The following is a 230,686-nucleotide window of genomic DNA, read 5'->3' as shown; positions in this document are numbered from 1 at the left end:
CATGGCAAAATATTATGCAACTGAAACGATGCGTAAAGTCGTCAATCACGGAATGGATATTGCTGGAGGACGTGCAATTCAACTTGGACCACGTAACTTCCTTGCCCTTACCTATCAAGCGATTCCAATTGCAATTACGGTAGAAGGCGCAAATATTTTGACTCGTTCATTGATGATTTTTGGTCAAGGTTCAATGCGTTGTCATCCTTATCTATTTGAAGAATTACAACTCCTTCAATCTGAGGATAAAGCTAATGCAGTTCAAGAATTCGATGATTTATTATTTAAACATTTAGCCTATACCTTTAACCGTGGGGCAAAATCATTTGCTTATGGTTGGACTGGTGGCTCAAACGATGCCCCTCAATCAGTAGATCAATTTACTGCCAGTTACTATAAGACGATTAACCGTTTTAGTGCCAACTTTGCACTTGTTTCGGATATGTCACTTGGTTTACTTGCAGGCGACTTAAAACGCAAAGAAATGTTATCAGGACGCTTGGCAGATATTCACGCGCACCTCTTTATTTCTACTGCGATTTTAAAATTTTATGAAGCTGGCCAAAAAACTGAAGCCGAACAACTTCACGCTAAATTAGCTCTACAAAAAGCGTTCTTGAATATTCAGGAAGCATTTTGGGGATTATTTGAAAACTTCCCAGCTAAACTTCCAGCAGCATTTGTAAAATGGATCTGTTTCCCTCTTGGCCGTGTCATTTCAAAACCTGACGATGAGTTAAAACAGCAAGTCGCTGAACTTATGATGCAAGAGCATCCTTTTAGAGAGCAGCTTAAACATCATGTATTTTATTCAACTAAAGCCGATGATGTGACTGGACGTTTAGAACATACATTCCAAATTCTACGAACCCTTGAACCACTTTGGGATAAATTCAAAAAAGCTGAATCTAAAGGCAAATTTACAGGACTTACTTTCGAAGAGAATATTGCACAAGCAATAAAAGAAGGTTTTATTACTGAAAGTGAAGCTCAACAATTATTGCAATACAACGCAATTCGATTCGATAGCATGCTTACAGATGTATTTGATGAAGATTTAAATAAAGATCTTCCTTTGTCGAACCCTCATCAAATTTAGTGACTGATGCCTTCACTAATTCACTATTGCAATCACACTTGATTCGCATTAATTAATAAACAGCCATAAAAGCGTCAATCGACGCTTTTATTTTTAGGAGAAATTAATGTCTAAGCAAGATTACGAAAATGGATTAAAAGTTCGCACAGAAGTGATGGGAGAAGCTTTTGTAAAACGTGCCCAAGAAAACACCGTACCCTTTACCCAGCCTTTACAAGACTGGATTAACGAGCATGCATGGGGATCAACTTGGCAGCGTGAAGGCGTATTACCGCGTAAATATCGTTCATTAATTACTTTGGCAATGTTAACTGCACTTAAGTCACCAACAGAACTCAAAGGCCATGTTCGTGGTGCACTTAACAATGGCTGTACAGTTGAAGAGATTCAAGAAACTTTATTGCATAGTCTGCCATATTGTGGCGCACCTGCTACACAAGAAGCTTTTCGTGCTGCTTTAGAAGTGATTCAAGAATATCAACAAAAATAATTTCAATATGAGCCAGCAGCCTACTGGCTCTTTTTAATCTAATTTAATTTAGTCGAATGCATCTGAAAATTACGGTCATCAATCACGATAGCCTGACGACAAATCCCTTCAACTTGACGTTGCTTTTCAAAAACTGCTGCTGACATCGGTTCAAAGCTATCAAAGAAACAGATATTTTTTTCATCTATTGAATACACAAGTGACTGGTTCCCCACTCCAGCTAGAGTATCGTAATAGACAATCACCATTTTGCCATTTTGAATTTCAGCTTGAATATCCTGATAACTTAACGCAGGTCCTGTCGGTATTTTCAATACCTTTGCTTCTTGATAACTCATTCGTTCGCTTGGGCTAATATTAGGATCTTCATCTGAATGAAATGACACTTGAAATCCTAGTTTCTTTAATGCAACTGCTAAAGCAATAGTATATGTGCCCCCTTCGTCGTGTCGGCAAACTTTAATCAACTCAGCAACAACAATTTGTACTCCATGATGTTGAAGCACCATCCAAACCGCAAAAACACCACAGTTTGCTTCTAGATTCTGCAAAGAATCAGGAATCTCTAAAGTCATAGATTCACTCTCAAGATGATATGAGGCGGATGATATATAAATCTATCTCTAAAATTAAGATTAATTAGCAAAGCTTCAACTTATAAAGCTTTGTGCAACAAAGTCGTTTGCATTTAATTTCTTAAATCGTCATGGTGCATTTTTGACATACATAAATAAAATCCAGCTTACAAACAATACCGCCCACCCTCCTATAAAGAAGATGGCTATAAACAAATACCTTTTCGGCTTTGACCATACTTGAATTTTATTTTTTGGATTGATGACTTTCTTTATAATTAAGCCCAAAATCGCCAATAAGATAAAGATAGATACTAACTGTATACCCCATAAAATCTTTGCAAGCCATGAACCCCGTATATCAAGCCATTGTTGCGAATAAAAGAATATGGATTCTTGCGGTTTAGCTGGATTGACCAATACCACAGCCTGACCATTCAAAAATTGATGTTTCAATTTAGATTCAGAGAGCTGGCGTAGTTCTGGGGGTTCATCTGTCAATAACATTGAATATTGGCGTACTAAATCACTATGCTCCGCTGAATAATGTTGCCCCTGATATTCATATTGATAAATCACACGCACATAGGCATAACTGACACTTCTCGAACGCCTATAAACATCTGATTTTGAATCGACCAGCTGAACCTGATAAGTAGGCTGCCAATGCGGATGCGTCCATTCAAATTCTTTTAATTGTAATTTAGGAGAAGCTCCCCAAACGATTTGCAAAAGCACATAACAAGTAAAGATTGAAATAATATGAAATAAAATCCGATGGCTTGAAATATATTTTCTAAGAATGAACAAATAAATAGTGAAATGAAATCCGATGGCATAGATCACGATGCGTAGATTTTCTCCATAGAAAAACATCAAAAAAAGCCCGAAAACTGCTGCAAGAACACCTAATACAACGACTATATTTTCTTTTAAAGAATCCAACTTTTCATTCATCCACTTATTTCACATCTTTATTTTTATCGCCAATCAAGTTTAAGACAGCACCGTTCCGCTGAATACGGTTGATACGTTTTTATACAATCTACATTGGAACAAAACTAAAATGTGAGTACAATACTCCGCAGTCGAGGGATGCTGCGACTTTTTCACAGGTACATAAATGTGAAATCGCTAGGCTCGACGATTCGGTTAGACCGGCTTTCAAGAATAAGCCTCTAATCAACAACGGCATCCGCGAACATAATGATCAATTTTTATTTTTAATTAAGGAGATCGTAATGAACGCGGTTAATGCTTCATTTACAGATTATAAAGTTGCTGACATCTCTCTTGCTGACTACGGTCGTAAAGAAATCAAACTTGCTGAAGCAGAAATGCCAGCTCTAATTGGTTTACGTAAACGTTATGCAGCGTCTAAACCACTTGCTGGTGCAAAAATCCTTGGTTGTATTCACATGACCATTCAAACAGCGGTTCTTATTGAAACGCTTGTTGAATTAGGTGCTGAAGTTCGTTGGACTTCATGTAACATTTTCTCAACTCAAGACCATGCTGCTGCTGCAATTGCTGCTCGCGGTATTCCTGTTTTTGCTTGGAAAGGCGAAACTGAAGAAGAATATGTATGGTGTCTTGAACAACAAGTGAATGTTAATGGTCAGCCTTGGGATGCCAACATGATCTTGGATGATGGCGGTGACTTAACTGCTCTTGTTCATGAAAAATACCCTGCTCTTTTAGAACGCATTCACGGTATTACTGAAGAAACGACTACAGGTGTTCAACGTCTTATCGAAATGTGGAAAGACGGTTCTTTGAAAGTACCTGCAATTAACGTAAATGACTCAGTTACTAAATCTAAAAATGACAACAAATATGGTTGCCGTCACTCATTAAATGATGCAATCAAACGTGCAACTGACATGCTTTTGTCTGGTCGTCGTGCGCTTGTGATCGGTTATGGTGACGTTGGTAAAGGTTCTGCTCAATCTTTACGTCAAGAAGGCATGATCGTTCGCGTAACTGAGGTTGACCCAATTTGTGCAATGCAAGCATGTATGGACGGCTACGAAGTTGTATCTCCATACAAAAACGGCGTACAAACAGGCAAAAAAGAAGATATTAACCACGACTTACTTGGCAATACTGACCTTGTTGTAACGACTACTGGTAACTACCACGTATGTGATGCTGCAATGTTAGATAGCTTAAAAGCTGGCGCAGTTGTATGTAACATCGGTCACTTCGACACAGAAATCGACACAGCTTATTTACGTGGTTACAAGTGGGTTGAAGTGAAGCCACAAGTTCACCAAGTTTATCGTTCAGAAGACGAAAACAACTACCTCATTCTTCTTTCTGAAGGTCGCCTTGTAAACCTAGGTAATGCAACTGGTCACCCATCACGCGTGATGGACGGTTCTTTTGCTAACCAAGTGTTAGGTCAAATTCACTTATTCCAAGAGAAATTTGCTGACCTTCCTGCAAACGAAAAAACTGCAAAAATTCGTGTAGAAGTTCTTCCTAAGAAACTTGACGAAGAAGTTGCTGCGGCAATGGTTGCAGGTTTTGGTGGTGTACTTACTCAATTAACTCAAGAGCAAGCTGGCTATTTAGGTGTTGCTGTTGAAGGACCATTCAAGTCTGACGCTTACAAATACTAAGAACTTAAGGGCAGACGGTGAACCGCCTGCCCTTTTTTCTAAAAATATTGTTTCGCTGTTTACAAGGATTTGACATGACTAAACGTATACCCATTTCTTTTGAGTTTTTCCCACCGAAAACTGATGCCGGTGCTGAAAAACTTCGTATTGTTCATCAAGAATTACAACTATTAAATCCAGATTTTTTCTCGATTACCTATGGTGCTGGTGGTTCTACTCGCGAACGTACTCTTGCTGCTATTGACGATTTCAATGGTAAAGGTACACCAGTTGCACCTCACCTTTCATGCATTGGTGATGATAAAGCGCGTATTGCTGAGTTACTAGATTTATATAAAACCCAAGGCATTAACCGTATTGTCGCTTTACGCGGTGACTTACCTTCTGGTCAAGTCGGGCTTGGCGAACTTCCTTATGCTCAAGATTTAGTACGTTTTATTCGTGAGCATTCAGGTGATCATTTTCATATTGAAGTTGCAGCTTATCCTGAAATGCACCCTCAAGCTGAAAACCTTGATTCAGATATCCAACGTTTTATTGAAAAAGTACAAGCTGGCGCTAATGCAGGAATTACACAATTCTTTTTTAATCCAGACTCATACTTTTATTTTATTGAGCGTCTGGAAAAAGCTGGAGTTAATATTCCGGTGGCTCCTGGCATCATGCCGATTACCAATGCCAGCAATTTAATTCGCTTTGCTGATGGTACTGGTGCAGAGATTCCTCGTTGGATCCGTAAACAATTACAAGCCTATGGCGATGACAGCGAGAGTATTAAAGCTTTTGGTCATGAAGTTGTTGTGAAGCTATGTGAACGCCTAATTGCAGGTGGTGCACCAAGCTTACATTTCTATTCAATGAATCAAGTCGAACCAACTCGTCAACTCGTTGTTGATCTTGGTTTAAATTAATTTTGTAAGGCGTACCCAATGAATCGTTTTTTTATCGAAACTGAACTTACAGTTGGTTCAACTATTCAACTAACTGAATCAGTATTTCATCATTGGGTGCGTGTCTTACGCGCACAATTACAAGAACAAGCGACTCTATTTAATGGCCAAGGTGGCGAATATCTCGCGACACTGAGCGAAATTAATAAAAAAAATGCGTTTGTCACAATTGAGAATTTCAACCCTAATAACCGTAATGCCCCATTTAAAGCAGTTCTTGGTCAGGTCATGAGTAAAGGTGACCGAATGGATTATGCCATTCAGAAAGCCACTGAACTTGGTGTAAGTCAAATTCAATTGCTTACAAGCGACCGCTGTGAAATGCGCTTAAAATACGACCGAGATCAAAAAAAATTAGATCACTGGCAAGCTGTTGCAATTGCAGCATGCGAACAATGTGGTTTGAACTTAGTCCCAGAAGTATTAGCACCTATTTCTCTTAATGAATGGTTAAGTTCTTCAGAACTTCCTCAATCTAAATTCGTTTTAGCGCCAGAAAAAGAACAAAAAGATGTATTAGCAGGCATACAACCTGAACTTGCCTTATTGATTGGACCAGAAGGCGGTTTAAGCGAAAATGAAATTACTCAAGCCAATCAAGCTGGTTTTATGAACTGGTGTATTGGTGACCGTGTTTTACGTACAGAAACTGCGCCAGTCGTCGCCTTATCTATTTTAAATTATCGGTTTTTATCCACCTAAGTTCATTGAACATTGATTAAATCGCTATTTAAAGTTAATTTACTTTTATTGTATGAATAAAATTTCAAATTCTTTATCACTGATAAATCAGATTCTTTCTGTATATATGTAAAAAAATAGGATAGAAAAATCTTATGTCTGGGCTTCAGGAAGAATATTTACAGCATCAAACAAAAATTGAGCAGCTAAAACTTTCAATTCAATATATACGCTGGTATTTGGTTAGCTTAATACTGCTATGTCTCATTTCATACACTATTTTTTCTTATTATTTTTCATCTTCAATAACAATATTTAACTGGTCTATGGGCCTCACTGTTGCCTCTCTTACCTGCCTATTATTTGTTCCAAATATTTTAACGCACTATCGTACTATTAATTTTATTAAAAAAGCTGATCTTATCTTACAAAGTATTTGTTTTACTTCAGGAGTTTTACTAGGGGCAACCGTTACGGTTATTCATTTTTATCTTCCTCAAGAGCTAGTTACCCTACCCGATGCTCATATTTTAATTGCTTTGTTTATCACTTCTGCCCATATCATTGGACTGACTTTTTTAACGCAACAACCTCGATACTTTTATCTCTTATTTATTCCCAGTACATTACCCCTATTAATTGCTCAATTTACACATACACCCATTACTCAGCTGCCTTTTTATTTCGCCTATAACATCGCTTTCATAGCTACCATACTCTGTGCATACGCAACTCAACGTAACTATCAAAAAATTTCTCAACTATTATTTAGAAATAAACAGCTCATTCAAATTTCAGAACAACATACCCAGTGGGCTGAAGAGTTATGTGTACAACTTCAACAAGAAGTGAATAAATCGAAAGATATTGAAGCCCAACTCCAATTTAATAACCATTTACTAGAACAAAAAGTTCGTGAACGCACATACGATCTCACTAAAATGAATGAGCAACTTGAAAGCCACCACTACAATTTAGCTTTTGCAAATGAAACGGCAGGCATTCGACCTTGGGACTGGGATATTGAAAATCAAAAATTAGAAATTACCTTTTTCGATCAACAAAAGCAGACTCAAACGACCGTTATTCATCTCAATACTATTTTAGACCGCGTACATCCAAGTGATAAGAAACTGTTTAACGAGCGTTTAAAGCAACATCTAGAAGGAATTACAGATCATTTTAATATCAATTTCAGGATTTTACGTCAAGATGGTTCATGGCGATGGATTCATGATGTAGGTCGTGTCATTACCAGAGATCCCAAAACACAAAAAGCGCTTCGTATGGTTGGAATGACCCGAGATATACATCAAGAGAAAAAAGACCAAGAACACTTAAGACTATCCGCAATTGTGCTTGAACAAGCAGCAGAAGGCATATTCATTTTAGATGAACACCTGAATTATATTGATATTAACCCTTACTACGAAAAATTAACTGGATTTTCTAAATCAGAACTTTTAAATAAAGAATTATTTAGCATTGCGATTAATCAAAAAGAATTACAACAACAATTTCATACCTCAATTACCCAACAGCTCCTCGAAACTGGGGAATATATGGGCCAATTTGATGAAAAATTTAATTCTGGCAAAAGCGTCTATTTGTGGTTACACATCAATGTGGTCAAAGATGAGTTCCATCAAATTACAAATTATATTGGATTTGCACGTGACCTCACTGAACAAAAACGTCAGGAACAACATCTATCCTATTTAAAAAATTACGATAGTCTCACCCACTTGCCTAATCGTCTTTACTATTACAATCAATTACATCAATATCTTGTAAACCCTTCATATAACATTAAAAATTTAGCGCTGATACGAGTAAACATTGACCGTTTCCGCGCTTTTAATGAATTTTTAAATAATGATAGTGGTGATGAACTCCTTAAACAGTTCGCGCAACGATTACGCTTAATCAATATTAATGCAATTTTGGTTGCGTATTTAAATAGTGACGATTTTGCAATTATTTATGAAATCTCTCCAATTCATCCAAATATTGAGCAATATTGCCAAAACATCCTGCAAGCGCTCAACGCACCTTTTTATATTGATAATCACGAATATTTTATTACAGCATCTATCGGTGTGGCATGCTTTCCTGAGCATGGCCGACAAATTGACCATCTTAATAACCATGCAGAACAAGCACTTTCAGAAGCAAAGCGCTTAGGGGGCAACACCATTTCTTACTATTGCAATAAAGCAGAGCATCCATATAAAACTGCTGATTTAGAACAAGAGTTACGTAAAGCCATTCAAAATGATGAATTTGTCATTTATTACCAACCCAAAATTAATCTACTAGATCCATCTATTATAGGTTTTGAAGCATTAATCCGTTGGCAACATCCTGAAAAAGGATTAGTCATGCCAAATATGTTTATACCTTTTGCTGAGCGTAGTAGCCTGATTTCAGATATTGGCAAAGTCGTTTTAGATAAAGTTGGAAAACAATTACAAGAATGGAAAAACGCAGGCTACACAAACGTTCAAGTCTCTGTAAATATTGTCGCTCAGCAAATACATCGTGGCTTATTACTTAATGATCTAGATGAAGTTTTGCAAAAATATAATATACAGGGTTCGGACCTTGAACTTGAAATTACTGAATCAGCTCTATTAGACAATACGGATAACGTCAAAACGCTATTACATGCGATAAAACAACGAGATATTTCAATTGCTTTAGATGACTTCGGTACAGGTTACTCCTCTTTGGCTTACCTGACAGAGTATCCAATTGATGTACTAAAAATTGACCGTGCTTTCATTTCTAAAATTGGTGATCACAAACAAGAAGCTATTGTAAATGCCATGATTGCAATGGGTAAAAGTATGGGCCTTAAATTGGTTGCCGAAGGTGTAGAAACCGAAGAACAAGTTGCCTATCTGCAAAAACAGCAATGTGATTTTTTACAAGGCTATTTCTTTAGCCGCCCTATCCCAGCTGAGCAGATTATTCCTTACCTACAAACAGATTCGCATATTTATTAATTGTTCCAACTCTCTATTTTTACATATGCTGCTTTTTCCAAAAATGAGCGTTTTTGACTGTGAGAAATAAAGAAGTAGTGTTATATTCTTTAGCATTTAGCTCACTACAGGGCTATTGGCAATTCGTCTACTATTCTCTTAATTGGTAAAAATTAAAGCATAGTAAAAGAACTGAGTTGCCTTCTCCCTGAATGAGTGATTTGACTAGTTTGCTTTTTTGTATCAAATAGAGACTCAGATGGACGATCAATCTTTAAAACAGGCCGCTTTAAATTACCATGAATATCCAAACCCAGGGAAAATCAGCGTTACCCCAAGTAAGCAACTTGTCAACCAACGAGATTTGGCTTTAGCCTACTCACCCGGAGTTGCTGCGCCATGTTTAGAGATTGAACGTGATCCTTCAACTGCTGCTAAATATACAGCTCGCGGAAACTTGGTTGCTGTAGTAACTAACGGTACAGCTGTTCTTGGTTTAGGTAATATTGGCCCATTGGCTTCTAAACCTGTAATGGAAGGTAAAGGCGTTCTCTTCAAAAAGTTTGCTGGTGTAGATGTATTTGACATCGAAATTGCAGAAAACGATCCAGATAAAATTGTAGATATCGTTGCCTCTCTTGAGCCAACTTTCGGTGGTATCAACCTCGAAGATATTAAAGCGCCTGAATGTTTCTATATTGAAAAGAAACTTCGTGAACGTATGAAGATTCCTGTATTCCATGACGATCAACATGGTACAAGTATTATTGTAGGTTCAGCTTTGCTCAATGCATTGCAACTTGTAAATAAGAAAATTGAAGAAATCAAAATTGTAGCTTCAGGTGCAGGTGCAGCAGCACTTTCATGTTTAGACTTGCTTTGTGCGCTTGGTGCTAAAAAAGAAAATATCATTGTTGCCGACTCTCGTGGTCTATTAACCACTTCACGTGAAGGCTTAGACGAATCTAAAAAACGTTATGTTCAAGATATTTCAGCATCTCAGCTTCATGAAGTAATGGCTGGCGCTGATATGTTCTTGGGTCTTTCTGCTGCAGGTATTCTCACCAAAGAAATGGTGAAACAGATGGCTGAGAACCCTATTATTTTTGCTTTGGCAAACCCAGATCCAGAAATTTTACCTGAACATGCACATGAAGTACGTTCTGATGTCATTATGGCAACTGGTCGTTCTGACTATCCAAACCAAGTAAACAACGCATTATGTTTCCCATACATTTTCCGTGGTGCACTTGACGTTGGCGCAACTACGATTAATGAAGACATGAAAATTGCATGTGTACATGCAATTGCGCGTATGGCTCATGTAGAAGCTGATGCAGCAACATATGGTGAAAAATCTGCTTCATTTGGCCGTGATTATTTAATTCCACGCCCACTTGATCAACGTTTAATTTTAGAAATTGCACCAGCAGTTGCTAAAGCTGCAATGGACTCAGGTGTAGCAACTCGTCCTATCGAAGATTTCGCCGTATATCGTCAAAAATTGTCTGAGTTTGTATATAACTCTGCATTCTTGATGAAACCAATTTTTGCTCAAGCAAAAGCTGATCCAAAGCGTATTGCATATGCGGAAGGTGAAGACGAGCGCGTATTACGTGCAGTACAAATTGCTGTTGATGAAGATTTAGCTAAACCAATTTTAGTAGGTCGTACTGCTGTAATTGAAGCAAATATCAAAAAATTAGGCCTACGTTTACAACATGGCGTAAATATTGAGATTGTTGATCAAGAACAAAACCCGATGTATGAAGAGTTTTGGAAAGATTACTATCAAACAATGCAACGCAAAGGCATCACAGTTGAATATGCTCAACGTGAAGCTCGCCGCCGTTCAACGTTAATTGCATCTCTACTGGTTAAATTCGGTAAAGCAGATGGTATGTTATGTGGTACTTACAGTAGCTATAATATTCACCTTGACTTTGTACGCAATGTTATCGGCCTTAAAGAAGGCATGAACAACTTCTTCACGTTAAATGCATTAATGCTTGAAGATCGTAACTTGTTTATTGCAGATACCTATGTAAACACTAACCCGACTGCTGAACAACTTGCTGAAATGACTATTTTGGCAGCTGAAGAGGTACGTCGCTTTGGTATTACTCCACGCGTAGCACTTCTTTCTCATTCAAGTTTTGGTAGTGACCAAACTGATTCAAGTGCTCAAAAAATGCGTGAAGTTTATCGTATTTTATCTGAGCAAGCTCCTGAGCTTGAAGTTGAAGGTGAAATGCATGGTGATGCAGCATTAGACGAAAGCATTCGTCAATTTGCATTCCCTGGTTCACGTTTTAAAGGTTCTGCAAACTTGCTCATTATGCCAAACCTAGATGCAGCAAATATTTCATTTAACTTGTTGAAAGCGACTTCTGGTAACAACGTTACTATTGGTCCAATTTTGCTTGGTGCAGCAAAACCTGTTCATATTTTGACACCGACAGCAACTACTCGTCGTCTTATCAATATGACTGCTTTAACTGTTGCGGAAATCCAACAACAAGAAAAGTAATTTAGAAAGAGCTTTTTACGAAAAGCCTGTCTAATGACTTGAGAAAACCTCTATTCTGTAGCATGATTGCTTGAAGAATAGAGGTTTTTTCATGCAAGTGTATTTAGTAGGTGGTGCCGTCCGAGATTCTCTACTTGGGCATCCCTATCAAGAAAAAGACTATGTTGTGGTCGGAGCAACACCTGAACATATGCTCGCCCAAGGTTTTCAACCTGTAGGCAAAGATTTTCCTGTGTTTCTTCATCCTGAAACGAAAGAAGAATACGCACTTGCACGTACTGAGCGAAAGTCCGGTAAGGGTTATCACGGTTTTCAGTTTTTTACTGATACCACAGTAAGTTTAGAAGAAGATTTAATTCGCCGTGATTTAACCATCAATGCCATAGCAATGGATCAAGATGGCAAATTATATGACCCCTATGGCGGTCAAACTGATTTAGAAAATAAAACCTTACGACATGTTTCAGACGCTTTTGCTGAAGATCCTTTACGTGTTTTACGTGTCGCACGCTTTGCAGCTCGATATTCTGCATATGGTTTTCATATTGCACCTGAAACCTTACAACTCATGCAAACGATGGCTGAATCTGGTGAACTTGATGCATTAACACCAGAACGTGTGTGGAAAGAAACTTCACGTGCACTCCTAGAAGATCATGCAGATATTTATTTTCAGACATTACGCGATTGCGGTGCGTTAAAACATCTTTTCCCTGAAATTGACGCATTGTTTGGTGTACCACAACGTCCTGAATATCATCCTGAAGTAGACTGCGGCATACATACCCTAATGTCTTTACAACAAGCATGTAAGTCAAACTACTCGCTTGATGTTCGATTTGCTGTTTTAGTACATGATTTGGGGAAAGCATTAACGCCAGTTAATGAACTTCCGCGCCATATCATGCATGAAGAGCGTGGCGTGAAACCAGTTACTGAACTATGCGAACGTTTAAAAGTTCCAACTCAAACTCGACAGTTGGCATTATCGGTGTGTAAAGAGCATTTAAAATGTCATCAGATTATGTCTTTAAAACCAGGAACGGTATGGCGTTTATTACAACGCCTTGATGTATTACGCCGTCCTGAAAGAGTAGAAGCTTTTGTACAGGCATGTGAGTGCGATGCTAGAGGTCGACTAGGTCTAGAAGATCGCCCCTATCCTCAAGCTCAGTATATGTTAGATGCAATGCAAGTGGTTCGCTCTATTAAAGTTCAGGATTTACCAGACAACATTAAGGGTGCTGAAATTGGCGAAATGTTAATTCAATATCGCATTGATGCTTTAACTGAGTTCAAACATCAACATCAGACACCGACACATTCTTAATTTAAGCCAATAAAAAAAGCCTCGTTACGAGGCTTTTTTTATTTTACTGTTTAGGTAACGGTATATATTGAGATTGACTATTTTGGTTTTTTCTTTCGCCAACTGTTACTACAAAGTTTTCTTGCTTACCAGCTCGCTCAACCACTACATTAATTTCGCTATTAGGCGCTTGTAATGCAACGTAATTAATCAAATGAGATGCCGAAGTGATTGGTTCATTATTTACTTGAACAATCTTATCGCCAACTTTTATACCTGCTGAAGCCGCTGGACCACTTTTTAATACATCAGCAACAACTACACCAATTTGCTGTTTTGGTGCCAAGACATCGTCTTGTGTAGGTGGTACTAAACTAATGCCCAACCATCCACGTACAACACGGCCATCTTTCAAAATCGAGTTTAATACTTGTTGGCAAATTTTAGCTGGAATTGCGAAGCCAATGCCTAATGAGCCACCCGACTGAGAGAAAATAGCTGTGTTCACCCCAATTAAATTACCAGCAACATCAATTAATGCACCACCTGAGTTACCTGGATTAATTGCGGCATCGGTTTGAATAAAGTCTTCATAGGTATTAATGCCCAAATCAGAGCGCTCAGTGGCAGAAATAATGCCCTGAGTTACCGTTTGCCCTACACCAAATGGGTTACCAATCGCCAAGACAACATCACCCACTTCGTTACCGCTGAGCTTAAATGGCAACACAGGTAATTTATCTAAATCGATTTTAATGACTGCTAAATCTGTATCTGGATCCGTTCCAACAATCGTTGCTTCCGCACGACGCCCGTCACGTAATGCCACTACAATTTGATCAGCTTGAGCAATCACATGATTATTGGTAAGAATATAACCATCAGCACGTACAATAACCCCAGAACCTAAACTATTTTCATTTTGCTGTTGTTGTTCAGGAACCTGATTTCCAAAAAATTCGCGGAATACTGGATCGCTTAACAATGGATGATTTTGTTTAACTTTCTGGGTCGTAAAAATATTAACAACTGCGGGCGCTGCAACTTTTACCGCAGCACTATAAGACACCACCCCGCCCGTTCGTGAAGTATCAACCAATGGCTCAACTTTCTCGGCAGGCATTTGTACCCCATCAACTGCAACAGTTGGTTTCGGTTGATGGTATTTTTGCCATGCAATAAAACTGGCAATTACAATAATAAGTAACACCCAAGGTAACCATGTAAAGGTGCGGCGCACGTTTATATCCTCTACGAAAAGAAGTTTTTAATTAAATTAATATATTGAACAAAAAGAGTTTTCAGTTAAGCATTTTAAATTAAATATGTCGATATACACAAAAAACTCAAAAAAGATTTGTCTAGCTTTAGTTACACAACAAAATATGTTTCTATAGCTTTAGCAATTATTTACTACTCAATTCAGGAAATATCATGGCGAATTTGCATGAAATTATTCAGTGGTGCGACCAAACCTTAAAATCAGCAGAATTTAAAGATTACGCACCAAATGGCCTGCAAATTGAAGGTTCAACTGAAGTAAAACGTATCGTTTGTGCGGTTACTGCTTCCGAAGGCGCGATTGATGCAGCAATTGCTCAAAATGCGGATCTATTACTTGTACATCATGGTTATTTTTGGAAAGGCGAACCGTACTCAATTACAGGAATGCGTGGTAACCGCATTAAAAAACTGATTCAAAATAATATTTCATTAGTCGCTTACCATCTGCCGTTAGATGCCCACCCAACTTTGGGCAATAATGTAGCCATTGCAGAGAAATTAAATTTACAGAATTTAGAACCACTTGATTTAACCGAGAAACATCCGATTGGTAATATTGGATATTTAGAGCAAGCACTTTCTGTGGACGAATTTAAAGCAAAACTACAAAACAATTTTGATTTTAAGGTAATTCATTTACCAGCTGGAAAACAAAGCATTCAAAAAGTAGGTTTCTGTACAGGCGGCGCTCAAGATTTTATTGCTAAAGCAGCTTTGCAAAATTGTGATGCTTATATTTCAGGCGAAGTCAGTGAACGAACTTTCTATGAAGCAAAAGAATTAGGTGTTCACTATTTTGCTTGTGGTCATCATGCAACTGAACGTTATGGAGTTCAGCGATTGGCACAAGCAATTTCACAGCAGTTCGCTATTGAAAGTGAATATTTTGAATTGAATAATCCGATTTAATTAAGTCTTTTTTTCAATCTGTGTTATGCGTATTAATTAGATCTTTATTGTGTATAGTTCTTTAAAACGATGCCCTATTGTGAACAGAATCATTTACAATAGAGCCACTTAATATTGTATAACCCAGCAAATGCAAGGAATAGGAACATGACAACCATTACTTTACCTGCACTTCCATATGGCTATGATGATTTAGCGCCACATATCAGTAAAGAAACTTTAGAATACCATCACGATAAACACCACAATACCTATGTTGTTAACTTAAACAACTTAATCAAAGGAACTGACCTTGAAGGTAAAACTTTAGAAGAAATCATTAAAGCGACTGCTGGTGATGCATCTAAAGCTGGTATTTTCAACAATGCTGCTCAAGTTTGGAACCACACTTTCTACTGGAACAGCATGAAGCCAAATGGTGGTGGTAAACCTACTGGCGCAATCGCTGCTAAAATTGACGAAGCTTTTGGTAGCTACGAAAAGTTTGCAGAAGAATTTACTGCTGCTGCAACAACTCAATTCGGTTCAGGTTGGGCTTGGTTAGTTGCTGATGAAGTAAATGGTAAATTATCTATTACTAAAACTTCTAATGCAGACACTCCACTTGCACATGGTCAAATTGCTGTATTAACAATTGACGTATGGGAACATGCTTACTACATCGATTTCCGTAACTTACGTCCTAAATACATCGCAACTTTCTTAGAAAGCCTAGTGAACTGGGACTATGCAAATGCAAAACTTGCAGGCCAACCAGCAGGCGTAGAGAAATAATTTTATTTCTTTATAAAAACCACCCTATTTTGGGTGGTTTTTTTATTTTTAATATCACAAAAGCATATTAATCAAGCAAACGATTCATTTTCTTTAATATTCTTATTGACGCTTTTAGATTTCATCCATAAAATGCGCATCAGATTCTCCAATAGCTCAGTCGGTAGAGCGACGGACTGTTAATCCGCAGGTCCCTGGTTCGAGCCCAGGTTGGAGAGCCATCTACTAATCTCCCATAGCTCAGTCGGTAGAGCGACGGACTGTTAATCCGCAGGTCCCTGGTTCGAGCCCAGGTGGGAGAGCCAAGATTCTAAAAGCCCGCATTTATTGCGGGTTTTTTCTTTTCTAATGATTTAATAATTTTTCATTATTTTGAATAAAATCAATGTTTCGAGTATTTTTAAACCAAACGATTAGATATTCTGACTAATTCCGTTATTAAGACTTGACCCAGCCCCCTTTCCTCCCTAAAATCCATTTCCAGATTCTCCAATAGCTCAGTCGGTAGAGCGACGGACTGTTAATCCGCAGGTCCCTGGTTCGAGCCCAGGTTGGAGAGCCAAGATTCTTAAAAACCCACTCATCATGAGTGGGTTTTTATTTGTATGATGCCTTCACATGTTCGAATCGAGTCACTTATTTTTTATTGTTTTAGGTTGCTTAAGCACCTGCATTTTTCTTGTTGTTTGTTTACGCCCTTATTTATTTCCAAAACAAAAATTCTTTGCTCGCCCTGTTATTACAAACTTTGAAACTCAGATGTTTATACGTTTAAAACAAAGTTTTCCAAGCCATCATGTTTTAGCACAAGTGGCTTTTAGTGCTTTGATTACCAGCAATGACTATAAAATTCGTAGTCAGTTCAACCGTAAAGTTACCGATTTCGTTGTGCTTAACGACAAGATGGAAGTAATTGCCATTATCGAGCTAGATGACCCTACCCATCTTGAAAAAGCAGAAGAAGACCGTATTCGTGATCAAATGCTCACAGAAGCAGGTTATATAGTAAGACGCTATACAAACATCCCAAGTGTACGTCAGCTACAAAAGGATATTCATTAAAAGCACTGTTATTATTTCTTTTCAGAACTTGCTGCTTCTTTTTCAACTATTCTTTTTTCCATCTCTAAACGTTGCTGTTCATATTGTTTTTTAGTCTTAGCATCACTTTTTGCAGCCAAGAAAAGTATTCCAATAATTAAAAAAGGAATAAGTAAACCTAATCCCATTAATAACCAAGGAACAGATTTTTTTTCAACAGGTTGCTGGCTCATGACTACTTCAAACTCAAACGGTATCAATTTCAGAATGCGTAACAATATAACAAAAAGAGCCGCTATAAAGTGGCTCTTTTTTTAAAGCTAATTTTTTAATTAGATAATTAAATCTTAGAATTTACCTGTGCAGTGAGGACTTTGGCTAGCATCCTTCTGAGCATCTGTCAGTACAATACCCGTACCAGCTGACATATTTGCTTGAATGAAATCTACAGCATTGGCATTTTGACATATGATTGCTTGTGTATGGGTTGCATTCGGTACAATAGTTAGCTTATAGCCTTTATCATAGGCTGCTTGTGGGAAAAATTTCAAAGCATTCGCTTTCATATTCGCGAATAAACCTTGTGTGACTACAGGCAATACAGCTTGATCTTTTTCACCTTGAATAATAAATACAGGCGTTTTAATGACTTTCTCGACTGTAGCATTCGTCGCAGGTTGGGTTGCTGTCAAAAACTTTTGAACAACTTGATCTGTCTTGAATTTATTCAGATCAATACCGTACTGTGCAATTTGATGCGTAGGGTCTGCCAAGTAAGCTAAAATGCCCGCCTTAAACTTCGCTTGTAAACCATTTGCACTATCAGGTGTAGGATAACTTAAACAAGCCCCATCATCACCTGTACGTCCATAAGCCAATTCTGCAATATCAGCCGCTCCTGATGTAAAAATTGTCTTAAAGTCATAGTTTGGTTGCTGTGCTTTAATCCCTGCACTTGCAAATGCTGCATATGCTAATAATTCAGCATAACCATCTGCAATTTGGTCAATCATTGCCTGACCTTGAGCCGCCGTTATTAGATTATTAGCTACTGCATTACGGACTTGAAGTAAGTTCTCGTCTAGCTTATTTACTGCTTTAGGTTTTCCATTTGCATCAAGATTAAATTGTGGGTCAATATAAATTTGAATAATTGTTCCCAAGCTTGAAGCAGGTGCTCCTGCTACAGCCCCCTTATAACTTGTATCCGCATTTGCAAATTCGGCAGTACCTAAAGATGCATGTCCACCTTGTGACTGACCAATCGACATCCAATCACCTTTTAACTGGGCACCATAATGCTCTTTTACTGCTTTTACTGCAGCAAGCGCTGATTTTGCTTCGCTAGATAAGTTTAAGTACGGATGCACTCCTGGTGTACCTAAACCCTCATAATCTGGTGCCACAATCACATAACCAGCCGCCAATAAAGTCTCAGCTAGGATTTTAAAGCGTGGATTAATTGTATTCTTACTTGGCGCACAACCATCACCCACCCCAACAGTTCCATGCTCCCACACGACCACGCGATAACCATCTTTAGGCTGAGTCGCTTTGGGGAACAATACCAGTGCTGTGGCAGTTGCTGTTTTTCCTTGAACATTTGCCATGTTATAAGTCATTACTTTAATCGTTGAAGCATTATCAACTTGATCTATAGCGTAATTACTTTCAGACAGATAGGTTTTATCAGGGTTTACGCCAACATAGTCATCATCATTGTCATTACATGCTGCAAGAAATAATGTTGAAACCGATAATGTTATAGCTAAAGCAATTTTTGACCGTTTCATAGAATATCCTTTTTTATGTATTATTTATTCCGCATATTTTTTTATGCACGAATATTAAGACATAAAAAAAGTGCTCTGCATAGAACACTTTTCAACCTTGCGGTCATTTTTACTATATGAAATTTAAAAATATTCCTAGAAAAATGATTAATCCAACCCAACGATTGTGACGGAATGCCCAAAAACATGCTTGGGGGTTGCGGTCTTTGGTTTTAATTGTTTGATATACAAAATCAAATGCAACAACAATTAAAGCAATGATCGCCCATGGAAATAAGATATTTTCTAAATACAGTGCAGTGCCAATCAAAACAAGACTAGTTGCTTGTAAAAGCGCGATAATCTGAATGTCATATCGACCAAAAAGAATAGCGGTAGATTTCACACCAATTTTTAAATCATATTCACGATCTGTAATTGCATATTGAGTGTCAAAAGCCACTGTCCATGCCAAATTACCAAAATAAATTAGCCAACACGTTATATCTAAAGGCTTACCCATTGCAGTAAATGACATTGGAATACCCCAAGAAAATGCCATACCTAAAACGACTTGCGGTAAATGGGTATAACGTTTCATGAAAGGATATACAAATGCTAAAGCCAAGCCCCCTAATGCACAGTAGAACGTCGCGATAGGTAAAAAGAACAACGTACAAGCACTGGCAAATACTAATGCTAAAAATACGTACACCGCCTCTCTTGGACGGATTACCCCTGTTGCCAAAGGGCGTGTTTTTGTACGCTCTACATGACCATCCACTTTACGATCAGCAAAATCATTAATTGCACAGCCAGCGGCACGCATAAAAATTGTACCTAATACCATCGCCAAAAGAATATGTAGAGGTGGCATTCCCTCTGCTGCAATCCAAAGTGCCCACATGGTTGGCCAAAACACCAGTTCTGTTCCAACAGGCTTATCAAATCGACAGAGATAATAATAAGCCTCTAAACGCTGACGCCATGTTGTACCTGTTGCAGTCGTCATAGTAATTCCTTGTCGTGCTGCTGATTTAAAAAAGCTTCAAAAGCCGGTAAGAATGTCTCTTGGACGATAAATTTACATCCATGCCAAGTATAGCAACTTTGTCGTGTCCAGCCCTCAGGCAAACGAATGACACGACGGTCACAAAGTGGTGTTGTTCTTTGAAATAGAAAAAAGCCAATTGGCTTAGAACCAATGTGCTGAAATATACGGGCTTTTTTTTGTAAACTTTGAATTGGAAAAATACTTTTTGCTTTAACCCATGGTTCTGCTTCACAGCCATATAAATAGGTTTCTCTTACCCACGAAGTGTGAGCATGAGACATCTTCATCCACTGACTATCTGCAAAAGTTAAACGCTGAAAATGTTCTTGAAAAGGCTTTACACTAAACTGGCCACCGCCAAGTTCAGTCAATTGTTGAGTCAGAGAACCGGACGCATACAACCATGTTTTCAACTCAGGATTTAAAGTCTTTTCCTGTTTAAGTACCGGTTGTCGTTTACGCATAATCTGCTCACATGAAAACTCGCACCTAGTTTACCCCAATTTTTTGATAAAAAACGTAGAGAATTCAATCAACATTCCAAGCAATAAAAAAGCCTGCATAAGCAGGCTTTTTTACGAAAATATGTATTACAAGCTGTAGTACATATCGAATTCAACTGGGTGAGTAGTCGTGTTAAGACGACGTACATCTTCAGTTTTAAGTTCGATGTATGCATCAAGCATTTCTTTAGTGAACACGCCGCCTTTTAACAAGAATTCGTGATCTGCTTGAAGTGCTTCAAGAGCCATATCTAAGCTATGAGCAACTGTTGGGATTTTTGCTTCTTCTTCTGGAGGAAGATCGTACAAGTTCTTATCAGCAGCTTCGCCCGGATGGATCTTGTTTTGGATACCGTCGATACCAGCCATTAACAATGCAGCGAAACCTAAGTACGGGTTCATCATTGGGTCTGGGAAACGAGCTTCGATACGCTTACCTTTAGGGCTAGAAACGTATGGGATACGGATAGACGCAGAACGGTTACGTGCTGAGTAAGCAAGCATGATTGGCGCTTCGAAGTGAGGAACCAAACGCTTGTATGAGTTTGTAGATGGGTTTGTGATTGCGTTCAATGCACGAGCGTGCTTGATTACACCACCGATGAAATACAATGCCATTTCTGAAAGGCCTGCATATTCATCACCAGCAAACAAGTTCTTGCCATCTTTAGAGATAGACATGTGAACGTGCATACCAGAACCGTTATCACCTACCATTGGTTTAGGCATAAAGGTTGCAGTTTTTGCATATTGGTGAGCAACGTTCCAAACAGCATATTTGAACTGTTGAACTTCGTCAGCTTTACGTACAAGTGTATTGAAGCTCACACCAATTTCTAACTGGCAAGAAGCAACTTCGTGGTGATGTACTTCTACACGGCCTGGGCCCATGATGTCTTCGATTTTTGCACACATTTCTGCACGCATATCTTGTGAAGAATCAACTGGAGGAACTGGGAAGTAACCGCCTTTAACACGTGGACGGTGACCAGAGTTACCAGACTCGTAATCTTTACCAGTAGACCAAGCAGCTTCTTCAGCGATTAATGTATGACGAGCGCCAGACATATCGATGTCCCACTTCACTTCGTCAAATACAAAGAATTCTGGTTCTGGACCAAAGAATGCAGTATCACCGATACCTGTAGATTTTAAGTATTCTTCTGCACGGCGAGCAATCGAACGTGGGTCACGCTCATAACCTTGACCAGTTGAAGGTTCAATAACGTCACAAGTCACAACTACAGTTGGTTCAGCAAAGAACGGGTCGATGAAACCAGTTTCTGCATCTGGACGTAAGATCATGTCAGATGCTTCAATGCCTTTCCAACCAGCGATTGAAGAACCATCAAACATTTTACCGTCTTCAAAAGTATCTTCATCAATAGAATCAGCTGGGTAAGTTACGTGCTGTTCTTTACCCTTAGTATCAGTAAAGCGAAAATCGACCCATTTTGCGCCACTTTCTTGTATGAGTTGAAGGACCTTGTTCGCCATGCTCATTTTGCTCCAATGAAATTTTGTTGCACTTGTTAAGTGCGTGTTAATTGCTGGTATTTATATAGCAATTCTCATACCAACTTTATAAGACTTACCTAAAACATTGAATTGCTTATAACTATCCATGATTTAGGCCCCTTGTCTTGAACCCATTATACTGTTTGCATAGTTAAATGCACCATATTCAGACATTTTCAAATTATGGCATACAAGAATAGCTCGCAATCGCCCTAATTTAGTGCAAAATTGTTGCGCCAATATGAATCATCGCATCAATATCTAACAGTCCTTCATGATCATAATACTTTCTAATATATAAAGCTGACTTTCTTATTACAATGAATGAAAATAATAAAAGATGACTTATAAAATTTTAACCTTTAGCTGCCCCTTCTACATCTATCCATGCCTTTGCCAAAAGTTCTAATGCAAATATCTCTTCAAAAAATAGTTCTCAAAAATTTAAAAACGTCAGCGATCGAATCATCCCTTACCTCAATAAATAATGAAGTTTTATAAAATTAGTTTTCTTTCGCTTATCAAGTTCTCTGCCGTGAAATAGGTTTTGATCAGCTTTGGTGCAGCAAGAAACTAAAGTGATTTTTTACCATTTGTTATATACCTTTTTTATACATGACCAACTTGCTTTTCAATTTAAAAAAATCTAAAAAATAAAACATAACTTTTTTTTATAACTAAACAAACTAAAAGTTTGGCTTATTAAACTACAAGTATGTTCAAAGGATTTGAAATGAAGCATGAACTCGAACAATGTGACACAGCTTTTTTCGGCCATCCAAAACCCTTAAAAACTTTATTTTTTACAGAACTATGGGAACGCTTTTCTTACTATGGAATTCGCCCCTTACTCGTTCTTTATATGGTTGCGATGGTCAATGATGGGGGTTTAGGTCTTGATCGTCCTACTGCCGCCGCAATTGTTGGGTTATTTGCAGGCTCTATGTATTTAATGACCGTTTTAGGTGGTTGGATTGCCGACAACTGGTTAGGTCAAGCACGATCCGTCTGGTATGGCTCCCTCATTATTGCTTTAGGTCACTTATCAATTGCGCTTACCCCCATCTTTGATCAGTTCTTTTTTTATTTCGGCTTAGTCCTTATTGTTCTTGGCTCAGGTTTATTTAAAACCTGTATTTCAGTGATTGTCGGAACATTATATAAAGCTCAGGATAGTAGACGAGATGCTGGCTTCTCCATTTTTTATATGGGGATTAATATGGGGTCGTTTATTGCCCCGCTTATTACAGGTATATTGGCTCGCGATCATGGCTGGCATCTAGGTTTTGGGATTGGCGGCCTTGGAATGTTGATTGCATTAGTCATCTTCCGTGCATTAGCCATTCCTCAACTACAATCATTCAACCAATTGCGTCAGCAAACTGACAATTGGAATAAACCTGTCGTAGAAAATAGAAATGCGCCAAAAATTGCTTTCTCATTTTTACTATCTGTTGCAGTCATTATTGCTCTTACTTTCTTTGGTGTTATTCATATCAATCCAGTCGCGGTAGCAACTTATTTAACAGTCGGAATCGGCGTTGGAATTATCGCTTATTTTATCTATTTATTATTTTTCCTTGGTTTAGAAAAACATGAAAAATTTAAAATTATTATCTGCTTTGTCTTATTAGCAACATCAGCTCTTTTTTGGTCTGCCTTTGAGCAAAAACCAACATCTTTTAACCTATTTGCGCAAGATTACACAGACCGTATTGTTTTCGGATTTGAGATTCCAGCAGTATGGTTTCAATCAATTAATGCTCTGTTTATTATTATTTTTGCCCCAATTGCAGCATGGCTTTGGGCTAAACTTGGTAAGTCAAATAAAGACCCAAGTTATATCAGTAAATTTATTATTGCACTTTTACTGGCAGCAGGCGGTTTCTTGTTGATGTCATTTGCAAGCCGTTTTGCTATTGCAGGTGGATTAGTTTCACCATTTTGGTTAGTAGGTACTTTATTTCTACTTACTATCGGCGAACTTTGCTTAAGCCCGATTGGCCTATCTACCATGACTAAACTTGCACCTGATGTTATACGTGGTCAAATTATGGGTCTATGGTTTACAGGTTCAGCTTTAGGTAATCTTATCGCTGGCTTAATTGGCGGGCATGTATCAGCGGATGGCATTAATCATTTACCTACCTTATTTATGCGATGTGTTTTAGCGTTAGTGATTGGCGCAATCGTGTTATTTTTATTAAAGAAACCTATCAATAGATTAATGAACAAAAGTACCAGTAAAGTTCAACCTGAGTTGGAAACTATATGAGCGTTTTAACTGTTCCAGAAAAACTTGAGAAACTTCGTGAACTCATGCGCAATCAGCATGTTGATGCTTTGATTGTGATGAGTGCCGATCCACATATGTCAGAATATTTACCAGACTACTGGAAAGCAAGGCAGTGGTTAAGCGGTTTTAGTGGTTCGGTTGGTACGCTCGTCGTGACCCAAAACTTTGCTGGCCTTTGGGCAGATGGTCGCTATTGGGTACAAGCAGAGCAACAACTTGTTGGAACTGGCTTTGATCTTCAAAAATTAACAAGTGATGAATCTTCAACACATCTCGCTTGGATTGAGAAAAATCTAAAACCAGAATCAGTCATTGTGGTAAATGGGCATACTTTATCAATTCAGCAATTTAAAGCACTCGAACATACTGCACGAGTTAATAATTATAAACTCGAAACCCAGCAAGATTTAGTCGGAGAAATTTGGTTAAACCGCCCAGAACTTCCATCAAAGAAAATTCATTTCATGCCTGAAGGGTTAAATGCTCTATCTCGTAAAGAGAAAATTCAGACTATTCGTGAAACTTTACATAGCAAGAATATTGCGGGTCATTTCATTTCATCTTTAGACGATATCGCATGGATCTTAAATGCACGTGGGCAAGATGTAGAATATAACCCTGTGTTCCTTTCACATTTATATGTCAATGCAAAACAAACTATTCTTTTTATTGATGCTGACAAAGTTGATGTAAGCATTCAGCAAGCTTTGGCAACCGATGGTATTGAAATTCGTAACTACGAAGATACAGCTAAGTTTTTAGCAAATATTTCAGATGCCTCGGTACTTTTAGATCCAGCCAAAGTCTCGATTTTTCATGAACAAGCCATCGCAAAAGATATTCGGGTTATATATGACATCAACCCGAGTACGCTTTTTAAATCGCGTAAACATGAAAGCGAAATTGCTCATATCCGTCATGCAATGGTTAAAGATGGAGTCGCGCTTTGCCACTTTTTCCACTGGTTAGAGAAAGCACTTCATCATGGTGAAAGCATTTCAGAACTCACTATTGATGAAAAGATTACAGCTTTCCGTGCGCAGCAAGATGGATTTATAGGGGCGAGTTTTTCAACCATTGCTGGCTTTAATGCTAATGGTGCTCTACCTCATTATCGTGCAACTGAAGAGCACTATTCATTTATCGAAGGTGATGGTCTATTGTTGATTGACTCAGGTGGGCAATATGTAGATGGAACAACGGATATTACTCGTGTTGTTCCTGTAGGCACGCCCACAGGGCAACAAAAACGTGACTATACCTTGGTTTTAAAATGTCACATTGCTTTGGCAAAAACGATTTATCCAGAAGGTTTAGCTGCTCCGCTACTCGATTCAATTTGTCGTAATACTTTATGGCAACATGGTTTAGATTATCGCCATGGAACAGGACACGGCGTAGGCTTTGCGCTTAACGTACACGAAGGACCGCAAGTACTTTCTTATTACGCGCCTATACATGCTTATAGTAAGTTGCGTGAAGGAATGATTATTTCTAACGAGCCAGGTCTTTACCATGAGGGACAATACGGTATTCGCATTGAAAATCTGGTTGCTAACAAACTTCACTCAGGGTTTGAAAAAACTTACGGTGAATTCTTGGAGTTTGAAACACTGACCCTTTGCCCGATTCATTTAGATTGTATCGTTGTTGATATGCTAACTAATGAAGAGAAAGACTGGTTAAATCGTTACCATCAAACTGTTCAGGAAAGACTAGCTGAACACTTGTCTGGCGATGTTTTAGACTGGCTGATTTATAACACGAGAGCGATTTAATCTTCTTTTTTTAACTCAGGCAGAATAATTTTCTATTTCTAATAAAAAGCTTATTTTGCCTGAGCCGTACTTATCTATCATCTCAAAAAGGCTCACTTCTCAAAATCGTTTTTTTCGCAAATTTCTAACGAATGAAATAGTTAAACTGGTTACTTCTTTTTTTGCTATATTAGCCGATTAGAAAGTGGCTTCTTATTTCAAATCTAAAAGCCTTTTCTGGAAACGGGTATCAATATGGGTAACTATTTTAGTCACTTATTAAATATATATTAACTATCATGAGGTTAAGTTCATCATGCTTCTAATGATCGACAATTACGACTCTTTTACCTACAACATCGTCCAGTATTTTGGCGAGTTGGATCAGGAAGTAAAAGTTGTTCGCAATGATCAAGTCACATTAGAGGATATTGAACGATGGCAACCAAAATATCTCGTGATTGGTCCTGGCCCTTGCTCTCCAAGTGAAGCTGGTATTTCAATTCCTGCAATTAATCACTTTGCTGGGAAAATTCCTTTGCTTGGCGTGTGTTTAGGGCATCAAAGTATTGGGCAAGCTTTTGGCGGAAAAATTGTAAGAGCCAAAACGGTGATGCACGGACGTTTATCTGATATGTACCACAGCAATAAAGGTATTTTCAGTAATCTTCCTAGCCCATTCTCGGCAACTCGTTATCACTCTTTAGTGATCGATCAGCAAACACTGCCTGATTGCCTTGAAGTAACGTGCTGGACCAATGAAGCAGATGGCTCAATGGAAGAAATTATGGGTGTTAAACATAAGACACTTCCTGTTGAAGGCGTGCAGTTCCATCCTGAATCAATCTTGAGTCAACATGGCCATCAAATCTTTAAAAACTTTTTAGATATTTATGCATAAGGCTGCCGTAAATAGATTGTTTTAAAAGTAATGTGATAAGAACCCTGAATAAAAAAAGCCAACTACGATCAGTTGGCTTTTTTAATGCTTGAATCAATTACAACTTTAACTGCTGCACAATTGATCCATCTTGTTTTGCCACCAAAGATTCGCAGAGTTGAATACGCTCTTTGGTCTGTTTCAATCCTCTTTCAACTCCTACCAATTCTTTAGTTCGTGGTGCAAAAAAGTCATTTAACTGGACTGCTTGTTGTTGGGTACATGCTGCCCCACTAAACATTGCAGGAAAACGCCCAGCTGAAGATTTACCTAAACGATCAAACACGGCGTCATGATTTACCTTAAACCAAGACCATAAGCCACCTTGTTCATCTCCATAATTATTGATGGAGTTCACCACAGTACGAACTTCACCAACTTTAACACGCGGGTTTAAAATCAACTGTCGTGCTTGTTGGCGTGTTGCTTCTTGATTTGCTGAACCTAAGGCAGTAAGAATCGCAAGACGCTGGGTTGGTTGAGTCACGCGTTGTAACTCTCCAGATAAACGATCAAAAGCAGGTTGGCCTTTTTCTTGTACACGTACAGCTAAAATGGTTGGCAATAATTCAGGTGGTACTTGCGCAAAGTTAAGCTGCTTTTGAGCAAATAGAGCATCTGACTGTTTTAAGAGTTGTGTACGGACTTCGGAAACTTGAATATCTAAAGCAAGAAACTTAACTAACTCGCTACGCCATAAACTGTCTTCGGCTGATTCATCTTTTTTGTTTACATAACCCAACTGATTTAATTTAGGTAAATATAAATTGGCCAAGACTTTCCTAAAATGTTCACGTTCAGCTTCTGTTTTCAATACATGACGATGAATGGTACTTAACTGAGAAAACAGCGCTGTACTAATTTGTCGGCTATTTGAATTGGCAAATTTCTTCGCAGCATCTACGACAGCCAATAAATTAATATCCCCATGGTTAAATGCAGCTGAAATTGCATAGGCATAGGCCAACTGTTCACTATTAGAAAGCTTTTCTGTAGCAGCAGTCAGACGAGTAAATTCTTTTTGAGGCAAACTAAATTGGTAATACCCTGCCGCATCTGCATTTGGAATATACCAACTACCAAGGCTAGCACCTTTGAGTTCAATCTTGGCTTCTGCTTGGTCTACCAGCTCACACTGGACCTTACTGGCTGCATTTGGAACTTCATAACGTACACATAACGGTACGCCCCAAAGGCTTCTTGCATCTCCTCTTGAGCCCACAGGTAAATAACGAGTTTGCTTCACATTTAAAAAGACTTTATTGCCTTTTTGCTGTAGTGAAGTATTGATTAAAGGTACACCCGGTTGATCAAGGAAACTTTTTATCGCTTTGGCAAAGCGCTCACTTTGTCCAGACTGCTCTGCTAAAGCGCTAATTAAATCATTGGCTGTCGCATTACCATATTGATGCTTATTAATATAATTGCGTACTCCTTGTTTGAATTTTTCTTCACCTAAGTAGCTTTCAAACATATTTAAAACAGCCGCACCTTTTTGATACGTAATGCCATCAAAAGCCGTTTGAATATCGGCATTGCTTAAAATAGGCTGACGAATACGACGTACACTCACCAAACTATCACTTTTCATCGCATCAGCAGTATCTGCAATACGTTCTAGGTCAGCATTAAATTCGGGATGTAATTTTTGGGTGATTTTACTTTGCATCCATGTGGCAAAAGATTCATTAAGCCACAAATCATCCCACCACGGCATCGTGACGACATCACCGAACCATTGATGTGCCAGCTCATGTGCATTGACATTAAATGAATTCTGTACAAAAGAGACTGGTGAGTCTTTATCTAATAACATTAGATAGTCTCTAAAAGTAATTAGCCCCGGGTTCTCCATGGCTCCAGCTGCAAAGTCTGGTGCTGCAAGTAAATCTAACTTGTCAAATGGATAACCAAAGGCAAAATAATCTTCTAAAGTTTTTAAAATGGCTGGTGTTTCAGACAAGGCATGCTGCATTTTTTCAGCTTTAGCATCAGGCGCAATACCACGTAACTGAATCGGCTGCTTACGCCATGAAGTTTCCCCAATATCTGGCCCTTTTTGTAATTGCCACGGTCCGACAGCCAACGCAAGTAAATAAGTTGGCAATGGTTTGGTTTGTGCAAAACTTAGCGTTTTCCAACCCGACTTCTCTGCTTGCTCAGATGTTTGTTGGGTATTGGCAAAACCTGAATATTTGCTTGGAATCGTCAAACGAATATTAAACGGCGTTTTAAAACGTGGCTCATCAAATGACGGAAATGACTGGCGTGCACTAATCGCTTCCATTTGAGTCATCACATAGGGTTTACCCTCAAACTCGATTTTATAAATACCGTCGAGCTGCTGGTCATACGCCGCATTAAAATCTAGAACGAGTTGATACTGGCCTGCTGGCAAGGTCTTGGCAAATTTAACTTTACTCACCCCATCAACCTCGGAGGCTTGCTCATATTTTGCTTTGGTTTTAGCACCCTCTGCCGATGTGATATTCACACCTTTCACTGTCAAAGATTTACCATGAATCCAGATGTGATCTGTGGCTTGAGCCAGCTTTAAATGGATAGTAGTTTTACCGGTATAGCCTTTTTGTGCGGGATCAATCTTAAAATCTAAATCATAAGATTCGGGTACGACCCACTCGGGTAATTTACCAATCGGGATTTGTTCACTGTTATTAGATGCAAAAATCTGTGTTGCCGATAAAGATAATAATGTTGTAAGTAGTAATCTTTTTTTAAATGAAGGCTTGACCAACATAAGGGGTTTTATCCTCTGTAGTTTTAAATAAAAAGATGCAGCAAATGCTGTACCACTTCGCTGCATCCATACATCATTCTTAGAATTTATAGTTAAACTCCAACCAACCTTGACGGCCGAATGGCGAATATGATCCTACCGGATAATACGGCCAACCGCCTGTGTCATCTCGTTTCACTTTGTCAAACAAGTTATTAATAATGATTGAAGCAGAAGCTTTTGGAGAGATTTGATAAGTACCACTCCAGTTCACTAAATACGTTGGGCTTAAATAGGCAGTCTGGTCGCCGTTTGGAATTTTGCCATAACGATTAACTAATACTGTTGATGCCCAATCACCAAAGCTCCAGCTGAGACTGGTATTAAAACGGTCACGCCAATCCTGAATAGTTAAATCTTTTAAATAGTCATCTTTCTCGTGATCTTTTGATTGTTGATATTCATGTTCTAGTACACGGCTATAATTGATTGTCCAGAGAAAGTTACCAAAACTGTCTGTTTTCCAACGCCATCTGCTAGTGAAATCAATCCCACGAGTATGGTCTGATGCAGCATTAATCGGCACAATATTAATATTCTTAATCACATTTGGATCGACAACTGCATTTGCAGGGTTACGCTCTACACGTGCCAAAGCATCAATACAGGCCGCAGAGTTAATATCTTGGTTGCCTAAACGACAATCTGCTTCTAAACGTAGAATTTTGTCATCACTCAAATTTCTCACAAGATTATCAATTTTGATATCCCAGTAATCGACGCTAATGTCAAACTTATTGGTTGGCGACCAAACAAAACCTGCACCATAAGATTTACCCTCTTCAGGTTTAAGCTCTTTGTTTCCGGTTAAAGTGTAATTCGCCCCAGGCGCGTAATCTTTAAAGCTACATTTATCTAAAGGTTGTCCCGTTTGGCTACAACGTAAATAATCGGTGGTCTTTTCGAAATAACCTTTTTGTTTATTTAAAAACAGATAGTTCATATCTGGTGCACGAAAGCTGGTCGCGTAGTTACCGCGCACCAATAAAGTCGGATGTGGTCTAAACTCGAGACCCGAACCGAAAGTTAGCTTATCAATGCTGTTATCTGACAAAGCATAACGGTCATAGCGTCCGGACAGGGTTAAATTTAACGGTTTTGCTAAGGGTAAGAATAATTCAGCGCCGAGTGCTTGGCGGGTCCGTGTTCCTCCATATTCGCCACTAGAGCTTAAATTATAATATTCACCATTTTCGATCGCCTCATCTGGCTTAATCGAGAAGCCTTGACGCCCAATTTCAGCCACAGCCGCAAGTTTGGCAGTTCCTGCAGGTAGCTTAAATACGTCACCATTCGCACTTAGGGTCAAACTTTGTGCCCACGACTTATCTTTTTCTTTTGTGGTTCCCGAAATACTCTCAAATTCGCTTGCTGTGAGTGGTCGACTTAAACGATCTAAATGAGGTGAATAAATAGGAATACCATCTGCATCTGTACCAAGTTGCTTACCTAAGAAATATTCATCAACATTCGAGCGTAATAAGCCTTGGCGGTTTAGCTGACTAGTATAAATAGAACCATTATAGGCTGCTTCATAACTCCAGCTCGTCTCTCCAATATCGCCTCGAATTCCAAAATTTAAGTTCGAAGAAAGTTCTTTCCATTTTTTATTTATTCGTTCTACCCCGCCTAATTCTTCAGGTGCAAAACGGCGATTCCAAATTTCATAATTTCCAGAATCTTGATTTAGGAAATAACCACTCGTTGCAGCTAAAGAAGTCCATGTCGGACTACGGGTATTGTTTTCAATTTGATTTGCCCCAATTAAAAAATCGGCAAATAGTTGGGTTTTATCATTTAACTCATAATCTAAACCGAGATAACCATTTTGACTGCGATTTTGAGTTTGAACCGTCCAATAAGTTGGTCGTGCCAAACCACTGGCACAATTGTCTGCCCCTGCTTGTCCAATATTATTGACTGATCCGTTAAATAAACCATTAAAGACCTGACACCCACCAATTGAAAGATATTTACCAGTATCAGCATTTTTACGACCCACAATAGTGTCTGGTTTTTCTCCTAAACGAGTTCGGCTCTTCATAAAATCTCGATCGGCTGCCCATATCGGTTCACGGCCACTGAGTTCAACCCCATAAACAAGGCTGAGCTTGTCTAAAGTCTTACTGCCACTCAGTTGTAAACGTAAGTTTTCACCACCTTCTTTTGTTCCACCCGCCTTGATATTAAACTGTGTGCCGTCTGTTTTCTTTTTCAGAATGATATTCACCACACCAGCAATTGCATCTGAACCATAAATTGCAGAGGCACCACCGTTTAATATTTCAATCCGATCAATAATGGCAGTTGGAATATTGGCTAAATTTACGAAATTGACAGAGCCATCATAAGGTACAGGATAGTCTGCAACCCGATGTCCATTAATCAAAGTTAAAGTATGATTAGGTCCTAAGCCTCTTAAGCTAATAGCGTTAGCCGCAGGTGTAAAAGTATTTCCATAATCGGCACCTTGTACAAAACCCGTGTTCTGCGTCAAATTATTGAGTGCATCAAATGCATTACTAAAACCTTGTTTTTCAATATCGGCTGCGGTAATTACGGTGACACTGGTCGGGCCATCTTTTTGTGCTTTTGAAATCCGAGATCCTGTCACAGCAACACGGACTACTTTATCTGGTTTAGTTTGGTTTTGTGGTTGCTCTACAGTTTCTTGTGCATAACTTTCTAATGGATGAAACAGTGAAACAAATACAAAAATAAATGAGCGCTTATTTTTTAAAGCCCCTAGATATTTCAAGTTATTTAAATACATATTTATTGATAGACAAATTAAAGATTGCCCTAATATATCCACTTTAATTTGATTGATTTATACACATTTTTCCTAGGTATATTGGCGTTTAAGATATACCAAATGGTTAATTATTTATCATAAAAACTCACAATAAACTAAAACCTTTTTCCATAAATAAATTCTGTTTATTAATCAAAGTAAAGTAAGAAACGAGCAAATTTTTTAAAACTATGATCGAACAACAAAAATCTTTGATTATTTTCTGCTAACATAGCTCTCCGTAGCTAGTGAATCATGGAACGCAACAAGCCGAACCTTCCACTCTTGATCAACTTCACCTAAAAATTTTAATCATTAATGCTGTAAATCATGACTATGAATATCCAACAGGCGCTCAACCACATTACCAAAAACATTCATTTGACTCAGCCTCAAATGGAAGACATCATGCGCAGCATCATGCAAGGTGAGGCAACTGAAGCACAAATTGGTGCTTTAATGATGGGCTTACGCATGAAGGGTGAAAGTATTGATGAAATGACTGCAGCTGCACGTGTCATGCGTGAATTTGCGATTAAAATTGATGTCAGTGATATCAAACATTTAGTTGATATTGTGGGTACTGGCGGCGATGGGCAAAACTTATTTAATGTCTCTACTGCTTCAAGCTTTGTGATTGCGGCAGCAGGTGCAACCATTGCCAAACATGGTAACCGTGGTGTTTCAAGTAAATCAGGCTCATCAGACCTACTTGAACAAGCAGGTATTCATCTTGATTTAGATATGCAACAAACCGAACGCTGTATCCGTGAAATGGGTATAGGTTTCTTGTTTGCACCAAACCATCATAAAGCAATGAAATACGCTGCTGGGCCACGTCGTGAGCTTGGTGTCCGCAGTATTTTCAATTTACTGGGGCCGCTTACGAATCCAGCGGGCGTAAAACGCTTTGTCATTGGTGTATTTTCAGATGAACTTTGCCGCCCAATTGCTGAAGTTATGAAGCAACTCGGTGCTGAACACGTGATGGTTGTTCATTCAAAAGATGGTCTTGATGAAATCAGTCTTGCTGCTCCTACTGCTGTTGCCGAACTGAAAGATGGTGAAGTTACTGAATGGACGCTTAATCCTGAAGATGTCGGAATTGAGTCACAAACCTTAAGTGGTTTGGTAGTCGCTGATGCAACGGCAAGTCTAAAATTGATTAAAGATGCTTTAAGCAAAAATAAATCCGATATTGGTGAAAAAGCTGCAAACATGATTGCGCTTAATGCGGGTGCTGGTATTTATGTGGCTGGTATTACCAAGACTTATGCTCAGGCTGTTACATTCGCGCAAGATATTATTTATGGCGGACAAGCCTTAGAAAAAATGAGTGTTTTGGCTGAATTTACCAAAACATTAAAACAATGTCAGGCAGATTAAGGACTTCTCATGATTAATATTCAAAATACCATTTTAGGTAAAATTGTTGACCGTAAACATGAGGAACTTGCTGCGCGTTTAAAACAACGTAATTTGCAAGATGTTGAAGAATTAGCAAAAGCTGCGACTCCAGTGCGTGGCTTTGCAAATGCTTTAAAACATAAACGCCCAGGTGTAATTGCTGAAATTAAAAAAGCCTCTCCATCAAAAGGGATTATTCGCGCAGATTTTAATCCTGCTGAAATTGCTCAGCAATATGAACAAGCTGGAGCAGCATGTTTATCGGTATTGACCGATGTGGATTTCTTTCAGGGTGCAGATGAGAATATTGTGATTGCCCGCAGTCATTGTGCCCTGCCTGCTTTACGTAAAGACTTTCTGATCGATCCATATAATGTAGTTGAAGCACGTGCTTTGCATGCTGACTGTATTTTATTAATTGTTGCTTGCTTATCTGACCAGCAACTCGAAGAAATGTCTAAAACTGCATTTGAACATCAACTCGATGTACTAGTTGAAGTTCATGACGAAGAAGAAATGGAACGCGCTTTAAAGCTTTCTGAGCAATGTTTATTAGGCGTGAATAACCGTAATTTAAAAACGTTTGATGTGGATTTAAATACATCCATTCGATTGAAAAAATTACTTCCGGCCTCACGTTTATTAATTACTGAAAGCGGTATAGCGACACCAGATGATGTGCGCATGATGCAAGAGCATGATATTCATAGCTTCTTGGTCGGCGAAAGTTTTATGAAACAACCACGTCCAGATCAAGCTTTTACTGCCCTTTTTGGACAACCTCAAACGGTTTAATGAAGATATATGAGTAATAAAGATTCATCGCTTTCTAAAGAGCAACAAAAGTTATTGAAGCAATTTAAAAAGCAAATCTCCAATCCTCATTCAAGCAAAATCGCAAGTCAGCCTGAGACCAAACAACCTCCGGCTGAGTCTGAAGAATTGGAAAATGCAAATCTGTTTCAAAGCGCTGTAGCAGGTGTTAAACCCATCAATAATAGTAATATTGCTGATGTAAGAGTTCCTCGCGCCAGAAAAGTTGATGCTCAAACATTAGCTAAACGTGCAGCTGCCGAAGGTGGCCGTGACACTGAGCATGCCGAACTATCTGATACACAAGCTGCTTTAAATCCTGTCGCAAGTCAAGCAACGTTAAGCTATCGCATTGCGACTCTTCAACATAAGGTTTTTGAAGATTTAAAAGCAGGCAAGATGCGTTGGTTTGAAGCTGTAGATTTACACGGCTGTACCATTGAACAAGCACGTGACGCAGTTTTACAAATTATTCAGATGGCAAAAGATGAAAATCAAAATGTCATCAAAATTGTGCATGGCAAAGGCCCTGAAGCGGTCTTAAAAACCTATGTCAACGGATGGTTACGTCAACACCGCGATGTTTTGGCATTTGTAAGTGCGCCTGAAAATCAAGGTGGTACAGGTGCCGTTCTCGTGCTGCTTAAACGCGCAGAAAAAAATCCAAAGTTCGAACAAAAAAAATGATCCTTTGGGATCATTTTTTTACATCAAACACCTGCAATAATTGAGCAACTACTGCAATGGCAATCATTGCAGGTTGTTTCGATGAAATTCCTTCTACCCCGATCGGGCAAACCAAACGTTGTAATGTTTCTGGGGTATAACCACGTACTTGCATACGCTTTTCAAAAATAGCTCTTTTACTTTTTGAACCAATCATTCCTACATAAGCAAATGGTTTCACCGTAGGTTTTAAGGCTGTAAAACACAATTGCAGATCTAGTTGATGATCGTGCGTTAAAATTAAAATTGCCCCCAAACGATGAAATTGCTCAATTTCGGCGTCTAAGGTATCAGTCGTTAAACATTGCACCTGTTCCAGTAAGTCTAATGGGAAAATATCATCACGTGGATCAATCCATTTCACCCGAACACCAATAGGCAATAAACAACGGACAATTGCTTCCCCCACATGCCCTGCTCCACAAATTAGCACTTGCATGGCATAAGGTTGAATCTGCTGGCCAAATTGCCATTGCTCACTACTGCCAGAATGAAACTCCAAACATGGTTGTTGTTCTATATCCATAGTCTGCCAAGTGGACGCATATTGATGTGAGACGGTACGCCATATATGCTTTCCACCTCGCCATGCTTGCAAACTCGCAGATAAATTCGATGTGATATCAGTGGGTGATATTTTTTCAAACAATAACCACATTACTCCGCCACAACACTGTCCCAGCCGCGCACTGAGGTTAAAGCGTTCAATACGCCTCACAGAAGTTCCCGTTTCTTTTAACATTGCTTTAGCAATATCAATAGCCTTAAATTCTAAATGCCCGCCACCGATCGTATCGGATTGCTGCCATTGTTGTTGCAAATTAAACCGCAACAACATGGTTGCACCAACTTCTCGTGGTGTTGAACCATCAGCACGGACCACTGTGACTAATACCATAGGCAGAGCCTCGACTTGCCACGCTAAAAAATCAGTCCACCATTGTAAATGTTGCATAATCTTCTACATTCTAGCTTGTGGGCGATCAGCCAAAGCTTGTCCTCGTCCAATCGCAATTGCACGTAAAATTTCTTCGGCAGTTGCAGGAGCATCCAGTACGAGCGGTGCATTTTCTGGAATAGCCGCCTGTACTGCCTGACGAATTGCAGAGAAAACTGACAATGCCAACATAAATGGCGGTTCACCTACCGCTTTAGAGCGATAGATGGTGTCTGCCTGATTTTGATTATTAAACAGTTTGACGTTAAAAATATGAGGTATATCCACACTGGTCGGGATTTTATAAGTTGAAGGTGCATGGGTAAATAAACGGCCTGCGTGTGGGCCCTGCGGCTGCCAATACAACTCTTCTGTGGTGAGCCACCCCATTCCTTGAACAAAACCGCCTTCAATTTGCCCAATATCAATTGCAGGGTTAATTGACTGCCCGACATCATGCAAAATATCGGCACGTAACACTTTCATTTCCCCAGTTAGCGTATCTATTGCGACCTCGCTGACCGCTGCGCCATAAGCATAATAGAAAAATGGACGCCCTAAATGGTTGACCTGATCATAGTGAATTTCTGGAGTTTTATAAAAACCACTGTCCCACAGTTGTACACGTGCCATATATGCCCGTTGAACCAAGTCAGGAAATGTCCATGAGTGACCATTTGCTGTTGAAACCATACTATCTTCAAACTGGACTTGGTTAGCTTCACTGTCACTTATTTCTGCTGCAAGTTTTGCCAGACGCTCACGAATTTTAATACAGGCATTTTGAACAGCTTTACCATTTAAATCTGCTCCACTCGATGCTGCAGTTGCTGAAGTATTTGGTACACGAGAAGTATCTGTTGCAATTAAGCGAATGCTATCGATTGGTAAACCCAACTCATGTGCAGCAACCTGCCTTACTTTAGTATATAAACCCTGTCCCATTTCTGTACCGCCATGGGTAATAGAAACAGTACCATCCATATACACATAGACCAGTGCACCCGCCTGATTGTAATGTACGGCATTAAACGAAATACCGAACATTAATGGGGTTAACGCAATACCACGTTTAATGATGTCATTGTTCTGATTAAAAGCATGAATGTCTTGTTTGCGTTTTGCATAATCACTACTTTGCAATAATTCAGCTACCAATTTTGGCGCAATATTATCACGGACTTCTGCCCCATAATGCATACGGTCACGTCCAGCACCGGGCTGCTCGGCAAAGAAATTACGCTGCCGAATTTCAACTGGGTCACAACCTAAATAACGAGCAATGTCATCAATAATATTTTCAATGACAAACATGCCCTGCGGTCCACCAAAACCACGATATGCCGTATTAGACACAGTGTTGGTTTTACAACGTAAGTTACGTAGCTCAACTGCATTTAAATAATAAGCGTTGCCAATATGGCAAATCGCACGTTCATTTACTGGCCCAGAAAGATCAGCCGAAAAACCGCAGTTTGAAGCCAGTTGTACCTTTAAGCCTTGTAAAACACCACTGTCATCAAAGGCTACAGACCACTCATAAGCAAAACCGTGACGTTTACCTGTAGCGCTCATGTCATCATCACGATCTAAACGTAATTTACACGGACGGCCTGTTTTTTGTGATGCCAAAGATGCAATGCATGCCCACTGCGCCGACTGCGACTCTTTACCGCCAAATCCACCACCCATACGGCGGCTTTCTACACTCACTTGATGCATATTCATGCCTAATGCATGACAAATCAGCAGCTGCATTTCGGTTGGATGTTGTGTCGAGCAATAGACTTTTAAGCTCTGATTTTCTTGTGGAATCGCATAGGAAATCTGACCTTCTAAATAAAAATGCTCTTGCCCACCCAGCTCAATCGCACCTGAAAGTTGATGGGCTGCATTTTGAAATGCCTGTTCAACTTCACCATGGTTAAATTCAACAGGCGGTAATACCCACGATTCTTTTTCAATCGCATCTTGAATCGTTAAAATCGGAGTTTCACTCACATATTCAATTTTTGCCAAGCGAACTGCCTGACGGGCTTGCTGATAACTCTCAGCAACAACCACAAACAGGGCTTGGCCATAAAACTCAACCTGCTCTTCGGCAAAAATTGGGTCATCTTTTACAATTGGTCCCCAATTGTTTTCAACATCAATATCCTTTGCCGAAAAAACTGCATACACACCATCAGCCTGACGTACTGCATCCAAATCAAACTTAATGATTTTACCTTTGGCACAATTTGAAAATCCAACTGCCAGATGCATGGTATTTTCAAGCTCAGGTAAATCATCAATATAGGTTGCTTGCCCAGTCACATGTAAATGTGCACTTTCATGTGGAATCGAGTCGCCTGCTTTAGCTGATTTTTTAGAAATATTTAAGTCAATGGTTTGATTCATGTTAGATCTCCACCATAGCAATCAAGTCATTCACACGAGTAATCGTTTTAGACAGGACTTTTTCTACATAAAAACGCTGTAAACAGTTTTTCGCGACGTGTAACCGATATGCCGAGCTAGCCCGTCCATCATCTAAAGGTTGATAGTCTTGCGACAATGCCTCTTGAGCCTTAGCTATCAATTCTGCTGTAAGTTGCTGACCTTCCAATATGGCTTCTGCATATTTTGCACGCTTGGGAATAGCTGCCATGCCACCAAAAGCAATTCTGACATTGTAAGCGACATAATGAGTATCTAACTCACATGAAATGGCCGCACATACCGCGGAAATATCTTGCTCAAAACGTTTAGCAATTTTATAGCTAGCAAATTTAAAATGCGTCTGCCCTTCACGAAGCGGAATAACAATCGCCTCTACAAACTCACCAAGCTGTAATGCTGTTTTTTGATAATCGAGGTAAAAGTCTTCCAAGGCGATTTCACGGGTCTGTTCACCTACGCGCAAAATCAATCGTGTACCTAGCGTAATTAATGCCGGCATTGAGTCACCAATAGGCGAACCATTGGCAATATTTCCACCTAACGTTCCTGCATTTTTAATCGGCATGGAAGCAAAACGGCGCTGTAATTCTTGAAAGTCAGGATAAAAATCTGAAATTTTGATGAGTGCATCACTCAAACTGACATTTGCCCCAATCGTTAAAGCATGGTCTGTGACTACAATCTTTTTCAGCTCTTCCACCTGACCAATATAAAGCATATCGCTCAAATCACGGCCCTGCTTTGTTACCCACAAACCGACATCTGTACTACCTGCAACAATCCGTGCTTGCGGTAACTGCAAACGTAATGCGGCAAAATCCAGCAAAGTCTTTGGTGCAAAGAATTGTTGACCATGATCATTTAAATGTAATGCAGGTAATGTTTTGATCTCTTTTAATATATCAATTATTTTTTGGCGTTCTAATACAACACGTGGATAGTCATAAGCTTTTTGTGCTGCATCTAAAATAGGACGATAGCCTGTACAGCGACATAAATTTCCAGAAATATAATCGCTGATTTTATCTTTGCTTGGAGAATGTTGTTCATTTTCGTACATTGACCATAAGGACATGATAAAACCGGGCGTACAAAAACCACATTGTGAACCATGCATATCCACCATTGCCTGTTGTACTGGGTGAAGTGTTCCATCTTGTGTAGGCAATAAATTATGCAGATCTTCTACTGTAAATAGGGCTTTACCATCTAAAGTCGGTAAAAACTGAATACACGCATTCACACTGCGCAATTGCAGATTGTCATTGACCAACTCACCAATCACTACGGTACATGCACCACAATCGCCCTCAGCACAGCCCTCTTTTGTACCAGTCTGCCGAGTCTTACCCGATTGAGTATATCCTCGTAAAAATTGTAAGACTGTCATTGTGGGTAATACATTTTCTACTTGTTGCTGACTACCACGAAAAAAAAAGGTGATTGGACGTTCTGACATGTTTTATCCTTATGCTCTATAGTACGGCATATTTGCAAATATGATGCCATCAGGCGATCATTTATAACTTACCTCTATTAGTTGCACATTTCATGCTCAAATAATTGACTATTAACGATAAAAAACATGAAATTTATTCACCATTTATCTAATGCGCGCCGAACAGGATAAATATAGTGCGACGAGTTATGAACATCAGGGCATGTTTCTGATACAATGCCGAGCTTGTCTAATAGAGTAAATTTATACGCCTTATGTCAATGCAGCAATCGTACGCAAACATTCTGACTGCCGTCGGTGAAGACCTTAATCGTCCCGGCCTTAAAGATACGCCTGTGCGTGCGGCTAAAGCTTTTTCATATTTAACTTCTGGCTATAGTAAAACTTTAGAAGAAGTCACCAATAATGCGGTTTTCCCATCAGATAACCATGAAATGGTATTGGTGAAGAATATTGAATTCTATTCGCTTTGCGAACATCATCTCCTCCCGTTCTATGGCCGTGTTCATGTTGCCTATTTACCAGAAGGCAAAGTTCTTGGCTTATCTAAATTTGCACGTATTACCGAGATGTTTGCTCGTCGTTTGCAAATTCAAGAAAATTTAACTCAGCAAATCGCTGAAGCTGTAGCTGAAGTGACTGGCGCACGTGGTGTGGCTGTCGTGATCGATTCAGCACATATGTGTATGATGATGCGTGGTGTAGGTAAACAGGAATCTACAACTCGTACAGTTTCTTTTGTCGGAGATTTTAAAACTGACAAAGAAGCACGCCGTGAATTCTTAAGTGCAGTACCAGAAAGCTACTAATCTGGTAACTACTGCAAAAAAAGCCCGACTCAGTTGGGCTTTTTTTATATTTAGATAAAGCACTTACTCTATAAAACATAACAATCAAATTATGTGATTTTTGTTATAAAAGTACACATCTTTAATTTTAAATAATTTATGAGTTAATCATGCAATTTAACAAAATTTCTTGCTTACTTTTATCCCCTCTTTTTATTTTTAATACCTCAATTTATGCAGGGAATACACCAAAAGAGCAAGAAATTAAGAAACTGGTTGATCAAAATTTTAAACCGTTATTAGAAAAATATGATGTGCCTGGGATGGCTGTTGGCATCATCCAAAATAATAAAAAGTATGAAACGTATTATGGTCTACAATCCGTTCAAGATAAAAAAGCCGTAAATAGCAGTACCATTTTTGAGCTCGGTTCAGTTAGTAAATTATTTACTGCTACAGCTGGTGGATATGCCAAAACAAAAGGAACAATTTCTTTTAAAGACACACCCGGAAAATATTGGAAAGAATTAAAAAACACACCGATTGACCAAGTTAACTTACTTCAACTTGCTACTTATACAAGTGGCAACCTTGGCTTACAGTTTCCAGATGAAGTCAAAACAGATCAGCAAGTTTTAACTTTTTTCAAAGACTGGAAGCCTAAAAACTCAATCGGTGAATATCGACAATATTCAAATCCAAGCATTGGTTTATTTGGAAAAGTTGTTGCTTTGTCTATGAATAAACCTTTTGACCAAGTCTTAGAAAAAACCATTTTTCCAGATCTTGGCTTAAAACATAGCTATGTAAATGTGCCTAAAACTCAAATGCAAAACTATGCATTTGGCTATAACCAAGAAAATCAGCCGATTCGAGTTAACCCCGGCCCGCTAGATGCACCTGCGTACGGCGTTAAATCGACCTTACCGGATATGCTGAGTTTCGTTAATGCCAATCTAAATCCACAAAAATATCCGGCAGATATTCAACGCGCAATTAATGAAACACATAAAGGTTTCTACCAAGTAGGCACGATGTATCAAGCATTAGGTTGGGAAGAGTTCTCTTATCCAGCACCGTTACAGACTTTATTAGACAGTAATTCAGAACAAATCGTGATGAAGCCTAATAAAGTGACTGCTATTTCAAAAGAACCTTCAGTTAAGATGTTCCACAAAACTGGTTCAACCAACGGTTTTGGAACCTATGTTGTGTTTATTCCAAAAGAAAATATTGGTTTAGTTATGTTAACCAATAAACGTATTCCGAATGAAGAACGCATTAAAGCAGCGTATGCAGTATTGAATGCAATAAAGAAATAATCTTTTGCTAAAACAAAAAAGGGAGAAATGATTTCATTCATTTTTCCCTTTTTTTATTCGTAATGCTATTTAAAAGAACCAAACATATCCTAGACTTGATTTCATCCAGTCTCGATGATTTTGTTGTTCATAATCCAAATTTAATCGAACAGTATTATTACTATTAATCACATATTGCCACTGAGTATTTACTCTCAAATTCCATTGGTTTTGATCTTCCCAATAGGGTAATTCAATTTGCACTACAGAGTTGAAGTGTTCAAACCACTGATTCATGCAACCCAAAGTTGGCCCCATCCCCACACGCCACCCTTTATCTAGATTTGAACCGCCTTGTAGATAGGTTTGTAGTTGCCCATAGCAAACATGTTTGCGCTCATAGTCAGCAAAGCTATATCCAACCTGAGCATTAAAATTCGCTACGCCATGCTGTTTTTCTTCACTAAAAGTACCATCATGAATCGCTTCCTGACGCCAACCTAAATTAAATCCCCAACTCAGCGGTGTTTTAAAAGGTTGAATCGGGTTATAAGAATTTACTTCTAGCAGATCAAGACGTTCTAGTTTTAAATGGTCATCTCGCCACTGTACATTACCATTTAAAAAGAGTAATTGAGTTCCCGCACGATATCCGCCTTGAGGATCTATCAAGTCATGATAGGCTTGGCGATGACCAAATTCGATAAACTTATCACCTTGCACTTCACCAGCTTTGACTGAAATATTACGTGCATTGTGACCTTCAGTTGGCTCTTTTGTTGGTCTTTTAGGTTCTTGACGCTGTTTGTCTAAATCAATCTGGCTTCTGAGTGCTAAAAGCTGGCGCAACTGTGGCTGAGCAACGCTTTCTTCTATTTTACGGCTCGTAAATTGAAGATATAAATCATCATAAGCCATCTCTAAAATTTTAGCCTGATCTTGCTCACTAAATGATTTTAAAATCTGAGAAGACTGCTGAGTGGGCATCATCGCAATTTGATGGGCCACTTTTGCTAATGAGGCACCATGCTGATGAGCTTGGGCCAATAATTGGGTTTCCAAAGCTGGTCGATATACAGGAGCTTTGGTAAGCCCTTGCTGCTGCATCGATTTAATGGTTTCCATCGGGATGGAAGCATGAGTGAATTTCTCTTGCAGGTGAGACTCCGTTTTTACTAAATCAACCAACCCTAACAATCGATAGGCACAGTTATCACTCACAAAGTAATAAGGAAAGCTCACATGTTGCATTTCCCAAATATGGCTTACTAAAAACCGTGTTTCTTCAGGTGTTAAATTTAGCTCATATTCCCATAAATCACGGCTTTCAAAATCGCCGTACTCTTTTACTTTACGGTAATAAGGCATCAGTGAATATTCACCCGGATATTGCCCTGTTAAGCCTTTCCATGCATATGACCAGTTGTCGTTTCCAGCCACAGTTGCTGCATAATTTACAGCGTAGGAAACTAAATTTAATTGTTGCTGATCTTTCGGGTCTAAACGCAATAAAGTATGCCCAAACATGGAGCTCGGATTGCCCATAAAATCTGTCGCATAAATTAATGTCGCTTTATGAGGCTTAATCTGCCCAATCCAGCTTTCAAATTCTGAACACTTCACTTGAGGCAATTCACTTTCTTGAATGCCTACTTTTTGTATGAGCCATTGACTGCGTGCTGGAAATTTACAGCGAATCGACTGATTATCTTGAGCAGGCATGAATAATGCCGAGATGTCAGCTTTCAGTTCTTCTTTTAAATTATTTTTCCCATTTTCCAACATGAAATAGCCAGAATAAGTGACATCACTTTTATGGTCTTTATTGGCATACATGAGCCTTTGCCATGTAATGTCTTGATCTAAGTTTTTCTGTTCTGCAATTGACCAATATTTTTGAATAGATGGATTTATATCTGCTGAATATGCAGTATTTACTGCCAAAGAGGCAAAAACTAAAACAAATGACTTCATTAAGCTCATCAATTTTTATCATTAAATATAAGAAAAACCCTGCCAGACGACAGGGTTTTCAGTTTCAAACTTATACGTAAGCTTTTAAAACGTCGTCTTTAGCCATTACAGTTTGCAGTGATGCTAAAACTTGAAGGGTATTTTGGTTATTTGCAGAATAGATTTCACCAAAGTTTGCTTTTGAAACTTTAAAGAAACGGTCTTTGTCTTGAGGTTTGATTTGCATTAACTCAGCAAGTACGTTTAGGCTTTCACCTTGGCCTACAGCCATATCACGTGCTAAAGCTTCTGCATTTTCATTTGTAAATGTTACAACTTGCGCTGTTACTGTCCCGCCTTGACGGCAGCCTAAAGTACCGAAAGTGATCCCTAATAATTGGTTAGTAAAAATACCGTTTGTTGTTGCAGCAAGAATTTTAGGCGCTACTCCTTTTTTACCAGCCCATATTTGTGTACCTGCACCACAACCCACATCGTTGTCAGCCATTGCAACACTTGAACCAGCTGCTAATAACGCAGCTAAAGCTAATTTTTTTAACATAGATGTAAATCTCCAAAAATCATTATTGATTGTTTCTTATGTGTTGTATTGTTATGTGTAATTCTTATTACACGATATTAAAGATAACGAGAAGGCTGTGATTTAGCAATTAAAAAATAAACAATATGATAAAAAGTGCAAAAGAAAAATTATCTTAAATTCCAGTTACCTTGATTATCCCTATCGCCTAATATTTTAAGCACCAGCACTAGACTTAAAATTAATAATAAATACCACGACCCTAGCTTGCCCCAACCGACCATATGCCAAGCATCGACCTGACTTGGATAAAGCCAGATTTTATAAAATGTACTTATATTTTCAGCAATCCAGATCAGAAACGCGAGTGTAAACAAAACAGGTAACATCGGGATTTTAAATTTATGTTCATTTAACTGGAAATAAAGTTTTGTTTTCCAAAAAATAAAAATACTAATCGCGAATAAAATATAGCGAATGTCTGGAACAAAAAATTTACTCATAAAATTTATATATGAGAAAAATGCCAGTAAGAGCATAGCTCCAAAACTTGGAAGTTTTTCAAAAGACACTTGAAACAGTCGTATTGAGCGTGCAAAAAAACTACCTACAGCCGAATACATAAAACCTGCAAATAAAGGCACAGTTAAAATTTTAAATACGGCGGGCTGTGGATATTGCCACGATGCAATCGCAGGATGCGTTAGAAATATTTCCATGAACATCGCCATGACGTGAAATAAAGCAATGACCTTGGCTTCCGCCCATGACTCCAGTTTTAAATAGAGTAAGCAGATCTGGATTAAAAGTGCATACGTCAGTAAATAATCATAACGATAGAACCCCATGTATTCATGGCTTCCCATCGGTGCTGTTAAAGCAAAAGCAATTAAAAGCAAAATACCAAACAAGGCTGCCGAAACAGCCTTGCCGATAAATTGAAACGGTAAAGTTAGATATTGCACAAAAAACTATCCTAGATATTTAGCACTATACTCATGCACTGTATCTACAAAGATTTTTGGTTGCGCAGGATCTACCCACTGAGTAATCCCATGGCCCAAGTTAGCAATGTAACCGGTCTTTTCGCCATTTACGTAGGCATCGTCTATCATCAATTTCACTGCTTTCTCAATTGAAGCAGCTGAACCGTATAAAACAGCCGGATCAAGATTCCCTTGCAGAGCGACACGTCCAGCCACTGTAGTTCGAGCCGTATTTAATGGTGTCGTCCAATCTAAACCTAAAGCATCAGCACCTGTTGTGATCATTGGTTCTAACCATTGACCGCCGCCTTTTGTGAACACGATGATAGGAATACGTCGACCATCTTTCTCACGTTGTAAACCTGCAATGATTTTATTCATGTAGTTTAAAGAGAATTCGACATATTCACGGTGTGCTAATGCCCCGCCCCAGCTATCAAAGATCTGGATGGCCTGAGCACCTGCATCAATTTGAGCATTTAAATAGTCAATGACTGAGTCTGCTAAATGATCAAGCAAAGCATGTAAAACTTCTGGTTGAGCGTACATCATCTGCTTGGTAAAACGGAATTCTTTACTTGAACCACCTTCAACCATATAAGTTGCAAGCGTCCAAGGGCTACCAGAGAAACCAATCAGTGGAACTTGACCACCTAAAGCAGAACGAATTGTACTTACCGCATTCATCACATAATCAAGATCTGATTTTGCATTTAATTTTGGTAAATTTGCGACATCTTGTTCAGTACGTACGGTTTTTTGAAACTTAGGGCCTTCGCCAGTTTCAAAATAAAGTCCTAAACCGAGTGCATCTGGAATAGTTAAAATATCTGAAAATAAAATTGCTGCATCTAAGTCGTAACGACGCAAAGGTTGTAAAGTCACTTCACAAGCAAAATCTGTATTTTTACATAAAGATAGGAAATCACCTGCTTGTGAACGTGTTTCGCGATATTCAGGCAAATAACGCCCTGCTTGACGCATCATCCACACTGGTGTGGTATCTACAGGTTCGCGTAACAAAGCACGGAGGAAACGATCATTTTTCAAAGTCGTCATTACCAATCTCTATCTTCTTTATGTGGCAGCATCATATCAAAAACAGAGACATTTTTATAATTTCAATTTCACACAAAAAACTCGTCAATCTACTAAAAAATGCATATTTACACAAAAGTCTACTGCAAGCCTTGGGGTTTTCTGCAATACTTGCAACATGTTACATTGGGGTCATTGGATATTCTTTTAATCACTAAATTACCAATCTTGGGCTCATAGAAATGAGTTATTGGTAATTTTATGCACTTTGAGATTAGATCAATCCCCTATTGCTTATATGAAAATTCTTAAGGTTGAATTACATGTTTGTTCGCTCATTACTCGCTATGAGTTTAAGTTGTATTATTGCTAATGTTGCTTTTGCTGCTTCAACAACTGAGCAACCCCTGAACCCTAAAAAGGTATCAGCTCCTGTAGAAGATCCGATTGATCCTTTAGCAGTAGATGCAGCTTCAACTGTAAAAGCTCAAGCTTCGACACAAATTACCGCTCAAGAACAAAACGACTTAAATCGAGCGTCAACAACATTACAAAATTTACAGAAAACTGAAGATCCAAATGCTGAATCAGGCATCGCGGCGTCTACTCCAGCTGTTGCTAAAAGCACTGCTGCGTCTACGGCTCCTGCGACAACCGCTGCATCATGGACTTTAGATAGCTTAAACTCGGCAGAATGGTCTGAAAATATTGGTAAAGGCCAACTTCCAGTTTATGCGCGTGCACATGTAATGCTCAATAATGCACATGCTTCGCCAGGTGCAATTGACGGCATGAGCGGTAAAAATACATTAAAAGCAATTTCTTCATTCCAACAAATGAATGGTTTATCACCTACTGGTGACCTGACCAAAGAAACTTGGGATGCATTGGTTGCTAAACAAACCAAGCCAGCATTTATTGAATACACAATTTCTGATGCTGACCTAAAAGGCCCATATGCTGAGTCGATTCCTTCTGACTACGCATTACAAGCTAAAATGAAAGGTTTGTACTACACACGTGTAACCGAAATGTTGGGTGAGAAGTTTCATATTGATGAAGCTTTCTTAAAGAAAATTAACCCAACTGCGACATTCAAAAAAGCGGGTGAAAAAATCATTGTTCCAAACGTACGCAATGATTTACCAGAAGATATTCATTTGATTATTGCCCATAAAGGTGCAAAACAATTGTATCTCTTCAATAGCCGGAACCAAATGATTGCCTCATTTCCTGCAACAATTGGCAGTACTGATACGCCTTCTCCGGCCGGTACTTACAAGGTAGTTGGTGTGGCTCGTAACCCTTGGTATAGCTATTCACCTTCGAACTTCGTACAAGGTAAAAACTTAAAACCACTTTCTTTACCACCTGGCCCGAATGCTCCAGTAGGTAATATCTGGATTGGTTTAAGTAAAAAATCTTTCGGTATTCACGGAACACCAAATCCATCTTTAATTTCTAAAACAGCATCACACGGTTGTATCCGTTTAACAAACTGGGATGCAAACGATTTAGGAAATAAAGTACGTTCTGGCGTAACTGTTAAATTCCTTGAGTAATCCATATATTCTTTAAAAGACCTGCCTTCATGGCAGGTTTTTTATTCTTAAAAATATTGATCAATAAAAAACTTTACAACCATATCAATTATGCAACGACATGTTGCAGTTAGCCTATTTTTCTAGCCTCCATAGAACATTAATATATTTCTCAAGAGATAAATAAAAAATTTGGGAGATTAAATCATGAATACTTATCTACATCGTGGTGAAGATCGAGGACATGTAAAAGCGGGTTGGTTAGAGTCTTATCACAGCTTTTCATTTGGTAGCTGGTACGATCCTAAATATATGGGTGTTAGTGCATTACGTGTGATCAATGATGACAGAATTGATGCACATAATGGTTTCGGTACGCACTCGCATGACAACATGGAAATCTTAACCTGTGTGCTAGATGGTGCAATTTCACACCGTGATACCATGGGAAATGAAGGCCAAATTAAGGCTGGTGAATGGCAACTCATGAGTGCTGGCACAGGTGTTGCCCACAGTGAAATCAACAACACTGATACGCCTGTACATTTATTACAGATCTGGATTATTCCAGACGTAAAAGAAGCTGAGCCAAACTACCAGCAAATTAGCCTTGACCCACGTAATGATCCAAACAAATGGCATTTAATTGCAGGGCCTGATGCAAATGCACCGATGCATATTCGCCAAAATACAGAGATAAAGTCAGCTGTATTGCAAAAAGGACATGAGCTAAACGTTGAGCCAGTTAAAAAAGTGAACTATGTTCACGTGATTTCAGGCGTGATCCGTATTGGCGATCAAGAAGTCAAAGCTGGCGATGCTTTCGTGTTTGAAGGTAAAGCGACGATTCAGGCAACTGAAGATAGTCAATTTATCTGGTTCGATTTACCTTAAATCATTAAAAGCCCTTTGCATAAAAGGGCTTTTTTAATCTCCACCGCCGCCGCTATCGCAGCTACCTGAATCTGAAGATGACGAACAATCATTTGAATAGCTTGAGCTATGATGACTAGAACTATTATCGTGAAAATGATGTGTTGAAGAAGATGAATGATCGTGTTCGCCAGATGACGAATTGTTTTTTAGATTTTTGAGTAGAGCAATTAAGCAGATCAGTCCAATACTAGAAAAAATTGCAATAAATATAATTATAAATAACTTCAAATAACGACCTCCTACTAAAGCAACATAGATGTGTGTTGTGTTCCTATTTCATTATTTAAATGAGTCATGCTGAAGAAACAAGTTGTTTTTTGATAAATAAGATACAACTTATAAAAACAGAAAAATTGGCAGAATAACCTTTTAAAAAGCACAAAGGTTACGCAATACCAGCTTCAAAAACATTATGTTCAATCTTATAAACTATAGAAAATCTTTTAATTTTCCTTTACATATAAATAAGCACTTGCTCTTGATATACCTAAATGTTGTGCAACTGTCTCGACAGCCTTTTTAATATCTAACAAACCATTATTCTTTAACTCATGTATTAATTGTTTTCTCTCATTGAGTTTTAGCATACGCGGTGTAGTGGCATGTTTTGAGGCAAATTGATCGATATATTTCCGGATTGCTTCAGTGCCACTCGGCTCCAAATTTTCAACAATGTTATCAGTTTCAATTTTAGTGAAATGCTCTAAAGCACTTTGCATCCCTCTAAATAGGGTTAAATCAATATTCATGCATAAAGCAGCCACATACTGGCCCTCTTCATCTTTAATTCCAATAGACGTGCTTTTTGCGGGACGGCCATCTGCAAACTGATTTGCATAATTTGAAATAAGGTTTGGAAATTCTGGAGACATGATTCTAGCCAATCCTAATTCAGTTGCTGGATCTCCAACTTTTCGACCAGATAAATTATTGTGTATTGAAAGTATGGCATGTTCAGGATTTGTTAAGTCATGGACCACAACTTCGCAAAAAGGAGATAGCGTTTCACTTAGCCCCTTTGCGATGGTATCTAGCTGAGTGAGTAAATGTTTATCACGATTGCCCAATGTATTTCCTCCAAATGACTTAGTTACTATTTCAAACCCTAGCGTAAAGCATGCAATAGTAATTTAGACTTTTTATCTAATTTTAAACTTAATGTAAATCAAAATCTTATATCTCATTGTTATCACATTAGAAAATAAAATTAGACATTTTATCTAAATATATATATTTTATCTAAACAAGGTCCATATATTGTGCGTTGCTTGAGCAATAGTAAATCTTGCATCCAAAAACATTGAATAGCATTAGGTTTAATTATGAAAAATTTAACCCTTCCCACTTATGAAGATGTCGCAGCCGCTGCTGAACGTATAAAAGGTTTTGCAAATAAGACTCCTGTTTTAACCTCACGTACTGTGAACAATGAGTTTGAAGCAGAAGTATTTTTTAAATGTGAGAATTTTCAGCGTGTTGGTGCTTTCAAATTTCGTGGTGCAATGAATGCGCTTTTGCAATTCAATGGTGCTCAAAAAAAAGCGGGCGTGGTTGCTTTCTCTTCGGGAAACCATGCACAAGCGATTGCACTGTCAGCAAAAACTCTTGGTATTCCAGCCATAATCGTTATGCCCCAAGATGCTCCTGCTGCAAAAATGGCAGCAACACGAGAATACGGCGCCGATATTGTTGAATTTGATCGCTATACAGAAGATCGGGAAAAAATTGGAAAAGAGATCGCCGAAAAAAATGGCCTGACACTCATTCCATCTTATGACCATCCTCATGTAATTGCAGGTCAAGGAACGGCTGCAAAAGAGTTATTTGAAGAAGTGGGTGACTTAGATTATCTGTTTGTATGTTTAGGTGGTGGTGGTTTATTGGCAGGTTCTGCCCTGTCTGCTCGCCAGCTCTCGCCTAACTGTAAAATATATGGTGTTGAACCTGCTCTAGGAAATGATGGACAAATGTCTTTAAGAAAAGGAGAAATTGTCCATATTGATACGCCGCAAACCATTGCTGATGGTGCTCAAACTCAATATTTAGGCAAATTAACATTCCCTATTATTCAAAAGAATGTTGATGACATTTTGACAGTAGAAGATGAAGACCTGATTAGCTGTATGAAGTTCTTCGCTGAAAGAATGAAAATGGTCGTTGAACCGACAGGCTGTCTCGGATTTGCTGCTGCGCGTAATTTAAAGCATGAGTTAAAAGGCAAACGTATAGGCATCATTATTAGTGGCGGGAATGTCGATATTTCTAAATATGTAGAGTTTTTATCCGCGTAATAAAAGCCAATGTCTATCTAGGATGTCAGTTAATGCGTCATAGATAGGCATTCCATACTACTCGTCTCTCGAATTGCTCGTGTCTTAATTTAAATAAACTTTTGGAGATGGTGATGAGATTTATTTCTGAGTCTGAATCTTCTGCTCTCATCAATCATGAACTGGCTTATGACGCCATTTACCAAGCTTTAATTGCTGCAACTCAACCAGAAACCAAAAGCTTTCCTGTGGTTCATGGTCAAGGTTCCGATAGCAAAAATACCTTTAGTGTTAAGTCATCGGCGACCGAGCACTTAGCTGGCCTTAAAGTTGGTTCTTTTTGGGAAGATAACCCCCAAAATGGTTTACCTCGCCATAACGCGCTCATTTTATTATTTAATCAAGCCAACGGAAGAATGGCAGCAGCCATTGAAGCAGGCAAAGTCAATGCATTCCGTACAGCGGCATCTAATGCAGTTGCAACCAATTTACTTGCAAGAAAAGATTCAAAAGTATTAGCGATATTTGGCACAGGAAATCAGGCCAAATACGAATGTGAGGCTTTAGCAAGAATTAGAAATTTTGAACAGATTTTGATAGTAGGACGCGACCAATGTAAAGCTGAAAAAATGGCAGATGCTCTCAAGCCCTTAGGTATTCAGCTTAATATTACGAGTGCAAAAGAAGCTTGTGAACAGGCTGATGTTATTGTGACAGCAACGTCCTCCCTCACTCCTCTTTTTAAAGCAGAATGGGTCAAAGCTGGCACTCATATTTCATCTATGGGGTCAGATAAACAAGGCAAACAAGAGCTTCCGCCAGAGTTATTTTCATATAGTGGTTTATTTTGTGATCTTGATGTTCAGTCTAAACTCATTGGTGAATTTCAACATGCGCCTGAGTCTGCAACCTTAATCAATATAGGTGATGTGCTTTTAACAAATGCTCAAGGCAGAAAGTCTCAGAAACAAATCACAATTTATGACAGTTCAGGGCTATCGATCCAAGATTTATATATCGCCCAGAAAATTTTAGAAATTTCTTAATTTTTACATTTAACTGCATCGTTCAGGTTGATGCAGTTAAATTAAAAGCATGCTCCTTTTTATAATGCTTTACTAAATTTTGTTTTTAAAATCAGAATTCATCTTGAGTAAAAACTCTGGCAAAAGACGCTATATATTGCTCGGCCTTAGCCTCATAATTTTGAAAACCTGCATCAAAAACCCATCTTTCAATTTCAGATTTTTTGACTAAATTTTGCAAATAAAGCTGATGATGTCGGTCTAATTCCTCTTTGAGAGCTTGCAGCATTACTTCATTTAAACCTGCGGGAGGATTCAGACCTGTATCTAAAATACTCGGCGCAAATGCCACACTTTTGAGTTCCAGTTGATGCGCTGTCTTTACAACAGTTTTTATCGCCGTCTCAATTCTCTCTAATGTAAATTCTTCTGGAGCGCCCATCCCCACGAGTAAAACTTTAGAGGCTTGTATCTTGGTTGGCGTTTGATTTATTAAAAGAGCATCATTCAATTTCGCGCTGAACCAATTATTTTTTCGTATCAGATCTAGTCTTCCATTTAGAGCCTCATCTAAATGTGCTAAACCGCCCGAAAAAGAACGATTATTCATTTCATGTTCAAAAATACAAGCACAGGAAAGTTCAACCTCGGCCGAAGCACAGTCCCAAGTCACGAGTTCGATGTCTAGATTTTGATAGTGACCAATTTTAGTTTGCTTTAAATCTGTGCTCATATTTTTCTCTTTTAGTTTTACCATGCATATTTAAATTCAAGACCTAAATAGTTTGCGTCTTTACCACCTGCTTTCTTAATGGTATCTCCGACTTCAAAGTGCACTCCTTCGGCAGCAACAGACAAGTTAGCATTTATTTTTTGGTCTGCTCTCAGTTGAATATATGCTCCCGTCCAGCTAGAGCCTTGGCCTGCTGTGTTTCCCATGCTGTTATTACCTTGGAAATAAACTGCATCATTGGTGGTTTCACGCCACTGAAAACCTAAAGCACTTAACAGAGTAAGTTTATCGGAAGGCTTAAGTGTCAGAGAGGGTTTTATGTGAATAATATTGCTGTAGCCACTGTAACCCGCCAAAGTAAAGTATGAGCCGTTTGCAAAGAGTTGGTTAAAAGTATTGAGCTCGTTATCGTTGGCGTTTTTATCACCTGTGGCAATATCAAACTGGACGCCTAAACGCGGCGACCAAGCTTGGTCAGCAAATGTGTATCCTGTGATGCTACTGAGTCCCCATGCTTGAATAGTTTGTCCACCAATCTTTCCATGTTGCAGCATGCCTTCAACATCCCAATCGATATTATTCTTTTTACCCATATGACGAGCATCATATAAGTCTCGAATTTCATTACCCTTAACACTTGTAAAAGATGCATTATCCCGTTCATAACGTGAGTAATAACCAGATAACTCACCTCCCCACACATTTTGTTTGTCTACACGAAAGCCGCTAAAACTTAAATTACGTTTCGAGTGGTCGTTAAAAGTTGAATCTTTTTCAATTTGAACAGGTCTGGTGAGATAGCCTAAAACTCTCCAATCGCCATATTCATAATTCGACCAAATGCCATCAAAGGCTTGCCTAACATTTGGCCCCTCACGATTTGAAATAAAGCGCTGTAAATCAAAAGCCATCTCTTGACGGCCTACTCTAAATTTAAAAGTTCCATTGTTTAAAGGACTCACCCAAGCAATAAAAACTTGCTCTACATCAAGTCTATTCTGATCGGTGCTACTAATATTCTTTTTATCAAATGCTCTTGCATCACTGAGCTGAGTAAATAATTGTAAATGATCACCAATACGTGCATCTGCATGAACTTGTAATCTTTGAATTAAATAGCGATCGGCTTGATTATTTCCAGTGCCAAATCTCGCATTATTATTGACTTCAAAACGCTCACGAATATTCGCACCCAATGACAAATAATTATTATCGCCAAAAGGTATATATTTAAAATCATCGCCTATTTTCTTTGGTACACACGAGTTTTTTAAAACATCCCAATTTTCTTGCCAACGATTGGTTGAGATTTTTGGGCGAGCTGGACATGCATTTGTATTTGAAGCTTCATTTTCTGCATGAGCAAATTCATAAAGAAATAAACTACCCGTAAGCAAGACGCTCATTTTTATAATTTTAAGATAATTTTCTGAGCACTTAATTCGATATTTTCTATCATTAGAAATAGGCTGAGCCATATGGTTATCCACGGTAATAAACAGGTCATTGCAGAGACTTCGTCTTTTACACTCACACTGCCCCTAGGCAATATGAGCGTTAGTTTCTAACAATCATTAAGCGAATAAATTACTTTGTAGCAGCATGAATTTCCGCAATATAACCGCCCGGGAACTGCACCATCGCTGCCTCACGACCCTCTGATTTATAGGCATTCACCAGTACAGATACACCCGCTTTTGTGGCTTTATCTAAAGTCTCCGATAAATTTTTGACTTCATAACCCGTCATATCGTGCCCATATGGATATGGAAGATGACCATCCGTGACTAACACTGTCATTTTGCCGAAATCAGATTCAACGCGAATACGTCTATAGGTTTCATTTGGGCGTCCAATCTCTACACCAGCCGCTTTCGGATTGTCTGAAACCACTTTGCCGTGCGAGAAATTAACGAACTTTTTAACGAAAGAATCGGCACTTTGTTTTGAAACATAAATACGATTTTCTGGAACAGTTTCTAGTTTGTTATAGCTCGGTTTAGTCGTGTGCCAATAAAGCTGCATATTTACGCCGCCCGGCCACTGGATGACTGCATCACGCCCGATTGGGTCAGGAAATGCATCAACAATCACATCTGCCCCATTTGCTTTGGCAGACTGGACGGCTGCATCCATATCTTTGACTAAATAGCCTGTTCTTTCTAAGCCAAAAGGATGTGGAATTGGAGTTTTAAAACCAAATACAGACAGTGTTCCTACTGGAGTCAGTACAAGCTGGGAAATGGTCTGGCTTGGTGTTGGCGTCACCTGAAAAACACCCTGTTTAGATTTAGTCCCACCAAAAGTCGCGACTAAGCTGTCTGTAAATTTATCGAAGTCTTCGGGGTTAACATACACATGCGTTGTATCGTATTGAGGAGCTACACCGGGCGCTTCACTTTTTACACTGGTTGTTGTTTTGGCAAAAACTTGAGGAACAATGGCAACATTTGTGCCCACTAGCATTGTGCTTAAAAGCAAGGCTGATAATGATTTACGCATAAAAGACTCCGTAAGAATTAAGTGCTACAACTTATTGTGACTTTGTTTGTTGATTAGAAAGAATGGTGACCATCACTAGAGCAGCGATGAGACCAAGGTGTTCAAAGAAACTATTAAACGTGCTAAAAAAAGCTGGACCTGTGTGATTCCAAAAATCGTTGGCAACCAGCATCGCTATTGCGGTTAGACAACCTAAAGCCCCGGCTCCTAACCAAACAAAACGATTAAAAATAACCAAGAGCGAACCCACAATTTCAATCACGATCGCTGTAGATGCCCAGAGCCAAGCAGGCTGTAAACCAAAACTTGCCTGCTCCTCAATCGCTGCATGAAATCCGATGAATTTATTAATTCCACCGACTAAATAGGCTGAAACTAATGCAAGTCGAAGAAGTGGGAGCAATCCATGAATTGATAAGATCTTTTTTATCCACACAGGATTATTATTAATTAAGTCACTCATCTATTTACCTCATTGGTATTTCGATTTTTTAACAACCCTATAAAGTTATAAAAATATTAATATTTGCAAGAACCATGATTTTAATTTAGATATTTAAAATAATTATTTATATGATCCACCAAAAAATTAATTAGCAGACTATATAAAATCAAAAATAAGCGTAAACTACTAGACATCTATTTAAATACAAACTGTATCCTTAAAAGATACAATGATTGATAAGTAAAAATTCATAATATAGTTTAGCTACACGCCAATTTAGCCTTTCAAAATTTAATGGATAAACTAGACTGTATTCATACTTTTATTAGTGTTGTAGAAAGTGGAAATTTTAGTAATGCCTCCAGAAACTTAGGTATTACTCGAGATCAAGTTTCTAAAAGAATTTTTTATTTAGAAAGTTTATTCAGTACATCATTGTTTATTCGTAACACTAGAAAGATGGACCTCACCCGCTCAGGGGAAAAGTTTTATCAACGGTGTAAAGTTATTGTTAAAGAGCTAGATTTAGCTGCTATTGACTTCATCTATGATCAAAAATATCCTGAAGGTATATTAAAAATCAACGTTCCAGATGCTTTTATTCAGACATGCTTTTCAGAAATTATTTCCAATTTTCTAAACCAATATCCTAACATCGAAATTGACCTATTATTTTCAGAGAAATCAATAGATATTAATGAAAATAAATTCGATATTGTTTTAAAAATTGAAGAAGATATTAAAGAGGAAAATATTTTTATTTTAAATAGATATAAAAGAAACTTCTATGCAACAACGACATTTTTAAATAAATATGAAAAACCTAAAAGTATAGAAGAACTAAGAAAACATAATATATCGTTATATTCAAGATCAGATTTAAAAGACAAGATTATTAACTCAAGCCCTCAACTGATCTGCAATAATATAGAAATTCTTTTAGATTTTTGCCAAAAGAACCAGAGTATTTTGTTTATTCCCGATTTCTTAGCAAAAAAATATGAAGATGATGGCGTTATTATTAATTGCTCAGAAGACATCTTTTCATCAACGGTTCATTTTTATGCAACCACCCCCTATGGCTCAAAAATTCCAAAAAAGGTTGAACTTTTCTTAGAGTCGTTGAGGCAACATTTTTCAAACTTAGAGCATTTTCAGTCATACAAAGCTATCTCTCAGTAGATCGCTTTTTTTCTTATAACTATATAAAAAAAGCTCTAATCACGATTAATACTATTTAAATATTTTTGTTATATACTCAACAAAATATGTTGAGTATATAACATGAATATATCATTACTCATATCTTCACTCCCTACTCAGAACTCAACTGCTCGTATGAGAGTCTGGCGTTCACTCAAAGCAAGCGGAGCCGCAACTGTTCGTGATGGAGTCTATCTATTACCCATAACGCATTCTGAAAAGTTTGAAGCTATCGCGCAGGATGTAATTTCCGAGCAAGGTTCAGCTTATATCTTTCAAGCAGAAGCGCCATTAAACCTTGAAATTGTTTCACTTTTTAATCGTAATGAAGAATATGAAGCTATACGTAAACAGCTTGTTGATTTAAATCAGAATCAAAATGAAAGTGAAAAAAAAGAATTACTTAAACAAGTCCGAAAATTAAGAAAGAGCTTTGATGCTCTTGTAGAAATTGATTATTTCCCTAGCGAAGTCCAAGGGCAAACGCTTAATGAACTGGTTTCACTCGAACATTCTATTGCTCGACTGGGTGAAACCAATGAACCCGTTTTTACTCAAGCAAAGATAAAGAGACTTCTAAAAAAAGATTATCAAAATCGAGTCTGGGCTACCCGAAAGCATCCATGGATAGACAGATTAGCGTCAGCTTGGCTCATCAAAAATTTTATTGATGAATCCCCTCAGCTTATATGGCTAGAGTCTCCTTCTGATTGCCCCGCACATGCGCTTGGTTATGATTTTGATGGTGCCGCTTTCACGCATATTGATAACTTCGTTACGTTTGAAGTTCTCTTGCATAGTTTTGAACTTGAAACACCTGCATTAAAAAAGATTGCGGAAATTGTGCACTATCTTGATGTAGGCGGTTTTGAACCACCAGAAGCAATAGGCATAGAAAAAGTAATTCAAGGTTTACGTAGTCAGATCAGCAACGACGACCAATTATTCGAATTGGCCAATTATATCTTTGATGGCTTATATGCCGACTTAAAAAGAGAATGCTCATGATACAAGAAAAAGAAAATTCACTGGACTCGCCCGTTGAACCTGTCAGCTTTTGGCGCGCATTTATGTTTTGGCTCAAATTAGGATTTATCAGCTTTGGCGGGCCAGCAGGACAAATCGCAGTTATGCATCAAGAGCTTGTTGAACAAAAGCGCTGGATTTCAGAAAAACGTTTTTTACATGCGCTTAACTATTGTATGCTCTTGCCCGGCCCAGAAGCACAGCAGTTAGCGACCTATATTGGTTGGCTTATGCACCGTACCGTTGGAGGTATAGTTGCGGGTGTATTATTTGTACTTCCCTCGCTGTTTATCTTGATTGGACTATCATGGATCTACATTAAATTCGGTGATGTTCCCGTCATTGCTGGCCTTTTTTATGGAATTAAACCCGCTGTAGTCGCCATTGTTTTTCATGCGACTTACCGAATTGGTAGTAAATCACTCAAAAATAAATTTTTGTGGTTAATTGCTGCTCTCGCTTTCCTTGCCATCTTTGTTTTAAATCTACCATTTCCACTTATCGTTTTGGCAGCAGGACTTACGGGTTATTTTACAAGTAAGAAGTATCCTGAGCTATTTTCTAGCAATGCTGGACATAAAAATAGCCAAAAAGATTATGGTATTGCTTTAATTGATGACGACACACCAACACCAGATCATGCAAAGTTCAGATGGTCACACCTGACTAAAATTCTGATTATTGCAGCGCTGCTGTGGTTTATTCCCGTGCTTGGGCTCGGCCTTTATTTCGGTTGGGATCATGCATATACCCAAATGGCATGGTTCTTTACGAAAGCAGCTTTACTTACTTTTGGCGGTGCATATGCGGTACTGCCCTATGTCTATCAAGGTGCTGTGAACTATTATGGATGGTTAAGTCCAACCCAAATGATTGATGGTTTAGCACTTGGTGAAAGTACACCAGGCCCTCTAATTATGGTGGTTGCTTTTGTCGGTTTTCTTGGTGGCTTTAACCATGCCTTATTAGGTTCAGAACACTTGTTTTTAGCAGGCGCAATCGGCGCGACTATTGTTACTTGGTTTACCTTTCTATTTTCATTTGTATTTATTTTGGCAGGTGCCCCTGTTATCGAATCAACGCACAACGAGCTTAAGTTTACAGCTCCATTAACTGCAATTACTGCTGCCGTAGTTGGCGTGATTTTAAATTTGGCACTGTTCTTTAGTTACCATGTTTTATGGCCGCATGGATTTGGTCAAGCTTTCAATTATGAAGCGGCTTTAATTGCAATTGCTGCATTCATTGCCCTATTCCACTTTGAAGTAAAAGTGATGTATGTCATTTTAGCAGCAGCTATTTTCGGTCTATTTTTATACATTGCAGTATAAAGAATTTATGATGTAAAAAAGGGGAAGCATAAGGCTTACTCTTTTTTATGTTGTTGCTTCAACACATGGTGAAAGTATGTGAATGCCTTGTTTAATCTGAGCAGTTTCATATTAAAAACCACTCCAACACCATATCTCTTTCATTCAAACTGTTTGAACTTAAAGTCTGTAGCATCAAACCATCTATCAGGTTTAGAACCATATTTGCATCGGGTTTGAGTGCTCTGCTTTCCAGACTAAAGACCAGATCAAAAAGTTCTCTAAGCAGCCATTTTCGATATTCAACTGCCATGCCGTAGGCTCTTGGATAAAGCTGTTTTATTTCAAAAATGGCTTTAAATAAAAGATGGTAAAAGCTATTCACATCGACATGTAAGCAGACAATTTCTTTGATTTTATCGACAGTCTTTGGGTAACGGTGTGAATAGACAATTGCCAGCACTTCTTCTTTCAGTCGGCTCTTTTGATAGGTTAAGCATGTTTCAACAAGGCGTTCTTTCGAGTGAAAGTAGTTATAAACAGTGGCTTTGGGAACTTTGGATTTTTTGACAATTAGGTCTACGCCTGTATTGTGAAATCCATTGATATTAAATAGATCTACTGCTGTATGTAGCACTTTTAATTTTTTTGAAGATGTTTCTAAATTTGGCATATTTTTACCGTTATAAATTCTTGTTGTTTCTAAATGAGATACTTTTTTGGGAGAAAAAAGGCATAGCAAAGCCGTAAGACTGTGCTTGGCACATCTCAAGATTTATTGTTGATTAAGTTTTTGAGCCGTAATGACTTAAAGCCTGAAGACCCTAAAGGTAATCAAGCTGATAAATATGATTTAAGTCGTGTCGTTATAGCTTTTGGCAAAGGCTGCCAAGAAATTAAGAATGTGCAAAGCCAACTCCTTTTTATTGGGAGTTCTGCCAGACATTTATAGAATTATGGTGGCAGAACGAAAGGGGGTTCGCAGACTGGCCGAAAAAACCCAGCACACCCGAAGGTGTCCCCCTCCCGTTCCACCGTAGAGGGGGCACGAGGGTTCGTCACTAAAAGAATTAACTTTTAATGCTTTTTCGGAACGGTCTGCGACAACCGACTGGCAATGTGGCCAGCAGGCAAAGGATAGTGCTCTGCCCTTTAGCAGTCAAGCACACAAAATGACATTTGTTTTAAATTAGATCATTAAAAAGTAAGGATAAATAATGAGTAAGTGATTGTTAAATGGGGGTTTATAAAGGGGAGATTTGATCTTTTTAGTTAATTGGATTTTAAGGAAATGAGTAGATAAAATTACCTAGTTTTTAAGAGAAAATATTAAGTTTTAATAGATAATATCTATAAAATATACCATCACGTTTCTCTGCATAGCATTCGATCTATCTTGCTATTATTAATAGATATATAAGCATAAAAACAAGTACAACAATAATTGTGAAAATTTTTAATACTATTATTTGACAACATAAGTATTTAATATCACCTCTGCTTTCTAATACTCTTTAAATATTCAGTAAGAAGAAAAACTTCAGTTGAAGGATTGTATTCCCTCGTTAAATTAGCATCATCTAAACAACTTTTCGCATGACTGACTGCTTGAGTATAGTATGGTGATAATATTTTATAAATATTTTGACAAGATTTACTATACTTTTCACCAAAACGTGTTTTCCATTCGGAATTTAAAATATCTTCGCACATTTCACTAGCCGTTTTTAAACCAGTTTTATAAAATGCAGATCTAGAATTTTTAAAATGTAATAAATACCAAAATTCAAAACTTGAAAATGATTTAATAGAAAATAATATTTCTATACCTTCTGTTTTATTAAAATCATCTACTAACAAAATTGCATTATTAAAATTTTTATGAGAATCCCTATCGATTACACAATAAACACGATCATATAAAGTAGCAGGATTCTTTTCTTTTTTTCTTTTCCTATATAACTCTATGGCATGTCGAACTACAGAAACAGGATCAGAACCGCAATCCCCTGTTATTTCAATATTAGCAGAAGATAGTCTTTCTTCTTGTACTAATTGCTTAAAATAATTCGGTTCTGTTTTTGATCCTTCACAAACAATTAATACAAGATCGTACTCTTCGAATTTTGGAGATTTACGCTGTAAATTTATTTTACGTTTTGCCATAATATTTTCAAAACTAATCTTTTAAATAAGTTAAAGGTAAAAAGCTAAATGGCTTAACAATTGGTTTTCCTCCATATCGACCTGATAAGTAGCTTTCTTCAATATCCTCTCTATCTTTACGAGGACTAAAAGAAGTTAAGGGATAAACTGTTGTACTTTTATCAATTGATTTCTCACAAAACCAAATCTGATCTCGACGTAATAGATCTCGTCTTAAGATGGAAGTCTCATGGGTAGTAAATATTAGTTGGGCATTATTTATATTAACATTTGAATTAAAAATTTTAACTATATATCTTACAAGATCTGGATGCAGACTTTTATTTAATTCATCTATGATAAATACATACCCATTAGTTAAGACATCTAAAATTGGTGCGGCATATTCAAAAAGTTTTTGAGTTCCATCTGACTGTTCTTCTAGAGGAATTAATATTTTATTACCATCAGAATCATGATGGACAAAATAAGCATCCATTGTTTCTGGATATTCCTCTAAATATTTTTTCTTAAATGTTTCTGAAATCTCAAATGGTAAATTTTCTACAGTATTTTTTTTAGTCTCAATTTGAATATCATCTAAATCTATGTCCGCCTGTTTTAAGAGTTCAATAACTGTAGCTTTAACTGTTGAATTTTCTAAACAGGTTTTCATTGTAAAATCATTCATGATTCTATCTGAGTCTAATACTTTTAAATCTTCAACAAACCACTCATAAATTGGTTTTAAGAATTCACTATTTAAATGAACTGCTGTAGATAGAAACAACTGATCAGAACGTGTACTTTCTTTCCAGAGATTAACTTTACCTTTTAGCTTTGAACTAAATTTCCAATTATAAATAATATTATCTATTTGACTTTCATCAACATTATCTTCAATCCAACGATGATATAATGCTTGCTCTCGCCCATTAGGATAAGCACTTAACCACTCTTCTGTAATAAGTTTAGAAGTAGCTGAAAAACTATAATCATATCTAACTTTGTTTTTTATGAAACTGATAGTAAAAGTTGTAGAACTAGCTTGGAAACTCTTCTCAAACTTAAATGGTTCAACTGGAATTGGACTATTTATCTCTTTTTTATAAGATTTTCCAACAATTATACGCATATACAATAATGCTTTAAGAAGATTTGATTTCCCAGAAGCATTTGCACCATAGATCACTGCTGAATGTAATAATTCAGGTACAGTTAGAACTTGAGGATCACAATAATTTGATGGCATTTCATCAGGCGAATCTTTAACCATAGTCAATATTTGTTCTTCTTTTATTGACCTATAATTTTCGACGCTAAATTGAATTAACATATATGTAAACCTAATTTCATTGCATTTTTGGGTAAAAAACTCCAAATTTAAACTTTAAAATATAGCATCCCATTATTTTCGTCTACAATTATATATTATTTATTGCTACATTAGGTAATTAGCCAAACCATAATCCTCATTTCAGTAAAGAGATTCTACTTTGTAAAAAACTGAAATTAAATTATAAAACTAATAAAAAAGCCCTAAATCATTATAATTCAGGGCTTTTTAAGTCATGTAAAGCTATGCAAGTTCATATGATTTTAATATCTTGGTAGGTATATCCAGACTCGAACTGGAGACCTCTACGATGTCAACGTAGCGCTCTAACCAACTGAGCTATACACCTAGAATGGAAAGCATCATATTCATTTTTCAAAAGCAAAACAAGTGATTTTCAATTGAAAAAAATACAAATGAGCAGACTTTAAGCAAACTTTTTTCATTTCCAAAAAAAGAAAAACGGTACATGGTTTAACCACATACCGTTTTGTTTAGCTGAATTTCAAGCTCAACTTAACAAGGGCATTTCTTTAAAGTACCGCCTGCCGATGGATAACGCGCATCGACACAATGACGGTAGAAAGTCTTTGCATCCATTGGTGTTAAATCAGGATGATGAGCTTTCATGTGCTCCACATAAGTCTGATAGTCTGGCACGCCAACCATCAGTCGAAAGCTTTGCTGCAAACGCTGCCACAAGGTTGCAATACGCGACCAGTTCTTTGGAGAAAGCAACAGCTCTTTTTGTGAGAGCACTGTCATTTTGATAATTTTCGCAATAATGACAGTTCCATTTTTTGCAAATTTAAAATTCATCACTACTCTCCTCGTGGGGTGACCACTTCCGGATCAGCATATACGGCAGGCGCTTCATTTACAGTTGGTTTCGGGCTTGCTAAAGCACGGCGCACAATACCAATTGAAGCAATAATCATGACAATCGAAACAATCATAAAGAAGCCACAAAGCGCAGCATTAATCTGATTCGACATCACAATGTTTTGCATTTCAGCAATACTTTTAGCTGGCTTTAATATTTCACCACGAGCAATCGCGTCAGAGAACTTATGCGCTTGCGCCAAGAAACCAATCTTAGGATTTTCGTGGAAAATCTTTTGCCAACCCGCAGTCATACAGGTGATGAACAAGAAAATTGTTGGAATGATGGTCACCCATACATATTTTTCTTTTTTCATTTTAAATAGAATGACTGTACCCAAAATGAGTGCCATTGAAGCCAACATTTGGTTACCAACACCAAATAAAGGCCATAAGGAGTTAACACCACCGAGTGGATCAATCACACCTTGATAGACGAAGAAGCCCCATCCACCGACTGCAACCGCCGTACCGACCAAGTTACCAAAGAATGAACCTGATGCTTTAACCGCAGGAATAACAATACCAACCGTATCTTGCACCATGAAACGGCAAGCACGTGTACCCGCATCTACAGCAGTTAAAATGAATAATGCTTCAAATAAAATCGCAAAGTGGTACCAGAATGCCATCATTGAACGGCTATTAAAAATTTCCGAAATGATATGTGCCATACCAATCGCAAAGGTAGGCGCACCACCCGTACGCGATAAAATCGAAGATTCTCCGACTTCTTGTGCCAACACCGTTAACATTTCAGGAGTAACGACAAAGCCTAAATTACGTACAGCTTCTGCCGCAGTTTCTACAGTTGTACCCAGTACAGCTGCAGGAGCATTAATTGCAAAGTACACGCCCGGGTCTAAAACAGTTGCACAGATCATCGCCATAATACCGACGAATGATTCCATGAGCATACCGCCATAACCAATCACACGAATATCCGCTTCGTTATCGACGAGTTTTGGTGTTGTACCACTTGATACAAGCGCATGGAAACCAGAAATCGCACCACAGGCAATGGTAATAAATAGGAATGGGAATAAGCTACCCGAGAAAACAGGGCCAGTACCGTCAATAAAATGAGTCACTGCTGGCATTTTCAGTTCAGGTAATGCAATGATAATACCGACTGCTAAACCGAGAATGACACCAATTTTAAGGAATGTTGATAGATAATCACGTGGCGCTAACAATAACCAGACAGGTAAGACTGATGCGACAAAACCATAAATGATTAAGCACCATGTCAGCTGTGTTCCTGTTAAGGTGAAAAACTCACCCCAGTAAGGATCTGCTGCAACATGTCCACCGTAAACAATTGCAAGCATCATTAAGACGAAGCCAATAATCGAAACTTCAGCAATACGTCCCGGGCGAATAAAACGCATGTAAACGCCCATAAATAATGCAATTGGAATAGTCGCTGCAATCGTAAAAACACCCCATGGACTATGGGCAAGTGCTTTAACCACAACTAAAGCCAATACCGCAAGGATAATAATCATTACCCCAAGCGCACCAAGCATTACAACAATACCAGCAAAAGAACCCAGTTCCTGTTTTGCCATTTCACCAAGCGAACGACCGTCTCGACGCGTTGAAATAAATAAAACTAAGAAGTCTTGTACTGCACCTGCGACAACCACACCGACCAGTAGCCAGATTGTCCCTGGTAAAAAACCCATTTGTGCAGCCAAAATTGGCCCGACTAATGGCCCCGCTCCTGCAATCGCAGCGAAGTGGTGACCAAAAAGTACATATTTATTAGTGGGAACATAATCCAGACCATCGGCTAAACGGTGAGCTGGGGTTAAACGTCTTGGGTTTAATTCAAATACTTTAGTTGCAATAAATAGACTATAAAATCGATATGCGATGCTATATACACATGCTGCAGCCAGTACAAGCCAAACCGCATTAACATGTTCACCACGACTGAGTGCCAGCATCCCAAAAGAAATTGCACCTATAATTGCCACTAGGCTCCAGACCAGCTTGGAGGGAAGCGTAGATTTCGCTTGCATTGTGTCCATTCTTAACCTCTCAATAAATAACTACAGCATTTTTATATTGTTATGTACTGTTCTATCAAATCCTTGTGACTGTACTCCTCCTTTAATTTTTTTCCTCTTATACTTTCGCATAAAAAAAGGGATGATTTACATCATCCCTTCGATAATAGTGTATTTTTTAACTATTATGCACGCTCTAAATAATCGCCAGTACGAGTATCTACACGAACGCTTTCTTCTTGCTGAACAAATAACGGAACACGAACAACCGCACCTGTTTCAAGCTTAGCTGGTTTACCGCCACCGCCAGATGTATCACCGCGTACGCCTGGATCAGTTTCAACAATTTTTAATACAACGAAGTTCGGTGGGTTTACTGTTAAAGGTACGCCGTTGAACAACATAATCGTACATTTTTCATTTGAATCGTCTTTTAACCATTTTGCAGCATCGCCCATTGCAGTTTTGTCTGCAGCGATTTGCTCAAAAGATACAGGATCCATGAAATTCCACATTTCACCATCGTTGTATAGGTATTCCATTTCAACTTCAACAATATCAGCAGCTTCTAAAGAGTCACCTGATTTGAAAGTTTTTTCTAATACTTTACCAGTTTTAAGGTTACGTAATTTTACACGGTTGAACGCTTGACCTTTACCTGGTTTTACATATTCGTTTTCCATGATTGAACATGGGTTACCATCAAGCATAACCTTAAGGCCTGCTTTAAAATCATTTGTAGAATAATAGGCCATGAAAGGCACACTCCAAACTTAACAAGTCAACTATGCGATATAATGCGTTGTTGCATTATCTTAATCGTGTCAAATGATAAACTATTTATACCAAGAGCAAAACTGGCAATCACAACTGAGTGACCTTATTACTGATCCTTCAGAGTTGCTAAGCCTACTCGAGTTATCCTCTGATCAGCTATTATCAGGTGCGATTCTGGCTTCTGAACAGTTTAAATTGCGTGTTCCTCGCGCGTTCGTCGGAAAAATGAACGCTAAAAACCCTTTTGACCCGCTTTTGCTACAGGTTTTACCTCATCATTTAGAACTTGAAGAACATCCTGAATTTGTAACAGACCCTTTGGGCGAAGAAGCAGCAAATCAATTACCCGGTGTATTACATAAATATAAATCACGTTTTTTACTGACTCTGACGGGTGCTTGTGCCGTACATTGCCGTTATTGTTTCCGTCGTCATTTTCCCTATCAAGAAAATTTACCGAAAAATGATGATTGGCTAAATATTAAAAATTACATTGAAGCGAATCCGCACATTAATGAAATCATTTTAAGTGGTGGAGACCCCCTTACGCTTTCTAACCGTAAATTAGCACTTTGGCTAGAACGTTTATCATCTCTCAAACAAATTAAGATTCTGAGAATTCATTCACGAGTTCCAATTGTGATTCCAAACCGGATCGACGAAGAGCTGATTTCTTTATTAAAAAACAGTAGGCTGCGTATTATTCTGGTGGTACACTCAAACCACGCTTCTGAACTCGATGACTTTACCTGTTCAAAATTGTTGCAGTTATCTGCCGAGCACATTACTGTACTTAATCAGGCAGTATTGCTTAAAGGCGTTAATGATTCTGCACAAACATTAATTGATTTAAGTTATCGTTTATTTGAAGCTCGCGTTATGCCTTATTACTTACATGTTTTAGATAAAGTAAAAGGTGCACAACATTTTGATTTAATACCATCTGAGATAGATGATATATATCGTGATGTGTTAGCGAACCTACCGGGGTATTTGGTTCCTAAACTCGTCAGGGAAATTGCGGGCGAAAAGAATAAAACACCGCTTTTTGGGGCAACAACATTTTGAGTTATATAATAAGTGATGATGAATAATGCACTATCGGACATTTTTCACAATCAAACCGAACTCACTCGTGAGCGGTTAAGCTTTTGTGAAGCCAATATTAAAGATCTTAATGAATGGGTCACTACCCTTTCTATTATGCAACTCGGCGATACGTCAAAAGCATTATTCACCGCCATTTTAGAGCTCAATGAATTAAAGTGTAGTGAAACCTTACGTTTTGATCTTATACAAACGCTTCATCCCACCATTAATAACGTTCTTGCAAGTCTAGAAAAAAACTTTTTTAACCAAGGTGTGATTAGTACAGACCGTAACGAACATATTATTGAGTTAGCGATGTTGCTGCGTTGCTATTTCGCCAGTATTTATTTAAATATTGCACAAAATAGCCATGGGCAATTACAGCATCAAAAGTTTTCTCTATTTGCCTATAAGCAAAAAAAGAATTTGCAAACGGCACGTACCTTATCGACTTTTCATGCACTACAACAATTAACGAGTCTCTTATATCAGCAGCATATGCTCTATAGTGAGCCTCTTAAAGGACAGTGGCTGGTTGCACATCAGCTCTATGAAACCGCTGTTCAACATAAATATCATCTCATCAATATTAATCATATTCAGGGTATCCACCACCCTCTAGCAAATATTACCCAAGCTTATGCTCAGCTAATTTTGCTCGATATTTTAAATACGAACCAGATTCGCCAATCAGAAATTCAAGCCTTATTTCAATGTAGTTTTGACTGGGCAAGAATGATTCAAATTTTGCCGAAAGATACAGCCTTAACGAAATATGTGGTTGACCCTAGTAAAGACCATCCACCAGTCTATAACACCAAACGCAGCTCTAATTTTAGTCCAAGCATTTTTATAGGCACACAGGCTTTACTCGAGCATGTGACTGCAACCATGCATAAAAATGCGCAATATATTTCTAAAAATGAAAAGTTTTATTTAAGCCCGGCTTTAAAGTTTCATGTTCAAACAATTTTGGGTACAACAGCTCAACGTCGTCATGAGCGTTATGAATACAATGCAGAACTACAAATTTGCTTCGGTTTAAGTACAGCTCATTTCTATCTAGCCAAAGCAAAAAACTTTGAAGAAACGCTACAACTCAACAATAACTACAACTTACAAAGTGAGTCTAAAGTTTTATCAAATTTAGAGAAAAAAGAACAACAAACCACATCCTACCAACGCTTAAGTCGTGAAAGTAAAACCATTTATCAAACCACTGTTCTCGATATTAGTGTCAACGGATATCGTATTAAATGGTCTGGGGAAGCACCGAAAAATCTAAGAACCGGTGAATATATTTTAGTTAAAGAAACTTTGCATGGACAATGGCGTGGTGGCGTAATCCGCTGGATTAAACAATCGACAGAAAAATCTCTAGAGTTAGGTCTAGAGATTTTGTCACAGGCGATGTTCCCTTGTGCAGTGCATATTCAAGCTGAGCGTCATACACGCAATTATCATCCTGCACTATTACTACAAACACAAAATCTAGAAGAAATACAAAATACGTTGATTTTACCGGGGTCACAAATTTTTAGAGAGCAACAAACAATTCATTTACGATTGGGGACAGAAGAAATCAAAGTGTATCTACTCAAAGCACAACTCATTACTCAAAGTTTTATTCAATTTCATTTCGAACTTCTGAATGAGCAGCAACAAAATCTGCTTGATCAGTTCATGATGAAAAAGAATAGCAACTCTAGCAGTCAAGATTTATGGGAAGCACTAAAGTGAGAAACTCTTTATTATCTAAAAAGTTAAAACGTACTGAAACACGTTTACTCATTATTGATGACAACCAGCTACGTTATAACCAGATTTTAAATTTATTATTGGGGAATAATTATCAAGTTCATGCGTTATTACTTGATGATCTAAAAAGTTTCGAAAAACAGTTAAATACGCCTTGGGATGCTATTATTTTTGGTCGTGCTTATGACCTAAAAATTGAACAAACACTCTCCCTTATTCAAGCTTCTGAGCAGCCACATTTACCTGTTTTATTATTGCAACCTGAAGATTATCAACCTCAGCAATATCAAGCCTATATTCATAAAGGTATTTATGACGTAGTTCCATTAGAGCCATTAGATTATTTTTATATCACGCTTATTCGGACCTTGTCATATAGTCACTTATTGCAAACTGAGCAACGTCTGACTAATGAATTGGAAACTATTCATTCTCATACACAAACACTGGTTAATAACAGCCATAAAGCTGTTGCCCTCTTTCAAGAAGGCATGCACGTTAAGGCAAATACAGAATACCTCAACCTTTTTGGCTTTAAGCAAGAAGAAGAGATTATTGGCCTGCCCATCTTAGATGTTTTACAACCCAATGATTTAAATATTTTTAAACAAAGATTCAAGAAGATTTCATTAGGTCAGTTTGATCAGGCACGTTTTGAAATCCAGAGTCAACATGCAGCAATTTCAGGTAATAATGCTTTAAAACTTGAATTTATTCCAAGTCAGGAAGAAGACGCGGTACAGTTAACGATTGACTATCAACTGGATTTACAAACACCTGCAAATACAGCATTTTCTGAAAAAAGTTACGGGTCAACTGCACCTTGGCAACAAATTAATCGACAAATATCGACACACCCTGCTCAAGCAAATGCATTGGTTTTATTCAGACTAAATCAGTGCCCAGAACGAGTGTTTCAACTAGACTGGCAAACACCCGGACAATATTTTAATCAGCTGCAAAGTTTCCTGAAAGAACAGGCTCAAATGTCGATTTTCAATCTTGAACTTGGAGCATATCTTGGCGTTTTGCAAGCCGAAAACAGTACAGTCCTTAACTCCCAATTGGCTAGTCTGCAAAGTTTGCAAAAAGAGCATTTATTAACGGTTAATGAACTTAATTACTCAGTACAATTCAAACTGAGTTATGCGCAAATTACAGAACCATTAAATGAAGCTAGCTTTGCAAAGCTTCTTGATCAAACAAATCAGCAAGCGTTACCTAAAGCCAAGCCAGAAATTGAGCTAACGCCAACAATCGACATTATTCCTTCTGAACCTATCGGCTCGTCTCTGTCACTTGATTTAAGCCTTCAAGATGTTGATGCTCCAATGCCTTCACCGTTATTGCAGCAATTAAAGCAACAGCTAGCACGGGGTGAAATTCATTTAAAATATCAGCAGATTTATGATAAGCATGATCAAGAAACCCATAACTATGAAGTGACGAGTGGTTTTATTGCGGATGAACAGTGGCATGATTTAAATGATTTAGCCGCTTTGCGAGATGATAGTGAACTTTCGATTCAATTAGACCGTTGGATTTTGGTCGAGGCTTGCAAGCAGCTACATAATTTCATCACGCAGTACCCGAAAGCCAAGCTGATTATTAACTTGAATATTGATATCTTACTCAAAGATAAATCAGCCCCTGAACTTATTTCGAAATTACTCACCATTATTGGTAGTAAGCAAGAAAGTCCGTTGATTTTACAATTTTCAGAGCAAGCGATTCAGCCACATCTTGCAATTGCACAGCAACTTATAGCCCGCCTACGCCAACACGGAGCAGAAATTTCAATCCGGGATTTCACATCTTCTATGTATAGTGAATCGATATTGCAACAACTTGATGTTCAATATTTAAAATTGCAATCGAAGAAGACAGAGCTATTAAACTCAGATGCTGGTTTAGCGCAATTACAAGAAAAGATTCTAAATTATTTGACTGTAAAACCTGTTGGGATTTTACTTGCTGATCTTAATGATATGAACTTATTTGCTAACGCTTGGAATGTGGAAGCACGTTTCTTACAAGGTCGTTATTTCCAGAAACGACTTGATCGATTAACAGACGTACAAGACCAATAATGGTCTTGTCGTTCATAAACAAAAAACGGGCATAAAGCCCGTTTTTTGTTTCGTTTTTCAGTATTAACGCTTGATAGAGCGAGACATACCAGAGAAACGTTGTTTGAATTTGTCGATACGACCACCAGTATCTACATTCTTTTGCTTACCAGTGTAGAAAGGGTGGCAAGCTGAACATACGTCAAGGTAGATAGTTTCTTTACCTAAAGCAGAACGAGTTTCGATTACGTTACCGCAAGAACAAGTTGCAACTAATTTTTCATATTTTGGGTGAATATCGGCGCGCATCGTCGATTACTCCTAATTGTAGAAAGGCTTAAGCTGTCATCGCAATTGATCACTCTCAATATAAATCGAGGAAAGCTCAAAATGAGCAGATCAACACCACAACAGACCATTCTTTTGGCCCACCGAAACCTCTAGGGTTAGAGCTAAGCACAACAAGTGGACAAGATTATACGCCAAATATTTTTTATTTGCGAATTAATCTTTAGATTTAGCCCAGTAATTTGCAATTACCCCACAAACCATTAATTGGATTTGGTGAAAGATCATAATAGGCAACACAATCATGCCTAAAGGCTGACCAATAAATAAGATTTGCGCCATCGGCACACCACTCGCCAACGTCTTTTTTGAACTACAAAAGAAAACCGTGACTTGATCTGCTCGGTTAAATCCAAAAGCACGAGGTAGATACAGTGCTAATAACATAATGACCGTTAAAAGAACTGAACAAGCAACCACTAAAATAAGCAAGGTTTTCCAATTTACCTGATGCCAAAGACCTGCAACCACTGCTCCACTGAACGCGCCATACACCACCATCAAAATCGAGCCTTGATCGAATGCTTTAACAATACTTGGAACTTTTGCCATATAAGGAAAAATATAAGGACGTAATATTTGCCCTAAAATAAATGGCACTAACAGCAACAATGTAATTTGTATAATTGAAGCAGTCGGATCGAACCCATGTTGGCTTTGGCCTAAAATAAAAAAGCTCACCAACACTGGTGTAATAAACATACCAATCAAATTGGAAAAAGATGCGCTACAAACCGCTCCAGCCACATTCCCTTTTGCAACTGATGTAAATGCAATAGAAGATTGAACTGTAGAGGGTAAAAAGCACATAAACAGAAAACCCCAGTACAGCTGCTGGCCGAGTAGAGGTAACAGAATCGGTTTAGCTAACAAACCAAGCACGGGGAAAATAAAAAAAGTAAATGCGAAGACAAGTAAATGCATTTTCCAATGCAAAACGCCTTCAATTACAGCCTCGCGGGACAGCTTCGCACCATGCAAAAAGAATAAAATTGCAATCGCGACTGTAGTCAGTGTATTGAAATATTGCGCTGCTTGACCACTGACTGGAAAAAATGTTGCTAGCAGTACCATTCCAACTAACAAAATTGTAAATCGATCAAGTGCCAATAACTTCAACATAGCCACATCCTATGATTATTTTAGATAATAAAAAACCCAGTTGATAAATTGACCATCTGGTCAAGCGTTCATCATACTGGGCTAAAAAAATAAAGCTAGACTTTTAAGACCTAAATCTTAAAGCGTCATAGTCAATTTTTAGTTATTTGTCGCATTAGCATCTTGTTGAATCAACTCGATTTTATAACCATCTGGATCTTCAACAAATGCGATAACGGTAACACCACCTTTCATTGGGCCCGCTTCACGCACAACTTTGCCGCCACGTGCTTTAATTTCTTCACACGCTTTATAGGCATCGTCAACACCAATCGCAATATGACCATAGGCATTACCTAACTCATAACTTGATGTATCCCAGTTATGGGTAAGCTCAAGCACAGTATTGGTTTCTTCATCACCGTAACCAACAAATGCCAGTGTAAAGCGCCCTTCTTCATAATCACGCTTACGAAGTAACTTCATTCCTAATACTTCGGTATAGAACTTTAAAGATTGTTCTAAATTGCCTACTCGCAACATTGTATGAAGCATTCGCATATATTTATCTCCTAGGAAACCTTTATTTTGATGATTGATTAGCCAACAACTTACCTACCCATATCACGAGTAATAAAATTGGTAATCCCATCAAAAATGTAGCCGTAAAAAAGCCTGAATAACCGATATGATTCACTATTGTACCTGAGTAACCACCAATCGTTTTTGGTAACAACAGCATTAGCGAGCTAAAAATAGCATATTGCATGGCAGTAAATGACACACTCGTTAAACTAGAAAGAAATGCAATAAAAACTGCCCCAGCTAATCCAGAGGCTAAGTTATCAAATATGATGCCCATTACTAACCAAACTTTGCTATAAGGAACAACCACTTTTCCTTTCAATTCAATATCAATATTTTTATCAATCGGAATCGCAGGAATATCGGATAAACTCATACGATAACGAGGCTGATTCTCTTCTAGTTGCTTTTGATAAGAATGATTTAAAGTTAAAGTATGCGATTGCTTATTAGCTTCATAATTTGCTTCTACTTGTATTGAATTAAGTTTAGCAAGATCATTTCCGGGAACAATAACACTCCAATCATTATCTTTAATCTTGCCTTCTATTTTATCTTTTGAATTCAATAAAATGCTAACTGATTTTAGTTCACTATTTTTAGGCAGATTCAATAAACTACCATGAAGAATTACATCTTTTTTCAGCTCATCTTTATATAAAAGATTATCTCCACCAATTGCTTGAATATAAATATCTGGTTGTGATTCTGAGCTAAATAATTTTAATGGAAGGTTTATCTTTAAGGGTTCAGTATATCCCACAGGCTGAGAATCAATTGAGACTTTATTCTGAGCTGTTGTTAATGTATTACTTGGGAATTTTAATGACCAATTTCCTACTTCATCAGGACTTGTTGTATAAGTCTTATCTCCAATATGAACCTGAACATTTTGCATAGTGGCACCAGACTTAACTAATCCAACAAAAATCAAGTTAGTAGTGCTTGCTAGAATTGCTCCTAAGAACATCATTTTCATCACATTATAGCGTTGTGCTAACATTCCTCCGAGGAAACCACCCAATATGACAAAGAAAATTGCAAAAAACTTATTAAACCAAGCAATTTCTTCTTTATCAAAGTTTAAGTCTAAATAGAATAAATTAGCCATTACACCAGCAACGACATCTGAAATACGATAAAACCCTATTAACAATAAAATTGCTAAAGCAACTTTTAATCCATATCGTTTAAAGAAATCTAATAAAGGTGACAACCATGTTTCTACAACAATTTTTTTATTAATTAGACCAAATTTAATTAAACCTAGAATTACAACAACAGCAATTGATATACTAATTAAAAATTTAATAACTAAAAGTAAAAAACTTAAAAAAGCATCTTCAATAGAAAATGAATCAAAAATTAAACCGATTTGATAAAAACTAATTCCAAAAACGATGGTTGAAATAACAAAAACCGCAAATAACTGAAAATAATCTTTAGCTTGATAGTGATGTTGAATACGCTTAACTTGAGGCTCATGAATAAATAATGTTGTAATTATTCCTATACCCATTAGGCAGGCCATTAATAAATATGTAGTTCGCCATGCTTCATATATATAGTTACCAACTGCGGTACCTAGAGAAGCCGCAAATAATAATGCACCTAATTGCGTGATGATTGTAGCAGTACGATATCCAGCATTATAAGTTGAGGCTAAAACAGTTTGTACATTAGGATCTTCAGTTAATTCAATACGATAAGCATCCACAATAATATCTTGGGTAGCTGAAGAGAAGCCGAGAAAAATAGCTGCTCCTGCCATAATAGTTAGATTTGAAAATGAACCAAAGCCAGAAGTGTTGGGTAATGGATTTGTAAATGCCATTAAACAAATTGCGCAGATAACCAAAATCTGTGCAATTAACAACCAACTACGCCTTAATCCCATTTTTTTTGTTAAATAAGGAAGTGGTAATTTATCTATTAATGGAGCCCAAATAAACTTGAATGAGTAAGCTAACGCTGCCCAAGAGAACATCGTAATAGTACTTCTGTTAATTCCCGCTTCAGTCAACCAGAATGATAAGGTTGAAAAAATTAGAAATATGGGAATTCCTGAGGAAAAGCCTAAAAACAACATAATAATTGCTCGGCGATCCAAGAAGGCCATAAAAGAACTTTTCCACCCTTTTGATTCAGCACTCATTCGTTTTTTATTTTCCATAGATTATAAATGTGCCTATTCAAACCCTTCTTACAATTGCTTTCAAGATTCTTTATGCAAACATTTTTGTTTTGGCGATAAAAACCGCAAGTTTGCTTGATATTTTATGCTAAACCTGTATACCTTTAGGCTTCAACCTTCGTTTTCTTTTGCTGGATATCAACAGTGACACAAAAACTTGATCAAGTGACTATTTCAACTTTATCACTCGCTAAAACAACCACCACAAACGTCACAGTAAATGCATTTCCTTCAGCTTTTGAGCAACCTGATATAAAAATGACCTTAGATAAAACCGTTTTAAAACCTGAACAACTTACACATATCCCCGATTTTGAAAAAATTCCAGCTTCAACTAAACGCATCAAACCTCTTAATAACTTTTTAGGTCAAGATCGTGCCAAAGCATCTGTAGAGGCGGGAATTTCTTTACCCTACTCAGGCTATAACATTTTTGCAGTAGGAACCGCTGGTTTAGGCAAACGTACCATGATTAAACGTTTGTTACAGCAGCACGCCAAAACAATGCCAACGCCTGATGACTGGGTGTATGTCTATAATTTCAAACAAGCACGCCAACCTATTGCCCTACGCTTTCCAGCAGGTCAAGGAACTAAGTTTCAACAGGCACATGACCAAACTTGGCAAATTATTTTAAAGCAACTTGAACGCCGTTTCAGTGCAGAGACTTATCACAATCGTATTGAACGTATCCGTCAGGAAACAGGCGATGTACAACAACAAGCACTTGTTGAACTAACCAAAGAAGGTGAAGAACTCGATTTAAAACTCATTTCTCGTAATGAGAAACACGGTTTTGTTCCTGTACAAGTCAAAGATGATCAGGTTCAAGAACTTACCCAAACAGATATTGATGCATTAAATAGTAAGCAACGCGCTGAAATTGCGGCCAATATTCGCTATATGGATAAAAAGCTGGATCGCCTTGGTCTACATTTAGGTGATTTAGAAGATGATGCACGTGACAAAGTGTCTGTGTTAAATCGGGATATTGCAACGCAAGTTGTTATGCCAAGAATGGAGCTTATTTTAAATAAATATGGTCAGGTTAAAGGACTCGAAGATTACTTAAAACAATATGCCCAAGATATTATTGATAATGTTGAACTGATCTTAGAACAAGATGAAGATGATTTTACTCCATCAATGTTCAATCGTGTTCCAGCACGTTATCAAGCCAATGTGATTGTTTCAAATAAACCAAATAGTGGCGCTCCTGTTATTTTTGAAGACTTTCCAACGCACTATAATTTACTCGGCCACGTTGAACAGCTCACCCATAACGGCACAATTACTACAGATTTCACTCTCATTCGCCCAGGTGCTCTACATCAAGCGAATGGTGGTTTTTTAATGCTTGAGGCCGAGCAATTACTCGAACAGCCTTATGCATGGCAAGGTTTAAAGCGTGCCTTAAAATCAGGCCAACTCAAGTTATCTTCTCTTGAACATATGCTGACGTTAACAGGCTCTATCTCGATAGAACCTGCCGCGGTTCCACTTGATATTAAAGTGGTTCTTATGGCAGAACCTGAAATTTATTATGAAATTTTAGAAGTAGAACCAGAGCTTGGTAGTGTATTTAAAATTCGTGCAGATTTTACTGATACATTACAACGTAATGACGAAAATGAACAAGCCTACATGCAGCTCATTGCTGACTATGTACAAGCGGATAAATTGCTTCCGTTTGATCGTAGTGCTTTAGCAGCGTTACTTACGGACTCAAGTCGTCAGGCTGAAGACCAAAGTTCACTGTCGTTACATGCTTCAACCTTAGGTGATCTGATTCGCGAAGCACATCATCATGCATTTAAAGCGAATGAGAAGCTGGTAACCGACCAACACATTAACCTCGCTCTACAACATCGCCAATATCGCTTAGGCTATTTAAGAGAACTTTACTGGCAAGATCTTTCACGTGGTACACAATTAATCGAAACGTCGGGATATCGTTTAGGTCAAATCAATGCCCTCTCCGTCATTCATTATGCAGATGTTGAGTTTGGTTTACCTTCACGTTTAACGGCATCTGTTTATCAAGGTGGCGGTGATATTCTTGATATTGAACGTAGTGTAGAACTTGGTGGGTCACTTCATGCCAAAGGCGTGCTGCTGATGTCTAGCTTCTTGAAAGCTCACTTTGGTCGTGAACAGATTTTACACTTCTCCGCTGCGCTTGCATTCGAACAGAGCTATGGTCAAGTTGATGGCGATAGTGCAACTGTTGCTGAGCTTTCAGCGTTGATTTCTGCGATTAGCCAGATACCAATTGATCAATCATGGGCAATTACCGGCTCGATGAACCAATTAGGGCAAGTTCAACCTATTGGCGGCGTAAATGCAAAAATTGAAGGATTCTATGATGCATGTAAGCTACAAGGTCTGACAGGTAAGCAAGGTGTCATTATTCCTCGTCAAAACATGCAACATTTGATGTTACGTCAAGATGTTATTGATGCTGTTCGTAGTAGTCAATTCCATATCCATGCAATTGATACGATTGATCAGGCTCTTGAAATTTTGATGGCTCGTCCGGTCGGTACGCTCGATAAGAAGGGTAAATACAGCAAAAATTCAATTTATGCGGCAGTAATGGAACAACTTGAGTATTGGCAAGCCATTGAAGATGGTGCTGAAATTGAAGAAGAGCCAAAAAAGAAAAAGAAAAATAAGAAAAAAATTAAGAAGCATGAAGAACTTACTGCTGACGATCTGCCACAAGAAAATGCAGAAGAAGTTGCTACATTAAAACAGAAGTAATAAAAAAGGGCCTGTAAATACAGGCCCTTTTTACTTTTAGACTTGCAAAATTAACGAACGATCTGAATCGCTCGTCCTCCTGCTAACTGGCTAAAATATTGTTTAAGTGCTTCAACACAACGTTGAATTTTCATTGGTTGTTGATCATGCTTGGCAACCTCTGCATACAATGTAAACGTTGGTAATTTCCAATCTGGCATGAGTTCAATCAAAGAACCATTTTTTAGTTCTTTCTGAGCATCCAAATATAAAATTCGTGCAATACCATGCCCTTGCTGACATAAGGCTTTTGCAACTTGTAAATTATTGCTCTGCAAACGGCTTTGCATTTCAATATTGAGCGTTTCACCTGTTTTTACATGTTGAAAATTGAAATGGCGTGAGTCATTCATGACATTAATCGACAACAATTCATGATCTCTTAAATCATTAGGATGCACAATTGGACTAGACTGATTGAGATAACTAGGAGAAGCAATCAAAATCTGATCTACAAAAGCCAACGGAATGATCGAGCTGCTCTCTTCTACAGGAGTAGAACTCATGCGGACTGCAATATCAATTCGCTCTTCAATTAAATCGATATAACGATGCCCAACTTCGAAATGCACAGATAAACCGCGATGAGCCGACATCCAGTGAGATAATGCAGGAATGAGGTGTTGAACTGCTAAATCAGGAGTTGTCGCAATACGCAAATCCCCGATTAAGTCATCCCTCAATTCATTAATTCGGATTTTTCCCCTTTCAGCAGCCGCCAACATCTCTTGACAGCTTGAAAAAAAAGCCTGTCCGGCTTCTGTCAAACTAAGTTTACGAGTGGAGCGATGTAATAGAGTTACATCCATTTCATGCTCAAGCGAGCGTATCTGCTGACTCACCGCACTTGTTGTAATTCCTAATTCACGTGCCGCACCACTAAATGAACTTTTTTCTACCACACAAGCGAAAACACCCATCGCACGAAGCTGATCTAACATAGGTTTCCTCAAATCTAATTTTAAATTTATAAAAAATGCTTATTGTTGTAATGAAAGCAACCAATTACATTATACGAGGAAACCTAAGTTTTTTGCATTAGCTATTTTGGTAAAAGATTTACAGGATTAATCGGTTTTCCATCCAAACGAATCTGGAACTCGAGCATGACTTGAGATGCACCAGTAGATCCCATTTCGGCAATTTTTTGTCCAGCAGTTATATTGTCACCGCTTTTCACAAACATCTTGCTATTGTGGGCATACGCACTGATATATCCGTCAATATGCTTAATTAAAACCAGATTTCCGTATTCTTTTAAGCCATCAGCTGCATAGACAACTTGACCATCAGCTGCGGCATAAATAGGGTCACCCTGATTTCCACCATAACGGATTCCTTTGACATTATTTGCCAAATTAAATCCTTGAATCACCGGTCCATTCGTCGGTTTTATCCAACGTAAGCTCGAATTTGGTGCAACTGATGCCACTGTCGTATTTGTTGACGGTACAGTAGACGGCTGAGTTACTGGAGTAACAGGCTGTGTGGTTGGCAAAGCAATCGTTTGACGCTTGATTTGCTCAGGCTGTGCCATGACTTGTGTAGATACCGTTCTTGGTGAAGAACCTTTCTTCAAACGTAACGACTGATTGACATAAATACGATATGGCGCAGGAATATCATTCATTTCAGCAATACTGATGTAGTCCAGACCATAACGCATTGCGATACCACTCAAAGTATCACCTGAACGAACTGTGTAATAGTTAGGAGCCATTGCATAGCGAGAACTATTATTAATTTGTGGTTTAGAAGCACAGCCTGCCATAGCTACGGTAAAACCTACAGCCACAGACAACAACATAATTTTCATTATTTTGTCTTTTTGGATATGCACTCTGTTTTGTTGCCCAATTAAATGCATTGATCTCCCTCACTAAATGCTACAAATCATTTCGGCTAAGAGTACCAAAAAAGTAAGAGGAAACACGTTCCTCTTTTTCTTTATTCACAAAGTTATAACATTCAAGCTCAATTATTGACTCAAACTGACCTGAAGGTCTTCTAAAACGGCGTAATTTGTAGCATCCATTTGAATAGGTGTAACACTTACATAACCGTTTGCTACCGCAAAGAAATCCGATTGAATCTGGCTTGAAACACGCTCAGGATCTGTAACCGCCTCGCCTGCTAATCCAATCCAGTAAACTTGGCGTCCTCTTGGGTCGACATGGCTGGTAATAGGTTTAGATTGCGCACGACGTCCCTGATACGTAATTTGTGCTCCTTTTAACTTTGGCACATCAGGAATATTGATATTAAAGATGTGTCGTGGAGGCAAAGCTGGTAAACCGCTTGCAATAAAATCATGTACCCACTGTGCAGCCTGAGCATAATCTTCTTTAACATTATAAGCGCGTACATCAGGACCAGCTAAAGAAACAGCAATTGCAGGTTGCTTCATTAAACGTCCTTCAAATGCAGCACCAACTGTTCCAGAATATAAAACATCATCACCTAAATTCGCGCCACTGTTGATTCCACTTACGACCAAGTCAAATTCGAAATCAAACAAACCATTCATAGACAAATAAACGCAATCTGCTGGCGTACCATTCACTGCCCATACATCTTCGGCAATTTGAATTGGGCGCAATGGTCGATCCAATGTTAATGCACTTGAAAAACCACTTCTCTCACTTTCTGGCGCAACCACAACCACACGTCCAAGCGGTTTTAATGCTTCAGCTAAAGCCTGTATACCTGGCGCAAAAACACCGTCATCATTCGCTATCAAAATATTCACTAAAATCTTTCTCTACAAATAAACCTAAAGGTTTTACAATTGAATTATTTGTTGAATTATATATATTTATGCCTCCATAGCATTATAAAATTGTGAAAAAATGAAAACTTTTGCTCCTTTTTTTCAGGTATTGGGGATCAGTATCACATTGTGTACGCAAGCGGTTTTTGCAGATGAGGATATCTCAACACAAGAAGCTGATAGCTTAATTAAAGATGATATTGCGGCAACGCAAGTCTTACAGGAAATTTGTCCAGCTTTCGTAGGGACAAATAAAAAACTTGAGTCAAATACTCAAAAAATTATCACAACGTATCTTCAAGGGTATTCGAATAAATCAATTACCCTCGCTGCTCTACAAAATGATGCAGAGTTTAAAACCCTGTTAAATGAAGCACGTCAAGCTTCAAAACAAATGGACCATCATGAGCAACACGAACTCTGTGAAGAGATCGTTAACTATAAAGAATAGATTTTTATCCGTTTAGGGTAGAAGTTTATTTACTGAGGTTTTCTGTTTGGTATTAAGCAGAAAACCAACATAACAATACATTTTTTCCATTTTTTTAACCTGTAAATTGGTTAAGCTATCGACATATTTAAAAATTTTATTTTGGGTTATCGATGTTTATGAAGAAAAGCTTAGTTCAATCGCTCTCTTTGGTTTTACTTATGAGCATGGCAACAGTTGGTTTTGCTGCTGATAAGAAGAAAACAGCTGAAAAGAAAACCGAAAATGAAAATGTTGTTGAAGTAACTCCACAGCAAACTATAACTCCTGAAGAATTAGCTGCAATTCAAGTACTTTCTGAAATTTGTCCAAGCCTTATAGGCAAAAAAGATGCTGATTTTGCTCAAGGTTATGAACGTTTAGTAAAAGACTATTTACCAAATGAAGCCGACCCAGTTGCAGCTTTAGAGAAACGTGCTAAAGATAAAAGTTTCAAGAAAGTCCTAAAAGAAGCGCGTAATGATGCAAAAGCTGCTGGTAACGAGCAAAACACATTAGTTTGTCAAGACGTGAAAGCTTATCAATCGCAAAACTAAATTAGTAAAAAACTCTTGAGTTACAATACTGTTTGAAAAAGCCGACTTCCCCCATAGAAGTCGGCTTTGCTTTATCCTAAAATGCTAGGTTCTTCTGCTTCATACAAGATATTGGAATTACCTAGAATGACTCGAAAAAGCGCTATTGCTGCACTCCTCCTCTTACCAAGTTTTTCTTATGCAGCAACTGTCTTATCAGCTCCGCCAGAATTAAATAATAAGTCTTATGTATTAATGGATTATGAGACAGGACAAATTCTCGCTTCTAAAAATGAAAACGAAAAGCTTGCACCTGCTTCAATGACAAAAATGATGACAAGCTACATCATTGAACAAAAATTATTAAAAGGTGAACTGACTGAAAATGAGCAGGTTCGTATGAACGAGTCTGCATGGTGTAAAGGAAGCAGCTCTGAATCATGTATGTATGTTCCTTTAAATGGTACAGCAACTGTTCTAGAAATGCTTCGCGGTATCATTATCCAGTCAGGTAATGATGCATCAAAAGCAATGGCTGAACATATTGCCGGAAATGAAGGCACGTTTGCTCACATGATGAATCAGGAAGCAAAACGTATCGGTATGACAAATACCCAGTTCATTAACTCAACTGGTTTACCGGCAGAAGGTCATTATTCAACAGCTAAAGATATGGCTGTTTTAGCGCAACATATTATTAAAGACAGCTCAAGATATTACCCAATCTACTCTGAAAAAGAATTTACGTTTAACGGTATTAAACAAGGTAACCGTAATGCCTTGCTTTACACAGACCCAAGCGTAGATGGTTTAAAAACAGGTCATACAGATGAAGCGGGTTACTGCTTAACAACTTCAAGCAAACGTGGTCCGATGCGTCTCATTTCCGTTATTTTCGGAACGGATAGCGTAAATGAACGTGCTAACCAAACACGTACATTATTGTCTTGGGGCTTTGCAAACTTTGAAACTGCAAATATTCAACCAGCCAATCAAGTTCTTGCAAAAGCAAAAGTATGGTTTGGTAAAGAAGATGAAGTTCAAATTGGTCTGGCTGAAAACTTTAGTGTGACTATGCCTAAAGGCAAAGCTAACGGGATTAAAACACAGTTAGTTGTTCAACCTAACTTAAATGCACCGCTTCAAAAAGGCCAAGTTGTGGGCAAACTTGTTGCTAGCCTTGACGGCAAAGTAATTGCTGAAAAGCCATTAGTTGCATTAAAACCAGTTGAAGAAGCAGGATTCTTTGCACGTTTAATCGACCATGTTAAACAATTCTTCAGCAACTTATTCTAATTTTTGAATAGTTGAATTAAGCACTCATGCTATTTAGCCTGAGTGCTTTTTTATTTTATAATTCGTCTAAATTTTATTTTGATACTACTCATGGCAAAGAACATACGTCCTTATCTTGAACACCGTCCTCAAGTTGATCCAACATGTTATGTTGATGACATGGCCGTTGTAGTCGGTGAAGTCAGCTTAGCCGAAAATGTTTCTGTCTGGCCTTTTGCCGTCATTCGTGGTGACGTAAATAGTATTCAAATTGGTAAAAACAGTAATGTACAAGACCATTGTATGTTGCACGTTAGCCATAAAAATGATGCAAAACCTAATGGCTCACCTCTTATCATTGGTGAAGATGTGACGGTTGGACATCATGTGACTTTGCATGGCTGTACCATTGGCAACCGAGTTTTAATCGGAATCAATACTGTTATTTTAGATGACGTGATTATTGAAGATGATGTAATGATTGGTGCTGGAAGTTTGGTTCCACCGCGTAAAGTCTTAAAAAGTGGTTATCTATATGTAGGAAGCCCCGTACAACAAGTGCGCCAACTGACTGAAAAAGAATTAGCGTTTCTTCCTTATTCGGCAAGGCATTATGTAAAAGTACAAAATAATCATAAAGCGGCTCAAACAGAGCAAGATTAATTAGCTCTATGAAATATCAGCAATAAAATTCTGATTTTTTAAACGATATGGTTTTGTAGTATTGCTCATATCGTTTAGCAGATCACCATAGCCAAAAACCCCTAAATTTCGTATCATACGTCTTTTAAATCATGGTGCTTTTTTATGGCCGCATGGACTCCTCATGTCACTGTTGCTACAGTCGTAGAAAAAGACGGACGCTATCTTTTTGTTGAAGAACATAGCGAGGGTTTTGTACACACAGTATTTAACCAACCTGCTGGTCATGTGGAATGCGGTGAGTCATTAACTCAAGCAGCCATTCGAGAAACACTTGAAGAAACAGGTCATCATGTTGAAATTGATGCCTTGCTTGGTATTTATACATATACCCCGCCCATGTTTCCAGATCGCACCTATTACCGCTTCTGTTTTCTAGCACATGTGACTCAAGTTGAAAATAATCCTCAACTCGATACTGGTATTGTAGCTGCTGTGTGGATGACACCAGATGAGCTTAAAGAATCTGCTCGTGCCCGTAGTCCACTCGTACTCAAAGCAGTTGAAGATGCCATGAAAGGTCACCATTATCCTTTATCGCTTATTTATGAGCACCCTTTCTCTCCCTCATTAACTTCTCATTTGGATGCCTAGTCCTATGCAACAACGTGTCATCGTCGGTATGTCTGGTGGTGTAGACTCTTCTGTTTCTGCAGCACTTTTACTTCAACAAGGATATCAAGTTGAAGGTCTTTTCATGAAGAACTGGGAGGAAGACGACGGCACGGAATACTGTACGGCAATGGAAGATTTAGCCGATGCTCAAGCAGTAGCAGATAAAATCGGTATTAAACTCCACACAGCAAACTTTGCTATGGAATATTGGGACCGCGTGTTTGAACTTTTCTTAGCTGAATATGCAGCTGGACGCACCCCAAACCCAGATATTTTATGTAATAAAGAAATTAAGTTCCGTGCATTTTTAGATCATGCCATGACTTTAGGTGCAGACTTTATCGCGACTGGTCATTATGCTCGCCGTGGTGAAACTGCATACAACTCGAAAGGTGAAGCATACGCACCGTTATTACGTGGTGTAGACAATAACAAAGACCAAACTTATTTCTTGCATGCTGTTCATGGTAAAGAAATTAACAAGACCCTATTTCCAGTAGGTGAGATTGAAAAACCAGAAGTCCGCAGAATTGCTGAAGAACTTGATCTTGCTACAGCTAAGAAAAAAGACTCTACAGGTATCTGTTTTATTGGCGAACGTCGATTTAATGACTTCCTTAAACAATATTTGCCCGCTCAACCTGGAAAAATTGTACTTGATACAGGTAAAGAAGTTGGTGAACATCACGGTCTGATGTACTATACGCTCGGTCAACGTGGCGGAATTGGTCTAGGTGGTTTGAAAGGTGCAGCGGAAGGTGCATGGTTCGTACTACATAAAGATATTGCCAATAATCGCCTCGTTATTGGTCAGGGACATGAACACCCTCTCATGCAAAGCACACAACTTTGGAGTGAGTCAATTGACTGGGTGGCGGGTGAACAGAATATTCCTGTTGAAGGTTTACGCTGTACAGCTAAAACACGCTATCGCCAACCTGATCAGGCATGTACAGTTTTTATTGATGAAAATAGTGAACACGGTGTACGAGTTGAGTTTGATGAACCTCAGCGTGCTGTTACACCGGGTCAAAGCGTTGTATTTTATTCAGATGAAGTTTGCTTAGGCGGGGGTGTCATTCACCATACAAATGCCCCTACACCAAATTTTATTTAAGGGAATGAATGACATGGTGGAGTTACCATTTCAACAATCACAAGCCTTGAATGTTCGCCAAAACCGTGCCCTTGCCTTGGCTGGGGTATTTCAGGCTACCCAGCTCACGCACATGACAGCTTTAACTGGTCAGCAGAGTATTGGTGAAAGTGGTAACTTCTATTTTGAGCTGTTAATTAAAGCGAGTTTAAATATTCGTCCTACAGTCAACAATGGTGTTCAGACATTAGATTTTTTTAATCAGTTGGCAGATATTTCTTTGGGGCTTAAAACCCTCGAAAATTGTATTACTCAACCTTTTACAAATATGCCCAAATCTCGCCTTCCGAAGATGGGCACTGCCAAGCTTCCAATGTCATATGCGATGTCCCTTTTGCAATTAGAAAAGAAGGTCTATAGCAATCCTGAATACGTCGCAATCATTGAAAAAGCTCAGCAAAAGATTTTAAAACAGCTTTCTTTTTTTGATAATAACTACTTACATTCAAGCATTTTAGCCAATTTGGCTCAAACCTATGTTGATACTGCTGGGCAGATTAACCCTCGCATTCTCGTTCGTGGTAATGCGGAAGCATTTAAAGATACCAACCATACTAACCGCATCCGTGCTTGTCTGTTTACTGGCTTGCAAATGGCGCATTTATGGCGACAACTCGGTGGTAGTTCGTGGAACATGATTTTTAGCAAACGTAAATTGCTACAGGATATTCAGGCACTTGCTCGTTTACAGTACCAAGTCATCTAAGGCTGTAAAGAGATTATTTTTTGTTTTATGTTTATTCCAACATTAAGGAATCGTTATGAACGCTTTAACCGCACTATCACCATTAGATGGACGTTATGCCAGCAAATGTGATGCGCTACGTCCTTTTCTTTCTGAGTTTGGTTTAATTCATGCTCGTGTCACTGTAGAAGTGCGTTGGTTACAAGCGCTTTCTAACCGTCCAGAAATTGTTGAAGTTGCTCCTTTTTCAAATGAAACAAATGCAGCTTTAGATGCAATTGTTAGCAACTTTTCTGAAGAAGATGCTAACCGCATTAAAGAAATTGAGCGTACAACTAACCATGATGTAAAAGCTGTTGAATATTTCTTAAAAGAGAAAATCGCAGGTATCGCTGAATTACAAAATGCAGGTGAATTCATTCACTTTGCATGTACTTCAGAAGACATCAATAACTTGTCTCATGCACTTATGCTTAAAAACGGCCGCGAAGTTTTAGTATCAAGCATGAAGCAAATTTTAAATGCGATCTCTACTTTAGCAACAGCTCATGCTGAACAACCAATGTTGTCTCGTACACACGGTCAAACTGCAAGTCCAACAACTTTGGGTAAAGAAATGGCGAACGTTGCATACCGTTTAGCTCGCCAAATTAAACAATTTGAAAATGTTGAGCTACTAGGCAAAATCAATGGTGCTGTAGGTAACTACAATGCTCACCTTTCTGCTTACCCAGATGTTGACTGGGCTGCACATGCTCAAGCATTTGTTGAATCTTTAGGTTTAGCATTCAACCCGTACACGACACAAATCGAACCACATGACTACATGGCAGAGTTGTTTGATGCGTTACGTCGCTTTAATACGATTTTAATCGACTTTAACCGTGACGTATGGGGTTACATTTCTTTAGGTTACTTCAAACAAAGATTGAAAGATGGTGAAGTTGGTTCTTCAACTATGCCACACAAAGTTAACCCAATTGACTTTGAAAACTCTGAAGGTAACTTAGGTATTGCGAATGCTGTATTGGCACACTTAGGCGAAAAATTACCAATTTCTCGCTGGCAGCGTGACTTAACTGACTCTACTGTACTTCGTAATATGGGTGTTGGTTTTGCGCAAAGTTTAATTGCTTTTGATGCGTGTTTAAAAGGTGTTGGTAAACTTGAGCTCAATGCAAACCGCTTACTTGAAGATCTTGATCAAGCTCAAGAAGTGTTAGCAGAGCCAATTCAAACTGTTATGCGTCGTTATAACGTTGAAAAGCCATATGAAAAGTTAAAAGCATTAACTCGTGGTCAAGCAATGACTCGCGACATGATGGTTAACTTCGTAAATGGTGATGAACTTTCTCAAGTACCAAGCGAAGAGCGCGCACGTTTAGCTGAACTTACTCCTGCAACTTACACAGGTAATGCAGCTGAACAAGCTAAACAAATTAACGATTTAATTAGCAAAATCTAATTAAAAAGTTCATAAAAAGCGGAGCTTCGGCTTCGCTTTTTTATTACACTGATATAAAGCACAATAAAGTACTATTTCTAAAATGATCGAAAAACAATTCAAACTTAAACACTATATTGCTCTTGGCATTATTTTTATTGCCATCATATTGTCTGGCATTCAGCCCCTTGAATTTGAAGCTTATTTACTTCATCAGGTGGGTACAATTTTTATGTTAGTCCTCTTATTTATTATTTTTAAAAAGATTGGTCTCGATTATTTAAGTTTTACTTTCTATTTAGGTTTTTTGCTCATCCATATTATCGGTGCACACTACCTGTACTCATATGTTCCGTACAATGACTGGATTCAACACATATTCAATTTTAATCTAGATCAATACATGGGGTGGTCCCGTAACATGTATGATCGTTTAGTTCATCTTGCCTATGGTGTTTTACTCTACCCCCTTATTTATCGAGTTTTTCAGGTTTGGTTACCGACAGCTCGACCTTTTACTCTGTTTTTACTTGTGATCCAATTCGTCATGGCCTCTAGTGTTTTTTATGAACTCATTGAATGGGTAATTGCGATTGGCTTATCGCCAGAGCAAGCCGAAAATTATAATGGCCAACAAGGCGACATGTGGGATGCCCATAAAGATATGCTATTAGCAACGATCGGTGCAATTCTCTATGGATTTTTAGCTCTTATAAAAACACCTAAAATAAATAATTCATAAATAAAAAAAGCGCTCAATGAGCGCTTTTTTTAAGAGTTCTTTAGACGACTGAATAAGTTTGATCTAACAGATTTGATAAAGCTGAAGAAGTCGTATTTGGTAGAAGCTGTTCTAGATTAGTTGTGACATCACTCGCTGTATTATTTACTTCGCTCTGCTCGTTCACTACAGGTTTAGAATCTGTAGCAGATAAAATTTTTGCGATTGGGTCAGAAACATCCGTTGAAGAACTTTTTAATAAATCATCTAATGACACAGATTTTTGCTGCAGACTAGTCGTTTCATTGGTTGTAGTTTGAGCTAACTTTAATGTATTTAACCCAACACTATCTGCCACAGAAGAGACAACTTCATTTACATCACTACTGACAATTTCACTCGTACTCGCCACTTTGGGTGCGACCACATAAAAGGTAAATGATGCACTCTCTTCACTGGTAAAACCTGCCGCATCTCTCTGAGTTAAAGTAATCGTATGTTTCCCAATAGCTAAATTTTTATCAAGTGTAAATGACCAATAGCTATTTGCATCTACTTGACCAACTGTAAGAGCCGAAATTGCGACGCCATTATCATAAATAGTCAAACTTGCATGTGATTCAACTTTGACAGTAAATTTTGGAGTTGCATCATCTGTTTCTGAATTAGCAGTAATTACTTTTACATTAGTACCATTATCATTTTCTAATTTATTAAAAACTGGTTTCTCAGGCTTTGTACCATGGATTTCCAGAGACACAGAACTATTACCAGAGGCATCTATAGCAGATACAGAGGCTTTATCATTATTAGTATTTAAAGCGGGCGAAATAGTAATTGTAAATTTCCCATTCTCGTCTGCCACGCCACTACCAATAACTTTATTATCTTTCGTTATTTGTATTTTTGCATTGGCTTCAGCTGTACCAGTAACAGAAGTTCCTTCTGCATTCACTTGCGCTGTAGGTTTATCTGGCGCTATGGTGTCATAGCCAGATTTAATTTCTAAAGGCTTAGAAGTATTACCCGCCGCATCTTCAACAATGACTGTCGCCTTTTGTGAATCTTTTAATGCAGAAGAAAGCGTGATTTGAAATTCACCTTCTGCATTTGCCGCACCAGTTCCGATCACCTTACCATCAGCATCTTTTATCTGAATTTTTGCATTCGCCTCAGCTTTTCCTTCAATTACTGTTCCTTCTTTATTTACTTCCAGTAAGGGGACTTTTGGAGGGATAGTATCTTTGCCAGCAAAAATAAGTGTTGCTTCAGATTCATTTCCAGCAGTATCTACAACAACAACTTTACCGCCCGTCAAAGGCGGAGTAAATTTGTAAGAAAACTTCCCTTCGATACTTGCAGTTATAGTATCTATCAATTTACCACTGGCATCATAGATTTTGACAGTAGCATTCGCTTCAGTTTTACCATCTAAGATCGAACCATCTTCATTTAATTGAGCCTGAGGAGCATCTGGCGCAATTGTGTCTTTAGTACCAGTTACAAGACCTGGTTTAGAAATATTACCCGCAGCATCTTCAGCTAAAATATTTAATTTATTTCCATTTGCTAAAGGCTTATCGAGTTTAATTGTAAAATTACCACTTGCATCTGCAACACCCGTTGCGACCGTATTACCAGCAGCATCTTTAATATAAATTTTTGCATTTGCTTCTGCTTTACCAGTAACCGTAACGGTATCATCGGCAACAGTAGCAGTCGGTGCAGCAGGTGCCAAGATATCTACAGGTCCTGAAGAATCATCTTTGTCATCTTTATCAAAAGCCCACAAATATAAACCTTCAGCAGCTAAAACTGCTAAGCCAGCTTTTAACACATTGCCCATCGAAAACGTTGGGGAATCATCAACCGCCATTGTTGAAGCTGGTTGACTAGTGCTTGTATAGGCTAAATCTGTGACATGGTTTAAACCTGTATAGTCGATCACCTTACCTTGTGCATCGAATTGGGCTTCAACAAATTTTCCGTGTTCAGTCGGAAAAACAAGTGAATGGTCTGTTGTATTTGTTGCTTCATTAAAGAAATTTTCTAAAACAAGGGTTTCACCATTTTTTAAATGGATGATAAGACTACCACCTTGCTTTTCCATCGATGCTATATCTTTTTGACTTATACCAATTTGAATGATTGCTGGTTGGTTTAAAACCACTTTATTGAGCTGACCATCTTGTAGAACGTCCAAACCCTCTTTGGATGCCACAATTATTCTTGTCATTATTTCCTATCCTGAATTTCAGTTATATTTTTAAATGTCTAACTTTTTAAATGATTCATCTAAAAGCTATTTTATTGCTGTTTAAAATATCAAAACCATGTGTTTATCACAATTCAAAAAGCATGTTTATCAATAATTATTTTTGACTTTTAATTAAAATATGGATTTCTCATAAAACTCATATCAACCTTAAATATCGCCCTGTTCGAATATGTACTAAATCTCACATATATTAATTCCATCATTTACATTCGTAAGTAAAAGAAGCTGAAAGTACCTATCAGAATCAAAAGAAATAAAGCAGCAAATTTAGTTATTTTCGCATCTGACAAGGTCATTTTTAGCATACTCCAGCCCTGAAAACGTTTTGCAAAAATGCTATTTAGAATAAGAGTTGAAACATGCAATAAAACCAAAGCTAAAAACAAGTTTGCAAAAAATTCGTGTAGGTCTTTCAAAGAAAAATTAACATGCTCAGTCGCATACCCTAACCCCACCACAATTGGAATCACGAGAAATATAAGTACAATTGAAGTTTGAAAAAGTGCAACACTGATTGAATGAATTGAATTTTTAGAAAAAATACTCTTAAAGTTTGAATGACTTAAGGATTTTTTAATCGCATTTATCGCTATGTTACTTCGCTTTTTAATACCGAACGGTGTTGTACTTGAAATACGTGGACTCAAAAAATGCCAGATCACTCGCGCAGTAATACTAATAAGAAGTACGTAACCAAACATCATATGGACTTGGTGTAGATCTTCATTATCTCCTGTGAAGTAAGCACCAATAAAACCAAGCATAATAATGATATGTAAAATACGTATGAGAATATCAATGTGTGGCCCTGTTTTTGACATCAAAAAAACTCAGAAGTGAAAAGTTAACTATAACTTTTACAATAGAAACTTAAACAAATATTAATCAAATTTCTTTCATCACTCACATAAAAAAAGAGCACCCTTACAGGCACTCTCTATTTCAAAATTTAGCTTAATTAAAATCTAGTATCACGCATTTGCACTAAGGTTGAATTGGCTTTGGCCAACGTGTCTGCAACTTTATTTATTACAGCCGGAATCAAGCTATCTGCCATTTGAGCTGCTTGTAAACCTAACTTTTCACCTAAAGTCGCTTTCTTACGTGTATTTATCACATAAACATCATGTTGTGGTAATAACGCTAATAGATACTCATCAGATGTTTGTAATTTATCAACAAGGTTTAGCTCTAGCGCATCTTCACCATACCAATGCTCACCTGTAGCGACTTTATCAACATTAAGTTGTGGACGGTACTTTTCTACAAAGTGCTTAAATAACACATGAGTTTGTTGAAGCTCTTCTTCGAACTTCGCTTTACCTTCAGGGGTATTTTCACCAAACATCGTGACAGTACGTTTATATTGCCCTGCTGTGTAAAGCTCGAAATCCACATTGTGTTGTTTTAAAAGACGGTTAAAGTTTGGAACTTGAGCAACCACACCAATTGAACCAACAATAGCAAACGGCGCTGCAATAATTTCATTTGCAATACATGCCATCATATAGCCGCCACTTGCTGCTACTTTGTCTACGCAAATCGTCAAATGGAAGCCTGCATCGCGCAAGCGCACCAATTGAGCTGCTGCTAGACCATAACCATGTACCATGCCTCCTGGGCTCTCAAGGCGAACCACAACACGGTCACGGCCTGCTTTAGCAGTTGCTAAAATGAGGGTAATTTCTTCTCGTAAGTTTTCAACTGCTGAGGCTTGGATATCACCCTTAAAATCTAAAACAAAGATTTTTTGATTATTTTTACGGCGAATTTTAGCTTCTTTAGCAAGTTGTTGAGCCAATTGTAAAAGTTCTAAACGGCTTGCAGTTGTTTGTGCAATTTTTTTTCTCTGTTCATTTACACGTGCATTTAAATGACTCACACGTATTTCTGCAGGGAGTTTAGGCAAATGGAATAACATAAAATTCTAAGCTCATAAGTTATCTTTTATAGCCTTAAGATGTGGTCGTTTTGATTAAAATTCAATAGCGTTTTTGCAAAATAGAGTCATTTTCATTTATAAAATAAAAAAAGAGCACATGGCTCTTTTTTTATATGGATGACTAATTAACCGAATCGTCCAGTAATATAAGCTTCCGTCAACTGATGATCAGGTTGAGTAAAGACTTTTTCAGTTGAGTTAACTTCAATCAAATCACCTAAATGGAAATAAGCAGTACGATCAGACACACGTGCCGCTTGTTGCATTGAGTGAGTCACAATAACGATTGTATATTGCGTTGATAATTCAGAAATTAATTCTTCGATTTTTGCTGTTGCGATTGGGTCAAGCGCAGAACATGGCTCATCCATCAAAATCACTTCAGGACTTACTGCAATCGTACGAGCAATACATAAACGTTGTTGCTGACCACCTGATAAACCAGTACCTGGTTGATTCAAACGGTCTTTCACCTCGTCCCATAGACCCGCTTTACGCAAGCTATTTTCAACAATTTCTTCAAGATCATATTTATCGCGCGCTAGACCGTGAAGTTTAGGGCCGTAAGCCACGTTATCAAAAATAGTTTTAGGGAACGGGTTTGGCTTTTGGAATACCATACCAACCTGAGCACGTAATAATACGACATCAAGGTTTGGATCATAAATATTGTGGTTATCGAGTGTAATTTTACCTGTCACACGGCAACCATCAATAGTGTCATTCATACGGTTTATCGTACGAAGAAAGGTCGATTTACCACAACCTGACGGTCCAATAAAAGCAATAACTTCGTTCTTGTAAATATCGAGGTCAATACCTTTAATCGCTTCAAAATCACCATAATAAACATGGGCATCTTGTGCACTAATTTTGATTTCGGTTGAGTTCTGCTTTTTTGAAGTTTGTGGTTCAAAATGCGAAACATACGAAGTGCCATGATTCTGCGATTTATCTGTAAATTGAGATTGTTCAGTGTTCACTAACTTATCCTTTTCTAAGGAATTCGTAATATCAATAGTATTCATTATTTATCCTCTATTACCAACGCACTTCGAACTTTTTACGTAACCAAATTGCAAGACTGTTTAAACCAATCATTAGTGCAAGTAGTACGATAATCGCAGCGGCAGTACGGCCTTCGAAGAAGTTACGCAACTCATTACCTTGCCATAAGTAAACTTGGACAGGTAATGCAGTTGATTGATCAAATGGTGTTGCTGGAATGCTTGCAACGAATGCACTCATTCCAATTAAAAGTAAAGGCGCAGTTTCACCAAGCGCATGAGCAACACCAATAATTGAGCCGGTCATAATGCCTGGTAAAGCTAATGGTAAAACGTGGTGGAAAATAGTCTGGAACTTAGAAGCTCCCAAACCAAGTGCGGCTTGTCGAATAGAAGGTGGCACTGCTTTTAATGAAGCACGTGTAGTAATAATGACTGTTGGTAATGTCATCAAACTTAAAACTAAACCACCGACTAACGGAGCAGATAACGGTAAATGCATCCAGCCAATAAAAATTGCTGCACCGAGTAAACCAAACACAATTGAAGGAACAGCAGCGAGGTTATTGATGTTAACTTCAATAATGTCTGTAACAATATTCTTTGGAGCAAATTCTTCAAGATAGATTGCGCTGGCAACACCAATTGGAATCGCAATAATGATCACAATCAGCATCATGAATAATGAACCCATAAATGCGCCAGCAAGACCACTAATTGCAGGTGAACTACGAGAGTCCGGATTCTTAAACAAGTTCAAATTGAACGTATTTTCAAGAACACCTTTTGCTTTTAGTTCATCCGCAAGTTTACGTACTTCTGGTTCAAGTTGTTGCTGATCATCTGGCAATGAACGGTCAATATTACCTTTTAACCAGACATCAACATTGGCATCGCCCAAGAAATTAATATTTTCTTTTTTACCAATGAGTGATGGGTCTGCAAAAACCATGTCACGTAAACGATAAGCCTCTGAACTTGCATAAAGACTGCTTAAGTAATCACGCTCACTAGCAAGTGCAGGATCTTTGACAATCATTCCATTTACAATGATGCCGTCCCAATCCACCATACCCATTTTAGTTTGCCAAGCAACATAACGCTCTTGGTAATGAGCAGGTGTTTCACCTTGAGTACGTACAGGGACTGGACCTGCATCAATTACTTTCGGATCGAAGTAAATTGGAACATTCATGCTTGTTTGCCAAAAAGCAGGTAAACCTTTTGCCAAAATACTGCTAAACAATAGCGCTACGAATGCAAGACCAATAACAACTGCCGATAAACCAGCAAAACGGAAAGCTTTTTCTTTACGGTGGCGTTTAGCCAATGACTTTTCAATCACTTTTTTACGGCGATCACGTGCTTGAGCAGCAGCTTGTGGATCAAATACGTTCTGATCCATAGGAGACGATGTATTTGATGTACTCATTCGTATTGCTCACGGTATTTACGCACAATGTACAGTGCAACAATGTTTAAACATAAGGTAATCACAAAGAGTGTTAGACCTAACGCGAATGCAACCAAAGCTTGTGGGCTGGCAAAGTCAGTATCACCAGTTAACTGTTTTACGATCGTAACGGTCACTGTCGAAACAGCTTCAAATGGATTTGCATGTAAAAGTGGACTGTTCCCTGCTGCCAAAACCACAATCATGGTTTCCCCTACGGCACGAGAGACAGCTAATAAAAAGGCGCCAGTAATACCCGGTAACGCAGCAGGTAAAACGACTTGACGAATTGTTTCTGACTTAGTTGCTCCAAGTCCTAAAGAACCATCACGTAGTGCACGAGGTACTTGGGTAATAATGTCGTCTGATAAAGAAGAAACAAACGGAATAATCATAATCCCCATCACGAAACCAGCAGTTAAAGCACTGGTCGCGTTAATTTCAAGACCAACGTAAGCACCAGCTGTCTTGAAAAATGGTCCAATAATCATCATGGCAAACACACCATAAACAATTGTTGGAATACCCGCTAAAACTTCAATTGTTGGTTTTGCCCACGAGCGTAACCATGGAGAAGCATATTCAGCTAAATAAATGGCAATCATTAATCCAATAGGTACGGCAACTAATAAAGCAATGCCGCTGACCATGAGTGTGCCCCAGAGTAATGGTAATAGACCATAACTACCTTCAGCATTGCCTGAAGTACTAAAGCCTGGATTCCACTCTGTCCCGAAGAAGAAATCAAGCGGGCTTACAAAACGGAAGAAGTGCATTGCTTCGCCAAACATCGACATCACAATACCGATGGTTGTTAAAATCGCAACACCAGAACATAAAATCAAAGCAACATTAATCGCACGTTCAACTTGGTTACGTGCACGATATTGTTGATTAATCTTTTTCTTTGCCCACACTAAACCTAATAAAGCTGCACAAACTACAACAGCAAATTTGGCAAAAGAGCCAATGGTTTGAAATTTTGCGAACTGTTGTGCAGCAGCTAATTCATAGGCTGCCGGCTTATCACTTACCCCAAAACCTGAAGCAATCGCTTGAACACGATCAATCAAGACACTTCTGCCAGCTTCATCAAGTGATGCACTTACAGATGCAGGAATATTATTAAAGATAATGTGATTTAAAATACTTGGTTCAACCAAGCTCCAAATGATCAAAATTAAAAAAGCAGGGATACCGCACCAAAGACCAACCAGTGCACCATAATAACCAGGACGAGAATGTAATGTCGCCGAGTTGCTTCCCTTACCTGCTAGGCTACGGCTCTTTCTCAGCCCAAGTTGATATGCGATTGCCACAAGGGCTAACAACACACCGATAAGTAGCAGATTCATGTACTCTCCACTGTTTTCTCAATTGTCATAATTTGGAAAAACAAGTTAGACAAAAAGGCTGATGAACTCTCAAGATCACCAGCCCCTATTCAAACTAACTTATTTAACAGTTTTACCTGCTTTAAAGTCAGCCAATACTTTTGCACGTTCAGCATCAGACATTGCGATTAAGCCATCACGTTCAGCTTTAGAGCCTTTACCTGTTGCTTTTTTGCTTACGAAATATTCTACATATTGCGGTAAGCCTTTAACTGATTTTAAATGTTCGCCTTTCACGTAGAAGAATAATGGACGAGACACAGGATATGTACCGTTCAATACAGTTTTCTCAGATGGAAGAACGTTATTTACAGTTGCTACACGTAACTTGTCACGGTTCATATCATAGAAACTTAAACCAAACACGCCTACTGCACTTGGAGAAGTCTTTAAGCGAGCTAGAGTTTCTGTATAGTCACCAGCAATTTCAATTACACGGCCATCTTTACGGAAAGTAGAACATGCTTTCTTCTGAGCATCTTTATCTAAGTTCTTGAAGTATTCATACGCTTCACAACCAGCATCAACCATTTTCTCTTGGAAAACTTCACGAGTACCGTGGTTAGATGCAGGAATTACAAGAGTAATTGGTTCATTTGGAAGTGATTTATCAATCTGGTTCCAGTTTGTATATGGGTTTGGAACCAATTTACCATTTGAAGGTAATTGTGCAGCTAAAGCAGCAAACACATGGTAAGGTTTTAATTTATAAGCTGCTTTGTGTGAGTTAGACGCAAATACGATACCGTCGTAACCAATTTTGATTTCTTGAATTTGTTTTACACCAGCTTTATTACAAGCTTCAATTTCAGTGCTTTTAATTTTACGAGAAGCGTTAGCAACGTCGATTGTGTTATCGCCAACGCCTTGACAGAATTGTTTCAAACCAGCAGAAGAACCGCCAGAACCAACTACAGGAGTTTTAAATTGAGGAAATGTATTACCAAACTCTTCAGCTACAACGCTGGCAAATGGTAGTACAGTTGAAGAACCAGCAATTTGAATCGTATCACGAGCTGCATTTGCAGTCGTTGTTACAGCTGCCCCAGTTACTGCTAACGCAATTGCGATTTGACGTGGATTTAAGCGCATTCTGTTCTCTCTCATTAATGCAATAGGTTGTACGTCACTTTTTGTTGAGTGCTTGTACGCTCTTCGATAGCTGCATTGTGAATAGAAAATATGACAATTAAGTTACAGTATGATGACGCTTTAATGATTTCGATATTGTTAATTGTCACATTATTGTTTTTTATCTTTTATCAAATATTTAATTCAATCTGAGTGGATATTTTACTCCGTATATTAGTCTTTATTATGACACTGATTAAAAATATAGATTTTAAGTATTCATAAAATATAAAACCAAAAGATATTATAATTATTTTAAAAATCGATAATTTAACTATATTTTTACTTTTACTGCTAAAAATAATTTTATTACTAAAATTCTGATCAAAAATTGCGGTAGATAATAATTTCTTTGTAACATGAAAATAATATGACAAAAGATAAAGGGTTACCTACTGTGTGTAAGGTAACCGCAATATCACTGTAAATTTAGCTTATTAGTTTGATTGTACTTCTGGTATTGCGACCATTTTTCTGCGGTATTTGAAGAAATACATCAGCGCTAAAACAGCAAGCCAGATTGGACCTAAAATAACCGCCAATCTCATATCTGGCGTCATTGCCATAATAATAAGAATAAAGCATACAAAGCTAATGGTTAAGTAATTACTCCATGGACTCATAATGCTTTGGAACTTAGTTTGGCGGCGTTGCAATTTCATTGCTTTGGTAAATTTCAAATGCGTGACTGAAATCATGAGCCAGTTAATAACAAGTGCAGCTACAACAAGCATCATAAAGAGTTGAAAGGCTTGTCCAGGAATTAGGTAATTTACAACCACACATATTGCTGTGATTGATGCAGAAACAACTGCTGCTGGAACTGGAATACCACGGCTGTTTACTTTTTTCAAAATTGCCGGAGCATTGCCCTGCTCTGCTAAGCCATGCAGCATACGGCTATTACAATAGATACAACTGTTATAAACTGAAATAGCAGCAATTAAGACCACAAAGTTTAGAACATTCGCAACACCATTACTGTTTAATGACTGGAAAATCATGACAAATGGGCTACCGCCTTCTGCCACCATATTCCAAGGGTAAAGGCATAGTAAGATCCCAATAGCACCGATGTAAAAAATTAAAATACGATAAACAATTTGGTTCACTGCTTTTGGAATAGTGGTTTCAGGTTTTTTCGTTTCAGCAGCAGCAATACCAATAAGTTCTAGACCACCAAATGCAAACATAATAACGGCTAAAGCCATGACAAAACCGTGAATCCCGTGCGGGAAGAAACCACCGTGTTGCCATAAATTTGCAATGCCTGCTTGCGGACCAGCAGAACCTGTAAATAAGAGATAAGTACCAAAACCAATCATGCTTAAAATTGCAACAATCTTAATGCAGGAAAATAAGAATTCGGACTCCCCAAAAAAGCGGACATTCACTAAGTTAATGCCGTTAATTAAAATAAAGAAAAATAAAGCAGTCAGCCATGTCGGAATTTCAGGCCACCAAAACTGAATGAAGGTTCCAATTGCACTGAGTTCAGCCATGCTTACCAGCACATACAACACCCAGTAGTTCCAGCCAGACATAAAACCAGCCATTTTGCCCCAATACTTGTTCGCAAAATAACTAAAAGAACCACTTACTGGTTCCTCAACAACCATTTCACCTAAATGACGCATAATTAAGAAAGCGATAATTCCGGCAATTGCATATCCTAATAAAATTGAAGGACCTGCCAGTTTAATCGTTTGAGAAAGACCTAAGAATAACCCTGTTCCGATCGCACCTCCTAGTGCGATGAGTTGAATATGCCGATTGGATAAGCCTTGTTTTAACTCGTGCTTATTGTTTGCATCCATAACATTATCTCCAATGTTGGTGTCACTTCCTGTACACCTTTATTCAGCACCATATCCGAAGGCCAGAACCCGACCTTCGGACATAAGTAGCTTTAATATGAGTCCATTTAATTTTAAGAAGACTTGTCCTATCTTCTATTTAAAACGAGCTTGCATCCTTACATTTAATAGGCTGGGAACGCTCCTTTAAAATTTCATAACCGCGATCGCCGTAATCAAAACGCGCGATGACTGAAGCAAATTTTTTCAAACTTACTGGCGCATCCATTGCTGGTAGCTTTAATTCAATAAAAGTTAACTGATCATTTAAATGAACATTATCTAAAACACTTCTAAGCTGCCCTGCGGTTTCAACCACATAGGTGGTATGACCTTTTTTACCGTTAAATACCGCAGGAATTTCAGTGTATTTCCAGTTTTGCACGTCGTTATAAGCTGCGTTTTCACCCATAATTAAGCGCTCAATAGTGTAGCCGCCATTGTTCAACAAGAAAATGATTGGTTTTAAACCGTGACGAATAATTGTAGAAAGCTCTTGTACCGTAAGCTGGAAAGAACCATCGCCAATAAACAAAATTTGACGGCGTTCAGGAGCTGCCAACAAGCTACCAAGTAAAGCTGGCAAGGTATAACCGATTGAACCCCAAAGCGGCTGAGCAATATATTTAGCTGTAGCAGGAAGTTTTAAACCAGACAAAGCGGAGTTTGAAGTTCCTACCTCACCAATAATCACATCGTCTTCTTTTAAGAAACCTGCAATATAGTTCCACAATACATCTTGACTTAGCTTTTGTTGGGCTGGGGCTTCAATTACTTTCTGTGGTTGTTTTTCAAGAAGAGGCATTGACGATTTACGTGGTGCAACTTTTTTATTTAGCTCAACAAGTAACTGTCCAATTTCAATACCCGGAAAATCCTGACCAAAGATATTTAAGCCATAAGATTTAATTTCAATATAGTTCTTGGTCTCAATTTGATGCGTGAATACAGCTGAACCAACATCTGTAAAACGTGCACCAATACCAATTAGGCAGTCAGATTGCTCAATAATATTTTTCACATGCGGTTGGCTTGCCCCACCCACATACGTTCCAATATAACGAGGCGAGCCTTCATCCATAATATTTTTTGCAGTATTCATACCCGCAAATGGAATTGAGCATTTTTGAGATAAATCATTTAAAAGTGAAGTTACACCAAAAACTGAAGCTTCATTATCAATAAGAAGTGCTGGACTTTTTGCATTGTTCAAAATGTCACAAAGTTTGCTTACCACACTTTGCAATAAGTCTGGTTCAACAGATGGATAACTTAAATCAAGTGGGCGGTCAGTAACTTCAATTTTAACGTGAGTAATATCTCCCGCTAACTGGATGTGCACAGGGCGACGTTCAAGGAAACACTGACGTAATACACGATCAATTTCAAAAGCTGCATTTGCAGGAGTTAAACGTGTTTGAGCAACTGTGAACTCTTTCATACAGTTCATAATATTGTCGTAGTTACCATCGACAAGCGTATGGTGAATTAAAGTGCCCTTTTGAACTGCATGTAAAGGCGGAATACCTGAGATATGAATAAGAGGTACGTTTTCTGCATATGCACCTGCAATGCCATTAATCGCGCTTAAATCACCTACACCATAAGTAGTTGCTAAGGCAGAAAAACCGTTAATTCGTGCATAACCATCAGCTGCATAGGCAGCATTCAATTCATTACAATTTCCGATAAATTCGAGTTCTGGATCTGCTTCAACTTGTTCGAGATATGAGAGGTTAAAATCACCAGGTACACCAAAAAGATGTTGGATACCCATTTGTTTTAAACGAAGATTTAAAAAGTCACCGATTTCTATGAACATTGCTCTATATCCTTTGAGACCAATTTTTATTCCATAGAAAAATAATATTTCATCTACCTTTTAGATTTCGTGCATAATGAAAACGCATTTTAATAAAAATACATGATTTGTGTATCATAAAAGGATTTTATGCAATGGATAAGTTCGACTGGCAAATCATTCAGGCACTACAAAAGAATGGACGGCTCACCAATCAGGAAGTTGGAGATTTAATCGGTTTATCTGCTTCCCAATGTTCTAGAAGAAGACAGCTACTTGAGCAAAAAGGCATAATTTTAGGCTACACAGCCCGCATCCAGCAACAAGCGCTAGGACTGGAAGTTACAGCGATGATTCACATTAATTTAAGAACACATGAGGCAAAATCTCAGCAGGCTTTTCAAGAGTTAATTGAAGCAGAAGATAACATTCAAGATGCATTTTCAATTAGTGGCGATGCGGATTTTATTTTAAAAGTCGTTGCTGAAAACTTAGAACAGCTTTCTCAATTTGTAACCGAAAGATTGCTTTCTTATAATTTTATTGGCCACATAAAGTCTTACATTGTTCTGAAAAAAATTAAAGAACAGAATCATTTTTTAATCAAACCTAAAGGTCACGGTTATCATCACACGACTTAAGCAGGTTAGTATTTAATAAGATAATTTAAAATAAAAAGGCGGATCTATGATCCGCCTTAAAATTAATATTTAGACTTTACTGATATGGACTGTTTGCCCGATCGTATTTTCAAGTAAACCTTCTAAGCCAAACTCAGCACCTAAGCCTGACATTTTCCAGCCACCAAAAGGGGCATGAGGCAGCACTTCTGCATGGGTATTAATCCAAACAGTACCGCATTGAAGCTGAGTCGCATAAGTTTGAGCAGCTTTAATATCAGAAGACCAGATTGAACCACCTAAACCAAACTCGCTGTCATTGGCACGAGCAATGGCATCGTTGATATCAGTATATTTTAAAACAGGCAACACTGGACCAAATTGCTCTTCTTGTACCACGCGGCAAGAGTCAGACACTTCTGTCAAAATAGTTGGCGCAATAAAGTAGCCTTGCTCTGGTAACTGCTGCTGACCAGAAAGCGCTTTTGCACCTTGAGAAATAGCATCGGCAATGAGTTCTTTCACTTTGTTATATTGCATTTGGTTTTGTACCGGACCAAACGTTGTAGAAGACTCCATTCCACCACCCACAACTTGAGCATTGGCAATGTCAGCTAACTTTTGAGATAAAGCCTCATATTGGCTTTCATGCACGTATAGACGCTTTAAGGCTGCACATGTTTGACCAGCGTTTAAGAACGCCATATTAAAAATCTTAGCTGCAATTTCATCTATATTTGCATCTGGCAATACAATACCAGCGTCATTACCGCCGAGCTCTAATGTTAAATGTTTTAACTGTTGAGCTGCACCAGCCATAATGTGTTGACCTGTTCGAGTTGAACCCGTAAATACGACTTTTTGCACATCTGGATGAGAAGATAATGCTTCGCCAATCTCACCAGCACCTACCACAATTGAAATAACACCCGCTGGAACTTCTTGCTGAATGATTTCACATAGACGCAAAGTTGATAGTGGTGTGTATTCAGAAGGTTTGCTAATGACAACGTTACCAGCACGTAAAGCAGGCATGATATGCCAAACAGCAATCATGAGAGGCCAGTTCCAAGGAGTAATTGAAGCCACTACACCTAATGGCTGACGATGACGCTCAATACGCTTGGTTTCACTGTCTTCAATCACTTCAACAGGTAAATCCATAGCAGCGGCATAGCGAGTCCAACCAATTGCACCCTGCACTTCCATTTGCGCGAGTGCCAGTGGCTTACCTTGCTCCAGCACAACCAGCTCTGCAAGCATTTCAGCGTGCTTTTCAATGCCATCGGCAATTTTGTTTAAGATCGATTTACGTTCATCATGTGAAACTTGTTGCCAAGCTTTAGAGGCTTGTTTAGCTGCACTCACTGCTTGATTCACCTGCTCAACCGAGGCTTTTGCACAGCGTGCGGCTGTTAAACCTGTAGCAGGGTTAATAACTTCTAGTTCACCCTGTTCACCTGAACAAGATTGACCGTTAATAATCAGTTTAAATTCATTAAGCACATTAACTTGTTGCATTTCTTCTTCCTTGTCTTAATTGTAATTACAGCCACTTACTTTTTTCAGTTAAAACGGGATTATTTAAAGTAAGTACGATATTGATATATCAATGTGACCAAAAATATTGGGGACATACCAATACAATAAGAAATTTGCATAAGATAGATCATGCATAATTATTTTTGTTTTTGAAAAATATGCATGGTTTGTGCATATTTCTATTTACTCATACACATTTTGAATAAAAGAATCTGTAATAAAAAAGCCCAGCAAGAAGCCGGGCTTTTTTTGTTATCAAATCAATTAGTCGATTGGTGGTACATAGTTACCAGAAGCAATCGCATCTTTAATGCGGTCAGCTTCAGCCAATACTTGACCTAAAAGGTTTTTAACATTTTCGAATGTCACAACAGGGCTTAATGTTGTCATTTTCAATGACTGTACATTACCCACTTTTGTTACACCGATATTTGCTTCACCACGTGCAAACAATTCGTCCGCTACGTTTTGGTTCAAGCTGTCGATAAACTCAACTGGGTAGCCTTGTGGCACAACACGGAACAATACTGAAGCAAATTGTGGTTCAACTAAAAGCTCTAAACCGTCAGTTGCCTTGATGTAATCTGCAACTTCACGAGTAAGTTTTACACCATGGTCAATCATTGAACCATAAAGGTCTTCACCTAGTGATTCAATTGTCATCCACAATTTCAATGCATCAAAACGACGAGTCGTTTGTAAAGACTTAGACACAAGGTTTGGTACACCGTGCTCTTCGTCATAAGCAGAGTTCAAGTATTCAGCTTCGTAGTGCATGAAACGGTAGTTCGCTTCGTCTTTCAACAAGAACGCGCCACAGCTAATGCTTTGGAAGTAATGCTTATGGAAGTCGAGGGTAATCGAGTCAGATAACTCAATACCATCAAGCATTGCACGGTAGTCATTTGACAGAATTAATGCACCGCCCCATGCCGCATCAATATGCATCCATGAACCATATTTCGTTGTGATTTCACGAATTTTCTTCAATGGATCAATTGCACCAGCATCAGTTGTACCGGCTGTCGCAACAACACAAGCAACCACTTTGCCTTCTGATTGCAAATGCGCCATCGTTTTTTCGAGAGCATCTACATCCATCTGTGCATTTTCATTCACAGGAACAGTCACAACTGACTGGAAGCCCATGCCCATCATTGCCATGTTCTTTTGCACAGAGAAATGCGCATTTTCAGAACAAATAACTTTGACGTTTTTCATTGCTTCAGCTGGAATACCATCACGCTGTACAGACCACGGATTACCGTTTTCATCTTTCCAGTTTTTCGAAATGCACCAGTCACGAGCAAGTAACACACCCATTAAGTTAGATTGAGTACCGCCAGAAGTGAAAACACCTGCCTGACCAGAACCATAACCAACTTTTTGACGCAACCAATCAATGAGCTGAACTTCCATTAATGAACCGGCTGGGCTTTGATCCCATGAATCCATAGACTGGTTAGTTGCATTGATTAACACTTCCGCAATTTGGCTCATCACCATGGTTGGGCAGTGTAAATGTGCTAATGAATGTGGATGATGTACTTTTAAGCTTTTATTTAAGAAAAGCTCAATCATACGTTGAAGTGATTCTTGTACACCCATACCTTCTTTTGAAGGTTGGAAAGAAATTGCTGAACGCAATTCTTTAATGCTACCGCCTGTGTACATCTTTTCATTTTGCAACCATGCTGAAACGGCTTTTACCGCTTCGCCCATTGCTGACTCATAGTCAGCAATGGATTGTGCATCATTGCAGAGTAACGCTTTACGATGTTCTGCAAAATCCACCATACTTATGCGCCTCGTACTGCAACCAATGCTTCTGCAATTGCTTTCTTAAAGCGAGCAACTACTTCAACACACTCTTCTTGAGTGATGATAAGCGGGCAAAGTAAACGAATTACTGTACCGTTACGGCCACCTTTTTCAAGCAATAGTTTATTGTTGAAACAAGCAGTTTGAATTGCAGCAGCTAATTGTGAATCCGCAGGAAGTGAACCAATACGATCAGCTTGTTTACGCTCGTCAACAATCTCGACACCGATCATTAAACCGCGACCACGTACGTTACCGATACATGGGAATTCTTGAGCTAATTTTTTAAATTCAGCTTGTAGATAATCACCACGTTCTTGCGCATTTTGTGCAAGATTTTGTTCAGTAATCGTTTTTAATACGACAAGGCCTGTACCCATAGCAAGTTGGTTACCACGGAAAGTACCAGTGTGACCAGCAGGCTGCCAAGCATCAAATTTACGTTTAATACCTAATACTGCAAGTGGTAAACCACCACCTACTGCTTTAGACATTACAACAACATCAGGTTCAATACCTGCATGTTCAAATGCAAACATTTTGCCTGAACGTGCAAAGCCAGCTTGAACTTCGTCTAAAATTAAAACGATGTTGTGCTTTTCAGTCACTTCACGGATTTTTTGCAACCATTTTACTGGAGCTGTAACTACGCCGCCTTCACCTTGAATTGCTTCAAGAATAACAGCAGCCGGTTTTGTTACACCGCTTTCAACATCTTCGATAAAGTTTTCGAAGAAGTAAGTTAAAGCGTCAACACCAGCTTCACCACCTAAACCAAGTGGGCAGCGGTATTCATGCGGATATGGCATGAATTGTACGCCTGGCATTAAACCGTTAACCGCATTTTTTGCACTTAAGTTACCAGTCATAGCAAGTGCACCATGGGTCATACCATGATAACCGCCAGAGAAACTGATCACTGAACTACGGCCAGTGTAAGTCTTAGCAAGTTTAATTGCTGCTTCAGTTGCGTCTGCACCAGCAGGACCACAGAACTGCAAGCAGTATTCTTCTTTACCACCAGGTAAATATGCTAACAATGCTTCAGTGAATGCATCTTTTAAAGGTGTGGTTAAGTCTAAAGTATGCAATGGCAAACCACTTGCCAATGTATCTTGAATACTTTGAATCACCGCAGGATGATTATGACCTAAAGCCAATGTACCTGCCCCAGCTAAACAATCAAGGTACTCTGTACCTTCAACATCAGTAACCCAGCATCCTTGTGCTTTCGCTATCGCTAACGGTAATTTACGTGGATAGCTACGAACATTTGATTCCATTTGACTTTGGCGAGTCAAATAATATTCGTTAGTAGCATTAGTGGCAGGGTTAACGGAAGTAACGCTCATATCGGATTACCATCTCTGATAGGGGTAGAAAGAAATAAGTCTGGTGACTTTTGGTCCTTTGACTCGGTGCTTTATAGAACTAGTAAAGACACGTATTTTATATCTTGTAACTAGGAGCGCGATGATACCTAATTTTACAAGAAAAAAAACGTCTTTTATGTACTTTACTCATCTAATCTTATTGAAAAAATGTATCATCCCAATAGTTAAGATGAATTATCATCATACTATGTGACAACCTAAAGAAAATATTCTTTTTTTATATTACTTTGATTTTTTAAGTTACATTGACACACTTTATTTTTAAGTATTTATTTTTTAAAGATTTTATATTTACCAAAATTTAAAAAAACTGATCTAAATATTACAAATACGCCACAAAATCTGCAAAAGTTATGCATAACTTATGTTTAACATTTCTTAATGAAAAAAATTAAATTTATATTAATTTTTAAAGGAAAAAATTATGCGTACTTTAGCTGTCTCAACCCTTCTTTTAGGTTCTCTCCTCAGCCCTTTAGTTTTTGCTCAGGATGATAATGCTTTGAACTATAATATTGTGAATGTACAAGCTGAAGCTTCTCGTCAAGTTTCTAATGATGAAATGCACGCAACTTTATATATTGAAAAAAGTAACAAGCAACCAGCCGAACTTTCAAATCAGATTAATCAATTAATGAATCAGGCACTTGCCGTTTCTCGTAAATATCCGCAAGTAAAAGTGGAAACTGGTGCTCAAAGCACTTACCCAATTTACGATAACGATAGTAATAAGCTAAAAGAATGGCGTGGCCGCGCTGAAATTCGTCTTGAAAGTAAAGACTTTAAAGCAGCAAGCCAGTTAGTCAATGAATTGCAACAAAGCTTCCAAACTCAATCGATTAATTTTACGGTTTCAGATGAGCAACGTAAAAAAGTTGAAAATGATTTGATGGTTGAAGCGTCTAAAAACTTTCAACAACGTGCTCAAATGTTGACTCAAGCATGGAATAAAAGCCAATACACGCTCGTTAACTTAAACTTAAATACCAACAACTATTTCCCTCAGCCTGTAATGCGAACAAGTATGGCTAAGTTTGCTATGGCCGAAGCTGCACCAGCTCAAGACATGGCAGCTGGCGAGTCTAAAATTACTGTCAATGCAAACGGTTCAATTCAATTTAAATAATTTCTTTCTCTAAAAAAGCCGCATGAAATTTGCGGCTTTTTTTATGTATGAATCAAAAAACTTAACTCAAATTTTGCAAAGAATCCCAAGCAGCTTTCGCCAGAATATCTTTATAAACTTTTGGATCGGACTTTACACGTTGTGATAACCACGCACGGCAGTAGTTTTCTGTAGATCCAATGACTAATGAAAGTAATAGCTCATGCGGTATAGATTTTAAAGACTCAGCTTCAGCATAATTTGAAATTTCGCTAAAGATCTTTTGATTTCTTAATTTATTTTTCTGAACAAGACGTTCTTGGTCTTCCCCCTGCATCACACTAAAACGAGCAGATATTAAAAATTTAGCAAACTCAGGCTGTCCACTAACCCAATCAACATAGCTGTGAATAAAAGCATATAACACTTCTTGAAGAGATTTTGTACCCTCCAAATATTCATCTCTTAATGCCGCTTGGTCATCTAAAGCTGCAAAGAATAAAGTCGCAACAATTCCTTCTTTATTTTTAAAATGGTGATAAATAGCCCCTACACTGCTGTCAGATTTCGAACGAATCATTTCAATGCTAGTGGTTTCAATTCCATTTTCTAAGAAACAAGACAAGGCATCTAATAAAATCTGTCTTTTTAAAGCAGCCCTTCTGCCTGGATATAACCGTTCTAATAACTCTTGTGCAGATTGCATTGTTTGTTCCCTAACCAGTTATCGGAGATATTCTGAATGACTTGACTCACTTTTGTAAACAGAATTATATTCTGTTAAAGAATATAATTCTGTTTTTATTAATATGGAGCTTTAAATCATGGCAACCACACTAGAACTTTGGAACAAAGTGTCTACTTTTCCGAAAGGAAAATGGACTTTCTCACGCATGCTATGTTTAAAAGCACCTTATTTCGGCAGTATTTCGCCGCTATTTATTGAGTTAAAACCGAATTATTGTGAAATAGCCATTAAGAAAAAACGTTCTGTTCTCAATCATATTGGAACAGTTCATGCGATTGCGATGTGTAATATGGCCGAGCTTGCAGGTGGAACAATGACCGAAGTCACTGTACCTTCTACCCATCGCTGGATTCCCAAAGGTATGACTGTCGAATATTTAAAAAAGGCAGAAACAGACTTAATTGCAGTTGCAACGCCTGTAGAAAAAAATTATGACTGGGATAAAGCTGGCGAATATTTAGTAAATGTAGAAGTCTATGATTCCCAGAAAGAAAAAGTCTTCCAAGCGACAATTACCATGTGGATTTCTAAAAAGAAGTAATAAAAAAGCCCTGAACTGATCAGGGCTTTTCTTGATTATTTTTTAAAGGGTAAAGCATATTTAAAGATACGACCCACAACCTGTCCAAACTGTTTAGCCAGACTCGCATTGTTGTAATTTAGACCATATTTTTTACATACAGCTTCAACTTTTGGAGCCATTTGGCGATAACGGCGCGCAGGAACATCAGGATATAAATGATGCTCGATTTGATGGCTCAAATGTCCGCTTAAGATATGTAATGCTTCTGAACCTTTTAAGTTTGAAGAACCACGAATCTGGCGCATATACCAGTGACCACGGCTTTCTTCCTGTAAAACAGACTTTGGAAATACTTCTGCATCTTTAGTAAAGTGACCACAGAAAATAATCGTAAACGTCCAGATATTACGAAGACCATTCGCAACCAAGTTTCCTGTCAATACAGGTAAAGCTGCTGGCCCTGCAATTAATGGAAAAAAAACGTAATCTTTGAAAAGCTGGGTACCAATCTTTTTATTTACTGGTTTCAATTCTTCCAAGAATTTAGCCATGCTCTTACGCTTGTAAAGAACGCGACCAATTTCAAGGTTCTGAATCGCTACACCCCATTGGAACAATAAGCAAAATGGAATGCTATAAACGGGTTGAAGCAAGAAACCAGGCTTCCAACGTTGCTCTGGGAATAAGCGAAGTAAACCATAACCAATGTCATCATCGATACCTTTAATGTTGGTATATGTGTGATGTTTATAGTTATGCGTTTGACGCCAGTTATCAGAAGTACCGACCGTATCCCATTCGTAAGTTTGACCATTAAATTTTGGATCATTCATCCAGTCATATTGGCCATGCATCACGTTATGACCAAGTTCCATGTTTTCCATAATTTTAGAAAAGCCTAATAGACCTGTTCCTAAAATCCATGCTGGTGGGAACCAACCTGCAAATAAACAAGCTCGGCCTAAAAAACTACTATAACGAACTGCTGCATAGACACGGCGGATATATTTAGCGTCTTTCTCACCCAAATCATCCAATACTTCTTGTTTGATCTGATCAAGCTCTTTTGCAAATGCGTCAAGTTCTGCTGGAGTCAAATCGCGATTTTTAGGATTTTTAAAATATTCGACTTTCACTGGCATATTCATAAAAGTTCTCTCTTAAAGATCAATAACTAGATCAGATTGTGCTGAGTTCACACAAATTTTGAGTAATTGGCTTGGTTCGGTATTTTCACTACCGTTGAGTAAGTTACGTGTAGAACCTTGAGCTTTACTACAAACGCACTTATTACAAATTCCCATACGGCAGCCATGTGTTGGCTTAAGGCCTTCATGTTCAAGACTCACCAAAATTGATTCGCCTTTTGGAATTGCAATAATCTTATTAGACTGGGTTAATGTGACATTTACATAACCAACTTCAGCCGTACTATCACGCGTTAAGCTAAAAGCTTCTGTTAATACAGTCGGTGCTTTTTCAAAAAGCTGTTCCACTGTTGAAACGAAACCAGAAGGTCCACATGCATATATGGTGCTATTTTCCAAATCATCTACTAATGCTAAATGCTCTGCATTTAAACGTTCATCATTTGGTGTTTCTTGTGTATAGAAAACCTGATAACTAAAATTTGGGAATTGCTCTGCAACTTTTTCAAAGTATTCAACAAAAGCTGCATCAGAGCGTTGCTTTACCCAATATAAAAGCTGTACTTGAACTTTATCTAACTGCTGGCTTTGTTTAATTGCAGTGACTAAGCTCAACATTGGGGTAATACCACTACCCGCAGCTAGCATAATTAATTTCGGTGTTTTGATGTTTTGTTGCATGTCACCATAAGGCTGACCAAGCTCAAAAACATCACCAATTTGGCTTTCAGTCATAAACCAGTTACTGACAATACCATCAGCCACTTTTTTAATCGTTAAGCGTAAATGTTGTTCATCAATTTGCGTCAAGCTATAAGTACGTTCATAACGACGACCAGCAATTTCAACAATGACAGGATGATGCTGACCAGCAACACCTACTTTCACTAAACGGTTACATTTTAATGTAAGACTCACCATGTCATGAGCGACAAATTCTTTTTTTACAATTTGAACAAGCCCATGTTTTACCGACCATAAAGGATTAACTTTTTGTAGCCAGAAGTTAGCCATTTCTTTATCAAAGATGGCTTGTGTCAATGAATTGAATAGAGAATTTCTCTTTTCGATTACTTGCATAGATGGACGCTCTGTCGCTCTTTTTTAATTATTATACACATGTATATATATTTGTATATACACCTGTACTTTTAATTACAATTTCACAAGTTCAGCTTCTAAGGCTATAATCCTGAGAGTTTACAAATATATTGAACAGCATGACCCAATCTTCACTTTCTCAGAACCTGAATGACACACCTCAACAACAAGATGTCATTGAAATTAAAACAGCTACGCGTTCTGTGGGAAGAAAAGCGACAATTACTAAAGAAGAACTTTTTCAGGCTGCTCTAAATCTGATTGGCCCACAAAAGAGTATTGCTTCATTAAGTTTACGTGAAGTAGCACGAGAAGCTGGCATTGCGCCAAATAGTTTCTATCGACACTTTAAAGATATTGATGAGTTAGCAATTTCTTTAATTGACCGTGCAGGTATCGTCTTACGTAAAATTATCCGGCAGGCTCGCCTACGTGCTTCCTTACAAGAAAGTATTATTCGCAGTTCTGTCGATATTTTTCTTCAGCAGCTCGATGCCGATGAAGGTAATTTAAGCTTATTACTACGCGAAGGCTTTACAGGTTCTACTTCTTATAAAGCAGCGGTTGATCGTCAATTAAACTTCTTTCAGCAAGAACTACAAGAAGATTTAATTCGTCTAGAGCACTTAAATAATAACCACTTATACCACCCTGATCTTGTTGCAAAAGCAATTACGCAACTTGTGTTTCACATGGGCGCCAAAGTGATTGATCTTCCAATTCATCAACGTGCAGAAGTTGCTGAGCAAACGATGATTATGATTCGAATGATTTTAGAAGGTGCTCGGCATTTGGATGAAGCAGAAATTCGTTAAAAATGTCTAATGAATGGCTTGTTAATAAACAGGCCATTTTTACATCTAACTCCTCTATTTTCCAATAAAAATATAATTCACCGATTGAAGCAAATAGCTTGCGAGAGTATAAATAATTATTCCATTTTCTCTTTCTTCTATATTCCCAACGATCTCAGGGATCAACATGCAAAATTTGAATAATCGTCAAAGTCTGATTGCAAGCTACATTCTTATGGGCATCTTTTTGCTTTCGGTTATCCCATTACATCTATTAGCAAGTTTTTTTGCAGGCTTTCTTATTTATGAAATTATTATTAGCTTAAGCTCGGTTGTTGAACGTTATATTGATGGTCAAAGAGCCCGCATTTTTATTAGTATTTTATTAAGTATTATTACGATTTCACTGATCGCCTTTTTCTTTACAAGTTTAATTAGCTTTGTGGTTCATGATTTAAAAGGTGTAGGCATCCATAATATCAACAGCAAAGTCGATCAAACCCTGTTGCATTTACAAGCTGAAATTAGCAAATATCTTCCGGGTTATATTCCAGATAGCGTGACAGAATTAAAAGATGAAATTTTCTCGTTTATGAAAGATAACGTAACCATATTAAAAAATACCAGCTCTGATATTTTGCATAACTTCGTGACGATGGTTATGGGCCTCATTATCGGTATTTTAGTCGCTATACATGGTTTTCACCGCCGTACACCTCAACCTGTTTTTAAATCCCTTCTGATCCAACGTATTCAGAAACTATCAATTTCATTTAAAAATGTTGTTTTTGCACAAATAAAAATTTCAGCAATTAATACGCTGCTCTTTATTTTATTTGCATTTGTTTTATTACCGCTTTGGGGAGTGCACCTTCCTTTTGCAAAAACGCTTACTATTTTGACCTTCATGTTTGGACTGATTCCAATTTTAGGTAATCTTATTTCCAATACATTGACGTTCATTGCCGCGCTTACTGTTTCACTCGGGCTCGCAGGTGCAGCATTACTTTATCTCGTTCTTGTTCATAAACTTGAATATTTTATTAATGCTAAAATTATTGGGCATAAAATCAATGCAAATGCATGGGAGATTTTACTAGCAATGCTAGTATTTGAGTCAATTTTTGGCTTAGGCGGTTTAATCGCAGCTCCAATTTTCTATGCATATTTAAAATTAGAATTAAAAGATGCGGGTCTCATCTAATTCAAAATCGATGTATAAAAAAAGCGCCCTCTAGGCGCTTTTTTTATTTTGAGTTAATTATGGCTTAACCACAACTAATACTTGAATTGCTTCTGGTGTAACACTTAAACCATCAAGCAAGCTCAAGCCTTCTTTTTGCAGCTTTTGTAAACGGTCAATTTCATCTTGACGAATACTTGGGTTGAACTGTTTTAGATAAGTTAAACGGTCAATTTCATATTGCCATTTATTACCATAGTGTTCTTTTGCTTGCTGCTGAAGCTGTGGCAAATCAACTTTCGCGATATCCAACGCTTGTTTATAACGTTGCTCAATAATATCACGGCGAGCTTTAACCACCTGACGACAGCTATTGCCATCTAAGTGATGTAAATATGGTTTCAAAATTGCTGGGTCAATTTTTTCAGACAAATCTTGACCAGTTTCGCTTAATAGCACACGAATAAGCTGCTTAGGCAAGCTCGATGGTAAGTTCAACGCCTTAGGCGCAACTACATCGACTTTAAACCACACTTCAATTAATACCGAACCCTGCTTTAATGCATTAGATTTGAGTACAGCAACATTGGTACTACCAAATGATTGCGTACGGATCATTTCCATTACACTTTCAATGAATGGATGCTCTAAAGTTAAATATTGGGCATCTTCACGAAGCTGAGCCTGATCGCGATAGAAAGTAGCGGTCATACCTTCTTCGTCTAGCGCCAAACCTTGCACTTGCATTTGGTCTGTTGGACGAATAATTACCGTACCGTTACTTTGCTCATCAAAGTCGATATTGGTTGAAGACATGAAACGCTTCACAAACATTGGTAGCATTGTGTTGTCATCATAATCTTCAAGTGCCTGAACAATCTCTTGCGCCACGATAGGACGACATGAGTTATATTCAAGTAAACGATCTCGGCCCGCTTGAAGTTCAGCTTCCAAAGCTTGACGTTGAACATTCACTTCTTCAAGCAAATCTTCAAATGTTTGACCTTGGTCTGCAAGCAAACAGTCTTTTAATTCAACAATAAAATTCTCTTGCAGCGTTTGCGCTGTCGGAGAAATATTACTGAAAATATTAAGTGCTTCATTGTACCAACGGAACATACGCTCTTGAGCTGTTCCAACAAGATATGGCACATGAATCTGAATACGGTTTTCTTGACCAATACGGTCTAGACGTCCGATACGTTGTTCTAAAACATCTGGGTTAGCTGGCAGATCAAATAAAATTAGATCACTGGCAAATTGGAAATTACGGCCTTCCGAACCAATTTCCGAACACAGGAGAATTTGTGCACCATAGCTTTCTTCAGCAAAATAGGCCGCTGCTTGGTCACGTTCAAGTAAGCTCATGCCTTCATGGAACATTGCAGTACGAATGCCTGCATGCAAACGCAATACATTTTCTAGAGCTTCAACAACTGGTCCACTACGCGCAATTAAAAGCACTTTTTTATGCTTGAGATCTTTGCGCAGAATTTCCATTACCCATAGCACACGTGGGTCATTTTGCATCCATGAACCATCAAGTTGTGCTTCTTCTGGCCACATTTGCTCACGCAGTTTCCCATCTTTTGACCAATCTTCTGGTGCTGGTAATGGTGCTGGCTGACAATCACGCCCTGGGAAGCCTTGAATTGCTTCACGCGTATTACGGAATAAAATACGACCTGTACCGTGACGGTCTAATAATTCGTGAATTGCTCTAAAGCGTTGGTCAGGTTGGTCTTCAATACTGTGACCTAATAAGCCTTCTAAAGCAGATAAATGCTCTGGAGCTAAAGGCTGATCAGACATGAGTACTTCAGCAATTTTTGCAGTCTGTTGGTATTGAGTTTCTTCATCTAAGAAGCGCTCTAAACTGCTAAAACGTTGCGGATCAAGTAAACGTAAACGCGCGAAATGACTTTCCACACCAAGCTGTTCAGGTGTTGCGGTAAGCAATAACACCCCAGCGGTGTTTTCAGCAAGCTCTTCAATTAAATCGTAGCGATCATTACCGCCTTCTTCTTCGCTCCACATCAAATGATGTGCTTCATCGACCACGAGCAAATCGAAGCCAGCTTCTATGGCTTGCTCACGCAAATCATCATGGTCAACCATTAAGTCAACGCTGGCAATAATGCATTGCTCAGTCAAGAACGGGTTAAGTTCTGGATCATGTTCTTTAATAGATGCGGTACGTGTTAAATCAAACAGAGAGAATTGCAAGTTAAAACGACGGCGCATTTCAATCATCCACTGATACTGTAAAGAATCAGGGACTAAAATAAGAATTCGTTCTGAGCGACCTGTTTTAAGCTGTTGGTGGATAATTAAACCAGCTTCAATTGTTTTACCCAAGCCCACTTCATCGGCAAGTAAAACACGAGGTGCAAAACGTTTACCAACTTCGTGTGCGATATAAAGCTGATGTGGAATTAAACCAACACGCGCCCCAACCATCCCACGCAGAGGGCTATTCTGCATTTGTGCTTGCATAAGCATCGCTTCAATACGCAGGTCATACCACTCTTTATAGTCGACCTGACTTGCAAGCAAACGATCTAAAGGCTTCGACAACTGAATTTGCGCACCGATACGTGTTTCATTCAGCGCTTTACGATCTTGTTCGCCATTTTCTAAGGTACGAACAACGTTGTAACGCAAAACACCATGTCGGTCTTCAACAGACTCAACAATCCATTTCTTGCCTTCTTGATCTTGAACTTCATCATTTGTGTTAAAGATGATACGAGATAGTGGAGCATTGTTACGTGCATAGACACGTGTCTCATCACTTTTGGGGAATAAAATGCTGACAGATCTTTCATCTACATCAATAAGCACACCTAAACCGAGTTCAGTTTCTGTGTCTGATAGCCAACGTTGACCAATAGCATACTGCTGCAATTTTTCCACCTTTCTCTCAAGTTCGCACTACATATTGTACGATGCAAATTAGCTTATTTTTGCATCTTTTTATGTAGTCTTTAAAGCAAAATTTTGAAGCAAAAACCAATTAAATGACTTTGCTACAAAAAATCACGCATTAAAATTTTTACATTAAAACGGTACAGGACAGTCAAAAGTTAATATTTCTGCTGTGACAGGATGATTAAAACTTAACTGTTTGGCATGCAAACATAAACGCGGAACAAGTTGTTGCTCCGGTGTTGCATACAGCGTGTCACCTACAATTGGATGCCCAAGATATTGCATGTGTACACGGAGTTGATGGGATCGGCCCGTAATTGGTGTTAATTTCACACGAGTTACAGGCTGTCCCTGAATCTGAAAATGTTCTATTGCCTGCCAATGTGTTAAAGCAGGTTTGTTGTGAGAAGCGTCGACAATATGTAAAGGTGGTCGGCTTGGATCATAGATGACAGGAATATCTACAGTCCCCTCACCCTCTAAATGACCTGCGACAAGCGCTTCATATATTTTTGAAGTCTGACGATCTTGAAATTGACGCGCAATCGCACTTTGACCACGCTTTGATAAACCAAATACTAAAATACCTGAAGTATCTCGGTCTAGACGATGAATGAGCAAAGTTTTAGGTTCAATCGCAACCAACCTTGTCAAAACGCTATCATGTAAATCACCTTTACCAGGAACACTCAAGATGTCCGAAGGTTTATGAATCACCATAAAATCATCATCACGATAGATCAGATGTTCACTTAGAAAATCACTCAAAGTTGTATTCCCAAGGCAAGATGAAAAACAAGCGGGCAATAATAAAAAGCTTACGTCCGAATTACAATGCCGTTCGGGTAAATTAACAGCATAATTTGCAAATATTATGGATCACTTGGAGTCTATAGTTAGTCAAGGCTTCAATAACTGCATAATATGCTGCAATGACGGTGCCTGCATTACCTCTTCAGCGCTTACGCTCGCACCATTCGCACGCCACACTTCGACCAGATAATTCACAGCAGACTGATCTAAACCGTAGTTTCGTAAATCAATTTCAGGATGAATCTCCATGGGGTGTCGCCCCACCTGTTCAGCAATTGCCAATAAGATTCCTTTATCCGACAAAATATATTCAGACGGCGCACTTAACGACCATAGGCGCATTAAGGTCCGTGTATTTAAATGTTTTATATGGTCAAAACTGATCTTTTCAACCCATTGGATATGTTGCTCTAGATTAGCCGCCAAGATCGCATCATTTACAATAGCTACATAATCGGTAATAGATAAAACAAGCTGCATAACTTGTTTAAACAGAGGTGACAAATCACCAGCCATCACAACTTGGGCTTTAGCATTTGACGACAGTCGCTGCCCCAACTGCAACATGGTTTGTTGAAGCTGAGATGCATCAATAAAAATAACTGGAATTTCGAGTGCCTGTGCTCTTTTACTTAGCAATTCTAAATGATCGGCTAATGGCTGGTGCGCCCAGTCAGGTGATTTCTCAAGTTCATTTAGCCCAACCATGAGCAAAATACTTTGTGTTGATTCAATTGACCAATTTGAACTATTTGCTGCTAATTGGATTTTTCGAGGTAAGGGATAAAACATTGTTCTCAACAAATAAAAAATAGCTCAAATTAAAAAGCCCGTTTAACACGGGCTTTTTTGCTTACTTCATTTCAGCGAAAGTTTCTTTGGCAGCCTGAATCGTATATTCAATATCTTCATCAGAGTGAGCAGATGAAATAAAGCCTGCTTCAAATGCTGAAGGTGCCAAGTTTACCCCACGCTTTAACATGCCATGGAAGAACTTTTTGAAAGCTTCAATATCACACGCCAACATTGAGTCAAAGCTTGTAATGTCTTCTTGGTCTGTAAAGTAAAGACCAAACATTGCACCAGCTTGCTGAGTTTTAAATGGAATACCTGCTTCATTAGCTGCGGCTTGTAAGCCCGCAAGTAACTTTTCAAGTTGAGCAGATAAATTACTGTAAAAGTCTGGTTGGCGAAGATGTTTGAACATCTCGATACCCGCACGCATAGCAAGAGGGTTTCCAGACAATGTACCTGCTTGGTATACGCCGCCTAAAGGTGCGATACATTCCATGATTTCACGCTTACCGCCAAACGCACCTACAGGTAAACCAGCACCAATAATTTTGCCTAAAGTTGTTAAATCAGGTTTAACGTTATAAACCGATTGAGCACCACCTAAAGCAACGCGGAAACCTGTCATCACTTCATCAATAATAAATACAGATTTATATTCATCACACACATCACGGATGGCTTGTAAGAAACCGTCGATTGGTTTCACCATATTCATGTTACCCGCGACAGGCTCAATAATAACACCCGCAATTTCATGACCAAATTTAGCAAAACATTCTTTTAATGCCGCAATATCGTTATAAGGTAACGTTAAAGTGTGTTTGGCAAAATCAACAGGAACACCCTTTGAAGTCGGTTCACCCTCACCTAAAGTCAGTAAACCCGAACCTGCTTTTACTAAAAGTGAGTCAGAGTGACCGTGGTAGCAACCTTCAAACTTCACAATTTTGTCACGGCCAGTGTAACCACGCGCTAAACGAATAGCCGTCATGGTCGCTTCTGTACCAGAGTTCGTCATACGCACCAATTCAATTGATGGCATGATTTCACAGATAATATCTGCCAACGTTGTTTCGTGTACAGTTGGCGCACCAAAACTTAAACCATCTTCTGCGGCTGTTTGTACTGCTTTAATAATTTCTGGATGAGCATGACCCAAAATCATTGGTCCCCAAGAACCAACATAGTCAACATAACGCTTACCATCTACGTCCCATAAATAAGCACCTTTTGCTTTCTCGATGAAAACAGGTGTTCCTCCAACGCCATTAAAGGCACGTACCGGAGAGTTCACACCACCTGGAATGTGTTTGCTGGCTTGTTTAAATAACTGTTCTTGCTTTGGAGATAAACTCATGGAAATGCTCGTCTTAAATATCTAAAAAATAATTTTGAAAGCTTAAGAAAATAATTGTGCCCAGGCCTGTACACGGGCAGGAATTTCAGCAGTTGATCGGCCTAATATATCACTAATGACTGCACAGAGGTCAGCCCCAGCCTCAATCACAGGTTTTGAGTTTTCAACAGTTAAACCACCAATCGCGCAAATTGGTAAATCATATTGAGCCGCTGCCTGTTTAATCACTTCGATACCCACATTACCTGCTTCAGGTTTTGTAGAGGTCGCGTAGACTGCACCAAATGCAATATAAGTCGCGCCATCGGCAATTGCTTTTTGTGCAAGTTCTAATGAATTTAAGCAAGTACGGCCAATAATGACACCTTCTGGTAATTGCGATTTTGCATCAGTAATTTCACCGTCACTTTGCCCTAAATGCACACCTAAACCAAACTGAGCAGCCAGTTTTAGGTCATCATTAATCACAAAAGGAACTTGATATTTTTCACATAAAAGTTTGATTTGTTCAACTTCAGCAGGCTGGTCTGCTTTTTCTACTTTCTTACGGCGGTACTGTAAAATTGCGACCTGATGAGTTGCGAGTGCGGCGTCTAGTTTTTCTAATAATAATTGGATTGGGTCATCATTGGTAATGAGATATAAACCGCGCATACTCTACTCTCGCTTTAAAAAACTTCGCTAGTATAACGGATTTATAGGACATCATAAGTACCGATTGATATAGGCTTACCAGTACCAATCGGTATATTTAGAATAGAAAGTAAAATTAACTTGGTATTTTGTCATGCTTGCGATCAGTCAAACTCAAACGACCACGGGCAACATCAGACAACATTCGCCAATCAGAAATAAAGCTATAGAAAGGTTGTTTAAAACTGGCAGGCTTATTTTTTTCAAACACAAAATGTCCAACCCAAGCATTTGCGTAACCCGCTACCAAACCATAGAGCACATATTTGGCCTGTTTCTTACGAATTGCTTTTGAAAAAAAGTATATACCAATACTGCTACCCACCACATGTAAGCGTCTGCTCATGATGTTACGGTGTTCAGTTAAATAAAAACGATAAAATTCCTGATAGTTTTTAATCGGCAATTCAAACTCTGGCTGAGCTTCATGGCTAAAGTTTACTGGTGCATTCACGATCATCTTCCTGATTTTTATTTGATCAAAACGTCACCTGATTGTACACCTAAATAAAAGCCTAGCGTCATATGTTTGATTGTAACTTTCTCTATCAAAAGCATTACTTTTAGCGCTAAGCTATTATACTTATTCAAGATAGTTTAAATACCTGATTCAGGGAGATATATTATGGTCGAAGTCGAACTAAAGTTTCAGTTACCTGAATCGAAGAAAAAAACTGTCCAGCAATACTTAAAAAAACATAAAGCGAAATATATTCACTTACAGGCAAAGTATTACGATACCCCTGATCGATTACTCGCAAAAAATGGCATGGCCCTACGTTTACGTAAAGAAGATGATCAATGGGTACAAACATTTAAAGCCGCAGGTCAAAGCCACCTGCACCGTGTTGAAGAAGAAATTCATTTAGGTGCGTGCGACCAAGAACCTGACTTAAACCTTGCGTTATATCAAAATAATAAAGTCGTAACTGATTTAATTAATGCGGTTTTAGGAACGCAAGCTGAAAAACTAAGTTTGCAGTTTGAGACTGATGTACAGCGAACCTATCATGTGTTTGAAGCAGACAATACGGCTATTGAAGTTTGTTTAGATGACGGCGTCGTAAAAACAGCAGATACACAAAGTAAAATTTGTGAAGTCGAATTTGAACTCAAACAAGGCGCAGTAAAAACGCTAATTCAATTTGCACAGCAATGGATTAATCGTTACGCCCTTTGGCTTGATGTAAGAAGTAAAGCCGAGCGTGGTAATTTATTAGCACTGGGGCAAGCAGCCTCGCCCGCTGTACATGCCAAAGCTCTGACATTAAATAAAGATATTACTGCTGAGCAGGCTCTAAAAAAGATTATCGAAAACTGTTTAGGACAATTTTTACCAAATATGGCTGCAATTGCCGATGAAGTTGCCGAACCTGAGCATATTCATCAGGCACGTGTAAGTTTACGTCGTTTACGCAGTGCACTGAAACATTTCTCTGGCTGGTCAAGCGAGCTAAATCCTATTTGGGAAGAACAAATTGCGGAGCTTTTCCGTAAGCTTGGAGACACTCGTGATGAAGATGCTATTCGCACCGAAGTGTTACCTGTCATTCAACAACACGGTTCGCCTGAGCTTTTACTACCCGTTTCAGTTCAGCCTTCAAAAGAACTCTCAACAATCTTTACCTCTGCGGACACAATTAAGCTATTACTCGATTTATTAGCATTTGCGTATTCAGAAGAAGATTCAAAGAACAAAACAGGTGGGTTAAAAAAACATATTAAAAAGAGTTTAGATAAATTACATCATAAAGTGATTAGCAATGCTGAACACTTCTCTGAGCTTGAAGTGACTGAACAGCACAAAATACGAAAGACAGCTAAGCAGTTACGTTATTGTGTTGAGTTTATTTCAAGTCTTTATCCTGACAAGAAAGTACAGCAATATTTAAAACATCTACAACCTGTACAAAACACCTTAGGTCAATATAACGACTTATTTATTGCGGAAGGTATTTTCAATAAAGTTGTCGAAAATGACTCATCTTTCTGGTTTGCATTAGGGTGGGTAAAAGCCAAACAACCTCACCTACAAAAATGGTCTGCCAAAGCTTTACAAACTTTTAGTCAAACTGAAACTTTTTGGTAATTTATAAAAAGTCGCTGTAAACAAGCAGCGACTTTTTATCGGTACTTACCAAATACTTTCCACACGCCATTATCTGCTAATGGGTCATTATAGCTATCACTACGTTGCTTTCTTGGCTTATCACGGGCATCGACCAATTTAAAATGCGGTTCAACACCTAACACAATACCATTGGTATAAAAACGCGAACGGGTATATTCACTTTGCCCGTGCTGAAATACATAGGTTCTTAAATCGATAAATTCACGGTGAGCAACTAAAGCTGCGGTATCGTCGCTCTGCAACCATTCTTGCATCGTAAAAATCTGATCAGTTTCGAACTGCCCACATTTTTCAATAAGACTCGCAACACCACGGAAAGTTTTCGATTCTTTTGCGCGTGTTTTATTAATCCGAATTCGGTCTACATGAAAGAAGAATAGCGGTAAATTTAAATGACTTGGCAAATGAATGGCATCTGGTAATTCATCTTCCATAAATGGCTGAAAAAGTTCTTGTGCCCTTTCAATTAAACCTTGCCATTGGCGATAATAATTTTCGACTTCTTCTTGCAAGCCATAATAAATCGGCAGTCCTTCGACATGCTCTAAATATTGAGGTGGGAAAACATGCTGGCGTAATAAAGCAATATCTGTTTTTAAACTTTGAATAGCAATCGCATCTTGCATATTAGGTTCTCCAACCCATACTTAGGCTATTTACAGACTAAGTCAAAGGTTTTGTTTCCGCAAGCGTTTGCCTATAATAAGCAGCTCTATTTTTGTGGGAATAAGTCATGTCTCAAAAGATTAATGCAACAGATATTACTGAAGAAGAAGCGTTAAATGCGGTTTTCTTTGAGCGTGCGGATGAATTCATTAAACAAGCCAATGATTTTTGTCGCCCGCCAAAAGGTGAAAAGCCAGATCCAGCCGAACTACGTGGTCAAGTAAGTGCAGCAATGTTGTTTGCTAGTGCCCGTTTTAACACATGGGTAGCAGCAAATAATTTTAAAGATGGCGAAGAAATGCGCGCTGCTAAAGATCAAGTGATGTCTTATCTTGTGCAACAATTTCAAATGATGCTTGAAGATAACTTTGATGAGTACTGTGAACAGTTCGAAAATTACTTACGTTTCCGTAAAAATGAAGATTTTCATGCGCATAAACATGATCATTAAGATGATTTAAACATCCAAATAAAAAGCCACAATTTAGTGGCTTTTTATTTGCTATAAGACTTTATTTTTTTGCTGCCTGACCATATTGATCAGCCATCACTTCAACTAAATGTTCAGGTTTAATATACTTTTTAATTACTGCATTTACGTCTGCAACAGTCAGTTTAGTCAAGTTCTGATCATGTCGAACACGATCTTGTAATGTTTTATCTGTTTCAAGCTGTAGATTTAACATCCCATGAATATTACGTTCATCTTCTAATGCCGTAACGCGTTTCTTCATGATATCTGCTTTAGCAGCTTCAAGCTCTTGCTCAGTCACACCATTTTTCAACAAGTCATTCAACACTTTATGTATTGATGCAGACACTTGTGCTGAGCGACCAGAAGTATAATTAGCACTAATGCTTAAGGCCCCTACATTCGTATCACGGTCAAGTTGCAGTCCACTTCCAAAACCATAGACTAGCGCATTTTTCTCACGAAGCTCTTGAGCCAAACGTGATGAAATTTGAGACTCACCTAAAATATAGTTAAGTAAAATTAATGCAGATGCATCTGGATGGTTTTTCCCAACTGGAATTGAAAGCACACTTTGGTAGCTACCAAATTCGCGCTGCTCAGATAAAACATGAACTTGCTGAGCTGGAAAATCAACATGATTAATCAAGATTCTTTGATAAGGCTGTTTACCATTCCAACGACCAAATTCCTGATTAAGTAATTTCTGCATTTTTTTCGCATCAAATTTACCCGTAATAGCAATTTGAGCATGGTTCATTGCAAAGAAACGCTCGTATAACTCTTTCACTTGCTCTTGAGTTGCGTTTTTCAATTGCTGTTTTGCCAGTTCAGGTTCAAAGTGATAACGCAAATCACCGGGTTGATATTCTTCAAGCAAACGTGAAAGTGTTAAGCCCGCTACTACATCTGGCTCGGTATAAGGACGATCAAGACTTGATAAACTTTGCGATTTAATTAAATCAAATTGAGATTGCTCAAATTTTGGATTTTTCATCACATCAAGAACAAACTCGAAAAACTCATCAAATTTTTCTGATTTAGACTGAATATTAATAGTCATGCCATTGCCGTCAGCACTTGCATAAGCCGCGCCGCCCGCATCAATCGATTTATCAGCAATATCTTGCAAACTGTATTTATCAGAACCACGAAGCAATAAATATGAGGTTAAATCAACGACCGTACCTTTATTAAATAAAGATTTTTCTGTTCCGAAGTCCATCGTAATTGTTGCATAAGTACGATCATCACGTGTTTCAACTGGGAATAAAGCGTACTTCATTCCATTTTTCAGTTTTCCACGGATAATCTTTTTCTCATTGCTTTCAACATATTGCTTAGAAGTTTTTAAAAACTCTGCGACTTCTTGTTGATACACCTTTGGATCTTTTAAAGGCTCTGCCTTTGCTTCTACCTGATCTAGAGTTTTAGGTGCGTCTTTTGCATTTTGTTGTTGAGCTTTTTTCTGATCTTCAGGTGTTGGCAAAATATCACCGTCAATTCGATGCTCAGCCACAAGGAATTGTTTTAAAGTTTGATTCACTTGGTCTAACTTAACGTTTTCTACTGAATCTAAATCTTTAAAATATTGATCCCACTGACCGCCAGCGACAGTGTAATCACTTAAACGTGAACCAAGTGCTACCGCATCTTTAGTGATTAAATCGCCTTGAGTTTTCATTAAACTCTTAACACGATTTAATTCAACTTCAGTAAAAGGCTTACCTTTCTCAATACCCGCTAGCAAAGAGCTTTCAACTTTTTTAGGGTCATTACTTGGTGCATAAATGGCACCCAGAAACACCACATTAAAATCTTGGTCTAACCACGTACTTGCATCAACATTTGTGGTAATGCCTGTTTCAACCATGTTCTGATATAAATGGCCACTTGGCTGCATGGTATATAACAAAGGCGCTAAAGCGAGCGTCGGCTGAATTTTGGTATTTTTACCATTCATATAGATATGGAATTTAGCGAGATCGCTCCCCTTTTTCACCACAAACTGACGATTTTTTATTTTTGTAGAGTCGAGTACAGGAATCTGTACAGGCTTAGGAACATCACGCGCCGCGATTGGGCTAAAGTATTGATCAATGGTTTTTAAGACATCTGTCTTATCGAACTTACCTGAAATTACCATGACAGCATTATTGGGTGCATACCAGTTACGATAGAACTGATTCAATTCAGGCATTTTAATAGATTTAAGCTCAGGTAAATCGCCAATCGGTAAACGACCTAAATATTGGTTACCATAAGCTGACTTCCACATTTGATCCATCAGGACAGCAAAAGGCTGGTCCATACGGACTTCACGTTCGCGTTTTACGATTTCAATTTCAGAAGGAACAAATTTTTCTTGTAGAACTAATTTATCCATACGTTCCGATTCAAGATATAACACTTCATTGAGTGCAGTCTTTTCCGGACGAACGATATTGGTATATTTGGTCGAGTAATAATCGGTGCTGGCGTTCGTCATCAATGTATATTGATCTAGACGACGCTGGAATTCTTCCCCTTTAACATTTTTTGTTCCTTTAAAAGCCAAGTGCTCAAGCAAATGAGCTAAACCGCTTTTACCTTGCGGGTCATTTAATGAACCTGTTAAATAAATGGTATTAATAAAGATTTTATTTTCTTTGTCGTTCGGTGCAAGTACAACCCGAAAACCATTATCTAATTTATATTCCTCAATATTTTGCTTGCTTTTTACTAGTGTAGTTTGTGCAAAAGACGCAGCACTTAAACCAAGAATACATAGGGAGAGAGTCAGTTGTTTAAACTGCATAAACATATAAATACCAATTAATTTGAATAATAAAAAATCAATAGTTGTGCGACTATAGTAGGAAATTTAAGCTGACATTAATAGTAAAGATTTGAAAAAAAAGCCGTTTATTTAAACGGCCTTATATTTTAAAGAAAAATCTCAGCTTGCATATAAAGTTTTCCATTGCCTGAAATTTCAATACGTTCTTCAGACAGGATATTGCAATATAAAACGCCTCCACGGCTAGAAGCCTGATAAGCCAAAATATTATTTTTGCCCAGCTTTTCTGCCCATAACGGCGCTATTGCAGTATGAACTGAACCTGTAACAGGATCTTCATCAATGCCCGCGACAGGTGCAAAATAACGCGATACACAGTCATATTGCTGGTCTGCTTTTGAGGTAATTGCAACCTCCATTCCCGTCGTTGTAATCGCAGTCCGTTTACCTAGGGTTTTGAGCAAGCTCATGTCAGGCTGCTCGTCTAATACATCTTGCACTGACTCATATTCAACAATGTAAGCTTGAACATTTTGATAAACTGCTTTAAATGGTTTGGTTAATGCCTCACGTAAAACAGCTGGATAATCTTCAACTTGATGAGCTTTACGAATCGGAAAATTCATTCTGATTTTGCCATCATCATCTTGATGAACGATAAAAAGACCTAAGTTTCGGACATGAAAATTAATGGTCTTTTTTTCCGTAAAATCTTTAAATATTACAAAAGCACTAGCAAGCGTCGCATGCCCACAAAAATCGGCTTCAACCGTTGGCGTAAACCAACGAATTTCATAATTTTCAGCGTCTATGATTTTTACAAAAGCAGTCTCAGATAAGTTATTTTCAAGTGCTATCTTTTGCATTAAATCTACATCTAGCCACTCTTTTTCAACAATCACAGCCGCAGGATTGCCGCGAAATAATTCTTTTGTAAAAGCATCGACTTGATACATTTTCATGATAGTGCTCTCTTTTGTAATAGGTTCATTTTCGAAAATTATTTAAAAGAAAAACAGATACAGTTTTTTAAAAATTAACATCACAGTGGCAATTTAAGCATATAAAAAAACGGCTCATCCAAAGTGGATGAGCCGTTTAATACTCATTCTTAATGATGTTGAGTTAACTCAATTTCATCTTCACTATTTAATATGTCTTTATCAGTCTGACCCATAAATTGGCTCGTAACTACACCCGCAGTCATTGAACCATTTACGTTTAATGCAGTACGTCCCATATCAATGAGTGGTTCAATTGAAATAAGAAGTGCAACTAAAGTCACAGGTAAACCCATAGCTGGAAGAACAATCAGTGCAGCAAAAGTCGCACCACCACCTACTCCAGCAACCCCAATTGAACTTAAAGTCACAATACCCACTAACGAAGCAATCCACATTGGGTCTAGCGTGTTAATTCCCATGGTTGGCGCAACCATGACTGCCAACATTGCTGGGTATAAACCTGCACAACCATTTTGACCAATGGTCGCACCAAAAGAAGCAGAAAAACTTGCAATAGATTCAGGAATACCTAAACGGCGAGTTTGCGTCTCAATGCTCAGTGGAATACTGGCAGCACTTGAACGACTGGTAAATGCGAAAGTCAGAACAGGAGCAACTTTTTTGAAGAACTTAACAGGAGAAACACCTGTCAGGGTCAAAATAATGGCATGAACGACAAACATGATGGCTAAACCTAAATAAGATGCCACCAAGAAACCGCCTAGATTTAAGATATCTGCAACATTCGAACTTGCCACAACTTTGGTCATAAGGGCAAAAACACCATACGGTGTAAGTGTCATGACGAGACGAACAAGCTTCATTACCCAAGACTGTAAAGTCTGAATTGCAGTCAGAATACGCTGGCCTTTCTCTGCATCATCTTTCATTAGGTTAAGCGCTGCTATCCCTAAAAAGACAGCAAAAATAACCACACTAATAATTGAAGTTGGGTTTGCACCAGTTAATTCAGCAAATGGATTACTTGGAATAAAGGAAAGAATAAATTGCGGTACACTTAAATCAGTAACTTTGCCTACATAATCTGTATTAATGGCAGTTAAGCGTGCAGTTTCAGCAGCACCTTGCACTAAACCTTTCGCCGTTAAGCCAAATAGGTTAGTAACAAATACACCTACGAGTGCAGCAATCAGCGTTGTAAAAAGTAAAGTGCCGATCGTATAAAAACTGATTTTGCCTAAAGATGAGGCTTGGTGTAATTTTGCAACCGCTCCCAAAATAGACACAAATACCAAAGGCATAACGACCATTTGTAAAAGTTTTACATAGCCGTTTCCAACGATATTAAACCAGCTAATAGATTCAGCAAGAATCGGATGGCCACCGCCATAAATCAAATGTAGTCCTAAACCAAACACTACACCTAGAACCAAGCCAGCCAGAACTTTTTTCGATAAGCTCCAGTCTGTTTTACGTGTTTGGGCGAGTAAAAATATTAACCCGACAAAAACCACAATATTGATGATTAAGGGTATATTCATTCCCAAACTCCAAATTATTGCTTGTGTCATCTTTCAAGGGGGCATATTTGACCATAGCCGGCCTATATAAACTACCCTTTTCAACAATTTTATAGCATCAAGATGATTACAAACTTGCGTGAGAATATAAAATGACTTTTAAATACATATATATCACTTTTAATTTATAAATTAAGTGAGATATTTATGTACAAAAACCAGCCTCTACTTAAGCAACCTTTAATTCAAATTGCTGCTCAATAAAATGAATAAATTGCTTTAAATTGGTTCCCCATGTTTCTGGTAACTGGGCAACTAAATATGTAGTGAAAAAAGCAGATTCCGTATTTAGCCCAAAACAATTGACTGAAACTTTATCTGCAACTTTTGTGAGATATGATTTCGGTAATAAAGCAAAACCAACACCCAACTCTACACAACTCACGATTCCGTCAAGACTTCCCATTTCCATAATTTGCGAAGGCGGAATACTAAAGTCATTCAAGAAAAGCTCTATGGCATGTCGATATGAACAACCTTGTCGAAATGCAATAAATCTGGTCTTTGCAAGGGTTACCTTGTCTGGAAAACTCTGTTGTTGCTTAGGGCAAACCAAAACCAGCTCTTCATGCCACACAGGAAAACTATATAACTCAGGAATTGAATGTTTAGATGCCACAAAAGCACAGTCCAACTTCCCCTGATGTACCGCATTTAATAAATAACGGGTCGGATGAGTTTGAAGCTCGATGGGCAAATTAGGATATTGCTGCATAGATTGATTGAGCAACTGTGGCAAACGTATTGCTGCGGTTGTTTCCATGCTGCCCAAGCGAATGGTTTCATTCGGGTCAATATCACCTTCTTGAAAGATCTTCTTAGCTTTATCGTGCAATGCAATCATTTGAACAGCGTAACTATGTAGCTGTTGTCCGGCATTCGTTAAAGTCACAGGATTATTACGATTGAATAAAATAACCCCTAACTCTTCTTCAAGTTTTTTTATATGGCTCGTGATATTCGATTGAACCGTATACATTTTTTGTGCAGCCAATGAAAAACTTCCACTCTCTGCAACCTCTAAAAAAAACTCTAAAGACTTAAGTAACATTTCACTATCTCAAAACAAGATAATTACTATCATATTAAATCATTTTTAATGATTGATAAACTCGCTTTTAATAATAAAAAAATTGAGCGTCTTCTCATGTCTACATTTTATCGAATGAGCTTAATTGTCTTTTTGGCAACTTGTTTGGGAATTGGTGTTTTTAGATTTTCCTATACTGCGCTTATGCCCATCATGATCGAGCAGTACCACTGGACCCATGATTTTGCCAGTTACTTAGGCAGCGCAAATTTATTGGGATATCTTATTGGTGCCTTATTAGCGCTATTGAGTATTAAAGAAAAGTTCATTCCATCCATGATCGTACTTTCGACTATAGCTGGCAGCCTCAGCCTACTATGCTGTTCATTCATGGATATGCCTTTGGTGTGGTTCATTTTCTGGCGTACGATTTCAGGTATTGCTGGCGGCTTACTTATGATTTTGGCACCTAGCTTTGCAATGAAATACATTCCCACCACGCAAAGATTAAAAGTTAACTTTTTAGGATTTAGCGGAATTGGTGTGGGGGTTTTATCTGCCACCATTATTATTCCCCTACGTAAAAATATGCCCGTGCATTATGTTTGGGATATTTTTGCAGGTATTTCTTTATTAGGAAGCTTAACTCTTTATTGCTTATTAAGTAGCAATACTGCCCAGATGATTAAACCGCAATCTACTACTTTACAAGCCTCACAAAAATCACGTTTGGGTCTGGTCATTATTATTGCCTATATGTGTAGTGCCTTTGCCTATATTCCACATTCTTTGTTTTGGATGGATTATTTATCTGGAACTCTACATTTTCCATTACAGCAAAGAAATTTATTTTGGGTTCTCTATGGATTAGGAAGCTGCATTGGTGCATTCATCGCCTATTGCTTAAGCCGAATAATGGGATATATACAGGCTATTAAATGGCTATATGGCATTTACTGCCTAGCTGTTGTTTTACCTTTCCTTTCACAGACTACTTCTTTACTGGCCTTATCTTCGCTTCTGACAGGCTTACTCACTCCCGCAACCGTATTTATTAGTTCTTATAGTCTGCTACAGATTTATGAGCAACGTTATCAAAAGCTTTGGAGCCTTGCCACCATTGGGTTTGCTAGCACTCAGCTTTTAGGTGGGGTTGTCATTAGTACTCTGCATCATTTGCATTGGTCTTATGCCCATCTCTTTCTGTTAGGTGGAATCGTTCTTCTTTTTGCGGTTTGCCTTTTACTTCCTGTACGCCCTTCTTTCACCTCAACTCTCGGAGAAACCAAATCGTGAAAACTCTGCTCTTTCCTTTATTTTTAGTTACTTTCGTTCTTGTTATTCAAGCCCTAGACCAGAGTTATCAAAAGAAAATTGGCTTTATTAAAACTCCGAAGCATCCCGAATTTATGCAATAAAAAAAGCCCTCAACCGAGGGCTTTTCTTATGCAAAATTTATTTAATCTTCCATATGTTTGATAATCGCATCACCAAATTCAGAACAACGTAATAAGGTTGCACCCGGCATTAGGCGTTCAAAATCGTAAGTTACGGTTTTAGCTGCAATCGCTCCAGCAATTCCTTTAATGATCAGGTCTGCAGCCTCTGTCCACCCCATATCACGTAGCATCATTTCTGCGGAAAGAATAATAGAACCCGGGTTTACTTTATCCTGACCTGCATATTTAGGTGCAGTACCATGAGTTGCTTCATAAACTGCAATTGCACCACCAATATTTGCACCAGGTGCAATACCAATACCGCCTACTTCTGCTGCCAAAGCATCAGAAATATAATCACCATTTAAATTTAGGGTAGCAATAACGGAGTAATCGGCTGGACGCATGAGGATCTGTTGTAAAAATGCATCTGCAATGACATCTTTAATAATGATGTCTTTACCAGTTCTAGGATTTTTAATTTTAACCCATGGACCACCATCAATTAGTTCTCCACCGAAACGATCTAGAGCCAATTCATAGCCCCACTCTTTAAATGCCCCTTCGGTGTATTTCATGATATTACCCTTGTGAACAAGGGTCACAGAAGGTTTGTCATTTTCGATTGCAAACTGAATGGCTTTACGGACTAAACGCTGTGAACCTTCTTTCGATACAGGTTTAATTCCAATCCCACATCCTTCAGGGAAACGGATTTTTGTGACACCCATTTCTTCTTGGAGAAACCTAATCACTTTTTTAGCTTCTTCAGAATCGGCTTTCCATTCAATACCTGCATAGATATCTTCCGAGTTCTCACGGAAAATCACCATATCTGTTAATTCTGGGTGCTGAACAGGTGAAGGAACGCCTTCAAACCAACGTACTGGACGTACGCAAACATATAGATCTAATTCTTGGCGTAAGGCAACGTTGAGTGAACGAATGCCTCCACCCACTGGTGTAGTTAACGGACCTTTGATAGATACAACGAATTCACGAAGTGCTTCGAAAGTTTCTTCCGGCATGTAGTTGCCATAAATTTTATTGGCTTTTTCGCCGCAATACACTTCCATCCATTCGATTGAGCGCTTGCCACCGTAAGCTTTTAAAATAGCAGCATCTACGACTGCTTTCATGGTTGGTGTAATATCCACACCAATACCATCACCTTCAATGAAAGGAATAATTGGATGATTTGGTACGTTCAGTGACAGGTCTGCATTTACTTTAATTTTGTCGCCGTCAGCAGGAACCACGATCTTCTGATAACCCATTGTGTAAATTCTCCCTTTTATAATACTTAATTAACTAAAAATAATTATCGATAAACAATACTTTCAACTTTTATTAACGCATAATAGCTTAATCGAATTTAATTCTTTTTGAGATTTATGTGGGAAATAAGCAAATTTCACACTTAAATATAGCTCAATGTTTTCTCTAGTTATTTGAAAGAAGAAGCCATTTTTTATGAAAATTGTCATTCTCAACAAGCCTTATGACGTTCTCTCCCAGTTTCGTAAAGACGAAGCGCATATGACCGTCTCGGACTTTGTTGATGACCCGACTTTGCGCTTGGCAGGCCGTCTTGATATGGACTCTGAGGGTTTAGTCTTTTTAACCGATCATGGTGGTCTGAATCAGTTCATTACCAATCCTGCAAATAAAAAATACAAAACGTATTTAGTTCAAGTTGATGGCGATGTAACTGAAGAAGCGCTTGAGCAGCTTCGTAAAGGTGTAGAACTTAATGATGGTATGACGCTTCCGGCTACTGCCATTAAAGTAAGTGAACCTGAGTGGTTATGGGAACGTAACCCACCTGTACGTTATCGTGCAAATATTCCAACATCTTGGGTCGAAATTTCAATTTGCGAAGGCCGTAACCGTCAAGTTCGTCGTATGACTTCTGCGGTAGGTTTTCCAACTTTACGTTTAATTCGTACTAAGATTGGTTCAATTGATTTAGTTCAACTCGGTTTAAGACCTGGTGATGTGAAAGAAATCGAGCCTTTGCTTTATCCTGACTTTAAAGATGTTCCTGCGGAAGAGCCTTATCGTTCACGTTCATATGTGAAAAAACCAGGTGGTACTGGCGGCAAACCGATGGTTCGTAAAAACAAAGATGGTTCTGCGAAAAAGTCTGGTACAAAACGTATCTGGCAAATGGATGAAAGTGAAAAGCCACGTCGTAAGACCAATGGTACAACTCGTCCAAATACAAAAGCACCACGTGGTCGTGGACGTAATAGTCGTTAAAATCTAAATTTTCAAAGCTCACCTAGGTGGGCTTTTTTAATGCCATTTATTTTTATAAAAATAAAAAAGCCGGTGTTTATACACCGGCCCTTAAGCTATTTACTAACGAATTAGTAATTAAGCACCAACAGTTGCAAGAGCTGCATTAAATGTAGCACTTGGACGCATTACAGCATCTACTTTTGCTTTATCAATTGCATAGTAACCACCGATGTCAGCTGGTTTACCTTGTACTTGAGCAAGTTCAGCAACAATCTTAGGTTCTTCTTCAGCTAAAGTTTTTGCAAGTGAAGCAAATTTAGCTTTTAACTCAGCATCTTCGTTCTGCGCAGCAAGTGCTTCTGCCCAGTAAAGTGACAAGTAGAAATGGCTACCACGGTTGTCAATCTCACCTGTACGGCGTGATGGCGACTTACCATTATCAAGTAACTTGTCAGTCGCTTCATCAAGAGTCTTCGCAAGTAACTTAGCACGAGCATTATTTTCTTTAATGCCCATTTCTTCTAAAGAAGCTGCTAGAGCAAGGAACTCACCAAGCGAATCCCAACGTAAGTGGTTTTCTTCAACAAGCTGTTGTACGTGTTTTGGCGCTGAACCACCCGCACCAGTCTCGTACATGCCACCACCCGCCATAAGCGGAACGATAGATAACATTTTCGCAGAAGTACCAAGTTCCATAATTGGGAACAAGTCAGTTAAGTAGTCACGTAAGATGTTACCAGTCACAGAAATAGTATCTAGACCACGTACTACACGCTCGAGTGTGTAACGCATTGCGCGAACTTGAGACATAATCTGGATATCAAGACCAGTCGTGTCATGATCTTTTAAATACGTTTGTACTTTCTTGATCAATTCATTTTCGTGTGGACGGTACGGGTCAAGCCAGAAGATCGCAGGCATGCCTGAGTTACGTGCACGAGTTACTGCAAGTTTTACCCAGTCACGAATCGGAGCATCTTTAACCTGACACATACGCCAGATATCGCCTTCTTCAACATTTTGAGTCAATAACACTTCACCAGTGTCAAGATCGGTAATGTTTGCAATACCTGCTTCTGAAATTTCAAAAGTCTTGTCGTGAGAACCGTATTCTTCAGCTTTTTGAGCCATCAAGCCAACGTTCGGTACAGTACCCATAGTCTTCGGATCGAAGTTACCATGCCACTTACAGAAGTTGATCATTTCTTGGTAAATACGGGCAAATGTTGATTCTGGCATAACTGCTTTAGCATCATATTGCTTACCATCAGCACCCCACATTTTACCACCGGCACGGATCATTGCTGGCATAGAAGCATCAACGATGATGTCGTTTGGTGAATGGAAGTTTGTGATGCCTTTTGCCGAGTCAACCATTGCAAGTGCAGGACGGTGTTCTTGACAAGCATGTAAATCTTCAATGATTTCTTCACGTAATGAAGTAGGAAGAGTTTCGATTTTCTCGTATAACCCAGCCATACCGTTATTAACGTTAATGCCTAATTCGTCAAATAACTTACCGTGTTTTTCGAAAGCTTCTTTGTAGTAAATTTTCACACAGTGACCGAAAACGATCGGGTGTGAAACTTTCATCATTGTCGCTTTTACGTGTAGAGAGAATAAAATTCCCGCTTCTTTACAATCATCAAGTTCTTTTTCATAGAAATCACAAAGTGCTTTCTTGCTCATGAACATTGAGTCAATGATTTCGCCTTCTTGAAGCGCAACTTTTGGCTTAAGAACAATGCTCTTACCACTGGTCGTGATAAGTTCCATTTTCACATTACGTGCGCGATCAAGTGTCATTGATTTTTCACCATGGTAGAAGTCACCTTCTTCCATATGTGAAACGTGAGTTTGTGACCACTGTTTCCACTCGCTCATTGAATGAGGGTGTTTTTTCGCATAGTTTTTAACTGCTGCTGGAGCACGGCGGTCAGAGTTACCTTCACGAAGGACAGGGTTTACTGCTGAACCAAGGCACTTACCATAACGAGCTTTGATTGATTTTTCTTCTTCGGTTGCAGGATTTTCCGGATAATCAGGAATTGCATAACCTTTTGATTGAAGCTCTTTGATACATGCAGTTAATTGCGCAACAGACGCACTAATGTTCGGGAGTTTGATAATGTTAGTATCTGGATCTTGTGTAAGACGACCAAGCTCTGCAAGGTTGTCGGATACCTTTTGCTCTTCACTTAGGTAATCAGCGAATTCTGCGAGCACACGTGCAGCTACAGAGATGTCACTTTTAATAATCTCGATGCCAGCTGGCTTAGTAAAGGTCTCAATGATCGGCAGTAGCGAATAGGTCGCCAATAGTGGCGCCTCGTCAGTCAGTGTGTAAATAATAGTTGACTTTTCACCAGCCATATATAGCCCCTTCCGTTTGATTGAGTGTTGAGGACCGAGCTTTTGGCCCAGTGCCTACGAACCGATATGCTTAAATAAAACCCTGAGAGTATCGGCTCTCATTGCCTTCCAGTCAACGAAATATCCAGTGATAACGACATTTCGCAGCGAAATAATACATAATACAAATGTATAGATAATTTTCTGATATCTAAGTCATTGTAATACGCACATTCAGATCACTTTTCAGGCATTAAAAATCATTAAATTACATGAGATATCTTTCAGTGTTCTGACAATTATTATACTTTTCATTCAAAATAAACTCAAAGGCAAAACGGGTTTCGCCATCTGGAAGGACTTAAAAGTAAAAACCGATGTGCAAAACATCGGTTTTTTATAAACTATTTAGCTTTAATCTAAGCTTTTAACCATTTTTCAGTTTTAGCTTGATCTTCAACGATAAGTTCAACTTCGGTTAAATCAGATGTAGCGCAATCGACTTCAAAAGAGATTAACTCATCACGACGGAAAGCAAAGACAGTATAAGTTCCGCCCTGCTTTGCATACTTCTCAATAAGCTTAGTGGATGCTTTTAAACCATCAATTGCAATAATCACATCATTAGCAGAAATACCTGCTTTCACTGCTGCACTATCACGGCGGGCACTTTGCACAAGCACACCTTCTGGCTTATCGACAAGTTTTAAACCTAATGGCAAAGATTTGTCGGTTTTAACTCTATAGCTTAGGCCAAACTCAGGAAACAATTGATCAAGCGGTAATTCATCAGTCGTGTTAATCAGATGATTAATTTGTTCAATCCAATTATCACCCGTCAGTTCTTTACATAAATCAAAAATGGTTCTTTCGTTTACTTGCATACCATTTTGAGTATTTTCATATAATCGACGCATTAAAACATCAAGACTAGAACCACGTAGACGTAAACCTAAATCTAGGCACAACGCAACTAAAGCACCCTTATTGTAGTAACTAGTACCCGCGTTATTCGAGTTTTCATCTTGACGATAAAATTTAATCCAAGCATCAAAACTTGATTCAGCCACTGTTTGAACAAAACGGCCTGGATTTTGTAAATAGCGATCAATTTGTGCTTTAAGCAAATCAAGATAAGATTTCTGAGAAATTACACCACTACGCAGTAAAATCAGGTCATCATAATATGAAGTAAAACCTTCAAATATCCAAAGTAAAGAGGTGTAGCCTTCTTGGTGCAAATTATAATTTGCAAAGTTTTCTGGGCGAATGAACTTTACTAACCATGAATGAAAATATTCGTGACTACATAAGCCTAAAAAGCGTTGATAATCTTTAGAAGGTTCAGCTGGTTCATTTGATTTTGGCAAATCATCACGTGGTGTAATCAGACTTGTACTATTACAATGTTCTAATCCACCATAACTATTCCCTGTTGCCATCGTCATAAAGGTATAGTTTTTAAATGGCGCTGAACCGAACATATTTATTTCGGCTGCACAAATCTTTTCAATGTCGGCTTTTAAGCGATCAACATTGGCATTATGTGGGCCAGAAATTACAAACTCATGTTCAATATCATGTGTTTCAAAACTAAAACGTGTTTGATCAGCCAATTCAAACGGGCTATCAATCAATTGATCATAATGATCAGCTTTTAAAGTAAAGCGACCTTTGACTAGACTTTTTGAAGCCAAACCTGTTGCTAGCTGAAAATGTTTTAACTCATCTGGCAAGAAAACTTCGACTTCACAAGCAGACTGTTCTTGGCCTTCTAAAGCTAAACATACGCATGCTGGATTAACATATAAGCGTGTCTGATCAACATATGCACCACGTACAGACAAATCATATGCATAGACATCATATTCAATCGTCATTAGCTCATGATCGGTATTAAATAAACGCCAACGATTCTTGCTCGTTTTTTTAATATCCAACAGACGTCCAGCTTCATCATAAGCTTTAACGGCTTCAATATGTTTTGAGAACTCTCGAATTAGATAACTACCCGGAATCCACGTTGGCAGCCAAAGTTCCTGATTCGGATTGGCTAAAAAACGAATTGTCACGTGAACAAGGTGTTGTTTGTAATCATCGAACTCAATTTGATAATGCAACATAAATTCTTCAATTTAAAAATAAGAACGGCTTCGCATTAGATTATCACTTTTTTGTATCCTCTTGCGTACATGTATTTTTTGGCAACAATTTCCACTAGCCTTCCATTAAAAAAAGGCATAGCATGCTGTGCATCTGTGTCCCGTATTTGCCAGTAAAAGTTAAGGTCATCCGTGAAATTTTTTCTATCTCTTTTTACCCTATTCAGTCTTTTCTGCACCACCCTAACCAATGCTGCGCTACTCAATATTGCACCTGAAAGTGTTGAAGCCGCTGCATGGACTATTGTAGATACTCAATCGGGTCAAATCATTGCCGAGCATAATAGCCACGTGCAACGCGCGCCAGCATCTTTAACCAAAATGATGGTTGCCTATATTGCTTTAAAAGAGATTAAAGCCGGAAAGCTGAAAAAAGAAGAAATCATTACTGCAACACCAGTGGTTGGTGTCGTGCAGTGGGATGAATCACAAATGTATCTTAAAGCTGGTGAACAAATTTCTGTTGATCAGTTATTAGCAGGTTTAATTGTTATGTCTGCGAATGATGCAGCCGTGACCTTAGCTGAAAAAATTTCTGGTGATGTTCCCCATTTTGTACAACGTATGAATCAGGAAGCTCAGGCTTTGGGTATGAAAGATACCCATTTTAGTAACCCTCCTGGAATTACGATGCCGGATCATTACACTACGGCACATGATTTAAGCTTATTAGGTCAAGCCGTAATTAAAGAAACGCCTGAATATTTGCATTATTCAAAAATGCCAAGCTTTAGCTACAATCAACGTTTTCACCATGCGACTAACCTTGCTTTGAAATATGACCCATCTGTTGATGGTCTAAAAACTGGCTACACTAAAGCAGCGGGCTATAATTTGGCACTCACAGCTTCACGTCCTTCATTTTCATCAGACTTAGCTCAAAGACGTTTATTGGTCATTGTTTTAGGTACACCGAGTGCGGTGAAACGTGCTGAGATTGCAGATAAATTAATGAATCTTGCTTATACCTATACACGTGATGAAGTCATTATTCCTGAGGAAAAATTAATTGCCGAGCTGCCTGTTGTAAAGTCGACTTTAAAGATGTTTAAGGTAGCGACAAAGCAGCCTACGATTGTAACGACCTCTTTATATGCTGACCCAGCACCAATTGACCTAAATAATTTTGATAATATCACTCAGCGCGTTCAAGTACTTGATAGCAACCTGCAACCAAAAGTTATCGCTCCGCTTGAAACAACTCAAACACGTGTAAACATTGAACTCAATGAAAAACAATTAACCGCGCCGTTAATGAAAGTAATGAGCTTAGCAACAGTATCGATTTATCAAAATAATCAACTGATCCGTAGTCTTCAAATCGAAGATAACGTACATATTGAAGAAGCCAATATTTTCCAAAAAATTGCTATGTGGTTTTCTAGCCTCTTCTCAATTTTTTCATCAAGTGAACATAGTGCTGCAAAACTCTACCCTGTAGATTCGCACTAAAAACATCAAATTGTGCACAGATGCACAATAAATTTTATAAGTAAAAGATGGCATAATTTAGCCATCTTTTTTTATAGAAAAATAATTAGGTGAAAAAAATGGCCCAAAATTTACATCATATTGTAATTGTTGGTGGTGGTGCTGGTGGCTTAGAACTGGCAACACAACTCGGTGAAACTTTTGGGAAAAATCGTAAAGCAAAGATTACATTGGTTGACCGAAACCTCACCCATATTTGGAAACCTTTGCTTCATGAAATTGCTGCTGGCTCTTTAAATCCACACGAAGAACAAACTAACTATTTTGCACATTCAGAAAAACATCATTATGAATTTGTGCTAGGAACATTAATTGGAGTCAATAAAGATAAAAAATTAATTGAACTAATGCCCCCTCAAGTGTCTAAGGATCAACAGAATCATTCGCAAGAGCTCAGTTATGACACCCTTATTTTAGCGCTTGGTTCAGTATCAAATGACTTTAATACCACAGGTGTGCGTGAAAACTGTCATTTCCTCGACAGCAGAAAGCAAGCCGATGTTTTCCAGCAAGATTTATTACATCTTTATATTGAAGCTCAAAATCAACCTAATCAACGAACTTTAAATATTGGAATCGTTGGTGCGGGGGCAACAGGTGTAGAGCTTGCAGCCGAGTTAATTGAAACAACCAAAAACTTTTATCGATATGGCTTAAAGAAGATTCACCCCAACCAAGTCAAAATTACACTCATTGAAGCCTCTGAGCGCATTTTACCTGCTCTGACGGATAAAACTGCTGAACACAGTGCCGAGCAACTCAGAAAAATGGGCGTTGAAATTTTAACTCAACACCGCGTTGAAAAAATTGATAAGCATTGCATCTACTTTAGTAATGGCAACCAACTCAAAAGTGATATTACCGTTTGGGCAGCAGGCGTAAAAGCACCTAAGGTATTAGAAAGTTTTACAGACTTTAAACGCGATAACATTAACCGCTTAATGGTCTATGCAACGTTGCAAACCTACTCTGACCCAAATGTATTTGCGTTTGGTGATTGTGCCCATTGCCAACTTGATGCACGAAACCCTCCTCTTGGACCACGTGCTCAAGTTGCCAGCCAACAAGCAAGCTTTTTAGTTGATGCTATGGCTGCCAGACTTAATGGCCGTTCACAGCCAATGTTCACGTTTAACGACAAGGGCTCCCTCGTGTCTTTAAGTCGTAATAAAGCCGTTGGAGAATTACTTGGCGATGTAAGTGTGCAAGGTTATATTGCAAAAACCATGTACGTATCTTTGTATCGTTTACATCAAGCAACGATTCATGGATACACTCAAGCTGGACTACTCACAATGAAAGATTTACTTACAAGACGTGTACGTCCAAAAATTAAGCTGTATTAAGTTGAATTTTTTAAGTTCGTCCCTATTTATATAAAAACGCATTAGAAAAAGTGCCAAAGATTAAGATTTTGTAGTCTACAAAATTTATTTTTCACTTTATGATGTACGCTTTAATTGATTGAATGGATCAAAAACATGACTGCTATTGCAAATAACCACGTGGTTTCATTCCACTACAAATTAACAAACGCTGAGGGTGAAACACTTGATCAATCTCAAGGCGAACCACTTGCCTATTTGCACGGTGCAGGCAATATCATTCCTGGTCTTGAAAATGCATTAGAAGGTAAAACTGTTGGTGACAAATTTACTGTTAATGTACCAGCAGCTGAAGGTTATGGCGAATACAACCCAGACCTAGTACAAGAAGTTCCAGCTCAAATGTTCCAAGGTGTTGAAAACATTCAACCTGGTATGCAATTCCAAGCTCAAACAGATGACGGCGTTCAGATCGTAACTGTTAAAGCTGTTGAAGGCGACAACGTTGTTGTTGATGCTAACTTCCCACTTGCTGGTCAAGATTTAACTTTTGAAGTTGAAATCGTTGAAATCCGTGAAGCTTCTGAAGAAGAATTAGATCACGGTCACGTACACGGTGCAGGTGGTCATCACCACTAATTCATCTTTAGATGAAGATAAGAGCAAAGCTTCGGCTTTGCTTTTTTTATGTATTTATTTTTATATAATATCTTGATAATAAACCTCTAACTCACTCAACTTTATAAGGGTATCTTTCATGTCAAACGTAAATCAGCTGATTTGGTTTCGTCAGGATTTGAGAGTTCGAGACCATGCTGCTTTATGGCATGCTTGCCAGCAAGGACCTTCAATTGGGTTAATTATTTTGTCGCCTGAACAATGGAAAATACATCACGATGCACCTATAAAAATTAATTTCTATTTACATCAGCTTCAACAACTTAAAAAAGAATTAGAACAGCTTAATATTCCACTGATCATTCAAGTCATTCCCTACTGGAAAGATATTGAAGATTATATTTGCCAACTCACGCATCAACTTCATATCGAAAATGTTTACTCAAATATAGAAGTAGGTGTGAATGAGTTAAAAAGAGATAAAACTGTACAGCAGGCTTTAAATCAACAAGGTAAAGAACTTTTTTTATTTCATGACCGTACGATTTTTCCTTTACGTTCCATTCGCAATCAGTCACAGCAACCCTATCAAGTTTTCAGCGCATTCAAAAAAGCATGTTATTCAAAACTAGATATCAGCGGTTTGCCTCAGTGCTATCCAATTCCTGAAAAGCAAAAAGCCAAACCAGAGTCTGATTCAAATATAAAAAGTTTAAGTCTAGAAGATTTAGAAGCTTTTTTTGACTCATCTATTTCTAAAGACCAACAAAACTTATGGCCGACTGGAGAAGATTTTGCTTTGGAGCAGCTCGACATATTTATTGAAGATCATTTATCTGATTATAAATTAGAACGTGACTTTCCAAATGTAAAAGGAACTAGCCAACTTTCCCCCTATTTAAATCTTGGAATTTTGTCTATTCGTCAATGTTTACAAGCCCTTTTCCGAACTGAACATGGCAACTTCCATATTGCAAACGAAGGTCAGCAGACTTGGTTAGATGAACTACTTTGGCGAGAATTTTATCAGCATATTTTATTTGATTTTCCACATGTGTCTAAACATATTCCGTTTAAAAAAGATACTCAGAAAATTAAGTGGAATCATAATCCAGAGCACCTAACCGCATGGCAAACTGGCCAAACAGGTATACCGATTATTGATGCGGGCATGCGTCAACTTCTAAAAACGGGCTGGATGCATAATCGAGTCCGCATGATTACCGCTATGTTTTTATGTAAAAACCTACTCATCGATTGGCGAATCGGTGAACAATGGTTTATGGAACACTTAATTGATGGTGATTTAGCAGCGAATAATGGTGGTTGGCAATGGTGTGCATCAACTGGAACTGATGCAGTACCCTATTTCCGAATTTTTAACCCTATTGCTCAATCTAAGAAATTTGATCCAAACGGAGACTATATTCGTCAATGGGTGGATGAGTTAGCCCATCTAGACAATAAAGTGATTCATGAACCCTATTCAACTAAAACTCCGCTTCAGTTGAATTATCCAAAGCCAATTGTTGATTTGAAAGAAACTCGCCTGAAAGCAATTGAAACATACAAGAGTATTTAGATAAGAATTACGTCTTATCTGTTTATTTTTGATTAAAAAATAATAACAATATTTGACTAAATGGTGACTTTGATCTACAAATAAACATAATAGATACTTAAAAAGGCCATAAACAACAATAACTTCGCAATGTCTCACGTTTAGTAATAAAAGTATAAAAAAATTAACATTACAAGAAGGTAGCCATAGCTCGCATGCAACAGCAACAGAAGAACCCTGGAAGAACACTCGTCTTATGGATTATCGCAGCTCATCTATTTATGGGGATGGTAGCATATGAGTGGCTGCCTGTAAGTTTTAGAGGAAGCTGGATTTTTATTCTTATTCTTTTAATTTCTGGGGCTTTTTTAGAAGTTGGCGCATCTTTAATTGTTGGTTTACTCGCTTTCATAGGTGTTGCAGTATATTTTCTACTCGACCTAGGGGCACAAACACATATTGAACGTCAGCTCCTTTTACTTTTTATTATTCCTCTCATTCCTCTTTTTCTTAGTGCTGTACGCCATAATATTGAAATTAACGTCCAAAAATATCGTGATATACAAAGTTATGATCGAAATTATCGCCGTGATATTTTCCCGCTTAGCGCACTTAAGTATTTTCAACGTAGTTTCTTCAAACTTCTTGATCATCACCACATACAAGATTATGAAGTCTTTGAAATCAGGATTCTCAACCGAAGCTTAATTAAAGAAATGTTAGGCGATGATGTATGGAAAACCACTCAAAATGAAATGATTAAAATTTTGAGCCAGCATCACCCGCAAGAAATTGTTTTCCAGTTTGCTGATGATGATCTAGAAACGATATACAGTATTGTTATTCGTAAACAAAAAACAGAAGAAGAACCTGAATTTATTAAAAAGCTAAGAGAAATTATGACTTTGCGACTTGAAGTCGAATATAAAGTTATTCAGATTCCACCTGAAGAGGAGATTACTTAATGTCTAATCTTCTTAATATTTGTGGAATTATTATCGCCTCTAGTCAATATCCAGATGGCACTTTGCAGCAGTTCTATCGTCAATATTATCATTGTGAAATTAAATCTGAACAAACAAAAACTGAAGTTCAAAGTATTAATGACCTTTCCATGTTTTTCCCATCACAGGACACATGGTGGCCTATTTTTACAATTGACCAAATCAGTTCAGACAGTTTTCAAGGGCTTATTCATAAAGGAATAAAGCCAGGCATCATATTACCGGATGAAGTTTTTAGCTTTTCTCACTATTTCTTATTAGAAGAAGCAGTCAGCCAAGGTGCTATTCCGATTGTACTTTTTAAATCTGAACAACCTCAATATTTTGCCGCCAAAGCTACATTTTCAACTGCAATTGGTTTACGGCCTATGGCTGCTTTTGTTTCAACAGGTTGGGATGAAAACTTAATTTCCCAGACGGCTGGCAGCTATATTGTTCAGTTTAATCCAAAGGAACTTCCGCTACCCTCCAGAGAGATTAAACAAAAGCAGCACTTATTTTATTCAGCCAAAAATTTTAATGGTCATGTTTCTGGTTATGAAATTATTATTAATCCTCCTGCCGATCTACCGACCACAAATATTCGATATCCTCAACTCGGCATTTCATGGAAATTTAATAATATTAAATACATAAGTACGCCTGAACATATAAACACTAGTTTTTTTGGGTATATTTTTATTGGTTTAAGCACAGTCGTAGTTCCACTCGATCTTATTTTAACCACAACCTATCCTGACCTACTTGGTACTTTCGGCAGCTATATTTCTTGGATCTCCTTGGTCGTCGGGGTGATTTTATTGTTATTGCTGATCTCATCTATTATTAGGAGGGTTAAATCAAATGGCTCCCATTGATATTCTCTTCCTATTTGGTTTTTTAGGCATCTGGATTCCTCAAGCATTTTGGGCATGGCTAAGTTATCAGGCTTGGAAATACTCAAAAACAGCAGAAAAAGAATTGCAGAACTTACCCGTACCCGATAGATGGCCCGTTTTGAGTGTTTTGATTCCTGCCTATAATGAAGGCGTAGTGATTGAAGATACTTTACATGCAATCGCGCAGCAGGATTATCCAGCCGAAGCATATGAAGTTTTGCTGATTAATGATGGTTCTAAAGATAACACCCTAGAAATCGCCGAAAATCTAGCGCAGATTTATCCTTGCATAAAAATTGTCAACGTTCCTAAAGGAATGGGAGGCAAAGGTAAATCTAGAACACTGAATAATGGCCTCCCCCATGCCAAAGGTGAACTCATTGTTGTTTATGACGCAGACAGTACGCCTGAACCAGACTGCGTAAGGTTATTAGCTCAAACGCTACTTGCAGATAAAAAATTAGTGGCTGTAAATGGCAAAGTAAGAACCCGTAATTGGCAAGATAGTATTCTGACTCGATTTATTGCCATTGAATTCATCTTTTTCCAATGGATTTTTCAGGGCGGTCGTTGGCAACGTTTTGAGCTATCGACATTGATGGGTACCAACTATGTCATTTGGCGTGATGCTTTAGAAACCTTAGGTGGTTTTGATGAGAAATCATTGGTCGATGATACTGAAATGAGCTTCCGTATTTTTATCGGTCAAAAACGAATTAAATGGGTTCCCTACGCAATTGGTTGGCAACAAGATCCGCCATCTTTGAGTGTATTTGTTAAACAGCGCTCACGTTGGACTCAGGGTAACTTTTATGTGACTCGTAAATATTTACCAGTAGCGTTAAGAACCCCTTTTCCTATTGGAATTGAAATTCTAAATAACATTATGTGCTACATACTTTTCGTACCCGCTTTATTCTGGAGTCATATCACCTTGACGCTTGGGTTACTGGGTATCGCAGGCATTTCAGTTCCTGGTCCCTTCACATTACTGTGGGGCCTCTCGTTTTGCCTATATGTCGCACAAATGTGGTTTACCCTTTCACTCGAAAAAGTTAAACCAGAACTCTATTTTTACTCTGTTTTATCTTATGTAAGTTACTCACAAATATTTCTATTTATTGTTTTTAAAGCCGCATATGACATGCTTAAAAATAAAATACAGGGCAACTCCCTTCAATGGTACAAAACGGAACGTAGCAAGGAGAAAAAATAAATGAAAAAGACTTTTGATCTCTACAAAACAGCTCAAGTGCTCCTTGCCAGCACCAGTCTTATGCTCGCCATGTCTGCTCATGCGTACATATGGAAACTCGATGATATTAGTACTTCAACTAAATATACGGTCGAGCCTCATTTTTTCTATATTGGAAAAGGTGCCCAGTGGCAAAACATTCAATTTTCAAGTGATTATTCCACTGAAAGTGATACAACTTTACTCGTAAAATATGATGATAAACTCATTTATAACACTACGCTGAGTGGTGATGGTCAATTCAAATTTGATATACCAGCAAGTCAGAGTGGCTTTCATCGTTTAGATTTTATTATTCAACAGTATGCTAAACCGACTACGCTGAATCAAACCAAAGAAACATTCTGTACAGAAGATATTGATCACTTAACTTATTTAAGCAATTCCCAACTCGACTTTACGCCTATCCGTAATATATACCGTTTAAAAGACTTACCAGATGCTCTAGCTAATCCACAAGCGAGACGACCTACTCCGTTTGTTGGTATTTTAAAATATAACCGTAAAGAGATTATAGAAGCTTCTATGCTCGCTAGATTAGCAAGTTCATGGACTTCAATCACACCAATTGAATGGGTTGATTCAGGACAAACTAATTTAAATGATGAAACAAATTTCATTATTGAAGTGATTCGCTCAGCTACGCCACTCAAAGGGGGTGCTTTAGTACAAATTGCAAAACCAGCAGATGGAGTGGCTACTCTTTCAATTACTTATCACACACCACAAGAACTCACTGCTGCCATAAATGGACTAATCAATACCTCGTATGTAGAGCAACTTGATACAGGAAGTGCAATTTTCCCCACAACGATCTCCACTCCAACTTGGGCACAATTTAAAAAAATCAATACACTTGCCGATTTAGGCATTGAGGACTTCAGATTAAATCACGCTGAAAAGAACTTATTCCTTGATTTCCCAGCAGTATGGCAACCAACCGATATCTTGCAAGGACAAATTGCACTACGTATTCAAAGTGGTTTATTGCAAGGTTCAAACATTACGGCTTGGATTGATGGCGGACTCGCAGGCAGTATGAAAACAGCCGACCTTGCTTCCGATCCCGTTAACCGACAATTCAACATTTTTGCCAAAGCTATTTCTAATACCACCAATTTTAATTTAAAGCTTGAAAACTCGGTGATTGCAAACTCTCAGTGTTTACCCACTGCACATGGTTCGCTCTGGATTGATACAGCTAAATCTACCCTAAAGCTACCCCATAAACTCAAAAATGGTGTAGCCGCAATTTCAATGACTTTAGCAACGACTCCGACTATTGCAATTGATGATCAATCTGGTGCGTTAAATATCGCGATTGTATTAGGCCAAACTGCGAAAAAAATGCTTTTAACACAAGGACCAATGCCACTTAACCTAGTCCGTTATTCGCCAAGTGCTCCACAAGCAATAAATGTTCGTGTGAATAAAGATATTTATCAACAACAAGTACTAATGCATCAAGATATTATTTATGCACCTGCTGCCCAAAATGGTTTTATTGTGAGTTATAACAATAATCGCTTTGACGTGATTACCGACTCACAAGGCGGTGCACAAGCTTTCATGCACCTTTGGGAAAAAATACAACATAAAATTCCAAATAACGTGACAAAAATGCTCGTTTCAGAAAATGGAAATATTTATGTTTTACAAAAACTTATTGTCGGAAATCAAAAAGCACCTTTAGTTCAACAATCTTCTTTCTTCTTATTAGTTGTGATTATCTCCGCAATCATGATAATAATTATCTTCTTGTGGTACTGGTTAAGACGAAATAATGAAAAAACAGATACCAATTAAAATAGCTGCTTTTATTATTTTAATTATTTGTAGTGTTATAGCTTATGCGGGGTTGTTCAAACATCAAGGACAAGCCCCGCATATTGAAGGAATTTTCTGGCAGCCCGACAATAACACTACTCCACCAGAGGGAAACTGGCACTATTTAGGTGTTGATACATTTGTTCCCCAATGGTCTGTTGTTGAGTCTAAATCATGGTGGAAAGAATCAAATTTTCCTCAATGGGAAAAAGCAATTAATTTAGAAAAAATTAAACAAGAGCCTTGGGCTAAAAATCTAATATTGGGTTTAGCCGGCGAATATAATGAACCTAAAGCTCGGGCAAATGTCACTGAGTTAGGGGAAAAATCTGCTGAAATTATAAAAGAGCAAAAAACTGCACCTAAAGGTTATTATTTCCCAGTGGAAGCAGATCCGACTTGGTTAAGAGTAAGTGCTTTAGGTCAGGTTTTAACTAAACTTCCAGTACCAGTTTGGGTGAGTATTTATAGTGGTGAAACCGAACCCGAACATTACGATTTATGGGTTAAAAGCTGGTTACCAGAACATAACGGCGTTTTCTTCCAAGACGGAGTTGGCGTAGGTGTACGTTCCCCTCAGCAAGCTAAACATATTTTAGATCAACTTGAACAAAAGCTTGGAAAAGATAAAGTAATTATAGTGCTAGAAGCCTTTAGAGTTAAAAAGAATGGGCAATTTAGAGCTGCATATCCTTGGGAAATTATTTCTCAGCTAAAAGCATATGAAGGAAAAACTGTCTATATTTTTGATGGTCCTCATTACATGAGCCGCTGGTGCGTCAATATAGTGAGTTTATGGTATCGCCTCACTTATGGGGATGTTAATAAAGCCATAAGTGAGAAGAAATACTTAAATCATCATTATGCCAATTCATAAGATTTAGCAATTTGATCGAGAATACGTTGAGCTGCTTGCCCGTCACCAAATGGGTTTTCTACGTGCGCCATTTTTTCATAGTGCTGTTGGTCGGTGAGTAACTTTTCAGCTTCTTCAATAATTTTTTGTTGATTCGTTCCCACCAAAACGCCTGCTCCGACTTCAACAACTTCAGGTCGTTCTGTAGTATCTCGTAAGATTAAAACGGGCTTATTAAATGATGGACTCTCTTCTTGCAACCCACCTGAGTCCGTCAAAATAAAAGTAGATCGGTCTATAACTGCCAATAAACTAGGGTAGTCTAATGGTTTAACTAGATGGATTTGCGGATGGTCTTTAAACTTATCATGAACCACATCATGTACTGCTGGGTTTAAATGGACTGGCCAAATAAAATGTAAATCAGGATGGGCTTGAGCTAAGTGCTCAACGGCATTACAAATATTTTGAATTCCCCCGCCAAAGTTTTCACGACGATGCGCAGTAATAAGCACAACTTTATCATCTTGCTTTAATTGAATTCCATAAGGTTCAAGCTGGTTCTTCAAATCAGATTTTTCAGAAATTAATTTACGTCCTAAATACACCGCATCAACAACGGTATTGCCTGTAACTGTAATGAGTTCTAGTGGAATTTGTTCATTGAGTAAATTTCTTTTTGATTGTTCTGTCGGAGCAAAATGCCATTTGGTAATACGTGACACTAACTGACGATTTCCCTCTTCTGGAAAAGGATGATCTAAATCATAAGAACGTAAACCAGCTTCGACATGTGCCACAGGAACTTTCATTGAAAATGCGACTAAGCCAGCTGCTAAAACAGTTGTTGTATCTCCCTGAATAACAATTGCATCTCTTTTTTGCCCATCAGTGTATACATTCTCGATTTGGCTCAAACCGTGTATTAGTAGCTGATTTAAACTTTGTCCAGCATTCATAATTTTAAGACGATGGTCAATTTCAACCCTAAAGAAATCTATTGCATCTCTTACCAATTCATCGTGTTGTCCAGTAAAAATTACCTCAACTTGAAAGCGAGGATCTTGCTTTGCCAATAAAACAACAGGGGCAAGTTTGATTAATTCAGGACGAGTTCCAAATACAATAGATATAAAAATTTTCTTCATTTTAGAAATCCTTATAAAAGACGAGTTCCACTCGGGTATTGTTGTAATGATCTTTTGTATTTACTGGCACATCTTTAAAGTAATTGCCATATAGTCGTTCAACACGTAGTTTTATTGGTTGATAATTAAAAGGCTGCCATGAAATGCCGGGGCCATATTCAAATAAATTATTGTAATACTCATCTTTACTGTCAGCTAAGCCATGCAATTTCATATAAGCCTGTACAGTTCCATTCTCGCCTTTATAGATATTCAAGCCCGTACGTAAGCGTAAATCACCAATAACGTTATAATCTTCTCTAGAATACGTTGCTGCATTACCATATAAATCAGTGAAGTAATCATTAAAGCAAAGTGAATGATTACAATTATTTTGAGAATACCACTCTTGATAACCTGTCACCCCACCGACAACACTTTCACGAAATTTATCTCTATTTCGATCAATCAGATCGTAACTTCCCCCCACTTCTAAATACATTCGTACAGGTATAGATATCCAAGGTTGATAATTAGCGCCAACACCTAGCGTTACTGCATTTTCGTCAATAATTTCAGGTCGTACCCCGCCCTGAGATTGGGTATCACGGTTTAGGTTTAAAAAGCCATACACTTGTGCTCGACCATTATCAAGATTCTTACCATAGCGAGCTTTAAGTGGAAAAATCACATCGTCGTAACGTGACTCATATGAAGGTGCAAAATACACATCACGGAAATAAGTTTTGACTTCCCCTCCACTTAAATTCTTTACGGCCTGTGTCGCTTTATTGGCAATATCGGCATCTTTAGATTGCGTAAGCTCCTTAAAAACTACCAAAGCTTCTTTATTATTTTTTTGAGAGTTAAGTAAATAGGCTTCTTGAAGTTTTAAATTATCGTCTGCTGGGTCTAATGCCTCTGCTTTTCTTAAACTTTGCAAAGCTGCTTCTTGTTTGCCTATTCTAATCTGCAAATAAGTTAAACTTTTCCATACTTTAATATCTTGAGGTGTCATTTCACCGAGCTCTAATAATAACTTCTCGGCATTTTCAGTTTGAGTCTTCTCAATTTTATAAAATTGGTCCCATTTATCATAAATCGGATTACCTGGTTTATATTCTTGATTCACAATCTCTTGGGCAAATGTAGTCTCCATGCTTAAGAGGCCTAAAGCTGGACAGATCGAACCAATAACGAGGAAGGAACGGGTTAGAGATTTTATTGTTTTGTTATTCATTGAGACCTCTAGAGTAAAGTGGATAGAATGTTTGCGTAGAAGTAAGATCAAAATTTAATCAAAAAATATTATAATTAAACTCATACATCACACTATTTGGTAAGTAGGTTAGATTCCATAAGTTGTTCATTTTATCTCCTTTTATATTATGTTTTAAAAAGTAGTTATCTGATTGTTTTTCCTATAATGACACATTTTTTAATCGTATTATTGTAAATAATCTTATAGGATAAGATAAAAATTTATAACTAAAAAAGGTAAAGTCATGTCCTTTTCCCAACATCCAGAACATCATTTTATTCACCGCTCAGGTTGGTTAAGGGCAGCCGTTTTAGGCGCTAATGACGGAATTATTTCTGTTACTAGTCTAATCATGGGAATGGCTGCAAGTGGAGCCACTGCTCATACGCTTCTTATTACCTGTATTGCTGGTTTAATTTCTGGCGCAACCTCTATGGCAGCCGGAGAGTATATTTCTGTAAAATCACAAGAAGATATTGAAAAAGCAGACTTAAAATTTGAGGCACAAGAACTCAAAAAGCATCCGCAACGTGAATTGGATGAGCTTACCCAAATTTATATAGCCAGAGGCTTAGCACCAGATTTAGCTCGACAAGTTGCGACTGAACTTACAAATCATGATGCCTTAGGTGCTCACGCACGTGATGAAATTGGTATTCATGAAAATACAGCAGCAAATCCTGTTCAAGCCGCATTAGCTTCAGCTGGCTCATTTTCATTTGGGGCATTATTTCCTATGCTCGCTATTCTACTCAGTCCTGAGATATGGGTCGAAAAAACAGTTCTAATATTTGGCATTATTTCATTAGCTTTTTTAGGGGCACTATCAAGTCATTTCGCAGGTACTTCTAAGCTGAAAGGAAGTTTACGCATTACCTTGTGGGGAATTTTAGCGATGGCTTTTTCAAGCTGGATCGGATCTTTGTTTCATGTTACTCCACTTTAAAAAACCAGAACTTTTAAATATTTAAGAAATAAATATTTAAAAACTAAATGCCCAATATTATTTGCTCTTGGTTCTGATTTCACGTTATGGTGAAGAGAAAGAAATGAGGTGAATAAAATGACCCTGTTACAACAACTTGAAATTAAACATCCTATTTTTCTTGCCCCTATGGCGGGTGTGTCTACCCCTGAACTTGCCGCAGAAGTTTCTAATCAAGGGGGTCTTGGGTCATTAGGGCTCGGAGCAAATACGGCACAAAGTGCTCGAGAACAAATTTTAAAAACCCAAACACTTACAGAAAAATCATTTCAGGTTAATTTTTTCTGCCATCAGCCCGAACAACTTAATCCTCAAACCTCAGCACAATGGATTGAATATTTACGACCACATTTTGAAAAGTTCGGAGAACAGCCTCCTCAAAACTTAAACTGTATTTATCCAAGTTTTCTTGATAACGATGATTTTCTAAATGTCGTATTAGAAACTAAACCTAAAGCGGTCAGTTTTCATTTTGGCATTCCCCATCCCCATCAAATTCAGGCATTAAAAGATGCCGGAATTATCACTATGGTTTCAGCTACCAATTTAGTTGAAGCACAAGCCATTGAAGCGGCTGGTATAGATATTATTATTGCTCAAGGGATTGAAGCAGGCGGACACCGAGGAATCTTTAATAAGACTTTTGATGCAGCAATTAAAACAAGTGATTTAGTACATCTGATTGTCAAACATTGCAAACGGCCTGTGGTAGCAGCAGGCGGTATTATGAACGGTGCACAAGCACGACATATGTTGAGCTTGGGAGCTACAGCTGTTCAACTCGGAACTGCTTTTGTTCAATGTCCATCTTCAAATGCATCTGTCCAATATCGTAAAGCTTTATTTAATGAGTCTGTGACGCAAATTAGTGCCAGTCTTTCTGGACGTCCGGCCCGTGGATTGCTCAACCATTGGCACACACAAATTGATTTACCTAATCGCCCTCCTCAACCCGAATATCCATATACCTATGATTTGGCTAAGCAACTCAATGCAATTGCAAGCAAAAATAAAGACTATGGCTTCGGTGCTTTTTGGGCGGGTAGTAATGTCTCACAAATACGTGAATTAGCTGCTGCCGATTTAGTTAATCAGTTAGTGGTAGAAATGCTAGAAGATGAGTAAATTTAAAAAAGCCAGTAAACATTTACTGGCTTTTTCTTTTAATGAGTTTCTAATAAGTTAACCTGTTCAACTTGCACATCACTCATCAAATTGCCTTCAGCTAATAACTGATTAAAATAGTTTTCGACCACTAATGCTTGTTCAGCAGTACTTTCAACTTTATACATATTTTGGCGGAATTCGTTACTTGAGCGTAATCCCTTTGTGTACCAAGCAATATGTTTACGGGCAATACGACATCCTGAATATTCACCATAAAATTGATAAAGTTCTGATAAATGCCCAAGTAGCACATGCTTTACCTCTTCAATATTAGGTGCGGCTAAGTGCTCTCCAGTTTTTAAATAATGAGCAATTTCACGGAAAATCCATGGTCGACCTTGAGCGGCACGACCAATCATGATTGCATCAGCACCTGTATAATCGAGCACATATTTTGCCTTTTCAGGACTATCAATATCACCGTTTGCAATAAGTGGAATATTGATTAACTCTTTGACATGTTTGATTAAATCATAACGTGCTGTATTTAAATACATGTCTTCACGGGTGCGACCATGTAAAGCCAATGCAGCAATTCCTGCCTCTTCTGCTCTTTTTGCAACTCTTAAAATATTTTCTTGACCATTTAAAAAGCCCAAACGGGTTTTTAATGTCACAGGAACATCAACAGCAGTGACCACTGCATCAAGAATTCGTGCCACTAAATCTTCATCTTGTAATAATGCTGAACCAGCAAGTTTGTTACATACTTTTTTGGCTGGACATCCCATATTGATATCAACAATTTGTGCGCCATTTGCCACTTGATAACGTGCAGCTTCTGCTAATTGCTCAGGATCAGAACCTGCAATTTGAGCAGAAATTGGAGCGAGTTCGCCGTCAAAATTTGCACGGTAAAGGCTTTTTTTGCTCATCCGCAAAGTCTTATCGGCAGTCATCATTTCACTGACTGCATGGCCTGCGCCAAAATACTTGCAGAGCGTTCTAAATGGACGGTCAGTGACCCCGGCCATTGGAGCAACGATTAAATTATTTGACAGTTGATAGGGACCAATATACATATATATTCATACAATTGATGATCAACATAGTATACTTCATCCGCTTAATCGGCTCATCTTTTTATGCAGGTGCTTTCCTCGCCATGAACAAACCGTTGTCTTCCCGTTTTTTATTAAAATCATTCGGTATGGTTGCCGTGTGCATGAGTTTAGCTGCTTGTGGTGATAAAGCTTGGTGGTCAAATAATGATGAGCCTGAATTAGAAAGCCAACAGATTAAACGTCTAATCCCATCACGTGTACATGATCGTGAGTCATGGGCTAAAGATATTGACGACATTATGAAAGACTTGGATATTCCTAAAACCAAGAAAAATGTCTGTAGTATTGTGGCTGTAGTAGATCAAGAATCTAACTTTGTTGCCAACCCTCAAGTACCGGGTTTAGGCCAAAAAGCAGTTGAAGAAGTCAGCACACGTTTAAATGAAAAGTTTGAAGATAAGCTTGGCAAAACCATTGGTGGAACAATTGCCGGTTATTTTGAAGAAGTGCTAAGAACTCAGCCTTCTCCCGATAACAACTATATGAGTCAAATGCGTAAAGTTAAAACCGAGAAAGACCTCGACTTACTTTACCGAGAAATTTTCGATTTTATGGCTAAGCATTACCATGTGAGTGCGTTAACAGGTGCGGCCAAATTAGTTGGGCAAGATATTGGCGAGAAAATGAACCCTATTACGACCTTGGGTTCTATGCAAGTTCATATTAACTATGCGAAAGCCAATAAACGCTCAAGCATGAATACTGCTGCACTTCGTGATGACTTATATACTGAATATGGCGGTTTATATTATGGTATTCATCGTTTAATGGTTTATCCAGCAGACTATGATAAAGCCATTTATCGATTTGCAGACTATAACTCAGGTATGTATTCTAGCCGTAATGCTGCTTTTCAAAGCATGTTAAATGACCTAACGGATACTGAAATCAGTCTTGATGGGGATCTGCTTCTTTACACAAAAGATGGTGATCCACGCCCTACTCAAAGCCAGTCAGAAAAAGAACTGATTACTGTATTTGCAAAAAATAATGTATTGGTTACCCCACGACAAATTCGTGATGACCTTAAATTAGAAAAAGAGAAAAAGTTTGAAAGTACTCAAACCTATATTGCTCTGACGAAACTTTATAAAGCAAAGACAGGTAAAGAACCTATCTATGCAATGATGCCACAAGTGGTCATTTCTGGGCCAAAATTAAGTCGTGACTATAATACCAACTGGTATGCAACCCGCGTAAACGGACGATATGAATCATGTATGCAACGAGCGAAACGCATAAGACTATAAAAAGTCTCGCCCTGTTCGATTTTGATGGAACCTTGTGTAGTAAAGATAGTTTTACAGGGTTCATCTTTTATGCTTTGTCTAAGCGCCATATTGTTAAACAAGGTTTGAAAATCCTGCCATGGATTCAAGCCTACTATCTTAACTTTTATCCAGCTCATGCTATGCGTGCCAAGTTATTTCGTAGCATGTTCAAAAATACCCCTGCAATTGAACTGCAAAGATTAGGTGAAGAATATGCACAAGAGTTAGTCTCTTCGCTTTCACCTGAACTTTTCGCACAGTTACAACACCATCAGTTACGTGGTGATCGAGTGGTACTGGTTTCAGCTTCAATTGATGTCTATCTTGCCCCACTTTGCAAACTACTGAATATCGAATTAATTTGTACTGAAACTCAAATTAAAAACGGCATGATGACAGGTTACTACTCCACCCCAGATTGTAGTAGTGAACAAAAGAAGTTAAGAATACATCAGCAATATACGCTCCAGCATTACCATCAAGTTTATGCATATGGTAATAGCTCAGAAGACCTAGATATGCTCAGTCTCGCGACACACCCCTATATGGTGGGTGAAGACCGTGTTTTACCTAGTTTAACGCCAGAAAAAAAGCTCGCATAAAGCGAGCTTTTTTATTTAGATATAACTTAATAAATTGCCATATGATCACGATGAATCATTTCAAGTGAACGAGCTTCACCTAACACTTGATAAACCTTATCTGAGGCTAAGCCTTTAATAATTTCAGCAGATCGTGAACTGAAATTCACTCGACCCACTGCAATACGTTTACCTTGTTTATCTACACATTCAACCACATCACCACGATCAAAATGTCCTTCAACAGTTTTAACACCAACTGGGAGTAAACTGCGATGTTTCAATTTAATCGCCTCAATGGCACCATCATCAATTACAAGACGGCCTGCCGTTTGTAAATGAGCAGCGAGCCATTGTTGATGAGCAGTCATACGGTCTTTATCTGTAGTAAACAACGTACCTAGCATTTCACCGGCCATGGCACGTGACAAGACATTGTCACTTTCACCACTCGCAATGAGCGTTGGACAGCCCGACTTAGCAGCTAAACGTGCGGCACGAACCTTAGTCACCATACCACCTCTGCCGAGCACACCACCACCGCCAGCCATTTCGAATAAAACATCGTCCATGGCACGAACAGTAGAGAGTAATTTCGCATCGGGGTTGTGACGCGGATCTGAATCAAACATACCCTGCTGATCAGTTAAAATGATCAACAATTCTGCATGAACCTGACCTGCAACCATCGCAGCTAAAGTATCGTTATCACCAAAACGAATCTCGTCGGTAGATACCGTGTCATTTTCATTAATAACTGGAATCACACGCCAATCAATCAAGTTTTGCAAAGCATCACATGAATTTAAATAACGACGGCGGTCCGCTAGATCATCATGGGTGAGTAAAACCTGAGCAGTACGAATGCCATGTTCTTCAAGAACACTAGACCAAGTATGAATTAAACCCATCTGCCCAATCGCAGCACAGGCTTGTAGACTGGGTAGATCGGTGGGTCGACTTGCAAGCTTCATACGAACCATACCTTCAGCCACAGCTCCAGAAGACACTAAAATAATTTCGTGTCCGGCATCGTGTAGATCTGCAATCTGTTTCGCCCAATGCGAAATAGCATTCAAATCTAAACCTTGCCCATTGGCTGTGAGTAAAGATGATCCGATTTTAACAACGATTCGTTTACACTCACTGAGCTGACGTTGCCCATCGACCACTTCTATCATGTTTTCCTCGGTTTTTTAGTCACGAACGTAGATGCTTTCTACATCATTGTCGTCTTCATCATCGTCAAAATCATCATCATCGCCCAACATGCCTTCAAGACGTTGTGCTCGACGCATAGCGCGATATGCTTCTTTTGCCGCAATGGTTTGTTCACGTGTTTCAACTTCTAGTTGTTCACGGAAAGCTCTTACTTCTGCTGCATATTCAGGATCTTCAACTTCGCGTTCACGTTGTTGTTCAATCTGATCCATGAGGTAATACACAACGTCTTTTGTACCTTCACTTAATAGACCTGATGTCTTAAAGACAGGTCCAGTCCACTCTAGTTCATCTAAAATATGCTGACACCACTCTTCACGACTTTCTTCAGCAATCTGATCCAGTTTATTTAGTACTAAAACAATTGGAAGCTTAGCTAAAGTAGGAGAAAACTTAGCTAACTCATTCATAATTGCTTTTGCATTATGCGCAGGATCCGAACCGTCAATTGGTTGCACATCAATAATGTGTAAAAGGATACGCGTACGTGCCAAATGTTTAAGGAAACGAATTCCCAAACCAGCACCTTCCGCTGCACCTTCAATCAAACCAGGAATATCGGCCATTACAAATGAACGATGACGGTCAGCATCTACAACACCCAAGTTTGGAACCATGGTTGTAAATGGATAATCTGCTACTTTTGGTTTTGCAGCACTTACAGCACGAATAAAGGTTGATTTACCAGCATTTGGCATACCCAATAAACCAACATCTGCCAATACTTTTAATTCAAGACGAATTTCACGAAATTCACCTTTGATGCCTGTCGTACATTTACGCGGAGCACGGTTAGTTGATGATTTAAAGTGGGTATTCCCCAAACCACCATCACCACCACCTGCAACCAGAATTCTTTGGCCATCTTCAACCAAATCGCCAATAATATCGCCTGAATCTGTATCAACAATTGTTGTACCAACGGGTACTTTTAAAACCACATCTTCACCACCACGTCCGGTACAGTTAGCACCTGCACCATTCTTTCCGCGCTCAGCACGGAACTTACGTGTGTAACGGTAATCGACTAGCGTACTCGTATCATCATCAGCTTGAATATAGATACTTCCACCACGTCCGCCATCACCACCATCTGGGCCACCAAATGGTACAAATTTTTCACGGCGAAAACTGGCTACGCCATTGCCACCGTCGCCAGCCTCTACGGTAATGACTGCTTCATCAACAAAGCGCATCTGCCAATCCTCTAAAAACTCTAAAACCGCCTATTCTGCCATATTTTCATAAAATTCTCGAATAGAAAATGGGGCAATTCCCATTTATAACGATCTGTTTTTATCTTTAAGTCACCAAAAGCATTTTAGATTTACAAATACAGGCTTTACCCAACATAAAATGCAGAATAACTATTTAATTTTTAAGGATGGACATTACGTAAAGGTAAGGTCATTTGCATATCAAGATTTGCTTTTGTTTTTGGAACCGAATTATACATGATGGCATTAAATGAAGAGACATTCCCCATTTCCATAGGATCATTCACTTGTAGACTTGGGTTAAACCGATGTTTAACCGATAAATTTACTGGCTCATCAAATTCAAAATAAACAGGACCATCAAAAACAATTTTAACTGGAATGGTATAACTACGTTTTAAATTAAAAGGAACATCTAGCTTGATGGGAATATCTAGCTTAAGTGGAAATTTTGGCAAAAATTTACTTTGATAGACGAGGTCTGTCGTAGTTTCAAGAGGCATAACCTGATCAATTTTTAAAGTTGTCGAATAGTCAACGCTCACTGTAATTGGCGTCTCTACAGCAAAACTTAAATCTGCCAGATATTTCCCTTTTAAAGGTAAAGTTAGTTGGCGGTCTATATCTAATGTTGTATCAAGTTTACCAATAGATTGAACCTGTAAAGTATTGCCAACCTGAATCTTTGTTTCTAAAGAGTCAGGCAAACTAATATCGGCATTATGAGCCGAAACAACTAAATTAGCTTGAATATTGAGATATACCCAAAACATAACAGCAGCAAGAATCATCATTAAGAAAAAACTGATCAACATACTCTTGAGTGAACGAAACATTACTATTCACCCTATTGATCAGTTGTTGTCTGCGATGTTTCTGAACCCACTACCCGATTTAATCGCATAGTGGACAGAGGAATTTTTAACTCACCATTTGCAATCTTCACAGGCAATGTGTTTTTCACATCAACCGAAGCATTTAGTGCTGTTTTAACCGGGACATTCAAATTACCCTCAATTGGAATATTAGTATCCAATCTTGCTTTTAGAGGAATATGGAGATTTTCTTTTAATACCGTCCGCACTGGCGCATCAAATTTCAAATGAACCTTTTGCTCAAGCGGAACATTAATATCAATCGGAACATCAAGTTTTAATGGAATTGTTCCTTTCAATGGCAACGTAATATCACGTCCCAACACCCTCACTTGAACCTTCGTATCGATTGGTAAATTCTGTTCAACTTTTAATGTTTCTTTGACAGGAATTGTGGTGCTAATCGGCACCATATTATCGAAGTAAACACGCGGAGTTAATGTCTGGGTTAATGGAATATTCAGTTTCTCATCAATTGGAATACTGGCATTTACTCGCCCTTTTACATCCACGTTTAAAGCATCTTGTACTTTAACCTTAACTTGTAGAGGTTCTTGCAAGTCAATAGCAACTGCTTGATTCTTTAAAGGAATATAAATATTAAAATGCTTAAACACCCATATTGCGATCAGTACACCACATAAATTGGCAATAATGATGAATATAAAAACGACCAACAAACGTTTAAACTGCGACAATTCCTATCCCTTACTATTTTCTTTTTTTCCTTAATTCCTATTCTCATTTATTTAAAAAAAATAGTCAGCATATATTTTGTACGGTTGTAAAAAAACCCAGTCTAAACTGGGTCTTTTTGTGAAAATCTTTTATAGATCGTTAAATGATCTTAAGCATTCAATTCTGCTGGAATTTTTTTGTAGCTTACGCCGCACATTTGTTCAGCGATACGTAATACCTGACAGCTATAACCAACTTCGTTATCGTACCAAACATAAGCAGTTAAACGGTTACCAGAAGTAATCGTTGCTTGAGCATCATATACACCAGCAGTACGAGAACCGATAAAGTCACTCGATACAACTTCAGTCGAGTTGGTATAACCAATTTGACCTTGAAGGCTAGAGTTAATCGAAATTTGACGAATGTATTCGTTCACTTCTTCACGATCAACTTCTTTATCAAGCGTTAAGTTCAAGATAGCAAGAGATACGTTTGGCGTAGGAACACGTACAGAGTTACCAGTTAATTTACCTTTCAATGCAGGTAATGCTTTAGCAACAGCTTTAGCAGCACCAGTTTCAGTAATAACCATGTTCAATGTAGCAGCACGACCACGACGATCTGCTTTATGGTAGTTATCAATTAAGTTCTGGTCATTTGTAAATGAGTGAACAGTTTCAACGTGACCGTTAAGAACTTTATATTTGTCATCCAATACTTTAAGAATTGGAGTAATTGCATTTGTTGTACAACTTGCAGCAGAGATGATTTTGTCTTCATCTAAGATGTCTGTGTTGTTTACGCCAAATACAACGTTTTTCATTTCGCCTTTACTTGGTGCAGTCAATACAACACGTGCAACGCCTGGGCATTTCAAGTGTTGGCTTAGACCTTCAGCATCACGCCATTTACCAGTGTTATCGATTAAAAGCGCGTTTTGAATACCGTATTCAGTATAGTCAACTTCACTTGGGCTTGATGCATAAATCACTTTAATGAAGTTACCGTTAGCAATGATTGCTTCGTTTTCTTCATCAACAGCGATTGTACCAGCGAAAGTGCCATGAATAGAGTCACGACGAAGTAAAGAAGCACGTTTTGCTAAATCGCCATCAGAAGATTTACGCACAACAATTGCTTTAAGGCTTAGGCCACGACCTAAACCTGATTGGCTAATGATTAAACGAGCTAAGATACGGCCAATACGACCAAAACCATAAAGAACTACATCTTTAGGTTGTTCAGAAGTTGCACTACCTTTAATTGACTCAACTGCTTGAGCAACAAAAGCGTCAACATCACCGCCTTTTTCTTTATATTCAACTGCAAGTTTACCGATATCAACTTCTGCAGAACCAATGTTTTCAACTTTTGCTAAAGCTTCTAAAATTGGAAATGTATTTACAACAGAAAGCTCAACATCTACAACACGTGTACGACGATGAGTTTTCAAAATTTGAATAACAGAACGGTTAATTAAAGAGCGACCGTAAACAGATACGACAATATTTTTTTCACGGTATAATTGACCGATTACGGCAATCATACGTTCCGCGATTTCTTCACGGTTTTTCCAACGGCCTTGGTGTTCAGCATGCAGGGCGATGATAGTGTCTTTGCTCACAGATACGTCCTCTAATTAATTATATCTAGGCGTGATTTTTTAAACCCCGTAATTGTAATGGAATTATCGACAAGAATGAATCAAAAGGTGACGTTAGTAGCTAGATTTTCCTAAAATTCATCATAAATTCATAAAATACCTATAATTATTTTTTATTATCTTATTGTTTAAAGCTGCTAAATTTTTGCTTTTTCTTACTTTTTAGATTCTGATGCTCTAATCGTGAGCATCATTTTTTAATCTTTTTTGATATTTTGCAACGTTTAGCTGCAAATTTTTGGCTTTTTGACGTTGCTGATAAAGGTGAACCGCACCTTCTAAAACGAGTACAAATACTGCACACCAGATCGGAATATAAGTAAACCATTCTTCTTGGCCAATACTCTCCCCTAAAACTAGAGAAGCTAAAGCAAGCAAAACTGGTTCCAAATACCCTAAAAGGCCAAACACAACTAAGGGTAAAAAGCGGCTTGCCAGAATATAACTTCCCAAACCAATAGCACTTAAAATTCCAAGCCCAATAATGATCAAAGCAAGACTCGGTTGATCTATAAATTTGCTATAAGGGAGTAAACCTGTATGGGTTAAATAAATCGCAATCGGCAAAATAATGACTAAGTCCCACCAAAAGCCGCCTAAATTGTCTGTTTTAATTTTTTTACGTAATAAAAAGTAGGCAGAATAGCCAACCGCAACCAATGCAGTTTCCCAAGCAATACTTCCTAAACGCCAGATTTCATGGCCCACGCCAATGACAGCAAGAATAATTGCGACCCATTGAAATTTTGATATTTTTTCGCCATATAGAACACTTCCAGCCAATACTAAAACAAGTGGCAATAGAAAATATCCTAAAGATACTTGTAGGCCTCGCCCATGCATAGGCCCCCATAAAAACAGCCAAAGTTGGACTGAAGTTAAAACGGAGGTTGTGATTAACAACAATAATAAAGATGGCTTAGCCAAAATACGCTGGTAGATATTTTTGATATACGCTAAATCGCCACTCCACCACATAAACAAAGTTAGAAATGGGATTGTTGCAATAATCCGCCATCCGAAAGTTTGTTCACTATCAAGCTGGCCTAACAATTGAGTATAAAAATAAAGTACACCAAAAGTGACAGATGCCATGACAGACAAGCTCACGCCCTTAAACATCACCACCCTCTTAGACTTTAGTAAAAACAGCTCACCACAATACTTGATTTATCCACTATAAAAAAGAAAAAACCATGTGAAAACATGGTTTTTTCTTCATCAGACATTTACATTTATTCTTTATGTTCTGTACGGATAATATCGCGAATATCAAAACCCAATGTTTTTGCATAATTTAGATATTCATCCACCACTTCTTGTTCAGGATGAGGAGTTCTTGATAATACCCAAAGATATTTACGAGAAGGTTCTCCTACTAAAACAGTTTGATAGTCTTCATCTATTTTTAAAATCCAGTAATCTCCGCGAATAACTGGAATCCATCGCACAGCTTCAGGTAAGAAACTCACCTTCAATTTGCTGTTATATGGCGGGTTAACCACGAAGGCTTCACCAATAGATTGCTGTAATTGTTTTCTATTGTCATAGCAGCGATTATCTACAACCACATTTCCATTTTCATTTAAGGTGTAAGTTGCAGATACGTTATAAGCACATTTTTTTTGGAAAAATGCAGGCTTACGGGCGACTTCATACCAAACACCTAAATATCGGTCCAGTTCAACTTTATAAACAGTTTGTAAGGGTTTCGGCTGAGCATAGACATAGGTTCCAACAGCTAAACCAGCCAAAAAGACACCGCCTAACGCAATTTTAGCCAAACGCCAACTGGCTTGCGGAACATTATTTCGAAATGCCATTGTTGCCCTCAACGATTAGTTGTGAATACAAAAGAACTCAAATATCTACAGTAGCTTGTTTTTTAAACACATTATGTAGCGTTATGTATTCATTTATTGCAACATCTGCGCTTTTAATCGAAGAATTTCATCACGTATCCGCGCTGCTTGCTCGAACTGTAAATCTTTCGAGGCCTTTAACATGTCTTTTTCAAGCTTAGTAATATGTTTACTAAACAATTTAGGGTCTGAAAGAATATGTCTTTCATCGGCACTCAATGCTTGTGCTTGTTCAAGTACTTTTTCATCGATCTCGTCATCTGAAAGTACCTCACCCGAGTCAATTTCTTTGACAGCCTGACGAACCGCACTACGTGGTGTAATACCATGCAACTCATTAAATTCAATTTGCTTGGCTCTACGACGATCAGTTTCATCTATAGCTTTTTGCATAGAGTCCGTAATTCGGTCAGCATATAAAATTGCTTTACCTTTTACATTACGCGCAGCACGACCAATTGTCTGAATAAGTGAACGTTCCGAACGTAAAAAGCCCTCTTTATCTGCATCTAAAATGGCAACCAAAGAAACTTCTGGCATATCCAGACCTTCACGTAACAGGTTGATACCGACTAAAACATCAAACACACCTGTACGTAATTCATGAATAATTTTGACACGTTCAACGGTATCAATATCTGAGTGGAGATAAGCCACCTTAACGCCATATTCTTTTAAATATGAAGTCAGATCTTCTGCCATACGCTTCGTTAAAGTCGTAATTAATACCCTTTCATTCAAACTCTTACGAATATTAATTTCAGAAAGAACATCATCCACTTGGGTTAAGACAGGACGAATCTCAATTTCAGGGTCAATGAGACCTGTTGGACGTACCACCTGTTCAACGATTTGGTCTGACTTTTCTAACTCATATTTAGCAGGTGTTGCACTTACAAAAATGGTGGTCGGTACAATACGTTCCCACTCTTCAAACTTCATTGGACGGTTATCAAGCGCACTTGGTAAACGGAAGCCATAGTTTACTAAGTTTTCTTTACGCGACCGATCACCTTTATACATCGCTCCAATTTGTGGAACGGTAACGTGTGATTCATCAATAATCAGCAAAGCATCTTCTGGAATATAGTCAAATAAAGTCGGCGGAGCTTCACCAGATGGACGTCCAGACAAATGACGTGAGTAGTTTTCGATACCATTGGTATAACCCAACTGTTGCATCATTTCCAGATCGTAACGTGTCCGTTGCTCAATACGCTGTGCTTCGAGCAATTTGTCATGTTCACGGAAGAATTTAAGTTGATCTTGTAATTCATCCTTAATTGTATCGATGGCACGTGTTAGATGATCTTTTGGCGTGACATAGTGGCTTTTCGGATAGATCGTTACCCGAGAAACTTTACGAACCATTTTACCAGTTAGCGGGTCAAACCAACGGATTGAGTCGACCTCATCATCAAATAGTTCAATGCGAATAGCATGTTGATCAGATTCTGCTGGGAAAATATCAATGATTTCGCCGCGAATTCGATATGTACCACGTAAGAATTCAAGTTCATTACGCGTATATTGCATTTCAACCAAACGACGGATGATTTCATCACGGCTTACTCGGTCACCCTCGACCACATGCAGCAACATTTGCATATAAGCATTTGGGTCGCCCAAACCATAAATTGCAGACACCGATGCCACAATAATTGCATCACGGCGTTCTAATAAAGCTCGTGTTGCAGATAATCGCATCTGGTCAATGTGATCATTAATGGCTGCATCTTTTTCGATGAACGTATCCGAAGATGGAACGTAAGCCTCTGGCTGGTAGTAATCGTAATAACTTACAAAATATTCAACCGCATTATTAGGGAAGAAAGACTTAAACTCACCATAAAGTTGGGCAGCCAAAGTTTTGTTATGGGCCATCACAATTGTAGGGCGCTGTGTTTGAGCGATCACATTTGCCATGGTATAGGTCTTACCTGAGCCAGTTACCCCTAGCAATAACTGATTACGAAAACCATGCTCGATACCATTGACCAGCTTTTCAATTGCCTGTGGCTGATCACCTGCTGGCTGATAATGAGTGACCAAATCAAAAGGTTGATTTTCGTTCAAAGTTATCTCTCTTTATGAAAAAATTGAATTTAACGTCTCCCCTTTTAATGGGGATTTTTATCTTAATTTAAAGTGCAAATTGAGTTGGAAATTCAATGTAAAAGATTAAGCATCTTAACACTTGACCAATACTATAATCAGTTGCAACATGAAGCTATCCATTAAATAAAAAGCATAACCATGACCTATCAATATCATGATGAAAGTATTGTAACCGAACTTCCAGAAGATACAGTTTTTGTATTTGGTAGTAACCTTGCTGGACAGCATGGTAGCGGCGCAGCACGCGTTGCCAGTCAACACTTCGGAGCAGTTGAAGGTGTGGGGCGCGGCTGGGCTGGTCAAAGCTTTGCAATTCCAACTTTAAATGAACATATCCAACAAATGCCTCTTTCACAAATTGAGCACTACGTTGAAGATTTTAAGATATATGCAAAAAATCATCCTAAAATGAAATATTTTGTCACTGCTTTAGGTTGTGGCATTGCAGGTTATAAAGTCTCTGAAATTGCACCACTCTTTAAAGATATTGATCACAACGTTATCTTTCCAGAATCTTTTAAACCCTATGTTGAAGATAATGCAGTTTCACAATTTCCAACCTTAACTCAAAAGATGGTAAAAAGTTTCATTAATGATGAAGTAATTTTTTACTTCAATCATGGAAGTGAATCTTTTGAAGAAGCCTTAGATAAAACAGATTTATCGGCTGCTGAAAAAGCGATTGCTCTTATTGTTTTAAATGAAGAGCTGTACCCTCGAGATCGATATGGTCGAGGTCGTGATCATGAGCTTAGTGATATTTTAGGTAAGCTCAACGGTAAAATTTTTGACCTGCACGGCAACTCTGAGGGTGCCATGATTTTTGTGAGTGCAGTCGTTGCACTCATGGAACTTTATGATTTTGACGAGCAAGACTTTATCAAATTATGGCGTGGTGAAAAGAATATTGATCACCCTATTAATCGTTAATTTTACTAATAAACTTATGAGCTAAGCAGATAATATCTGCTTTCTCATTATTTTATTTTTACTTACATTTAATTTTCTTATTTTTAATTATTCTAATAAATTTAAGTTCTTTATATTCCCAAATCTTAATTTTTCTCATTATACTTTAAGGCAAACTGAATACTTAAAGAAACATATGGAAACTTTAGATTCTTCAATTTTTGACCTTAGCCCAATTCCAATGTGGATTGAGGATTTCAGTGAAGTTAAACAACAATTTGATCTATGGAGAAATCAAGGTATTGAAAACCTCCATGAATTTTTAAGCCAAAATAAAAATTTAATTATTGAATGTGCTCATAAAATTAAAATTGTTCGTGTGAATCAAAAAACATTAGAACTTTTTGAAGCGAAAACTCACGAAGAACTATATTCAAATTTAAATCTTATTTTTAAAAAAGAGATGTTTGAATCACATATTAATGAATTACAAGAACTATGGAATGGTAAAACCCATTTTTCAAGTACGACTGTAAATTACACTTTATCAGGCAAACGTATTGATGTTCAGTTAAGAGGATCGATTTTACCCGGTTCTGAATCGTCTTTTGAACGTGTATTAATTACCACCGAAGACATAACCCCCTATCAAAATGCGCTTCGTGAAGAAGAAAAAAATCGTCGCTTGGCTGAATCCATGTTTATCTACTCACCCACGTCACTTTGGGTCGAAGATTTCAGCCGTATAAAAAATAGAATTGATCAACTTAGGCTATTGGGAATTGAAGATTTTAGAACTTTTCTAGATGTTCATCCTGAATTTGTCCGTCAGTGTGTAGAAGATATTCTGATTCTAGATGTTAATCAGGCAACTCTCGATTTATTTAAGGCCCCTGATAAATCCACACTTTTCAGAAATACACATAAGGTTTTTGCTGAAGAGATGATTGAAACCTTTCGGGAACAACTCATCGAATTATGGCAAGGTAATATTCATCATAAACGTGAAGCCATTAACTACGCTTTAGATGGCCAAATAAGAAATGTCTTGCTTCAATTTACCGTTTTTCCCGGATACGAAGAGACTTGGGGACTGGTACAAGTTGCACTTACCGATATTACCGCGCGAAAAAAAGCGGAAAACTACCTTGAATATTTAGGACAACACGATGTTCTTACCAAACTATATAACCGCGCTTTTTTTACAGAAGAACTGAATCGTTTAAATCGAAGCATTATTCGCCCTGTTTCTTCAATTTTCTTAGATATGAATGGTTTAAAAGAAACCAATGATAAGTTTGGTCATGATATTGGGGATGGTTTATTGCGTCGCGTTGGAAATATTTTAAGTCAGGCCATTTTAAATACGCCCTATACGGCTTCTAGAATAGGTGGCGATGAATTCGTGATTTTAATGCCGGGGGCAGATGAGGCGAATGTTCTTATTATGCTTCAAACCATTCAAGAACTTTTCAATATCGACAATCAATATTATTCAAGTCACCCAATTAGTATCGCAATTGGACATGCAACCACTCAAACAAATGAACAAATTGAGGACATGTTAAAGCGAGCGGACCATCACATGTATCAAAAGAAAAAAAGTTATTATCAGGAAATTTTACTCAATCAATAAAAAAACAGGCATATTGCCTGTTTTTCAAAATTAGCGTTTTCCCATAGAACGACGCGTACCACGTGGAGGCATCCACGTTCTATCTGCGTATTGCTCTGGTTTAGGACGTACTTGGTTGTGTACCGCATCGTCGGCTTGATTGCTTTCATTCGGCATTGGGAATGGCAATTTCACCAAAGCCTTTTTCTGTTTTGGCTGTTGCTCAGTCATGATTCATTCTCGAAATTTCGATTGCGACTTATTATAAATGATTTTTATCATTTCTTTCCAAAAAAGCTTCAATTGAATAAAACAGCGACAAGATCTTTCTTAAATCAAACTTTTTTACATCTAAAAATACCCACATCCGCAAATTACTTAATTTTTGCGATAAGATAGTATGCTTTTTATTTTTTAATCCCATAAGAGGAATATTGCCGTGGACGTACGTCTTTCTGATCGTGTCAATGCTATCAAACCGTCCCCTACACTTGCTGTAACCAACAAAGCTGCTGAACTTAAAGCTGCTGGCAAGAACGTGATTGGTTTAGGTGCTGGCGAACCAGACTTTGATACCCCGCAACACATCAAAGATGCTGCAATTGAAGCGATTAATAATGGTTTCACCAAATATACGGCTGTAGATGGTACTCCTGGATTAAAAAAAGCAATTATTGCTAAATTTAAGCGTGATAATAATCTTGATTATCAAGCGAATCAGATTTTGGTTTCATGTGGTGGTAAGCAAAGCTTCTTTAACTTGGCACTTGCTCTATTAAACAAAGGCGATGAAGTTATCATTCCAGCACCTTTCTGGGTAAGCTATCCAGATATGGTCATTATTGCTGAAGGTACTCCAGTCATTGTGAAATGTGGCGAAGACCAACGCTTCAAAATCACTCCTGAACAATTAGAAGCTGCTATTACACCTAACACTCGCTTAGTTGTATTAAACAGCCCTTCTAACCCGACTGGTATGATTTATAGCAAAGCTGAATTAGAAGCTTTAGCTGAAGTTTTACGTCGCCACCCACAAGTATTTGTTGCATCTGACGATATGTATGAACCAATTCGTTGGGAAGATGAGTTCTACAACATCGCAACTGTTGCTCCAGATTTATATGACCGCACGATTGTTTTAAATGGTGTTTCTAAAGCATATGCAATGACTGGTTGGCGTATTGGCTATGCAGCCGGTCCAGCAAAAATCATTGGTGCAATGAAAAAGATCCAATCACAGTCAACTTCTAACCCAACTTCTATTTCGCAAGTTGCTGCTGAAGCTGCATTGAATGGTCCACAAGATGTTTTAGAGCCAATGATTGAAGCGTTTAAACGCCGTCATGACTTAGTTGTAAACGGCTTAAATGACATCAAAGGTATTTCTTGCTTACCTGCTGATGGCGCTTTCTATGCCTATGCAAACATTCGTCCTCTTATTCGTGCAAAAGGCTTAAAATCTTGCACAGAGTTCTCTGAATGGTTATTAGAAGAAACTGGCGTAGCAGTAGTACCTGGTGATGCATTTGGTTTAGGCGGTTTTATGCGTATTTCATATGCAACAGCTGACGAAGTACTTGTTGATGCGTTAGCACGTATCAAAAAAGCTGCTGACTCAATTGAAGGTGTAGATGCTGCTATTGCTTCAATCGAAGCTGAAAAAGCTGCGAAATAATCTGTAAAAATTAAAAAGGGTCTCAAAATTGAGGCCCTTTTTTATAATTAAAATTATTATAGGTTAAATAACGCAGCGACCTGAGCCTCAGTCAATTTCTTTGTATCATTTTGAAAAGTATAAAAATCGGGTTTTGAATCAATAAAAATTTCCATATCCAAATTCAAGTCTTCTACTGGCTCATTTAAAGAAAATGCATTGATGTTGCAGTAGCTTTGATCTTTCGTTCTCCAAAAAATTGTCGTGCCACAAGCATTACAAAAACCTCGTTCTCCCCAGTCAGAAGAGTTAAATACACTAAGATGCTTTTGCTGAATAAACTTTAAACTACCTTTGACCACATCAATTGTCATAATGACACCACTAGTTTGTCTACGACACATCGAGCAATGGCAAACATGTACATCATGATTTTTTAATTCAACTTCAAAAGTTGTTTCACCACATAAACACTGACCGTTCATTATTATTTTCCATAAGAAGTTTATATTTTTAGAGTTATAAAATATTCTGCTCAACCAAAATTTACAAGTTCATAAACTATAAAGTGGCCTATATTTCTTGTACTTGACAATATATATTTTAACGCCTAATTTAACATCAAGTTCTATTTTAGAACTTAAAGAATTAAAGGACTCAAAAAATGAAAAATCCGATGGAAATGACTGGTCTTGAATTTTTACAAGCCATGATAGAAGGCCATATTCCTCCTGCAAGCATTAGCAAAACCATACCTATGCAACCTACTGAAATCTCGGAAGGATCTGTTACTTTTAAAGCCCAAGCTGATCATAACCATCTAAATCCACTCGGTGGAGTGCATGGTGGTTTTGCTGCCACCGTCCTAGATTCGGTAACTGGCTGTGCAGTACATACGATGTTACCTGCGGGTGTAGGCTATGGCACAATCGACCTTAACGTGAAAATGTGCCGCCCGATTCCAAAGAACCATCCTTTAATTGCGACAGGCAAAGTCATTAATTTAAGTAAAAATTTAGGTATTTCCGAAGGAAAGATTATTGATGAGGAAGGTAAACTGTATGCCTATGCAACAGCAACCTGCATGATTATTCGTCCCTAATGATTAAAGGCAGCCTTAAACCGCTGCCTTTTTTATTGAGTAATCTTGATTATTTGGACGTTCACAAGTTTGCGCAATCACATAAGGTGCCCAAATATTTTTAAGTTGAAGTTCTATAATTTCTTGATGCTCAGTAGACCAAGCTAATACTTTATTTTTACCCAACAATAACTCCCCTTCCAATTGAAAAATATATAGAGATTTAGAGGAGTTTAATAATTTCGAGCTTTTTAAAATTTTAAGTGAATTATGCACATTCCATTTAGAACTAAACCAAAGCTGCAGTAAATCGCCTAAATATAAATTCTGTTTTTTGAAAGGATAAGCATCAATCCATGCATCTTCTACAGGTGTGTAATAAGATTCTGATTGAGTTAAGACATTAAGATAATTTTGTTGATAAAAATCAAAATTAGAAAAAATAGAAGCAATCGTAAGTGTTTTCATACTTATCTCCGATTTAGCCATTTTAGTGCTGGCAAGTTGGTTTAAATCCACACTGTTTGGATTTCTCCAAACGCTTGTTCTTTCTTGAATCTAGCAATTGACTTTTTAAAGTGCAAGTAATTTCTTAACACAGCACCCAACTGATCAAATAAAAAGCATACAACACAAAAATGAAGTAAACATGACAATTTAGACTTGACCCTTCTCAAAATCTCCTTATAATCGCATGCAGATTCTCCCATAGCTCAGTCGGTAGAGCGACGGACTGTTAATCCGCAGGTCCCTGGTTCGAGCCCAGGTGGGAGAGCCAAATACTAAAAAGCCCGCAGCATTAAAGCGGGCTTTTTTTTGCCATAATTTTATTAATAGTTATAAAAAATCCCCTATCAAGATAGAGGATTTAATTTTCATGCTTAAACCATTTACTTGGCTTAATGATCTAATCTAAGTTTGAAAAAGATATTCCTTTCTTAAATCATTATTCCATTTCAACCACTTTTAAAGGATTAAAAGACTGAGTGGTCGGCATCATTTCAATACGATTAATATTAACGTGCGGAGGTTGTGAGGCAACCCAAGCTACCGTATTTGCAATATCTTCAGGCAAGATTGGATTCTTTTTATCATAAAGACTGTTCACTTTCTCTTGGTCACCTTTAAAACGTACCAAAGAAAACTCTGTACCCCCACAAAGCCCTGGCTCAATGTTAGTTACTCGAATACCCGTACCTGCTAGATCAGCTCGAAGGTTTAAACTAAATTGCTCCACAAATGCTTTGGTTGCACCGTAAACGTTACCCCCCGGATATGGGTATGTACCTGCAATTGACCCCATATTGATAATTAAGCCAGACTTTTTCTTTACCATGCTTGGCAAAATTAGTCGGGTAACAGTAATAAGCCCCTTAACATTGGTATCAATCATAGTGTACCAATCATCTAAATCTGATTTATCTGCTGATTCTAACCCTAAGGCCAATCCAGCATTATTAACCAATAAATCAATTTCACTGATTTGAAATTCGGCTGGTAAGTCAACCAAGGCTTTATTTATATTTTCTACGGTATCTGTCATGTCAAATACTAAGGGATAGAACTTTTCACCAAGTTCTTGCTGTAATTCTTTTAATTTTTCTGCCCGTCTTCCACAGCCAATAACTTTGTAGCCTAATTCAATCAGTTTTTTTGAAATACTATAACCAAAGCCCGCAGAGGCACCTGTAACTAATGCTAACATTCTTATATCCTTAAAATATTCGACTAATTGAGTTAAACCGATTATGAACAAAACTATCTTTATATTTACATAATATTCGTTATTACTTTAAAAAATAAAAGTTTTTTAAAAAATTTTAAGAGAAATTAAAATTTATAAAAAATATATTTATTAAATAATTATATGCATAAAAAAACTAAAAGCAGAACATGCCGACCGCCGAAGAAATAAAGCTCACCTAATAAAAAGTTTACCTTTTACGGTAAACTTTTTATTTAAAACTTCTAATATTATGCAGGCACACCGCTATGAAAACGGAAGGTATCATCAGGCGTTAAAATCAGATTCTTTTCAACCTCACGAATATGCTCAATACGCTGCTGAATATCCTCTTTAGGATTTTTCATTTTTGCAGTTTTTGCAACATCAAGTGCAAGTGCCAAGTAGTCTTCAAAATGGCGAGACTCCGACTTAAGCAAATAGCGATAATAGCGTCCTAACTCATCATCTACACGTGGGGCAAGAGCGTGAAAGCGTTCGCATGAGCGCGCCTCAACAAAAGCACCTACCACAAGTACATCAATTAAAGCCTCTGGCTCATAAGTACGAATCTCTTTACGGAGCCCACCAGCATAGCGCCCTGCACTTAAGCCATCCCACTTCTGACCACGCTTGGCCATAAGCTCAAGCACTTGTTCATAATGAAGCATTTCTTCCCGTACCAGCTGTGCAAGCTTTACTTGCAAATCAGGGAAGAAGCTATAACGGAACATTAAGTTCATTGCTGTACTAGCTGCTTTTTTTTCACAATTAGCATGATCTTGCATCAAAATATCTAGATTATTGATTGCCTCATCTAACCATGCTTTTGGCGTTTGACAGCCTAAAAAAGCCAAAACAGGTTGCATTAATTCATCGTAATTGATACTCGACATAACCAATTAACCTGCCACCTGAATTGCTGCTTTCATATCTTTAACAGCTTGAACCAGACCCACAAAAACACTATCTGCAATAATTGAGTGTCCAATGTTTAACTCGTGAATTTGTGAGATAGCAGCAATTGGAGCAATATTCTTAAGGTTAAGGCCATGACCAGCATTTACAACTAAACCTTTTGAAGCTGCATATTCAACACCTTTGATAATACGCGCCAGCTCAGCCTGTTGATCTTGCTCTGTTGCCGCATCTGCATATGCACCCGTGTGTAACTCAATCGTAGGTGCACCACATGCAACTGCTGCATCAATTTGAGCTAAATCAGCATCAATAAATAATGATACGTCACAGCCAATAGCAGCTAAAGTCTGAGTTGCAGCTTTAACTTTTTCAAAGTTGCCTACTACATCTAAACCACCTTCGGTAGTTACTTCTTGGCGTCTTTCAGGAACAAAACAAACATGCTGTGGCTGAATTTCCTTCGCAAACTCGACCATCTCATCAGTAACAGCCAACTCTAGATTCATGCGTGTTTTTAGTAATGGACGCATGCGGCGTACGTCATCATCTTGAATATGGCGACGGTCTTCACGCAAATGCAAAGTAATGCCCTCTGCACCCGCTTGTTCACAAATAAGAGCAGCTTCTACAGGATCTGGGTAAGTAGTACCGCGCGCCTGTCTCAAAGTAGCAACATGGTCTATGTTTACACCAAGCAATGCAGCCATAAATAAATCCTAATTACGATTGAGTTTGAGTGTTTTGAATCCATAATTGTCGACTTTTTAGGGGACGATCACCTAAAAGCGATGTAATCATTTGACGGTATAGTTTACCTAATAATTGCAATTGTTCGAGAGAAAAATCCTGCCCTTGTTCATAATCCAACATAGACAAAATCGCTTTCCCCGACAAAGAAGAACGACTCGCCTGCACAACAGGAGCGAAACCTTCTGTCACTTGAAATTGATAAAACTGATGAGCCTGAATCGGCTGTTGTTGGGTATCGACAGAGAAATCAATCGCGTATCCAAGTTCAGGAAGTAAAATATGCTCGAACTGGCGCAAAATCTGCCGAAGAAAAAGATCAGGATTTTCGTGAGAAGATAATTCTTGTAATTGAAGTAACGTTAACTGATATTGCTCAAACGTTTGTGGCATTGTCTCTTCTAAGGGACAAAGTCTAAGAACAACTTCATTTAAATAAAATCCGGCAAAAAAAGCATCACCAAAAAAGAAAACAGGCTGATTTAAGATTTCAAGCTTTGTAAAGTTTTTCAGCTCACTTTTACCCGTGGCTTGCAAGCGGATAGGCTGATATTGAGGAGGCGGAGTCTGTCTTAAAATACCATCGACTCGCCCATACTCCTGAGTAAAAAGATGCACAATATGACTTTTTTCACGGTACTTACGGTGATGAATCATATATCCATGGAGGACTTCATTGCGCATCATAAAAAGAAACTATTCCTCAGATTCTTTTTCTTTTTTGTCATCCTCATCATCACCATCAGGAATTACCGCCCCTACAACAGCCGCTGTACCTTTAACAACACCTTTTGTAGTTTTATAGGCGATACCTACTGGTACGGTTACAAGCTTATATACACAACCTTGTAACATCAATGTACATCCAATTATAGCGACCAATGATGTAATTGTTTTCATACCAGCATCCTTATCCTTTAGATATCACTATACCCTAAGCTTTTTAAAGCACGCTCATCATCAGACCAGCCACCTTTAACTTTAACCCATAAGGTAAGCATAATTTTTTGCTCAAACATTTTTTCCATGTCTTTACGAGCATCCATACCGATTGTTTTAAGCTTGGCACCTTTTTCACCAATCACAATCGCTTTTTGGCCTGCACGATCTACAAAAATCGTTGCATCAATATAAGTACAAGCTGGCTTTAAACGACCAGTTTTTTCATTAACAGTCTCTTCTTCCGTTTTGAAAGATTCAATTTGTACTGTTAAATCATAAGGTAATTCTTCACCTAACTGACGCATGATTTTTTCACGAATAATTTCGCTAGCTAAAAAGCGCTCAGAACGGTCAGTAATCTGATCAAATGAATACAAAGGCGCTTGGTAAGGAAGATACTTCTCAATTGTTTCACTCAAGTGTTCCAAATTTGCTCCGCGTAATGCAGATACAGGAACGATCTCGGCAAAATTCATAAGCTTAGCGCGCTCTTGAATCAAAGGAAGAATATCTCTTTTATCTTCAAAAGTATCAGCCTTATTAATCACCAAAATAACTGGCATTTCAGCATTCTTGAGCTTTTCAAGCACTAAGTCGTCATTTTGCGTCCACTTATAAGCATCAATAACAAATAAGACCAAATTGACGTCACGTAATGCAGAATGAGCTGCACGGTTCATCATTTTATTAATAGCACGCACTTCTTTTTTATGCATACCCGGGGTATCTACATATACCGCCTGCATTTTTTCACGCGAATCAATACCAATAATTTTATGACGTGTTGTTTGAGGTTTACGCGAAGTAATAGAAAGCTTTTGACCTAACAAATGGTTCATGAGGGTAGATTTACCCACATTTGGACGTCCCACAATCGCCACAAATCCGCTCTTAAAATCCGAAGGAATTGTTACGCCTTTGGAACTAAAAAATTGATCAATCAGATTATTAGGATCTTGGTTCTCATTTGAATCTGGATTGATTTGATCAGAATGCATCGACATGCAGGTTATTGCTCCAATAACTTTAAAATTTCCGCCGCTGCTGCCTGCTCGGCAAAACGACGACTTGAACCCTCACCATGAATCTTTGATAAGCCATCTATCAAACATTCAACTTTAAAGTGCTGGTGAGGTGCATCACCCTGAATATCTACAACCTCGTAAACAGGGAGAGGTTTTTTACGTGCTTGTAGATACTCTTGTAAACGTGATTTAGGGTCTTTAAGTTGATCCGTAGGCTCAATATGGTCTAAATACGGTACATACCATTTTAGCACAATATCTGTAAGTAAGTTGAGATCACCACTATCAATATAAATTGCACCAATAATGGCTTCTACCGTATCAGCCAATATTGACTCACGATGATGACCACCAGATTTCAATTCACCCGTACTTAATATTAAACACCGACTAAGTTGCAAATCGGTTGCAATCTTACCTAACGCTTCCTGACGTACTAAAGTCGCTCGCATACGCGTTAGGCGACCTTCATTTTCATTTGGATAGGCATGATATAGATAATTGGCAATAATCATGCCTAATAATGAATCGCCTAAAAACTCCAAGCGCTCGTAATTGTATTTATGACTCACCGAACGATGAGTCAAAGCTAACTGTAACAATTCAAGCTGCTTGAATTGATATCCGATTCGACTCAATAAGCGAGGATCACTTAGTTTGAACTGATGTTTTATCAAAACTCTTCTCAAATGTTAAAACTAAATCAATATTTGATAAGAAGGGTTTTCTTACCTCATATTTCTTTGTGACTTTCAGACCAGACTCATTAAACACTTGCGCAATCTCTTTAAAATGAAGGTCACGAATATTGTTCATTTCCAGTCGCTGATCCATTTGTGTCATAAACTTCTGTGGGGTGATGTCAGAAGAGCTTTCTTGTAAAAGCTCTTCTATTTGATTATTAATCAATCGATCATCCCAATATGCTGGCCAAACTGCAAGTACAGCTTTTACTGCAACCGCAAATATAACCACCCCAAATAAAATTGCTAAATACGAAGTACCTTGTTGTGCCTTACGCATTTCTTTTTTTCCTAATGGTTGTTTTTAATCTATTTTTCCATTTCGGCCAAAGTTAGGAAGATGTAAACCCGGTTCTTTATGCATCCAGACATAGAATGCTCGTCCTGTTAAATTTTCTTCAGGAACAAAGCCCCAGAAACGACTGTCTGCACTTTGATCACGGTTATCCCCCATTGCAAAGTAATGTCCTTTTGGAACAGTCACTTCCCAATATAAACCGTCTTGGTTTGCATATTTACCATTTTCAACATAGTTGATAAACGGTGCTTGACGCGCCACATTTACGCCTTCAAGTTCACGCATTGTAAAGGTGTGCGTACCAATCGTCTCTTTATGATAAATAGACGTTGGTGTATCTAATACATCTTTTTCACGGCTAAACTGTGTTAATACTTTCGGTACTTTTTGTCCGTTAATAATCAATTGTCCATGATCATAAACAAGATGATCGCCTGGTAAACCGATTACACGTTTAATATAACTAATGGTAGGTTGAGGTGGATAACGGAATACAATCACATCACCACGCTTTGGTTCTCCCACATCAATAATTTTCTTATTAACGATAGGTAAACGCACACCATAATCAAATTTATTAACCAGAATAAAATCACCAGTTTCTAAAGTAGGTACCATAGAGTCTGATGGGATATTAAATGGTTCGTAAAGGAATGAACGAAGTACAAGTACTACAGCTAAAACTGGCCAAAAGTCATAAGCCCATGTAATAACAAAATTTTCGTTCCCGCGCCCTTTATTTGCACGCTGTTTGAATACAAGTTTATCTAACAACCACACTGCAAATAGAATCAGCGTAACTGGAACAAGAATTAAATTAAAATCAAAATCCACACGACCTCACTCGCAGCCTAGCTGCTTGTCTTAAAGTAGGGAAAAGTAATGTCTTACTTCCCCCGACCTTCATTTCTTATCTTTCTACTTTCAATACAGCCAAGAACGCTTCTTGTGGAATTTCAACGCTTCCCACTTGTTTCATACGTTTCTTACCTTCTTTTTGTTTAGAAAGTAGTTTTTTCTTACGTGAAACGTCACCACCATAACATTTTGCTAATACGTTTTTACGCATCGCTTTTACAGTAGAACGAGCAATAATTTGTGCACCGATAGCTGCTTGAATAGCAACGTCGTACATTTGGCGAGGAATCAAATCTTTCATTTTCTCAACCAATGCAATACCACGATGACGCGCGTCATTACGGTGACAAATCATAGCTAAGGCATCAACCTTGTCACTATTAATTAATACATCAACCTTAACTAAAGCTGAACTTTCGAAACGCACAAAGTTATAGTCTAGCGATGCAAAACCACGCGAGCATGATTTTAATTTGTCAAAGAAATCCATAACCACTTCAGCCATTGGGATTTCAAAGGTAATAGAAACTTGATTACCCAAGAATTTCATATCTTTTTGAACACCACGACGTTCAATACAAAGGGTCATTACATTCCCTAAGTACTCTTGCGGAACAAGGATATGACATTCTGCAATCGGTTCACGCAAATCTTCTACAGTAGATCCGTCTGGCATTTTTGATGGACTGTCGATATAAATCGTTTCGCCCTTCTTGGTTAATGCTTCATAAATTACGGTAGGCGCAGAACTGATGAGATCAAGATCGTACTCACGCTCTAAACGCTCTTGTACAATTTCCATGTGCAGCATCCCTAAGAAGCCACAACGGAAACCAAAGCCTAGTGCATCAGAACTTTCTGGTTCAAAGAATAAAGCCGAGTCGTTAATCTGCAATTTTTGTAGCGCTTCACGGAATGGCTCAAAATCACTCGCATCAATCGGGAAAAGACCAGCATAAACCTGTGGTTTAACCTTTTTGAAACCCGGTAAAATCGCAACATCAGGTGTAGATGCAAGCGTAATCGTGTCACCTACTGGTGCACCAAAAATATCTTTAATACCCGCAATTACAAAACCTACTTCGCCAGCTTCAAGGATATCTGTTTCCGTATGCTTCGGATTAAATACACCCACTGAAGTGACCGGATGAGTTTGACCTGTCGATTTAACCAACATTTTGTCGCCCTTACGGATACGACCTTGTTTAATACGTACAAGAGAAACTACACCTAAGTAGTTATCAAACCATGAGTCGATAATTAATGCTTGCAATGGAGCATCACGATCGCCTTCAGGTGCTGGAATAACATCGACTAAACGTTCTAAAACACCTTCAACACCCAAACCAGTTTTTGCTGAACAGGTTGGTGCATCAGTTGCTTCAATTCCGATAATTTCTTCAATTTCATGAATTACACGTTCAGGTTCAGCCTGTGGTAAATCAATTTTATTTAAAATTGGAAGAACTTCGAGACCTTGTTCAATCGCGGTATAACAGTTTGCAACTGATTGTGCTTCTACACCTTGTGCAGCATCTACAACCAATAGTGCACCTTCACATGCAGCTAATGAACGAGAAACTTCATACGAGAAGTCTACGTGTCCAGGAGTATCAATAAAGTTAAGTTGATATTCCTGACCATTAGGATGAGTATAATATAGCGTTACAGAAGCGGCTTTAATGGTAATCCCACGTTCGCGCTCAAGCTCCATTGAGTCTAAGACTTGAGCTTGCATTTCACGATCTTGTAGACCACCACACATCTGAATGAAACGGTCAGCCAATGTAGACTTACCATGGTCAATGTGGGCAATAATCGAGAAATTTCGTATATTTTTGATATCGACGGATTTTTTAGCTTGCGCCATGGGTTACCTTGAGAAAATATAGAGTGCTATGTAGCTTGTTTTAATACACAGCCAAAGCAGTTAAATAAATTGCGTGAGATTATAACAGATGGATATTTTAAAGTATCCAAAATAATCATGAGCTTTGTACTTATGTTTTAAAAATGACAATCAAAGTGAGCCCACTACTTCAGGTTATTGAGCATACGAAATAGTAAAATCATACGGATTTATGCTTGAGTCAAGCGGCTTATATGCATGGGTAAAAGTTGGTGACATTCGTTTTGGACGTCCTGTAGCAATTTCAATACATGCCCATTTAGTATTTCCAACAAATAATACGGCCTGATCTGATGGACGGAAAAATACATATTGGCGGAACGAATAAAGAGCATTGATATCATCTAACCATGTGCGTAATACAATTTGTTCGCCTTCAAATGCAGCTTTACGATATTGCACATGATGTTCAACCGCGACCATTGCATGTTTTAGTTCAAGATATTTAGTTACCCCGACTCCTAAGGTCTCAACATGAGCAGCAGCTACATCTTGCATCCACTGTACATACATCACATTATTCACATGTCCTAAAGCATCAATATGATGTGGCTGCACCTGAATATGTAAATCAAAAATACTACTCACAAATGTTCACTCTTATTTATTAACTTTTAAACTGAAATAAGTGTAGGTAGATATCACTATACGCTCAAGATAAATAACAAAAAACCACCCATGTTTAGGGTGGTTCATTGTTTCTTTTTTAAGTTTACTGAATACGTAAACCAAGCATTGCGCGTTGTCCCTGACGAATAATTGCAACACGCGCTACCGTATTTTTTTGCAAGTTAGAAACGACTTTTGCAAAATCCTGACTATTTAAAATCTGGTTATTGTTGACTTGAACAATCACATCACCCGGAATGATATTTGACAATGATGCTAAGCCACCACGGCGAACATCTTGTACAAAAATCCCACCTTTTACACTTAAAGCACTTTTTTCTGGCTCAGCTAAATCACGAATGCTCATTCCTAAAACTGGTCCTTTAGATACAGTACTTTGTGCACCTGTGGCAGGCGTTTCATCTGGAGCAGTCGTTAAAGTTGCTGAAATATTACGGGTTTTGTCATCACGCAATACTTCAAACTGAACAGTTTGATTCGGCTGTACTTTGTTTAATGCGTAGAGTAATTCACTCGTGCGCGATACCGGATTACCGTTATATTTCAAAATCACGTCACCAGCTCGCAAGCCTGCTTTTTGTGCAGGTGAGTTCGGAGAAATTTGAGTAATTAAAGCACCTTCAGGTTTTGGTAACTTGTAAGCATCAGCAAGGTTTCGGTCAATGTCTTGCATCATCACACCAAGATAAGAGCGTGTTACCTTACCTTTAGTTTTAAGCTGTTCGGCTACATCCATCGCTACGTCAATCGGGATAGAGAAAGACAAGCCCATATAGCCGCCAGTACCACTAAATATTCGAGAGTTTACCCCGACTACCTCACCATTTTGGTTAAACAATGGACCACCAGAGTTACCTGGGTTTAGCGCAACGTCAGTTTGAATAAATGGTACCGAAGTTTCACCACTCATATTTCGTGATTTAGCACTCACAATACCTGCCGACGCAGAGTAGTCAAAGCCAAAAGGCGAACCAATTGCTAAAACTGGCTCTCCCACTCGCAAACGGTCAACATTTCCTACGCGTAAAGCTGGATAGCTATTTCCTGTCACCTTTAACAATGCAACGTCTGTACGCTCATCACTCCCAACCACAGTTGCATCAATTTCACGGCGGTCATTTAAAGTAATACTAATGCGTGAGGCATTTTCAATCACATGGTGGTTGGTGAGTAGGTAACCATCTTTACTAATAAAGAATGCACTACCGTATGCAGTTTTTTCTTGTGGACCCTGTTGCTGTGGAATGATGACCTGATTTCCAAAGAAACGTTTCAAAATTTCAGGGACTTGCTGCTGCAATAGTTCATCCTGAGTCATTTTTTTTACGACGTTTACACTCACCACTGCTGGACTAACTTGTTCAACGAGGTTTGAAAAATCAACAGCAGCATTTGCCTGAACAGCAGCAACTGTAAATACCGCTGCATACATTCCTTGTTGTAAATAGCGAGTTTTCATTCGGTGCTCACCCACAATTGGTCTACGAGAATAAGAATAAAACTGTTGTATCACAACGCTTTGGGGTTGTGCGTAACAATATGTTTATTTGTAAGGCATCCTTACAATCATTATTTTACGCATTGCAACTTTTTAAGCCAATTGCAATTTTTCTCTGAGTTAGAGCGCTTAAGCTCTTGCCTTTTTAGATAAAAAGGGGTGTCATTAGCGGACGTTTTAGATTGTTGCGAATGGACATGCCTAATTTACAGACAATTCACCACTTTGACGTGATTATTGTGGGCAGCGGCGGTGCTGGTTTAAGTCTGGCTTTATCGTTACCAAATCATTTTAATATTGCAGTTTTAGCCAAAGCTGCTTTAACCGAAGCAAGTACCTTCTATGCTCAAGGTGGTGTTGCTGCTGTTCTTGATGAGACTGACTCTATTCAACAGCACATTAATGACACTATGATTGCAGGTGCTCATTTATGTGAAATGGATGCGGTACAACATACCGTAGAAGGCGGTCGTCCTTCTGTTGATTTTCTTTTAAAGCAAGGTGTGCAATTTACTTTAGATGAAGATGAACAACTTCATTTAACACGCGAAGGTGGCCATTCACAGCGACGCATTATCCATTCTGCTGATGCAACAGGTAAAGCCATTTCAACCACCTTGGTTGAACGTGCCAAAGAACGTAAAAATATTACTATTTTTGAAAACTACATTGCGATTGATTTAATTACATCGCATAAATTAGGCCATACAGATCAAGCAAATCGCGCTATTGGTTTGTATGCCTTAGATGAAAATACAGAAAAAGTTCATACTTTCCTTGCACCATTTACCGCACTTGCTTGCGGCGGTGCGATGAAAGCTTATCTGTACACATCTAATCCAGATATTGCTACAGGTGATGGTATTGCAATGGCCTTCCGTGCAGGTTGCCGTGTAGCCAATATGGAATTTAACCAATTCCACCCAACTTGTCTATATCACCCTCAAGCTCGCTCATTTTTAATTACTGAAGCCATGCGCGGTGAAGGTGCTTACTTACGCTTGCCAGATGGCGAGCGTTTTATGCTACGTTTTGATGATCGTGCAGAACTGGCTCCTCGCGATATTGTGGCACGTACCATTGACCATGAAATTAAACGCCTCGGTATTCGTCATGTGTGGTTGGATATTACACACAAATCACCAGAGTTTATCAAAGAGCACTTCCCTACACTTTATGCACGATTGCTTGAGTTAGGTATCGATATTACCAAAGACATGATTCCAGTGGTGCCCGCAGCTCACTATACATGTGGTGGTGTCGTGGTTGACTCAAATAGCCAGACTGATATTGAAGGTCTATATGCGATTGGTGAGACGTCTTATACGGGCTTACATGGTGCAAACCGTATGGCAAGTAACTCATTACTTGAGTGCTTCGTTTACGGAATGAGTGCAGCAAAAGATATCGAAAATAAATTTGATGAAAACTTCAAATTACCTGAAGTACCCACTTGGGATGACTCACAAGTAACCAATCCTGATGAAGATGTGGTGATTTTACAAAACTGGGATGAGTTACGTTCGACCATGTGGAACTATGTTGGTATTGTAAGAACTACAAAACGTTTAGAACGTGCTTTACACCGTATTGAAATGTTAAAGCGTGAAATCACTGAGTATTATCAAGACTACCGTGTTAGCAAAAATTTAATTGAGCTGCGTAACCTTGTTTTAGTATCTGAGATGATTGTACGCTGTGCTATGCAACGTAAAGAATCACGTGGTCTACATTACACGCTTGATTATCCAGAAACTTCGAGTGAGATTCGTAAAACAGTTTTAACTCCTCCAAATTTTGCAGTAGAACAGCCATTAGTTAATACTGATATTTAAGCTGTTCTTCTAAAAAAAAGCACAGTTCAGACTGTGCTTTTTATTTGCTTTGATATTTATGATTTAGGTGGAATTGAATAAGTCGCGGTCACATGTGCAACGGGATCTTCTAGCCCGACTGAATAAATCCAGACCTCACCCACGACTAAGCTCTTTCCTACTTTCATAAGCTTACATTCGCTGCGTAGATCTTTATCACCTGCGGGTTTTCTTAAAAAATTAATATTAAAATTAGTCGTGACAGCTAAACCAACAATTCCGATTTCACCGAGTATTGCAATATACAAAGCAAAGTCTGCCAAAGTCATCATGGTTGGACCAGATATGGTACCACCGGGGCGCTGATGTCTTTGATCGACATGATAATAAACGACAGCAGCTTTAGGCGTGACTGATTCAATCGTGCAATGTTCAAGACTTGGTGGAAATTCCTTTTCAAGAAATGCCACGATTTCTTCTTTTGAGCTTTTCATCCTTATTATTCTTCAATCTATAAATCATATGTAAGATAGCATAAGAAAATAGCAGATATTTTCTATGACGTTTTAAATCAGAATTAACGTCATTTTTCACCACTCCCATAGTCTATAAGAGTGGCTCATCCAATTGCTTATCCTAAATATTGCAATGCCTGTTCGAATACCTGATCAGGACTTTGGGTTGCATCTATTCGCTTAATACGTTCAGATTCAGCTTTCCATAAGGTTTCATAGCCTTCACGAACCTTAGTAAAGAAGCTTAACTTTTCTTGTTCAAAACGATCTAAAGCTCCGCGTTCGCGTGCTCGATTCATGCCCAATTCAATCGGTGCATCTAACCAGAAAGTCACCTCAGGCATGCGTGAAACAAAATTCTGATTTAAAAGCTGTAATTTATCTTGGCTTAAACCACGACCAGAACATTGATAAGCAAAGCTTGCATCGGTAAAACGATCACTTAAAACAATTTTATTAGACTCTAGAGCCGGCAAAATAACTTGTTGTAAGTGTTGAGCACGTGCCGCATAAATGAGTAATAACTCGGTATCATGACTCATATTTTCATCATGATTCACCGCCAAAAGCATTGAACGTATTTGTTCTGCTAACGGCGTACCACCCGGTTCACGAGTTAAAACAACTTGTTTACCTTGCTCTTCAAAATGCTGATGAATTTTTCGAATGAGTGTAGTTTTACCTACCCCCTCCGTGCCTTCAAAGCTAATAAACATCTCTTTTCCTTATTTCTTCGATCTCAACACGGATAAGTACTCTTGCACCGCTTGATTATGCGCTTGCAAGCTTGCCGTAAATTTATGCCCACCATTGCCAGTCGCTACAAAATAGATGTTATTTGAATCATCTGGATGTAACGCTGCTTCAATTGCTTTTTGGCTTGGTAAGGCAATTGGCGTTGGCGGCAAACCATTAATGGTATAGGTATTATATGCAGTTGGGGTACGGAGGTCTTCTCGAGTAATATTGCCTTTATAATTATTACCCATACCGTAAATAACGGTTGGATCCGTTTGTAAACGCATACCAATTTTTAAACGGCGAACAAAAACTCCTGAAACTTGTGTAAGTTCACTGTCTAAACTTGTTTCTTTCTCAACAATAGAAGCCATAATTAATGCTTCATATTTATCTTTATAAGGTAAATTCGGTGCACGATTTGCCCAAGCTGCATCTAGAGCTTTCATTTGACGGTGGTATAAATCGGTCAGAATTTTCTTATCTGTTTCACCTTTGGCAAAGAAATAAGTATTAGGTGCGAACAAGCCTTCAGGATGTCCGTAAGGAATCCCAAGCGCCTTCATCAGCTGATCATCTGGTAAATCTAATATTGTATTTTTTACATTTTTATCATTTTTGAGTGCAGTAATAAGCTGTTTAAAAGTTGTACCTTCAATGACCAAGACACGGTTCATCTGAGCATTATCTGCATCAGATAGCATTTCTAATACTTCTCTTACACTCATTCCCTGTTCAATTTCATACACGCCAGCTTTCATGCTGTCATGAATCATAAATTTCTGATAAAGCTTCAATACCACAGGAAAGCTAATTTTGCCTTCTTTCGCCAAACGATCAATAAAACCAGAATAGGTTTCACCAGATGTAATAGATAACATCTGTTTTTTGCCTTCAATAGGATAAGCTTTAAATAGACTCGACCATAAAATGGCAAAAGTAGAAATTAAAACAATAAAAAGGCCAATTAGAACCAATCGCTTAGAAAATTTTGGAGCTTGTTTTTTGTTATTTTTCTTGGCGTTTTTTGCTTTCGCATTCACAGGTGGCTTCGGCATATTAATGAATCTGATTTAAGTTAAGGATATGAAATAAATCTATGCATGCCTGTGTTTCTAGCGTTTTCTCACCTAAATGAGTGACCACTCGCATAGGGTTTAAAGCATTACAAAAGAATAGACTTTGTATTTCAGATACTTCATCTAACTCAATTACACGTACTTCACAGGCAATACCATGGTGCTGCATACGCGCCAGAATTTCTGCCCGCATTACACCGTGGACGCCATTATAACGAAGTTCCGGAGTAATCCATCTATCATTTAAGCGAATAAAACAATTACTACTAACCCCTTCAACAATATAACCTTGTACATCAGTAACTAATGCTTCAGCCCACCCTAGTTGATCTGCTTCTTTTTTTAGCAATACTTGTTCAAGACGGTTTAAAGATTTAAGCCCGACCAAGCTTGGCATGGTTAAACCTAAGGCCTGATTTAAAACACCACACTGCATAAAGTCTAGTTGAAATGGTTCTAAAGCTTTCGGATAAAACCAGATATAAATATCGGCGTCATGCTTTGGCAAACTATAGCCACGGTCGCCTATCCCACGACTAATCACAATTTTTAAAGTGCCGTTGAGTACAAGATTTTGCTTTTGTAATTGCTGTAAGCTCTGTTCGATGAGTTCAAAATCCGCAGTTAAAGACAGTTTTTGACATGCAAGTTTTAGTCGATTCCAATGCCTTTCTTTAAGTTCAATCTGATTTTGAAAAACACGAATTGTGGTAAAGCATCCATCTCCATAATGAAATGCTCGATCCAGTAAAGGAATGGTTTCAATAGGTTGCCCATTTTTAAAACACCACATGTTTAACCCATCCTATGTTTAAAACGACCCGACAATACAACACCTTTCATTTAAATATTAAATGACTGATTTTAAAAAATTATACCGATTTCGTATCTACTTTTGAAACTTGTTCTATATCAAGATTTAAGAATAACTTATCTATTTTTACTATTTCTATTTTTTTCATATTAAATTCGTTTTTTATTATTTTTTTAGAATAAAGACTAGCGCTATTCTGCGTTCATGTTTTGAACATTTCATATTTTTTGAGGACTTATCTCATGCGTTTTTCACAATTAAAAGTCGGGGTTATCGCTGCACTTCTGTCTGTTTCATCATTTGCAGCGCAAGAATTTTTAAACGTCTCTTACGATCCTACTCGTGAGTTATATACAGATTTCAATAAACAGTTCGGTACTTACTGGAAACAACGTACTGGTCAAGATATTGAGTTCAAACAATCACACGGCGGCTCTGGTAAACAGGCGCGTGCAGTGATTGATGGCTTAAATGCAGATGTAGTGACATTAGCACTTGCGGCAGATATCGATGAAATTGCGGAAAAAGCAAAATTACTTCCAGCTGACTGGCAGAAAAAGTTACCGCAGAACTCTACCCCATACACTTCAACAATTGTGTTTTTAGTGCGTAAAGGTAATCCAAAACAAATCAAAGACTGGGGTGATTTAATCAAACCAGGTGTAGAAATTATTACGCCAAACCCGAAAACTTCAGGTGGTGCTCGTTGGAATTATCTTGCAGCTTGGGCTTGGGCAAAACATCAACCAGGTGGTAACGATGCTAAAGCACAAGAGTATGTTCGCCAAATTTATAAACACACTAAAGTTCTAGATTCAGGTGCACGCGGTGCAACCACAACTTTTGCTGAACGTGGTATTGGTGATGTGTTACTCGCTTGGGAAAACGAAGCATATTTAGCTACTCGTGAACAGCCGGGCAAATTTGAAATTATTACCCCGTCTCTTTCGATTTTAGCTGAACCTCCAGTTGCTGTTGTTGAGAAAAATGCTGCGAAAAAAGGCAACTTAACGATTGCTAAGGGTTATCTCAACTACTTGTATTCGCCAGCCGGCCAAGAAATTGCAGCACGTAACTTCTACCGTCCACGCAACGCAGCCGTTCTTAAGAAATACAGCAACGTATTTAAGCCATTGAAGCTTGTAACCATCGATAAAGAGTTTGGTGGTTGGACGAAGGTACAAAAGAAACACTTCGACAATGGTGGTGTTTTTGATCAAATCGTGAAAATCAATAGTACAGAGAAGTAATTCTTTGTACTAAAGATAAGGAGAACAGACATGATTCATACTGTAATTGTTCCAGGTGTAGGTGGAAGTGAACATCAGCATTGGCAATCTTGGTTGCAGCGTAAACTCGTGTCTAGTTCTCGTGTTGAGCAAAAAAACTGGGATAGACCTGTACTAAGTGAATGGGTCGAGCAATTCGTTAAAACGGTTCAAGTAGCGCCAGCTCCTGTACAAATTGTTGCTCATAGCTTTGGTTGCTTAACTAGTGTTGCTGCTTTAGCTGAGCATCCAGAGTTAAAAAATCGAGTTAAGAAACTTATTTTAGTCGCTCCGGCAAATCCAGCACGCTTTGGGGAAGCAGGGTTTGCTCGACATAGTTTGACCGACTACAAAGATTATTTTCATCAATTAAAAATTGATGTGCCTACAACGCTACTCATTAGTGAAAATGATCCATGGCTTGGTTTTTTTGATGCATTACAACTTGCGAAATCATGGAAATTAAACCCGGTTAATCTTGGTGAAGTCGGCCATATTAATGTTGCTTCAGGTTTTGGCCCGTTTCCAGATTTGCTGAATTATTTGATTCCAGAAGATTCGATGTGTAGTCACTCATCTATCGACCCGGTAAAAACTCATTTCTCTTTGAAATTTGCTTAATACCCAGCTTTATATCGCACCGTTTATCTTTATTTATTCGCTTACTGGTTTCAGCAGGCTTTTCTCTTTGAGGAAATATCATGTCGCAGCGATCCCGAGTGCTGCCTGGGTTTGGTCTATCTTTGGGCTTCACCCTCGCCTACGTTTCTTTTATTGTGCTTATTCCATTAGCCGCAGTCTTTATCAAATCATTTGGAATTGGATGGGACGGATTATGGGAAATTTTAACCTCTGAGCGTATTTTAAAATCGCTTCAGCTCAGCTTTAGTTCAGCTTTAATCGCAGCCTTTATTAATGTTGTGTTTGGCTTACTTTTAGCTTGGTGCCTTGTCCGTTATAACTTTCCTGGGAAACGCTTGGTTGATGCATTAGTCGATCTACCTTTTGCTCTTCCAACTGCAGTTGCAGGTATTGCGCTTACCTCACTCTATGCACCCACTGGTTGGATTGGTCAGTATTTAGAACCACTCGGTATTCAAGTTGCATATACGCCAATCGGTATTACGTTGGCATTAATATTCATCGGTATTCCATTCATTGTAAGAACAGTACAACCTGTACTCAGTGATATCGAAACTGAACTTGAAGAAGCAGCTTCGGCACTCGGCGCAAATCGCTGGCAGACAATTACTAAGATTATTTTACCGATATTACTACCCGCTCTATTCACAGGCTTTGCTTTAGCATTTGCTCGCGGTGTCGGTGAATATGGTTCAGTTATTTTTATTGCAGGTAACCAGCCGTTTAAAACAGAAATTGCTCCGCTCATGATCATTTCACGCCTTGAAGAATATGATTATGCAGGTGCAACAACAATTGCTGCGGTCATGTTAGTTCTCTCTTTCATCATCTTATTTGCCATTAATTTACTTCAAGCGTGGGCAAACCGTCGTACAGGGAGAAATATCACATGAACCTACATACTGACAGCAATGCACTTGCGCTTAAATTGCAATCACGAGATGCAACACGCGAACCAACTTGGGTACGTTATACCTTAATTACAATTGCGCTGATTTTTTTCCTCAGTTGTCTTATGTTGCCACTCATTCTGGTTTTTGTAGAAGCATTTAAACAAGGACTTGAAGTCTATATTCAGGCTTTGATTGATCCAGATACGTTATCAGCAGTGAAATTAACTTTATTAACCGCAGCAATTGCAGTGCCGATTAACGTGATATTTGGTGTTGCCGCAGCATGGGCTGTTTCCAAGTTTCAGTTTAGAGGTAAGGCAGTTTTAACCACCATCATTGATATGCCTTTTTCGGTTTCACCCGTTATTGCAGGTTTAATGATTGTACTTATTTTTGGTGCTCAAGGTTGGTTTGGCGGCTGGTTAATGGAGCATGACATTAAGATCTTGTACGCAGTACCTGGAATTGTTTTAGCAACCATCTTTATTACAGTCCCTTTTGTAGCACGTGAGTTAATTCCACTCATGGAAGCCCAAGGAACAGAGGAAGAAGAAGCCGCGATTGTATTGGGTGCTTCAGGCTGGCAAACCTTTTGGAAAGTGACATTACCTAATATTAAATGGGGTTTGATTTACGGCGTGATTCTGTGTAATGCCCGTGCAATGGGTGAGTTTGGTGCAGTATCGGTAGTTTCTGGCCATATCCGTGGTGAAACCAATACCCTGCCACTTCATGTCGAAATTTTATATAACGAGTACACATTTAGCGCAGCGTTTGCCGTGTCCTCATTGCTTGCTTTTTTAGCCCTATTAACGCTGGTATTGAAAACGTGGTTAGAACTACATCAAGACAAACCAGAACCACATTCAACTGATTCGTAAGGAATGAAATCATGAGTATTCAAGTTAAAAATATTGAAAAACACTTTGGTGCATTCCATGCGCTTAAAAATATTTCTCTAGATTTTCCGGAAGGTGAACTGGTTGCCCTACTCGGCCCATCTGGTTGCGGTAAAACAACCCTCCTTCGGATTATTGCAGGATTAGAATCAGCTGATGGTGGTCAAGTGCTACTTGAAGGTGAGGACGCGACCAATGTACACGTGCGCGAGCGTCAGGTTGGTTTTGTATTTCAGCACTATGCTTTATTTCGTCATATGACAGTATTTGACAATATTGCATTTGGTTTACGTGTTCGTCCTCGTGCAACACGCCCTTCAGAAGCTGAAATTAAAAAACGTGTTACTCGTTTACTTGATCTAGTTCAGCTTGGATTTTTAGCAGACCGCTACCCTGCTCAGCTTTCTGGTGGACAACGTCAACGTATTGCTTTAGCCCGTGCGTTGGCAGTAGAGCCACGAGTCTTATTGCTTGATGAACCATTTGGTGCGCTAGATGCTAAAGTCCGTAAGGAGTTACGCCGCTGGTTACGCAACTTGCATGATGAATTGCATATTACGTCAATCTTTGTAACCCACGATCAGGAAGAAGCACTTGAGGTTGCAGACCAAATTATTGTAATGAATAAGGGGAATGTCGAGCAGATCGGCTCACCTCGTGAAGTTTATGAAAAACCTGCAACGCCATTTGTATTTGATTTCTTGGGTCAAGCAAATCGTTTTGAAGGTGAACATGCCGGCGGTATTATTCGTATTGGCAATGACCGTATTGAATTACCAACGGCAGTTGAGGCACCTCAAGGAAAAGTGATTGCTTTTGCCCGTCCAGATGAGTTACATATTCACTCGCAACCGCAAGCGAATACGATTGAAGCGACTTTTGTACGTGAAATCTGGATTGCTGGAAAAGTTGTGGCGGAATTACAAGACCGTAATGGACGTTTAATTGAAATTGCTCTGAGCAGTGAAGCTGCAAAATTACATGCATTTAAACCAAATCAAACTGTTTGGGTGAGTGCATCTCAATTGCACTTATTTGCAGATCAAGTTGCTTAAGAAATATATTTGGTGAGGAAATATCTTGCGGAACTAAAGCAATTCCTCACCTCTTTTGAGGAAAAGTGTGAATGAACTTTCAACAATTAAGAATTATCCGAGAAACTGTACGCCAAAACTTTAACTTAACCGAAGCATCGGCTGCACTCTACACGTCTCAATCGGGTGTAAGTAAACATATTAAAGATCTAGAAGATGAGCTAGGTGTACAGCTTTTTATACGAAAAGGTAAACGTCTTCTAGGTTTAACAGAACCAGGACAATCTCTTCTTGGCATCGTTGAACGCATGTTGGTTGATGCTGAAAATATTAAACGCCTTGCAGAAGACTTTAATAAAGTTGATGAAGGTACATTAACGATCGCAACGACCCATACTCAAGCACGTTATGTGCTACCTCCGATCGTAAACCAATTTAAGAAGTTATTTCCTAAAGTTCATTTGATTTTACAACAAGCCAGCCCTGTTGAAATTTCAGAAATGCTCTTACAAGGTGAAGCAGATATTGGAATTGCCACAGAGTCTTTAACAACTGAAGAAAATCTGGCTAGTATTCCTTACTATCAATGGCAACACAGCATTATCACACCGCAAAATCATCCTTTAGTAAAGGCAGACAAGATTACGCTTGAACTTTTAGCGGATTACCCACTCATTACTTATCATGGCGGTTTTACAGGCCGCTCTAAAATTGATAAAGCTTTCGAAGAAGCTCACCTTGATGCAGATATCGTAATGTCGGCTCTTGATGCAGACGTTATTAAGACTTATGTCGAATTGGGCATGGGAGTCGGAATTGTCAATGACGTGGCCTATGACACAGAACGTGATCATCGCTTAAAACAAACTAAAACTGATATTTTTGGTGTCAATACGACATGGATTGCAGTTCGTAAAGGCCATTTACTACGCGGTTATGGTTACGAGTTTATTTCTTTATGCTCACCTGATGCAGATATTAAAGCACTTAAGAAAATTGCTTACCCAGATGAATAAAGATTCAAAAATAAATAAAAGAGCTTTTTAGCTCTTTTATTTTATAAGGCGTAAAAAAAACGAGCCGTAGCTCGTTTTTTTTAGATCTTACCAGTAGAAGTTCACACCAACTTTACCAACTGGTAACCATTGGTATTTATCGTCATTCGCGATTTTACGAGCTTCCGCATTTACTGCTTCTTCAAGTGATTGATCACCAGTAGTAGTCGCTGAACCTGTTGAAACAAGTTTAACTGTTGGGTTACCAGTGTAGTAAGCACCTACTTCACCAAATACGCCCCAGTTTTTATTAATTTTAGGTGCAAAACCAAAACCTAAATATGGAGCAATGTCATTTTTATAAGACATTTTACCATTAATTTTTACTCCGCCCTCATTAGCAAGGAAGTCTTGATTATTGACACGGAATGAACGAGTCGCATCAACATTACGAGATAAATCGTAATCATTATCAAGATATGCTGCACCAGCCGCTACATATAGGCCTTGAGCCCAACGGTTAGTACTTGCACCCCATGGACGAATCTCGGCATTTAAATAGACATTGTTGTTGTCCATATCTAGATCATAAGTTGAGCCGTTGACTTTTACATCATCAGACCAAGAAATGTCACCGCCGTTATAACCGAGTGCCAAACCTACATATGGGTTTGCTTGCCACAATAAAGCACCACCGTAACCAGTTGTACCTACCTCAGCACGCGCCCCCACAGGAATTAATTGGTTTTTGTCAAATGCGTAGCTGTCATGAACAACTGCTTCATCTGCCATTACAGCACCAGCAGCGAATAAAGCTGTTGTTGTTACTAAAACACGTAATGCTTTCATAGTTTTCTCCTCAAAAAGGCTCTGTTTTTAATTTATTCATCTTGTGACTGAAATCATAATAAAGAGAGCTTAGAGTCTTTTTTATACAAAAAGTGGTAGATTTCTGTTATTTTTTGATACAAATTGAGTTAAATTTTTATTTTCAAATCATTTTTGTGTAAAAAACACTTGATTATCTAATAAGCTTATTTTCATTTACCTCATTTATATCCTCAATTAAACGTAACACGTTTTTTCAAAGATTCTTGTCACAAATTAGTGTAAAATCTTTAAAATTTTTTATGGAAGGAAGATCATGTCTCAGCTTTCTACGATCATTGAGCAAGCATTTGAAGACCGCGCAAACTTTACTGCAGCAGATTGCTCAAGCGAAATCCGCCAAGCTGTTGAAGAAGCAATTGCTGGTTTAGATAACGGTACACTTCGAGTTGCTGAAAAGATCAATGGTGAATGGGTTGTTCACCAATGGTTAAAAAAAGCTGTTTTATTATCATTTAAATTAAATGACAATAAACCAATCGAGTCATGTGATCTTCGTTTCTACGACAAAGTTGAAACTAAATTCTCTGGTTGGACTGAAGAACAATTTAAAGCAGCAGGTGTTCGTGTTGTTCCTCCTGCTGTAGCACGTCGTGGTAGCTTCCAAGCTAAAAACGTAGTGTTAATGCCTTCTTATGTAAATATTGGTGCTTATGTAGATGAAGGCACAATGGTTGATACATGGGCAACTGTAGGTTCATGTGCTCAAATCGGTAAAAATGTTCACTTGTCTGGTGGTGTAGGTATCGGTGGTGTTTTAGAACCATTACAAGCTAACCCAACCATTATTGAAGACAACTGCTTTATCGGTGCGCGTTCAGAAATCGTTGAAGGCGTTATCGTTGAAGAAGGCTCAGTTATTTCAATGGGCGTTTTCATTGGTCAATCAACTAAAATTTATGACCGTGCAACTGGCGAAGTCCATTATGGTCGCGTTCCAGCAGGTTCAGTTGTTGTAGCAGGTAGCCTGCCGTCAGCTGATGGTAAATACAGCTTATATGCTGCAATTATTGTGAAAAAAGTTGATGCGCAAACACGTGCAAAAACAAGTTTGAACGATTTGTTACGCGCTGACTAATTTCAGTTTGATCAAACATCTCTACGGTCAACACTGATCGTAGAGATTTTATTTTTTATATAGTGTGGTATTTCTAGAATGGCTTCCTTACGTTCCTCTGCAATTCCTGTCTCAGACCCTGCGTCCGGTTTACGCATTACCGAGATTTTTTACTCGTTGCAGGGTGAAGCAAACGCCTCTGGCCTACCGACTGTATTTATCCGTCTAACGGGCTGTCCATTACGTTGTAGTTATTGTGATACCACTTATTCTTTTGAAGGCGGTGAACGTTTTTCACTTGAACATATCATTGAAACAGCTACCCAATATCAAACTCCTTATATTTGTGTAACTGGTGGTGAACCACTTGCACAGCCAAACTGTTTGATTTTATTACAACGTCTATGTGAAGCTGGCTTTGATGTTTCTTTAGAAACCAGTGGCGCGCTCGATGTCTCAAAAGTAGATTCGCGTGTTTCTAAAGTTCTTGATTTAAAAACTCCAACTTCTGGTGAGGAACATCGTAATCTCATCAGCAATCTTGATCATTTGACTGCGCACGATCAAATTAAATTCGTCATTTGTAACCGCGAAGATTATGAATGGTCAAAGCAGCAAGTTGAAAAATATCAACTGCATAAAAAAGTCAGTACCGTTTGGCTCTCCCCTGCCTTTGCAGTTGAAAAAGGTGCTGTTGGCCTGCCACGTCTAGCACGTGATCTGGCACAGTGGATACTTGATGATAAACTCCTCGTTCGCTTCCAACTTCAGTTACATAAACTGCTTTGGAACGATGAATCAGGTCGTTAATCACTCAATAAAATAAATCATTCCGAATATGGAGAAAAATATGCGCCCTCGTGCCATTGTTTTGCTTTCAGGCGGCTTAGACTCAACCACTTGCCTAGCTTGGGCACAAGCACGCTATGAATGTATTGCTATTAGTTTTATGTATGGCCAACGCTCAACAACTGAACTAGATGCAGCAAAAGCATTAGCTCAACGTGCAGGTGTTGAACATCGTGTAATTAATATCGATTTGGCGAATTTAGGTGGATCTGCACTTACAGACCACAACATTGCTGTACCAGAACAGTTACAAGAAGGTATTCCTGTAACTTATGTACCAGCGCGTAATACTATTTTCCTTTCTTATGCTCTAGCTGCAGCTGAAGTATTTAATGCTGAAGCGATTGTTATTGGTATCAATGCTGTTGATTATTCAGGATATCCTGATTGTCGTCCTGAATTTATTGATGCTTTTGCGAATATGGCGCGCTTAGCAACTAAAGCTGGCGTAGAAGGAAAACCACTTAAGTTTGAAACACCACTGTTACATTTATCCAAAGCGAATATTATACGTTTAGGGATTGAACATGGCGTAGACTATAGTCAAACGGTATCTTGCTACCAAGCAGATGCTCAAGGACGTGCGTGTGGCAAATGTGACAGTTGCCGTTTGCGTAAAGAAGGCTTTATCGAGGCTGGTGTTGCCGACCCAACACGCTATATACCGTAATAAGTAGGTAAAATTTATGAAGTTGTTAAAATCAAATCTTATTCTTTCATCTTTGTTTTCAACAGTTGCTCTTATGGCTGGTACAGCACATGCTGCCGAAAACCCAGTTCAAGCAGCATATAAAAGTACTAACGTTAAAGGTGCATTAGTTAACGTTTGTAAAGATCAAACAGCTAAAGGTGGCAAACTAAGTTCATCTGAAGTTAGTAAATTCTGTAGCTGCCAAGTTGAAGCACAAGGTAAAGTGACTGAAGCACAAAAATGGGAAATCCAAAGTGCAATCAATGCGAAGAAAAGCCCAAGCTCTCTAGGATTTGTACAACAACAAAACCGTGATCTTAAAGCATGTTTCGGTCCTCAGTTAACAACTAAACTTGAAAAATTAACTGAAGATGCAATGAAAGCTGCTCAACAACAAGCTCCTAAAAAATAAGCTTTTGTTATTCCAAATTAAGCCTGCATTTATGCAGGCTTTTTTGTAGCTCTGTTAAAATGAACTTATCCAAATTGAACAATTCATCCGAAATAGACCATGCAAGAACAATGGAAAACCAACGCAATAAATAAGACCTCTATTGTCTCATTCAGTGGCGGTAAAGACAGCTCCCTTGCACTCTACCATGCAATGAAAACTGGCACGGTGAGTGGGCTCATTGTCATGCTGGAAGAACAAGGTCAGCGCTCTCGTTCACATGCTATGCCACTCGATATTATTCAAGCACAAGCTAAAGCAATCGGCTTACCAGTATTCATGGCTTCTTCAAGCTGGAATGACTATGAAGCTAAATTTATTGAATTACTCATTCAGGCAAAACAACAAGGTGCCGAGGTACTTGTTACAGGTGATCTAGATATGCCTGAACATGGCTGTTGGCATGATCGAATAACTCAACAGGTGGGACTTAAATTAGGAATGCCTCTTTGGCTTCGCCCACATCGTGAAGTTGTTGAAGAATTTATTAATCTTGGTTTCCGTAGTGTTCTTGTGACAGTGAACTTAAAACTAGGAATGACAATTGAAGATTTAGGAAAAACGCTAACCTTAGAATATATAAAAGAACTTGAAAAACGTGGTATTGATCCATGTGGTGAAGGTGGTGAATTTCATACGACTGTGATTGATGGCCCAATTTTTAACAAACCAATTCCTGTAAGAAAGCTCGATATTGTTTATCATGAAGAATATGCTTTTTTACCACTTGAATTAGATCAAATTTAGCTTTTTTGAAGGATGAGAAATGACTGACAATATCCAATTACCAAATCAGGTATTCCCAACAACACAAGGTGAAGTGAACTTGACTGAGGTCGAAAATGAATGGTTAATCATTTACTTCTACCCTAAAGATTCAACTCCAGGATGTACAACACAAGCTGTTGGTTTTTCTTGTTTAAAAGATCAGTTTGAAGCTTTAGGTGCCAGTATTTTTGGTGTTTCGCGCGACTCAGTAAAAGCCCACCAAAATTTTACAGAAAAGCAGGCACTGACTATTGATCTGATTAGTGATAAAGAAGAAGTACTGTGTAATCACTTTGATGTGATCAAAGAAAAGAACATGTATGGAAAAAAAGTAATGGGTATTGAACGCTCTACTTTCATTTTCCATAACAAAACTTTAGTTAAAAGCTACCGTAAAGTTAAAGCTGCTGGGCATGCAGAACAAGTTCTAGAAGACTTAAAAGCCCTTCAAACAGCTTAATAAAATTAACTAACAAAAAGCGAGTTTCACACTCGCTTTTTGTTTGCAAAGCATTACCCAATACTTTGACTTTGGCGTATCATAAAAACATTAGAATAATTATTTTAAGGCAATGATATGAGTCTACTCAAAACCTGCTCTTTGCTGCCTACTACTCTTTTTATCGGTGCATGTAGTGCAAATACATTAGCAATACCCACTGATAGCACCACATCAATTGCTCAAATCCAAAACAATTCCAATGAAATAAGCTGCCAAGATTTACAAAACCCAGCCTATCAACAAGCTGTACTTAACACAATTAATCAGATCCGACAGCAATCACGTCAATGTGGTCAACAGTATTTCCCCGCAACTAAACCGTTGAGCTGGAGTAATAATTTATATAAAGGCGCATTTTCTCATAGTGAAGATATGGCTGCACACAACTTTCTCGGGCATGTTGGCTCAACGGGTCTGGACTTAAAATCACGTTTAAAAATTTACAATACACTTGGTAAAGCCAATGGTGAAAATGTCGCTAGTGGCCAAAAAACTTTAGGGCAAGTTATGTCTAAATGGCTAACAAGTCCCTTGCATTGTAGTAATCTAATGAATCCGAAATTCACCACTTACGCAATCGCGTGTGCTTCTGATCAGTCTATGAAGCAAAAGAGTTATTGGACTCAACAATTTGGTACGCGTTAAAAGGAAAAATGATGCAATCTGGTTCAATCACTCCAATTTTAAGAATTTTTGATGTTGATTTAGCTCAATCATTTTATCTTGAGTTCTTAGGTTTTCAGCTTGATTGGCAACATCAATTTGAAGATAACTTTCCTTTATATTTACAAATTTCCAAAGATGATTGTGTTATTCATTTATCCGAGCATTTTGGTGATGCAAGTCCACATAGTGCAATCCGTATTTATTGGGAAGATATTTATGAACTGCACACTGAACTAAGCAAAAAAGATTATAAATTTTCTAAACCTCAGGTTGAAAAAACAGATTGGGAAACACTTGAACTCAGCATCACCGATCCTTTTTCCAACCGAATTATCTTTTGGGCAGATGCTTAATCATTCAGTCCGCTAAAATTTGATAATGGAATACTTTCGATATAATTCTCCATTGATCATCTTCAAACACAAATGTAAGTGCATCATAAAAATACTTAGGGTGGATAACGCATTCAACATGTACTAGCGCCAACCGTTCATTAATCAAATTGATTGAACTGATTTTATCCTGTCGTGTTTGTCGCTTTGAAGCTGGAGAAATCCGACTCGCAACAATCGGAAAATATTCAGCCATGCTAAGTCGTAGTACGGGTTGCTCGGTTACATTGATATATATAGCATCAGGATGAAAAACATTATTTAGAAGTTGCACATCACAAAAATACAAACCATCAAAATATTGCTCTAGTTGTTTCTGAATCTCAGTAATAGGATTATTTTGCATTTTAAGTACTCAAACTTTGTCTTTTTCGTATCGCAGAAACAGTTTCACCTGCAACACCCCAGTTATCAGTTTCAACTTCATCAATGACTACAAATGTAGTTGCAGGATCTTTATCAAGTACACGAACCACAAGCTCTGTTGCTTCTTGAATTAATTGCTGTTTTTGCTGTATTGAGACATTTTCTTTGGTAATTTGAATTAAAATATAAGGCATATAGACCTCCTTTTATAATTTTATTTAATAACAAAAGAATTAGGCTGCTTCAGCTGCAATTGCATCTTGAACTGTTTGGCGCTCAGAAACTCTCTGCATAAAACTGGCTAAATGGCTAAAGTGTGCTAAATCAAGGCCAATAAAATCAGCCCAGCGTGTCACCACAAAAAGATAAATATCAGCAATCGTAAAGTTGGTTCCTGTTAAGTAATTTTGCCCATTTAATTGTTGATCGACCCATGCATAGTGCTTATTGAGGGTTCTGCTATATATGTTTTTACTTTTTTCACTGTAAGATTCATTAAAAAATGGTGAATACGCTTTATGAATTTCAGAAGCAATAAAGTTCATCCATGAGAGAACCTCGTAACGCTCGGCGGTATTTATTTCACTTAATAAATCTTTCCGAGTAGATTGGTCAACAAGAAACTGGCTAATTACTGCACCTTCAGTTAACAATGAACCATCATCGCACTGCAATAAAGGGACTTGTCCTTTTTTATTGAGTTGATAAAAGTCTGTACCCAATTCCGTTAAATGTTGGTGTAAATCTACTTTGATCAATTCAAATGGAAATCCAAGCTCTCTTAAAACAATATGTGGTGCTAAAGAACAAGCATTAGGTGAATAATATAGTTTCATAAAATAACTCCATACAAGGTATGAAAATCATCTTATTGTTTACTTATATGTGCTTAAATAGCCCAGAACTCAAATCATTTTTTACATGGTGTAATAAATGGCTCAACAACTAAAAAGAATGATGTTTAGTAGCGTAGAGCTATTTTGCTTAGTCGCAGAAAACGAAAGCTTTTCCAAAGCAGCACTTCATGCAGGTGTTAGTCCAGCAGCTGTAAGCCGTTCAATCGCCCGATTAGAAAAGCATTTAGCCACACCACTTTTTGTGAGAACGACTCGACAAGTACGTTTGACGCCACAAGGAAAAATGTATTTTGAGGAATGCAAACAAGCATTAAATCAAATATTAGAAGCTGAGGAACAACTTAAAAACCAAAAACAACAACCTTCAGGTTTGATTCGAATTAGTGTACCAACACCATATGGACATTACCGAATACTGCCATTATTAGCAAAATTCTCGCAGCAATATCCCGCCATCAAAGTGGATGTTCAACTGACTAATAAAAATGTGGACTTTATTGCAGAAGGATATGACTTAGCAATTCGCGGGCGACAGCTTTCTGATTCAAACTTGATTGCACGCCAACTCGAACAAGCTGAGCTAATTGTGGTGGCATCGCCACAATATTTAAAAAAATTCGGCAGACCGCAAAGCATTGAAGATTTACAGCATCATCAATGCATTCAATTTGTGCTACCCAGTACAGGGAAAAATGTACCGTGGCTATTCAATTCAAACCATCAAATTATTGAATATCAAAGCACAGGTAAAATCCGCTGTTTAGACGATATTCTAGGTACCATCACCCTAGCAAAACATAGTGCAGGATTATTACAAACCTACCGTTTTATAGTAGAAAAAGAGCTACAAAATGGGGAGTTGATTGAGATTCTTACAAAATTTTCAGGAACTTCACGTCCGTTTTCTCTACTCTACCCACTCAAAAAACACGAATCTTTTCATATTCGTGTTTTTATCGATTTTCTGATCAAAGAATTAAAACCACAAGCTGAATTAATTTAGATTGGTTTTATCATCTATAAGATATTTGCGCTGGAGTTCAGCATAAACTTCCGTCTCTTTAAACTCATCTAAAAATTTAATCGTTCCTACAGGAAAAAATTCCGTTTGGATTTCACCACGATAATAAGCTTCACGCATTGGCGTTGCCGAAATTGAATCTTTTAAGCTATCCAGCTCAACCATGATCCACTCTGGAAATAATCTTAAATAATATGAAGACTCATCCTTAAAATGCCCAATTAGACCAACTTTTGAGTTCGGTTCAATTACACCATTTACTAAAGATTTGACTTGTTTTACCCACTTTTCGTCATTATAAACATCTACCACATGTACAAAACGGATACGTTTTTGTTCTTCTAGAGAAAAATTTGACAAGATCATTTGCTCACGCTCTATTGCTAAGAACGGATTTTTAATATTACGTTCCATTTGAGCAGAGCCTAGCGCCAAAACCACATAATGGCTTTGCTGTAAGGCAATTTCAATTGTCTGCATATGAGCCAAATGAAATGGTTGAAAACGCCCTATAAAAACGAGATAGTCAAATTTATACATAATTAGATTTTCACTTTTTATGAACTCATCAGTAACGCTCATTACAAAAAATATGCGCCATAATGAGAACCTAAAAATTAACAACGTGGTTTAAAGCAAGGATAGTACGATGACACTTAGCTGTATTCAACAACCTCATCAATATTTAAACGCAAATTTAGAAGGTGGCGTACTCACCTTAGCCATAAATCGCCCAGATGCAAAAAATGCACTCTATGGCGAACTTTATTTATGGATTGCCAAAGCATTGAATGAAGCCGACCTTAATAAAGATGTTCGAGTAGTCATTCTGCGTGGTGTCGAGCAAGATTTTACCGCTGGCAATGACATGAAAGATTTTATGGGTTTTGTACAAAATCCAAACATGGGGCCAGCTGGAGAAGTTCCACCATTCGTTCTACTTAAAGCGGCTGCCAAATTATCAAAACCACTTCTTATTGCAGTAAAAGGTGTGGCAATTGGAATTGGCGTTACGATTTTATTACACGCAGATTTAGTTTTTGCTGACAACACGGCCCTATTCCAAATTCCATTTGTAAGTCTTGGCCTTTCTCCAGAAGGTGGTGCAAGTCAGTTACTCATTCAACAAGCGGGTTATCACAAAGCAGCTGAGCTTCTACTTACTGCAAAAAAATTCAATGCTGAAACCGCAGTACAAGCTGGCTTAGTTAATGAAGTAGTTGAAGATTCTTACGCATCTGCTCAGGCAACAGCTCAGCATTTAGCAGCTTTGCCTCTTGCATCATTAAAGCAAACAAAAGCGCTTATGAAACATAATTTAGAGCAAATTATTGAATGTATTGATCATGAAGCTGAAATCTTTATGCAGCGCGTTCACTCACCTGAAATGCTAGAAGCAGTACAAGCATTTATGCAAAAACGTAAACCAGATTTCTCTCAGTTTAATTAAAATCAATTTCGATGATTTGAATAAACTCAAAGGCAGGCTCTTCATAAGGATGGCTTGCCTTTAATGCTTTCGCAACAGCCTTGGCATTTTCTTCAATTACAATTGTTTCTACACGCCACTCTTCGACTTGTTCAAGTTCACCTAAATCTCCGATATAAGGATCGGCTCCTTTGACTGGCTTAAATTGCCCTATTCCTTTCACTTGCCATGCACAGTGTTCATAATTACCGATACCACCTGCACCAGCAGAGAAAATGGCTTGTTTAGTCGACTCAAGATGTGACTCAGGTACGTAATAAATCAGCTTTAACATGGGCAAAATGACTCAAAACTAGCGAACTTGCTTTAAATCATACCGTTAAAAAAGCCCTAGAACCAAAGTCAGCTCATCATTACTAAATAATTTGCTCCAATAAAGAGGATTTGAATCGCAAGCGCTAAGCCAAATAAACGCCAGCCCATATCTTTTTTATAAAACGTTTTTATGTGATTTTCATTTTTCATCATTTTGATCTCCGATTTTTTATCGTTGTTACAGAGAAAGCAAAAATTGAACCAACCTCAAATAAAGCATAAGTGGTTAAATAGCAAGCTGCTTATACTTTTATACGTTTTTTTAAAATGCTTCAAGAGCTTCAACAATCTATACGCAACTATTAGTTTGAAGAAATTTGAAAATTCAGTGATTTATCTTCATCCCTATAATTTTAAGCATCCGATTTCTTTAAATATCTATTCTCATATATTGTCATAGCGAAAGCCAAACCACACAAAATGACAAAACCACAAGTCATTGGAATTAATGTACCGTTATATAACTGCCCAATAATAGAGGCAAGAATAAGTGACAAGACAGAGGAAGCTGCACCAATAATAGCCGATGCCATTCCAGCGACATGCCCCATTGGTTCCATCGCAATCGCGTTTAAATTACCAAATAGAGTTCCAAATAATAAAAATAAAATGCAGGCATAAAGCATAAACATCCAAAATGATACAGCCACGCCTAAAAGCTGAATTCCCAAGAAAATTAAAGAAATTAAGCATAAGCCTAAAAAGCCATAAATACAGATTGGACGCATACCAAACTTCATAACAATTTTAGAATTTGTAAATGAGGCGATTCCCATCACACCAGCAAGTACAGCAAAATAAGCACTAAATTCTTGTCCTGTTTTACCAAACTGCTGCATAAAAATTTGTTGAGAAGTTCCCAAATAACCAATGAATCCACCAAAGCAAAAGCCTGCACATAGCAAATAACTCATGGTAGTTTTATTACTTACAACTTCTTTAAAGCCCTCTTGAAATGCTTGCAACCGCATAGGTAAACGATTTTCAGGAAGTAAGGTTTCCTCTAATCTTAAAGCAACCCATGCTCCAATCACTGTGGCATAGACCATATATAAAACAAAGATCTCACGCCAACCAAAGAAATGAATAATGAGTTGCCCTAAACTCGGTGCAACTGCTGGAGCCACCATAAAGACCATCATGATTAAAGACATGATGCGAGCCATTTGAGCTCCGCTGTATTTATCTCTAACAATTGAAATAGTAGCAACATAAGGCCCTGAAACACCAATACCTTGAATAAAGCGTCCAACTAAAAACCACTCAAAACTTTGTGTTGTAAAGCACAATAAACTTCCCAGAAAATAAATAATAATTCCTGTGAATAAAATGCGTTTACGCCCAATCGCATCGGATAAAGGCCCCGCAATGAGCTGCCCTATGGTCATGCCAGAAAAAATACCAATGATGACCCACTGTGACTGGTTATTATTTTTTAATTCAAAAATACGTCCAATCTCACCTAAAGCAGGCAAAACTGCATCTATCGAAAAAGAAACAATCGACATGAGCAATGCCATGAGCAATGCAAATTCACGGAAATGGATTTTTGATTTCATTTTTCTTGTCCATTTTAAAATAGTATTTTTAAAAATTTCTCTTTCATTAATCTACTCTACAATAATCTGCCTGTAATATATTTTTTATCTTTCTCAAACGTTGAATCTCTTTCATAAAAACGAGCTTGTTTAGTTTCAGATGCAACCAACCATTTTAAGTATTCTAAGAGTGTACAACCGACATCCGTAAAATCACGATCTGTTTTTCCATCATCAAATGCCCAAACATTATCATCCTGTCTAGCAGTCACCAAATAAGCAAAATAACATCCTTCATTTTCCATCGTTAAGGAAAAGAATTTATTTTGAATTGCATCAATCATACCCTTTGTTGGATCACTCAACTCATCCTCCATTATCTTTTCTTGTTGAAATTTATAGTCTTCAACCTTCCATGTATGGCGATACATTGAAACTGTATGTCCCCACAACAACCCGCCAGAACATCTTCCCATCTGTAATAAAAATTCTCTAAATTGTCCATGGATGTCTAAATTATAAATTTCTGCAATTTGATCTACCTCTTCTTCGGTGTATCCCCTGATATGTTCAGGATAAAATGGAAGGTTAGTATCTTTATGCCGACAACTTGCTAACTCAAAAACAAAATCAATCATATTCACCTTTTAAATTAATTTATTTCATAAAAAATGCCACTCGAGAGTGGCATTTTCAAGAATTTATATTTTAATTAACCAATAAACTTACGTGCGTTACGGAACATACGTAACCATGCACCATCTTCAGTCCACTCTTCTGGACTCCAAGAGTGCTGAATTGCACGGAAAGTACGCTCAGGGTGCGGCATCATAATCGTTGCACGACCATCTTTAGAAGTAACACCAGTAATCGCTTCAGGTGAACCATTCGGGTTCAATGGATAATGTTGAGTCGGGTTACCGTGGCTATCAACATAACGCAATGCAACTTGGTTAGCTGCATTCAAGCTTGCAATATCAGCTTCACTCGCAACTGCACGACCTTCACCATGTGCAACAGCAATCGGTAAGATTGAACCTTCCATACCATCAAGTAATACAGAAACAGATTTTTCAACACGAACGTTTACGCTACGAGCTTCAAAAACTTCTGACATATTACGGTGGAAACGTGGCCAGTGTTCAGCACCCGGAATAAGCGGTGCCAATTGTGACAACATTTGGCAACCATTACAGATACCTAAGCTGAATGTTTCTTCACGATGGAAGAACTGTTCAAACTGATCACGTAATTTAGCATTGAACAATACTGATTTTGCCCAACCACCACCTGCGCCCATTACGTCACCGTAAGAGAAACCACCACAAGTCACTAAACCTTCGAAATCGCTTAGGCTTACACGACCAGCAAGTAAATCGCTCATGTGTACGTCAATCGTATTAAAGCCAACTTTATCAAAAGCTGCTGCCATTTCAATATGACCATTTACACCTTGCTCACGCAAGATTGCCATATTAGGACGACGTGTATTAATGAACGGCGCTTCAATAGGTTCATTCAAGTCGAATGTTGGTTTAGCAATTAAACCTTGGTGTGCATTGTCAGTAATTAATGAAAATTCCTGATCAGCAGTTTCTACGTTATCACGTAAACGCTGGATCTGATGAGATACCTCAGACCAAGCTTGTTGTAATTCAGCACGATCTAAAGTTAAACCATTTACAGATAATTGATCTGAGTTATTTACACGGCCAACTACAGCAATTGCATCTTTTAAGCTAGAAGCTGCGATTTCTGCTTGTAAAGCTTCCCAATCAGTTGCTTTGATTTGAAGTACTGCACCAATTTCTTCTGCAAATAAGCCCGCAGTAGTCTGGTTTTCTAACGCAACACCTAAACGTGCAGCAAACATCATTTCAGCTACAGAAGCTAATAAACCACCATCGCCGATGTCATGGTAAGCTTGAATCAAACCACGATTGTTCCAGTCTTGGATTAAAGCGAAGAACGCTTTGAAATCATCAAAACTATCAACATCTGGAGTGATTGAACCGATTGCTTTATATACTTGAGCAAGAATCGAACCACCTAAACGGAACTGACCTTTAGACAAATCAATACGTACAAGTACTGAATCTTCTAAATTTTTAAGTTCAGGTGTTAAGGTCTTACGAACATCAGTTACTGGAGCAAATGCAGTAATTACACCCGTCATTGGAGAAGTTACGGCTTTATCTTCACCGTTATCATTCCAAGTCGTACGCATTGAAAGTGAGTCTTTACCTACTGGAATCGCAATTCCTAAAGCAGGACACATTTCCATACCAATTGCTTTCACGCCTTCAAACAGTGCTTGGTCTTCACCTTTTTGACCCGCAGCAGCCATCCAGTTTGCAGAAAGTTTGATATCACTAATTTGTTCAATGTTTGCACATGCAATATTGGTAATTGCTTCAGCAACTGCCAAACGAGCAGATGCTGCTGGATTTAACAATGCAACTGGTGGACGTTCACCCATTGCCATTGCTTCACCAGTGAAACCTTGCAAACTTGTTGTTGTTACTGCTGCATCTGCAACAGGAACCTGCCAACGACCAACCATTTGATCACGAGCAACCATACCTGTAATTGAACGGTCACCAATGGTGATCAAGAATGACTTAGACGCAACTGTAGGGTTTTTCAATACGCGGAAAATCGCATCTTTCAAATCAACTTTTGAAGCGTCAAAATCATCACCACTACGTTCAATAGTTTCATAAGAACGTTGCATGCGTGGCGTACCACCAAGCATTACCTGCATTGGCATATCAACAGCATCATTTTGGAACAACGGATCTTCAACTGTTAAGTGACGTGCTTCAGTTGCTTCACCCAACACAGCAAACGGACAACGTTCACGTGCACAGATTGCTTCGAACTGCTCTAAAGATTCTGGACGAATAGCAAGAACATAACGCTCTTGTGCTTCATTTGACCAGATTTCCATTGGGCTCATGCCCGGTTCTAATGAAGGAATCTTACGAAGGTTAAGAACTGCACCTAACTCATGATCATTCACAAGCTCAGGCATAGCATTTGATAGACCACCCGCGCCAACGTCGTGTACAGAAACGATTGGGTTGAAGTCTTCTAAACGCCAGCAAGTATCGATTACTTCTTGACAACGGCGCTCCATTTCTGGGTTTTCGCGTTGTACAGAAGCGAAATCAAGGCTTTCACCCATTGTACCGCTATCTACAGAAGATGCTGCACCACCACCAAGACCAATTAACATTGCAGGGCCACCCAATACAATGAGTAAATCACCTGGTTGAATCGCATCTTTTTCTACATGGTCAGGACGGATATTACCGTAACCACCAGCAATCATGATTGGCTTATGGAAACCTTTCACTTCACCATTTACATTCTGTTCGAAAGTACGGAAATAACCATTTAACGCAGGACGACCGAATTCATTGTTAAATGCCGCGCCGCCTAATGGACCTTCAATCATGATTTGTAATGGCGAAGCCATACGTGAAGGTTTACCATAGTTTTCTTCCCAAGGTTGTTCAAAACCAGGAATATTTAAGTTCGAAACTGTGAAACCTGTTAAACCAGCTTTTGGTTTACCACCACGACCTGTTGCACCTTCATCACGGATTTCACCGCCTGAACCTGTTGCAGCACCAGCAAATGGAGAAATTGCTGTTGGGTGGTTATGAGTTTCAACCTTCATTAAAATATGAGCAGCTTGGCTCTTATATTTATAAACAAAGTGACCATTTTCATCCGCTTTTGGATAAAAACGCATCGTGTCATAACCCACAATTACTGAAGCATTATCTTTATATGCAGATAACACATCAGTTGGAGATTCTTTATAAGTGTTTTTAATCATCTGGAACAATGATAATGGTTGTTTTTCACCATCAATTGTCCATTCAGATCCAAAGATTTTATGACGACAGTGCTCAGAGTTTGCCTGTGCAAACATCATCAACTCTATGTCATTCGGATTACGACCAAGCTTAATGAATGCTTCAGTTAAGTAATCAATTTCTTGTTCAGATAACGCAAAACCAAACTCATTGTTAGCTTTAACCAAAGCTTCTTTGCCTTGACCCAAGATATCAATTGAATTTAATGGTTTTGGAGCTGTTTCTGAAAATAATGCTTTTGCATCATCAATTTGAGCAAAAACTGTTTCTGTCATACGGTCATGAAGTACTTGTTTAACTTCATTCGTAATTTCAGTAACACCTTTTAACGTGAATAAAAGACCACGTTCTAAACGGTGTACTGGTGTATTACAGTTTTTGAAAATATCAGTTGCCTTAGAAGACCAAGGTGAAATAGTACCCACACGTGGTGTAACTAAAATCTGAATCTCATCACTTGCAGATTGACGAAGTTCAAAAGACTCACCGTCATTCAATAATTGCAAAGCAGATTGATGTTGCTGCTCGTTGAGCGCTTGATCAAACAAATAGACCCATTGGCTGTCAAAAGATTGAACAGAACTAATTGACGATAAACGTGTTAATAGTTGAGCTTTCTTAAAAGAAGAATGTGCTGCTGCACCGGCCACGATAAACATGTTGATTTTGGCTCCACGGGCAGGTCTTGTGAACCTTACCGCAATGTGACTTTAGAGAGAGCGCATATTCTACTGCTTCTTGCTAAAATCAGCTAGATGTAGAATCAGTATTCTGTAACCTAATTCTGCAAGAAGTGAGTAGTTTTTTGTTCAAAATCATTTTTTTAGGCATTCTAGCTAAAAATAAATTGTTTCATGTTTATTCAATAACATAATAAAACCTGAACTAAGACAAACTATGTCGCACCAAGCTAGTGCTTTTAACTTTTTTTTGGCATGATCAGGTTTTACAGTTTTGAATAATGATAAATGGAACAAATGCGTTGGTTAGAGCTGCTTTCTGCAGTTCGTTTAGGTAGTAAAAAAAGCAGTACAGAACTGGCTCGTAGCCCATTCCATAAAGATTATGACCGTATTATATTTTCGCAAAGTTTTCGTCAGTTAAACCGTAAGACGCAAGTTCACCCACTCGCACAACATGATGGTATTCATACCCGTTTAACTCACTCACTTGAAGTTTCCTGTATTGGCCGCTCAATGGGCATGCTTGCCGCAGAAAAAATAAAAAATGAATTACCCGTCTGGATTTCTCCTGCTGATGTCGGTGCAATTATTCAAGCAGCTTGTCTTGCCCACGACATTGGCAACCCACCTTTCGGACATGCAGGTGAATACGCAATTCGTGAGTGGTTTGACGATGCATCACATGATGATTTTTTGAAAAAATTAAGCCCCGAAGAAGAAGCCGATGTTCGCCAGTTTGAAGGTAATGCTCAAGGATTACGTTTATTAAGTCGCATTGACTATCATCCAAATGATGGAGGTATGCGCTTAACCTATGCAACCTTAGGTGCTTATTTAAAGTATCCATGGCTTTCAAAAACTATTGCGTCACAAGGTGATCGCCCTTCTCATCAACGAGCAAAGTTTGGTTGTTATCAATCTGAAAAAGAAATTTTAAAACAGATTGCAGAACAACTCGGCCTTATCCAGTTAGGCGAATATCATTATTGTCGTCACCCACTCACCTATTTGTTAGAAGCTGCGGATGACATTTGCTATGCTTTAATTGACTTAGAAGATGGCATTATCTTAAATATGCTGAGTTACCAAGAAGTTGAACCAATTTTCTTAAACCTTATTGCCGACTATGGTCAGCCTGAAGAATTGTCACATCCAAATAGTACATGGCAACAAAAGATTTCGGCGTTACGTGGTCGTGTAATGAAACGGCTTGTGGATGAAGTCACTACAGCCTTTGCTAAACATCATTATGAAATCATTACAGGTCAGCTTAAAGGTAACCTTTTGCAATATTGTTCACCCGATATTGCAATTGGTATCGAAACAGCCAAAAATCTGGCGCGTGATAAGATTTTTGAGCATCCACAAAAGTCTGGCTTAGAAATTATTGCGCATCAAAGCTTGCAAACGATTTTAGATGCATTTGTACCACTGACCACACCACATAAATCTTTAAGCTTTAAAGAACAACGTTTAATGTCTATCCTTAATCTGTATGGTGCTAACTTTAGCAATAATCATTACAGCAATATTATGCAAGTACTCGATATTATCAGTAAGTTTTCAGATCATCAGGCTTATAGCTTGGCTCAAGAGCTACAAGGTAATAAAATTGGCTTGTTTTAAGCTGACTTAATATAGAAAGAAATAAAACCAGTGTCGTTTTCAATTAATGTTAAAACGACCAGATTTACAGTTATGAATAAGTGAAACTAATCTATGATCGGATGTTTAATTGGCGAAGTGTTTGCCCTAGAAGCCCCTACTGTCTTACTGAATGTAAATGGTGTGGGTTATGAAATTGATACGCCACTTTCAACATTTTGCCAATTACAAAAAGGCCAGAAAGTTACGCTATGGACCCATTTAGTTGTTCGTGAAGATGCTCAACAACTCTACGGTTTTAGCGATGCTCAAGAGAAAACAATTTTCCGCACCTTATTAAAAGTAAATGGTGTCGGCCCGAAAATGGCATTGGGTATTCTATCGACACTAAGCGTTGAGCTATTGGTTCACACCATTGAACATGATGATATTAATACGCTGGTCAAAGTTCCGGGCGTTGGCAAAAAAACAGCTGAACGTTTAATGATTGAGCTTCGTGACCGTTTCAAAACATTAGCCCAAGGCACTTCTACGTCAGCTACCCTGCCTCAAATTCAGTTTGCGGCAAACTCGCCTGTAGCAGAAGCAGAAGCCGCTTTGCAATCTTTAGGTTATAAGCCACTTGAAGCACAAAAAGCTGTTGCTGCGGTTAAAGCCGATTACACAGAATCAGCCGATATTATTCGTGCTGCTCTTAAATCAATGATGAAGTAAAACACTTATGCAAGACCGTCTAATCAGTGGAGCGGAAAAGCCTGAAGATCATTTTGATCGGGCTATTCGACCAACTTCTCTTGCCGACTACATCGGACAGCCTGTAGTACGCGAGCAAATGGAAATTTTCATTGGCGCAGCTCGCGGTCGTGGTGAAGCACTTGACCACACGCTGATTTTTGGTCCACCGGGCTTAGGTAAAACCACCCTTGCCAACATTATTGCGCGTGAAATGGGCGGTAATCTTAAATCTACTTCAGGGCCAGTTTTGGAGCGTGCGGGCGACTTAGCTGCAATGTTGACCAACCTTGAAGAAGGCGACGTCTTGTTTATTGATGAAATTCACCGCCTTTCTCCAGTGATTGAAGAAATTCTTTATCCAGCGATGGAAGACTACCAATTAGATATCATGATTGGTGAAGGCCCTGCTGCTCGTTCAATTAAACTCGATTTACCCCCTTTTACACTTGTCGCGGCTACAACACGTGCGGGCTTGCTCACCTCTCCTCTACGTGACCGTTTCGGTATTGTGCAACGTCTTGAGTTTTACTCTGTAGAAGACCTCACTCATATTGTGTCACGCTCTGCAAACTTGATGAATGTACCCATTACAGTTGAGGGTGCAGAAGAAGTTGCACGCCGTGCACGCGGAACACCTCGTATTGCCAATCGTTTATTACGTCGAGTTCGTGACTATGCCCAAGTGAAAGGTACAGGTGAAGTAACTCATGAAATGGCACAACGTGCGCTTGATATGCTCAATGTTGATAAAGCTGGCTTAGACACCCTAGACCGCCGTTATTTGAGCATGCTGTTAGAGCGTTTTGATGGTGGCCCTGCTGGAGTCGAAGCGCTTGCAGCAGCAATGGCTGAAGATAGCGGCACACTTGAAGATGTAATTGAACCGTATTTAATTCAACAAGGTTATGTGATGCGTACCGCGCGAGGTCGCATTGCAACGAACCAATCTTATTTACAGTTTGGAATGACACCACCTGAGCCTAAAAACTAATCATAGGAAGAGAATTTTCTCTTCCTTTTTTAATTCCTCTATTCCTTCAACTTAAATAAAAATTGTCTTATCAATAATTTAGCTACTCTATACCTTTTAAGTCTGTCTTTATACCTTATTGATTTTTTAATATTTTCAAAAACTGAATTATAAGAAATCTAGATATTAAATCTTATGAACAATAATATTTTTAGGATAAGGACATGTATAAGAAAGCCGCTTTAATTTTGCCACTCGCCTTAATGAGTCAACTGAGCCTAGCAGATTGGGTAAACGATGCTGCTCAACAAATTGAAAATCAAGTCATTCAGCTAAGACAAAACATTCACCAACACCCTGAACTCGGCAATATGGAATTTAAAACCTCGGCCCTTGTTCAAAAAGAATTAAAGTCTTATGGCATTCAAGTCAAAACAGGCTATGCGAAAACAGGTGTAATTGGCATCTTAAAAGGTAATAAACCCGGTCCTATTATTGCGCTTAGAGCGGATATGGATGCTTTACCTATGGAAGAAAAGAGCGGTGTTCCCTTTGCCAGTAAACAAAAAGCAATTTATCAAGGCAAGGAAACCTATGTGATGCATGCATGTGGACATGATGCACACACTGCAATGTTATTAGGCGCAGCAAAAATTTTAGCTGCTAATAAAGATAAAATATCGGGCACAGTTATTTTTGTTTTCCAACCTGCTGAAGAAGGTGGTGCAGATATAGATAACTTCACTCAGGGTGATCAAATCGGTTCACGAAAAATGATCGCTGATGGTGCTTTTAAAGACTATAAACCAGAAGCTATTTTTGGAATGCATGTCATTGCTGGTATGAAAAGTGGTCATCTTTATTATAAAGATGGTGCCATTTTAAATAGTGCAGACCACTTACGTATTCAGGTCAACGGCAAGCAGGTTCATGGTTCGACGCCATGGTTAGGCAGAGATCCAATTTATGCATCGGCACAAATGATTAATAATTTGCAAAGCCTTATTAGCCGAAGAACAGATCTAACTCAAGGTATGGGCGTAGTCAGTATTGGCAATATTCAAGGCGGTACAGCAGGAAATGTGATTCCCGAACAGGTCAATATGATCGGCACCATTCGCTCTAATAACGAAGAAATAAGAAATAATATCTTAAAAAGTTTACCAGTCATGATAGAGCATAATGCTCAAGCTAATGAGGTAACTGCTAAAGTTGAAATTGCACCTTATGCACCAGTAACCATGAATGATAAAACCCTTACTCAACTTATTCAGCCAACATTAGCCAAAGTTGCAGGAGATTCAAAACTACATGTACTTGATCACAATGCAAGCGCTAGTGAAGATTTTGCCTATTATGGCAAGTTAATGCCCTCATTTTTTGTTTTCTTAGGGGCTACACCAGAAAATCAAGACTTAAGTCAGGCTGCACCGAATCATAATCCCTATTTTATTGTAGATGATAAAGCCTTAAAAACTGGAACTGAGCTACATGTAAGGTTCGTATTAGATTATCCGAATATATCAAAACAAGTCCAAACTTCATGGAAGCCCTCTTAACTCAAAAAGCTTGCTAGCCATAAGATGTAGCGTTTTTAGATTAGAAATTCAGCAATCGCAATTGAAAGGTTGTGCCATAGGACTTAGTATGCAATCTGCTAAACTGCCCCGTATTTAAAAGCAGATGTATGGCTTTTGAATGGAACTAATGTTTTATTCAAAGCCATATTTTAAATATAAAGCTCTATAGTGAACTAAAACGGAATCCTCTCATGGCGAATCATTTTGAATTCAACATTCGTGTTTATATTGAAGATACGGACGCAGGCGGTATTGTTTACCATGCCAACCACATTCGCTATATGGAACGTACCCGTACTGAATGGCTCCGTGCTTCTGGCGTTGATCATTACTGGCATCAAAAAGACTACAACTTTGTCGTACACAAAATTGATGTAAAATACATGCGTCCTATTTTAATGGATGATTTAATTACTGTTACAGCACGTGTAGTTTCATGTAAAGCTGCGTCATTTGTGTTGCAACAAAATATTTATCGTGGTGAAATCTTGCTTGCTTCTGGCGAGGTTGAGTTGGCATGTTTAAGTAAAGAACTTGTAGCTCGTCGTCTTCCAGAAGAAATACGTGATCTTATTCGTAAAGAATTGGAACAAGACTAAAAAAACAACCGGCATATGTAACTATGGCAACAAACATTGAATCAACCCTGCATATTTCTGACCTTATTTTACAGGCAAGTCCAGTCGTTCAGTTGGTCATGCTAATTTTATTGTTAGCATCAATCTTTAGTTGGTATCTGATTGCCAAGTTACATATGAGTTATAAAAAAGCCCATCAAGAAGATGAACATTTCCAGAAAATGTTCTGGTCAGGTGCTGAACTCAATACGCTTTACAACAATGCTCAGCTCAACTCAAAACGCTCAGGTCTTGAAGATATTTTTTATCAAGGGTTGAGTGAGTTTTTTAAACTTAAAAAACGTCAGGCCCCTGTTTCACAAACGATTGAAGGAACTGAACGTATTTTACGAGTAGGTTTGAGTCGTGATCAAAGCCATCTAGAATACGGCTTAGGTACTTTAGCAAGCATTGGCTCTGTAGCTCCTTACATCGGTCTATTCGGTACCGTTTGGGGGATTATGAATGCATTTATCGGTTTAGCTGCTGTTGATCAAGTCACTTTGGCAACTGTTGCACCAGGTATTGCCGAAGCACTTATTGCAACCGCAATTGGTTTATTTGCTGCAATTCCTGCTGTATTAGCTTTTAACCACTTCACTTCTAAAAGTGAAAGTGTTTACTCTGATCGTGCTTTATTTGCTGAAGAGATGATTGCCTTATTGCAACGTCAGTCTGTGGGTTCATCACAGGAAGATGCATAATGGCAATTCAGCGTTCAGGGCGCTTTGAGCGCATAAAAAAACCACTAAAAAGTGATATGAACGTCGTACCCTATATTGACGTTATGCTCGTACTTTTGGTTATTTTCATGGTGACTGCTCCCATGATTACTAGTGGTATTAAAGTCGATTTACCTCAAGCAAATAACCATCCAATCGAATCAAAAGATATGCCAGCCATGGTAACTATTGGTAAAGATGGCAATATTTATCTTCAGTATGAAGATTACAAAGATAGTGAACCATTGTCTCGTGAAAAACTTGAAGAAGTTTTAAGCGGTGCACAAAAACAAGCTGAACAAGAAAATAAACAACTCACAGTTTTAGTCAATGGTGATAAGTCTCGTCCTTATGGAGAAGTCGTATCATTGATGGCAAGTTTACAAGAAGCAGGTTTAACTCAAGTTGGCCTTCTGACAGAGCCTTTAAAATAAGCTATGAATAAAAATCAAAAGCCACACTTTAAACAAAATGCGATTGCATTGAGCTTTACACTAGGAGTTCATGCAATTGCCATTGTTGGCTTGCTTTTTTTAGGCTTGAGTAAACCACCTGAACAGCCAAAAAAGCTAACAACTATTTTAGTTAAGCCAGAAGATTTACCTCCTCCGTTAGCCAAAGAAGTTGAACAAGAGACTACAGCTACAAATGAAGCAAAAGAGGTGTTAACCCCTATTGTGGATGAAACGCTTCCTGAAAATCTTCCGGCTACGCCCCCTCCTCCGACCGCTCAACAACTTGCTGCTCAAAAGCAAAAGGTCGAACAGGCACAGCAAGCAAAATTAGCTGAACAAAAGCGTAAAGCTGAAGAAGCTGCAAAAGCTAAACAAGCAGCAGAACAGCAACGTATAGAGGAAATACAAAAGCAGCAAGCTGAAGCTAAACGCCAAGCTGAGGCTAAAATAAAATCCGAAGCCGAACAAAAACGTAAGGCTGAACAAAGTGCAAAAGCTGAAGCAGATGCCAAGGCAAGACAAAAAGTTGCTGAAGAAGCTAAACAAAAAGCAGAGACCGATGCAAAGCTAAAACGTGAGGCTCAAAAAGCCGAAAACGCTAAACTTCGAGCACAGCAAGAAGCTAAGCAAAAAGCTGAAGCAGATGCTAAAGCTAAACAGCAAAAAGCTAATGACGACGCTAAACGCAAAGCTGAAGCAGACGCTAAAGCTAAACAGCAAAAAGCTAATGACGATGCTAAACGTAAAGCTGAAGCAGACGCTAAAGCTAAGCAGCAAAAAGCTAATGACGACGCTAAAGCTAAACAGCAAAAAGCTGACGACGCTAAACGCAAAGCTGAAGCAGACGCTAAAGCTAAACAGCAAAAAGTTAATGACGACGCTAAACGTAAAGCTGAAGCAGACGCTAAAGCTAAGCAGCAAAAAGCCAATGACGATGCTAAACGCAAAGCTGAGGCTGATGCAAAAGCTAAGCAGCAAAAAGCCAATGACGATGCTAAACGCAAAGCTGAAGCTGATGCAAAAGCTAAGCAGCAAAAAGCTGCTGATGATGCTAAACGTAAAGCTGAAGCTGAGGTCGAAGCAAAAGCTGCATCTGCTCAAAAAGCACAAGAAGAAGCAGCTCAGAAGAAAGCCGAAGCTAAAAAAATTGCTTCTTCTGCTAGACGTGATTTTGAGCAAAAAATTCGACGCTCTTGGGATGTTCCGACTGGCAGTAGCGGTAAAACAGTTGGTGTCCGTTTTACCCTTTCAGACTCAGGTAGCGTTAATTCTATTGTGATCACACGTTCAAGTGGCGATGATGCTTTAGATGCAAGTATTAAGGCTGCAATTCAAGCATCTGCGCCATATCCTATGCCATCAGACCCTGATGCAAGACGTGAAGCAAGAAGTGTTAGCTCTACATTTAGAGCGCAATAATTTTAAAAGAGTTACATGCTTTAAATAGTTTAAGGCATGTAACTATGCTACAAAATCAACAGTCACAAAAATACCTGCTATGACTTTAAACTTATGAATACGAGCCGCAAACACCTGCTATCTTTAGCATTGATCACCGCCTTAAGCCCTATTGCTTCTACAACTGCTTTTGCCCAGTTATATCTGGAAATTGCCAAAGCACCAGATCAGGCACCAAAAATTGCTATTGTCCCGTTTAACAATGACAATGGGCTTTCACCTATTGTTGAAACTGACTTAAACCGTTCTGGACGCTTTACAAGCTCATCTAAAAACTTGCCTGCCAATGCTGCAATCAATCAGATCCAAGCTTCTGACTGGCAAGCTGCCGGAATTCCATATGTAGTTACTGGACAAATTAAACAAACAGCTACAGGTTTTGAAGTTCATTACCAACTTTATGATGTACAAAAGCAACAATACATTTTAAATGAACTTTTAAATGTACCTGCTTCACGCATACGTCAAGCTGGCCATATGGTAAGTGATGCTATCTATCAGGCACTTACTGGTATTCCAGGTGATTTTAGCGGCCGTATTGCATATGTACTCAGAAACCCTGCCACTCCTGCAGAGCGTTATACTCTACAAATTGCAGATACCGATGGTGAACAGCCAAAAACTGTTTTGTCATCTCGTGACCCAATTCTTTCTCCGGCATGGACACCAGATGCCAAGAAAATTGCTTATGTTTCTTTTGAAACCAAACGTCCAGCAATTTATCTACAAGATTTATCTACTGGAACACGTGAAGTACTCACTAGCTTTAAAGGCCTAAATGGCGCACCGAGTTTTTCACCTGATGGTCAATCAATGCTATTCACAGCATCTATGAATGGCAATCCAGAAATCTATCAAATGGATTTATCAACTCGCCAAGTTAAACGTATGACAAACGACTCGGCAATTGATACAGAAGCACGTTATACACCAGATGGAAAATCGTTTATTTTCACTTCTGACCGTGGTGGTTCAGCCCAAATCTATCGTTATACCTTTGCTGATGGTTCAGTAAAACGCCTAACGTTTAAAGGTTCATTTAATGCACGCGGAACTTTGAGTGCAGATGGCAAAAAGATTGCTCTTGTTCATCGTCCAAGTGGCAGCAGTTATAAAGTTGCAATTCAAGACATTAATACTGGCATCACCAATATTCTTACTCCAACCAGTTTAGACGAATCACCAAGTTTCTCACCGAATGGGCAAATGGTGGTCTACGCAACTCGTGAAGGCAACCGTGGCTTGTTATCTATCATGTCTACTGATGGACGTTTCCGTATGAATTTACCAAGTGAACAAGGTGAAGTACGTGAACCAGCTTGGGCACCAAAATAACTTTTAATTCCATTGATGGAGAAGATCATGAAATCAATCAAATATTTAGCTTTACCCTTTCTTAGCGTAGCACTTGTAATGACGGGTTGTGCTAGCCGCAAACCAGCAACAACTACTGCAACTGGCACAAATCCAAGTACAGTTAACACTTCTGGTTTAAGTGAAGATGCGGCATTAAATGCTCAAAATTTGGCTGGTGCTTCATCGAAAGGTGTAACTGAAGCAAATAAAGCTGCTTTGGCTAAACGCGTTGTTCATTTTGATTATGACAGTAGTGATTTATCTACTGAAGACTATCAAACGCTTCAAGCTCACGCTCAATTCCTTATGGCAAATGCAAATTCAAAAGTTGCATTAACTGGCCATACAGATGAACGTGGTACACGTGAGTACAATATGGCTTTAGGCGAGCGTCGTGCTAAAGCTGTTCAAAGCTACTTAATTACCAATGGTGTAAATCCACAGCAACTTGAAGCTGTAAGTTACGGTAAAGAAGCTCCTGTTAATGCAGGACATGATGAATCTGCGTGGAAAGAAAATCGCCGCGTTGAAATTAATTACGAAGCAGTGCCTCCTTTATTAAAATAAGGCATATGCATAAAAAAACGCTCATATTTTATGAGCGTTTTTTTATAACAACAGAACTTAAGAAGATTTCTTTTCTTCTTCAGACTGTTGCATAGATTCAATCAAATCATGCTTATTAAAATCTTTATATTCAGGCTTAGCCTCGTAGTCTTTCCAAGCTTCCTGAACATTTTCTTTCGAAATTTCATCTAGATTGATTGGTTCACCTGCTGTTGGGGTCGCATCAAACTTCTTTGTTGTCATTTCGATTCTCCTAAAAATATACAATCCTTTGTAATGCAATCAACATACCATTTTAATTGGGGCTTGTAAGCATAAATCCAACACAAATAAAGTAAGATAATTTTTATTTTGTGACATTCTCATCTAGAATATGCCACGTATTTATCTGACTCATTTTGATGCTTGAAGCACAGGAGCTTTTTTTATGTCCAACCTCACATTGTCCCAATTTTTACAACAACAAAAAGGGAATCTAACACCTGAGTTGGCTCAAGTCATCGACACTATCGCCACCACCTGTAAAACGATCGATCAAGCCTTACAAAAAGGTGCACTCGCTGGTATTTTGGGTAGTGCTGGTAATGAAAATGTTCAAGGTGAAACACAGAAAAAACTTGATGTGATTTCTAATGACTATTTAATTGATGCTTTAAAAGTTCATCCACAAGTGGGTGGCCTCGCTTCTGAAGAGCTTGATGAGTTCACACCTGCACAAGAAAATGGTAAATATCTGGTTTTATTTGATCCATTAGATGGCTCAAGTAACATCGACATCAATATGTGTGTAGGTACAATTTTCTCTATTCTGCCTGCAAAAAATGCAGTAACCCAAGCAGAAGATTTCATGCAAGCAGGTACACAGCAAGTTGCTGCTGGTTACGTACTTTATGGTCCATCAACCATGATGGCCTTAACTGTAGGAAATGGGGTAGTATTCTTTACTTTAGACCCAGAAACTCAAACATTCTTGCTTACTACTGACAATGTTCAAGTTTCAGCAGATACTCAAGAATTTGCAATTAACGCATCTAACCAACGTCATTGGGAAGAGCCTGTAAAACAATATATTGATGAATTACTTGCAGGTAAAACATCTGTACGTGAAAAAGATTTCAATATGCGTTGGGTAGCATGTATGGTGGGTGATATTCACCGTATTTTATGCCGCGGCGGTATTTTCCTTTATCCGTACGACTTAAAAGATCCGAAAAAAGCAGGTCGCTTACGTTTAATGTATGAAGCAAACCCAATGAGTATGCTGATTGAACAAGCTGGTGGCACATCAACTACAGGCCGTGTTCGCATTTTAGATATTGAACCGACAGAACTTCACCAACGTGTTCCTGTAATTATTGGTTCTAAAAATGAAGTTGAACGTGTAACAAGCTATCATTAATAATTTTAATTATTTAGGGCATCATAGTATCATGATGCCCTTTTGTTGGATATTTTCTCATGGCGGTTATTTTTTTAGAATCAAAAGACAATGCAAAAATTAAACATTTGCGTGGATTAATCGAACTTAATAGCGCCCGAAAAAAGCACCAACAAACAGTCCTTGAAGGTACCCATCTCTGCTTGACGTGGCTACAACAGCAAAAGAAGATTTTTTCTTTATTTACGACCGAACAAGCATTAGAACATACTGATTTAAAAAAAATAATTGAACTGCATCAAGGTCATATCTTTGTTATTAGTGAAGTTTTATATAGAGATTTGAGCACACTAGGTACAAGCTTACCTTGTTTAGCTATTATTGATTTACCTAAAACTGCATCAACAATTGACTATAAAGTTGATACTTTAATTCTGGAAAATATACAAGATCCAGGTAACGTAGGCACATTGCTACGTTCAGCAGCGGCAGCAAATATTAAACAAATTATTTGCACACAAGGATCTGCATCACTTTGGTCGCCACGAGTTTTACGAGCAGGTATGGGAGCTCATTTTAGCTTACATTGTTTTGAAAACTTCCAACTCACAGATATTCTTCCAAAATTTCAAATACCAGTTTTTGTTACAAGTTCTCATCGCTCAACTAGTCTTTACTCAAAAGATCTTTCAAAACCATGTGTCTGGATTTTAGGAAATGAAGGCCAAGGTGCAAGTGATTACGCCTTAGATCATGCAGAATCTGTAACTATTCCTCAGCCTGGTGGACAAGAATCATTAAATGTAGCAATTGCAGGATCAATTTGTTTTTTTGAGATGGTTCGTCAACGCCAATAAAACGTTAATTTATTTTACATCTCACATATTTGTGAAAAAAATCAATTACACTAGTAAAAAATAACCGATTGTTGTCAACCTCCCACCTCTTTTCAACGTTATATAAGAGATATATTGAAGATAAGGTGGGTATGTCCAATGACAGGATTTTCCATCTCCATGGATTTAGCACCGAAAAAGTCTCGATCGGAAACATCTAGTGCTCATGCGAGCACGGCTGAACAACGCCTGAAAGTTTTCATGCAAGATGTTACTGGTCGTGCGTTGGTGATGATGGAGAGTGCTACCCAAGGTCAACAAGGTATTGCAATGGATTTGGTTCAAGAAGCATTTATTGCTTTACACAAATCTTATGCCGATAAAAGTACTGAAGAATGGTATCCCCTGTTTTATACTATTTTAAACAACAAACTTCAGGACTGGCGCCGCAAAGAATCTCGTAGAGCAAACCCATTTTCATTTTTCAAAAAAGTTAGTCTGGATAATGACGACGACGAAATTATTGATGTAGTTGATGAAAAAGCCATCAATCCTGCAGATTTTCTTGATCAAGCAGTGACTATCGAAGAAATTCGAGAAGCAATTTCAAAGCTACCTGTTCGTCAACAACAGGCATTTATGTTACGTGCGTGGGAAGGTTTTGACACACACACAACAGCTCAGATCATGAACTGTACTGAAGGTAGTGTAAAAACCCATTATCACCGAGCAATTCAGGGACTTAGAGAGTACTTAGCCCATTTAAATCCCTTGGGAGGTTCTGATGAATCATGATGATTTCACTAAAAAGGTGACGTCTAAACTTGATAGTTTGGCACATCACCATAAAAATAAAACAGTGGTCATGAATCATGTGCTTGACCATATTCAACAAAAACCAGCCTCTTTTTATAGTGTCTGGAAAATGTCTGGTTTTGCACTTGCAGCTGCGATCACAGGTTTTGTAATTTTACCTAATTCAGCAGATATTGTTGATAAGCCGCAAAATCAAGTGATTGTAAATCCTAAATTATCTCCACAAATGGTGGAGGATTTAGAAATGCTAATGGTCTTGGGTGAGGATAAAGTACAACATGGCAGCTAAAAAATTAGCACTTATCCTTTGTTCATTAAGTTTCCTGCAAACGAGTTTTGCAGGTTTTGAACGATTTTGGATTTTTTCTAAGGATGCCAATACACAAGTTGATGACACATGGAATGCTCTTTCTGAAGAAGAACAACGTGCAGTTATTAAACGCTACCAGAGCTTAAAAGAGTTACCAGCCAATCAAAGTACGAATCTACAGCAACGTATGGACTGGTTTACTCAACTTCCCGATGCTGAAAAAGAAAAAATGCGTGAAGCATGGCAAAAAATGAGTACACAAGAGCGTAATGATTTACGCCAGCGTATGCTTAAAGCGAATGGCGAAGAAAGAACAGCTATTCGTGAAGAGTATATGAACAAGTATTTAGAACATTAAATATAACTCTGTAAAATTCATATGAAGTGAATTTAATCTCTTACATAACTTTGTATAAAAAAGCCTCCAATTGGAGGCTTTTTTATTTTATATCGTTTATTTACGGTAGCGTCTATAAACCACTAAACCAAGTAAAGATGCTAAAGATAAAATTCCCAAGCTACCACCGCCACCACGGGTATCATCAGTAGTTGTTGCTGTACTTACTAGAGTAATCGTACCAGGGGTGCTAGAAATAACATTATCTGCATCATATACATTATAAGTTAATGTATCGTTAAAAGTATTAAAGGCATTATTCGCTTGAATATAGATATTTCCACCATAACATGTATTTTTACTGTCTTTACCAGGACACGGCCCTTCACGATCTGCTTTGACTACTCTAAAAATACCGTCTTTTGAAGTTTTACTTGGTAAATAGATAGGCAAGTCTGCAAACTGAGGTTTATTTGGCTTTGTAATAAGTGTATTAGTTGGGCCATCCCCCTCATCATTTGCATATTTAAGTAAATTTAATGGGATGATTTCATTTGCTAAATACTTAAATGTTATGGTGCTATTTTCAGAAACAGGGGCAATATTCACAAGTGAAGCTTTAACTATACCGCTGGCTGTAATATTTTTATCTGATTTTAAAGTAATTGTGTATTTGCAGAACTCAAAATACCCATCTCCTGAAGGAGCATCGTCTGTACGATACAAAATGATTTGTTTAAGAGATGAATTCCACTCACATTTTAAGCTTTTAGCTTCATCCTCTATCGCCGTTTCAAGTGTTTGGCCCTTACCTATAACTTTGACATCAATATTATAATCATCTGGTTTAAACGGAGCGAAAATATGATTGCTATTTTCATAAGGTATAATATTAATCTCTCGAGGATTACCATTTTTAAACGGAGAATAATAGTTTTTAAGATTTATATATACACCTCTATATTTTAAATTCGCTTTAGTCTGATTAACTAAATTTTCAAAAGTTGCCAAATTAATCTTTAAAGCGGCTTCCTGAAGTGAAAAAGCAGGATTCGCTAAATTTACTTTTGTTTGATCCACACCAGATTGATAAGTGGTTAATAAATCGGTGAGTGAACTATTAATATAACCCGTGTCAGTTTCTGTTGTTCTTATCCCTAATCTTGCTTGCTCAATAGAACCAATATCGCATTTATTATTAGAATTAAGAACTGTTTGATCAGTAGTACTGGTAGGTCTTTCTAGTCCTCTTTGATCTACTGAAAGGCAGCCTCCTTCATTTTTTAAATCCACATCGACTAAGTCATCAGATTGCTGATTATTTTTTGGATAATAAATTGGTAAGAAATCTGTATTTTCATCACTAGGTTCTTTTGATGGCTCTAATAACTGGCTTAATATTTTTGAGGAAACATCTATATTAGTGTGACCAGCAGGTAAAGTTTCAGCTGGCAGGTCACATTTTTCATTGGTACCGCTTAACTTTAATGCATTAAACTTTAACAAAATCCTAGAATCTTTTTGATCAGCAGCAGGACCCAACAAATAGCGGCATGCAAAGGTCCCTGAATTAAATGCTAATACATTAAAACTTAAATCTTTCTTTCCTAACTTATCATATAAAAAAATTGTATGAGCTGAGTTTTCAACAATTGTATTATTTACTAATGTTAAACTGCTGTCCGAACTAAGGTTTGTTGTTTGATTTTGTGTAGGGTCTGCATTACCAGAAAATTTAAGAATAGTACCATTAGTCAAGTTAGCACTATTTTGAGCAACTGTATTATTCTCAAAAGTGATTTTTGGTGAGCCACAGAATTCAAATGTATTTAAAGAATTAGCAGATCCATTCTTAATAATACTACTCAATTTAAATAATATAGTATTCGTTGTATAAGAGCCATTAAACATACAGCTCATTGCTATTACACTTCCAGTATTAGCTACTAATCCATTACCCTGAAGTAATGAATGATCTACCGTTAAAGAAGCATTTCCTCCGCCTAAATAGATTGCCCCCCCGTTAGGGGCTTGTGAATTTAAAATTTGTGTATTTTGTAAGGTTACGTCTGCACCCGCGTAAATTGCTCCTCCCACATCAGAAGCTTTACCATTTTCTAAAATAATATTATTTAATATCAAAGGCTGTTTGCTAACAGCTGTATTAAAAATACGAGATTTCCCTCTAGCATTTATACGAGTTTGTATGGGGGTTAGTGCTGGATAATCACCACTTAATAAGCCCTTTTTTGTCCAATCAACTGGCTCAGCCCCTTGAATAGTGAGACTATTTTTAGGTACTAACTCTTCGTTTAGATCATACGTTCCTTTTTCAAGTTGAATCGTATATTTAGTATCAATAGCAGGTAAGATACAGCCATGATATGAAGTGCTTTTTTCAGCGGCTGTAATAGCTTCTTTTAATGAACACAAATTATTATCAAGGTCTTCATCTACAAATGTATTAACTTTAATAATCGTGTCATTTTGTGCTGCCATCAAAGGTATTGCAGCAACAAAAGTAATTATCCCTAATGTTTTTTGATATTTTCTCATAGTCTACATCCTTGATTATGACTTGAAACGGCGTAATGCAATCAATCCCAATAAGCCAAATAAGACTCCACTACCTACACTACCTCCGCCACCAGCACTCACAGACTTATCTTCAATTCCTGATAAAGGTGCTTGTGAAATAGTTGTTGGAATAGAAATATATTGAAAATCTACGCCTTCATTAAAACGAGTTACGCTCGTCACAACCTGAATACTAAAAATATCTGCCCCATGCCAATTTCCATTTGGCGTGTAAATGACATTTCCATTCTGATCAAGAGTTAGACTACCTTTTGAAACCGGAGTATCTTTATTTTGTATAACTTTTAGGCACCCTGGTTGCCATTCTTTCCCATCGGCGCGCTCACCGAATAAACGTTTACATGTAGTAGGTGTAACTAAATCTGCTTCACTTAAAGAACCCAAAATACTGAATGTTGCAACTTGACCATATCTAATATCCTGACCAACAGGAGCGATTTCATTATTTAGAATATATTCAATTGCACCTAGATCACAAAGTTCATCATATCCACTACGTCTTTTTCCTCTTTGGTCGAATGTTTCACATCTTGCTAAACCAGTTGAGGAGCCATCACTATATAAGCGCCCTTTATTAATAATTAGAGAATCTGCTAAAGTCTTATAACTCTCAAGCAACCGAGGTTTAAAAAAACCTAAGAAACTGTCTTTAGGGGTGCTAAAAGGACAAAACAATCCGTCTTTTGAGGTTACATCACAAACACCTTCATCTGTAGTTCCTGCAATTAACTTTTCGTTAGCAGGGTAAAGAATATTGGGAAGTTTGGATGAAGCATTGCGATCACATTCGGTTGTCACCAAATTACTTTGTATAATTGTTTTATCGGTTGCATTAGCCTGACAATTAATTGTATTGCCAACTAAAACACTATTTGAGATAGCGGCATTACCTTGCGGAGCATCGAGAAATAGACCTTTATCATTTTTTATCATGGTGATGTTATTAACAAACATTCCATCGTAAATGTTGGCAATAAAACCGACTTTATTGTGAAAAATCGTACTATTACTTAATCCAATCGCTCGACGACTTAAATATTGTCCCGTACTTTCATCATTAAATTTACTTTGACTATAAAAAAGTGAACCACTAGCTAAACCAACTTCATTATCCCTTACTACCGATTGAGTAATGAAATACAAAGGCTGTTCACTGTAAATTACTCCGCCCTGATTTGCTTTATTATTTTGAATAAGGCTATTTACAATACGAACTGATCCAGCAGTTTGATCTGTTTGCGTCAATAATCCTTGGTTATAAATAACCCCGCCCTCATTAGCATATCCATCAGTTAAACGAGAGTTTTGAATAATTAAACCTTCGTGATTTAAAATTAAACCACCTATAGTTACATTTGACTTTGAACCAGCCCCCAGCAAATTAAGATTATTCAGATAAACAGAAAATGATGCCTTTTCTGTACTTCCATCATCGATTTGGAATAGTCGTTCAGTTCCTACCATTTTAATGGTGGCATTATGAGCCCCAGGTTGATCATTTTCCTCAAATGGAGAATCATTTCCAGCTGTTGTAATTGTAAGAGGCGCTGTAATTAATATTTTTTTATTTAAAATATATTCTTTATCACGTTCTAGAATAATATTTGATGTAATATCTTTACTTCCACACCCGTGATAACCCTCTTTTACAGAATCCACATCTGTGGAATTACTTGAGTTACGCTTATTTAATAGTTCCACAGCCTCACGTAACGAGCAGACTGTATTATCGACATCTTCATCAATTGTAGTTGTGACTTGAATATCGGCAGAATAAGCGTGTCCAGCAGCAGCCAATAAAGCAAAAGCAATGCTCCGTTTGAGCATACCCATCTCCTTACATCTTTTTTCATTTTTCTTTGTCAATATTGCAAAATTTCCGCTTTTGCAATCGCATCCTTTGTGCGTACTTTGTCACAGCAAGTAGAATTTCTCAAGACATTTTGGTCGGTCTGTAGAGTCATTTTTGAACCAGCTTACAAAAAGCTTCATACATTTAAAAAACTTTTTTAAATACAAAAATGTGACTTTTTAAAATTAGAAGAAGCTTTAAAAAGATATAGAGGCAAGTGCTCTGAAATTAGAATTTTTTGTCCGAGACTCTATTTTAATAGTTTTTTATGTGCGCAGGTGAGGCAATAGACAAGATTAAAGAATATCTATGGTTGATATTCATCAATCAAGGCATAAATTTGTCTTAAAGTTGCATTCGAAAGTTTTGTTTTTTCGCCTTTGAGAAGTTTTTCTAACTGAGCAACTGTCTGTAGTAAAAGAGAAGCTTGATGAGGGCCATGTAATAATAAGTAATCAACAATTTGCTGATCAAAATGGATACCACGTCTAGACATTACAGACGTAACCAAAGAATAACGGTCCGCATATAAGCTTCCACTCGGCACTTTAACGCTAACGGCTTGCGTAAGTCGTGACTGTAAGTCTGGCAATTCTAGCTTTAATTCGATAGGTGCTACACGTGAAGAAAATACTAGCTGTCCTTCGTGGTTATTCATTAAATGGAAGACAGCTTTTTGCCAATGAGGTACACCACTAATTGATTCAATATCATCCAAAGCAACAAGATCATAATGCTCTAAAGAAGTAATTGCTTCGATAGGAGCATCGAGGAGTTCAAGCAAAGAAACTTTAATTGCAGATTTGCCTATTTCTAAATAAGAGTCACAAATTGCGGAAAGTAAGTGACTCTTTCCTGTCCCTGCTCCACCGTAGATGTAAAACCTACTCACCAGACCAGCATGTAGTTGACGCACAGCATCGACTACATTCCCCCAACTTGGTCCCGAAAAATCACTGATTCGGGCATCAAGTTGAGGTTCTATATCCAGTTGGAGTTGACGCATATATTGAATTAACCTTGAAATTATTTCTGGTTAGGGGATTTCAGTTCATCTGTATCTTGCTGTGTTTTAACTTCAAGATCAAGCTTAGTGCTTTCGGTTTCTACATGAATTTGCTCAATATCGCCATGTTGAATCACTAATGTAGAAGGTGGAGCATAAAGTGAGCTTCTTTCATAATTCTCTCTTAAATGCTTCAACAACACTACAATAACAGCAGCAACAGGCAATGCGATTAACATTCCTAAGAAACCTGCAAGCTGTGCACCTGCCAATACGGCAAAAACAACTGCCACAGGAGATAAACCAATTTTATCGCCCAGTAAGAATGGCTGAAGAATATAGCCCTCTACCGCTTGGCCAATCATAAATACTACACCAACCAGTAATAAATGCATCCAATCCAAACCGAACTGGAACAAGCTGGCAATAACAGCTGCAATAATACCTACGGCAAATCCTAAATAAGGAATAATACTGGCAAGACCAGCCACCATACCAATAATAAGACCAACTTCCAAACCAATGAGCTGTAAACCAACTGCATATACTACGCCTAGTAAGAGCATGACGAGAAACTGACCTTTAACAAACGCTCCTAAAACGCTATGGCATTCACCAACAATCTGTAAAGTAGTTGCTTCATACGGGCGTGGAATGAGACGGCGTAAGTTTTGTAGCATACGGTCCCAGTCTAATAAAAAATAAAAAGCAATAATTGGAATTAGAACAACTGTTCCACCAATTTGAATAAAATTTAGACCTGATTGTGCAAGCTTTAATAAGACAGCTTGAATACTATCGGCACTGTAATTTGTCTGAACATAATCCATGACAGCTTTTGACATTTGATCAGTATCAATTTCCATTTGCTGAACATTAAATGTCGAAGAAACCCATGGCAATAGTTCTGCATTAATCCAGTGAATACCTGCTGGAATGCTATCTCGGGCGTAAACCAATTGTTTCCAGATCAGAGGAACCAAATACCATAATGCAATGGTCAGTGTTACACCGATTCCTATAAACACCACGCTAATTGCTAACCAACGAGGCAATTTGATTTTTACCAGAACATCAACGAGTGGACTGAATAAATAAGCCAGGAAAAAAGCACCGATAAAAGGAA

The 230,686-nt window shown here is 38.2% G+C and carries 210 protein-coding genes and 5 tRNA genes (2 of these 215 running past the window's edge); 103 read left to right on the top strand and 112 right to left on the bottom strand.

The window, feature by feature from the left end:
* Nucleotides 1-1,099 carry the end of an acyl-CoA dehydrogenase gene (locus MJX77_RS11215; protein ID WP_252059075.1) on the top strand. Its footprint begins 1,364 nt before the window's first position, so the window shows 1,099 of its 2,463 coding nt (coding positions 1,365-2,463); its start codon lies beyond the left edge, outside the window; its stop codon occupies nucleotides 1,097-1,099.
* Nucleotides 1,100-1,205: 106 nt separating this feature from the next.
* Nucleotides 1,206-1,589 (top strand): carboxymuconolactone decarboxylase family protein, encoded by a 384-nt coding sequence (locus MJX77_RS11210; protein WP_000043120.1) that lies wholly within the window; start codon nucleotides 1,206-1,208, stop codon nucleotides 1,587-1,589.
* Nucleotides 1,590-1,627: 38 nt separating this feature from the next.
* Here MJX77_RS11210 and MJX77_RS11205 read toward each other — a convergent pair whose 3' ends face one another.
* Both MJX77_RS11205 and MJX77_RS11200 read right to left on the bottom strand, forming a co-directional pair.
* Complete coding sequence (locus tag MJX77_RS11205; protein ID WP_252059073.1) at nucleotides 1,628-2,164, bottom strand: cysteine peptidase family C39 domain-containing protein; 537 nt, start codon at nucleotides 2,162-2,164, stop codon at nucleotides 1,628-1,630.
* 129 nt (nucleotides 2,165-2,293) lie between these two features.
* A complete protein-coding gene (locus MJX77_RS11200) occupies nucleotides 2,294-3,121 on the bottom strand; it encodes a DUF3592 domain-containing protein (RefSeq protein WP_252059071.1) in 828 nt (275 codons plus the stop codon).
* A 284-nt stretch (nucleotides 3,122-3,405) separates the two neighbouring features.
* On the opposite strand from MJX77_RS11200, the gene ahcY reads away from it, so the two are divergent.
* The 6 genes from ahcY to MJX77_RS11170 all read left to right on the top strand — a co-directional run bounded on the left by ahcY (nucleotide 3,406) and on the right by MJX77_RS11170 (nucleotide 13,266).
* Nucleotides 3,406-4,788, top strand: a complete 1,383-nt coding sequence (gene ahcY / locus MJX77_RS11195; protein ID WP_144731861.1) for an adenosylhomocysteinase — start codon at nucleotides 3,406-3,408, stop codon at nucleotides 4,786-4,788.
* 74 nt (nucleotides 4,789-4,862) lie between these two features.
* Entirely contained in the window at nucleotides 4,863-5,699 is an 837-nt protein-coding gene (metF, locus tag MJX77_RS11190; protein ID WP_004790980.1) for a methylenetetrahydrofolate reductase [NAD(P)H], read from the top strand.
* A gap of 18 nt (nucleotides 5,700-5,717) precedes the next feature.
* The gene (locus MJX77_RS11185; RefSeq protein WP_151822852.1) at nucleotides 5,718-6,440 is read left to right on the top strand and encodes a 16S rRNA (uracil(1498)-N(3))-methyltransferase; all 723 of its coding nucleotides are present in this window, start codon (nucleotides 5,718-5,720) and stop codon (nucleotides 6,438-6,440) included.
* A 134-nt stretch (nucleotides 6,441-6,574) separates the two neighbouring features.
* Complete coding sequence (locus tag MJX77_RS11180; RefSeq protein WP_252059069.1) at nucleotides 6,575-9,427, top strand: putative bifunctional diguanylate cyclase/phosphodiesterase; 2,853 nt, start codon at nucleotides 6,575-6,577, stop codon at nucleotides 9,425-9,427.
* A 238-nt stretch (nucleotides 9,428-9,665) separates the two neighbouring features.
* Nucleotides 9,666-11,936, top strand: coding sequence for an NADP-dependent malic enzyme (locus MJX77_RS11175; protein ID WP_005307164.1), 2,271 nt, complete (start codon nucleotides 9,666-9,668; stop codon nucleotides 11,934-11,936).
* Nucleotides 11,937-12,027: 91 nt separating this feature from the next.
* The gene (locus tag MJX77_RS11170) at nucleotides 12,028-13,266 is read left to right on the top strand and encodes a multifunctional CCA addition/repair protein (RefSeq protein ID WP_174745358.1); all 1,239 of its coding nucleotides are present in this window, start codon (nucleotides 12,028-12,030) and stop codon (nucleotides 13,264-13,266) included.
* 43 nt (nucleotides 13,267-13,309) lie between these two features.
* On the opposite strand, the gene MJX77_RS11165 is transcribed toward MJX77_RS11170, so the two are convergent.
* Nucleotides 13,310-14,485 (bottom strand): S1C family serine protease, encoded by a 1,176-nt coding sequence (locus tag MJX77_RS11165; RefSeq protein WP_013197197.1) that lies wholly within the window; start codon nucleotides 14,483-14,485, stop codon nucleotides 13,310-13,312.
* 194 nt (nucleotides 14,486-14,679) lie between these two features.
* Here MJX77_RS11165 and MJX77_RS11160 point away from each other — a divergent pair, with 194 nt between their 5' ends.
* The 6 genes from MJX77_RS11160 (at nucleotide 14,680) to MJX77_RS11135 (ending at nucleotide 17,274) form a co-directional block, all read left to right on the top strand.
* Nucleotides 14,680-15,438: a Nif3-like dinuclear metal center hexameric protein gene (locus MJX77_RS11160; protein WP_252059066.1), complete on the top strand. Its 759-nt coding sequence runs from the start codon at nucleotides 14,680-14,682 to the stop codon at nucleotides 15,436-15,438.
* Between the two features lie 147 nt (nucleotides 15,439-15,585).
* Entirely contained in the window at nucleotides 15,586-16,212 is a 627-nt protein-coding gene (gene sodB / locus MJX77_RS11155; RefSeq protein WP_000208083.1) for a superoxide dismutase SodB, read from the top strand.
* 145 nt (nucleotides 16,213-16,357) lie between these two features.
* Nucleotides 16,358-16,433: transfer RNA gene (locus MJX77_RS11150), tRNA-Asn, on the top strand.
* An 8-nt stretch (nucleotides 16,434-16,441) separates the two neighbouring features.
* Nucleotides 16,442-16,517, top strand: a tRNA-Asn gene (locus tag MJX77_RS11145).
* 181 nt (nucleotides 16,518-16,698) lie between these two features.
* Nucleotides 16,699-16,774, top strand: a tRNA-Asn gene (locus MJX77_RS11140).
* A gap of 56 nt (nucleotides 16,775-16,830) precedes the next feature.
* Entirely contained in the window at nucleotides 16,831-17,274 is a 444-nt protein-coding gene (locus MJX77_RS11135; RefSeq protein ID WP_013197195.1) for a DUF2726 domain-containing protein, read from the top strand.
* Nucleotides 17,275-17,285: 11 nt separating this feature from the next.
* Here the strand turns inward: MJX77_RS11135 and MJX77_RS11130 are convergent, their stop codons facing one another.
* The 5 genes from MJX77_RS11130 to glnA all read right to left on the bottom strand — a co-directional run bounded on the left by MJX77_RS11130 (nucleotide 17,286) and on the right by glnA (nucleotide 22,085).
* Nucleotides 17,286-17,486 carry a hypothetical protein gene (locus MJX77_RS11130; protein ID WP_252059063.1) on the bottom strand — a complete coding sequence of 67 codons (201 nt, stop codon included), beginning with the start codon at nucleotides 17,484-17,486 and terminating at the stop codon, nucleotides 17,286-17,288.
* A gap of 114 nt (nucleotides 17,487-17,600) precedes the next feature.
* A complete protein-coding gene (locus MJX77_RS11125; protein ID WP_252059061.1) occupies nucleotides 17,601-19,046 on the bottom strand; it encodes a lipase family protein in 1,446 nt (481 codons plus the stop codon).
* Between the two features lie 112 nt (nucleotides 19,047-19,158).
* Nucleotides 19,159-20,037, bottom strand: a complete 879-nt coding sequence (gene ubiA, locus MJX77_RS11120) for a 4-hydroxybenzoate octaprenyltransferase (RefSeq protein WP_252059059.1) — start codon at nucleotides 20,035-20,037, stop codon at nucleotides 19,159-19,161.
* Nucleotides 20,034-20,543, bottom strand: coding sequence for a chorismate--pyruvate lyase family protein (locus MJX77_RS11115; RefSeq protein WP_004790961.1), 510 nt, complete (start codon nucleotides 20,541-20,543; stop codon nucleotides 20,034-20,036). The genes ubiA and MJX77_RS11115 overlap by 4 nt, the downstream gene beginning before the upstream one ends.
* 126 nt (nucleotides 20,544-20,669) lie before the next feature.
* On the bottom strand, nucleotides 20,670-22,085 hold the full coding sequence (gene glnA / locus MJX77_RS11110) for a type I glutamate--ammonia ligase (RefSeq protein WP_171056845.1): 1,416 nt from the start codon (nucleotides 22,083-22,085) through the stop codon (nucleotides 20,670-20,672).
* A gap of 730 nt (nucleotides 22,086-22,815) precedes the next feature.
* Between glnA and MJX77_RS11105 the strand changes: the two genes are divergently transcribed.
* From MJX77_RS11105 to MJX77_RS11095, 3 genes are all read left to right on the top strand, one after another.
* Nucleotides 22,816-24,375 carry a peptide MFS transporter gene (locus tag MJX77_RS11105; RefSeq protein ID WP_252059057.1) on the top strand — a complete coding sequence of 520 codons (1,560 nt, stop codon included), beginning with the start codon at nucleotides 22,816-22,818 and terminating at the stop codon, nucleotides 24,373-24,375.
* Entirely contained in the window at nucleotides 24,372-26,174 is a 1,803-nt protein-coding gene (locus tag MJX77_RS11100; RefSeq protein ID WP_252059056.1) for an aminopeptidase P family protein, read from the top strand. Before MJX77_RS11105 ends, MJX77_RS11100 begins: the two co-directional genes overlap by 4 nt.
* A 295-nt stretch (nucleotides 26,175-26,469) precedes the next feature.
* Nucleotides 26,470-27,054: an anthranilate synthase component II gene (locus tag MJX77_RS11095; protein WP_005307201.1), complete on the top strand. Its 585-nt coding sequence runs from the start codon at nucleotides 26,470-26,472 to the stop codon at nucleotides 27,052-27,054.
* Nucleotides 27,055-27,151: 97 nt separating this feature from the next.
* Here MJX77_RS11095 and MJX77_RS11090 read toward each other — a convergent pair whose 3' ends face one another.
* Both MJX77_RS11090 and MJX77_RS11085 read right to left on the bottom strand, forming a co-directional pair.
* On the bottom strand, nucleotides 27,152-29,917 hold the full coding sequence (locus MJX77_RS11090; protein ID WP_252059054.1) for a M1 family metallopeptidase: 2,766 nt from the start codon (nucleotides 29,915-29,917) through the stop codon (nucleotides 27,152-27,154).
* A gap of 13 nt (nucleotides 29,918-29,930) precedes the next feature.
* Nucleotides 29,931-32,663: a TonB-dependent receptor plug domain-containing protein gene (locus MJX77_RS11085; RefSeq protein WP_252059052.1), complete on the bottom strand. Its 2,733-nt coding sequence runs from the start codon at nucleotides 32,661-32,663 to the stop codon at nucleotides 29,931-29,933.
* Nucleotides 32,664-33,020: 357 nt separating this feature from the next.
* Here MJX77_RS11085 and trpD point away from each other — a divergent pair, with 357 nt between their 5' ends.
* From trpD to MJX77_RS11070, 3 genes are read left to right on the top strand one after another with little or no spacing between them, the layout of a single operon-like run.
* Nucleotides 33,021-34,070 (top strand): anthranilate phosphoribosyltransferase, encoded by a 1,050-nt coding sequence (gene trpD, locus MJX77_RS11080; RefSeq protein ID WP_252061328.1) that lies wholly within the window; start codon nucleotides 33,021-33,023, stop codon nucleotides 34,068-34,070.
* A gap of 9 nt (nucleotides 34,071-34,079) precedes the next feature.
* Nucleotides 34,080-34,886: an indole-3-glycerol phosphate synthase TrpC gene (gene trpC, locus MJX77_RS11075; RefSeq protein ID WP_252059050.1), complete on the top strand. Its 807-nt coding sequence runs from the start codon at nucleotides 34,080-34,082 to the stop codon at nucleotides 34,884-34,886.
* Between the two features lie 9 nt (nucleotides 34,887-34,895).
* Nucleotides 34,896-35,591 carry a Smr/MutS family protein gene (locus MJX77_RS11070; protein ID WP_252059048.1) on the top strand — a complete coding sequence of 232 codons (696 nt, stop codon included), beginning with the start codon at nucleotides 34,896-34,898 and terminating at the stop codon, nucleotides 35,589-35,591.
* A 10-nt stretch (nucleotides 35,592-35,601) separates the two neighbouring features.
* On the opposite strand, the gene xdhC is transcribed toward MJX77_RS11070, so the two are convergent.
* Genes xdhC through xdhA form a run of 3 tightly spaced genes read right to left on the bottom strand, consistent with a single transcriptional unit; the run spans nucleotide 35,602 to nucleotide 40,468 of the window.
* Nucleotides 35,602-36,585 carry a xanthine dehydrogenase accessory protein XdhC gene (gene xdhC, locus MJX77_RS11065; protein WP_252059046.1) on the bottom strand — a complete coding sequence of 328 codons (984 nt, stop codon included), beginning with the start codon at nucleotides 36,583-36,585 and terminating at the stop codon, nucleotides 35,602-35,604.
* A 6-nt stretch (nucleotides 36,586-36,591) separates the two neighbouring features.
* Nucleotides 36,592-38,967, bottom strand: coding sequence for a xanthine dehydrogenase molybdopterin binding subunit (gene xdhB / locus MJX77_RS11060; RefSeq protein ID WP_252059044.1), 2,376 nt, complete (start codon nucleotides 38,965-38,967; stop codon nucleotides 36,592-36,594).
* A 1-nt stretch (nucleotide 38,968) separates the two neighbouring features.
* Entirely contained in the window at nucleotides 38,969-40,468 is a 1,500-nt protein-coding gene (gene xdhA / locus MJX77_RS11055) for a xanthine dehydrogenase small subunit (RefSeq protein WP_252059041.1), read from the bottom strand.
* Nucleotides 40,469-40,728: 260 nt separating this feature from the next.
* Here xdhA and folE point away from each other — a divergent pair, with 260 nt between their 5' ends.
* Both folE and blaADC read left to right on the top strand, forming a co-directional pair.
* Nucleotides 40,729-41,277 (top strand): GTP cyclohydrolase I FolE, encoded by a 549-nt coding sequence (gene folE / locus MJX77_RS11050; protein ID WP_001187844.1) that lies wholly within the window; start codon nucleotides 40,729-40,731, stop codon nucleotides 41,275-41,277.
* Nucleotides 41,278-41,426: 149 nt separating this feature from the next.
* Nucleotides 41,427-42,578 (top strand): ADC family extended-spectrum class C beta-lactamase, encoded by a 1,152-nt coding sequence (gene blaADC, locus MJX77_RS11045; protein ID WP_252059039.1) that lies wholly within the window; start codon nucleotides 41,427-41,429, stop codon nucleotides 42,576-42,578.
* A gap of 69 nt (nucleotides 42,579-42,647) precedes the next feature.
* Here blaADC and MJX77_RS11040 read toward each other — a convergent pair whose 3' ends face one another.
* The 4 genes from MJX77_RS11040 to hemE form a co-directional block, all read right to left on the bottom strand.
* Nucleotides 42,648-44,531, bottom strand: coding sequence for an Lnb N-terminal periplasmic domain-containing protein (locus MJX77_RS11040; RefSeq protein WP_502806530.1), 1,884 nt, complete (start codon nucleotides 44,529-44,531; stop codon nucleotides 42,648-42,650).
* A gap of 70 nt (nucleotides 44,532-44,601) precedes the next feature.
* Nucleotides 44,602-45,072, bottom strand: coding sequence for a DUF3015 family protein (locus MJX77_RS11035; protein WP_005307224.1), 471 nt, complete (start codon nucleotides 45,070-45,072; stop codon nucleotides 44,602-44,604).
* Nucleotides 45,073-45,221: 149 nt separating this feature from the next.
* Nucleotides 45,222-46,016, bottom strand: a complete 795-nt coding sequence (locus tag MJX77_RS11030; RefSeq protein WP_252059036.1) for a DUF817 family protein — start codon at nucleotides 46,014-46,016, stop codon at nucleotides 45,222-45,224.
* Nucleotides 46,017-46,022: 6 nt separating this feature from the next.
* On the bottom strand, nucleotides 46,023-47,096 hold the full coding sequence (gene hemE, locus MJX77_RS11025; protein ID WP_252059033.1) for a uroporphyrinogen decarboxylase: 1,074 nt from the start codon (nucleotides 47,094-47,096) through the stop codon (nucleotides 46,023-46,025).
* Between the two features lie 302 nt (nucleotides 47,097-47,398).
* Here hemE and MJX77_RS11020 point away from each other — a divergent pair, with 302 nt between their 5' ends.
* Together MJX77_RS11020 and MJX77_RS11015 are read left to right on the top strand one after the other, a co-directional pair.
* Complete coding sequence (locus tag MJX77_RS11020; protein ID WP_151743314.1) at nucleotides 47,399-48,637, top strand: L,D-transpeptidase family protein; 1,239 nt, start codon at nucleotides 47,399-47,401, stop codon at nucleotides 48,635-48,637.
* A 186-nt stretch (nucleotides 48,638-48,823) separates the two neighbouring features.
* Nucleotides 48,824-49,510: a pirin family protein gene (locus tag MJX77_RS11015; protein WP_252059031.1), complete on the top strand. Its 687-nt coding sequence runs from the start codon at nucleotides 48,824-48,826 to the stop codon at nucleotides 49,508-49,510.
* A gap of 33 nt (nucleotides 49,511-49,543) precedes the next feature.
* On the opposite strand, the gene MJX77_RS11010 is transcribed toward MJX77_RS11015, so the two are convergent.
* Together MJX77_RS11010 and MJX77_RS11005 are read right to left on the bottom strand one after the other, a co-directional pair.
* Nucleotides 49,544-49,780 (bottom strand): hypothetical protein, encoded by a 237-nt coding sequence (locus MJX77_RS11010; RefSeq protein ID WP_081402197.1) that lies wholly within the window; start codon nucleotides 49,778-49,780, stop codon nucleotides 49,544-49,546.
* Between the two features lie 215 nt (nucleotides 49,781-49,995).
* The gene (locus MJX77_RS11005; RefSeq protein ID WP_174758729.1) at nucleotides 49,996-50,619 is read right to left on the bottom strand and encodes a helix-turn-helix transcriptional regulator; all 624 of its coding nucleotides are present in this window, start codon (nucleotides 50,617-50,619) and stop codon (nucleotides 49,996-49,998) included.
* A gap of 255 nt (nucleotides 50,620-50,874) precedes the next feature.
* On the opposite strand from MJX77_RS11005, the gene MJX77_RS11000 reads away from it, so the two are divergent.
* Together MJX77_RS11000 and MJX77_RS10995 are read left to right on the top strand one after the other, a co-directional pair.
* Nucleotides 50,875-51,843: a threo-3-hydroxy-L-aspartate ammonia-lyase gene (locus MJX77_RS11000; protein WP_252059030.1), complete on the top strand. Its 969-nt coding sequence runs from the start codon at nucleotides 50,875-50,877 to the stop codon at nucleotides 51,841-51,843.
* Between the two features lie 113 nt (nucleotides 51,844-51,956).
* Entirely contained in the window at nucleotides 51,957-52,868 is a 912-nt protein-coding gene (locus tag MJX77_RS10995; RefSeq protein WP_252059029.1) for an ornithine cyclodeaminase family protein, read from the top strand.
* A 91-nt stretch (nucleotides 52,869-52,959) separates the two neighbouring features.
* On the opposite strand, the gene MJX77_RS10990 is transcribed toward MJX77_RS10995, so the two are convergent.
* The 4 genes from MJX77_RS10990 to MJX77_RS10975 all read right to left on the bottom strand — a co-directional run bounded on the left by MJX77_RS10990 (nucleotide 52,960) and on the right by MJX77_RS10975 (nucleotide 56,545).
* On the bottom strand, nucleotides 52,960-53,580 hold the full coding sequence (locus tag MJX77_RS10990) for a M17 family peptidase N-terminal domain-containing protein (protein ID WP_252059028.1): 621 nt from the start codon (nucleotides 53,578-53,580) through the stop codon (nucleotides 52,960-52,962).
* Between the two features lie 17 nt (nucleotides 53,581-53,597).
* A complete protein-coding gene (locus MJX77_RS10985) occupies nucleotides 53,598-55,058 on the bottom strand; it encodes an alginate export family protein (protein WP_353619226.1) in 1,461 nt (486 codons plus the stop codon).
* A gap of 109 nt (nucleotides 55,059-55,167) precedes the next feature.
* Entirely contained in the window at nucleotides 55,168-56,082 is a 915-nt protein-coding gene (locus MJX77_RS10980; RefSeq protein ID WP_250375348.1) for a VOC family protein, read from the bottom strand.
* A 31-nt stretch (nucleotides 56,083-56,113) separates the two neighbouring features.
* Nucleotides 56,114-56,545, bottom strand: coding sequence for a DoxX family protein (locus tag MJX77_RS10975; protein WP_252059025.1), 432 nt, complete (start codon nucleotides 56,543-56,545; stop codon nucleotides 56,114-56,116).
* 276 nt (nucleotides 56,546-56,821) lie between these two features.
* Between MJX77_RS10975 and MJX77_RS10970 the strand changes: the two genes are divergently transcribed.
* The 3 genes from MJX77_RS10970 (at nucleotide 56,822) to chrA (ending at nucleotide 60,087) form a co-directional block, all read left to right on the top strand.
* A complete protein-coding gene (locus MJX77_RS10970; RefSeq protein WP_252059024.1) occupies nucleotides 56,822-57,709 on the top strand; it encodes a LysR family transcriptional regulator in 888 nt (295 codons plus the stop codon).
* Between the two features lie 102 nt (nucleotides 57,710-57,811).
* Nucleotides 57,812-58,738: a chromate resistance protein ChrB domain-containing protein gene (locus tag MJX77_RS10965; RefSeq protein WP_252059022.1), complete on the top strand. Its 927-nt coding sequence runs from the start codon at nucleotides 57,812-57,814 to the stop codon at nucleotides 58,736-58,738.
* Nucleotides 58,735-60,087: a chromate efflux transporter gene (gene chrA, locus MJX77_RS10960; protein ID WP_252059020.1), complete on the top strand. Its 1,353-nt coding sequence runs from the start codon at nucleotides 58,735-58,737 to the stop codon at nucleotides 60,085-60,087. Before MJX77_RS10965 ends, chrA begins: the two co-directional genes overlap by 4 nt.
* 106 nt (nucleotides 60,088-60,193) lie before the next feature.
* Here the strand turns inward: chrA and MJX77_RS10955 are convergent, their stop codons facing one another.
* Entirely contained in the window at nucleotides 60,194-60,739 is a 546-nt protein-coding gene (locus MJX77_RS10955) for a TetR/AcrR family transcriptional regulator (RefSeq protein ID WP_252059018.1), read from the bottom strand.
* An 81-nt stretch (nucleotides 60,740-60,820) separates the two neighbouring features.
* Here MJX77_RS10955 and MJX77_RS10950 point away from each other — a divergent pair, with 81 nt between their 5' ends.
* On the top strand, nucleotides 60,821-61,018 hold the full coding sequence (locus MJX77_RS10950) for a hypothetical protein (protein ID WP_252059017.1): 198 nt from the start codon (nucleotides 60,821-60,823) through the stop codon (nucleotides 61,016-61,018).
* A gap of 539 nt (nucleotides 61,019-61,557) precedes the next feature.
* Here MJX77_RS10950 and MJX77_RS10945 read toward each other — a convergent pair.
* The 6 genes from MJX77_RS10945 to efp form a co-directional block, all read right to left on the bottom strand.
* Nucleotides 61,558-62,232 (bottom strand): RloB family protein, encoded by a 675-nt coding sequence (locus MJX77_RS10945; protein WP_252059016.1) that lies wholly within the window; start codon nucleotides 62,230-62,232, stop codon nucleotides 61,558-61,560.
* Between the two features lie 13 nt (nucleotides 62,233-62,245).
* Nucleotides 62,246-63,547: an AAA family ATPase gene (locus MJX77_RS10940; protein WP_252059015.1), complete on the bottom strand. Its 1,302-nt coding sequence runs from the start codon at nucleotides 63,545-63,547 to the stop codon at nucleotides 62,246-62,248.
* Between the two features lie 272 nt (nucleotides 63,548-63,819).
* Nucleotides 63,820-63,896, bottom strand: a tRNA-Val gene (locus MJX77_RS10935).
* A 167-nt stretch (nucleotides 63,897-64,063) separates the two neighbouring features.
* Nucleotides 64,064-64,369 carry a YbdD/YjiX family protein gene (locus tag MJX77_RS10930; RefSeq protein ID WP_004790909.1) on the bottom strand — a complete coding sequence of 102 codons (306 nt, stop codon included), beginning with the start codon at nucleotides 64,367-64,369 and terminating at the stop codon, nucleotides 64,064-64,066.
* The gene (locus tag MJX77_RS10925) at nucleotides 64,369-66,465 is read right to left on the bottom strand and encodes a carbon starvation CstA family protein (protein ID WP_013197154.1); all 2,097 of its coding nucleotides are present in this window, start codon (nucleotides 66,463-66,465) and stop codon (nucleotides 64,369-64,371) included. Before MJX77_RS10925 ends, MJX77_RS10930 begins: the two co-directional genes overlap by 1 nt.
* Nucleotides 66,466-66,629: 164 nt before the next feature.
* Entirely contained in the window at nucleotides 66,630-67,199 is a 570-nt protein-coding gene (efp, locus tag MJX77_RS10920; RefSeq protein WP_004790907.1) for an elongation factor P, read from the bottom strand.
* Nucleotides 67,200-67,272: 73 nt separating this feature from the next.
* Between efp and epmB the strand changes: the two genes are divergently transcribed.
* Genes epmB through MJX77_RS10905 form a run of 3 tightly spaced genes read left to right on the top strand, consistent with a single transcriptional unit; the run spans nucleotide 67,273 to nucleotide 72,158 of the window.
* Nucleotides 67,273-68,289 (top strand): EF-P beta-lysylation protein EpmB, encoded by a 1,017-nt coding sequence (gene epmB, locus MJX77_RS10915; RefSeq protein WP_049837195.1) that lies wholly within the window; start codon nucleotides 67,273-67,275, stop codon nucleotides 68,287-68,289.
* A 15-nt stretch (nucleotides 68,290-68,304) separates the two neighbouring features.
* Nucleotides 68,305-70,050, top strand: a complete 1,746-nt coding sequence (locus tag MJX77_RS10910) for a cyclic-di-GMP receptor FimW-related protein (protein WP_023274156.1) — start codon at nucleotides 68,305-68,307, stop codon at nucleotides 70,048-70,050.
* Nucleotides 70,047-72,158, top strand: a complete 2,112-nt coding sequence (locus MJX77_RS10905) for an EAL domain-containing protein (protein ID WP_252059013.1) — start codon at nucleotides 70,047-70,049, stop codon at nucleotides 72,156-72,158. The genes MJX77_RS10910 and MJX77_RS10905 overlap by 4 nt, the downstream gene beginning before the upstream one ends.
* A 63-nt stretch (nucleotides 72,159-72,221) precedes the next feature.
* Here MJX77_RS10905 and rpmE read toward each other — a convergent pair whose 3' ends face one another.
* The 4 genes from rpmE to MJX77_RS10885 all read right to left on the bottom strand — a co-directional run bounded on the left by rpmE (nucleotide 72,222) and on the right by MJX77_RS10885 (nucleotide 76,344).
* Nucleotides 72,222-72,446 carry a 50S ribosomal protein L31 gene (gene rpmE, locus MJX77_RS10900; RefSeq protein WP_004652835.1) on the bottom strand — a complete coding sequence of 75 codons (225 nt, stop codon included), beginning with the start codon at nucleotides 72,444-72,446 and terminating at the stop codon, nucleotides 72,222-72,224.
* A gap of 195 nt (nucleotides 72,447-72,641) precedes the next feature.
* Nucleotides 72,642-73,613, bottom strand: coding sequence for a bile acid:sodium symporter family protein (locus MJX77_RS10895; RefSeq protein ID WP_171056844.1), 972 nt, complete (start codon nucleotides 73,611-73,613; stop codon nucleotides 72,642-72,644).
* Nucleotides 73,614-73,745: 132 nt separating this feature from the next.
* Nucleotides 73,746-74,147 (bottom strand): lactoylglutathione lyase, encoded by a 402-nt coding sequence (gene gloA, locus MJX77_RS10890; RefSeq protein WP_005307276.1) that lies wholly within the window; start codon nucleotides 74,145-74,147, stop codon nucleotides 73,746-73,748.
* A gap of 22 nt (nucleotides 74,148-74,169) precedes the next feature.
* Nucleotides 74,170-76,344 carry an AmpG family muropeptide MFS transporter gene (locus MJX77_RS10885; protein ID WP_252059011.1) on the bottom strand — a complete coding sequence of 725 codons (2,175 nt, stop codon included), beginning with the start codon at nucleotides 76,342-76,344 and terminating at the stop codon, nucleotides 74,170-74,172.
* 165 nt (nucleotides 76,345-76,509) lie between these two features.
* Here MJX77_RS10885 and MJX77_RS10880 point away from each other — a divergent pair, with 165 nt between their 5' ends.
* The gene (locus MJX77_RS10880) at nucleotides 76,510-79,128 is read left to right on the top strand and encodes a Lon protease family protein (protein WP_252059009.1); all 2,619 of its coding nucleotides are present in this window, start codon (nucleotides 76,510-76,512) and stop codon (nucleotides 79,126-79,128) included.
* 50 nt (nucleotides 79,129-79,178) lie between these two features.
* Here the strand turns inward: MJX77_RS10880 and MJX77_RS10875 are convergent, their stop codons facing one another.
* The 3 genes from MJX77_RS10875 to surE all read right to left on the bottom strand — a co-directional run bounded on the left by MJX77_RS10875 (nucleotide 79,179) and on the right by surE (nucleotide 81,916).
* The gene (locus tag MJX77_RS10875) at nucleotides 79,179-80,108 is read right to left on the bottom strand and encodes a LysR family transcriptional regulator (protein WP_004790899.1); all 930 of its coding nucleotides are present in this window, start codon (nucleotides 80,106-80,108) and stop codon (nucleotides 79,179-79,181) included.
* A 101-nt stretch (nucleotides 80,109-80,209) separates the two neighbouring features.
* On the bottom strand, nucleotides 80,210-81,034 hold the full coding sequence (locus MJX77_RS10870) for a peptidoglycan DD-metalloendopeptidase family protein (protein WP_198306985.1): 825 nt from the start codon (nucleotides 81,032-81,034) through the stop codon (nucleotides 80,210-80,212).
* Nucleotides 81,035-81,145: 111 nt separating this feature from the next.
* Nucleotides 81,146-81,916 carry a 5'/3'-nucleotidase SurE gene (gene surE / locus MJX77_RS10865; protein WP_005307288.1) on the bottom strand — a complete coding sequence of 257 codons (771 nt, stop codon included), beginning with the start codon at nucleotides 81,914-81,916 and terminating at the stop codon, nucleotides 81,146-81,148.
* Between the two features lie 100 nt (nucleotides 81,917-82,016).
* On the opposite strand from surE, the gene MJX77_RS10860 reads away from it, so the two are divergent.
* From MJX77_RS10860 to MJX77_RS10820, 9 genes are all read left to right on the top strand, one after another.
* Nucleotides 82,017-82,388, top strand: a complete 372-nt coding sequence (locus tag MJX77_RS10860) for an MCR_0457 family protein (protein WP_004790893.1) — start codon at nucleotides 82,017-82,019, stop codon at nucleotides 82,386-82,388.
* Between the two features lie 152 nt (nucleotides 82,389-82,540).
* Nucleotides 82,541-82,963 (top strand): MCR_0457 family protein, encoded by a 423-nt coding sequence (locus MJX77_RS10855; protein ID WP_004790891.1) that lies wholly within the window; start codon nucleotides 82,541-82,543, stop codon nucleotides 82,961-82,963.
* Nucleotides 82,964-83,089: 126 nt separating this feature from the next.
* Nucleotides 83,090-84,238, top strand: coding sequence for a D-alanyl-D-alanine carboxypeptidase PBP5/6 (gene dacC / locus MJX77_RS10850; RefSeq protein ID WP_005307294.1), 1,149 nt, complete (start codon nucleotides 83,090-83,092; stop codon nucleotides 84,236-84,238).
* Between the two features lie 90 nt (nucleotides 84,239-84,328).
* Nucleotides 84,329-84,880, top strand: a complete 552-nt coding sequence (locus tag MJX77_RS10845; protein ID WP_151766905.1) for a gamma carbonic anhydrase family protein — start codon at nucleotides 84,329-84,331, stop codon at nucleotides 84,878-84,880.
* A 144-nt stretch (nucleotides 84,881-85,024) separates the two neighbouring features.
* The gene (locus MJX77_RS10840; RefSeq protein WP_005307298.1) at nucleotides 85,025-85,513 is read left to right on the top strand and encodes an NUDIX hydrolase; all 489 of its coding nucleotides are present in this window, start codon (nucleotides 85,025-85,027) and stop codon (nucleotides 85,511-85,513) included.
* A 4-nt stretch (nucleotides 85,514-85,517) separates the two neighbouring features.
* Nucleotides 85,518-86,651: a tRNA 2-thiouridine(34) synthase MnmA gene (gene mnmA / locus MJX77_RS10835; RefSeq protein WP_005307300.1), complete on the top strand. Its 1,134-nt coding sequence runs from the start codon at nucleotides 85,518-85,520 to the stop codon at nucleotides 86,649-86,651.
* Nucleotides 86,652-86,664: 13 nt separating this feature from the next.
* A complete protein-coding gene (gene hflD / locus MJX77_RS10830; RefSeq protein ID WP_252059006.1) occupies nucleotides 86,665-87,396 on the top strand; it encodes a high frequency lysogenization protein HflD in 732 nt (243 codons plus the stop codon).
* Between the two features lie 55 nt (nucleotides 87,397-87,451).
* Nucleotides 87,452-88,840, top strand: a complete 1,389-nt coding sequence (purB, locus tag MJX77_RS10825) for an adenylosuccinate lyase (RefSeq protein WP_005307301.1) — start codon at nucleotides 87,452-87,454, stop codon at nucleotides 88,838-88,840.
* Nucleotides 88,841-88,922: 82 nt separating this feature from the next.
* Complete coding sequence (locus MJX77_RS10820) at nucleotides 88,923-89,561, top strand: DUF2238 domain-containing protein (protein ID WP_252059005.1); 639 nt, start codon at nucleotides 88,923-88,925, stop codon at nucleotides 89,559-89,561.
* 40 nt (nucleotides 89,562-89,601) lie between these two features.
* On the opposite strand, the gene blp2 is transcribed toward MJX77_RS10820, so the two are convergent.
* The 9 genes from blp2 to MJX77_RS10775 form a co-directional block, all read right to left on the bottom strand.
* Nucleotides 89,602-91,776 (bottom strand): Ig-like repeat protein Blp2, encoded by a 2,175-nt coding sequence (gene blp2, locus MJX77_RS10815; RefSeq protein WP_252059004.1) that lies wholly within the window; start codon nucleotides 91,774-91,776, stop codon nucleotides 89,602-89,604.
* Between the two features lie 245 nt (nucleotides 91,777-92,021).
* Nucleotides 92,022-92,639, bottom strand: coding sequence for a cytochrome b/b6 domain-containing protein (locus MJX77_RS10810; protein WP_252059003.1), 618 nt, complete (start codon nucleotides 92,637-92,639; stop codon nucleotides 92,022-92,024).
* A 137-nt stretch (nucleotides 92,640-92,776) separates the two neighbouring features.
* Nucleotides 92,777-93,739, bottom strand: coding sequence for a protease SohB (gene sohB / locus MJX77_RS10805; RefSeq protein WP_252059001.1), 963 nt, complete (start codon nucleotides 93,737-93,739; stop codon nucleotides 92,777-92,779).
* A gap of 146 nt (nucleotides 93,740-93,885) precedes the next feature.
* On the bottom strand, nucleotides 93,886-94,788 hold the full coding sequence (pstB, locus tag MJX77_RS10800) for a phosphate ABC transporter ATP-binding protein PstB (RefSeq protein WP_005307307.1): 903 nt from the start codon (nucleotides 94,786-94,788) through the stop codon (nucleotides 93,886-93,888).
* 13 nt (nucleotides 94,789-94,801) lie between these two features.
* Nucleotides 94,802-96,199 carry a phosphate ABC transporter permease PstA gene (pstA, locus tag MJX77_RS10795; protein ID WP_252058998.1) on the bottom strand — a complete coding sequence of 466 codons (1,398 nt, stop codon included), beginning with the start codon at nucleotides 96,197-96,199 and terminating at the stop codon, nucleotides 94,802-94,804.
* Complete coding sequence (pstC, locus tag MJX77_RS10790; protein ID WP_005307309.1) at nucleotides 96,196-97,575, bottom strand: phosphate ABC transporter permease subunit PstC; 1,380 nt, start codon at nucleotides 97,573-97,575, stop codon at nucleotides 96,196-96,198. The genes pstA and pstC overlap by 4 nt, the downstream gene beginning before the upstream one ends.
* A 99-nt stretch (nucleotides 97,576-97,674) precedes the next feature.
* Nucleotides 97,675-98,706 (bottom strand): substrate-binding domain-containing protein, encoded by a 1,032-nt coding sequence (locus tag MJX77_RS10785; protein ID WP_049837205.1) that lies wholly within the window; start codon nucleotides 98,704-98,706, stop codon nucleotides 97,675-97,677.
* A 476-nt stretch (nucleotides 98,707-99,182) separates the two neighbouring features.
* Nucleotides 99,183-100,562, bottom strand: a complete 1,380-nt coding sequence (locus tag MJX77_RS10780) for an amino acid permease (protein ID WP_252058997.1) — start codon at nucleotides 100,560-100,562, stop codon at nucleotides 99,183-99,185.
* A gap of 139 nt (nucleotides 100,563-100,701) precedes the next feature.
* Nucleotides 100,702-102,423, bottom strand: a complete 1,722-nt coding sequence (locus tag MJX77_RS10775; protein ID WP_111854430.1) for an alpha-keto acid decarboxylase family protein — start codon at nucleotides 102,421-102,423, stop codon at nucleotides 100,702-100,704.
* A gap of 134 nt (nucleotides 102,424-102,557) precedes the next feature.
* On the opposite strand from MJX77_RS10775, the gene MJX77_RS10770 reads away from it, so the two are divergent.
* Nucleotides 102,558-103,043 (top strand): Lrp/AsnC family transcriptional regulator, encoded by a 486-nt coding sequence (locus MJX77_RS10770; RefSeq protein ID WP_004643588.1) that lies wholly within the window; start codon nucleotides 102,558-102,560, stop codon nucleotides 103,041-103,043.
* A 69-nt stretch (nucleotides 103,044-103,112) separates the two neighbouring features.
* Here MJX77_RS10770 and MJX77_RS10765 read toward each other — a convergent pair whose 3' ends face one another.
* From MJX77_RS10765 to MJX77_RS10755, 3 genes are all read right to left on the bottom strand, one after another.
* Nucleotides 103,113-104,543, bottom strand: coding sequence for an aldehyde dehydrogenase family protein (locus tag MJX77_RS10765; protein ID WP_252058995.1), 1,431 nt, complete (start codon nucleotides 104,541-104,543; stop codon nucleotides 103,113-103,115).
* A 285-nt stretch (nucleotides 104,544-104,828) separates the two neighbouring features.
* On the bottom strand, nucleotides 104,829-106,361 hold the full coding sequence (locus MJX77_RS10760; RefSeq protein ID WP_013197139.1) for a pyridoxal phosphate-dependent decarboxylase family protein: 1,533 nt from the start codon (nucleotides 106,359-106,361) through the stop codon (nucleotides 104,829-104,831).
* 2 nt (nucleotides 106,362-106,363) lie between these two features.
* Nucleotides 106,364-107,737 (bottom strand): diaminobutyrate--2-oxoglutarate transaminase, encoded by a 1,374-nt coding sequence (locus MJX77_RS10755; RefSeq protein WP_013197138.1) that lies wholly within the window; start codon nucleotides 107,735-107,737, stop codon nucleotides 106,364-106,366.
* Nucleotides 107,738-108,203: 466 nt separating this feature from the next.
* Between MJX77_RS10755 and MJX77_RS10750 the strand changes: the two genes are divergently transcribed.
* Nucleotides 108,204-108,905 carry an SIMPL domain-containing protein gene (locus MJX77_RS10750; RefSeq protein WP_111854432.1) on the top strand — a complete coding sequence of 234 codons (702 nt, stop codon included), beginning with the start codon at nucleotides 108,204-108,206 and terminating at the stop codon, nucleotides 108,903-108,905.
* Nucleotides 108,906-108,966: 61 nt separating this feature from the next.
* Here the strand turns inward: MJX77_RS10750 and MJX77_RS10745 are convergent, their stop codons facing one another.
* Nucleotides 108,967-109,590 carry a TetR/AcrR family transcriptional regulator gene (locus MJX77_RS10745; RefSeq protein WP_252058992.1) on the bottom strand — a complete coding sequence of 208 codons (624 nt, stop codon included), beginning with the start codon at nucleotides 109,588-109,590 and terminating at the stop codon, nucleotides 108,967-108,969.
* Between the two features lie 118 nt (nucleotides 109,591-109,708).
* Between MJX77_RS10745 and MJX77_RS10740 the strand changes: the two genes are divergently transcribed.
* Complete coding sequence (locus tag MJX77_RS10740; protein WP_013197135.1) at nucleotides 109,709-110,173, top strand: hotdog fold domain-containing protein; 465 nt, start codon at nucleotides 109,709-109,711, stop codon at nucleotides 110,171-110,173.
* 35 nt (nucleotides 110,174-110,208) lie between these two features.
* Here the strand turns inward: MJX77_RS10740 and MJX77_RS10735 are convergent, their stop codons facing one another.
* Nucleotides 110,209-111,303, bottom strand: a complete 1,095-nt coding sequence (locus MJX77_RS10735; RefSeq protein ID WP_004790847.1) for a fatty acid desaturase family protein — start codon at nucleotides 111,301-111,303, stop codon at nucleotides 110,209-110,211.
* Between the two features lie 12 nt (nucleotides 111,304-111,315).
* Nucleotides 111,316-112,383, bottom strand: a complete 1,068-nt coding sequence (locus MJX77_RS10730) for a ferredoxin reductase (protein WP_250375315.1) — start codon at nucleotides 112,381-112,383, stop codon at nucleotides 111,316-111,318.
* Nucleotides 112,384-112,523: 140 nt separating this feature from the next.
* Between MJX77_RS10730 and fabR the strand changes: the two genes are divergently transcribed.
* A complete protein-coding gene (gene fabR / locus MJX77_RS10725; RefSeq protein ID WP_107882831.1) occupies nucleotides 112,524-113,219 on the top strand; it encodes an HTH-type transcriptional repressor FabR in 696 nt (231 codons plus the stop codon).
* 166 nt (nucleotides 113,220-113,385) lie between these two features.
* Complete coding sequence (locus tag MJX77_RS10720; protein WP_252058990.1) at nucleotides 113,386-114,402, top strand: AI-2E family transporter; 1,017 nt, start codon at nucleotides 113,386-113,388, stop codon at nucleotides 114,400-114,402.
* A gap of 57 nt (nucleotides 114,403-114,459) precedes the next feature.
* Here MJX77_RS10720 and rapA read toward each other — a convergent pair whose 3' ends face one another.
* From rapA to MJX77_RS10690, 6 genes are all read right to left on the bottom strand, one after another.
* Nucleotides 114,460-117,297 carry an RNA polymerase-associated protein RapA gene (gene rapA, locus MJX77_RS10715; protein WP_252058989.1) on the bottom strand — a complete coding sequence of 946 codons (2,838 nt, stop codon included), beginning with the start codon at nucleotides 117,295-117,297 and terminating at the stop codon, nucleotides 114,460-114,462.
* Nucleotides 117,298-117,441: 144 nt separating this feature from the next.
* On the bottom strand, nucleotides 117,442-118,080 hold the full coding sequence (locus MJX77_RS10710; RefSeq protein WP_068565432.1) for an RluA family pseudouridine synthase: 639 nt from the start codon (nucleotides 118,078-118,080) through the stop codon (nucleotides 117,442-117,444).
* 132 nt (nucleotides 118,081-118,212) lie between these two features.
* Entirely contained in the window at nucleotides 118,213-118,917 is a 705-nt protein-coding gene (locus MJX77_RS10705) for an acyl carrier protein (RefSeq protein WP_252058987.1), read from the bottom strand.
* A 61-nt stretch (nucleotides 118,918-118,978) separates the two neighbouring features.
* Nucleotides 118,979-120,277, bottom strand: a complete 1,299-nt coding sequence (gene hemL / locus MJX77_RS10700) for a glutamate-1-semialdehyde 2,1-aminomutase (protein ID WP_013197129.1) — start codon at nucleotides 120,275-120,277, stop codon at nucleotides 118,979-118,981.
* Between the two features lie 42 nt (nucleotides 120,278-120,319).
* Nucleotides 120,320-120,931: a thiamine phosphate synthase gene (gene thiE, locus MJX77_RS10695; protein WP_144732003.1), complete on the bottom strand. Its 612-nt coding sequence runs from the start codon at nucleotides 120,929-120,931 to the stop codon at nucleotides 120,320-120,322.
* A gap of 115 nt (nucleotides 120,932-121,046) precedes the next feature.
* On the bottom strand, nucleotides 121,047-121,430 hold the full coding sequence (locus tag MJX77_RS10690; protein WP_111854442.1) for an Mpo1-like protein: 384 nt from the start codon (nucleotides 121,428-121,430) through the stop codon (nucleotides 121,047-121,049).
* 165 nt (nucleotides 121,431-121,595) lie between these two features.
* Between MJX77_RS10690 and MJX77_RS19365 the strand changes: the two genes are divergently transcribed.
* On the top strand, nucleotides 121,596-123,059 hold the full coding sequence (locus MJX77_RS19365; RefSeq protein ID WP_353619225.1) for a CYTH and CHAD domain-containing protein: 1,464 nt from the start codon (nucleotides 121,596-121,598) through the stop codon (nucleotides 123,057-123,059).
* Nucleotides 123,060-123,094: 35 nt separating this feature from the next.
* On the opposite strand, the gene MJX77_RS10670 is transcribed toward MJX77_RS19365, so the two are convergent.
* Nucleotides 123,095-123,727: a hypothetical protein gene (locus MJX77_RS10670; RefSeq protein WP_004790825.1), complete on the bottom strand. Its 633-nt coding sequence runs from the start codon at nucleotides 123,725-123,727 to the stop codon at nucleotides 123,095-123,097.
* A gap of 107 nt (nucleotides 123,728-123,834) precedes the next feature.
* Between MJX77_RS10670 and MJX77_RS10665 the strand changes: the two genes are divergently transcribed.
* Entirely contained in the window at nucleotides 123,835-124,218 is a 384-nt protein-coding gene (locus MJX77_RS10665) for a DUF3144 domain-containing protein (RefSeq protein ID WP_004790823.1), read from the top strand.
* Nucleotides 124,219-124,279: 61 nt separating this feature from the next.
* Here MJX77_RS10665 and MJX77_RS10660 read toward each other — a convergent pair whose 3' ends face one another.
* The 4 genes from MJX77_RS10660 to MJX77_RS10645 all read right to left on the bottom strand — a co-directional run bounded on the left by MJX77_RS10660 (nucleotide 124,280) and on the right by MJX77_RS10645 (nucleotide 130,614).
* Nucleotides 124,280-127,042: a M16 family metallopeptidase gene (locus MJX77_RS10660; protein ID WP_252058985.1), complete on the bottom strand. Its 2,763-nt coding sequence runs from the start codon at nucleotides 127,040-127,042 to the stop codon at nucleotides 124,280-124,282.
* Between the two features lie 122 nt (nucleotides 127,043-127,164).
* Nucleotides 127,165-127,980: a PhzF family phenazine biosynthesis protein gene (locus tag MJX77_RS10655; RefSeq protein WP_252058984.1), complete on the bottom strand. Its 816-nt coding sequence runs from the start codon at nucleotides 127,978-127,980 to the stop codon at nucleotides 127,165-127,167.
* A 149-nt stretch (nucleotides 127,981-128,129) separates the two neighbouring features.
* Complete coding sequence (locus MJX77_RS10650) at nucleotides 128,130-129,524, bottom strand: L-cystine transporter (protein WP_005307367.1); 1,395 nt, start codon at nucleotides 129,522-129,524, stop codon at nucleotides 128,130-128,132.
* 208 nt (nucleotides 129,525-129,732) lie between these two features.
* The gene (locus tag MJX77_RS10645; RefSeq protein WP_252058982.1) at nucleotides 129,733-130,614 is read right to left on the bottom strand and encodes a LysR family transcriptional regulator; all 882 of its coding nucleotides are present in this window, start codon (nucleotides 130,612-130,614) and stop codon (nucleotides 129,733-129,735) included.
* 48 nt (nucleotides 130,615-130,662) lie between these two features.
* On the opposite strand from MJX77_RS10645, the gene MJX77_RS10640 reads away from it, so the two are divergent.
* Together MJX77_RS10640 and MJX77_RS10635 are read left to right on the top strand one after the other, a co-directional pair.
* Nucleotides 130,663-131,889, top strand: coding sequence for a YbfB/YjiJ family MFS transporter (locus tag MJX77_RS10640; RefSeq protein WP_252058980.1), 1,227 nt, complete (start codon nucleotides 130,663-130,665; stop codon nucleotides 131,887-131,889).
* Entirely contained in the window at nucleotides 131,886-132,011 is a 126-nt protein-coding gene (locus MJX77_RS10635; protein WP_081410496.1) for a hypothetical protein, read from the top strand. The genes MJX77_RS10640 and MJX77_RS10635 overlap by 4 nt, the downstream gene beginning before the upstream one ends.
* Before the next feature lie 41 nt (nucleotides 132,012-132,052).
* On the opposite strand, the gene icd is transcribed toward MJX77_RS10635, so the two are convergent.
* Entirely contained in the window at nucleotides 132,053-133,309 is a 1,257-nt protein-coding gene (gene icd / locus MJX77_RS10630; protein WP_004790792.1) for an NADP-dependent isocitrate dehydrogenase, read from the bottom strand.
* A 196-nt stretch (nucleotides 133,310-133,505) separates the two neighbouring features.
* On the opposite strand from icd, the gene MJX77_RS10625 reads away from it, so the two are divergent.
* On the top strand, nucleotides 133,506-134,294 hold the full coding sequence (locus tag MJX77_RS10625; RefSeq protein WP_004790791.1) for an rRNA large subunit pseudouridine synthase E: 789 nt from the start codon (nucleotides 133,506-133,508) through the stop codon (nucleotides 134,292-134,294).
* A 117-nt stretch (nucleotides 134,295-134,411) separates the two neighbouring features.
* Here MJX77_RS10625 and MJX77_RS10620 read toward each other — a convergent pair whose 3' ends face one another.
* The gene (locus MJX77_RS10620; protein WP_005307379.1) at nucleotides 134,412-136,649 is read right to left on the bottom strand and encodes an NADP-dependent isocitrate dehydrogenase; all 2,238 of its coding nucleotides are present in this window, start codon (nucleotides 136,647-136,649) and stop codon (nucleotides 134,412-134,414) included.
* 398 nt (nucleotides 136,650-137,047) lie between these two features.
* The gene (locus MJX77_RS10615; RefSeq protein WP_252058978.1) at nucleotides 137,048-138,751 is read right to left on the bottom strand and encodes a M61 family metallopeptidase; all 1,704 of its coding nucleotides are present in this window, start codon (nucleotides 138,749-138,751) and stop codon (nucleotides 137,048-137,050) included.
* Nucleotides 138,752-138,922: 171 nt separating this feature from the next.
* Here MJX77_RS10615 and MJX77_RS10610 point away from each other — a divergent pair, with 171 nt between their 5' ends.
* The 9 genes from MJX77_RS10610 to MJX77_RS10570 all read left to right on the top strand — a co-directional run bounded on the left by MJX77_RS10610 (nucleotide 138,923) and on the right by MJX77_RS10570 (nucleotide 149,626).
* Nucleotides 138,923-140,242, top strand: coding sequence for a D-alanyl-D-alanine carboxypeptidase PBP6B (locus tag MJX77_RS10610; RefSeq protein WP_252058976.1), 1,320 nt, complete (start codon nucleotides 138,923-138,925; stop codon nucleotides 140,240-140,242).
* Between the two features lie 98 nt (nucleotides 140,243-140,340).
* Nucleotides 140,341-141,627 carry an NAD(P)/FAD-dependent oxidoreductase gene (locus MJX77_RS10605; RefSeq protein ID WP_252058975.1) on the top strand — a complete coding sequence of 429 codons (1,287 nt, stop codon included), beginning with the start codon at nucleotides 140,341-140,343 and terminating at the stop codon, nucleotides 141,625-141,627.
* Between the two features lie 135 nt (nucleotides 141,628-141,762).
* On the top strand, nucleotides 141,763-142,245 hold the full coding sequence (gene slyD, locus MJX77_RS10600) for a peptidylprolyl isomerase (protein WP_005307390.1): 483 nt from the start codon (nucleotides 141,763-141,765) through the stop codon (nucleotides 142,243-142,245).
* A gap of 118 nt (nucleotides 142,246-142,363) precedes the next feature.
* Entirely contained in the window at nucleotides 142,364-143,806 is a 1,443-nt protein-coding gene (locus tag MJX77_RS10595) for a cryptochrome/photolyase family protein (protein WP_252058974.1), read from the top strand.
* 194 nt (nucleotides 143,807-144,000) lie between these two features.
* Nucleotides 144,001-144,750 carry a hypothetical protein gene (locus tag MJX77_RS10590; protein WP_151766878.1) on the top strand — a complete coding sequence of 250 codons (750 nt, stop codon included), beginning with the start codon at nucleotides 144,001-144,003 and terminating at the stop codon, nucleotides 144,748-144,750.
* Nucleotides 144,750-145,646 carry a hypothetical protein gene (locus MJX77_RS10585; protein ID WP_252058973.1) on the top strand — a complete coding sequence of 299 codons (897 nt, stop codon included), beginning with the start codon at nucleotides 144,750-144,752 and terminating at the stop codon, nucleotides 145,644-145,646. The genes MJX77_RS10590 and MJX77_RS10585 overlap by 1 nt, the downstream gene beginning before the upstream one ends.
* Nucleotides 145,633-146,883 carry a glycosyltransferase family 2 protein gene (locus tag MJX77_RS10580; protein WP_005307402.1) on the top strand — a complete coding sequence of 417 codons (1,251 nt, stop codon included), beginning with the start codon at nucleotides 145,633-145,635 and terminating at the stop codon, nucleotides 146,881-146,883. The genes MJX77_RS10585 and MJX77_RS10580 overlap by 14 nt, the downstream gene beginning before the upstream one ends.
* Nucleotides 146,884-148,728: a hypothetical protein gene (locus MJX77_RS10575; protein ID WP_252058971.1), complete on the top strand. Its 1,845-nt coding sequence runs from the start codon at nucleotides 146,884-146,886 to the stop codon at nucleotides 148,726-148,728.
* Nucleotides 148,706-149,626 carry an alpha-amylase family protein gene (locus MJX77_RS10570; RefSeq protein ID WP_252058970.1) on the top strand — a complete coding sequence of 307 codons (921 nt, stop codon included), beginning with the start codon at nucleotides 148,706-148,708 and terminating at the stop codon, nucleotides 149,624-149,626. Before MJX77_RS10575 ends, MJX77_RS10570 begins: the two co-directional genes overlap by 23 nt.
* Here the strand turns inward: MJX77_RS10570 and wecB are convergent.
* Together wecB and MJX77_RS10560 are read right to left on the bottom strand one after the other, a co-directional pair.
* Nucleotides 149,611-150,753, bottom strand: a complete 1,143-nt coding sequence (gene wecB, locus MJX77_RS10565) for a non-hydrolyzing UDP-N-acetylglucosamine 2-epimerase (RefSeq protein ID WP_252058968.1) — start codon at nucleotides 150,751-150,753, stop codon at nucleotides 149,611-149,613. The two genes, MJX77_RS10570 and wecB, sit on opposite strands and share 16 nt — an antisense overlap.
* A gap of 1 nt (nucleotide 150,754) precedes the next feature.
* A complete protein-coding gene (locus MJX77_RS10560) occupies nucleotides 150,755-151,972 on the bottom strand; it encodes a tetratricopeptide repeat protein (protein WP_252058966.1) in 1,218 nt (405 codons plus the stop codon).
* A 265-nt stretch (nucleotides 151,973-152,237) separates the two neighbouring features.
* Here MJX77_RS10560 and MJX77_RS10555 point away from each other — a divergent pair, with 265 nt between their 5' ends.
* Both MJX77_RS10555 and MJX77_RS10550 read left to right on the top strand, forming a co-directional pair.
* On the top strand, nucleotides 152,238-152,939 hold the full coding sequence (locus MJX77_RS10555) for a VIT1/CCC1 transporter family protein (RefSeq protein WP_252058964.1): 702 nt from the start codon (nucleotides 152,238-152,240) through the stop codon (nucleotides 152,937-152,939).
* A 117-nt stretch (nucleotides 152,940-153,056) separates the two neighbouring features.
* Entirely contained in the window at nucleotides 153,057-154,103 is a 1,047-nt protein-coding gene (locus tag MJX77_RS10550; RefSeq protein WP_252058962.1) for an NAD(P)H-dependent flavin oxidoreductase, read from the top strand.
* 38 nt (nucleotides 154,104-154,141) lie between these two features.
* On the opposite strand, the gene dusB is transcribed toward MJX77_RS10550, so the two are convergent.
* Nucleotides 154,142-155,167 carry a tRNA dihydrouridine synthase DusB gene (dusB, locus tag MJX77_RS10545; RefSeq protein WP_049837228.1) on the bottom strand — a complete coding sequence of 342 codons (1,026 nt, stop codon included), beginning with the start codon at nucleotides 155,165-155,167 and terminating at the stop codon, nucleotides 154,142-154,144.
* 83 nt (nucleotides 155,168-155,250) lie between these two features.
* Here dusB and MJX77_RS10540 point away from each other — a divergent pair, with 83 nt between their 5' ends.
* Nucleotides 155,251-156,459 carry a DUF1615 domain-containing protein gene (locus MJX77_RS10540; RefSeq protein WP_034596550.1) on the top strand — a complete coding sequence of 403 codons (1,209 nt, stop codon included), beginning with the start codon at nucleotides 155,251-155,253 and terminating at the stop codon, nucleotides 156,457-156,459.
* Nucleotides 156,426-157,082 carry an HAD-IB family hydrolase gene (locus MJX77_RS10535; protein WP_013197107.1) on the top strand — a complete coding sequence of 219 codons (657 nt, stop codon included), beginning with the start codon at nucleotides 156,426-156,428 and terminating at the stop codon, nucleotides 157,080-157,082. Before MJX77_RS10540 ends, MJX77_RS10535 begins: the two co-directional genes overlap by 34 nt.
* A gap of 26 nt (nucleotides 157,083-157,108) precedes the next feature.
* On the opposite strand, the gene proB is transcribed toward MJX77_RS10535, so the two are convergent.
* The 8 genes from proB to uvrB form a co-directional block, all read right to left on the bottom strand.
* Nucleotides 157,109-158,242 (bottom strand): glutamate 5-kinase, encoded by a 1,134-nt coding sequence (proB, locus tag MJX77_RS10530; RefSeq protein ID WP_144732053.1) that lies wholly within the window; start codon nucleotides 158,240-158,242, stop codon nucleotides 157,109-157,111.
* 15 nt (nucleotides 158,243-158,257) lie between these two features.
* On the bottom strand, nucleotides 158,258-159,478 hold the full coding sequence (gene cgtA / locus MJX77_RS10525) for an Obg family GTPase CgtA (RefSeq protein ID WP_004790763.1): 1,221 nt from the start codon (nucleotides 159,476-159,478) through the stop codon (nucleotides 158,258-158,260).
* A gap of 182 nt (nucleotides 159,479-159,660) precedes the next feature.
* Nucleotides 159,661-160,335 (bottom strand): hypothetical protein, encoded by a 675-nt coding sequence (locus MJX77_RS10520; RefSeq protein ID WP_005307432.1) that lies wholly within the window; start codon nucleotides 160,333-160,335, stop codon nucleotides 159,661-159,663.
* A gap of 11 nt (nucleotides 160,336-160,346) precedes the next feature.
* Nucleotides 160,347-161,072: a hypothetical protein gene (locus MJX77_RS10515; RefSeq protein ID WP_004790761.1), complete on the bottom strand. Its 726-nt coding sequence runs from the start codon at nucleotides 161,070-161,072 to the stop codon at nucleotides 160,347-160,349.
* 149 nt (nucleotides 161,073-161,221) lie between these two features.
* The gene (locus tag MJX77_RS10510; RefSeq protein WP_004790760.1) at nucleotides 161,222-162,679 is read right to left on the bottom strand and encodes a glyceraldehyde-3-phosphate dehydrogenase; all 1,458 of its coding nucleotides are present in this window, start codon (nucleotides 162,677-162,679) and stop codon (nucleotides 161,222-161,224) included.
* Between the two features lie 216 nt (nucleotides 162,680-162,895).
* A complete protein-coding gene (rarD, locus tag MJX77_RS10505) occupies nucleotides 162,896-163,843 on the bottom strand; it encodes an EamA family transporter RarD (protein WP_081402201.1) in 948 nt (315 codons plus the stop codon).
* A 110-nt stretch (nucleotides 163,844-163,953) separates the two neighbouring features.
* Entirely contained in the window at nucleotides 163,954-164,541 is a 588-nt protein-coding gene (locus tag MJX77_RS10500) for a lipocalin family protein (protein ID WP_252058961.1), read from the bottom strand.
* Nucleotides 164,542-164,634: 93 nt separating this feature from the next.
* Nucleotides 164,635-166,656, bottom strand: coding sequence for an excinuclease ABC subunit UvrB (gene uvrB / locus MJX77_RS10495; protein WP_049837230.1), 2,022 nt, complete (start codon nucleotides 166,654-166,656; stop codon nucleotides 164,635-164,637).
* Between the two features lie 180 nt (nucleotides 166,657-166,836).
* Between uvrB and MJX77_RS10490 the strand changes: the two genes are divergently transcribed.
* Both MJX77_RS10490 and MJX77_RS10485 read left to right on the top strand, forming a co-directional pair.
* The gene (locus MJX77_RS10490; protein WP_004790757.1) at nucleotides 166,837-167,628 is read left to right on the top strand and encodes an A1S_2505 family phage non-structural protein; all 792 of its coding nucleotides are present in this window, start codon (nucleotides 166,837-166,839) and stop codon (nucleotides 167,626-167,628) included.
* A 175-nt stretch (nucleotides 167,629-167,803) separates the two neighbouring features.
* Complete coding sequence (locus tag MJX77_RS10485; RefSeq protein ID WP_502806526.1) at nucleotides 167,804-169,243, top strand: sensor domain-containing diguanylate cyclase; 1,440 nt, start codon at nucleotides 167,804-167,806, stop codon at nucleotides 169,241-169,243.
* A gap of 30 nt (nucleotides 169,244-169,273) precedes the next feature.
* On the opposite strand, the gene MJX77_RS10480 is transcribed toward MJX77_RS10485, so the two are convergent.
* Nucleotides 169,274-169,453: a hypothetical protein gene (locus MJX77_RS10480; RefSeq protein WP_002118942.1), complete on the bottom strand. Its 180-nt coding sequence runs from the start codon at nucleotides 169,451-169,453 to the stop codon at nucleotides 169,274-169,276.
* A gap of 208 nt (nucleotides 169,454-169,661) precedes the next feature.
* Here MJX77_RS10480 and MJX77_RS10475 point away from each other — a divergent pair, with 208 nt between their 5' ends.
* Nucleotides 169,662-170,897 (top strand): pyridoxal phosphate-dependent aminotransferase, encoded by a 1,236-nt coding sequence (locus MJX77_RS10475; protein WP_004790755.1) that lies wholly within the window; start codon nucleotides 169,662-169,664, stop codon nucleotides 170,895-170,897.
* Nucleotides 170,898-170,953: 56 nt separating this feature from the next.
* Here MJX77_RS10475 and MJX77_RS10470 read toward each other — a convergent pair whose 3' ends face one another.
* Nucleotides 170,954-171,361, bottom strand: coding sequence for a GFA family protein (locus tag MJX77_RS10470; protein ID WP_151767157.1), 408 nt, complete (start codon nucleotides 171,359-171,361; stop codon nucleotides 170,954-170,956).
* A 179-nt stretch (nucleotides 171,362-171,540) separates the two neighbouring features.
* On the opposite strand from MJX77_RS10470, the gene MJX77_RS10465 reads away from it, so the two are divergent.
* Complete coding sequence (locus MJX77_RS10465; RefSeq protein WP_016146110.1) at nucleotides 171,541-171,978, top strand: PaaI family thioesterase; 438 nt, start codon at nucleotides 171,541-171,543, stop codon at nucleotides 171,976-171,978.
* Nucleotides 171,979-171,993: 15 nt separating this feature from the next.
* Here the strand turns inward: MJX77_RS10465 and MJX77_RS10460 are convergent, their stop codons facing one another.
* Together MJX77_RS10460 and MJX77_RS10455 are read right to left on the bottom strand one after the other, a co-directional pair.
* The gene (locus MJX77_RS10460) at nucleotides 171,994-172,425 is read right to left on the bottom strand and encodes a hypothetical protein (protein ID WP_004790752.1); all 432 of its coding nucleotides are present in this window, start codon (nucleotides 172,423-172,425) and stop codon (nucleotides 171,994-171,996) included.
* A 41-nt stretch (nucleotides 172,426-172,466) separates the two neighbouring features.
* The gene (locus MJX77_RS10455; protein WP_081399273.1) at nucleotides 172,467-172,613 is read right to left on the bottom strand and encodes a hypothetical protein; all 147 of its coding nucleotides are present in this window, start codon (nucleotides 172,611-172,613) and stop codon (nucleotides 172,467-172,469) included.
* Nucleotides 172,614-172,659: 46 nt separating this feature from the next.
* Here MJX77_RS10455 and MJX77_RS10450 point away from each other — a divergent pair.
* Nucleotides 172,660-172,735, top strand: a tRNA-Asn gene (locus MJX77_RS10450).
* Between the two features lie 168 nt (nucleotides 172,736-172,903).
* Here MJX77_RS10450 and MJX77_RS10445 read toward each other — a convergent pair.
* The 12 genes from MJX77_RS10445 to MJX77_RS10390 form a co-directional block, all read right to left on the bottom strand.
* Complete coding sequence (locus tag MJX77_RS10445; protein WP_252058958.1) at nucleotides 172,904-173,662, bottom strand: SDR family oxidoreductase; 759 nt, start codon at nucleotides 173,660-173,662, stop codon at nucleotides 172,904-172,906.
* Between the two features lie 269 nt (nucleotides 173,663-173,931).
* Nucleotides 173,932-174,576, bottom strand: a complete 645-nt coding sequence (locus MJX77_RS10440) for a MiaE family protein (protein WP_013197099.1) — start codon at nucleotides 174,574-174,576, stop codon at nucleotides 173,932-173,934.
* Between the two features lie 6 nt (nucleotides 174,577-174,582).
* Entirely contained in the window at nucleotides 174,583-175,308 is a 726-nt protein-coding gene (pdxJ, locus tag MJX77_RS10435; RefSeq protein WP_004790748.1) for a pyridoxine 5'-phosphate synthase, read from the bottom strand.
* Nucleotides 175,309-175,321: 13 nt separating this feature from the next.
* On the bottom strand, nucleotides 175,322-176,035 hold the full coding sequence (gene recO, locus MJX77_RS10430) for a DNA repair protein RecO (RefSeq protein ID WP_107882892.1): 714 nt from the start codon (nucleotides 176,033-176,035) through the stop codon (nucleotides 175,322-175,324).
* A 9-nt stretch (nucleotides 176,036-176,044) separates the two neighbouring features.
* Nucleotides 176,045-176,248: an NF038104 family lipoprotein gene (locus tag MJX77_RS10425; protein ID WP_004790744.1), complete on the bottom strand. Its 204-nt coding sequence runs from the start codon at nucleotides 176,246-176,248 to the stop codon at nucleotides 176,045-176,047.
* Between the two features lie 17 nt (nucleotides 176,249-176,265).
* Nucleotides 176,266-177,288 carry a GTPase Era gene (gene era, locus MJX77_RS10420; RefSeq protein ID WP_081399272.1) on the bottom strand — a complete coding sequence of 341 codons (1,023 nt, stop codon included), beginning with the start codon at nucleotides 177,286-177,288 and terminating at the stop codon, nucleotides 176,266-176,268.
* Nucleotides 177,289-177,299: 11 nt separating this feature from the next.
* The gene (rnc, locus tag MJX77_RS10415; protein ID WP_004790741.1) at nucleotides 177,300-177,992 is read right to left on the bottom strand and encodes a ribonuclease III; all 693 of its coding nucleotides are present in this window, start codon (nucleotides 177,990-177,992) and stop codon (nucleotides 177,300-177,302) included.
* Nucleotides 177,964-178,338, bottom strand: coding sequence for a DUF4845 domain-containing protein (locus MJX77_RS10410; RefSeq protein WP_004790739.1), 375 nt, complete (start codon nucleotides 178,336-178,338; stop codon nucleotides 177,964-177,966). The genes rnc and MJX77_RS10410 overlap by 29 nt, the downstream gene beginning before the upstream one ends.
* 24 nt (nucleotides 178,339-178,362) lie before the next feature.
* Complete coding sequence (lepB, locus tag MJX77_RS10405) at nucleotides 178,363-179,190, bottom strand: signal peptidase I (protein ID WP_004790734.1); 828 nt, start codon at nucleotides 179,188-179,190, stop codon at nucleotides 178,363-178,365.
* Nucleotides 179,191-179,266: 76 nt separating this feature from the next.
* On the bottom strand, nucleotides 179,267-181,084 hold the full coding sequence (lepA, locus tag MJX77_RS10400; protein ID WP_009393568.1) for a translation elongation factor 4: 1,818 nt from the start codon (nucleotides 181,082-181,084) through the stop codon (nucleotides 179,267-179,269).
* Nucleotides 181,085-181,258: 174 nt separating this feature from the next.
* Nucleotides 181,259-181,711, bottom strand: a complete 453-nt coding sequence (locus tag MJX77_RS10395) for an acyl-CoA thioesterase (protein ID WP_004790729.1) — start codon at nucleotides 181,709-181,711, stop codon at nucleotides 181,259-181,261.
* A 124-nt stretch (nucleotides 181,712-181,835) separates the two neighbouring features.
* Nucleotides 181,836-183,212 (bottom strand): Do family serine endopeptidase, encoded by a 1,377-nt coding sequence (locus MJX77_RS10390; protein WP_215898298.1) that lies wholly within the window; start codon nucleotides 183,210-183,212, stop codon nucleotides 181,836-181,838.
* A gap of 230 nt (nucleotides 183,213-183,442) precedes the next feature.
* Here MJX77_RS10390 and nadB point away from each other — a divergent pair, with 230 nt between their 5' ends.
* Entirely contained in the window at nucleotides 183,443-185,086 is a 1,644-nt protein-coding gene (gene nadB / locus MJX77_RS10385) for an L-aspartate oxidase (RefSeq protein ID WP_013197095.1), read from the top strand.
* Nucleotides 185,087-185,142: 56 nt separating this feature from the next.
* Here nadB and MJX77_RS10380 read toward each other — a convergent pair whose 3' ends face one another.
* The 4 genes from MJX77_RS10380 to pabC all read right to left on the bottom strand — a co-directional run bounded on the left by MJX77_RS10380 (nucleotide 185,143) and on the right by pabC (nucleotide 188,190).
* Entirely contained in the window at nucleotides 185,143-185,559 is a 417-nt protein-coding gene (locus MJX77_RS10380; protein WP_252058957.1) for a PaaI family thioesterase, read from the bottom strand.
* Nucleotides 185,560-185,696: 137 nt separating this feature from the next.
* Nucleotides 185,697-186,296 (bottom strand): dTMP kinase, encoded by a 600-nt coding sequence (gene tmk / locus MJX77_RS10375; protein WP_252058956.1) that lies wholly within the window; start codon nucleotides 186,294-186,296, stop codon nucleotides 185,697-185,699.
* A gap of 9 nt (nucleotides 186,297-186,305) precedes the next feature.
* Complete coding sequence (gene mltG, locus MJX77_RS10370; RefSeq protein ID WP_005307490.1) at nucleotides 186,306-187,376, bottom strand: endolytic transglycosylase MltG; 1,071 nt, start codon at nucleotides 187,374-187,376, stop codon at nucleotides 186,306-186,308.
* 1 nt (nucleotide 187,377) lies between these two features.
* Complete coding sequence (pabC, locus tag MJX77_RS10365) at nucleotides 187,378-188,190, bottom strand: aminodeoxychorismate lyase (protein WP_005307493.1); 813 nt, start codon at nucleotides 188,188-188,190, stop codon at nucleotides 187,378-187,380.
* A gap of 263 nt (nucleotides 188,191-188,453) precedes the next feature.
* Between pabC and MJX77_RS10360 the strand changes: the two genes are divergently transcribed.
* The 6 genes from MJX77_RS10360 (at nucleotide 188,454) to MJX77_RS10335 (ending at nucleotide 193,963) form a co-directional block, all read left to right on the top strand.
* Complete coding sequence (locus tag MJX77_RS10360; RefSeq protein WP_005307495.1) at nucleotides 188,454-189,461, top strand: sulfate ABC transporter substrate-binding protein; 1,008 nt, start codon at nucleotides 188,454-188,456, stop codon at nucleotides 189,459-189,461.
* A gap of 30 nt (nucleotides 189,462-189,491) precedes the next feature.
* A complete protein-coding gene (locus MJX77_RS10355; RefSeq protein WP_252058955.1) occupies nucleotides 189,492-190,100 on the top strand; it encodes an RBBP9/YdeN family alpha/beta hydrolase in 609 nt (202 codons plus the stop codon).
* A gap of 80 nt (nucleotides 190,101-190,180) precedes the next feature.
* Entirely contained in the window at nucleotides 190,181-191,014 is an 834-nt protein-coding gene (gene cysT, locus MJX77_RS10350) for a sulfate ABC transporter permease subunit CysT (protein ID WP_005307499.1), read from the top strand.
* On the top strand, nucleotides 191,011-191,895 hold the full coding sequence (gene cysW, locus MJX77_RS10345; RefSeq protein WP_252058954.1) for a sulfate ABC transporter permease subunit CysW: 885 nt from the start codon (nucleotides 191,011-191,013) through the stop codon (nucleotides 191,893-191,895). Before cysT ends, cysW begins: the two co-directional genes overlap by 4 nt.
* Nucleotides 191,896-191,906: 11 nt before the next feature.
* Entirely contained in the window at nucleotides 191,907-192,968 is a 1,062-nt protein-coding gene (locus tag MJX77_RS10340; RefSeq protein WP_005307505.1) for a sulfate/molybdate ABC transporter ATP-binding protein, read from the top strand.
* A gap of 71 nt (nucleotides 192,969-193,039) precedes the next feature.
* Entirely contained in the window at nucleotides 193,040-193,963 is a 924-nt protein-coding gene (locus MJX77_RS10335) for a CysB family HTH-type transcriptional regulator (protein WP_004790709.1), read from the top strand.
* An 87-nt stretch (nucleotides 193,964-194,050) separates the two neighbouring features.
* Here MJX77_RS10335 and carO read toward each other — a convergent pair whose 3' ends face one another.
* Nucleotides 194,051-194,791, bottom strand: coding sequence for an ornithine uptake porin CarO type 3 (gene carO, locus MJX77_RS10330; protein ID WP_005307508.1), 741 nt, complete (start codon nucleotides 194,789-194,791; stop codon nucleotides 194,051-194,053).
* Nucleotides 194,792-195,086: 295 nt separating this feature from the next.
* Here carO and dapD point away from each other — a divergent pair, with 295 nt between their 5' ends.
* The 8 genes from dapD to MJX77_RS10290 all read left to right on the top strand — a co-directional run bounded on the left by dapD (nucleotide 195,087) and on the right by MJX77_RS10290 (nucleotide 200,167).
* Nucleotides 195,087-195,908, top strand: coding sequence for a 2,3,4,5-tetrahydropyridine-2,6-dicarboxylate N-succinyltransferase (dapD, locus tag MJX77_RS10325; protein ID WP_005307511.1), 822 nt, complete (start codon nucleotides 195,087-195,089; stop codon nucleotides 195,906-195,908).
* 78 nt (nucleotides 195,909-195,986) lie between these two features.
* Entirely contained in the window at nucleotides 195,987-196,697 is a 711-nt protein-coding gene (gene queE, locus MJX77_RS10320) for a 7-carboxy-7-deazaguanine synthase QueE (RefSeq protein WP_252058953.1), read from the top strand.
* Nucleotides 196,698-196,737: 40 nt separating this feature from the next.
* Nucleotides 196,738-197,406 carry a 7-cyano-7-deazaguanine synthase QueC gene (queC, locus tag MJX77_RS10315; protein ID WP_004790702.1) on the top strand — a complete coding sequence of 223 codons (669 nt, stop codon included), beginning with the start codon at nucleotides 196,738-196,740 and terminating at the stop codon, nucleotides 197,404-197,406.
* A 16-nt stretch (nucleotides 197,407-197,422) separates the two neighbouring features.
* Nucleotides 197,423-197,839, top strand: a complete 417-nt coding sequence (locus tag MJX77_RS10310; RefSeq protein ID WP_017387866.1) for a hypothetical protein — start codon at nucleotides 197,423-197,425, stop codon at nucleotides 197,837-197,839.
* A gap of 99 nt (nucleotides 197,840-197,938) precedes the next feature.
* Nucleotides 197,939-198,625, top strand: coding sequence for a Dph6-related ATP pyrophosphatase (locus tag MJX77_RS10305; RefSeq protein WP_252058952.1), 687 nt, complete (start codon nucleotides 197,939-197,941; stop codon nucleotides 198,623-198,625).
* A 19-nt stretch (nucleotides 198,626-198,644) separates the two neighbouring features.
* Nucleotides 198,645-199,106 carry a peroxiredoxin gene (locus MJX77_RS10300; protein ID WP_252058951.1) on the top strand — a complete coding sequence of 154 codons (462 nt, stop codon included), beginning with the start codon at nucleotides 198,645-198,647 and terminating at the stop codon, nucleotides 199,104-199,106.
* Nucleotides 199,107-199,223: 117 nt separating this feature from the next.
* Complete coding sequence (locus tag MJX77_RS10295) at nucleotides 199,224-199,793, top strand: CAP domain-containing protein (RefSeq protein ID WP_252058950.1); 570 nt, start codon at nucleotides 199,224-199,226, stop codon at nucleotides 199,791-199,793.
* An 11-nt stretch (nucleotides 199,794-199,804) separates the two neighbouring features.
* Entirely contained in the window at nucleotides 199,805-200,167 is a 363-nt protein-coding gene (locus MJX77_RS10290) for a glyoxalase superfamily protein (protein WP_151821475.1), read from the top strand.
* 4 nt (nucleotides 200,168-200,171) lie between these two features.
* On the opposite strand, the gene MJX77_RS10285 is transcribed toward MJX77_RS10290, so the two are convergent.
* The 3 genes from MJX77_RS10285 to gstA are packed head-to-tail and all read right to left on the bottom strand — an operon-like array spanning nucleotide 200,172 to nucleotide 201,408.
* Nucleotides 200,172-200,552, bottom strand: a complete 381-nt coding sequence (locus MJX77_RS10285; protein ID WP_252058949.1) for a nuclear transport factor 2 family protein — start codon at nucleotides 200,550-200,552, stop codon at nucleotides 200,172-200,174.
* A gap of 1 nt (nucleotide 200,553) precedes the next feature.
* Nucleotides 200,554-200,766: a tautomerase family protein gene (locus MJX77_RS10280; RefSeq protein WP_004790691.1), complete on the bottom strand. Its 213-nt coding sequence runs from the start codon at nucleotides 200,764-200,766 to the stop codon at nucleotides 200,554-200,556.
* Between the two features lie 39 nt (nucleotides 200,767-200,805).
* Nucleotides 200,806-201,408, bottom strand: coding sequence for a glutathione transferase GstA (gene gstA / locus MJX77_RS10275; protein ID WP_252058947.1), 603 nt, complete (start codon nucleotides 201,406-201,408; stop codon nucleotides 200,806-200,808).
* Between the two features lie 97 nt (nucleotides 201,409-201,505).
* On the opposite strand from gstA, the gene MJX77_RS10270 reads away from it, so the two are divergent.
* Entirely contained in the window at nucleotides 201,506-202,432 is a 927-nt protein-coding gene (locus MJX77_RS10270) for a LysR family transcriptional regulator (RefSeq protein WP_252058946.1), read from the top strand.
* On the opposite strand, the gene MJX77_RS10265 is transcribed toward MJX77_RS10270, so the two are convergent.
* Nucleotides 202,424-202,990 carry a nicotinate-nicotinamide nucleotide adenylyltransferase gene (locus tag MJX77_RS10265; protein ID WP_111854610.1) on the bottom strand — a complete coding sequence of 189 codons (567 nt, stop codon included), beginning with the start codon at nucleotides 202,988-202,990 and terminating at the stop codon, nucleotides 202,424-202,426. The two genes, MJX77_RS10270 and MJX77_RS10265, sit on opposite strands and share 9 nt — an antisense overlap.
* Before the next feature lie 109 nt (nucleotides 202,991-203,099).
* Between MJX77_RS10265 and MJX77_RS10260 the strand changes: the two genes are divergently transcribed.
* Nucleotides 203,100-203,900, top strand: a complete 801-nt coding sequence (locus MJX77_RS10260) for an enoyl-CoA hydratase-related protein (protein ID WP_252058944.1) — start codon at nucleotides 203,100-203,102, stop codon at nucleotides 203,898-203,900.
* Here the strand turns inward: MJX77_RS10260 and MJX77_RS10255 are convergent.
* The 5 genes from MJX77_RS10255 to purL form a co-directional block, all read right to left on the bottom strand.
* Entirely contained in the window at nucleotides 203,893-204,213 is a 321-nt protein-coding gene (locus tag MJX77_RS10255; RefSeq protein WP_252058943.1) for a YqfO family protein, read from the bottom strand. The two genes, MJX77_RS10260 and MJX77_RS10255, sit on opposite strands and share 8 nt — an antisense overlap.
* Before the next feature lie 68 nt (nucleotides 204,214-204,281).
* Complete coding sequence (locus MJX77_RS10250) at nucleotides 204,282-204,407, bottom strand: KGW motif small protein (RefSeq protein ID WP_005307535.1); 126 nt, start codon at nucleotides 204,405-204,407, stop codon at nucleotides 204,282-204,284.
* Nucleotides 204,408-204,607: 200 nt separating this feature from the next.
* Entirely contained in the window at nucleotides 204,608-205,813 is a 1,206-nt protein-coding gene (locus MJX77_RS10245) for a multidrug effflux MFS transporter (RefSeq protein ID WP_252058941.1), read from the bottom strand.
* A gap of 56 nt (nucleotides 205,814-205,869) precedes the next feature.
* Nucleotides 205,870-206,430: an SMI1/KNR4 family protein gene (locus MJX77_RS10240; protein ID WP_107882926.1), complete on the bottom strand. Its 561-nt coding sequence runs from the start codon at nucleotides 206,428-206,430 to the stop codon at nucleotides 205,870-205,872.
* Nucleotides 206,431-206,504: 74 nt separating this feature from the next.
* Nucleotides 206,505-210,338, bottom strand: coding sequence for a phosphoribosylformylglycinamidine synthase (purL, locus tag MJX77_RS10235; RefSeq protein ID WP_252058939.1), 3,834 nt, complete (start codon nucleotides 210,336-210,338; stop codon nucleotides 206,505-206,507).
* Nucleotides 210,339-210,647: 309 nt separating this feature from the next.
* On the opposite strand from purL, the gene MJX77_RS10230 reads away from it, so the two are divergent.
* From MJX77_RS10230 to pal, 10 genes are all read left to right on the top strand, one after another.
* Nucleotides 210,648-211,988 carry a deoxyguanosinetriphosphate triphosphohydrolase gene (locus tag MJX77_RS10230; RefSeq protein ID WP_004790671.1) on the top strand — a complete coding sequence of 447 codons (1,341 nt, stop codon included), beginning with the start codon at nucleotides 210,648-210,650 and terminating at the stop codon, nucleotides 211,986-211,988.
* A 93-nt stretch (nucleotides 211,989-212,081) separates the two neighbouring features.
* Nucleotides 212,082-212,681: a Holliday junction branch migration protein RuvA gene (gene ruvA / locus MJX77_RS10225; protein ID WP_016137345.1), complete on the top strand. Its 600-nt coding sequence runs from the start codon at nucleotides 212,082-212,084 to the stop codon at nucleotides 212,679-212,681.
* Between the two features lie 7 nt (nucleotides 212,682-212,688).
* Nucleotides 212,689-213,693, top strand: a complete 1,005-nt coding sequence (gene ruvB, locus MJX77_RS10220; RefSeq protein ID WP_004790665.1) for a Holliday junction branch migration DNA helicase RuvB — start codon at nucleotides 212,689-212,691, stop codon at nucleotides 213,691-213,693.
* Nucleotides 213,694-213,896: 203 nt separating this feature from the next.
* The gene (locus tag MJX77_RS10215) at nucleotides 213,897-215,231 is read left to right on the top strand and encodes a M20 family metallopeptidase (RefSeq protein ID WP_252058938.1); all 1,335 of its coding nucleotides are present in this window, start codon (nucleotides 213,897-213,899) and stop codon (nucleotides 215,229-215,231) included.
* A gap of 212 nt (nucleotides 215,232-215,443) precedes the next feature.
* A complete protein-coding gene (ybgC, locus tag MJX77_RS10210; RefSeq protein ID WP_004699892.1) occupies nucleotides 215,444-215,851 on the top strand; it encodes a tol-pal system-associated acyl-CoA thioesterase in 408 nt (135 codons plus the stop codon).
* A gap of 23 nt (nucleotides 215,852-215,874) precedes the next feature.
* On the top strand, nucleotides 215,875-216,573 hold the full coding sequence (tolQ, locus tag MJX77_RS10205; protein ID WP_004790660.1) for a protein TolQ: 699 nt from the start codon (nucleotides 215,875-215,877) through the stop codon (nucleotides 216,571-216,573).
* Nucleotides 216,573-217,025, top strand: coding sequence for a protein TolR (gene tolR, locus MJX77_RS10200; RefSeq protein ID WP_004790658.1), 453 nt, complete (start codon nucleotides 216,573-216,575; stop codon nucleotides 217,023-217,025). The genes tolQ and tolR overlap by 1 nt, the downstream gene beginning before the upstream one ends.
* A 3-nt stretch (nucleotides 217,026-217,028) precedes the next feature.
* On the top strand, nucleotides 217,029-218,465 hold the full coding sequence (gene tolA / locus MJX77_RS10195) for a cell envelope integrity protein TolA (RefSeq protein ID WP_252058936.1): 1,437 nt from the start codon (nucleotides 217,029-217,031) through the stop codon (nucleotides 218,463-218,465).
* A gap of 93 nt (nucleotides 218,466-218,558) precedes the next feature.
* Nucleotides 218,559-219,839, top strand: a complete 1,281-nt coding sequence (tolB, locus tag MJX77_RS10190) for a Tol-Pal system beta propeller repeat protein TolB (protein WP_016137340.1) — start codon at nucleotides 218,559-218,561, stop codon at nucleotides 219,837-219,839.
* A 27-nt stretch (nucleotides 219,840-219,866) separates the two neighbouring features.
* Nucleotides 219,867-220,427: a peptidoglycan-associated lipoprotein Pal gene (pal, locus tag MJX77_RS10185; protein ID WP_013197071.1), complete on the top strand. Its 561-nt coding sequence runs from the start codon at nucleotides 219,867-219,869 to the stop codon at nucleotides 220,425-220,427.
* Nucleotides 220,428-220,484: 57 nt separating this feature from the next.
* Here pal and MJX77_RS10180 read toward each other — a convergent pair whose 3' ends face one another.
* Nucleotides 220,485-220,670 (bottom strand): NF038105 family protein, encoded by a 186-nt coding sequence (locus MJX77_RS10180; RefSeq protein WP_049837260.1) that lies wholly within the window; start codon nucleotides 220,668-220,670, stop codon nucleotides 220,485-220,487.
* A gap of 184 nt (nucleotides 220,671-220,854) precedes the next feature.
* On the opposite strand from MJX77_RS10180, the gene MJX77_RS10175 reads away from it, so the two are divergent.
* From MJX77_RS10175 to MJX77_RS10155, 5 genes are all read left to right on the top strand, one after another.
* The gene (locus tag MJX77_RS10175; protein ID WP_013197070.1) at nucleotides 220,855-221,826 is read left to right on the top strand and encodes a class 1 fructose-bisphosphatase; all 972 of its coding nucleotides are present in this window, start codon (nucleotides 220,855-220,857) and stop codon (nucleotides 221,824-221,826) included.
* A 59-nt stretch (nucleotides 221,827-221,885) separates the two neighbouring features.
* Complete coding sequence (locus tag MJX77_RS10170) at nucleotides 221,886-222,662, top strand: TrmH family RNA methyltransferase (protein WP_005307562.1); 777 nt, start codon at nucleotides 221,886-221,888, stop codon at nucleotides 222,660-222,662.
* A gap of 159 nt (nucleotides 222,663-222,821) precedes the next feature.
* A complete protein-coding gene (locus MJX77_RS10165) occupies nucleotides 222,822-223,436 on the top strand; it encodes an RNA polymerase sigma factor (protein ID WP_005045802.1) in 615 nt (204 codons plus the stop codon).
* Nucleotides 223,426-223,746, top strand: a complete 321-nt coding sequence (locus MJX77_RS10160) for a hypothetical protein (RefSeq protein ID WP_004643705.1) — start codon at nucleotides 223,426-223,428, stop codon at nucleotides 223,744-223,746. The genes MJX77_RS10165 and MJX77_RS10160 overlap by 11 nt, the downstream gene beginning before the upstream one ends.
* Nucleotides 223,736-224,125: a DUF3106 domain-containing protein gene (locus MJX77_RS10155; protein ID WP_004790640.1), complete on the top strand. Its 390-nt coding sequence runs from the start codon at nucleotides 223,736-223,738 to the stop codon at nucleotides 224,123-224,125. Before MJX77_RS10160 ends, MJX77_RS10155 begins: the two co-directional genes overlap by 11 nt.
* A 96-nt stretch (nucleotides 224,126-224,221) precedes the next feature.
* On the opposite strand, the gene MJX77_RS10150 is transcribed toward MJX77_RS10155, so the two are convergent.
* The 4 genes from MJX77_RS10150 to cxpE all read right to left on the bottom strand — a co-directional run.
* Nucleotides 224,222-226,660, bottom strand: coding sequence for a CSLREA domain-containing protein (locus tag MJX77_RS10150; protein WP_252058934.1), 2,439 nt, complete (start codon nucleotides 226,658-226,660; stop codon nucleotides 224,222-224,224).
* 15 nt (nucleotides 226,661-226,675) lie between these two features.
* A complete protein-coding gene (rbtA, locus tag MJX77_RS10145) occupies nucleotides 226,676-228,529 on the bottom strand; it encodes a rhombotarget A (RefSeq protein ID WP_151826686.1) in 1,854 nt (617 codons plus the stop codon).
* 332 nt (nucleotides 228,530-228,861) lie between these two features.
* Nucleotides 228,862-229,560, bottom strand: a complete 699-nt coding sequence (gene hda / locus MJX77_RS10140) for a DnaA regulatory inactivator Hda (RefSeq protein WP_004790634.1) — start codon at nucleotides 229,558-229,560, stop codon at nucleotides 228,862-228,864.
* Between the two features lie 20 nt (nucleotides 229,561-229,580).
* Nucleotides 229,581-230,686, bottom strand: partial view of a chloramphenicol efflux transporter CxpE gene (cxpE, locus tag MJX77_RS10135; RefSeq protein ID WP_004790632.1) — the 3' portion only. The gene runs 88 nt beyond the window's last position; 1,106 of the gene's 1,194 nt are visible here — the last part of the coding sequence; the start codon falls outside the window, past its right edge; it ends in the stop codon at nucleotides 229,581-229,583.

The organism is Acinetobacter sp. AHP123 (assembly GCF_023757925.1).
Lineage (GTDB): Bacteria > Pseudomonadota > Gammaproteobacteria > Pseudomonadales > Moraxellaceae > Acinetobacter > Acinetobacter oleivorans.
This window is presented reverse-complemented; position numbering and strand designations above follow the sequence as displayed.

Bases quoted from the DNA above. Each gene is read 5' to 3' on its own strand.
- MJX77_RS11210 (WP_000043120.1), top strand. From the start codon at position 1,206: ATGTCTAAGCAAGATTACGAAAATGGATTAAAAGTTCGCACAGAAGTG.
- MJX77_RS11205 (WP_252059073.1), bottom strand. From the start codon at position 2,164: ATGACTTTAGAGATTCCTGATTCTTTGCAGAATCTAGAAGCAAACTGT.
- MJX77_RS11200 (WP_252059071.1), bottom strand. From the start codon at position 3,121: ATGAATGAAAAGTTGGATTCTTTAAAAGAAAATATAGTCGTTGTATTA.
- ahcY (WP_144731861.1), top strand. From the start codon at position 3,406: ATGAACGCGGTTAATGCTTCATTTACAGATTATAAAGTTGCTGACATC.
- metF (WP_004790980.1), top strand. From the start codon at position 4,863: ATGACTAAACGTATACCCATTTCTTTTGAGTTTTTCCCACCGAAAACT.
- MJX77_RS11185 (WP_151822852.1), top strand. From the start codon at position 5,718: ATGAATCGTTTTTTTATCGAAACTGAACTTACAGTTGGTTCAACTATT.
- MJX77_RS11180 (WP_252059069.1), top strand. From the start codon at position 6,575: ATGTCTGGGCTTCAGGAAGAATATTTACAGCATCAAACAAAAATTGAG.
- MJX77_RS11175 (WP_005307164.1), top strand. From the start codon at position 9,666: ATGGACGATCAATCTTTAAAACAGGCCGCTTTAAATTACCATGAATAT.
- MJX77_RS11170 (WP_174745358.1), top strand. From the start codon at position 12,028: ATGCAAGTGTATTTAGTAGGTGGTGCCGTCCGAGATTCTCTACTTGGG.
- MJX77_RS11160 (WP_252059066.1), top strand. From the start codon at position 14,680: ATGGCGAATTTGCATGAAATTATTCAGTGGTGCGACCAAACCTTAAAA.
- sodB (WP_000208083.1), top strand. From the start codon at position 15,586: ATGACAACCATTACTTTACCTGCACTTCCATATGGCTATGATGATTTA.
- MJX77_RS11135 (WP_013197195.1), top strand. From the start codon at position 16,831: ATGTTCGAATCGAGTCACTTATTTTTTATTGTTTTAGGTTGCTTAAGC.
- MJX77_RS11130 (WP_252059063.1), bottom strand. From the start codon at position 17,486: ATGAGCCAGCAACCTGTTGAAAAAAAATCTGTTCCTTGGTTATTAATG.
- MJX77_RS11125 (WP_252059061.1), bottom strand. From the start codon at position 19,046: ATGAAACGGTCAAAAATTGCTTTAGCTATAACATTATCGGTTTCAACA.
- ubiA (WP_252059059.1), bottom strand. From the start codon at position 20,037: ATGACGACTGCAACAGGTACAACATGGCGTCAGCGTTTAGAGGCTTAT.
- MJX77_RS11115 (WP_004790961.1), bottom strand. From the start codon at position 20,543: ATGCGTAAACGACAACCGGTACTTAAACAGGAAAAGACTTTAAATCCT.
- glnA (WP_171056845.1), bottom strand. From the start codon at position 22,085: ATGAGCATGGCGAACAAGGTCCTTCAACTCATACAAGAAAGTGGCGCA.
- MJX77_RS11105 (WP_252059057.1), top strand. From the start codon at position 22,816: ATGTTCAAAGGATTTGAAATGAAGCATGAACTCGAACAATGTGACACA.
- MJX77_RS11100 (WP_252059056.1), top strand. From the start codon at position 24,372: ATGAGCGTTTTAACTGTTCCAGAAAAACTTGAGAAACTTCGTGAACTC.
- MJX77_RS11095 (WP_005307201.1), top strand. From the start codon at position 26,470: ATGCTTCTAATGATCGACAATTACGACTCTTTTACCTACAACATCGTC.
- MJX77_RS11090 (WP_252059054.1), bottom strand. From the start codon at position 29,917: ATGCAGCGAAGTGGTACAGCATTTGCTGCATCTTTTTATTTAAAACTA.
- MJX77_RS11085 (WP_252059052.1), bottom strand. From the start codon at position 32,663: ATGTATTTAAATAACTTGAAATATCTAGGGGCTTTAAAAAATAAGCGC.
- trpD (WP_252061328.1), top strand. From the start codon at position 33,021: ATGAATATCCAACAGGCGCTCAACCACATTACCAAAAACATTCATTTG.
- trpC (WP_252059050.1), top strand. From the start codon at position 34,080: ATGATTAATATTCAAAATACCATTTTAGGTAAAATTGTTGACCGTAAA.
- MJX77_RS11070 (WP_252059048.1), top strand. From the start codon at position 34,896: ATGAGTAATAAAGATTCATCGCTTTCTAAAGAGCAACAAAAGTTATTG.
- xdhC (WP_252059046.1), bottom strand. From the start codon at position 36,585: ATGCAACATTTACAATGGTGGACTGATTTTTTAGCGTGGCAAGTCGAG.
- xdhB (WP_252059044.1), bottom strand. From the start codon at position 38,967: ATGAATCAAACCATTGACTTAAATATTTCTAAAAAATCAGCTAAAGCA.
- xdhA (WP_252059041.1), bottom strand. From the start codon at position 40,468: ATGTCAGAACGTCCAATCACCTTTTTTTTTCGTGGTAGTCAGCAACAA.
- folE (WP_001187844.1), top strand. From the start codon at position 40,729: ATGCAGCAATCGTACGCAAACATTCTGACTGCCGTCGGTGAAGACCTT.
- blaADC (WP_252059039.1), top strand. From the start codon at position 41,427: ATGCAATTTAACAAAATTTCTTGCTTACTTTTATCCCCTCTTTTTATT.
- MJX77_RS11040 (WP_502806530.1), bottom strand. From the start codon at position 44,531: ATGAAGTCATTTGTTTTAGTTTTTGCCTCTTTGGCAGTAAATACTGCA.
- MJX77_RS11035 (WP_005307224.1), bottom strand. From the start codon at position 45,072: ATGTTAAAAAAATTAGCTTTAGCTGCGTTATTAGCAGCTGGTTCAAGT.
- hemE (WP_252059033.1), bottom strand. From the start codon at position 47,096: ATGACGACTTTGAAAAATGATCGTTTCCTCCGTGCTTTGTTACGCGAA.
- MJX77_RS11020 (WP_151743314.1), top strand. From the start codon at position 47,399: ATGTTTGTTCGCTCATTACTCGCTATGAGTTTAAGTTGTATTATTGCT.
- MJX77_RS11015 (WP_252059031.1), top strand. From the start codon at position 48,824: ATGAATACTTATCTACATCGTGGTGAAGATCGAGGACATGTAAAAGCG.
- MJX77_RS11000 (WP_252059030.1), top strand. From the start codon at position 50,875: ATGAAAAATTTAACCCTTCCCACTTATGAAGATGTCGCAGCCGCTGCT.
- MJX77_RS10995 (WP_252059029.1), top strand. From the start codon at position 51,957: ATGAGATTTATTTCTGAGTCTGAATCTTCTGCTCTCATCAATCATGAA.
- MJX77_RS10990 (WP_252059028.1), bottom strand. From the start codon at position 53,580: ATGAGCACAGATTTAAAGCAAACTAAAATTGGTCACTATCAAAATCTA.
- MJX77_RS10985 (WP_353619226.1), bottom strand. From the start codon at position 55,058: ATGGCTCAGCCTATTTCTAATGATAGAAAATATCGAATTAAGTGCTCA.
- MJX77_RS10980 (WP_250375348.1), bottom strand. From the start codon at position 56,082: ATGCGTAAATCATTATCAGCCTTGCTTTTAAGCACAATGCTAGTGGGC.
- MJX77_RS10975 (WP_252059025.1), bottom strand. From the start codon at position 56,545: ATGAGTGACTTAATTAATAATAATCCTGTGTGGATAAAAAAGATCTTA.
- MJX77_RS10970 (WP_252059024.1), top strand. From the start codon at position 56,822: ATGGATAAACTAGACTGTATTCATACTTTTATTAGTGTTGTAGAAAGT.
- MJX77_RS10965 (WP_252059022.1), top strand. From the start codon at position 57,812: ATGAATATATCATTACTCATATCTTCACTCCCTACTCAGAACTCAACT.
- chrA (WP_252059020.1), top strand. From the start codon at position 58,735: ATGATACAAGAAAAAGAAAATTCACTGGACTCGCCCGTTGAACCTGTC.
- MJX77_RS10955 (WP_252059018.1), bottom strand. From the start codon at position 60,739: ATGCCAAATTTAGAAACATCTTCAAAAAAATTAAAAGTGCTACATACA.
- MJX77_RS10945 (WP_252059016.1), bottom strand. From the start codon at position 62,232: ATGGCAAAACGTAAAATAAATTTACAGCGTAAATCTCCAAAATTCGAA.
- MJX77_RS10940 (WP_252059015.1), bottom strand. From the start codon at position 63,547: ATGTTAATTCAATTTAGCGTCGAAAATTATAGGTCAATAAAAGAAGAA.
- MJX77_RS10925 (WP_013197154.1), bottom strand. From the start codon at position 66,465: ATGGACACAATGCAAGCGAAATCTACGCTTCCCTCCAAGCTGGTCTGG.
- efp (WP_004790907.1), bottom strand. From the start codon at position 67,199: ATGGCCTATTATTCTACAAATGATTTTAAAGCAGGCCTTAAGGTTATG.
- epmB (WP_049837195.1), top strand. From the start codon at position 67,273: ATGATAAACTATTTATACCAAGAGCAAAACTGGCAATCACAACTGAGT.
- MJX77_RS10910 (WP_023274156.1), top strand. From the start codon at position 68,305: ATGATGAATAATGCACTATCGGACATTTTTCACAATCAAACCGAACTC.
- rpmE (WP_004652835.1), bottom strand. From the start codon at position 72,446: ATGCGCGCCGATATTCACCCAAAATATGAAAAATTAGTTGCAACTTGT.
- gloA (WP_005307276.1), bottom strand. From the start codon at position 74,147: ATGCGAATGCTTCATACAATGTTGCGAGTAGGCAATTTAGAACAATCT.
- MJX77_RS10885 (WP_252059011.1), bottom strand. From the start codon at position 76,344: ATGGAAAATAAAAAACGAATGAGTGCTGAATCAAAAGGGTGGAAAAGT.
- MJX77_RS10875 (WP_004790899.1), bottom strand. From the start codon at position 80,108: ATGTTAGATCAGCTTCGTGCGATGGGTGTTTTCGCTTGTGTGGTAGAA.
- MJX77_RS10870 (WP_198306985.1), bottom strand. From the start codon at position 81,034: ATGCATTTAATTGGGCAACAAAACAGAGTGCATATCCAAAAAGACAAA.
- MJX77_RS10860 (WP_004790893.1), top strand. From the start codon at position 82,017: ATGAAAACTTTTGCTCCTTTTTTTCAGGTATTGGGGATCAGTATCACA.
- MJX77_RS10855 (WP_004790891.1), top strand. From the start codon at position 82,541: ATGTTTATGAAGAAAAGCTTAGTTCAATCGCTCTCTTTGGTTTTACTT.
- dacC (WP_005307294.1), top strand. From the start codon at position 83,090: ATGACTCGAAAAAGCGCTATTGCTGCACTCCTCCTCTTACCAAGTTTT.
- MJX77_RS10845 (WP_151766905.1), top strand. From the start codon at position 84,329: ATGGCAAAGAACATACGTCCTTATCTTGAACACCGTCCTCAAGTTGAT.
- MJX77_RS10840 (WP_005307298.1), top strand. From the start codon at position 85,025: ATGGCCGCATGGACTCCTCATGTCACTGTTGCTACAGTCGTAGAAAAA.
- mnmA (WP_005307300.1), top strand. From the start codon at position 85,518: ATGCAACAACGTGTCATCGTCGGTATGTCTGGTGGTGTAGACTCTTCT.
- hflD (WP_252059006.1), top strand. From the start codon at position 86,665: ATGGTGGAGTTACCATTTCAACAATCACAAGCCTTGAATGTTCGCCAA.
- purB (WP_005307301.1), top strand. From the start codon at position 87,452: ATGAACGCTTTAACCGCACTATCACCATTAGATGGACGTTATGCCAGC.
- MJX77_RS10820 (WP_252059005.1), top strand. From the start codon at position 88,923: ATGATCGAAAAACAATTCAAACTTAAACACTATATTGCTCTTGGCATT.
- blp2 (WP_252059004.1), bottom strand. From the start codon at position 91,776: ATGACAAGAATAATTGTGGCATCCAAAGAGGGTTTGGACGTTCTACAA.
- MJX77_RS10810 (WP_252059003.1), bottom strand. From the start codon at position 92,639: ATGTCAAAAACAGGGCCACACATTGATATTCTCATACGTATTTTACAT.
- sohB (WP_252059001.1), bottom strand. From the start codon at position 93,739: ATGTTATTCCATTTGCCTAAACTCCCTGCAGAAATACGTGTGAGTCAT.
- pstB (WP_005307307.1), bottom strand. From the start codon at position 94,788: ATGAATACTATTGATATTACGAATTCCTTAGAAAAGGATAAGTTAGTG.
- pstA (WP_252058998.1), bottom strand. From the start codon at position 96,199: ATGAGTACATCAAATACATCGTCTCCTATGGATCAGAACGTATTTGAT.
- pstC (WP_005307309.1), bottom strand. From the start codon at position 97,575: ATGAATCTGCTACTTATCGGTGTGTTGTTAGCCCTTGTGGCAATCGCA.
- MJX77_RS10785 (WP_049837205.1), bottom strand. From the start codon at position 98,706: ATGCGCTTAAATCCACGTCAAATCGCAATTGCGTTAGCAGTAACTGGG.
- MJX77_RS10780 (WP_252058997.1), bottom strand. From the start codon at position 100,562: ATGGATGCAAACAATAAGCACGAGTTAAAACAAGGCTTATCCAATCGG.
- MJX77_RS10775 (WP_111854430.1), bottom strand. From the start codon at position 102,423: ATGTTCATAGAAATCGGTGACTTTTTAAATCTTCGTTTAAAACAAATG.
- MJX77_RS10770 (WP_004643588.1), top strand. From the start codon at position 102,558: ATGGATAAGTTCGACTGGCAAATCATTCAGGCACTACAAAAGAATGGA.
- MJX77_RS10765 (WP_252058995.1), bottom strand. From the start codon at position 104,543: ATGCAACAAGTTAATGTGCTTAATGAATTTAAACTGATTATTAACGGT.
- MJX77_RS10760 (WP_013197139.1), bottom strand. From the start codon at position 106,361: ATGGTGGATTTTGCAGAACATCGTAAAGCGTTACTCTGCAATGATGCA.
- MJX77_RS10755 (WP_013197138.1), bottom strand. From the start codon at position 107,737: ATGAGCGTTACTTCCGTTAACCCTGCCACTAATGCTACTAACGAATAT.
- MJX77_RS10750 (WP_111854432.1), top strand. From the start codon at position 108,204: ATGCGTACTTTAGCTGTCTCAACCCTTCTTTTAGGTTCTCTCCTCAGC.
- MJX77_RS10745 (WP_252058992.1), bottom strand. From the start codon at position 109,590: ATGCAATCTGCACAAGAGTTATTAGAACGGTTATATCCAGGCAGAAGG.
- MJX77_RS10740 (WP_013197135.1), top strand. From the start codon at position 109,709: ATGGCAACCACACTAGAACTTTGGAACAAAGTGTCTACTTTTCCGAAA.
- MJX77_RS10735 (WP_004790847.1), bottom strand. From the start codon at position 111,303: ATGAATATGCCAGTGAAAGTCGAATATTTTAAAAATCCTAAAAATCGC.
- MJX77_RS10730 (WP_250375315.1), bottom strand. From the start codon at position 112,383: ATGCAAGTAATCGAAAAGAGAAATTCTCTATTCAATTCATTGACACAA.
- fabR (WP_107882831.1), top strand. From the start codon at position 112,524: ATGACCCAATCTTCACTTTCTCAGAACCTGAATGACACACCTCAACAA.
- MJX77_RS10720 (WP_252058990.1), top strand. From the start codon at position 113,386: ATGCAAAATTTGAATAATCGTCAAAGTCTGATTGCAAGCTACATTCTT.
- MJX77_RS10705 (WP_252058987.1), bottom strand. From the start codon at position 118,917: ATGTTTTATCCCTTACCTCGAAAAATCCAATTAGCAGCAAATAGTTCA.
- hemL (WP_013197129.1), bottom strand. From the start codon at position 120,277: ATGAGTTTATCTCCAAAGCAAGAACAGTTATTTAAACAAGCCAGCAAA.
- thiE (WP_144732003.1), bottom strand. From the start codon at position 120,931: ATGCGCGGTTTATATCTCATTACCAATGATGACCCAATCCAATTATTA.
- MJX77_RS10690 (WP_111854442.1), bottom strand. From the start codon at position 121,430: ATGATCGTGAATGCACCAGTAAACTTTAGCCATGAAGCTCAGCCAGAG.
- MJX77_RS19365 (WP_353619225.1), top strand. From the start codon at position 121,596: ATGGTCGAAGTCGAACTAAAGTTTCAGTTACCTGAATCGAAGAAAAAA.
- MJX77_RS10670 (WP_004790825.1), bottom strand. From the start codon at position 123,727: ATGCAAGATGCGATTGCTATTCAAAGTTTAAAAACAGATATTGCTTTA.
- MJX77_RS10665 (WP_004790823.1), top strand. From the start codon at position 123,835: ATGTCTCAAAAGATTAATGCAACAGATATTACTGAAGAAGAAGCGTTA.
- MJX77_RS10660 (WP_252058985.1), bottom strand. From the start codon at position 127,042: ATGTTTATGCAGTTTAAACAACTGACTCTCTCCCTATGTATTCTTGGT.
- MJX77_RS10655 (WP_252058984.1), bottom strand. From the start codon at position 127,980: ATGAAAATGTATCAAGTCGATGCTTTTACAAAAGAATTATTTCGCGGC.
- MJX77_RS10650 (WP_005307367.1), bottom strand. From the start codon at position 129,524: ATGAATATACCCTTAATCATCAATATTGTGGTTTTTGTCGGGTTAATA.
- MJX77_RS10645 (WP_252058982.1), bottom strand. From the start codon at position 130,614: ATGTTACTTAAGTCTTTAGAGTTTTTTTTAGAGGTTGCAGAGAGTGGA.
- MJX77_RS10640 (WP_252058980.1), top strand. From the start codon at position 130,663: ATGATTGATAAACTCGCTTTTAATAATAAAAAAATTGAGCGTCTTCTC.
- icd (WP_004790792.1), bottom strand. From the start codon at position 133,309: ATGGGTTATCAGAAGATCGTGGTTCCTGCTGACGGCGACAAAATTAAA.
- MJX77_RS10625 (WP_004790791.1), top strand. From the start codon at position 133,506: ATGAAAATTGTCATTCTCAACAAGCCTTATGACGTTCTCTCCCAGTTT.
- MJX77_RS10620 (WP_005307379.1), bottom strand. From the start codon at position 136,649: ATGGCTGGTGAAAAGTCAACTATTATTTACACACTGACTGACGAGGCG.
- MJX77_RS10615 (WP_252058978.1), bottom strand. From the start codon at position 138,751: ATGTTGCATTATCAAATTGAGTTCGATGATTACAAACAACACCTTGTT.
- MJX77_RS10605 (WP_252058975.1), top strand. From the start codon at position 140,341: ATGGCCCAAAATTTACATCATATTGTAATTGTTGGTGGTGGTGCTGGT.
- slyD (WP_005307390.1), top strand. From the start codon at position 141,763: ATGACTGCTATTGCAAATAACCACGTGGTTTCATTCCACTACAAATTA.
- MJX77_RS10595 (WP_252058974.1), top strand. From the start codon at position 142,364: ATGTCAAACGTAAATCAGCTGATTTGGTTTCGTCAGGATTTGAGAGTT.
- MJX77_RS10590 (WP_151766878.1), top strand. From the start codon at position 144,001: ATGCAACAGCAACAGAAGAACCCTGGAAGAACACTCGTCTTATGGATT.
- MJX77_RS10585 (WP_252058973.1), top strand. From the start codon at position 144,750: ATGTCTAATCTTCTTAATATTTGTGGAATTATTATCGCCTCTAGTCAA.
- MJX77_RS10580 (WP_005307402.1), top strand. From the start codon at position 145,633: ATGGCTCCCATTGATATTCTCTTCCTATTTGGTTTTTTAGGCATCTGG.
- MJX77_RS10575 (WP_252058971.1), top strand. From the start codon at position 146,884: ATGAAAAAGACTTTTGATCTCTACAAAACAGCTCAAGTGCTCCTTGCC.
- MJX77_RS10570 (WP_252058970.1), top strand. From the start codon at position 148,706: ATGAAAAAACAGATACCAATTAAAATAGCTGCTTTTATTATTTTAATT.
- wecB (WP_252058968.1), bottom strand. From the start codon at position 150,753: ATGAAGAAAATTTTTATATCTATTGTATTTGGAACTCGTCCTGAATTA.
- MJX77_RS10560 (WP_252058966.1), bottom strand. From the start codon at position 151,972: ATGAATAACAAAACAATAAAATCTCTAACCCGTTCCTTCCTCGTTATT.
- MJX77_RS10555 (WP_252058964.1), top strand. From the start codon at position 152,238: ATGTCCTTTTCCCAACATCCAGAACATCATTTTATTCACCGCTCAGGT.
- MJX77_RS10550 (WP_252058962.1), top strand. From the start codon at position 153,057: ATGACCCTGTTACAACAACTTGAAATTAAACATCCTATTTTTCTTGCC.
- dusB (WP_049837228.1), bottom strand. From the start codon at position 155,167: ATGTATATTGGTCCCTATCAACTGTCAAATAATTTAATCGTTGCTCCA.
- MJX77_RS10540 (WP_034596550.1), top strand. From the start codon at position 155,251: ATGAACAAACCGTTGTCTTCCCGTTTTTTATTAAAATCATTCGGTATG.
- MJX77_RS10535 (WP_013197107.1), top strand. From the start codon at position 156,426: ATGTATGCAACGAGCGAAACGCATAAGACTATAAAAAGTCTCGCCCTG.
- proB (WP_144732053.1), bottom strand. From the start codon at position 158,242: ATGATAGAAGTGGTCGATGGGCAACGTCAGCTCAGTGAGTGTAAACGA.
- cgtA (WP_004790763.1), bottom strand. From the start codon at position 159,478: ATGCGCTTTGTTGATGAAGCAGTCATTACCGTAGAGGCTGGCGACGGT.
- MJX77_RS10520 (WP_005307432.1), bottom strand. From the start codon at position 160,335: ATGTTTCGTTCACTCAAGAGTATGTTGATCAGTTTTTTCTTAATGATG.
- MJX77_RS10500 (WP_252058961.1), bottom strand. From the start codon at position 164,541: ATGGCATTTCGAAATAATGTTCCGCAAGCCAGTTGGCGTTTGGCTAAA.
- MJX77_RS10490 (WP_004790757.1), top strand. From the start codon at position 166,837: ATGACCTATCAATATCATGATGAAAGTATTGTAACCGAACTTCCAGAA.
- MJX77_RS10485 (WP_502806526.1), top strand. From the start codon at position 167,804: ATGGAAACTTTAGATTCTTCAATTTTTGACCTTAGCCCAATTCCAATG.
- MJX77_RS10480 (WP_002118942.1), bottom strand. From the start codon at position 169,453: ATGACTGAGCAACAGCCAAAACAGAAAAAGGCTTTGGTGAAATTGCCA.
- MJX77_RS10470 (WP_151767157.1), bottom strand. From the start codon at position 171,361: ATGAACGGTCAGTGTTTATGTGGTGAAACAACTTTTGAAGTTGAATTA.
- MJX77_RS10465 (WP_016146110.1), top strand. From the start codon at position 171,541: ATGAAAAATCCGATGGAAATGACTGGTCTTGAATTTTTACAAGCCATG.
- MJX77_RS10460 (WP_004790752.1), bottom strand. From the start codon at position 172,425: ATGAAAACACTTACGATTGCTTCTATTTTTTCTAATTTTGATTTTTAT.
- MJX77_RS10445 (WP_252058958.1), bottom strand. From the start codon at position 173,662: ATGTTAGCATTAGTTACAGGTGCCTCTGCGGGCTTTGGTTATAGTATT.
- MJX77_RS10440 (WP_013197099.1), bottom strand. From the start codon at position 174,576: ATGTCGAGTATCAATTACGATGAATTAATGCAACCTGTTTTGGCTTTT.
- pdxJ (WP_004790748.1), bottom strand. From the start codon at position 175,308: ATGGCTGCATTGCTTGGTGTAAACATAGACCATGTTGCTACTTTGAGA.
- recO (WP_107882892.1), bottom strand. From the start codon at position 176,035: ATGATGCGCAATGAAGTCCTCCATGGATATATGATTCATCACCGTAAG.
- MJX77_RS10425 (WP_004790744.1), bottom strand. From the start codon at position 176,248: ATGAAAACAATTACATCATTGGTCGCTATAATTGGATGTACATTGATG.
- era (WP_081399272.1), bottom strand. From the start codon at position 177,288: ATGCATTCTGATCAAATCAATCCAGATTCAAATGAGAACCAAGATCCT.
- MJX77_RS10410 (WP_004790739.1), bottom strand. From the start codon at position 178,338: ATGCGTAAGGCACAACAAGGTACTTCGTATTTAGCAATTTTATTTGGG.
- lepA (WP_009393568.1), bottom strand. From the start codon at position 181,084: ATGGCGCAAGCTAAAAAATCCGTCGATATCAAAAATATACGAAATTTC.
- MJX77_RS10390 (WP_215898298.1), bottom strand. From the start codon at position 183,212: ATGAAAACTCGCTATTTACAACAAGGAATGTATGCAGCGGTATTTACA.
- nadB (WP_013197095.1), top strand. From the start codon at position 183,443: ATGGACATGCCTAATTTACAGACAATTCACCACTTTGACGTGATTATT.
- MJX77_RS10380 (WP_252058957.1), bottom strand. From the start codon at position 185,559: ATGAAAAGCTCAAAAGAAGAAATCGTGGCATTTCTTGAAAAGGAATTT.
- tmk (WP_252058956.1), bottom strand. From the start codon at position 186,296: ATGTTTATTAGCTTTGAAGGCACGGAGGGGGTAGGTAAAACTACACTC.
- mltG (WP_005307490.1), bottom strand. From the start codon at position 187,376: ATGCCGAAGCCACCTGTGAATGCGAAAGCAAAAAACGCCAAGAAAAAT.
- pabC (WP_005307493.1), bottom strand. From the start codon at position 188,190: ATGTGGTGTTTTAAAAATGGGCAACCTATTGAAACCATTCCTTTACTG.
- MJX77_RS10360 (WP_005307495.1), top strand. From the start codon at position 188,454: ATGCGTTTTTCACAATTAAAAGTCGGGGTTATCGCTGCACTTCTGTCT.
- MJX77_RS10355 (WP_252058955.1), top strand. From the start codon at position 189,492: ATGATTCATACTGTAATTGTTCCAGGTGTAGGTGGAAGTGAACATCAG.
- cysT (WP_005307499.1), top strand. From the start codon at position 190,181: ATGTCGCAGCGATCCCGAGTGCTGCCTGGGTTTGGTCTATCTTTGGGC.
- cysW (WP_252058954.1), top strand. From the start codon at position 191,011: ATGAACCTACATACTGACAGCAATGCACTTGCGCTTAAATTGCAATCA.
- MJX77_RS10340 (WP_005307505.1), top strand. From the start codon at position 191,907: ATGAGTATTCAAGTTAAAAATATTGAAAAACACTTTGGTGCATTCCAT.
- MJX77_RS10335 (WP_004790709.1), top strand. From the start codon at position 193,040: ATGAACTTTCAACAATTAAGAATTATCCGAGAAACTGTACGCCAAAAC.
- carO (WP_005307508.1), bottom strand. From the start codon at position 194,791: ATGAAAGCATTACGTGTTTTAGTAACAACAACAGCTTTATTCGCTGCT.
- dapD (WP_005307511.1), top strand. From the start codon at position 195,087: ATGTCTCAGCTTTCTACGATCATTGAGCAAGCATTTGAAGACCGCGCA.
- queE (WP_252058953.1), top strand. From the start codon at position 195,987: ATGGCTTCCTTACGTTCCTCTGCAATTCCTGTCTCAGACCCTGCGTCC.
- queC (WP_004790702.1), top strand. From the start codon at position 196,738: ATGCGCCCTCGTGCCATTGTTTTGCTTTCAGGCGGCTTAGACTCAACC.
- MJX77_RS10310 (WP_017387866.1), top strand. From the start codon at position 197,423: ATGAAGTTGTTAAAATCAAATCTTATTCTTTCATCTTTGTTTTCAACA.
- MJX77_RS10305 (WP_252058952.1), top strand. From the start codon at position 197,939: ATGCAAGAACAATGGAAAACCAACGCAATAAATAAGACCTCTATTGTC.
- MJX77_RS10300 (WP_252058951.1), top strand. From the start codon at position 198,645: ATGACTGACAATATCCAATTACCAAATCAGGTATTCCCAACAACACAA.
- MJX77_RS10295 (WP_252058950.1), top strand. From the start codon at position 199,224: ATGAGTCTACTCAAAACCTGCTCTTTGCTGCCTACTACTCTTTTTATC.
- MJX77_RS10290 (WP_151821475.1), top strand. From the start codon at position 199,805: ATGCAATCTGGTTCAATCACTCCAATTTTAAGAATTTTTGATGTTGAT.
- MJX77_RS10285 (WP_252058949.1), bottom strand. From the start codon at position 200,552: ATGCAAAATAATCCTATTACTGAGATTCAGAAACAACTAGAGCAATAT.
- MJX77_RS10280 (WP_004790691.1), bottom strand. From the start codon at position 200,766: ATGCCTTATATTTTAATTCAAATTACCAAAGAAAATGTCTCAATACAG.
- gstA (WP_252058947.1), bottom strand. From the start codon at position 201,408: ATGAAACTATATTATTCACCTAATGCTTGTTCTTTAGCACCACATATT.
- MJX77_RS10270 (WP_252058946.1), top strand. From the start codon at position 201,506: ATGGCTCAACAACTAAAAAGAATGATGTTTAGTAGCGTAGAGCTATTT.
- MJX77_RS10265 (WP_111854610.1), bottom strand. From the start codon at position 202,990: ATGTATAAATTTGACTATCTCGTTTTTATAGGGCGTTTTCAACCATTT.
- MJX77_RS10260 (WP_252058944.1), top strand. From the start codon at position 203,100: ATGACACTTAGCTGTATTCAACAACCTCATCAATATTTAAACGCAAAT.
- MJX77_RS10255 (WP_252058943.1), bottom strand. From the start codon at position 204,213: ATGTTAAAGCTGATTTATTACGTACCTGAGTCACATCTTGAGTCGACT.
- MJX77_RS10250 (WP_005307535.1), bottom strand. From the start codon at position 204,407: ATGATGAAAAATGAAAATCACATAAAAACGTTTTATAAAAAAGATATG.
- MJX77_RS10245 (WP_252058941.1), bottom strand. From the start codon at position 205,813: ATGAAATCAAAAATCCATTTCCGTGAATTTGCATTGCTCATGGCATTG.
- MJX77_RS10240 (WP_107882926.1), bottom strand. From the start codon at position 206,430: ATGATTGATTTTGTTTTTGAGTTAGCAAGTTGTCGGCATAAAGATACT.
- purL (WP_252058939.1), bottom strand. From the start codon at position 210,338: ATGTTTATCGTGGCCGGTGCAGCAGCACATTCTTCTTTTAAGAAAGCT.
- MJX77_RS10230 (WP_004790671.1), top strand. From the start codon at position 210,648: ATGGAACAAATGCGTTGGTTAGAGCTGCTTTCTGCAGTTCGTTTAGGT.
- ruvA (WP_016137345.1), top strand. From the start codon at position 212,082: ATGATCGGATGTTTAATTGGCGAAGTGTTTGCCCTAGAAGCCCCTACT.
- ruvB (WP_004790665.1), top strand. From the start codon at position 212,689: ATGCAAGACCGTCTAATCAGTGGAGCGGAAAAGCCTGAAGATCATTTT.
- MJX77_RS10215 (WP_252058938.1), top strand. From the start codon at position 213,897: ATGTATAAGAAAGCCGCTTTAATTTTGCCACTCGCCTTAATGAGTCAA.
- ybgC (WP_004699892.1), top strand. From the start codon at position 215,444: ATGGCGAATCATTTTGAATTCAACATTCGTGTTTATATTGAAGATACG.
- tolQ (WP_004790660.1), top strand. From the start codon at position 215,875: ATGGCAACAAACATTGAATCAACCCTGCATATTTCTGACCTTATTTTA.
- tolR (WP_004790658.1), top strand. From the start codon at position 216,573: ATGGCAATTCAGCGTTCAGGGCGCTTTGAGCGCATAAAAAAACCACTA.
- tolA (WP_252058936.1), top strand. From the start codon at position 217,029: ATGAATAAAAATCAAAAGCCACACTTTAAACAAAATGCGATTGCATTG.
- tolB (WP_016137340.1), top strand. From the start codon at position 218,559: ATGAATACGAGCCGCAAACACCTGCTATCTTTAGCATTGATCACCGCC.
- pal (WP_013197071.1), top strand. From the start codon at position 219,867: ATGAAATCAATCAAATATTTAGCTTTACCCTTTCTTAGCGTAGCACTT.
- MJX77_RS10180 (WP_049837260.1), bottom strand. From the start codon at position 220,670: ATGACAACAAAGAAGTTTGATGCGACCCCAACAGCAGGTGAACCAATC.
- MJX77_RS10175 (WP_013197070.1), top strand. From the start codon at position 220,855: ATGTCCAACCTCACATTGTCCCAATTTTTACAACAACAAAAAGGGAAT.
- MJX77_RS10170 (WP_005307562.1), top strand. From the start codon at position 221,886: ATGGCGGTTATTTTTTTAGAATCAAAAGACAATGCAAAAATTAAACAT.
- MJX77_RS10165 (WP_005045802.1), top strand. From the start codon at position 222,822: ATGGATTTAGCACCGAAAAAGTCTCGATCGGAAACATCTAGTGCTCAT.
- MJX77_RS10160 (WP_004643705.1), top strand. From the start codon at position 223,426: ATGAATCATGATGATTTCACTAAAAAGGTGACGTCTAAACTTGATAGT.
- MJX77_RS10155 (WP_004790640.1), top strand. From the start codon at position 223,736: ATGGCAGCTAAAAAATTAGCACTTATCCTTTGTTCATTAAGTTTCCTG.
- MJX77_RS10150 (WP_252058934.1), bottom strand. From the start codon at position 226,660: ATGAGAAAATATCAAAAAACATTAGGGATAATTACTTTTGTTGCTGCA.
- rbtA (WP_151826686.1), bottom strand. From the start codon at position 228,529: ATGCTCAAACGGAGCATTGCTTTTGCTTTATTGGCTGCTGCTGGACAC.
- hda (WP_004790634.1), bottom strand. From the start codon at position 229,560: ATGCGTCAACTCCAACTGGATATAGAACCTCAACTTGATGCCCGAATC.